This window comes from Lentilactobacillus senioris DSM 24302 = JCM 17472 (genome assembly GCF_001436555.1).
Classification (GTDB): domain Bacteria; phylum Bacillota; class Bacilli; order Lactobacillales; family Lactobacillaceae; genus Lentilactobacillus; species Lentilactobacillus senioris.
The window spans coordinates 1-230,686 of record NZ_AYZR01000009.1 but is presented as its reverse complement, the minus strand read 5'-3'; the positions used below and the strand labels follow the sequence as shown (position 1 = coordinate 230,686).

Below are 230,686 nucleotides of genomic sequence, written 5' to 3'. Positions count from 1 at the left end.
GATTTTGCTTCTGAAAAGTTGGCTGAATTAGTAGATGCAGATACTTTAATCATTTTGACCGCGGTGGACAACATTTACGTTAACTTTAACAAGCCGGATCAAAAGAAATTAGAAAACATTACGGTAGCTGAATTAAAGAAGTATCTTGACGAAGATCAATTTGCTAAAGGCTCTATGCTTCCTAAAGTTCAAGCAGCGATCGAATTCGTTGAAAATAGTAACAACGGTAAGGCGGTAGTAACCTCTCTAGAAAATGTGGATAAATTCTTATCTGAAGGTGCAGGAACCATTATCACCAGATAGATTGATAGGAGGGTTTCATTATGGAAGAATCCAAAGGAAAGCTTGGATTAGGTGAACTAATTGGTTTAGTTGTGGGCTCCATCATTGGTGGTGGTGTCTTCAACTTGATGCACGATATGTCTGTCTCGGCTGGGGCGGGTGCGATCATCATTGGTTGGGTGATCACTGCCATTGGGATGATCTGTTTAGCATTTACCTTCCAAAATTTAACCATGAAACGTCCCGATTTAGATGCCGGAGTTTACAGTTATGCTGAAGCGGGGTTTGGTAAGTACATGGGATTTAACTCGGCATGGGGCTATTGGGCCTCTGCTTGGTTAGGTAACGTGGGGTATGCGACATTACTAATGAGTGCGGTCGCGTATTTTCTGCCTATTTTCGGTGATGGTCAAAATATTTGGTCAATCATTGCAGCTTCGTTTATTCTCTGGGCCTGTCACTTTATGATTCTTAGGGGAATTGAATCGGCTTCTTTTATTAACACCATTATTACTGTTGCAAAATTAATCCCAATTTTTGTTTTCTTGGTGATTATGATAATATCATTTAAGTTGGGTGTGTTTACGCAAGGATTTTGGTTTACACCAACCGGTAAATTCCAATTTGCTGATGTTATGACTCAAGTTAAGGGAACTATGTTAGTAACCGTTTGGGTTTTCATCGGAATTGAAGGGGCAGTTGTGTTCTCTGGTAGAGCCAAGAAGCGTTCTGATGTTGGTAAAGCGACTGTTCTAGGAATTATTACTGTTATTTTGATTTATATGTTAGTTACGTTGCTATCGTTTGGGGTAATGCGGCGCTCAGGATTAGCTAACTTGTCACAACCAGCCATGGCTGATTTATTGAAGAGTGTAGTCGGATCTTGGGGAGCTGTATTAGTTAATGCCGGATTAATTATTTCTGTGGTAGGGGCTTGGCTTTCATGGACAATGTTTGCTGGTCAATTACCGTATGAAGCAGCAAAAGAAGGAACATTTCCAAAGTGGTTTGCTAAGGAAAATAAGAATGGTGCTCCAGTTAATTCGTTAGTTTTCACTAATATCTGTGTCGAATTATTTATGTTTTCCTATTTAATTACTGCTTCCGCTTATAATTTCTTCTATTCCATTGCCAGTGCGGCCATTCTAGTGCCATATGCTTTTTCTGCTTTCTATCAATTTAAGTACACTTTAAGTGAAAGTAAGGATACGCCAGATCGGACTAAAAACTTAGTAGTCGGGGTTATCTCGAGTATATATGCAATCTGGCTGTTGTTTGCTACTGGTTCTACTTTCTTACTGTTGATGATGCTTTTGTTTGCTGCAGGCATTCCGGTTTACTGGTACCTACAGAAGAAAGATAATCAGGCTGATAAAGTATTCGGACCAATTGAAAGATGGGCTGCAGTTATTATTTTGTTATTAGCTATTTTTGCGATTTGGCAGTTAGCAACGGGTAAAATAACGATCTAATCTAAATAAGTGGCCAAAATGATTCCTTGTAGTTTGGTTACATGGTGGTGAAGAAATGATAAGTCGGCAAAAGTATCCAGAGTACCTTTTAAAACTTAGGGCTCAAAAGGAATTTTATCAACTATCTGATGAAGAATTTACTGACTTAACAGCTGATATCAAGTTTCGTTTGTACCCCAAAGGACAGATATTGTTCGATCAAGATGATCAGCGCAAACATTTTTATTACTTATTGAAGGGAATCGTAAGGGTAGAGCGCTTCGATATGAACGGAGATGCTAGCTTTTACGAATACGTCTCAATGAATCATGGCTTTCCGTATCGTGGATTATTTGTAGATGATAACTACGCTTATTCGGTAAGATCCATGACCGAAATTTTAGTAGCAGATTTGCCAATGGACAAGTTTGAGACCGAAATCAAAAGTAATTTAGCCATGATGAAAAACATTGTGGTGGAAATGGAAGCTATTATTAGTCAAGATGAAGATCACTTGCAGCACATGGTTACATCATCCGCGTCAGAGCGAGTATTGTATTCTATCTATTTAATGGGAGCCAAGCTTGGCAAGCTGGATGAAAATGAACACCTAAGGATTGATTATCCAGTTAACATTAACGAACTGGCTGACGTGAGCGCTACAACACGGGAAACGGCCAGCAAGGTAGTGTCTAAATTACAGCAAGCAGGATATTTGTCCTATTCTCACAAGCAATTTACCTTTTTAAAGCACATTGATGAAAATAATCTATCATTAATTAAATAATAAAAAGACCGTTAGTTAAGCTAACGGTCTTTTTATTATTTATCATGATGATTATACTGTCGTCCTCTGAAGCGATGTTGGTTTGAAGCGGCAAACCATTTACCAAAATAGCGATGATAGCGTCACTAAATACCTCTAGACGTTCTTTTAACTTAGCTTTCATAATGTTCCTCTTAACTTAAATTATCAAATACTAAGCCATTCTACCATTATGAAGGACTAAAAAGGGAATAAAAAAACACTCCAGCGAGTGCTTGAAACAGTTAGCCCACTAAATAGGTAACTCCAGTTGCGTCCTCTCCAATGTAGTTTACCATTTCGGGATTAGCTAACTGTAAAGTAATTGGAATTAACGGAAATTCTTGATTCATTAGCTTATAAATTCGTTGAGCTCGGTTGTCAGAACCAGTATAGATAATATCTAAGCTGACGATATTTTGCTGATGCATCTGTTCTACTTGTTGGCGCCAAAATGAGCTAATAACGTCGTCATCCGTGGTGCGCTCGATAAACTCGAAATTATTATTGGCAAACCGCATTAGATACTTGATATTAGCGCGTTTTTCCCAAGCTCCACGGAAATGACCGATTTTACGTTTTAACATTAGTTGGCTATTATTATTAACGGAAATGTAGACGCGAGTGCGTTTTAAAATATTATTAATACGATCGAGAATTGTTTTCATATCTAGTCCCTGTCGAATTAAGCGGACGGCTTCAGTTAATTGGTATGTCAAGCCCGCAGCAGGCACGCCGCTGTTAACCACCGTTACTGTAGAAGTACTTCTAGCCGCAGCCTGACGGGCTGTATTGTAAGTATCAGCGAAACTATCACTAATATGTAGTGATAAAATCTGGCTCCCGTCTTTTCCCAATTCATTGTAGAGAGTTACTAATTCGGTTACGGAAATAGAACCGATTTGTGGGGGAGTGGACGATTGACTCAAGAGTTGTAAGTATTTGGTTTTGCTAATTTTACTGATATGGCTGAATACTTTGCCGTTGATAGTGATAGGTAAGTCGATAACGGAAACAATATCGTCAGGACAAGCCGAACTGTTGACGACAGCATCGGTAACGATTTTTATCTTAGCCAAAAAAATGTCCCCCTTTACGAATCCTGTTAGAGTAAGTATATTGGATTATTGTAAAATAATAAAATAAGAAAACCAGTTTGGTTATACAAAAATAGTTGTTAAGGAGAAGCAATGAAAGGTAAATATGAAGTCCATGAATACGTGGGAATTCCATTAACCACTGATAATTCTGGTCATTATCAACTTAAAGTAGACGATCAAAATAAAATTCAGCCCCATAGTTGGCGAACCGGTAAGCATACCCGAGGCCAATTTAAACAAGTAGGTCAAATTTTAATAACCGAAAACAATTTAAAAGTAGTTATCATTGCTGAGCTCCCGTTAGCTTTTAAAGACCGCCATTCATTGACGCCGTTGCAACGCTTTACTACAGAAATGGTCACTAACGACGTATTAGAACAAGGATTAGAGTTGCTCAACTAGGCAAAAAGCCGAATCAAAGATAAGGTGACTTCATTTTCATAATTGCTCTTTGAATAGTTCGGACTTTTTAATACCATTATAATTATAACGCTACTACTTCATAAGCGGCAGAAAAAATTAAAAAAGCTTCTACCAAAAACTAATTTGGTGGAAGCTTAATTGGTTATTTAAGTAATTTTTCTGCATCAGCCTTGATATCATCGGCTGACATTGTCATGTATTTTTCCATAGATTCTTCGGTGGCCTTAGTGTCATGACCATTGTGTTCCATATAATAATCCCACAATGCGTCACGAACAGGCATGTCGCTGTCGCTCCAATCAAATACCTCGTTTAGATGTTTATCCAAAAATGGTGATTCTGCCATTTTACAGACCTCCCTTTCATTTCTATAACTTCATTGTAGTTCTTATTTTGAAAAGGGGATAGTAATTAGCTCAACAATTTATTTGTGCGGAGCTAACTCCATTATCCAACTAGTGGCAGAGTCTACGGCAGTGATATTAGTTAAGTCGTTAACTAGTTCGTGATTTCTAGAAATGACAGTGCCAGTTAGTGGAGACTTAAGGGTTTCAACTGATTTGTCACCTTCGAGATCTAAAAGGTCATCGCCCGCTTTAAGTTCGGTTTGGTTGGTGGAAAAATCTGCAAAAGTGATTTGGCCGATCTCTTCAAAGACACTGGCATCTACGCCTAGTAAGTAGTCGCCACTGGGTTGCTTTCGATACCAAATTCCGTCTTTGATTTCTGTAGGCCCTGGTTGGTCAGGATCTTGGGGTTTCTTGAAGAACGCTTTAATTCGTTGCCATAATGATAATTCAGACATTAGTAGTCGCCTCCACACATTTTACTTTAATTATACACTATAATAGAAATATGAAATCTAAGGAGGCTGCTTATGTACTTAGTAGATATTAAACGAAACGGCAAACCCGTTTATGATGCGCGTGTTAATCAATCGATTGATAATTATTTAGTTAATGATTTAAAACTCCCTGGGCGGGGATTCATGCTTTATATTAACCGTCCCTCTGTTATTATTGGTAAAAACCAAAACGTTTGGGCTGAGGTCGATACTGATTATTTACACGAAAATGATATTGAACTAGTTCGTCGCACTTCCGGTGGTGGGGCGGTTTATCACGATTTAGGGAATTTGGTGTTTGAAAATATTTTGGTAGATGATACTAGTCACTTTAACGACTACTCTTATTTTGCCGAACCAGTGTTGAAGGCCCTCCAAAAACTTGGATTAGACGTTTCCATGAAGGAAAATAGTAGTGATTTAATTTTGGATGGTAAGAAGTTCTCTGGGATGACGATGTTTAAAAACGGCAACAATTTAGCTGCCGGGGGAACTGTAATGTACGATTTGAATGTAGATGCAGCTAAGCACGTCTTAACCGAAGACCCGGCTGAAAAAGATAAGAAGTTAGGGGTAGCTTCTAAACGAAGCCAGATCATTAATTTGAAGGATTTTCTTCCTAATGACATGACCATTGAAGATCTTCGCGAAGCCATTTTAAAAGAAGTTTTTGACGTGGATTCTGTAGATGATATTGAAACTTACGAATTCAATTCCCAAGATTGGGATATTATCGATAAGCGATTAGCTGACGAATATGGTACCGATGAATGGAACTTTGGTCGAAATCCCGGCTATGATCGTTACTTTGATTCTGATTTGGCTAATGGCAAAATGGGGATTAACTTCTCAATTGATACTGGCTTTTTTACCCGGTTTAAGTTCAATCCATTCTTTAAAGTGGAAGGAGACTTGCATGCGGTAGAAGAATCCCTGGTGGGTGGTGCTGCTAATGAAGAGGGAATTAAGGCTGCTGTTTCAGTCGGCCATTTAAAAAATATTAGTGAATCCGAATTAACAGACTTTATTGTAAGAAGCCTTCAAGATAACCAAGGTTTAATTTCATAAAAAAATTCGATTAAGAATTAAAAAACCGCAACCATATTTTGATGGTTGCGGTTTTTTAGTTGAGATTTAGAATCGTTCTGCCAATTGAGCGGCTTCGTCCATAGATTGTTGTCTATTTTGGAGCATTGCGGCTTCATCTAATTTGCTGTTTCCTTCATTGTAGATGCCCTTAATGTCAGTAACTCCCATTTGGTTCAAGATAATTCGCAGATATTGAGTCCCCATGTCTAGGGCCTGCATATTAGGGTTATCACTATTTTGATAAGTTCCGCCAGCAGATTGAATGTGGACCGCCATCTTATCCTTTAGGATGCCAGCAGGACCTTTGGTAGTTGCCTTGGAGGTTTTAGTAGATACGCAAACAATGTCTAAGTAACTCTTAAGCCGCGCAGGTAAGAAGAGGTTATACATTGGGTTAGCAAAGACGTATTTGTCGGCTTTGATGAATTCTTCTTGCAGGAGTTGTTGACGACTTACTAAAATTTGTTCATCACTTGATAAGTCAGAATATTTAACGCCTTCGGACAATTTAGCCCAGGTTTGGAAATTGGAACTATCGATTTCAATGTCGCCTTCAGCATATAGGTCATGTTGTAGAACGATATCGTCAGGGTGAGCTTCTTGGTAGGCAGTGACAAATCGATCACAAATGGCCATAGAATTAGAAATATGATTGATAGCTGGTTGAGCTTTGATAACTAATAATGTACTCATAAAAAGATCTCCTTAAATATAGTTTTTAGTTAGTAGTTTTTGGCGGAATCGCGGTTGGCGCGTTTCCATTAAAAGAATCCATATATAATTGATAGTATTTACCATGTTGTGCCATCAATTGCTGGTGATTACCACTTTCGATTAACTTCCCGCCGCTAATTACCATGATAATATCAGCGTTGTAGATAGTTGATAACCGGTGTGCAATCGAGAGGCTAGTCCGTCCCTTCATCAGGTTATCCATTGCCGTTTGAACCGTTTTTTCGGTTTGAGTATCAATACTGGAAGTAGCTTCGTCTAAAATCATAACGGGTGGGTCAGCGATGGCCGCTCTAGCGATGGAAAGTAATTGACGTTGACCGGCGGATAGCGAACCGCCATCATCAGTAATGACGGTATTGAATTTATCCGGTAGCTGGTTAATAAAGTCAGTGGCTTGGGCTAAATCAGCTGCTTGCTGGATCTCTTCATCTGTAGCGTCCAGCCGACCGTAACGGATATTATCATTGACGGTTCCGGTAAATAGGTGGGTATCTTGAAGGACGATCGCCATAGCGTGCCTTAAGTCCGCCTTCTTAATGTTACGAATATCTAAGTCGTCGTAGGTAATGGTTCCAGAATCAATTTCATAGAACCGATTCAGCATGTCGGTAATAGTAGTTTTCCCAGCTCCAGTTTCTCCAACGAAAGCGGCTTTTTGACCTGCGTTTACGTTAAAGGAAACGTCAAATAAAATTTGTTTGCCAGGAACGTAGCTGAAATCAACGTGGGAATAAGTAATTTTGCCCTCAAGAGGTAGTAGGCTGGTACTACCATCGGGCTTAGGAATTACCCAATTCCATTGTTTGCGATGGGTAGCAGAATCAGTGGCTGGTTGTAAGGTGATAGTTCCGTTATCTGTTTCTGATTCTTGATCTAGTAGTGCAAAAATTCGTTGAGCTCCGGCTAGAGCTTGGACGATGGAGTTTAATTGCATAGAAATTTGGGCGATTGGCTGGCTAAACGTTCGACTGAGCTGCAAGAAGGCTGCTAGGTCTCCGAGTGTTAGGGTGGCTAGATGTCCCACAGCCAGCGCGCCACCGAAAACGGCGGTGAGGACGTAGAGTAAGTCACCTAAGTTACCGATAATAGGGAACAGTAATGTAGCGAATCCGTTGGCATTACCGGAATCGGTTTCTAAGCTGTTATTTAGTTTGTCAAAATTAGCTTCAGCTTCCTTTTCGTGGGAGAACACTTTGACCACTTTTTGACCGGTCAACATTTCTTCAGCGTAACCGTCTAGATCCCCTAAGGATTTTTGTTGCAAAGTGAAGTAGTGACCGCTTCGAGAGGTTAAAGTTTTGATAATGATGATACTAGAAGCAAAGATGGCCAGAGAAAAGAGGGTTAATTCCCAGCTAATGATGACCATTGCGATTAAAACCATGATGAAATTAGTTATCGAGCTGAGAAATTGCGGTAAACTTTGGCCGACCATTTGCAATAAGGTATCAATATCGTTGGTGTAGTGACTCATAATGTCGCCATAGTCGTTGTTGTCAAAGTATTTCACGGGCAAAGTCTGCATATGAGTAAACATCTCATCTCGTAAATTATACTGCACCCGTTGAGCCAAAATGGCCATAATCTGAGTATAAATAAAGGTAGCAATCGCACCAATGACGTAAATTCCCACCATCATTAGTAAGACTCGAATGAGAGGATTGAAATTGGGAGTGGCTTGATGAATTAGTGGAGTGATGTATTTATCAATTAATGTTTTCAAAAAAAGAGAGCCAATTACGGTTGATAATGCACTAATTATAATCGAAACTCCAGCAATGAAAAGCCAGACTGGTTGAGTTTTGAAGATCAATTTTAATAGGCGCTTTAAAGTGTTGCGATTATCCTTAGTTAGCTTTAATGATTTAATTGCTCGACCATTACGCATTAACCTTCGCCCCCCTCAATTTGAATTTGGTAAATAGATCTATATTCGGCATCATCTTTTAATAATTGTTCATGGGTGCCAATTGCTGAGACCCTCCCATTTTCCATAACGATGATTTGATCAGCGTCGGTAATGGAGGTGATACGTTGGGTAATAATTACCTTAGTAGTCTCTGGAAGGTTAGCTTTCATAGCTTGCCAAATATTATGTTCCGTTTCAGTATCCGTAGCACTGGTGGCATCATCGAGTAGCAAAATCTTGGGATGTTTCAGTAATGATCTAGCTAACGAGATTCGCTGACGCTGTCCACCAGAAACGTTATTCCCAGTTTGGTCAATACGAGTATTATATTTATCAGGAAATTGCTCGATGAAGCTATCGGCTTGAGCGATTTTGGCTGCTTGAACTAATTCTTCGTCAGTGGCGTTAGGATTACCCCAGCGGAGATTATCTTTAATGGTTCCTGAAAACAAGACGTTATTTTGAAGAACCATTGCGGCGGCATTACGTAAAGCGGTCAAATCGTAATCTTTTACGTTGACCCCGCTTACCTTGACAGCTCCGGAGTCGACGTCATAAAGTCGAGGAATTAGCTGGACGAGAGTACTTTTTCCAGAACCGGTGGATCCAACCACCGCAACGGTGCTCCCGCTTTTAATTTGTAAATTAATATCTGTTAACGCATTCTGCTTTTCCTTATCGTTGAATTTAAAGTTAACGTGTTCAAAACTAATACTGCCATCGTTAACGGTAGTGATCCCATTAGCAGGACTATGTAATTGAGTGGTGGTATCCAGCACGGCGGTTACCCGACGCCCAGAAGTTCCTGCCAAAATTAATTGAGAGAATACGTTAGAAAGCATCATCAAACTGGTTAAAATTGAAATAGTGTATGAGAACAAACTCATCAGTTGTCCAATTTGGAGTTGACGGCTAACCACTAGTTTAGCCCCCAACCAGGCAACCGAGACGGTAGATAAGCCAATTATTAACTGCATTAATGGTTGGTTTAAAGCTAAAATTCGCTGAGCCTTACTGTAAACGGTAAAAATATTTTTGGCTACCGTTTGGAACTTTTGGATTTCAGTTTTAGCTCGGACGAAGATTTTAACTACCCGGATACCACGAATATTTTCACCAACAACTTGATTTAAACGATCGTAAAGGTGAAATACTTGAGTTAGTAATTTACGAGAGCTTCTAATAATGGCGTAAAGCCCCACAGCTAGAATAGGAATAACGACTACAAAGATCCAAGCGATGTTTGGACTGACTAAAAAAGCCATCGTTACCGAAAAAATTAGCATTAGAGGAGCTCGTAAGGCTGTTCGAATGGTCATTTGATAAGCTTGTTGTAAGTTAGTAGCGTCGGTGGTAAGCCGGGTAACTAGCCCGGAAGTGGAGAACTTATCGATATCTGAAAATGAAAAGGTTTGAATATGGAAATATAGATCATGCCGTAAGTTTTTAGCAAAACCAGCCGCGGCCTTACTAGAATACCAACTGGCTCCCATCCCGGCAGCAAGCCCCAGTAAAGCTAAACAAATTAATAAAATTCCCCATCGAATAATTACATGAAGATTACCGACCATAACTCCTCGATCGATAATGATTGCCATCAAATAGGGGACTAAGGTCTGAAATGCGGCTTCGAAGAAAACGCAAATCGGTGAAATTAGTGACAGCCGTTTATACTGGCGAATAGATTTGGCAAGTGTTCGTAACACAATATTCCCCCCTAGAAACGTTTTTCTTTATTTTACCGCAAGCACTTTGATTTAACCGGAATTTAGAATTGGCAAAATCTTAGGTTGAGAATATTGTAAATTTGATAATAAAAAAGAACTAATCTCGAGTAAGATTAGTTCTTTTAACTTTATTTGTTGTTTTTGTTAATTAGATCTACGAAAGCATCTGCAATTGACTTGAAGTAACTTAATTCACGTTGTTCAGTGACTTCACCATCTGCATCTAAAATGTTTGTTACGCCGCCAATGTAAGCTTCTGGTTGTTGAACAACTGGCATGTTCAAGAAGACAAGTGATTGACGAAGAGCCATGTTGGCACCGAAACCACCGATAGCACCAGGAGAAACGCTCAATACAAGGGCTGGCTTCATGTCCCAAACACTAGAACCCATTGGACGAGAACCAACGTCAATAGCGTTTTTAAGGCCACCAGGAATAGAACGGTTATATTCGGGGGTAGCAAAGATTACGGCGTCTACATCATTCATTTGAGCCCGGAAGTTTTCCCATGAAGCAGGAACCTTACCTGGTTGATCTAAATCTTCATTGTAAAGATCTAAATTGATGTCGATGATAGATACGTTATAGTCGCTAGGCAAGAAGCTGGCAACTGATTGGGCGATTTTTTTGGTGAAAGAGCCTTCACGTAGACTCCCAACGATAATTCCAACATTAGTCATGAACTGATGCCTCCAATTACTTACTTTTTATTAGTTAAACCATGTTTATATTATACGCTTATTACTTTTCAAAAAGCAAGAATTTAGTTTAAAAAATAAAAAAAGAACCTGGCAAATACCAGATTCTTTTGGAAAGTTAATTAAAAATTAGCCTTCTTCTACAACAGTAACGTTAGCAGCTTGTGGGCCACGGTCGCTGTCTTCAACGTCAAGGGTAACTTTTTGACCTTCGTCTAATGACTTGAAGCCGTCTTTGTTGATAGCTGAGAAGTGAACAAATACGTCACCATCGTCAGTAGTAATGAAGCCATAACCTTTATCAGCGTTGAACCATTTAACAGTACCTTGTTTCATAATAATGAAACCTCCTTGCGCTAAGCGCGATCTAATATAATGCATCTTAACTAGTTGAACACGATTAAGGAGTTATTTCATAAAGCTATAAAACAAGTACCTTAAAAAGCGAAACTCTAAAACACATTGACCATAATATACCAACAACTGGGGGGAATGTCAAACGACTTTACTCCATGAAAATCGTTTTAACTAAAATAAAGTTGAATTAAATTCAAAAAAGACCAGAGAAACCGGGAAGGCAACTCTGATCTTTATGTTATCGCTTTATTTTTTTAGATAGAAAGTTAAATTATTTGGCAGGTTCAACTACGACCTTGCCGTCCTTAACAGCTACCTTGTATTCCTTAACTTCAGGATTTTCCAAGTAGACGTTAGTCAATGGGTCGGTAATTTCTTTAGTAATTACCCGGTGCATAGGACGAGCTCCCATTTGTTCGTTGTAGCCTAATTCTACTAATTTACTCTTAGCATCATTAGTAACGGTAAAGGAAATGCCCTTAGCCTTGTTGACCATCTTATTAAGATCATTAAGCATGAGGTCTAAGATCTTCAAAATATTATCTTTTGAAAGAGCTTCGAATTGGATGATATCATCGATTCGGTTCAAAAATTCAATTCTAAAGAATGGCTTGAGACGTTCGATTACATCAGGTTGTTCTTTGATGTTATCTTGGCCAGCGTTACTGGTCATGATAATAACTGTGTTGCTAAAATCAACGGTTTTACCTTGCGCATCGGTTAAACGACCGTCGTCTAAGATTTGAAGTAACAAGTTTAAAACGTCTGGATGAGCCTTTTCAATTTCATCCATTAAGATCAAACTGTATGGATGACGCCGAACAGCTTCAGTCAATCGGCCACCTTCACCGTAACCCACGTAGCCGGGAGCTGAACCGATTAATTTGCTTGCGCTAATCTTATCCATGTATTCAGACATATCGAACCGAATCATGGAATCTTCAGTTCCAAACAATTCTTTGGCTAAAGCTTTAGCAGTTTGAGTTTTACCAACTCCGGTAGGGCCAACGAAGAGGAAACTACCAATAGGGCGGTTACCTTGAGTAAAGCCGACCCGGCTACGCTTGATAGCTGCAGAAATAGCGTCGATAGCTTTATTTTGGCCAATAACTTCGGCTTTCATGTCCTTGTCTAAGTTCTTTAATTGGCTAACTTCGTCTTCGTCAACGCTAGTAACAGGAACTCCAGTGATTTTTTCAACTACTGCTTGAATGTTAGCTGCAGTAACATCTGGCGTTTCTACCTTTTTACCATCATCGATATCTTCAATTTGTTGATTAATTTTACCAATGCGGTCTTTAAGTTGAGCGGCCTTTTCAAAATCTTCAGCTTGAGAAGCTTCGTTCTTTTGTTTTTCAAGATTTTCAGCTTGTTGTTGTAAGGTAGCTTTGTCCTTGGAAAGGTGAGAAGTCATGGCCACTTTAGCACCGGCTTGATCAATCAAATCAATTGCCTTATCAGGATTCATCCGGTCTTGGATGTAACGATTACCTAATGAAACGGCAGCCTTCAAAGCATCAGGAGTGTAGTGAACGTGGTGATACTTTTCGTATTTAGGAGCTAAGCCTTCCAAAATTTGGATGGTGTTTTCTTCGTTAGGCTCGTTAACCGTAATTGGTTGGAAACGTCGAGCCAAAGCTTGATCCTTTTCAATATCACGGAATTCAGCGTTAGTAGTGGCACCGATTAATTGGAATTCACCACGAGCTAGTTTAGGTTTCAAAATGTTACCAGCATCCATCTTATCACCTTCGCCGGTAGAACCAGCACCAACGATTTGGTGAATTTCGTCAATAAAGAGAATGATGTCACTGTTTTCTGAAACTTCGTCGATCAATTGTTTCATCCGTTCTTCAAATTGGCCCCGGACACCGGTACCTTGAACTAAGGAAACAACGTCAATGGAGATGATGCGCTTGTTTAAGAGTTTTTCAGAAACGTCACCGTCGACAATTTTTTGAGCCAATCCTTCAACGACGGCGGTCTTACCAACCCCGGCTTCCCCAATTAAAACGGGGTTATTCTTACTTCGACGACTCAAGACTTCTTCCATTTGTTCAATTTCGTTGTCTCGACCAATTACGGGATCTAAATCCCCGTCTTTAGCCAATTGAGTCATATCTGTTCCATACTCATCGAGCAGAGGGCGTTTGCTCTTAGATTGTTGTGGTTGCTGGCCGCCTTGTTCAGCCTGCATTTGTTTTAATTGTTCAGGGCTCACTGGTTGCCCGTTAATAGTCATTCGACCGTTGCCAGCGTTCATAGCGTTCCGGAAGAATGGATCGTTTAAAATATCGTCTAAGTTGTTAAAGCCAAACATATCGTTATTCATGTAATAATTCCTCCCTTAAAACGAGTGATTTTAAAATTAAAGACTAAAATATTTTTTCTTTCAACACTCTTATACTATCATTATTTTGTAATGACTACAAATGATACGCTCAAGAGAATTCTGTTGATGGTTGTTGATATAACAACGTTTTTAAAATGTCGTATTAAAAAAGTTAGCACACGGTAACATAGAGTGCTAACAGATAAAGTTATTAATCTAGGATTTCAATTTCGATTGGAATCGCTGCTTTTAAAGTGTTGTGAACGGTACAAATATGAATGGCGCGGTTAATTAAATTGGTTTGCTGTTCCGGCTCTAAATTAGTGTGACAAGTGATTTTAACTGAAATATTTACGATCTTTGATGATTTATCAGGGTAGATCTCCATTTCACCGAGGGTATCAACATTGAACAGCTTGATTTCAACGTTGGGATCCTTATCAGCAACGCTCCGAATACTTGCTCCTAGACAAGAACCTAGGGATCCTAAGAGGTACTGAACGGGAGATGGACCGGCATCTGTGCCGTGCTGAGACAATGGTTCATCTGCTAAATACTGGTGAGTCCCCGCCTGATTAATGGTTTGGCGGCCAACGGATTTGAGCTTGGTATGAGTGATAAATCTTGCCATGGTAATCCCTCCAAATAATAGTTGTTATTGTAAGTTTAGCGCAGATTGTGAGGGACAGATATTAATTTGCTTATGAGAGAATGGTTTTCATTAAAAATGATTATAATAAAAGGGTAAGAGTTCTATTAAAGAATAGGTAAGAACTAAAGAGATTAAAGACGCCAGCAATATTGCTGGCGTTTTTTAATATTCAGTAATTTGATATACTAATGACAGATATGAAGGACTCAAAAGAGGTGAGCCAAGTGGCTAAAGAAGTGGAATCTGAAGCACAATTAGAAGATCGATTTATGCAACAGTTAGCAAAGCAAGGCTATCAAACAATTCAAATTGATAAAGAAGCTGACTTAATCAATCATTTTCGGAGGATTTTAAATCAACGTAATCAGGTTAACTTAAAAGATGAAGAATTAACCGATACGGAATTTAGTCGGGTAATGAATGAATTAGTTGGTTCTAAAACGTTGTTTGAAATTGCTCAATTATTGCGGGGATCTGATATTCAACCAGCGGGTAAGATTAGCATCCAACGTGATGATGGTTCGAACGTTTATTTAGAATTCTTTGATGGACGAGTAGTTGAAAATAACATTTTTGAAGTGACTCATCAAGTAACCGTTAATGCTAGATATACTAATCGGTATGACGTTACGATTTTGGTGAATGGATTGCCGTTAGTTCAGGTAGAATTAAAACGCCGGGGCGGGGACTTCGAAGAAGCTTTCCACCAAATCATTCGGTATAGAAATGATTCTTTTAGAAATCTTTATCGTTTCGTCCAAATTTTTGTAGTTTCTGACGGTGTTGATACTAGATACTTCGCTAATGGTGATGGTAATTTAAATGCTAATTTTATGTTTTATTGGACTGATGAAGAAAATAATTGGTTAAATGATATTACTGATTTCACCGCTTCATTTTTGAGTAAATCTAGGTTACATAGCATGATTAGTAAGTACACCGTTTTTGATCATAGTAATGACAGTATTATGATTATGCGACCCTATCAAGTTTACGCAGTGGAGGCCATTGTTAATCAGGCTCAAAATCATCCTGATAAAAATGGTTATGTATGGCACACAACTGGTTCAGGAAAAACCATTACGGCTTTTAAAGCCAGCCAGATTTTGACTAGGGAAACAGATGCAGAAAAAGTTATTTTCCTAATCGATCGTTCTGATTTGGATATCCAAACGGCTAAGAATTTTAATGCCTATTCAGCCCAGTCAACTACAAATGAACCTGCAATTGATCAAACCAATAGTACCGCTAGTTTGGTGCGGCAGTTGCAGGCTAGCGATACACCCCTAATTATTTCTACCATTCAAAAAATGAATACAGCGGTGAAAGAAGATTCTAGCTATCGTAAATTACTAACGGAGTTTCACGATAAACACGTTATTTTTATTGAAGACGAAGCTCATCGGAGTCAATTTGGTGATATGCGTAAAAACATTAATCAGTGGTTTGCTAATTCGCAACATTTTGGGTTTACTGGAACCCCTATTTTTGCAGAAAATGTAGGTCAAGATGGTCGTACTACCGAATCGCTGTACGACGAAGAATTACATCACTACCTTATTAAAGACGCCATTCGTGATCATAACGTTTTAGGATTTAGCGTACAATACATTAATACCTTAAAAGGGAAAGCTGATTTTTCAGCTGAAGAAATTAATGAGAAAGTGGCTAAAATCAATACGGCTGAAGTATTTGAAGCTGATGAACGGATTCAACTAGTGACTAAACACATCTTAATGAATCATGGGCAACTTACCAAAAATGGTCATTATAACGCTATTTTTACGGTTCCTAGTACGGAAATAGCTTTAAAGTACTACCAGGCATTTAAGCAACTAGATCCTAATCATGAGTTGAAAGTTACCACCATTTTTACTTGGGTCGCTAACGAAGAAAATGCAGTGGAAAAACAAGATCAAGCAATTAAATCATCTCGATTGGGCTTAGATCAAGTGATTGCTGATTATAACGAACAGTATGGAACGGAATTTAGTACTGATACGTTTTCTGAATATTTTGCTGATGTTTCTAAACGGATGAAAGAACATAATGATCAATCACCTGACAGCAATATTGATATTTTAATTGTGGTTAATATGTTCTTAACTGGGTTTGATTCTAAGCGGTTAGCCACTTTGTATGTAGATAAAAACTTGCAGTATCAAGGGTTGATCCAAGCATTTTCACGGACTAACCGGGTAGAAACAGATTCTAAACCCAGCGGGAATATTGTTAGCTATCGAAATCTTAAGGCTGCTACGGATCAAGCAGTAACCCTTTATTCTGCTGGTTCTAAAGAGGATTTTTACGTTAAAAGTTACGATGAACTGGCAGCGGAACTGCGTCCAGCAATTGCTACTTTAGTAACTATTACTCCAGATGCAAAGGCAGTGGATGAATTATTTAATCAAGGAGATTCAGCCATTAAGACCTTTGTATTAGCCTTTCGAGAAGTATTACGTATTCATAATAAGATCAGAGTCTATGAAGATTTTAAGTGGGATAATTTTGCTGCAGATGGTCTTAATGCCCAGTTAATGGCTGATTTTCAAAGTAAATATGTGGATGCCTATCGTTACTTGCAACGCAATAGAGAACAGCCAGAGGCAGCCTCTATTTTGGAAGATATTAACTTTGAAATTGAATTGCTAGAAACTGATCGAATTGATGTTGATTATATTATTAACTTGGTCAAAGCGATCGATTTAGATTCTCAAGCTAATCGTCAATCTGATAGTAAGCGGATCAAACAAATGCTTAACGATACTAATGATCTGAAGTTAAGATCTAAGGCTGATTTGATTGCTGCCTTCTTGGATTCAGTTGTGCCTAATTTGCCAGATAATGCTAATGTGGGCGATGAATTAAACCAATTCTTGGCTCAACGCCGCAAATTAGAAGTAAATGATTTTGCTGAAGAAAATAAGTTGCCGGCCCAATTAATTAATAGTGAAATTGATGATTATGATTTTTACGGTCATACTAACCCCAGAAGGGTAACAGAAGAGTTGAATAAAGCGGGCTATGGTTTTAAGGAAAAAGTTTCATTATCAAAAAAAATAAAGAGTTTCGTGTTGCAAACCGTTGAGCGGTTCACGATGTCGTAGGAGAAAAGAATTATGTCAGAAACACACACTCAGCAAGCTCAACAGCAGGCTGAATTACAAAAACGCTTGTGGAGTATTGCCAATGATTTACGGGGCAATATGGATGCGAGCGAATTTCGGAATTATATTTTAGGATTAATTTTTTACCGCTTCTTATCCCAAAGAGAAGATGATGTGGCTGCTGAACAGTTAGCCAACGACGGGATAACATTTGAAGAAGCCTATGCTGATGAAGATATGAGAGATATGTTGCAAGATGCAATTACCAATATTTTAGGTTTTTTCATTAGTCCGGATAATTTATTTTCTAGCTTAGTGGCGGATATTCAAGCAGGCCATTTCGATGTGGAAAAATTGGCTAATGCGGTTAATGAATTGGAAAATTCCACAATTGGTAAGGAATCTGAAACTGATTTTCGGGGCTTATTCGAAGATTTAGACTTAAACTCATCTAGATTAGGCTCTACCGTGGCTCAGCGAAGTGATTTAATTGCCAAAGTGATGTTGAATTTAGCTGATTTGGACTTTGGTGAAGGTAAAGCTGAGATTGATGTTTTGGGGGATGCTTACGAATATTTGATCGGTCAATTTGCTTCTACTGCTGGTAAAAAGGCTGGTGAATTCTATACCCCGCAACAAGTCTCCAAATTATTGTCCAGGTTAGTAACGTTAGATAGACCTGAAATTAAAAGTGTGTATGATCCTACGATGGGATCTGGTTCTCTGTTATTGCAAGTAGGTAATTACGCTCGCGTTGGAAACTACTACGGGCAGGAATTGAACGGCACGACATTTAACCTGGCTCGGATGAACATGTTGATGCACGGCATCAATTTTAGCCGTTTTGAAATGAAGCAAGGCGATACATTAGAAGACGATAAGTTTGCCGGTCAACGATTTGATGCGGTGGTGGCTAACCCACCATATTCGGCTAAATGGAGTACAGATGGCAAGTTAGACGATGAACGGTTCCGAAAATACGGGAAAACTGCGCCTAAATCTAAGGCTGATTTTGCCTTTGTAGAGCACATGCTATTCCACTTGAATGATGACGGCAGGATGGCAGTAGTTTTACCACATGGAGTACTTTTCCGCGGGGCTGCCGAAGGAGTGATTCGCCGCTTCATGATTGAACGCGATAATGTGCTGGACGGCGTAATTGGATTACCAGCTAACTTATTTTATGGAACGTCAATTCCAACGGTAGTCTTAGTATTTAAGAAACAACGTACTATTGATGATATTTTCTTTATCGATGCCTCTAATGACTTTGAGAAGGGAAAAAACCAAAATAATTTAACGGACGAACAAGTGGATAAGATTGTGGAAACTTACCAACAACGAGCTGATGTGGATAAGTATGCCCATGTTGCAACCCTTGATGAAATTAAGGAAAACGACTTTAATTTAAATATTCCGCGCTATGTAGATACGTTTGAAGAGGAACCACCGGTTGATGTGGATAAATTAGTGGCTGATATCCAAACTACTAATCAAGAAATCGCTGAACAGGAAACAGAATTTACCAGTATGCTAGCTGAACTGGTCGGTCAAGACCCTGACGCTCAACAGCAGCTTGAGAAGTTAAAGGAGCTGTTTAAGTAATGGATGAAAAAATGACGCCTAGAATTAGGTTTAAGGGATTTAAGGATGACTGGGAACGGCGTAAGACAAAAGAATTATGTGATATTTCTACTGGCAAAGGTAATACTCAAGATAAAGTTGAAGATGGTAAATATCCATTTTATGTTCGTTCTGTGACAATTGAACGAAGTAATGAATATCTTTATGACCAAGAAGCTGTTTTGACAGTTGGAGATGGTGTTGGTACAGGAAAAGTTTTTCATTATGTAAATGGTAAGTATAACTTGCATCAACGTGTATATAGGATGTTTAACTTTAATCATGGAGTATCGGCGAAATATTTTTATCACTATTTTTCAAAGAATTTTTATCGTCGTGTAATGTCAATGACAGCAAAAACATCAGTTGATAGTGTTCGAATGGAAATGATTGCTGATATGAAAATTAAATTTCCAAGTCCAGCAGAACAGGAAACAATAGTGTCTGTTTTAGATGGATTAGACGGCACTATCACTCTTCATCAAAAGAAGCTTGATAACCTACAAATGTTGAAGAAACTTTTGATGCAAAAAATATTCGATCAAGAGTGGAGGTTCAAAGGCTTCACTGACCCTTGGGAACAGCGTAAACTTACGGACGTTGGAGATATAGCACGTGGAAAGTCAAAACATCGCCCAAGAAATGATAAAAAATTATTTGGTGGCAAGTATCCGTTCGTTCAAACTGGCGATGTTGCTAGCGCTGGATTGTTTCTTACGAATTATTCTCAAACATACAACGATTTTGGTTTGGCACAAAGCAAACTTTGGCCGTCTGGAACGCTATTAATTACTATAGCTGCCAACATAGCAGAGACAAGCATTTTGGGCATCGATGCTGCCTTTCCAGACAGCGTTATTGGATTCACAGCTAAAAACTCCGATGTCGTGTTTATAAAGACATTAATTGATAAATTTAGCAATGGTTTAAAGCGCAAAGCTGAAACTAGTTCACAAGCAAATTTGAATTTAGCAAAATTGTCTGATCTTGATATAGTCGTTCCAAACTATGACGAACAAAAGCAAATCAGCTCATTTTTTCAAAACTTAGACAACCTTATCGCTTCCAACCAACAACACTTAGATCAACTCAAAACACTTAAAAAGTATTTAATGCAAAATATGTTTGTTTAATTTGAACTAGCTGTCGCATCCAACCAGCGAAAGCTTCTTCAAATTAGCTAAACTAGTTTATATCCTGTAATAATTAATTAGGATCTCAAAATGAGATTCTAATTTTTTTATTTGGAGGGAACATCGATGGAACAGTCACCCAAGTTACACGAATATTTTGCTGAATGGATGCAACTGTATAAGCGAGACGCGGTGCAACCAATTACGTATCAAAAATACGAAATGACGCACCGTCAATTATGCCGATTAGCCCCAGATATTAGAATGAGCCAAATGTCGAGATTGACTTATCAGAAAATATTAAATGAATATGCTAAAACTCATGAACGACAGACAGTTATGGATTTTCACCGACATGTCAGAAGTGCGTTGATGGATGCGTTAGAAGAACGCATTATTGAACGAGATCCAACTAGAAAAGCTGTGTTGAAGGGAATTAAGCATCGTAAACATAAAACCAAATTTTTACACCAACATGAAGTTCAATCACTTTTGAACGTTTTAACCTTAAACGAAGGCGTTAATTGGGATTATTTTATTTTGTTGATTAGTAAAACCGGATTAAGATTTGCGGAGGCATTAGGGGTCACCCCAGAAGATTTTGATTTTGCTAGACAAAATTTGAAAATAGATAAAACTTGGAATTACAAGGCCGAGAAGAGCGGATTTGCACCTACTAAGAACCATGCTTCGGTTAGAAATGTTCAATTAGATTGGCAAACTGTCATTCAATTTTCTCAGTTAACCAAAGGAATGCCACCCCATCAACCAATATTTGTACAAAATACTAAAGTTTATAATGATACCGTAAATCATTACCTAGAAAGATTGTGTAGAAGGGCGGAAATTCCTGTTATTTCAGTGCATGGATTGCGCCATACACATGCTTCACTATTACTGTATTCGGGAGTAAGTATCGCTTCAGTTGCCCATAGATTGGGGCATTCCAACATGAACACAACCCAACAAACGTATTTGCATATAATTCAGGAATTAGAGAATCAGGATAATGATAAAGTTATGAAACATTTAGCTAGTCTTGTATAAATACGATAAAAAGACGTTTTTTAAGCTCAGAAAACGTCTTTTTTGCTGGAGCTGGTTGGAAGCGATAAGGACATCGAGAGTTTGGAAGAGAGAACCGATTTTTTCTTGTTCTTTATTTTTGGAAGGAATTAAAAATAAGGTACTGGAAACTTTCTTCCAATCTGATCTAGGCATTTTAGTACCAGAAGTATCGTTAGCAACTTTTTGGTAATCATTAGATTGAATTAATGTATATAAAAATTCAGGTACAATTTCTTTAGCTTCTAATACCCAAAAATCTCCTAAAGCAATTCCAGTAAAATTTGAAAATAGCCAATTTTTTAAATATGGACGTAATTTTCCATATAAAACATTTTCTGGGAAAAAGATTATTCCTTTTCTATTGTCCTTTTTATTTTTTATATTTTTATTTAATCTTCCTTCTCCAGAGATAATATCTTCAAATTCTAATTTAGGCAGTTCATATGAGTTTGATGTTTTATTTAATCTAGTTACAATATCAAAGAACTTACGCCGTTCCCAAGTAATTCCATAAATTCTTTAAGTTCTACTTAATAGATAGTTGAAATGATATACGGTTACTTAATTAAAGTTGTTATGTTTGATATAGTTTGCGATAAGCGGACGGGGTTTGTCCCGCTCGTTGCTTGAAGTAACGGTTAAAAGTAGAGGGGGACTGATATCCTAAAGTTAACGCAATATCCGCAACGGAACGGTTAGTTATTTCTAATAGTTTTTGGGCTTCACTCATGCGAATAAAACGGACTTCTTCAGTGAAAGTTTTGTGGAATAATTGGCGCGTTAATCTAGAGAAGTAGTTGGGATCGTACTCAAAATGCAAAGCCGCTTTAGTTAGATTCACGGTTGCTAAGTTCGCTACTATGTAGTTTAAAATAATACCGAATTGAATGGATCGAGATGATTTTTTTAAATCATATTCTAAAAAATTAGACTCAATCATTGCAATAGCGTCAATGCCGTACCTAGATAGTTCTGTTAGTAATAAGCTCATTAAGGTACTTTCTTGGTATTTTAAGAAATTATCTTGAGGTTGAATAGTTGTTAATGTCTTAATTTGGTTAAGATAATTAACGCATATTTGATAATTAAATCGCCGAAAAACAATGTGTGCATCCGTTTGAGAGCAGGTCATAGAAGTAACTAATTCGTTAGGTCCACATTCTATACCACAAGCGATAGGAACAAAAAATAAACTAACGTAAAAAGCTTGCTGATCTATAGGCATTAAATTAATTGGTTGTTTATAGCGTAAAAGAACTATATCTTGTTGCTTCAAATGAAAATTATGTTGATCAATTTGTAAGATACAATCAGTTTTACATATCAATAGTGCAGAAGACGGATGTAAATCAGGTGTTGCTTGCGATAATGCTACTAAGTCTAAGGTTAATGAGTGGTTTTGATGATAATTATAAATCAAAATTAGTCCTCCAAATATGTAAATGTATATTTAGCTTATCATAATAATAGATAGTTATGGATTATTAGTTGGATTAATTTGGCTTATAAAGGGGTGTTAATCTTATATAGCAGGCCTAACTAAAGATTAGTAAAATAATTATTTTTGATTACGGACTTTACTATAAAATAATGGAATGGAGTAAAATTCAATGGCAACCTTACTTGAAACAACTACCTTAGATTCTGAACTAACTTCTTTTTTTGATAATCAACTAGATTACTTAGCCACAGTAAGTGATGATGGTCAACCACAAATTGGTCCTAAAGGCTCAATTCGGGTTTTAGATAATCAACATTTAATTTATGTAGAATTTACTTTAGACCATGCGTACAATAACATTCAAAGCAATAATCGGGTGGCTGTAACTTCATTTGATAATAAAAACCATGTATCTTATCGGATTAATGGAATTGCTTATCTTCATGATCATGATGAAGTGTCAGAAACGGAATTGAAGCAAAGCGGCTTAGATGAACATTTTCCTAATGCGGTAGTCGTTATAGTAGATATTAAAGAGATTTATAAACTATAATATATTTTAATTAGGCTAACTTAACTTGAGAGGAGGGGAAAAATTGATTGATAAAAAAACATTTAGAAATAATCAACTAACTAAATTAAAAAACTCTGACAATGTAGATTCACAAGAAGAACAAAAAATTTTAGATAATCTATTTAGCACTTTTGAATGGCAAGAAGCTCATAGCATTGCTACCGTTATCAGTGGACCAATTGAATTCCCAACTAAAAATTTAATTAAGCAAGCACAAATAGAGGGTAAGCAAGTCTATTTACCAAAAGTAATGCCTAAAAGGCAGATGGCTTTTTTACCTTTTATCGGATACGATCAGTTAGTTAAAAGTAATTTTGGGTTATTAGAACCCGCTTACGACGAAACACTGGTTAATCAGCAAATTGATTTAATTATCGTTCCTGGGCTGGCTTTTGCCCTTGACAGTAATAATCGATTAAGTTTTGGTGGTGGTTACTATGATCGTTTCTTAAGCCATTATCTGGGTAGAACCGTATCTTTGGTTCCCCCAATGATGAGCTTTACCACTAACAAATGGCCAATTGAAGATCATGATATTAAGATTAATACTTTAGTTACTGATAATGAGATTATCAGAATCTAGTAGATATTTAATTTACAGGGATTAGATGCTATATATTGGTAATATTAATCTTGCTAATGCGGTTAGTATGTAAATTATTGTTAGTAGTAATGACGAGTCATTAATTGTAGAAGTTATTAAGTTAAATCCCTTGAGTGAAATTTTTAATTTCATTAAAGGGATTTTATTTGTATATTTATCTGCAATTAGTATACTACTTAGCATTAAGATGATATTGCGTTGTTATAGTTTAATGGATGATAAAAATATAATTTATTTTGCGTCTATTTGTCATCATGTCTTTTATATTTGAATTTTAATTCTTATAGATTTATCTGATGGATTATTATAAAATAACCTCGGTGTACATATATATTTGGAGGACATGAAACATGAAGAAACTTTTTCCATGGCTATCCTTTTTAGTGTTAACGGCTTTGTTTATGGTGGCTTTGTTTTACAACAAAACTGTTATTGGGTATCATTCCGGAACACTACCGTTTGAATTAAATCGGATAGGTGGAATCGGGGCCATACTTAGCGGCCCGGTCAATTACGTTGTTGACGGTACAATTGGTAATCCGATTAATTTATTTTATCCGTGGTTAATTTATTCCATTACCTATCCAATTGGTTATGCGTTGACTAGCTTTATTTATGGTTATATGGCTATTTTTGCCATTTTTACTTATTTAACGCTGGCGATTGCTTATCTAGTGGCTAAAAAAATTACGGGTAATAGTGTTCAGGCAATGCTGTTTTCAGTGTTTTGGACATTTGCCGCTTATAGAACTTTTGACGTTACCAGAAGCGTTGCTGGTGAGGCATTAGCTTTCGCGTTTATCCCGTTAGCATTTTTCGGCCTTTATAAGCTAATAAAAACACAAGGTAAAAGTTGGTGGATAGTAACCTTAGCTTTGACTTTAATTACCTATACGTACCCTACGATTGCGTGGGTGGTGTCGATTTATTTGATAATAGGATTAATCATTTTAAAAAATAAAGTGACCGACATGCAATCCATGTGGTTAGGTTTGACTAAAGCAGCGTTAATATCTTTTTTCACTACATCTTTTTATTGGGTTCCGTTATTAGAAGAGGCTAAAATTCCGTTCCAACCGGCTAGCCATTTACAAATTCAAACAGCAGCGTTAAATCCAATTAAGGTGTTAACTAACTCCGTTACTAATAACGTAACTGGCTATGGAATTGGAATAGTCATGGTGATTTTGTTAGTCTGGTCGTTTATTGATTGGCATAAACTAACATTTATATACCGTTCTAAGTTAGTTTGGGGTGGTGTTAGCTTAATTTTAGCTACTAACATCATTCCTTGGCCCTTGTTAGGCAGCCGATTCAATTTTGTTTTGATGCTACCAGGGATGTTTATGATAATGGCGACGTTGTTCATTAGCTGGGTAGGTAGCTATGTAGTGGCTTCCTACCAAAAATCATGGTTGAACTGGTTAGTGGCTGGCTTGGCTTTATTAGCCTTTTTAGTTCCGGTAGTTCGGATGCAACTGACTGCTCCAACTAGCGATAGGGTTCATTACAATAATGAGGCTAGTTTGGTTGGCTTTTATAATATAGATGATTATTTGCCAACGGCAGCTGCACAAAATATCAAATCCATTACGAAAAATGTATTTATCGTTAACGGAAAACGGGAAGTCATTACCCGAGATTCATTTGGCAATCGGGTTAAATTCGTAACTCCTAAAGGGATCATTAACACTCCGATTATATATAGTGCGGGAACTAGGGTTACTATTGGTGGCAAACCAGTTCACGCGTATGTCTCTAATCGGGGAACCGTAGCGTTTAAGGCCAATATGAAAGGTAATGTTACGGTGACTAGCACCTACACTGTATGGGCTAAAGCGGCAGCGATCATTTCTATTCTTAGTTTTATTGCGCTATTTAGCGGGATGCTTTACGATATAGAAAATAATAGGTAGTAAAAAAGCTTTTAATGTCGATTGCGACATTAAAAGCTTTTTGATTAGATTTCGTCTTCTGGTGCCCAATGATTGATGGGGCCGAATTTATGACCAACGATGATTTCATTTTGAATGGCGATATTAACGAACTTTTTGGCAATCCGAATGGCACTTTCGATATCGTTGCCCTTAGCTAATTCAGCGGTGATACATGCTGAAAGGGTATCGCCAGTACCATTAACTCGATCAGTATGGTGATAAGGATCTCGTAGCCAAAATGACTTACCAGATTCTAAGAGCACAAAGTCAGCGACTTCGAGTTGGTCTTCAGAATCGTGGCGGCCGTTAATGATGACGTTACTAGCTCCTAAGTCTTGTAACTTTTGAGCAGCAGTCTCCATGTCAGCTTCATCATTAATTTCCATTTCGGCTAATTTTTGAGCTTCAAAGAAGTTGGGAGTAATCACGGTGGCTAACGGAATTAATTCGTCACGTAGGGTAGTGTAAGCTTCTTCTTCTAGCAAAACGTTACCGTGCTTAGTGGTGATAACCGGATCTACCACTAAAGGACCAAGGTCGTATTGTTGATAGTTATTAACAACGGTATTAATTAAAGTAGAATCTGATAACATCCCAGTTTTACTAGCACGAATATGATAATCTTCAGCTAAGTCTTTAAATTCATTATCGATGAACTCAGTGGGAAGGTTAACGGCGTCGTGAATGCCATAGCTGTTTCCAGCAACACAAGCGGTTAAAACCGATGCACCATAAACGTGGCGCCGGAAAAATGTGTGTAAGTCGGCTTGCATACCGGCACTACCATCGCTGTCAGAACCAGCAATGGTTAGGGCTTGGGGAAATTGTGTTAACATATTGGTCACCTCAAATTTAGTCTAGTTATTATGCTAAGGATACCACAAATGAGAAAACGGTAACACATTAGTAAGTCGATTTGCTTTTTAAAGTAAATGTGTATTATAATATGATAGTCTATTGGAAATTAGGAATAACCGAAGTAACTTTTGAAGATAAGGAGATTTGTAATTATGCGTATTTGTCATCCACACGGTGTACAAGGCCGTCGACCAATCAACGTTAAGAAAGCTGAAAAGCGTAACAAAGAAGTTGCAGATTTGCAAAAATTCTTGAAGCAAAAACCAGCTAAATAATACGGAGCACGGGGCAATCATTGTTTCGTGCTTTTTGTTTGCCCAAAAATTCGTGGTCTAAATGGCAGTTTTGAATTATAATAATAAAAATCAATGAAAGAAGGGCCTTTCATGTTAATTCAAAATGTTTTGATTGAAAATGCAATGGAAGCTAGTGATGTTCGGATTGTTGACGGTAAATTCAGTGAGATTGCCGCTCATCTAACTCCTCAACCAGATGAAGAGGTGTTGGATGGTAACCACAAACTATTATTACCGCCGTTTGTAGACCCCCACGTTCATTTAGACGCTACTATGACTGCTGGTGATCCAGAATGGAACCAGACTGGGACGTTATTTGATGGTATCAGAATCTGGAGTGAACGCAAAAAGACATTGACCAAAGAAGATGTCAAACAACGGGCTAAGGAAGCTATCAAGCTCCAAGTGGCCAACGGCATTCAATTTGTTCGGAGTCATGTTGATGTTACTGATCCGAATCTAACTGCTTTGAAAGCTTTAATCGAAGTCCGAGAAGAGGTTAAGGACCAAGTAGAGCTTCAATTAGTAGCGTTTCCTCAAGAAGGTATCATGTCGTTTCCTAATGGTCAGCAATTAATGCGAGATGCTGTAGCAATGGGGGCTGACGTGGTGGGTGGCATTCCACATTTTGAATTTACTCACGAATACGGGGTAGAATCTCTTCACTTCATTATTAAATTAGCGGAACAAAACGATCGTTTAGTCGATGTTCACTGTGATGAAATCGATGATCCGCAATCTAGAAGTTTAGAAACTCTCGCTACCTTGGCACTAGAAAGTGGTTTAAAAGACAAGGTGACTGCTAGTCATACCACAGCAATGGGTTCGTATAACGATGCCTACACTTACAAATTATTCCGCTTACTGAAAATGTCAGGAATTAATTTTATTGCCAATCCGTTAGTTAATACTAACCTTGGTGGCCGCTTTGATACATACCCCAAACGACGGGGAATGACACGGGTGAAGGAGCTTAGCGAAGCTGGGATGAACGTAGCCTTTGGTGAAGATGATATTAAGGATCCTTGGTACCCAATGGGAAACGGAAACATGTTAGATCCAGTATCGATGGGCTTACATGTTGGTCATTTGATGGGATATAACGATATCTTGAACTCCTATCAATTCGTTACCACGCACGGGGCCAAAGCCATGCATATCATGGATCATTATGGAATTAAGGTGGGAATGCCCGCTAACTGTATTTTGATGAACAGTGATAATTTCTATAATGCGTTAAATGAACGAGCTGAAGTGTTATACTCGATTCATAACGGTGAAGTATTAGTAGCTACCAAGCCTAAGCAAGTACGTAATTATTTTAAAGATTAAAAAAAGTCCGCCAGCGGCGGACTTTTTATGCTTTCTTATGCTTTTTGTGGGCAACTTCTTTTTTATGTTTTCTAGCCTTAAGTTCGTCTTTTAAGGCGACGATATCTTCCTCATGTTTTACTTTCCATTGTTTAAATGAAAAGTTAGTATCAGTATCGGTAGGCTTTAAACCAGTGTCTAACCAAAAGAGTGCTTCGGTTAAACTAGGGAAGTTGTGCATCCAAAGTGTTTGACCGTTTTCAGAGTCAAAAGCAACATAGGAACGTGCGTGATGTTGCAAAAAGGTATGGCGCCGAATCTTGAACGCTTCCCGTTTTCTTGTTAAACGAAAATCAGGTAAAATGAATTTACCTTGGCGCTTAAGCTTGGGGAATCTGTCGTTAATTTGTTCGTGCCGGTCTTTAAGCAACGCCCGCGCGTCTTCAACGGTAATTAGTTGGGCGGTTGTTTGGGCCATTGAGTTTACCCCCTTTTATGTATATTTTCGCATAAAATGAATATCTTGAAAAGGATTACGAACTTTCATAACCATTTATTAACTTTTAGTTTTAAAAATAATTATCTGGAGGAAATCAGATGGGTAAATTTTACGCAATTAAAAAAGGACGCAAACCAGGGATTTATACTACTTGGGATGAAGCTAAGCGGCAAGTGAGTGGTTATTCAGGAGCAATTTATAAAGGCTTTACTAGTCGTAGTCAGGCTGAGGCTTTCATAAAAGAAAAGAGTGCTAATCGGACCACTCCTAAGAATAAGGCAGCGGTTCGACCAGCGACCCCGTTAAAATCGGCCGAAATTACTTTTTATACCGATGGTGGTTCTAGAAATCACGGTAACGTTGCTGGTGATCATGTTCACGCTGATGACAAAGCTGCCTGGGCATATTTAATTGAACTACCTGATCAGCAAACGGTCAGTGATTCTGGTGGTGAGTGGGGAGCCACCAATAACCGGATGGAAATTATGGGCCTCATTAAGGCCCTTACGTATTTGATTGAACATCAATATAACCAGAAGGCTATTTTGGCTGTGTTGGATTCTCAATACGTTTTAAATGCCATTCAAAAAGGCTGGTTGGCTGGCTGGAAACGTAAAAATTGGCATCGAGCTGGTAATGCGCCGCTAAAAAATGCTGAACTATGGCAACAAGTGGACCGCTTATTACCGCAGTTTAACCAATTGCAATTTGAGTGGACTAAGGGTCATGCGGTTAATCACGGAAATGTATTTGTAGATGAACTCTTAAACCAAACAATGGATCAAATGAAAAAAACAGCTGAAACTCCTGCGCTTCATGAGCAGACGTCTCAACTGAATTTGTTTAATGATTAAGAATTTTTATTTGCTTTGTGGTACCGTTTGTCGACTTCTTTACTCCAAAAGCCTCCAGAAAGTTCGATTGGTTCTTGAACCATGATAAAAGCATCTGGTGAAATTTCCTTAATTTGTTCCATCAGCCTGCGTTCGGCTTTTCTTGGGGCCAAGATACTTAGCACTAATCGAGGACCGCTGCGGCCATCAGCGTGGCTGACGGTAACCCCGTAACCTTTTTCTCTAAGGATTTCGGGAAGTTCTTCGCTATGTTCATGCATGGGATTATTAGGATCGATTTGGACGGTTACTTGGAAGTTGACGTATCCTAAAGCGATTCGATCTTCAATGATGATTCCAATATAAATACCGACCCCAAATCCAATAGCATAAGCCGCAATATTTAGCTTGCTGTCGATGTGTTGCAAGGCAATTGCTAACGCCATAACGTAAATCAATTCTTCTACTACGGCCACTATCGGTGCTAAGTACCGGTGGCCTTTGACTACTAACATAGTCCGAAAAGTGTTGATAGAAATATATAGCGCGTTAAGTACAAAAATTGTAATTGCCAATTCCATACTGTCACCTCCAAATTGACTTTGTCCCCAGTTTAGCACTGTCGATTCCAAAAAGCTGATCAGGCGCCTTATCGGGGGTAAATTGACAATTGTGAAAATCAGGTCTATCCTTAAATTTAGTTTAAATGATTATAAATGAGGTAGTTTATTTGATGGAAACAGAGTTAATTCCGTACTTGACGTTTGAAAATACGAAAAGCGCTCTGGATTATTATCAACAGATCTTTGGGGCCACTGACATTTTTCGGACAGTGCCAACTCCAAGACAAGCAGAAGAAATGTCGTTAAACGCCGACGTAGATCTTAATGAATTGACCGTTCAAGGTGGTTTTTCTATCCTGGGTCAAAAGATTTTCTGTGCTGATAGTTTTCTGGGAAAGCCAGTAGTTTCTTCACTGGTATCTTTGATGTTGCAGGTTAGTCAAAAAGACTCAGCTGCAGTTAGTGCGCTAGAAGCACTTTATCAGCGTGTCTCAACTTCAGATGGAGTCAAAGTTATTAGTTCATATGAAAAGAAACCAACTGGTGAAAAAGCTGGCCAAGTGGTGGATAAATTTGGTATTACTTGGATTTTAAAAGCAGTTAAATAAAATGTACCGTCTGCCACTGAGATTTCAGAAGCGGGCGGTTTTTTATTTACTAAGCAATAATTAATGGAATCTTTGAAATTGGTGCTAAGATGTTGCTAAAAACTTTAGGACATTTTTAGTAGGTAGGTGAGTTAAATTGTTTAGGAAGATTATCTCCATGATGGTGGTAATAGGGGGAATTAATTTATTAGGAGTATGCCAGCCAAGAACTGCTTGGGCCGATGATACGACTGCAACTAGTTCACAGGCTAGCACTGGAATAGATCCACAGCTAACCTTAACCGGTGGCAATCGCTTATTGGTGGGACAACACCAACAACTAATTGGCCGGGTGATTAATAACACGGTTCATCCGCGGTGGTCATCTAGTAATCCGCGGGTGATTAAAGTTAACCAGTCTGGAGAGATTAAGGGACTTAAGGCGGGAAAAGCTACCGTCAAGATTAGTTATCATAACGTGGCCAAATATAAAACAATAAGGGTCGTTCAGTAAACTAGTGCTAATCTAAGTAGCCGATTTAAGCATGCTCGCAAGGGACAGACAATTACCTTAGTTGGCAATTTTAAAATGAAAAACAACGTTAAATTACCGACTGCCAAGAACGTAAAAATCAAAGCTAATAAAGCTTCTTTTACTGGTAAACGGGGTTTTTTCTACGGAATTGTAAATAGGGGATTGAGTTGGACCGGCGGTTATTTTTATAGTGGCGGTCATTCATTTCGGTTGTTGCGAACCCAAAATGCAGTTTTTAATGGACTAACTTTTCATCAAGCCTGTGGAGTTGGGGGCCACGTTTTTGATCTGATGGGAAGTAAGCACGTCAAAATTACTAACTGTCAGTTTTATGGCTACGGACATACTTTGAGTTTAAAGAAGCTGCGCAAGAAGGGAAATCATGGTGCGTATGCGGAAGCAATTCAGACCGACTACGCTAATTATAATAGCGGCGGGGCTAACTTTAACCGTTATGGTAAGGGACACTTCAATCATCAGCCATCTAGCTACATAACCGTCACCCATAACACTTGGCGTCCAGAATACTCTGGCAAACGATTAGTCTCGTTAGCCCAAGTAGCAATCGGAGAACACGACACGACTAGTAGTAATCGGAATAAAATCAAGCATGTTACTTTTCAGTCTAACGTGATTAAAAACCCCATTCGACTAAGCGGGATGGGAGCCGACACCAATTATTTTGGTGCTCCGGTGCATTTTGAATCGTCTAGTTCTATTTCAATCAAGCATAATATTTTTCAAGCCACCTTAAAACGAGCCCGACCAGAAAACTGGGTGATTATTTCTAATCAGTACGGTCACATGCCTAATACTGTGAATATTAAAATTAGCCAAAATCAATTTGAAGGGTATTGGCCTAGTCGTTCAGCTGTAAGGTTAATTACTAAAGGAGCTCATTTTATTAAACACGTTTCGGTTACCCACAATTTCTTTAATGGTCGAAGATTATTACAAAAAATTGGTCACGTTAGATTGTAATTAAGAGATTAAAATAACCACTTCCATCTAATTATGGAAGTGGTTATTTTGCGATTATTGGTTAACGATCTCATTGATTTTGGCTAGTTCATCAGTGGTAAATTCTAAGTGATTTAAAGCCTCTAAATTAGAAATTAGGTGGTCTTGGTTAGAAACCCCCAGAATGATGCTGGTAACTACTGGATCATGTAATAACCAGGCAATTGCCATTTGAGCTAATGTTTGTCCTCGATTATTAGCTAACTCAGTTAATTGATTTAATTTAGTAACTACCTGATCGGTCCCGTTTGCAAATAAGAACTTGTTGGTTCTGTGGATAGGAAAGTCACTAGGGATGCCGGTATTGTATTTACCTGATAACAATCCTTCTGCAAGTGGGCCGTAAGCCACCATTCCAGCGTTATCTTGTTTGAGTTCATCAAGCAAACCGGTAGTTACGGCTTCTTGGTTCAACAAATTATATGAATATTGGTTAACCACGAAAGGTACGTTTCGTTCCCGCAATAAAGTGGCCATTTGCTTGGTTTGTTCCGTATTGTAATTAGAAATACCGATATAAAGTGCTTTACCAGAGCGAACAATGTCTGCTAGGGCTTCGGCGGTTTCTTCAAAGGAAGTTACCGGATCTGGTCGGTGAGAGTAAAAGATATCCACGTAATCGACCTGCATGCGTTTAAGGCTTTCGTCTAAACTAGTAATTAGAGTCTTGCGCGAACTCATTTCACCGTATGGGCCGGGCCACATGCTAAAGCCGGCCTTAGTAGATAAAACTAGTTCGTGACGGTAAGGTCGTAAATCCTTAGTCATAATTTGACCGAAAGTCTCTTCAGCAGTACCGGCATCCGGACCGTAATTATTAGCTAAGTCAAAGTGAAAAATTCCGTTGTCAAATGCGGTTAACATTGTGGCTTCGCTGTTAGCGATATCGGCATGGTTACCGTAATTACGCCACAAACCTAATGACAAGGCCGGTAATTGAAATCCAGAATTACCAGCCCGGCGAATGGGCATTTGGTCGTAACGATTATCATTTGCAATGTACATAATAAAGCCTCCTAGACTAATTTTAGGGAAACGGTTCCATCGTTATTATCATGCACTTTAAACAAAAAAACAATAGATTTTTATAATTTTTGGGAACCGGTTCCCAAAATTGTGATATACTCATGGTATTAAGAATAATAATAGCTAGTTTTAAGCAATGAAAGGGGATTCAATCACATGAAGAAAATTGTTGTTGCAGAATCACTTGCTGATAGTGGTAAGGAACTATTAAGGGCTAATGGTTTTGAAATTGTGGAAACAGACGGAACCGTTGCTGATGCTTTGGTCAAGGCGCCAGATGCATATGGATTGCTATTAGGGACTAAAAAAATTACTAACGAACAAATTTTACAATTTGAAAACCTGAAGATAATCGCCAGAAACGGGGTAGGGTTCAACAACATTGACGTTGATTTCTGTGCACAACACGGAATCTGGGTTACCATTACTCCTACTGCTAATGCTTCTACCGTAGCAGAAACTACTTTGGCTGAAATGTTTGACTTGTCTAAAAACATTTATAATGATTCAACAGCTATGCGAAACGGTGATTTTTCCGATTATAAACACTCCCATCGAGGTTTCGATTTAGAGGGTAAAACCTTAGGAATTTTGGGATTTGGTCGAATTGGCCAAATGGTAGCTAAAAAAGCTAGTCAATTGGATATGAAGATCATTTATAATGATCGATTTGCTAAGGAAAATGATGTGGCCACTGCGGTTAGTCGAGAAGAACTCTTTAAAACTGCAGACATCATTACCTTACACATGGCGGTCACTCCTGAAACAGCTAATAGTATTTGTAAGGCTGAATTCGATATGATGAAGAACTCAGCTTCTCTAATTAACTTAGCTCGTGGGGAACTAGTAAAGACAGACGATCTGATCGCAGCCTTGAAGAATCATGATATTTACGGAGCAGCTTTGGATGTTTTTGACCAAGAACCGCTACCAATGGATAGCGAGTTGTTCCAATTAGAAAATGTATTGTTAACTCCTCATATTGCTTCTAATACCGTGGAATGCATGAACCGGATGGCAGTAGATGCAGCTGGTGAAATTGTTAAGGTAGTTAAGGACAACGTTGCACCACAATGGCCAGTCGTTAAAGGCGTTAAATAATAAATAGAATTAATCGAAAAATCCTCCAACGTTTTAAAACGTTGGAGGATTTTTTAGCTTCGTAAGTAAATTATTAGTTGGAAATTATTGCTTATCCATGAAGGCTTTTAGTTGTTCAGGAGTAGGGTAACCATCATTATCGCCAGGAGCTTGGACAGCTAGGCAACCAACGGCATTAGCGCGAGCTACAGCTTCTTTAAATGGTAAGCCTTCTAAAATCCCTGTGATTAGACCAACTGCAAAGCCATCACCGGCTCCGACTGTGTCTACTACTTCATCAGCTTTATAACCAGAAACTGAATAGCTGTTGCCGTCTTTAGTCTTAACGTAGGCCCCATCTTCACCGGTTTTCACTACAACCGTGTGGGTAATTTCGCTTTGGTTAAGGTAAAAATCAGCAATTTTTTCAGGATCACGGCTGCCCATTAAAATTTCACCTTCGTTAATACCAGGCAGAATAATTTGAGCTTGAGCGGCAAAACTATTGATAGTGGTAATCATTTCATCTTGAGATGCCCAAAGTTGAGGTCGTAAATTGGGATCAAAAGTAGTAGTAATGTGGTAACGATTAACTAATTCAATAAGGTACTGGAAGGCCTCCTTAGCTTGCTCTGAAATGGCTGGGAAGATTCCTGAAAGGTGAACTAGCTTGATGTGAGAAAAGTCGACTTTATCCAAGGTGCTCTTTAAGAAGTGGGAAGCAGCAGAGCCCTTTCTAAAGTAGAAAATACCGGGATCGCCGTGGGTTACACGTTGTTTTAATTGAAAGGCTGTCCAGTAATCTGGTGTGGTTTCAATATGTTCAGTGCCAATATTATTTTCGCGGAGTTGATCCGTAATAAATTCCCCAAAGGGATCTTGACCTAGTCTAGTTAAGTATTCAGCATCGTGACCCAAGCGAGAAACGCCAACGGCTACGTTGACTTCCGCTCCAGCCAAGTATTTGTGGAAACTAGTTGCTTGAGCTAAAGACATGTCCGCATCTTCTGATGCAAATAAAGAAATGGGTTCGCCAATTGTTAAAAATTCACTCATGATTTTTTCCTCCAATGATTATCCGAATAGTAAGAAAACAACAATTTCATTAATAATAGCAACGATCCAAGCTACCGGTACCCCGGTTTTTAAGTAGGTTTTATTATCTAGCTTAGAGTAGCTCAGGGCCCACACGTTCCATGATTGGGTAACATCCGTTGAAACGGCAAGCAAAGTTGGTACGTAAAGCAAAGGTAGTAAGAACCAAGGTGAGAAGAGGTGTAAGCCGGCTAAAACTGAAGCAGTGGCGGCTCCGGCTCCCCAAACATGTAATGGTCCTCTAAATAGTGCTAATGGTGCTAAGATACCAAAAATTAAACACAGAACTAAGGTGCTGTGAGGAATAATAAACTTAAAGATATCCGCGAACCGGGCTGCATTTTTGGTTGCAGCAGCTGAAAACATTACGATTGCCATTAAAAACATAATTAAGCCGGCAATATCTGAAATGGCTTTTTGAATTGTGGCTCCAATAAACTCACTAGCGTTTTTAAAGTTCTTGAATTCGCCAGTCATTAGCATGGCTAGTAGGGTTGAGATTAAGAGCGAAGGAATTGCATCCCATTTGAAAACCATGTTTAACAATACTGGCACAATCGGAATGATGTAGGTTAAGTGAGAAACTTTTTTGGCCGGAGTGACGTCACTATCAGGACTATCAAATTCAGCAATGGCATCGTTACCTAATTGATTATTTTGCCGAATTTTCTTGGCGTTTAACAGCAATAAGATAATGACCGCTACCATTTGGATGGCAGCTCCGATCCAACCGAATTTTAAGTAACGATCGCCATATGTTACTTCTGGGAAGAATGCTTTGATTTGATTAAATAATACCACGTTGACGTACATTGCGGCTCCGATTGAAAGGGTAAATGCAGTAACTGCAATATTCCTAGGAACCCCAATTGCGAACATAATTGGCAATAAAATTACCCCGATAGCAATCGCTGAGCCAACGCCGTAAGCACTAATAAAGATAAAAGCAGTAACTAAACAAATTAAAATGGCAGCGATAATTGGTGATTTTTTCCCAACGTTACGGGTGTCGTTACTAATACTGGTAGCAATGCCGCTATCAACTAATACCCGACCGAACCAAGACCCAAAAACAATATAAATAATGGTGGGGCCGTAGTCTAACGCTGGTTGAGCAAAAATATCGTTGATGGCTTCATTGAAAGGTACCATTCCAATTATGGCCCATAATACCGCCATTACGAAGAAACCAATCATTAGGTTTCCCCCTTTAACGGCGTAAATAACAAAACCAACAAAGGTAAGTAAAAGTAAAATACCGATGACTACGTTTAACATTTAAATCCCCCCTAATCGGCTAGTGCAGCTTCGACCTTTTCAATTCCGGCCTTAACGATTGCGTCACTGTCACTAGGATATTCAATAGCGATAGGAAGGTCTTTAGGCAAAATGTTAAGAACTTTATGCCAGTCTAATTCTCCATCGTCTAATGGAGTTACTGCTGGTTTACCATCTGTAACTTGAACGTCCTTTAAATGAATATAGCGGGTAAACTCACCTAATTTTTGAGCGGCGGTTATTTCATTTTCACCAACGTAACGCCAGTTGCCCAGATCATAAACGTATCCTAAGTCGATTTGGCTATCTTTAACGGCTTGGAGAAAGTTTTGGAGTGGGGCAATGGTTCCACTAACTTGGGTTTGGTCGTTTTCAACGTTAACTTGAATGCCAGTAGAAACGATTGGATCCAAAGTGGCTTTTAAGTCGCCATGGAAATTAGCATAGTCACCAGTATTGAATTTAATGGCGGTGATTCCCATTTTAGTTCCTTCAGCTAGGTATTTAGGAAGTTGGTCGTTTAACTTACCATTCACAAACACTTCATCTGGCACGCTATAAAAAACTGTCAAATTCAATTTTTGACTATTGGCTTTAATGTTAGCAAGCTCCTGGTCAAAATCGTTAATGTATTCTCGGCGGACTTCGACACCAGTTGCACCTAAGTTAGCGATTCTTTCAAAGAGAGATGCCTGAGCAACACCGCTTTGAAGTTCTTTTTGAAATTCTAGTGTGTTAACAACGATGGGTTGATTCATGTTATTTCCTCCTGAATAATTAGTTTGGGAACCGATTTCGGGAACCGGTTTACAAAAGTAATAGTAATCGCTTACAATTGAAATGTCAACTAGTTTTAAAAACAAAATAAAACCTGAGCAATGTCATTAACTGACAATCCTCAGGTTGAAAGAAGTTATTAAAGTGAATCTTTTGTAATTAAATGGGCAGTAATAATATGCTTTTTCAAATCTGGATAACTATCCGGATCATTTAAAGCATCAATAATAATTTGTGCGCTGGTACTCCCGATTTTGATAGGGTCTTGGTCGATAGTGGTAATTCCGTTACCAATTAATTGTGTCCAGTTCCATCCGTCATAACTACAAATTCCGATGTCTTGAGGAAACTTAATCTTTAGTTCCATTAAGGTAGCTAAGACTTGGGATAACACCATGCTATTGGTAGTGAATAAAACGGTTTTTAATTTAGAGGTAGCGAGAGAATTGCGTAGGTAATCTTTTAAATCCAAATTAGGAGTTAATTCCACTAACTCATCTATTAACTGGTTGGCGGAGGAAACTTCTTTAATTGCTTGGTAACGTAATTCTCGCGTAGAAGTTTCGTGAACCGGGTTGGTAATGGTGATAACGCGTTGGTATTTGCGTTCTACCATAAGGCGGCCAAGTTCTTTAGTAATCTTATAATTGTCCGAAGTAACTGTAGGCCAGAGTAATTGGTTGACTTGACGATCTACTAACACTAATGGAATATTAGCATCCTTGATGAACTGATAGTCAGAGGCATTTCTACTAACTGGTTGGAGGATAATACCGTCGACTTGTTGTCTAATTAAGCTTTCTAGTTGTTGACGTTCTAATTCTAGACTATTAGCAGAATCAGTAATTAACATTTGATAATTATTGTCGCGCAAAATATTGCCAATCCCTTTAAGAAGCTCGGAAGCATAGGTATTAGAAATATCGGCAATCTGAACTCCAATTTCCCTAGTAACTTTGGATTTTAATGACTGGGCGTGCCTATTGGGGTGATAATTAAGTTCCTTAACTACTTGTGTGATCTTTTCCTTGGTCTTCTGGGACATATGATCATAATCTTGATTTAAGAATCGAGACATCGTAGTTTTAGAGACTCCGGCAATTTTGGCAACGTCGGCGATGGTTGGCTGTTTCATGAATACTCCTTGGTGGATTAAAAATTGATTTTAAATTAGCATTTCTTGCAAAAGGAAATTGAAGATATGTAAAATAGGGATGCTAAGTTATAGCATAATACTTTACTGAACTTTCTCCAAATATTCTTTTAGTACTACGGCTTGGTTGTCAACTTGATTTTTAGCACCGTAGAGAAGAATAACATCTTGGATTTGTAGCTGTTTATTTACTTGGGCCACAAACTCAGCGGTGAACGAATTAGCAGCTAGTTCTGCTAAGTAGCGTTTTTTAAATTCGTCAAAAAGTTGGGGATCGTGATGAAACCACTCCCGCAATTCTTTAGAGGGAGCAATTTCTTTGGCCCACCAATCTAAAGCGGCGTTGACTTTGGAGATACCACGGGGCCATAGCCGGTCAACTAAGATACGATATCCGCTTAGATCAGCGGGCTTTGTATAAACACGTTCTAATTTAAGTTTCATGTTAACACCTCCAATAGCGAAGAAAGGAATCAAATATGGATATTAAGTCTGCCGAAATGGCATTTTTTCGGGAAGGGACTACGGACCAAATTGCCCAAAAATTGCTAGGCACTACGTTAAATTACCGCAATCCTGATGGTCAATTATTTAGTGGTTTAATTGTGGAGACCGAGGCCTATTTAGGCGAGCTAGATTCGGCTGCGCATGCTTTTAAGGGCCGACATACAGCCGCAAACGACCCACTATATGGGCCAGCAGGGACGATTTACATTTATTCTATTTACGGACACTACTTGTTTGATGTGGCTACTCAAGAAGCAGGGGTGCCACAAGGGGTTTTAATTCGGGCCATTCAGCCAACAGTTGGGATAGAACAGATGCAAATAAACCGGCACCAAACTGGTTATAATTTAACCAACGGTCCCGGTAAAGTGATGGCGGCGTTTGGAATCCATGATTTAAACTTAAACGGCCGGTTAGCTCAACAGCCACCACTTTGGATTGATTACAGTCACCCTAAACAACCACAGGCAATCATTTCTAGCGCCCGAATTGGGGTGGAAAATCAAGGCGATTGGGCTAGTAAGCCGTACCGTTTCTTAGTTGGCGGCAATCCTTATGTTTCTAAAATCAGAAAACGAGAAGTCGATTTAATCAACTTAGGGTGGCAAGACTAATTGTAACGGTGAGCCACTTTGGCGGAGACCGCGCTAGCGATCGCGCCGATTAAATCATCAATGAAGGTGTTGCTGACGTCTTCATCCTTATCCTCATCTAGTTGCTTGATAATACCGACTTTATCACGATCAATGTAGCCGTAATTAGTAACGCCGATGGTACCATAAATGTTAGCGATGTTCAGGGCTAATCCTTCGTCCACCCCGAAAACCCCGGAGTCATTTTGGATAATGGCTTCTAGTGGTTGGCTAAGTTGACCTTCAGAAGTTAGCCGGTCCAACTCTAGCCCCACCATGGCGTTATTTAATACTTCCCGTTTATGTAAAACGTCGATGGTGTCTTTTTCTACTTCTTTCATGTCTAAATTGTCGATGAAGACACTTTGCATTTGGTAGGCGATTTTAGCAATATCTTTATAGGAAATCCCTTTAGCAGCAAACGCCTTAATAACATAGTCGTACGCAGCTGTGTCAGGGTATTTAAATTGTTTGTTATTCAAATTAATCACATCCTTAATTAAACTTATTATACAAAAAAACGCAAAGCAATTCATGCCTCGCGTTTTTTATTTTTACAATAAATATTTAGCATCCAAAACGGGATCTTGAGAAGTCAAGATCTTAGGGCCATCCTTAGTGATAGCAATGGTGTGTTCGTATTGTGATGACGGGGTGCCATCAGCAGAAACATAGTAAGTCCAATCATCTTCGGCATCATAACGATCAGCGATTTGCCAAGTTCCGATATTGATCATAGGTTCGATAGTGATCGTCATCCCTTCACGCAATCGAGGTCCCTTGCCGGCAATTCCGTATCCAGGAACGTTAGGGGCTTCATGCATGGTAGGTTGAATCCCATGACCGATTAATTCGCGGACATCACCATAGCCGTGTTCATCTTCAACGTATTTTTGAATGGCAGCTCCAATATCACCAATCCGGTTACCGATTACGGCTTGATCGATTCCTAAGTAGAGTGATTTTTTAGTTACATCCATTAAATTTTGGATTTCAGGAGCCACTTTGCCGACAGCGTAAGAAGAACAAGCGTCACTCATGTAACCGTTAAAGTTAACGGTGGTATCCACCTTAACAATGTCACCTTCACGAAGCTTAAGGCCCTTGCGAGGAATTCCATGAGCTACTTCGTCGTTAATGGAAATGTTAGTGGCAAATTTATAGCCGTCAAAGCCTAAATCAGCGGGAATCGCACCGTGACTTTCGATGTAATCACGGGTAAAAGTTTCGATATCCCAAGTGTCATATCCGGGAACAATAATATCTTGCAGCTCGCGCAATGCGCCAGCTAAAATGGCCCCGGATTCAGCCATTTTTTTGATTTCTCTATCTGATTTTAAAGTAATCAATAGTTTATCCTTTCCATTGCTATTAATAAATTGATGTTAACTAATGCTAGTTAGTTTGATCGATAATGCCTTTTTGGAGAGCTTCGAGAATCAGCTTAACTTCCGAAATCTTAGAGTCGACTAAGTACTCCATTGTTTCGTTTTGCTTTTCCTTGGCCTCCTGCAATTGACCATCTAAAAATTCTAGTTGGTCATGAAGGTATTCAGTCAGTTTCATACTTACACCGTTTCCTTCCCGTTAGTATCACCAACCATTATAGCTCAATGTCTGTAATTTAGCATTAGGGAATCCCTGATAGGTTTTTAGAAGCAAATAAAAAAGGTCATGATTCTGTTGAGAACCACAACCTTGAATAATGACTACCAAATAGTTACCCGTTTTTCTGGAGCAAGATACATTCCATCAGTTTCAGTAACGTTAAAAGTAGTGTAAAAATCAGCTAAATTTTTAACTTGAACGTTGGCGCGTAATTCTGCTGGCGCATGGACGTCAATGTTCAAAAGCAGTTGTTGATATTCTTTAGTAGCTTTGGTGCGCCAAACACGGGCCCAGCCGGTAAAGAATGCCTTTAAATCGTAGTCGGCTTCGTTTTTAGCGGCTTCTTCAGCACAACTCAAGCCACCGGCATCGGCAATGTTTTCTGAAACGGTCAATTTACCATTCACTTTGCCGCCAGCAAATGGGAGACCGTCGAACTCTTGAATCATCTGATCGGCTAATTTTTGGAAGTGTTCGTGATCTTCCTTGGTCCACCAGTTATTTAGGTTACCATGTTCATCGAAGAGGGCACCGTTGTTATCAAACGCGTGTGAAATTTCATGAGCAATCACAGCCCCGATCCCACCGTAATTTTGGCTGCTAGATTGGTCTAAGCTATAAAACGGTGCTTGAAGAATTGCAGCAGGGAAAACGATGATGTTTTTAAATGGATGGTAATAGGCATTGACGGTGCTGGCACTCATCTCCCAGCGAGAACGGTCCACTGGCTTGCCTAGTCGAGCGTAGTTATCTAAGCGACTAATTTCAGAAATTTGCCGGATATTTTGCATTAAGCTACCACCATTTTCAGCGGTGGTAATTTTGAATTTGTATTCTAGTTGATCGATATGATCAGGGAAACCAACTTGGAGTTCCAAAGTATCTAACTTCAAAATGGCTTTTTGCCGAGTTGCTTCGCCTAGCCATTGATTAGTACTTAACCGGTTTTTATAAACCGCAATCATTTGTTTAACCATATGTTCTACATCGGCCTTGGCTTTATCACCGAAGTATTTGTGGGCGTAAAAGTCACCAACGGTTTGGCCAAAGACCCCACTAGCTAAGTAAAAGGCTGATTTTTGTTGGCTGGTAGTTGCTTTGCGCCCTGAAAGGGTTCTTCCAAACGTTGAGCCGGTTTGCCGAAATTCTTCTGATAGATAACTGGAGTAGGCGTTAATGGTTTTGACTAACATCCAGTTCTTCATATCATCGAAGGTTTCTAGATTCATAATACCGGCTAAAGCTTGATAATAAGCAGGTTCAGTAACAATAATTTGTTCAGGGACTTGGTCGAATAAATCTTTAGCTAATGCGGTTAGATCTAATTCACTAGTGCTTTGAGCAAATTCACTGAATGGCATTGGGTTGTACATCTTACTATAATCAGCAGATTCTTCCGCTGACTTAACGTGCGGCGCAATGTTTTCGTCAAAGCGAATAGCTGACTTAACGATAGCTTCTGCTTCAGCACTACTATAATCAGCCATTACTAATAGTTGTTGGGTCATGTTGCTAAAGACGGTTAGTAATTGATCTTTAGCCGGATTATCCTTGGCGTAGTAAGTCTTATCAGGTAAAAATAGCCCGGGAACGCCAGCAAATAATGCGTTGACGCTGGTGTTTTTCATGTCGGCATCCACGTCAAAATTAAATGGTAGTGGTAATCCCATCTTAACCCAGTTACTAAGCTGCGCGTTTAAGGCAGCCATATCTGGGAGGTCTTCGATTTGTTTTAGGAGAGGCTTTAATGGAGCGGCGCCATCTTGATCTCGCTTTTGGAAATTAGCAGCCAGGGCATACAATTTCAAAAATTCTGCCATGGGACCTTCTGCGTCAGTAGCGTGCTTTTGAAGATCGGCAAAGTCGGCCATTAATTCCTTATCGATATTGTCATTTAAATCCATAAAGCCGCCGGCAGAGGCATGATCTGCAGGAATCGTTGCAGTTTTTAGCCACTCACCGTTAACGGCCTGGTATAAATCATCTTTAATCATTGAGTAATTGATTTGATCTTTAGTATCAGTCAAGTAATGACCCTCCTAATTAATAGTATTTAAGCTAGTATATGCCTTTAGCTAGGCTTTTAAAAGCAAAGTTAATTGTTGAATAAAAAAAGATAGCAAAGTTTAAAAAATACTTTGCTATCTTTAAATTAATTACTTCGTGATAAAAATATAGATTTTTTCTACTGAAACCGCGGTTTTAAAATTGACACCATTGCTAGTAATGGTATGGGTTTGGGTAGAACTTTGGTTATTTTTTTGTTTTTTAACTTGGTTACCAAAATCTTTGAGGACTTTTTTAGCATCAGCCCCAGTACTATTGGCTAGTAAAGCTAGAGTGGTTCCAAAACTCTTTTGACCGGCCGTGGTCTTGAGTTGGCTGGTAGGAATAATGAGTCCCACGCTTAGGAGGGCATCGTTATCCACGTTAGTTCTGATTTGATAGTTATCAGTAGTAACGTTGGTTTTTAGCCCTTCACTAGTGGCGGGTAATTGTTGGTTTTTAACCTTTTGGGCAGCGGCTTTGCTAGCAGTAGCCATTTCGGCTTGTAATTGTTTGCCGGCAGCCACCAATTTTTGTTGTTCTTGCATTGCTTTTTGGGGATCTGATTTAGCTAATGCTTTTAATTTAGCGGCTGTGCTTTTTTGAGTCTTTTGCGCTGCTTGGGCCTTGGTAATTAGACTCTTAGGTAAGTTAGCTTGGACTAATTGGGTATTGTACTTTTTAGCTACTTGCTTGTAGGAGCCTAATTTATTTTGTGAACCTACGGTGATCTTCTTTTCTTGGCTTCCGGCCTTGATAGTTACGTTTTGTTTCTTTTGTTTAGCAGGAACCGTGAAGAAGAAGTTATCGGAATTAACCTTTACTGACTGAGTTTTACCATCGTCAATTTGGTACTTAACGGTGTTGGTGTCCTTAACCGTGCCTTTAATAGTGGCGGCCATATCTGTAACTGGATAATTACTTTTGGTAGTACTTAGTTTTTGGTTACCGCAACCGGTTAAAATTGCAGACAGTGCCAAAATGGGAATCAATAAACGAGATGCTTTCATAATATACACTTGCTCCATTAATTTAGTTAAAAGATACCATCTATACTATCATAAAATAAGGGTTAGAGCGTAATCATTTAAATTCCGTTCTGGAAAAGAAGGTGCTAAAATAGTGCCAAAGACTAGAATGGAGGCGGAAAATATGTATGCGAATATTTTAGTACCGATCGATGGTAGCGAAAATGCCGAAAAGGCTGTCAAAGAAGCAATTGCTTTAGCTCAAATTCACCATTCAAAATTGCACGTGGTAATGGTGGCTACTGATCAACGCTATATCCAGTATGGTGTAACCTTGGGACAAGATGTGATGGATCAATTTGAAAAAGCTGCTGATAAAACCCTCCAACAGGCTGAAGATGAAATTAAAGTGGCCGGTGTAGCCGTAGAAACTCACTACGTTGTGGGGATTCCCAAAATTCAAATTGCTGAAAAGTTGCCGGTAACGTTGAAAACAGATTTAACCGTGATGGGCAAATCAGGGATGAGCGGAATTTCTAGAGCATTTTTAGGATCAACAACTGAGTATGTAGTTCGTCATTCTGAATCCAACGTACTAGTGGTTGAAAATTAAATTAATTAGTGGAAAAAAGGCGGTCACCGCCTTTTTTTGTTTCTTAAGGTTTTAGCTAATGCGATTCGGTAGCGAGTGAAAGTGCTAAAATGGTGACTATTAATTCAGATGAAACGGAAGCCGGCAAGTCATGCAAACAAAAGGAATAAAGCGAATCAAGTGGTACCATTGGGGCTTAATTTTGGCCCTGTTATTGTTTAGTGTTTGGTTGGTGGGGCACGATGACTTTTTATATTCTCAGCCAATCGTCCAAATTAAACGGGTCACTAACGGCCATACCTCAAAAGTAAGCGATGAATTTAATAATCAGGATACCCAACGCACACAAATCCTTACTGGGCAAATTACTAATGGAGTACAGCAGGGCAAAAAAGTAACAATTGAAAATACTTATTCTCAATCACGGGCCTTAGACCAACGCTATCACGTCGGCCAAAAAGTCTTTGTGGTTTTACATACCAAGCCCAAGTTAAAAGCCACTATTAAGGAAAGTAAGCGAGATCAGGTTATTTGGTTACTAGTATGCCTGGCTGTGATTACTTTACTAGTCACCCTTGGTGGAAGTGGAATCAACGCAATTGTTAGTATGGGAATTAATACTCTACTTTTCTTTTTAGCGCTACAGTTAAATAAACAAACAGATGGCGGTCAGGTGCTTCCAATTTTTGTTAGTCTAGCGGTAATTTTTGCGGTTATTACTCTGGGGCTTGTAATTGGGATTAACCGGCAAATGGTGATTACTTTGCTAGCGGTAGTGGGGGCCACTGCCCTAGCGGTTATACTCAGTGAAATAGTAATTGCCTTAACGGGAGCACATGGAGTTTATTATGAATCTATGGAGTATGTAACCCAACCACCTAAGCCGTTATTTTTAGCTGAGGTAATTATCGGAGTATTGGGAGCGGCAATGGACGTAGCTACCGATATTATTGCTTCGTTGGTGGCTTTAAAGCAAGAACGGCCAGAATTAAGTAAGCGAGCATTATTTAATTCTGGTCGCCAAATCGGTCAGGCGATCATGGGACCTTTAATTAACGTACTTTTCTTTATTTTTATGGCGGAAACGTTACCAATGACGCTGATTTATTTGTGTAACGGCAATACCTGGGCCTATTCATTTTCAATGAACATGTCATTAGGGATGTTGTCGAGCTTAATTAGTGCGATTGGAATTGTCCTGACGGTGTTGTTGGCCAGTACACTAGCTAGTTGGGGAATTAAAGCCCCAAATCGAAAGGAGCAATCAAAATGGGAACGATAACCGGATTATGGTTGCTGTTATTGGTTTTAATGCTTGCAGTAGGAGGTAAGCAAGGGATTAGCAGCTTTTTAAGTTTGTTAGTTAATTTTGGAATATTATTTTTTAGCATTGTTTTAATTTCGTTTCAATTTAATCCGTTAGCAGTGGGAATCGTTGCTAGCGTGGTCTTATTAGCCATTACTATTTTTTGGAGTAGTGCTAGTGATACAGCATCAATGATGGCATTTTGGTCTTCTTTAATCGTTATGGTCATTTTGATAGTGGTAATAGTGATTACTAGTAATTGGGCTGCCGTCGGTGGATTTGGCCTAGAAGATAGTGAGGAACTAGAGGGGTTAACCACCTTAATTGGAATTAATTTTACCCAGATAGCTATGGTGACTACGTTGTTAAGCTCGCTGGGAGCTATTAGCGAGGCTGCGATTGCAATTGCTTCTGGATTAGATGAAATTACCAGTCAACATCCACAAATTAGTGCTATTGACTTAACTAAGGACGGTATTCAAATCGGTCACCAAATTATTGGAACGGCATTGAATACTCTATTTTTCGGTTTCTTTGGTAGTTCTTTAGCACTATTCATCTGGTTAACCGGATTAGATTATTCGCTAGGAGAAATTATTAACGATAAAGTATTTGCAACAGAATTAATGGCTATTTTAATTGCAGTATTAGGGGTAATTTTAACCATTCCAATTACTGCCCATTTGATGAGTAGGCATTGGAGTAGTGTAGTTACTAAACAAAAAAAGGATTGAAATGATTTCTCGTTTCAATCCTTTTTATTATTCAACGGTTACGTGGTTAGCGTAGATCCATTGACTCTTACCGTTAACGTTAATTCGGTAGTAATTCTTTGTCTTACCATTTAGATCGGTCATAGAAGCCAATTTATCGGCATTAAAAGTTTGACCGGCGATGTTACTTAATTTAGTAACTTTTTTGGATAGGTAGCTGGAATTGAAGACGTGATTTCTAGTACTATCATTAATTCCAGACTTAACAGTTACTCTAGCAGTTGAGTCGGTGTAGTTTACATTGGCAAACTTCAAAGCGCCACTGTATACCCAGTAACGTTTAGCCTTGGTGCTAGCTGAGAAGCGAATTCGGTACCAAGTAGTAGTAGACTTCTTACCGACAGCATCTACATAAACCTTGGTGTTGGTTTTAGCATTTTTAGGCCACTTGTAACTCTTCACATTAGCTTGACTGTTTTTAACATGGTTATAAAGGACGTAGCTAGACTTTTTGCTACTTAATTTAGCAATTTCGTTGCCAGAACCGGCAGAATAACTAACTTTAGCATATTTAACATTTTTCTTAGAGTTAGCGTTAATGGAACCACTAGTGCTGTGGATATCATTATAATATTCTTTTACTAAAGTATAGAATTGCGCCATGGTGTATTTAGCACCGAAATATTTTTTACCGGTAGCTGAATAGTATTCAACTGGATCACTATGATTTGAGCCGCCTAAGAATTTGGCTACTGAATAGTGAGCCCAGACAGTACCTTTACCATCATAAGCAGCATCATTAGGCTTTAAGTTATATTTGTCTAAAATATAGGCTGTGTAATAAGCAGCGTTGGCAACTTCATGGGCAAAAGCACTCTTAGAATGAACCCGGACTTGTTCAAATTGAACGTAGCGGGCATTGGCTGGATAACCGGCTCCCCATGAGAGATAGTTGGTGTTGGCAATGTTAACGATGCGACTAGCGTCAACAAATGTGTGTACGAATGCGTTTTGGTAATTTCGTTTCATGAAAGCCACTTCGTTAAACAAAGTGGAACTATTATTAGCAGTTTCATGAACTACAACACCTTCAGGCTTCCCCTTGCCGTGACGATATTTATTCTTAGGAAAGCCACTCCACACTGATGAAGTTACCTTAGCGTGTGAAATGTTGTGACTTTTAATGTAGTTATTAACGGCACTAGAACTAGCATTGGCTGTTTGACCGAAGCCGAACATAGCAACGGTAGCAAAACCTAAAGCAGCTAAACTAGTAATGATTCTCCCTTTTTTCAATAGATGTTTCCTCCAGAAATGTCTTTTAAAATGATAAATTTTAGTCGTTTTTTAAATACCTCTAACGCAAGATATATTACGCAATTTAGCAATGAAAAACAAGCCGTAAAAAACCCACTAACAGTGCTAAAACGGCGCCATTAGTGGGTTTATTAGCTAAGGTGTCAAACATGTTAAATGTTGATAACAGATTGCAACATTTCTATAATCCGGCTAATTAGTTGTAGCTAAATTTTCAGAATTGAGCTTTTGCTGACATTCTGGGCATAATCCGTAGACTTCTAAATGACTACTGGTAACTAGATAACCAGTTTGCTGATTGGTGAGTTGAGTGACTTGTTTACTGATACTAGCATATTCATCAGCAAAAACATCGGTAATCTTACCACAATTTTCACAGATAGAGTGAAAGTGGGGAACCCCAAAAAAGTCATAGTGAAGGCTACCGTCCTTATCAGTGCTAGGCAGCTCAATAACGATATCGTTATCGATAAACAATTTTAAAGTGTTATAAACTGTAGCGACACTTAGGTTAGGTAGTTGATCTGCGATTCCTTGATAGATAGTTTCTACGTCTGGATGATTATGGTGAGTGATTAGGTAGTTTAAAATGACTTCTCGCTGTGGGGTAATTCGAATATTACGAGATTTTAACTTGGTAATTACGGCGGCTAGGGTGTGAGCAGCAGATTCCTCGGTCATTAGGCGGAAGCCTCCTTTCAAAAATAGTCGAGCTTGATTAGAATCATTCTAGTCTTTTTAAAATTATTACGCAAATGTTTAAGTTAACTTAAGCTGCCAAGTTAACTCATTAACCGTAGTGAAGCCTGCTTGAGTAAATAAAGTGCTTAATTCTGAGTTAACGGTATTTAACTGGACCTGGATAATTTTGGATTCAAAATGGTCGGTGATAAAGGTAACGGTTCTGTTGAAAACTTCGCTGAAAGCAGCGGTAGAAATATCAGTATACCAAAATGAAATGTTAGTAACTTCTTCGTGAGGATTTTGGATACTGATAAAACCTAAAAAGGTAGGGGCAGCTAGAGTAGAAAATCCCCAGGTTAGCTCTCTTTGAGCCATGACTTGCCTCATAGTATGATTAACAAACGCCACTACCTCTAAAGGTTGTTGGGGGATTTGAATGTTTGTTTGAGCGGTTGGGGAAAGAGAGAACTCGTGAATAATTTCTTTGACTGGAAATTTAGTTAACCAATCCAATTTAAAGTGGGGGGTTAATACTGGATGGAGTTGTTCAAATGATGACATAGGAATCCTTTCTCAGCTGAGTATTTTTGGTATCGTTTTCGTTTCAGCTGTGGCATAATGAAGTTGTTAATTAGCAATGGAGGCGAATAGTTTTGATTGAAAAATTTTTAATCGGTACATATACCCATTCTATTAGTAAAGGAATTTACCAACTGGAGCTAGATACGCAAGCCAAGCAATTGCAAAATTTGCAACTGGTTGCTGAAGCGACTAATCCAACTTATTTGGCTGAGTCTGACGCTCACCGAATCTATTCGGTTGATAAAGTCTTAGGGCCTAACGATGAAGCTCAAGGAGGAGTGTTGGTTTTAGACGATCAAATTCCGGCTAACCAGGTTGACCTACAATTAGATCCTGGTGCTAATCCGGCTTACTTAGCGATTGATGAACCACGGCAGTTGGTTTACACTGCCAATTACCACTTGGGAACGGTTAGTGTCTATCGCATTTTAGCTGATGGAAGCTTAGAATTAACCGATCGTAAAACTGATCAGGGAATGGTTGGTCCTCGCCCAGAACAAGCAGATGGCCCCCATCCTCACTTTGCCAACGTTACTCCTGACGGCCGGTTAGTGGTAGTTGATTTGGGAATCGACAAATTGTTCCTGTACGACATCACCGACGATGGCAAGTTGACCTTAGTTTCCGAATTTGAAATGGAAAGTGGCTTTGGTCCTCGTCATATTACTTTTGACAACCAAAAGGGTGTAGCCTACTTAGTTGGTGAATTAAGTAGCAACCTGGCGGTATTAGAATACAACGAAGAAGCCGCTACCTTTGCCGTTAAGCAAATTATCTCCACTATTCCTGATGATTGGACTGCTCATAATGGCGCCGCTGCAGTTCGTATGTCTAGTGATGGTCGGTTTGTTTACGTCTCTAATCGGGGCAACAACACCATTGCTGTTTTTGAAACTGCTGAGGACGGAATGGTTACTTTGGTACAACGAATTGCTACTGAAGGAGATTTTCCTAGAGACTTCAATTTTAATAGCGACGAACGCTTCGTAATCGTTCCTCATCAAAATAGTGGTAATGCCAGCTTGTTTGAACGAGATGCTCAAACTGGTAAGTTAACCTTGATTCAAAAGGACTTTGCGGTCCCAGAAGGTATTTGTGTCGCTCCTAGAAAATAAATTAATTAAGTAACCAGAAAGGCCGAAACCTTTCTGGTTATTTTTATTATATTACTTTTTGTTAGTAAAACCACGCCAAAAATCTGTTAGCTGGTTAGCTAGTTGGCTGTTATTTATAGTGCGACTGATTTGAGACCAATGCTTAGGAAATAATCGTTGGTAACGAGGAGTATTAAACCGTTGGTCCATTAATACTACTATTCCGCCATCGGTTTCAGTACGAATCAGGCGACCAACTGCCTGGGCCACGTTGTTAAAACCGGGTAATTGGTAGGCATAGGCAAAGCCGTCGCCAACTTGTTCGTCAAAATAATCCCGTAATAGATTCGTTTCTGCGTTTAGTTGGGGTAATCCCACTCCAACGATCCCGACGCCAATTAATTGGGTACCTCGCAAATCAATTCCTTCTGAAAACAGCCCCCCTAATAACGCAAAACCGACTTTGGGTGTTTTCGTGTCGCTAAAAGCGTCCAAAAAAGCTTGGCGTTGATCATCACTCATAGCGGGAGTTTGCCGAATCAGTTGTAAGTGAGGAAATTGGTTGGCAAAAGCAGTGGCCACTTCGTCTAGGTATTTAAACGAGGGGAAAAAGATTAAATAGTTTCCGGGTTTAGCCTGAACCATGGTATTAATGGTGTCACAAATTTGGGGGATACTGTTAGGTCGGTTTTTATATGTGGTTTGAATTTGACTAGCGATAATTACTCGTTGGCGTTGACTATCAAACGGAGAGGGTAATGCTTGTACTCCGCTGTGGTCGGCAAGGCCAAAGAGGCGTTGATAGTACGTAAGGGGACTTAACGTAGCAGAAAACAAGATCGCACTGCGCCCCAGCGCTAAGCTGTCTGCAATTTGTTCACTTGGATCTAAACAGATTTGGCGAAAACGGTACTGTTTGTCTACATAACTTACCTGAGTCTGGTATTTTTCGGGTTGGTAAAAAGTACTGATTAACTGATAGCGGCGGCAATTAAAATAATAATCTAATAAGGTTTGCCAATCAGATTCACCATCCTGCTTAGGCAACCAATCAGCCACAGCATCTATAAACTTAGCAACGGCTTTATTAAAATTAGGAACGTCGGCGGTTTGAAACAGTCGGTGTTCGTCGCTTTCGCGGGCACTGCGTCCATACTTACGAAATGCCCGTTTGAAGGCTTTTAGGGCCTTGACTAACGCTTGGTTGTCACCTGGAGCTTCATTTAACTGATTGATTAGGGGCCAAATGGGCGCTGAAGTGATTTCAGCAGAGTACATTTGCCGAGATCGTTTTACTAGGTTATGGGCTTCATCCACTAGAAAACAGTTATTCTTATCAGGTACCGTGAAAAAACGTTGGAGATGCACTTGCGGATCAAATAAGTAGTTGTAGTCACAGGTGATTACGTCACAAAACAGGCTTACATCTAGTGAATACTCAAATGGATCCACCATATGCTTGCGAGCATATTGCTGAACGATCTCCCGGGTAATCAAAGTTTCGTGTTCAACAATGTCCATGATGGCAGGCCGGATGCGGTCATAATAACCGACCATGTAGGGATTATCTTCTGGGGCTAAGTCTGTCTCTTCTGGCAGGACAATCTTATCCTTAGCGGTTAAGGTGATGGCTTTAAGATTTAATCCGCGTTCAGTCATTAAGGTCAACGCCTGTTCGGCGACCCGTCTGGTACTTTGCTTGGCAGTCAAATAAAAGACCCGAGCAATTAGTTGTTCACCCATTGCTTTGACTGCTGGAAATAAAGTCGAGATGGTTTTCCCGGTTCCAGTAGGAGCCTCAACTAATAGTGGAATTTCTAACAAGATGGATTTATACGTTGAAACCGCTAGTTCGTGTTGGCCTTTGCGATAATGATCAAATGGAAATTGAAGCGCTTGAGCGGTTTGAACTCGATTAGTATTTAACTCTCGGCGTAATTTTAACCATTTTTGATATTCTGTGACTAACTCAGTAAAAAACTGTTGAACTTCTTCGTTAGTTAGTTTTTGTTGGGTAACGGTGGTAACTTCGTTCGGGGTTTGGACGTAGGTCAACTGGAGGGTGATATCAGTTGCTGGATGTTCAGCTAGGTACATGTAGGCGTAAACTTTGGCTTGAGCCCAGTAAAGGTTTAAGGTACCAACCGGCAGTTCCGCAAATAAAACATCCGAAGTTTTGATTTCTTCAATCAACGGGATGTCAGTGGCAGTATCGATGCCATCAGCTCGGCCACTAATTACGTATTGATCGTCGTAGTAATCAATGGTGGTGCTAAGGGCCACTTCTGCTTGGTAAGTTGCTGGCCAACTTTTTTGAATTTTACGGTGGATGCGACCCCCCGCTTGCATACTGTTATCGCTACCTGCGGCGACGTTGAGGTCCCCACTGCGAAACAGAAATTCCACGAGTTGTCTCACGCCAATTTGACTGAGCATGATTAAGACTCCTTTTTAGTTAGGCATCTATTATACTATAAAGTAAATACCAAAAAAGGGGACAGTTAAAAATGATGACGGCAGCTAAGTTACAAGACATTGTAACTATTTTTAAACAATATAATATTCAAATTGAGACCAATGAAATGCTGATTACTAAAATTAATCAACGAGAAGTTGAGTTTGACGCTAACAGCTATATGGTTGAACAATTGATCCAACTAATCACTCGTGTCCTGGCCGATGAAATTAATAAACAAGTTTGGGGCTTATTGAAGTGATTTTAGTTTACGTGGCTAAGTTAATCCCTTATCATTAATATTAATCTCATTGAATTAAGAAAGGTGAATGCAAAAATGACAAAAGAAGCACAGAAGGTTCCTCCGGATAAACAGTTATGGCGTTTATCAACGTCAGAACTAGAACAACAGTTTGAAACGAATTCAGAAAATGGATTGAGTTCCAAAGAAGCAGAACGACGGTTACGTCAAAACGGTCCCAATGAATTGGCAACGGTTAAGAAGAGCAAGTTGCTCCAATTCCTGCTCCAATTTAATAATGCGATTACCTATATTTTAATTGCGGCGGCAATTATCACGTTTGTGATGCGTCACTATTCCGATGCGGCCGTAATCGGGTTCGTAATCGTGGCCAACGCCATTATTGGTTACGTTCAAGAACGGCAAGCCGATAATGCCCTTAGCAAAATCCAAGATTTATTGGTTAGCCAAAACATTGTAGTGCGCGATGGCCATAAAATTGAAGTGGCGGCTAAGGATTTAGTAGTTGGTGATTTGGTTGATTTAGAGGCGGGGGACGCGGTGCCTGCCGATCTGCGGTTGATTGCCGCTGATAACCTCCGAATTCAAGAATCTACCCTAACTGGTGAAAGTAATTCTGTGGAAAAGGGCGAAGATCCAATTGATGCTGATAAAGTAGCGTTGGCAGAACGAGCTAATATGGCTTATGCTTCTACCGCCGTGACTCAGGGTTCTGCGATGGGAATCGTTGTTAAAACTGGGACGGATACGGAAATTGGCTCAATCCAACAAGACGTTTCAGACGTGAAGGAACAAGTTACCCCATTGATGAAAAACTTAAACCGACTGGGGGTTAATTTGTCATTATTTATCGTGGTAGTAGCGGTAGTTCTGTTTATCGCCGGGTTATTTACTAAGATCTATAGTTTACCGACGTTAACGATCGCTATCATCACTATGGTAGTTGGTTCCATTCCTGAAGGATTGCCAGCTTCTACTTCGGTAGTATTAGCCCGTGGGGTTCAAACCATGACCAAGAAAGGGGCCATCGTTAAGAACTTACCAGCGGTGGAAACTTTGGGGGCCGTGGATATTGTTGATACTGACAAAACCGGGACATTAACTAAAAACGAAATGACGGTAACCGACGTGGTGACTGCCAAACATCACTATACTGTTAGTGGTGTGGGCTTTGCGACTGACACCGGAAATGTTGATGGCGAAGTCTTATTAGACGGTCAACCAACTGATTGGCGGGCCGATAGTGATTTCAGCGAACTAGTTGAAATTGCTGGCTTAACCAGTGATGCTGAACTAGTGCAACAAGATGATCAGTGGAGTATTACCGGTGAACCAACCGATGGGGCGTTAACGACGCTGTACCATAAATTAGAAGGGCATGCTCCTGATATTGATGAAATTGATTCCTTGCCGTTTGATTCGGCTTACCGCTATAGTGCGCGGTTAGTTGACGTCGCTGGTCAACGGGAATTAATGGTTAAAGGGGCTCCTGATACCATTTTTGAAATGGTTAAAAAAGCCGATGCCAGCTTTGATGTTACTGGTTGGCAAGCTAAGGTGAAAGAATTAAGTAGTAAGGGGCTCCGAGTAGTAGCGTTAGGCTCTGTTCCGGTCAAGCAAATTGATGAAATTAATCCAGATGAAATTAGTGCTGCAATCCGGTTGAGCGGGGTGGTTGGGATTATTGATCCACCACGTGAAGAAGTGATTCCAGCAATCGCTAACTTACGGAGAGCTGGAGTTCAAGTCAATATGATTACTGGTGATCACCCTGATACCGCTACTGCAATTGCTAAACAATTGGGTCTAGCGGAATCAATTCATGCCATTACCGGACCTGAAATCGACGAACTATCTGATGAAGAGCTAACTAAAGTAATTGGTAAGTATAACGTCTTTGCCAGAACCACGCCAGCCAATAAGTTGAGAATTGTGCGGGCTCAGCAAGCCAATGCTAAAATCGTGGCGATGACTGGTGATGGGGTTAACGATGCGGCCGCCTTGAAGCAGGCTAACATCGGAATTGCCATGGGAATTAAAGGAACCGAAGTGGCTAAGGAAGCTGCTAACATGGTATTGGTTAACGATAGTTTTACTACTATCGTGGACGCCGTGGCAGAAGGTCGACACGTCTTTGATAACATTCAAAAAACTATTCGGTTCCTATTACCAACCAGTTTTGCTGAAGGATTAGTGGTCTTGATTAGTATGATTATGGGTCAAGAACTACCATTATTCCCAACTCAGTTGCTGTGGATAAACACTGTTTCAGCGTTGACGATTCAGTTTGCCTTTATTTTCGAGCCGGCTGAAGATTCAATCATGATTCGAGGTCCTCGGGATGTTACGAAGGGGATTTTGAGTAAATTTGACGTGGTAGAAATTACCTATGTCTCAATTCTAATTGCGTCATTAGGGATTTTCACCTTCGACAGATTCGTCAATTCAGGGGTTCTAACGCCAGTCCTAGCAAGTACCATGACCGTTAACATTATTATCTTTGGTAAGATTTTCTACTTGTTTAACATTCGCAATTCGTACCCTATTTTTTCCAAGCATTTCTTTGAAAATAAGGCTGCGTTTGTGATTATTGCGATCCTGATTGCCTTACAGGCCTTCTTGATCTATGTACCATTTATGCAAGAGATTTTCCATACTGCTGACGTTAACTTCTACTATGGTTGGTGGGTACCGACTGTTTGCGGCTTGATTGTCTTAGCAGTCACCGAAGTAGTCAAATTAACCCGGTTACACATTGCTAAATTACGAGTTAAAAAGAATAAATTAGGGGCATAATTAATGCCAATAAAAAAGCCGGAAGTCATATAACTTCCGGCCTTTTTATTATTCTGTTCGCCAATGTTCAAATTGGTCGATATGATTGCCTAAATAGTTCAACGCGTCTTGGGTTAATACTCCCGTTTCTGCAATTAACTGGTCACCACTAATTTGTTCACTATCACGAAGGTAGCCTTCGCCAATGGCAACGAATTTTTCTTGCCGACCAAAACCATCGTCATCAAACAGGGTATCTAAGCTGTTGAGATCTTCTTTAGCGGTATCGTAAACCCTTTGAGAAACGTTTTCGTTACTGCCTAGAATAGAAGCGGCGTAGGTTATAAGAAATTCATTCATGTCGATCATAATATCTTCGCGTTGCTTTTTAGATTTATTTGCCATATTCATTCACCTCACTCTTATCTTAATGCTTTTTCGACTTTAACTGCAATCAATCAGCTTACTTATGCATCTTAAATTCTAAGTAAAGGTCATTGTATTCTTCGACTTTGGCTTGGCTGAGATTTTTATATACTTGTAGGTGTTTAATGACTGATTCTGGTGGATAAAATGCTTTATCATTTCGGATGCTAGTCGGTAATAATTTATATGCGGCGGTATTGGGAGTCGAATAACCGATGTACTCCGCATTTTGGGCGGCATTTTGCGGCTGACTCATAAAGTTCAAAAAGGCATAGATGGCTTTGAAATGTTTAGCGGTTTTGGGAATTACTAAGTTATCAAACCACATGTTGCTGCCTTCCTTAGGAACCACGTAGTGTAAATGAGGATTTTGATCCATCATTTCCCGGGCTTCTCCGGACCAATCAACGGCTAGCGGGGCTTCACCTTCGGCCATGTACATTTTAATTTCATCCGCCACAATGGCTTTTACGTTGGGAGATAATCGATCTAATTTATCTTTAGCAGCCACTAGTTCTTTAGAATTAGTGGTGTTTACGGAACGGCCTTGCGAAATTAGGCTGAGTCCCATGATGTCTCTAGCAGAATCAATTAACATGATTTGATCTTTGTATTTTGGATTCCATAACTGGTTCCAGTGGGTGACACTATTTTTTTTGATCAGTTGGTCGTTATAAATAATGCCTAACGTTCCCCAAAAGTAGGGCAGGGAATATTGGTTCTGGGGATCAAAACTTTTATTGAGGTAGTCCTTACCGTAGTTGCCAAAACCGGTCAACTTACTGTGATCAAGCTTAATCAATAAATGGTCATCCCGCATTTTTTCAACCATATATTCGCTAGGAATAGTCAAATCATAGCTGGTTCCACCTTGCTTAACCTTGGTATACATGGCTTCGTTGCTGTCGAAGGTTTCGACGTTGACGTGGTAGCCAGTTTCTTTTTGAAACTTGGTTAATAAGTTAGGATCAATATAATCGCCCCAGTTATAAAGGTTTAAAACCTTATCGCCACCGTCACCAGTAGCTTGTTGTAATTGGTGGCTACCATAGGCTAATCCTAAACAAATTAACAGCATTAAGATTAAGGCACTTATAATTTTTTTCAAGGCTAAAGCGCCCCCATTCGTTTGGGTTTAGTTGGCTTGCGATTTTCAATCAGGTAATAAACTACTACTAAAATTAACGAGAAGATGAACATGATGCCAGCAAGAGCATTAATTTCTAGACTAATTCCTTGCCGAGCTCTAGAATAAATTTCTACTGATAGAGTGGTAAAGCCATTACCGGTTACGAAGAAAGTTACGGCGAAATCATCAAGCGAGTAGGTAATTGCCATGAAAAATCCGGCAATAATCCCCGGAGAAATAAACGGCAAAATAATTTGGGACATGGTTTGCCAATTAGAAGCCCCTAAATCTGCCGAGGCATTTATTAACGAAGAACTCATTTCGCCTAGTCGGGGAAGAATCATTAGGACCACAATGGGAATTTCAAAAGCGGTATGGCTTAATAAGACCGACCAGAATCCTAATGGAACTCGTAAGGCCGTAAAGAAAATTAAAAAGCTAGCCCCGATAATAACGTCGGGAGAGACCATTAAGACACTGTTAAAGGAAAGCAGGGTTTGCTTAGTTTGTCGGTGTTTAGCGTTATGAATGGCCATTGCTCCTAAGGTTCCAACGATAGTTGCTAGCGTTGAAGATAGAATAGCAATTAAAATGGTATCCAAAAAAATGGCTAGCATTCGTTTATCACTAAGTAATTCGATGTAATGGACGCCACTTAAATGACCAAAATGATCCATTGTGGTGCCGCTACTAAACGAATAAGCAATTAAAAAGACGATGGGAGCGTATAAAATGACAAAAACGATAATCAAAAACCAATTTTGCCAACGTAAGAGACTTTTTTTCATTTGAAGGTTCCCCCCTTACGGCGCCGGTTGCGGGTGGCTGCCATCACAATCAGCATCGAAATAATCAATACGACCCCAATGGTAGATCCCATCCCCCAGTTCATCGTGGTTAAAAAGTGTTCCTCAACCGCCGTCCCTAAGGTGATAATTTTGTTTCCGCCAATTAAACGCGAAATCATGAAGAGGGAGAGTGAAGGAATGAAGACAATTTGAATGCCAGATTTTACTCCGGGCATAGAAAGGGGCCAGATGACGTGCCAAAAGGTTTGTCGGTTAGTAGCGCCTAAATCCCAACTGGCCTTAATGTAAGAATCACTAATTTCCGTTAACGAATTGTAGATTGGTAGGATCATGAACGGAATTTGAATATAGGCCGCCACCAAAATAAAACTAGTGTTGGTAAATAAAAGTTGATGATATCCCAAGCCTAAAGCGGCTAAACCACTATTAACTAAGCCACCCCGACCAAAGAGGCCAATGAAAGCATAGGCTTTTAATAATAAGTTAATCCAGGTAGGCAAGATGACTAACAAAATCCACAGTTCCCGGTGCTTTAATTTGGTAATGAACCAGGCAGTGGGATAGCTGACTATTAAGGTAATTGCCGTGATTAAAAGGGCGTACCAAACAGAATTGACCGTCATCATGAGATATGTACCCGAGGTAAAAAACTTAGCGTAATTTGCCAGGGTAAATTGATGTTCAACGTTGAAAAAAGAATAGTAGAAAATCAAGGCCATTGGTGCCACCACGAATAACAATAGCCATAGCAAGTAAGGAACGTAGAGAATTGCTTTTCGTTGTTTAGTCATGATCAGACTCCTTATCATCATCTTCATAGCTTTCTAGGCGGTGATTAAAGGTGTCTTCGGTTTCGTTATAGCGCATGACATGCATATCTTTGGGGCCAAATTGTAATCCTACTATGGCATCGTCTTCAGTGGCGTTGGTGGAGTGGATTAGCCATTCGTTACCTTGCTGATCAAAAGCAATAATTTCGTAGTGGTCACCACGGAATAGTTGGGTAGCAACTTTGACTTGAATTTTACCTTTTTCAGCAGTGGTGATAACCAAGTCTTCCGGGCGAATCACTACTTCTACGGGTTCGTTAGGTTGTATCCCCGCGTCGGAACATTCAAATTGGTGTCCCAAAAATGCAACTTGGTAATCTGCAATCATTTTGCCAGGGATAATGTTACTTTCCCCGATGAAGTTAGCCACAAAGTGGTTGATCGGTTCGTCATAAATATCCACCGGATCACCTTCTTGTAAAATTTCGCCTTTGTTCATGACGAAAATATTATCACTCATTGCTAGGGCCTCTTCTTGATCGTGGGTTACAAATAAGAAAGTGATTCCTAGACTTTGCTGTAATTCTCGTAGTTCATATTGCATGTCTTTGCGCAACTTGGCATCTAGCGCCGATAGTGGTTCATCTAGCAATAGAACTTGAGGGCGGTTGACCACCGCTCTAGCGATTGCGATTCGTTGGCGTTGACCACCGGACAATTCGGCAATTTCCCGTTCGCCAAAGTCATCTAATTGAACTAGATGTAAAGCTTCATGAACTCGGTCAGCAATTTCTGCTTTGGGAGTTTTATGAATCTTAAGCCCGTATGCAATATTATCGAACACCGACATATTAGGAAAAAGGGCATAATCTTGAAAAACCGTGTTCAGCTGGCGTTGGTTAGCAGGCAGATCGTTAATTTGTTTCCCGTTAAACAACACTTGACCACTGGTTGACTGGGTAAAACCAGCAATGATTTGTAAGATGGTGGTTTTACCACAACCAGAAGGGCCTAATAAGGTATAAAAATCCCCCTGATTTAGTTGTAAGTTAATATTTTTTAATACGGTTTGGTCGCCGTATTTTTTAGATACATTAATTAATTCAATGATGGGTTGATTCATGTGAACCGAACCTCCAATCTTTAAGCCAATATTAGTTCAATTATAGCATTGTAACTCCGCTAATGCCTAGCAGATCGGTGATTGCTTGCACCTTTAGATTTTAATACTCGCCGTTTAAATTTGGGGGTTGCATTATCGGCCACAAACTTGAAACTTTTCATTTTACCATTGTAAGGTTGACCACTTAAACGAATGGTGAGCCAATGGTTCATGATGTCTATCATGGATTGATTTGCAGCGAGACGGTCTGGAATCCCTTCTTGTTTGGCAGCCGCTAAAATATCGGTTTGTAGTCGGCTCATTAACGAACGGTGGTAAGTAATTAGTTCACTAGTTAACGGAGCGTCTTTGTATTGATTAAACAGTTTTTCGATCTGACGCATGGCGTCTTTAGAATTTTGGGGTTGAAAAAAACGATCTGATTGATTCATAAATCTTCCTTCTTTCGTGAAATATGGTTCAAATTAAAATCGGATAACTGTACAATAGAATGAGAGAATTATAAATAACGGAGGAACCAAAAATGAAACGAATTTTGGCGCTACATACTGGCGGTACCATTTCAATGTCTCAAGATGAAAATGGAGAAGTAACTCCGAACAGTGCAAACCCAATTGCTTCAGCAACCGGGCCACTTAATGACGATATTGAATTAATTAACGAAGAAGTATTTAACTTACCATCACCTCATATTACGCCTAAGCACATGCTTAAAATTAAGCAACGCATTAAACGTGCAGAAGATGAGGGCATTGATGGCGTGGTAGTAACCCACGGAACCGATACCTTGGAAGAGACTGCTTACTTCTTAGATCTTACACTGCCTAATACGATTCCGGTAGTTATGACCGGGGCGATGCGTTCTTCTAACCAAATTGGATCTGATGGCCTGTATAATTTTCAATCAGCCGTGTTGGTAGCTGCTACAGCAGAAGCGTATGGTAAGGGTGTTTTGGTGGTAATGAATGATGAAATTCATACTGCAAGATATGTTACAAAAACCCACACTACAAATGTGGATACTTTCCGGACTCCTACGTTTGGACCAATTGGTTTGATTGTAGAACATAAAGCGGTCTTTTTCCAAGAACTAGTGCAATCTGAAGTCTGCGATATTGATCAGGTAATTGATAATGTCTATCTCTTAGAAGCCTATGCAGGAATGGACAGTTTCTTATTTGACGCCATTGATCGTCCAGAAACTAAAGGTTTGGTCTTAGAAGGAACTGGAGCTGGTAATGTCCCACCTGAAACGTTAGATGGAATTAGTAAATTATTAGCTAATGATATTCCAATTGTTTTGGTCTCACGTTGTTACAACGGGGTAGCTCAAGATATTTACGGTTATGAAGGTGGCGGAATTGAATTAAAGAAAATGGGAGTCACTTTCTGTCGGGGCTTAAACGGACCTAAAGCCCGGATTAAGTTATTAGTTGGGTTAAGTGCCGGTAAAACGGGAGCTGACCTAGTTAACTTCGTTAGTGACGCCATTTCGTAAGGCGGTAACTATTTGAGTGAATTAAAGGAACAATTATTAAAGGCCCAGAAGCGGCGTAAGCTAATCAACGTTTACCAGGTAAATAACGAAGTAGTTTATACTGGTTATGTTAAACGAGTGGGTAGCCAAGCCTTTATTTTAGAAACTTATAATGATAACGGCATCCGAGATGGTGGCGTGTTATTAAAAAATGTGATCGTTGATTTTATCGAAACTGATAGTTTTGATTTGGATCATATGAAGAAACTAATCTTATTTGCGGATAAACAAAAATTACATCATGAAGAAACTGAACTATTATTACCTTCAGCAATGGAACTAACACAGGCGTTGTTAACATTATTGCAAAACCAGCAAATGTTAGCGATGCTAATTACTACTAGGGCTGGTAAAGATGAACAGTACCAAGAAAGTGTGGTTGTAAAATTCGATGACCAACAGATTCTAGTTGATCGAATTGATAAGTATGATTTTCAAAAGCGACGCACGGTAGTTTTGAGAGCTGATGAGGTAGTAGGAATTGAGTTTGGTGGCCAAGAAATGGCCTCACTGACGCCATTGTTATCTCAAATGGTGCCTGCTAATCATGTGGATCCGCAACAATTAGTTTTGACAGATTTACCGGGCCAATTGCAAGAACTAGTTAGTAGTCAGCAATTAGCAATCGTCCAACCTAAAAATAATCGAGAATATTTTTATATTGGCCAATTTTTGGTGGCTAACGCTAGTGAAATGATCATGGCTATGGTTGACGGTAACGGTCAGTTCGGCGGTTATGTTTGGTTCAGATATGACGATATCCAACAAGTTATCACCACCAGTGATTATTTAAGTGTAATTGCAGCGGTGGTGGCTGAAAATAAGAGTTGGCACCGTTTTGCTGCTCCACTATTAAATGCTGATCGCGCATTTGACGCTAATGATAATAACTTTTTACGGATTATTGGTCAAAGTCAGCGCACCCAAGCTGTGATTAGATTCCGCTCCCTAGAAGCTGGTACAATCACCGGGGTTATTAAAAGAATCAATAAACAAAACGCAACGCTTACCGTCTCTACCGTGGATGACGATATTGTGCAGGAAAAAAATATTGGACTAGAAACCATCGTAGAGATGGCATTTGAATACCTAAAAACATATTTAGCTCGATTATAGAAGTGTAAGGGAAGAACATGGCTGATAATAAAAAACCGCATAAAAAATTACCTAAATGGTTAAAAAACACCCTTGAGGTTGTTGGCGCACTAACGATATTCATGGCCGGATATAATTTGATTGGACCGTTAGTTTATCCACAAGGTCGGTATTTTGAATGGTGGACCTTTCCATTTTCGATTATTTTAGCCCTCATTTTTGTGGGATTATGGAGCTATCATGAAGAACGCCAAGCCAAAAAAGCTGAGGAACAAAAATTAAAAGCTGTTAAAATTGAAGCGGAACGTTTAAAGAAACAGCAGGCTTTGGAAGCTCAAACAGAGCAAAGAGCCAAAATTAGAAGACAAAAAAATGCTCAGGCACAAAATCGGCATAAAAAATAAGTCGCTCCCATTATGGGAACGACTTTTTATTTACCGCACGTAGCTAGTGATATTAGCTGTTTCTTCCGCGGTGGGTTTAACTTCCATTGACTTAATATCGTGAAGTCGCTCTACCGACATGTGTAGGTTAAAAGCGAGTTGGGTATCTGCTAATTCGTGTTTCTTTTGAAAGTCGATAATCTCTTCGGCTAGGGTACTAAAATGATCACTCATGTTGTTACCTCCAATTATTAGCATTAAATTCTAATATTATTATACCAATAAATGGAAGATTCAGTTAAAAAAGACTTTGAGAATTAGTTGCTACCCAGATTAATAACTGAAACGCAATGATTACTGCGATGAATAATCCCCAATCAAGATAGTTTAATCTGGTAGGATAACGGTGACTACGACGCTGACCTTCAACAAAGCCATGCGAAGTCATTGCCTCTGCCAAGTTTTCGGACCATGAGATTGAAGCCAAAATGGCTTTGAAGTATAGCTGAGGGGACCAAAAGTGTAGAACTACACCGCGCATTAGTCCAGCGGTTTTAATGGTTTTTACTTGCTCTACTATCTTTGGTAAGAGATTAAAGGCAGCTAACACGCCGTAAGCAAATTTGGCAGGGAGGTGAAAATTCTGTTCTAGGGTTAACGCTAAAGTGGTAAGGTCAGTAGTTTCGGTAAAGATGGCCCCCACCAAAACGTACGCGTAAATCCGAGTGAATAAAATCCAAGCGAAAAGCGGTCCACCGTTACCGTAAAATAATTGAGAAACTAGAAGTCCCGCAGCCGGAAATAAGGGCCAAAAAAACAATTTAAACAGTGATTGCCATTTAATTTTAGTGAACAATAAAATGATCAAGCTGACCCCAATAACTACTAAGTTAACAGTTAGGTTAGTGACAAATGAGATTTCAATGGCAATCCAAATGGTTAGCAGCAATTTTAAACCCGCGTTCATCCTAACACCTCCTGATAAGTTAGTTGGTGGTCTTTAAATAGTACGTGTAAATCGATTAATGGGGCTAAACCAGTAAGTTGGTGACTGATGATAATTTGAGTTTGGTTAAAGAGATGTTTAGCTTGTTGCAGTAGTTCTACCACAATTTTGACTGAGGCAAGATCTAAACCTTTCAGCGGCTCATCCAATAGGAGTACCGGACTGGCCATAATAAGCATCACAATGATTTGGAGTTTTTTCTTTTGCCCCTCACTCAGGGAATATACCACTTGGGTTTCGCGGCCAGCCAACCCTAATTGGTCTAACATCGTTTGAATTTGCACGTCTGAATATTTAAAGTGCCGTCGATATTTTTTAGCTAAGGCTAATTCTTCACCTACTGTAATAGATAAAAATTGGTTTTCGGCGTCTTGAAAGAGAAAACTAACTTCCAAAGCATATGATTTAGCCTTGAGCTTAGCAATATTATGGTCTAAATAAGTGATATTGCCTTGATAGTTAATTAAGTTGGTTAACGCTGCAAAAAGGGTTGATTTACCAATTCCGTTTTCGCCAGTGATCAACGTAGTCTGTCCTTGATAAAAATCAAACTGGGTGGGTGTAATTAATTCTACCCCATGGGGAGCCAAACTGAATTGATTAAGGGTTAGGCAACTGACCAAGGAAGCGTTTGGCAATGAAACGGCTTGGTGAGCGTTAATGTTTTGGTTGAACCGTTCGAATCGTTGTTGCGTTTCCAGCGAGTTTAACTCACTGAGTTGGTGGGTTTGAGGATCGAGTTCAAACACCTGATCAACTACGTCAGCGTAATCACTTAAGTCGTGATCAGCTAAAATAATGGTTTTCTGGTGGTGTAATTGCAGTTGTTTGAGTTTTTCAATTAAGTCTTGTCTAGTATGTGGGTCAATGCTGGCGAAGGGCTCATCCAAAACGATTACCGCTGGATCCATAGCCACGATGCAGGCTAAAGCGACTCGTTGTTTTTCACCGCCGGAAAGGGTGTTTAATAATCTGTTTTTTAGTGATGTTCCCCCGCAAAAATCCAGGGCGTAATCGATTAAATTATTCATTTTCTCCGGTGCTACTTGCATATTCTCAAGCACAAAGGTGAGTTCGTTTTCGACGGTATCCATGGCGAATTGCTGGTTGGGATTTTGAAAGACCATACCGACCAAATGATTTTTTGCCATAGCGGTTAGTGAATTGATTTCTTGGTCGTCAAAGTAAATTTGGCCACTGGCTGGTTGCTCGATGAATTGTGGATACAACCCAGCGATAAATTTTAATAAGGTAGTCTTGCCACTTCCGGATGGACCAATTAACAGGTTAAATTGAGCGCTAGGAAAGGTAAGGTTTAAGTGGCTTAAAGTTGGTTGGTCAGCTTTAGCGTATTGAAATGAAAAATCTGAAAGGGTAACTTGGGTCATTTTAGCACCTACTTAGCGGTTTAGCACTTGACTGCGATCTAACAAATTAGTGATTAAACGGGTTAATAAACCTGCGAATACAAATGTGGAAATTAACCGGGTCACAAATAAACCGATTAACATTAAGGCTCCATATTGATTGTAACCACTACGGAACCAATCCCAGGCGAAGGTAATAATGGTAGTAGACAAAATTGAGGCACTTAAACCTAACCAGTCATAATGTTTATAGCCAGTTAAGGTAAATCCAAGTTCTGAACCAATCCCTTGGACCAACCCAGAAATAAACGCACTAGCTCCCCATTGACCACCTAGAAAAACCTCCACTGCAGAGCCCAAGAACTCACCTAAAAAGGCAGAACCTGGAATCCGGATGATATAACCGGTTAGCGGACCGGCCATGCACCACAGCCCCATTAAAATATCGTTAGCATAGGGCGCCATTCCTAAAGGTGTCAAAGCAACTGTAAGGGCGGTGTATAAGAATCCTGCTCCCCAGAAAATCAAACCGCAAAAAATTGCGATTAAAGCAATTAAAATGATATTACGTAAAGACCAACGTTGTTGTTTCATGACAACAACCTCCAAAATAAATTTCATGCAACCAAAAAGGCGCAGTCCGAGTTAACGAACTGCGCCCACTTCATCTAGCATTATTATCCATTCGGAATACAACGGAATATGCTCCCTTCGCTGGTACTAACCAGATCAGGTTCGATGGGTGTTTCTCAGCCGTTAGGCACCCCAGATAGTTGTATGATACTTGTATTATAACCAACAAACGGAAAGCTGACAAATTATTTCCAAAATTACAAATGGGTTAACACTTCAACATCTGAGTTACAGAATTGCCAGAAGTATTGTTGCTAGCCTTTTTCCATGCTATTTTAGATAAGGTTAAAGGAGAAAACGAAAATGAAAAAACAAGTGATCAAATTATTAGCAACGGTAACTTTTGGTTTAGTTGGTGGCTTTACAGTTAGCCAAGTCAATTCTCAAGCAGCCTATAAAACGGTTAGTATTAAGAAGGTTACTAAAGCGGCTTATCATAAAGCTAGCAATTCAGGGGCCTTTTACAATCAAGCACACACTAAAAAGATTGTAAATCTTAAAACCCATCCTTACACTACATATTACGTTACTAAAGAAGCGGTGATGAAAAACGGCAGTAAGAAAGCGGTTTTCTATTACGCTAAGAGTGCTAGCGGAATTGGTGGTTGGGTGTGGAATAAATACCTAACAAAGGGCAAATCACCATTTGGGTTAAAATATGCTAAGTCATATTTGGCTATGGATGCGAAAACCGGAGAAGTATTAGCTTCTCATAATGGCAATACACAACGGTTAGTGGCCTCAACTGGTAAGCTAATGACCATTTATTTAGCAGTTCAAAAAGCTGAAAAAGAAAATGCTTGGAACAAGACAGTTTCCGTAGCTGGTTCTGGATTACGATCAATGGGCTTAAGCTCAGCCGTTGGAGGATTTCAATTTAAGACTGGACATAAGTACACCGTTAAACAATTGTACGATGCAGCCTTGATTGAATCATCTAATAATGCGGCCATCGCATTGGGACGCTGGGTTTCAGGTAGTAACGCTAAATTTATCAAAAAGATGAATGCTCAAGCTGCCGCTTGGGGATTAAGCAGCAAAACTAAGTTTGTTTCAGCTTCCGGATTAGAAAATGACGATTTAAGTCCTTATGGTTACTGGGCAAGTGGTAGTTACACTGCGGGGAACGAAGTATCTGCTAAGGATTTGGCTACCATTGCACGTAAACTGATTAACGATTATCCAGATGTGTTGAAGCAATCTAAGCTAACTTCAATGAAGACCGACGGCCAAACATTGACAAATGCTAATCGGTTGCTGAAGGGGAAGACGTATTACTCTAGTGATCTAAATGTAGACGGATTGAAGACGGGATACACTCCTCGCGCTGGCTTGTGCTTGGTAGCTACTTCCCAAAAAGCGGGTAAGCACCGGTTAATTACGGTGGTCTTAAATGATCAAAACGAATTTACCGAAACTAATTCATTGATGAAGCACGTTTATAAGACGGCGGATGTGTATAAGTAAACACTGAATCTTTCAAGAATTAGTAATTGCTGACTTGAAGAACACCAATCAATAATTACAATCAAAAACTCAGTTGGAGATGAATAATCTGCAACTGAGTTTTTTTATTATTTAAATTAACGAATAAGGTTTAGCCCATTTACTTATTGGTCAAAAACAAGCTTTTCTTGTATGCTGGTGTGGAAAGAAGGGATGCTAAATGACTGTTTTTGCTAGTGATATGGATGGGACTTTTTTAAATGATCAAGGTGGGTTTGACGAACCGCTAGTACAACAATTGTTAGACCAAATGAAGACTAATGGCGATCATTTAGTGGTAGCTAGTAGTAATCATTATGAGCATTTACAGCAACTATTTGCTAACGTAATTGGTCCGATTTCTTACGTTTCTAACAACGGCGCTCATGTAGTGAATGAAACCGGCCAGTCTATTTCCCAACAACTGTTGCCAACTAAACTGTGGCATGAAATAGTTCGATGGTTAACAACTACATATCCGCAAGCAGCAATTATTGTGGTGACAACAGACCAAACTTTTTCTAATCAGCCCAAGGACAGTAACCGCCTGTTAGCGGCTCGTTATTTTTACGCGAACTTACAGGCGGCAGACTTAATGACCATTGATCAACCAGCGTATAAATTGGACGTAACATGGCCAGAAGCGGACGTGTTCGAATATAAGCAGGCCATTTTAAATCAATTCGGTGACCAAGTAGAAGCCGTCATGAGTGGGATGAATGGAATTGACATCATGTTACCAGGAATCAGTAAGTTAGCCGGAATTCAACGCTTATTAGATAATTGGCAGCTAACCGTTGATCAATTAGTGGCATTTGGGGATAACGATAATGATTATGCCATGCTAGCCGCCGCTAAGCAGGGATGGGCAATGAAAAACGCTGCTCCAAATCTATTAACTCGGATTTCTCAAGTAACCCCACTGGATAATGACCATGGCGGTGTTCAGCACATTATTCAGCACCTACTTTAAAAGAAAGTTCTGGTGTGGATAAAGAGATAGTAACCGAGTTAAATTAAATCTTAGTACCGTCCGCTTCTCATTAGGCATCGTGGAGCGGAATCGGTAGGTTAATTCGGTGGTATCACAAATAGACTGATAATGAGTAAAATTGTAGTTTGCATGCTCTAACATATCATTTGTAAAGGGAATAGCTACTTGATCTAGTAAGTTAAATAACCAGTTAGTAGCTTCGTGATGATTAAGTGGTTGGCTGGTTCCTAATTTAGCAATGGCTGCATATAAAAACCTTGTAGTGGGGGTATTAGTTGCCGTTGGAATTTCATTAGCTAATACTCGTTGTTTAGCGCTTGCCTTTAAGGCGGCTAACCCATTATTGGTATTTAATTCAGTAGTCAAATTAGCCACGTGTGTGGGATAGTCAGGAGAGTTGGTCAATACGCCCAGTTCCGAATTAACAACTAACCGGCCATCCTTAGTAGACTCAATAATTAAGCATTCTCCATTTTTATCACTAATTATCCAGTGAAAACTAAAAATTTTATCGCCAACTAGCCAAGGACGAGCCACTAATTCAATATTAGCTAAATCAGCTTCTACTGCTGAGACGCTATCGTGTTCGAAAAGAACCCAGAAAATCAAATCTTGAGGGGTTAGGTTTAATTTGGTGGTAGAAAGGTTGGATTGATAGACTGCCCGAATGGGAAATTGTAATTCAGCACAAGCTAGTCCGGCCGAGTTGACTCCATCCGCCATTACGAAGCGATTTGCTACTTGACGGCCCCCACCGATAAATGGAAATGAGATGGAGCGTTCGGTTGCTAATGCGGGTTGCCATGTTAGTTGGTTCATTAAAATTACGTGCCAGTCTTCAGCCACTGGAACATCCATGGTTCTGGCTAGAAATTGATGTTGATCTAAACTACTTAAGGTTAAGCTGGTACACACTTTATCCACCTTCAATCTGCTTTATTTTTCAATTAACTCTAAAATAGTGTAAACTAGACTTATTGACAAGGAAAAGGAGAATTTATTTATGAAGTCAACCTGGAACTTGGTCGGGATGGCGTTATGGGCGATCGTTTTAATTTACGGTATTTGGATGGTTCATGACATGCGAGTTCGGCGGATTAAACTGATTGTTACCGAAAAACGTAATTTCTCATGGCGGAATTTAGGAAAATCAACGCTTGAGTTAGTCGTCTTCTTGGTAGCCTTCATTGCAATGGCTAAGGTAACGTTTTTTCAAGACGTCAACCAGTTAAGCAAATCAGCTGTGAATACGTCGTATCAATTTGAACCGTTAGTAATTGATTCTGATGGCGATCACTCTTATTACGTTCAAGTCAAAAATGCCGGTAACAAACGGCCCATTCAACAATATACTTATCTAGTTAACGGAGAAAAGTATCACGTTGATAGTTTGAACGCTACCATTGTGATGGGTAAACACAATACTAATGTTCAATCCTCAGCTTACGATTGGGATCAAAAGCAATTAGATCATCTTGATATCCGCTATCAAAAAGCTTGGGTGGGCACGGTAACTACCACCTATAAGAAAACGTTCTTAAACGGAATTGGCTTACACGCTGGTCGCCAAGCTAATCGCTTTAGCTTAATTCGAATTCCGGATAAATCATTTATGAATACAGAGAACTAAGACTAATGAGTAATTAAAAGCACTTAAGAAATCAGATTGACTTCTTAAGTGCTTTTTTAATTACATTAATTCTGCATCGTCTGCGGGAATAAGGTGAAGTAACTTAGCTGCGATAAAATCTGCGGTTTGTAGATTTAAGTCGTTAACTCCCGGACGGGGGCTTAAGGTGGTGCTCCAGCGAAGACTTTCTAATTGTAATCCCCAAACAAAGACGTTGGGCAAAACTTGTCCGGTTGCAGCTACCACTTGATCACTATTTTGGGTTACGGAGACAGCCGGCAATGGCATAATTTTACCTTCATGGATAATGGTTGTAGGACTTAATAGGTTATTACTTACCATGTCTTCTAATAATGGGTTAGAAGTGGTTAAAATTGATGGCTTAGGAACTCGAGCCTCTAGAACAATATCAGCCGCAAAGACATCGTTATTGCGAGGGGTAATAGCTACAAAGCGGCCGTCACGGCCTTCGATTTCCATATCTGGAGCGGTAATTGTAACAATTCCAGAACGCATTAATGCGGATAGCTGAGCTGTTCGTAAAGCTGGTGGTCCAACGGATAAGAAGTTGTTGGTAGAGTTGTAATTTGATAAGAAACGGTTAACGTATTCATCATCGGTAAATAGTCGCCGATTAATAATGGAACGAATTACGTCACGAAAATCACGAAGTAACTCTAATGCTGAAGTGATGGGTCCGGTTTTAGAACCTAATTCTGCATCGTTAGTAATCCAATCAATCCAACTAATTAATTCATTTTGGTATTCCACCGTAGAAACGGAGCCTTGGTTACCAACTGGATGAATGATACGATCCCAATTCCAGACGTCTCCTGGTAAAATGCCAAAATCAGCAACTACAGCTTGACGATTTTCGTTTTGAATAAAAGCAGCTTTAAACTGACTAGCATTTTGAGTAGGGTAGTGGGTGTCAATGAGTGCCATATAGTAAGCAAGCTCAATATCCAAGCGTAATAATTTAATAAATTCATCATAAGGTAGATGACCGTCAACTAAGGCTGATTGGATATTTGCCTCTGTTAAAAAGCTAGGACGGACTTTTTCGCCATATCCCTTTTGACTAATTGCTTTAGGGTAGTAAGGAATGCTACGTTTAGAACCGGCAATGATTCGTGGTTCTCGTCCAGATGGTTGGTAAACTAGGGTGCCATCACTATTTTGCATGTAGTGACCCCCTCGACCCAGTGTTAATTCTGAAACATAATCGAAAAATGATAGTCCGATTCCCCGTACAATTACGTTTTCATTAGCTGGGATTTTGCTTAAATCAACGTCTGCAGGACTGGTAGGGGGAGTATAACTTAAATTATGTTCATTAGCGTACAGCGCCAACGTTTGTTCTGCTTCCGTTAGGTAATTCTCTTGTTGACCCAAACTAATGGTGACGGAATCAACCATGTATTCTTGTTCACTGGTAGTTAGCGTAATGGAACTATTTTTAAGACGGTCTAATCGAACTACTAGCTCTTGGTGGAAGTTAATGTGTACGTTAAATGGCAGTTGCGATAGTAATTGAGCATAAAACCATTGAATGTAGGCGCCAAACAAAGCTCGCGGAGCATAGTCCTTAGGACCCAAGTTTTGAGCAGCGGTAATTAATTCTGAAGCTAGTTTATTTTCCGTTAAGTAATTAGTTGCTAAGTCACTAGTAGCCCATTCGAATAAAGATGGACCGTCAAATACCGGACTGGAGAGAGTGACTGAGGCGTCGGTGAATAAAGTAACCTGATCAGCAGGGGTGTTCATAATTAAGCCTGGCCATTGATCAAGTTTCCAAACCCGGCCGCCAATCGGATACGAATCAAATAATTCGATGGTCAGTGGCTGTTCCTTATCGGTTCTGTTTTTATATTGGTTAATTAAAGCGGAGATGGTCAAAACCCCACGAGGTCCTGCGCCAATAATTGCAGTTTTCATTATAGATACTCCTAATTTAATATTCTTTGGGATCTACCTGATTAGGACCGAATTGATCCATATCAGCATCCCGAAAATCCCACCATTCATTTTCGTAACCGACAAAGCCAGCGGCTTCCATTGCGTCGGTGAGAATGTGATAATTTTTGTCAATTTGTTGAGTCCGAGGAGCAGTCCGTTTAGCGGCTGCCGTAAAATCATCAAAGGCAGTTGGCATTTCTAACTCGTTACCAGCCAAGTCGGTGAGGGTAACATCAAATGTAACTCCTTTTTGATGACTAAAGTTGGGATCTGGCTCCGCTACCCAAGTAGGATCCGGATAAACCTCAAATAAATGTTTTTGTGCATAAACGGGACGGTAGGCATCCCAGATCTTGATTCGGTAACCTTGACGTTTTAAATTATCACTAGCGACTGCCAATTTCCGTACTGTATCTTCTCTGGCAATTGCTTGATCAAAATCATAAATGACTTTTCCAGTGAAATTGTTGGTAGTCGCATAACGAAGATCCACAATTACATCTGGAGCAATAGTTTTAACGTTTAGGTAGCCTTGATTAAATTTATTATTCATTATAGTCCTCCGATGGTGTGGGCTGTAAATTAAATTTAATTATATCGTCAACTATTAGCGTCATAATTGCAAGTCATCAGCGAAAAAAAGTTAAAAATGTTAGTATGGTAACAGAAGAAGGGAGACTGATTATGTTAATAAATTTACCAACTACCCCCATTGAATTTCAAGAGGCATTAGCTGTACAACGAGTCCACGAACCGGAAACGGATGAAAACCAATTTTTTCAAACGGTTTTAACCGAAATCTTTCAACGGTATTTAGATTACGCTGAAGAGGGCCACTATGATACAGTACGGTTTAACGACGGTAATCTAGAAGTAATCGGGGTGACCGGCAAAATTTCTAACGTTATTAAACCTAATGGCGAAAGCTTTTTGGCCGATTTTAATACAGATGCTGATAAATTATTGACCTTTTTAGAAGATCAAGCTGGTAATATCGCAATGCAACAATAAGTCGTGAATTGAAATTTGGAATTTAATTTGCTATGATAGACCTTGTAAGGCGTCCTTAGTGTAATGGATAGCACATGAGATTTCGGTCCTCATGATCCGAGTTCGATTCTCGGGGGACGCATTGGCAGGGGCACTAAATCAGAACTAATTATGTTGTGATTTAAAAAAAGCTGGAAACTATTTAGTTTCCAGCTTTTTGTTTAACTTAAAATGAATGAACAATCATTTCAATTCCAAATGTCATGAACAAAACGGCAATCATGAACGATAAGGAAATCATTGATAATGCTGGAGAAAGTAACAAGAAAATCCCCAAAATAATTCCTAAAATAGAAATAATAATATCCCAAATATATAGACCGCGGTTGTCGTCTTTAATAAAACTAGCGGCCCATAAAGTAGTAAAAGAATCTGTTAGAAACATAATGGCAAAAGCGATGGCCACGAATAAAAAGCCAAAGACATTATTAAATAGCATCAATCCTCCGATAATAATATCTAAAATGGCGTTAAAAGTTAGCCAACCTTTACTTTCCGCGTAAGGTCTGACACTAAATAATTTGTATAACCCGACAATAATTGATACGATTCCGGCGATAATGACAACTGATCCGAAAGTAGATAGTGGATTTCTTAAGCTAATAATAGAAACGATGACACTTAAAATCCCAATAACTAATTCAAACGGATCAAATCCATTCATTCGTTCTTGCATGTTGATTCCCCCAATCAAACCATTTTTAATAATTAGGTTATGATAACCCTCTAGTCCAATATACTACATAGATAACTAATCTGAGAAAATAATGCTTAAAAATAAAAAGAGGAACTCAATAACAAGTTCCTCTTTGTGCTTAGCGGTCTTCTTTCATAACGTCCTTGACCATTTCACCTAAAGAAGCGATGGGGCGTTGTAGCACAGTTGCCAAATCATTGGTATCCTCTGATAATTCACCAGCTCTAATTAAGTCTTGAATAGCTAAGATGGTTGCGATGGACTGGTCATCTAGTTGATCTTCAGATCTAAGATAGTCAGCGTATTCTGCATCCGAAACGCTTCTAACATGGGCGTTTTTAGCGGCTTGTTCACTCACCACAGCTCCTAGCTCTGAAAAGGTGTGACTAGGACCGGCAAATTCGTATACTGATTTAGGATTATCGGTAGTTAGTACTAGCGCAGCTGCTTCGGCATAGTCTTGTTCTAATGCCCAGCCTACTTTACCATCACCAGCAGAGTAGATAAATGGTTTGCCTGCGTTGACGGCTAAAATTAATCCTAGTTCATTTTCTAGGTACCAATTATTTCTTAAAAAACTGTGGGCAATACCAGTTTGCTCAATAGCAGCTTCCGTAGCCTTATGATCGGCAGAAAGTGGGGAAGTGGCTTTATCAGCATGGGGAAAACTGGTGTAGGCAATAAAGCTAACTCCAGCTTCCTTTGCAGCATTGACTACGTTAAGGTGTTGTTGTAAGCGGGGAACGGCTGCTCCTGGTTGTGAGGAGATGAATAGTAATTTGTCTACGCCGGTTAACGCAGTAGTTAATTGCTCTGGATCAGTATAATCAGCTTGGCGAATAGTAACCTCAGCTGGTAATAATTCTTGAGCCTTGCTAATGTTTCTAACAATGGCGACGACATCGCTGGCATTGACTTTAGTTAATAAGGTGTTAATAGCATGTTGGCCAAAGTGGCCAGTGGCACCCGTGATAGCATATTTCATAATACGGACTCCGTTTCTATTCGAATTTAAGGCTTATGTTTATGATAACGTCTTTTACAAGAGGTGCAAGAAATTGGACTTATCGTTAGTAAAAAAGGCAAGACAGACGATCGGTTATCATCTGCTTGCCCTTTTATTTTGCACTTTGGATTGGTTCATTATTTAGATCAGTACGAACTACAATAACATCACAGGTAGCGTTACGGTTAACAAATGCTGTAACAGAACCTTCAACGACTCGTTGCAAACGTCCCATTCCAGTAGCTCCCATGACGATTAGATCACTATGGTAGTCCTTAGGAAATTCAAAACTAATAACGGTTTTAGGATTACCAAACCGAATGTGAATATCGGCATTTAGTTCGGGATATTTCTTTTGTAGGTCAGCTAATTGTTGCTTTAAATAAGCAGTGCTGTCATCAACGAGATTGTTAATAACATCACCATCTACCAAGCCACCATAGCTATATCCGTATTGGGATGTGTTTAAAACCATCAAAATATCAAGGTGGCCTTTATTGGTAACAGTAATTTTGGCACCCTTTTGTAGCGCCATTTCTGCCTGTTTTGATCCATCAAGGGGAACTAAAACATTGGAATAGTGAGTGTTCATTTGCAAAACCTCCCGGACTCATTAATAAGTATATTATATCACTAACTTTAGTTTTTCTGAAATTTTAAATTTTAGTTACGAGCCGGAATAATAAACTCAGCCGTGTCTAAAATATGTCCCTGCATTTGGTGCTGCAGTTCATTTAACCAGAAGCCATTTTCTAAATCCAAACTAGTATCGAGCGCAAAAACCATTAACCGGTAATTGTGTGGCTTGTTAGGTGGTTGTGGTCCGTTATAACGGAAGGCGGTTATTGGATTTTGATTTCCCACTAGGGAACCAGCAGTGCTGTTGCGTCCCTGAACCATTGAAACTAGGGGATTTTGACTATTGTCAGCTGGAATATCAGTGACTTCTGCTGGAATGTTAGCTGCAATCCAGTGAATCCAAGGGAAGCCACTAACTGGGATTGCATCCCAATCTAGTAAAGTTAACGCCAAAGTTTTCGCTTTCTCAGGAGTATCACTGATATGAATTGGAAAAGAAACAATGGGAGTATTATCGATTTGATTAGCCGGTGTAGCATATTTGGAATAACGATCGGCCAATTGGCCAGCTTCGAGTGGTACTTGAATTTTCATATAAGGTACCTCCTTAACATCTAATCCTATTATAATCCAGATTGTGGCTGGGCTCTAATATTTAACTTGAAAAAGTAAGGTTAAGCTAATAATAACTAAAAAAGATGACCAGGTACCTATTAGGTATCTAGCCATCTTTTAATTATTTTAAAAACCTCAAGACGTAGTATCCCTGACCATTAGCAGTAATTGTATAGTCGGAATAACCAGCTTTTAGCCATTCAGTTTTAGTAGCATTAGCCCAATTTTTGGCATCAGCAATCGTACTAAAAGTATGCGTTTGACTAAATGGATCAGTTACTGGAGCAGCCTTACTTTCAGGTACCTGTTTAGTAGGAGTATTGTCCAGTAACGTCTGTTCCTGTGATTGAGCACTTTGATTTGATTCTTGATCAATTTGTTTTTGTAAGTTAGTTCGTTGTTCGCTCGTTAAGCCGTCATTATTTTGTTTTTTTAGTTGACCGCGGAATCGTTCGACTTTATCAGCAGCCGCATCACGATCTGCACTTTTTTTGGTAGCCGCCGTAATTTTATCAATTTGGCGTTTAGATTTTTGGGAGACTACTGCAGTATTAGCTACTGGATGGGCATGATTTTGCCACAAGTTAATACCATAAACGATTCCTAGAGCAATCGCAATGATTAGAAATCCGATCCACCAACCATGCAGATAATTCGTTGTTTTTCTGCGATGTTGGCCCTTACGTTGTGCATCGGTGTTAAAGTCATAGGTCTTATACTGAGGTTTATCATCTGAATTTTTCAATTTTTAATCCCTTACTTTTCAATGACACTTAAACACTACTGTAATTGTTATTATACCAGAAAATGGATAAAGACGAAAATTTACTAAAAGCCTTGACAGCTAATCACCGGATTCACTATACTTACTCCAATAACTAATCTTTAACTTGGTCCAGAGAGGCCAGTAAGATCTTTGCGAATCGGTTAGACGGGAAAAGTGTAATCATCACCGTACTGCGTCCGCTGCTTACTGGCAGCGGGCGCTTTTTGATTAGTTAAAAACTAGTGGGGTGACAATATGGCACAAAATTCTGATTTTCATGACGATTCAGCACTTTTAGATATTCACGATAAGCCTAGTCCGTTAGCATGGGCGGGATTGTCCTTACAGCACATGTTTTCCATGTTTGGTTCAACGGTGATTGTTCCCTTGTTGGTGGGTTTGAGTCCTAGCATTGCCTTATTTTCATCAGGAATTGGAACGCTGTTACATATTATGATTACCCAACGTAAAATTCCCGCTTATATGGGGTCGAGCTTTGCGTTTATTACTCCAATGTTGGCTTTGATGAAAACCACGGGCTACCCAGGAATTGCTCAGGGGGTAATCGGCGTGGGCCTGGTTTATCTACTTGTAGCCGGAATTATCTGGGCAGTAGGAGCAGACTGGGTAGATAAACTTTTACCACCGATTGTGGTGGGACCCATTGTCATGGTAATTGGTCTGTCACTGGCGGGTAGTGCTGCTACTGACGCAATGATGAAAAATAATCATTATGATCTTACTTATTTCTTGATTGCTTTGGCTACGCTGGGGTTGGCGATCTTCTTTAACATGGCGTTTAAAGGTTTGATTGGGTTGATTCCAATCTTACTTGGCATTGTTGGGGGGCTATCTTATTTCGATTGCTTGTGGAATCGTTGATTTACATGCCATAGCTGTCGCACCTTGGTTTAAGTTGCCACCGTTTGAAGTACCGGGACTTTCTTATCCGTTTAAAATTGATTGGGGCGCCATCATTACCATCACTCCGATTGCCTTTGTGACGATGACCGAACATATGGGGCATATTATGGTGTTAGATGAACTCACCCACCGAAATTTTTTCAAGGATCCTGGGCTTAACCGAACGTTAGCTGGAGACGGGGTGGCTTCACTAGTAGCGGGGTTAATTGGGGGACCAGCAGTTACTAGTTATGGTGAAAACATTGGCGTAATGGCGATTACCAAGGTACACAGCGTCTATGTTTTGATGGGGGCCGCGGTATTTGCCATGTTGTTTGCCTTTGTAAACAAGCTCAATGTATTAATTATGCAAATGCCATTGCCCGTCATCGGAGGAATTAGCTTCTTGCTATTTGGAACGATTGCCACCTCTGGTATTCAAGTGATGATTGACCACCATGTTGATTTGGGGAAAAAACGCAACTTGATGATTGCTTCTACCACTTTAGTAATCGGAGTAGGAAACGCATACTTGCAGCTGGGGAGTTTCCAATTTACTGGTCTGGCACTAGCTACCATTATTGCTATTATTTTGAACCTGATTATGCCTCAAGAAGCAGCTAGCGAAAAATAAAAAAGGTGACTCTAGCAGAGAGTCACCTTTTTTATTTTGATAATTATTTGGTTGTGGTGCAAAGGCGTTTGATAGCTTCGGCATAAATATCCATTGCTTCAAACATCTTAGCTAGTTCCCAATTTTCGTTAACTTGGTGCATAAAATCAGGAACTCCAGGTAACATAGCTCCATAAGCCACGCAGTTGTTCATAGTTCTGGCATAAGTAGCACCACCAGAAATTTGAGGTTGAGTTTGATCACCAGTAATTTCTTCGTAGGTACTCATCAAAGTCTTGACTAATTCGCTATCAGTTGGGACGTATAGGGGAGCAAGATAATCGAAGGTTTCATAAGCTAGTTCATACGGAGCGATTGCTGTCCGTAATTGAGCTAATAACTCATCGCGATCGATAGTTACTGGGATTCGCATATCTAGTTGCATCTTAGTTTCTTGGGGACTAACAGTTAAAGTAGAAATGTTAGCGGTTAGTTGACCAGATTGTTCGTCTGCTACTTTGCCCAAAACGTTTTCGCCAGTAGCATCTTCTTTGAAGAGCTTACCAATGAAATCTAGGGGTTTAGATGGAAAGACTTCGTCTAATGCCATAGCTAATCTTAAGACAGCGTTAGTTCCTTCTGGTGCATTCATCGCGTGGACGGATTTACCAGTAACCGTAATCCCACCGTCAGCATTATCAACAAAGTCAAAGTGGTACCTAGTGAGTGCATCTTTAACTTCAGCTAACTTAGGACCGTTATAGCTGGCCTTAGCAGGAACAGCGTTAAATGGATTTTGCATTTCCAACGTAAATTCTGAGCTACCAGGACCAGTTAAGTAACCTTCTTCAAGGCCTTTTTCCGCATAGATTAACGGAAATTCCGCATCGGGAGCAATTCCTAAATCAATTGGGGCTTCTTTTTGGTTATAAACGGCAATCCCACGCCAGAGATTTTCTTCATCGGTCCCAAAGATAAACCGAATCCGGTGGTTAAATTGGTAACCAGCATCCATTAGGGCTTTAACTGCAAAGATAGCTGCTATTGAAGGGCCTTTATCGTCTTGAGTTCCCCGACCATAGATATAACCGTCCTTAATGGTAGCTTGATAAGGATCACTGTCCCAATCACTGGCGTCGCCTGCAGGCACTACGTCAACGTGACCAATAATTCCGAAAATTTTGTCGCCCTCACCAATTTCAGCGTAACCATAATTACCGGCTGGGTCACGGTAGGTTTTAAAGCCAATTTCTTGGCAAATAGCAAGAATTTCGTCTAAGGCAGCGGCAATCCCAGGACCAAACGGAGCCCCAGCGGCACTATGATCTTGGTCTAAATAAGATGGGTGTTGAACCATTCTTTTTAACGCTTCAATTGCTTGTTGCTGTTGTTCTTCAGTTACAATTTTGTCCATTTGATAAGCCTCCTAAACGTCTAGATAAAGGTCATGATTGCTAGAAAGGCAACCGTAGAAATAAATAAGTAGATCATTAATTTAAACATGAACTTCCACCAATCGGTGATGTTCACGTGAGCAATGGCTAAAGCTCCTAGAACCACCCCGGAAGTTGGAGTAATCAAGTTTACCCAACCTGAGGCACTTTGATAAGCAGTCACTACTAAGCTAGGATCAACGCCAGCAAACTTACCCATTGGTCCAATAATTCCCATCGTAGCTGCTGCTAATCCAGAAGTGGATGGAATTAAGAATGACATTGGGATATAGAAAATGAAGGTTACGATAATAAATAATGCTGACCCTAAGTTGGAAAGACCGGTTTCACCCCAGTGAAGAACGGTGGCAGTAATGTTACCGTCGTTCATAACCACTTGGATACCACGAGCAACAGCAACGATGATAGCAACTCCCAAGAAGTCGCTCATCCCGTTCATGAATGATTCAATAAAAGTAGCTTCTTTCATCTTAAAGATAAACATTACTAACACTGCAGCCATTAAGAAGAGGGTAGTAATTTCGGTAAAGTACCAGGAACCAAATGGGACAATATTGGAACCGATGATATCGCCGATTACTGGCAAGTTTTGTAGCCATTTAGCAAAGTTGTTAAAGAATGTCCACTTAGGATTAATACTGTCCCAAGGAACTAAACCTAAAATCATGATAAAGAAAGTGAGACCAAAGATAGTTAAGACGGTCTTTTGGCGCCCAGTCATGCCTTCTTGATCCACATTTTTAGTATCTAACGCAAATCTCTTGAGATCATCTTCTCGTTGGTTGTAAATGTAAGACCGTTTGGGGTCCTTTTCAACTTGAGAAGCATAGTGATAAACATAAGCAATACTAATTCCAACGGAGATTACTAATAGGACGATCCGTGATAGTAAGCCATCACCCGGAGAAATATTCAGGGATTGTGAAGCTACACCGGTGGCAAATGGATTAACAGTAGATGCTAAACAACCTACTTGAGAACCCACTAGCGCAATGGCAACTGCGACTAGCGAATCAAACCCAACGCTAATCATTACTGGGATTAATAGGGGATAAAAGGCAATTGTTTCTTCAGCCATCCCATAAGTAGAACCACCAATTGCAAATAAGATCATTAAAATAGGAATAAGCAATTTTTCACGACCCTTAAAGCGGGTAACAATTGAAGCAATTCCGTCATCTAATGCTCTAGTTTGATTGACAACTCCTAAAAAGCCACCAATCACTAAAATAAATAGCGAAATCGAAATAGCTCCGTCAGTTTTATCGTTTCCAATCATTCCGTAAATGGGAGCGGAGAAAACGTCTAAAATTCCCTGAGGGTTAGAGGCAACCGACTTATAAGTATGGGCGATAATGTTGCCAGCCTTATCTGTGGAATAAGAACCCGCCGGAATAATCCAAGAGAGCAATGCAACGAAAATAATAATCAAGAATAAGATTGTGTACGCCGAAGGCATCTGAAACTTCTTCTTGGTTTTCTTAGTATCATTTTGCATGGTGTCACTTCCTTTACTAATTATTAATACATACTATAAACAATAAATATGGTGAAATGATGAACTTTCGCAGAAAATAAATAATAATGAGATTAATTTTTATTATTTTTCCCTGTTAAAATCATTATAGCAATAGTGCCCAACGGGTTCAATGAAAGCAGTACCAATGAAATTACTAAAAAAGACCGCCCAATGGTGGCAGTCTTGCTCAGAAAATATTTATTAATCAGCTAAATCACTAAAGTAATCATAAAGCTGTTCTTGGGTTAAATCTTGTTTAGCTTGTCCGTTGACGTCAAAGACAATCTGGCCGTGGCTTAATACAATTAACCGATTACCAGATTGAAGGGCATCAGTTAGGTGGTGAGTAATCATTAAGCAAGTAAGCCGTTCTTCGGTAATCCGTTGGTTGGTGATGCGCATTAAATCAGTCGAGGTTTTAGGATCTAAGGCAGCGGTATGTTCATCTAACAATAAGATATCTGGCCGCTTCACCGTGGCCATTAAGAAGCTAAGGGCTTGGCGCTGGCCACCAGAAAGTTTACCGGTTGGAGTATTTAGGCGCTCATGAAGATCGTTAGGCATAGTAGCCGTTAGTTCCTCAAAAGAAGGTAGTTGTTGCTTGAGCTTTCTAGGAAGGAGAGTTCTTCGCTGTCCCCGTTTTTGGGCCAGCAGTAAGTTTTCTGCTACCGTCATTCGCGGAGCCGTTCCCATCTTGGGATCTTGAAAAACACGACTTAAAAAGCGGGTCCGCTTTTCGACGCTTAAGTGGGAAATATCTTTGCCATTAAGCAAAATTTGACCGCTAGTAATTGGCAAATCGCCGCCGATAACGTTGAATAAAGTAGATTTACCAGCACCGTTGGTCCCAAGGACGGTAATAAAGTCGCCTTGATTAATGGTTAAATTGAGGTGATCCATAATGTTTAGTTCTTCAGCGGTTCCCGCATTTACGGTTACCACCACGTTTTTTAGTTCTAGTAATGGAGTGGTCATTTTACTTACCCCCTTTTAAGAACGTGTGTCTAAGTCTAAAGCGACTTTCCATCGCTGGGACCATCATAAAGATTGCTAACACGATAGCTGAAATCAAATTTAAATCATTAGCATTAAAGCCAAGGGTTAAGACAATTAAAATCACGAAACGATAAAGGATACTCCCGAGGGTAGTAGCAATTAAGCGTTGATTCATCGTTAATTCTCCAAATACCACTTCGCCAATAATAATCGAAGCTAATGCCACCACGATCACGCCGATTCCCATGTTGACGTCGGCAAAACCGTTGTTTTGGGCAACTAAAGCGCCACCTAAGGCAATTAAACCATTAGAAACCCCGACACCCATGATTTGCATGTTGTCAGTACTGATACCTAAAGATTTGGCCATGGTTGGATTATCACCAGTGGCGATAAAAGCTTGTCCAAGGTTAGTTTGGAGAAAGTAAATAATGATGGCGGTGATAATAGCGATGATGATTAAGCCCAAAACCACACTATTAAAATATGGTGGTAATGAGTTTAGGAACTGACCATTGAATAGAGTGTGTTTGCCGTATAGGGAAAGGTTAGCCCGGCCCATAATTCGTAAATTAATAGAATACGTAGCGGTCATTACTAAGATTCCGGCTAATAAAATGGGAATTTTGCCCTTGGTGTAAAGTAGTCCAGTAGCTAGGCCGGCTAAAGTACCGGCGCCAAAAGCTAACAGGGTAGCTAAAATGGGAGATACCCCGTGAGAAACGGCAGCGGCACACACCGCAGCCCCCAATGGGAAAGTGCCTTCTACGGTCATATCCGGAAAGTCTAGAATGCGAAAGGTTAAGAAGAGGCCTAACCCAATGACGCCCCAAATGAGGCCTTGGCCGATTGCAGATACGATTATACTCATTTGATTAGTTCTCCCTTCGTTTTGGCTTCTTGAATTAAGTTAGCAGGAATATTAATACCTAGCTTCTTGGCTTGCTTTTCGTTGATAATCAGTTTACCGGTGTCGACAAATTGGATGGGTGTGGTGGCTGGATTAGCCTTACCCTTTAAAATTTTGGCGGTCATTTTACCAATCGCCACTCCGGTTTGGTATTGATCGACACTATAAGTAGCTAGGCCCCCGTTTTTCACCATGGTATCCACAGCTGGGAAAACCGGAATCCCTTGTTGATCAGCGGCAGCGGATAGGGTGCTCATAGCCCCGGCGATGGTGTTATCGGTGGGAACATAAATCGCATCCACTGAGCCAGCTGCTTTTTGAGCTACTTGATTCAAGTCATTAGAGTTGGTGATGGAGTAGGCTTTATATTGGATGTGCTCTTTTTGACACATTTGAACGAACTGTTTGTATTGGGCTACGGCGGAATCATCGCTGGAGGTGTAAATGATGCCTAGTGTTTTGAGCTTAGGCATTAATTGTTTGATTAATCCTAGTTGCTGTTTAAGGGGTGCTCGATCAGAAACGCCAGTGATGTGGCCACCTGGGCGTTTATTATTTTGAACCAAACCAGCACCCTTAGGATCGGTAACGTCTCCTAAAATTACCGGACGATTAGTGATAGTGTTGGCTAATGCCTGAGCCGCTGGGGTAGCAATTCCAATTGAAATATCAGTGTCTTCATTTTCAAACTTGGTGCTCATGGTTTTCAGGTTACTCTGATCATTTTCAGCGTTTTGAAAATCAATCTTCAAGTTCTTACCTTCGGTGTAGCCGCCGTCCTTTAGGCCGGCAACGATTCCCTTATGAATGGCATCCAAGGCGGGGTGAGACATTAACTGTAAGATCCCAACTGTGGGAGTTTTGTTAATTTGTTGAGAGGAAGTGGGTTGTTCTTTGACAAACGCTACTCCTAAAAATACTAGTAGGATGATGATAAGGCCGTACATTCGTTTCATAGTTTTTTCTTCTTTCTTTTCAAAGTGGGTGATCAAAATTCAGCGAAAAAAACGAGCAATCCAGCCGGTGGCGGAATTGCTCGAAAAAAAGCGGCCAGCCGGATTTCATCCGACCAGCCTTAGTTAGTGAAAGATTACCGGCTCGGATGCGTTTTTGATCGCAACAAGATCAAGCCGCATCCGAATCGATGTGACTTGTTACCGGCTTTGCCAAGTTTGAAGTACATAACAATTAGTCATAGTAATCTTTCCTTTCGTGTGAGAATATTTTAATATTAAGCTAGTTAGGTACCATTCGTCAACCAAAAATATTTACAAAGGGGAATTTAAGATGGCTAATCGAACGTTATTACGGGTCTTAGTGCCAGAAATGTCGCACAATCAGACGGGAAACGTTGCAACACTAATCCAAAGATATTTATGGCAGAAACAAGTGGCTGGCTTAACGGTCAGAAGAAGCTTGACTGGGTTAGCAGATTATACAGCTCGCCAAGATAATGTTTTAGAAGATTCTGCTTTTAATAACGATCCATTGATTTTAGAAGCCGTCTTACCCAATGAGCAACTAGTTCAAGTGCTGCCAACCATTAAATCGATGGTGGAACGTGGTGAAGTTACAACGATACCGGAGGAGGCGGATGACAAATTGAAGAATAATCTTAGCGATTACATGAATGTCAAAATTTTTATGAAAAACGTTAAGCAAAGTGACGGCAAAGCTGATTTAGATGTTGTCTTGAATACGTTGCAAGAAGCCGGAATTGATTGGGTTTCGGTGACTAAGGGAATCAAAGGCTTTGGTAAGGAACACAAACAATATAGCCCCAAGTTTTCATTTAGCAAAAACGTACCGGTGGTGATTGATATTTTTATGACCGAACAACAAGCTCAAACTCTGTTGCCGAAGTTAGAAACCGCAGTTACCGAGGGCGTGGTATTTAAAACTAGCGCTAGTTTAGTAATTAAAAATGAAGGAGAGAAACATTAATGAATTACTTAGCAGTTGCCTGCTTTGCTTTTTTTGGTGGCATCACTCGCTATGGAATTAGCCTGTGGTTAGCTCCAACGCACGGTTTTCCGGTAGCTACCTTAGTGGTGAATTTAGTGGGCTGTTTTTTGTTAGCGTTTATTAGTCACTATGTTGGTGAAGTTAGCAAGCTACCTAGCAGCGTAGTGGTAGGTATGGGGACTGGTTTTGTCGGCGCTATGACCACTTTTTCTACCTTTAGTAACGAAACACTACAAATGTTTTTACACCACCAGTATGGGTTAGCATTTATATATGATGGCATTAGCTTATTTGGTGGCCTACTAATTAGTTGGGCCGCTATTTGGCTTAGCCGCCGATTAGTAGAACGGAGGCGACCGGTATGAACCTATTACTAGTTGGTGGCGGTGCGATGGTGGGGGCTAGCGCTCGCTACGGTATTTCTAACTTGGTCAAAAAGTACATCTTAATTACCTTTCCGGTAGCAACATTGGTGATTAACTTACTCGGCTGTTTTTTGATGGGGTTATTACTAGCGCAAGGTTGGGGCGATTCAATTTGGTTACTGCTAGGGGTGGGAGCCTTGGGAGGTTTCACTACTTTTTCGACGTTTATGAATGAAGCGGCGATGCTGATCAATGCTAGAAGTTGGGGCCGCTTACTTGCCTACCTTGTAATTAGTTATGTAGGGGGCTGGAGTTTGTTGTGGTTGGGGTTACAGATTTAGGTAGTGATGTCGCTGGACGCAGGTTCGATTCCCGCCGACTCCTTTTTACTATCAAGTTTTCCTATTGCATCATTGCTTATTTTTATTTGAACTAGGTTCCTTAAATCATTATCATTAACCGTGGAGGTGATTTCATGCAACATACAGAAATCGAATTGAATCGCGAACAAGCAACATACTTAGATTTATACTTAAACAATACTGAAAACCGATTACCACTAATTTTTATCGTACCTGGTGGGGGTTACAAACAATTTCAAGCCAAGGACTCTGCGCGCGTAGCGTTGAGCTTTATGACAAAAGGCTATCAAGCCGCTGTTATTCGTTATCCTATTGGTGATCATAAAAACTATGCGGACAGCAAAGCAACGGTAGCCGCTGCAGTACAATATGTAGTGGACCATGCTGCAGAACTTAACGTGGATACCGATAAACTAGGTATGTTAGGTTTTTCTGCTGGTGGTCAGTTAGTTGCTGAATATTCTACTCATGCTAACAACGCTTTGAAGTACGTTTTATTGGGTTACCCAGTAATTGCGCCTACCTTGGATGAGGGCATGGGCGTCAAATCTGAAGATGTGAACGCCTTAGTTACAGAGCAAACTTTACCAACCTTTATCTTTGGTTCTATTAATGATACGGTGACGCCTTATACCCAACACATTGGTCCATACTCTGAGACTTTGGCTACTAATCACGTACCGTTTGAATTGCACGAATTTAGCACCGGTAAGCACGGCATTTCCTTGGCTAACGAGTACGTTGCGGATCAAAACGCCGGAAAAGTATATCCAGAATTTGCTAGTTGGTTTGAAATGGCACTAAATTGGTTGCAACATTATACTAATGAATAACGAATATCAGGCATTAACATTCGATGCGGAGTTAACTGCTGAACAACAAACGACGCTAAAACAAATGATAACTTTTACCCAAACGGCAATGACTCAACCTGAGCACGCCGTTTTTGTGCTTCAAGGTGAAGCAGGAACCGGCAAAAGTGTACTGTTAAATCACTTTTTCGCCCAAATGGCTCAAAAAGTTGAAGCGCCACGCTTTTTGGTTAATCATCCGGAGTTATTAAAAGTTTATCGGCAAATTGCCGGAGCAACCCCGGGACTACTAAAAAAATTCTTCGAACGGCCGACTACGTTTATCAACAAAGCCCATAAGCAAAATACACAGGTAGATTTAGCGGTAATTGACGAAGCCCATTTACTGTTAAGCAAGGCTGATCATTATAATAATTATTACGGCAATAACCAATTGGCTGATATTATTAACCTAAGTCACGTTACCATCTTGGTATTTGATCCGGAGCAGGTATTAAAAACTAAAAGCTATTGGACGACTAAGCAACTTCAGCAAGTAATTGGTGAGCGTCCACAACAGTGGGTGCAATTGCAGCAGCAGTTTCGATTGCAGGCACCGGTAGAATTATTGAACTGGCTCAATGATTTTGTCAGTGGTGAAATAATTAAGCCAATAGAGCTACCAGCAACCGATTATGATTTTCGGGTGTATGACGATGCTGAAGCAATGCGACAACAAATTGTGGCCAGAAACCAAGAAGTTGGTATGGCTAGAATTACGGCCACCTCTGGTTATCCTTCCACTTTAGATGGGGGTAAACACTATATTACTGAAGGGCAGTTTAAGTTGCCCTGGGATCAATACAACTTTACGAGTATCCCGTGGGCGGAACAGCCTCAAACAATTGACGAGGTGGGAAGTATTTATACCGTTCAAGGATTTGATTTGAGTTACATTGGCATCATCATCGGACCGCCATTTTACTTAACGGCTGATAAACGCCTCGGGGTTAATCCAGAGTTAGCAACAGACGTTGAGGTTTTCAAACATCGAGCAGACTTAAGCGGAACTGACTATGAAAATAGTAAAGTAGCCCTTTTACGTAATTCACTGAACGTACTACTAAAGCGGGGTGTGAAGGGAACTTACTTGTATGCTCATGACCCTAAATTAAGAGATTGGTTAAACCAATAAGAAAACGCCTCCCGTTAAACAGGAGACGTTTTTTAAATTACCGTCAGCAAGTTATTCATAATGTGTAAGGCGGTGTTAAACCGAATGTCTCTAAATCGTAAGTAGGTCAAGCCTAACAGCCACCCCATTGCGGAGTACATTAGCAGCGTCGAGTCAAAACTAGGTTCGTGACCTAACCCAAATAATAGGCCGCTAACCAAAATACCAAAGAAGTTGTTCCATTTTGTATTTTTGGCGAAGAAATAGTTTAGAAAAATTCCTCGAAAAATTAATTCCTCAAAGAACGGTGCCACCGCAACGGCAAATAAATTATTCCAAAACGGCATTTGATTAGCTGCGACATCTACCGCTTGCTGATTAGCAGGAAATTGTAAAATTCCTAAGGTGATCAGTAAGCTCCAAATGTACTGCAAAACTAACATAGCGGCAAACAGCAAAAATAACCGACTAACTTTTTGCCACGTAATTGGATATTTACCGAAATTACGTGGATTATTAGCTTGAAGTTGGACCCAGTAACGCCAGCCAATAAAGCCTAGAGAAATAGCACTAGAAATTAGTCCAATTCCCAAAAACTGGGCCATTCGATCGGGCTGATTCGGAAATTCACCAGCTATTGAAATTAACGTGGACGATAGTAGGTAAATAAATAAAAAGAATAGCCATTTAACAATTTGACCACCCTTTAAGAAGAGATATCGCATAATTACCCCTTTTGCGCGTAGGTATTGATGGTAATTAAATTATCGTCTAAGTCAGCTACGACAATAGCAGTAGCGTCTCGGCCCATTACTTTGACTGTGTGCGCGGGTTGCTTGATATCCACGCCGTAATTAGCTAAATGGGACTCAAGAGCTGCCACTGAATCTTTGGCTACCACACTGAATTCAATCGGATTAACAACTTCTTGGGGACTAAAAATCAATAATTGCTTGGCTAGACGAGCAGCTTTAACGTCGTCTGCCAGCTCTAAAATAGGCAGATCAAAGACTTCATGGTAAAAGCGGAGACTAGCTTGTAGGTTAGAAACAGGTAGGTTTAGAGCTTCAATTTCTCGAATATTCATATTAATTCATCCTTTTTGCTTAATAAACTCCATTATATACTCTTTGGGAAAGGTTTGTGAATGGTTCTAACTTGACGTGGCGTTGAAAACAGTGTAGCGTGCTTACATGTATGTTTACGAATAGAGAGGGATAAAAAGTGCCATTATTAACAGTATCAGACTTAACGATGAGCTTTGCAGAAAAGGATCTGTATGCTGACGCAGAATTTCAACTAGAAGCTGGCGACCACATGGGAATTGTGGGCCAAAACGGAGTTGGTAAATCCACGTTGATTAAGATAATTACCGGAAGCGAATTGCCACTTAAGGGCCAGATCAACTGGCAGAAAAACATTAAAATTGGTTATTTGGATCAGTATGCCGATATTGAAGAAGATTTAACTTTGACTCAATTTTTGCAAACGGCTTATGCAGATTTATTTGAACGAAATGAACAATTAACTGAACTATATAATCAATACGCCGAAACAGGTGAAGAAAAATATCTGGATCGTGCGGGGCAAACTCAAGAATATTTGGACGCCCACGGCTTTTATGAAATTGACACTGAAATCGAACAGACCATTACCGGGTTAGGATTAGATAGTATCGGCCGAGATCAACTGGTCGGTGAGATGTCTGGGGGGCAACGGTCTAAGATCATTTTAGCGAAAATGATCTTGGCCAGTCCGGACGTTATTTTACTTGATGAACCAACAAACTATTTAGATACCGCTCAAATCGAGTGGTTAATTGATTATCTTAATAGTTTTCAAGGTGCCGTTATGGTGGTTTCTCATGATTATGACTTCCTAGAACAAATTACCAACTGTATCATTAACGTGGCGTTTGGCAAGATTACCAAATACCGGGGGAGTTTTAAACAAGCTATGCGGCAACGAGCAGAACGTGAAGAATTCCAACAACGTCAATTCGACAAGCAACAGGTTGAAATTGAAAAGGCAGAACGTTTCATTCGGAAAAATAAAGCCGGTTCTAAATCCACGATGGCTAAATCACGGGAAAAGAAGCTGGCGAGAATGGAACGGGTTGATCCACCTTCGACTAACATTCAGGCTTCATTTAACTTTCCTTATGCAGATACCGGCTCGCATAATGCCTTGACGGTAGAGGAATTGTCGGTTGGTTATAATAAGCCGTTGCTAGCACCAGTGACGATTTCGATGTCATTAGGTGAAAAAGTAGCGTTTGCTGGTTTTAACGGAGTTGGTAAATCAACATTGATTAAAACCATCCTGGGTAAATTACCATCTAAGGGTGGGAGTGCTGAATTTTCACCTTCTGCGGTAATCAACTACTTCAGTCAAGAATTGGATTGGGAAAATGATGCTATGACGCCCATGGCAATTATTGCTGATGCTTTTCCTAAGCTACAACAACGGGCGATTCGGACAAAGTTGGCTCAGTGTGGGTTGGATTCTGAAAATGCGATGAAACCAATCGGTCAACTATCTGGTGGTGAACAAACCAAGGTGAAGTTGGCAATGATGGAATTTACGCCTAGTAACTTCTTGATCATGGATGAACCAACGAACCATTTGGATGAAGAAACCAAAGAAGCTTTGAAGCGGGCCTTGCAACGATTTGAAGGTAATCTGATCGTGGTTAGTCATGAAAGTGGCTTCTACGAGGGAGTTGTAGATAAGATTTTAAACGTCGAAAAATTAAGCTTGAAAAAATCAGAGTAAATAAAAAGACTTGGAAAAATTCCAAGTCTTTTTATTATGCTTTGGCCTTGCCAAATTTTAAGTACAACCATGGACCAATTGGTTGAATTAAACTAATAAGTAACCAGGTAGTTCGGTTGCCTCGACGAAACGAAGGGGCCTTAATAATATCAGCCCAAGCTATGAAAAGAGCAGTGAGTTCAAAAGCTACAAATGGGGCCAACATTTGTTTTTGGTCGGAAGTTAAGTTTCTTTTTTTCATGTTACCGCCTCCAATATTTAATTGTCCCTAGTATAACCGGTTTATTTTTAAAAATCTGGGGTAAAATTAAAATAAATTTTTTTGGGTAATTTTGTAAGCATCTTCAGTTTTACTTTTACGAAGCAAGAAAATGGTAATAACGATGTATAAAATCCAAAGAATGATAAATGGGGCAACTGATTCGTTATGCATTGCTAAGTGACCGTGAGAAGCAATAGTGGAAATATAGTCGTTGGTACCATGAAGTATCATTGGTAAAATTAAACTGCGAGTTCGTAGATAAAGGGCAGCTAAAACTAACCCAACGGCAAAAGCGTTTGATCCTTGCAATAAAGTTGCTTCAAGTGGTTGATCAGCAAGATTAACCATATGAGCCATCCCGAAGGCAACGCTAGAAATTAAAACGGCATACCAGATTCCCCGATGACCATTAAAATGGGTTAATGATCCTGGTAATAAAATTCCTCTAAAAATTAATTCTTCCGTAATTCCAGCACAAATCCCAACAATAATTGCACTTTTAAAATTAATAATATTATTATTCTTAAAAGTTATGAGAATTGCTTCAAGTATAAAAATTAGCGGTATGATACTTACTGCGATAATGCTTTTACCAGAAACATCTGATTTAATGTGAAGAGGTTGTTGAACCCACAGATGATTAATGATTAATGTTAAAGTAACAACTACAATTTCTTGAGCAATTAAGTCCCCTATAACGCCCCAATTTTTAGGAAATAATGGACTAATAATTACTACAGTACCAATAAAGATAATGAAAACAGTAAATAATTTGAGCCAACTAGTTTGATAATCAGCTTTTTCCATATGTAATTCCCCCTAAAACAAATAATGCTACTAAACTAAGTATAGAACAAATTAAAAGTAATGTAGGATAAAACGCTCAACTAAATGAATGTCGACTAGTAAGAGGGAAAGGGCTCTTGATTAGTGAAACGATCATAAAATGAGATTAGTTATAATTTAATGGTTGCAATGAAATGGGAATATGATAAGATAATATTCAACAAAATAAAAACGTATGAGAGACAAGTACATTAGGCAGGCACTATCAGTGAGATGGGAACTAGTGAAAACCCATTTAGTTGCGGCTTAATCGAATAACACTCTCTAAGTTTCATACTGAAATGCGAATGCAAAGTAGGTGTTGACGTCGTCGGAACGTTACTACCGGAGCGTATGTTAGTACGTATTAGAGTGTCTTGTGTATGCAAGAAACTTGGGTGGTACCGCGAAAAGTCTTTCGTCCCTTGTCAGAAGGGATGAGGGGCTTTTTTATTTTGTAAATTTAAAAAAAGGATCTGATATTATGCCAGTAGTTATTCCCACCGATTATGATGCTAAACTTTCTCCACGTGAAACCCAAGAGGCGATTCGCTTCATCCGCGACACATTTCAAAATGAATTTGGCAAGCAATTAAATTTATCCAGATTATCTGCACCAATGTTTGTTGATCATGATACTGGATTAAACGATAATTTAAGCGGTACTGAAACACCGGTTAACTTCACAATGGTGGGGTTGCCTGGTCATCGAATTGAAATTGTTCATTCCCTAGCCAAGTGGAAACGCATGGCTTTAGCCAGATTTGGATTTGGAATGCACGAAGGTTTATACACTAACATGAATGCAATTCGGAAAGACGAAGATTTAGATAACTTCCACTCCATCTATGTTGATCAGTGGGACTGGGAAAAGGTAATTGCCAAAGATGAGCTTAACGAGCAAACCTTACGTGCAACGGTCGAACAAATTTTTCAGGTAATGAAACACGTAGAAAGCGAAGTAGCTAGTCAATATCCAGCCGCAGTTCATCACTTACCAGATCAAATTCATTTTGTTACCACGCAAGAATTGGAAGACCGTTGGCCAGATAAAACCCCGAAAGAGCGTGAAAATGCCATTACCAAAGAGTTAGGTGCAGTTTTTCTGATGCAAATTGGTGGCTACCTTAAATCTGGTGAAAAGCATGATTTTCGAGCTCCAGATTATGATAACTGGGAGTTAAACGGGGATATTTTATTCTGGTATGAACCATTACAACGGGCCATTGAAATCTCTAGTATGGGAGTTCGAGTGGATGAAGAGACTTTATTAAAACAATTGAAGCTCTACGATGCTGAAGATCGAATTCAATTTCCGTTTCATCAAGCTTTGTTGAACGGCAAATTACCGTACACAATTGGTGGCGGCATTGGCCAGTCTCGGGTGTGCATGCTCTTGCTAGGTAAAGCGCACGTAGGTGAAGTGCAAGCTAGTATTTGGCCCCAAGCAATGATTGATGAATGTGAAGCAGCAGGAATTCATTTACTCTAAAAAAAGAGATAGCTAGAAAGCTATCTCTTTTTAGTATGCTGTGAATTTATCGAATCCAGCTCACACTTAACGTGTTCCGCACTTCAACTAACTATACTTTAACTAAAAAACCGTAATAGCGATCTAAACGATCGAACTATCACGGCTTTTTAGGTTAAACTTCGTTAGTTCCCGAAGCCTGTCACACTTATTTATTAAACGTTCCCGCTTCTACTTCTTTAATAAAAGTAGCAAGATGATCGTAATAAACTGGAGCGTTATCGATCATGTGGTGGTGACCACCATTTGGAGTGGAAACAAACTTGGCATTAGGAATCATTTCAGCCATCCGCTTACCAGTGGCAATTGGCATGGTTTCGTGTTCTCCAAAGGTAACCAAAGTAGGAACTTTGATATCCTTCAAACGATCAGTAAAGTTCCAGTCCTTCAACTTACCAGTCACAACAAATTCGTTGTCACCTTGGAAGGCACCGTAAACATCGGTGTTCATAGTGTCAACCAAATGAGAAATGGCAGCTGGTTGTTTCCGGTCGATGTAACCTTTGTTTAAAATATCAACGCAAGCTTGGTATTTTTCGTTATCGTAATCATTTTTAGCTTCGCATTCTTTCATGTAAGCTAATTGTTCTGGGGTGAGGGCTTCTTCACGAACCTTGTTAAGATTTTCAGTGTAATCGTCGATTCGATCAACCATTGAAGAAATAATTGCCCCTTTCAAATGATCGCCGTATTTAGCAGCATACATTTGAACTAAAGCGCCACCCCATGATTGGCCAATCAAATAAAATTGATCAATACCTAATTTTTGACGGACTTCTTCGACTTCGTCAAGGAAGTAATCGTAATTTAAAATATCATTAGCAACCTTAGGATCGCTAAAGTCAGGACTGTCTGAGTACCATGAACCAAGTTGGTCGTACATGTGCACTTGGACATTTAAACCTTGTTTTGCAAGTTGCTTAGCAGTATCTTCCCAGTATTCATGGGTTCCACCAGGGCCACCGTGCATAGCTAGTAAGTGAATCTCACCAGTTCCTTGTGTGTTGGTCCAGAGATGATAACCGTTATCTAGGGTGATAATTTTAGTACCTTGTTTCATATACGAGATGCTCCCTTCACAATTTTAATTTCCATAATACCACGATTTAAGGATAAATGGTTAGACGTGTTTTTTTACAGGAAGATTTAGTTGAGACTTAGTTAAGTCAACTTTGTATTCGATATCTTGGTTACCGCGAATGCTGGTAGCCATATCCGTTCCAAAAATAACTAAACCTAAGCGATGCCCAGCAGGTAAGTGATAGAAGCTAGGTTGGAGATTTAGATGAACGGAATAGAACTTATTAGGCTTAAGTTCATCGTTTTGGTAAGCATTGGTTCGGTTTTGTAAATTCATGTGACCAATAGAAATTACTTTATAAGGAGTGACGTGAGAATCTAATTGGAATTCCTTTAAATCATCAAAGCGCCATCTGAATCCAGTATCGATACCGTTGGCTTTTAAGACTACGGGATCTTCGGTTAAACGTTTAGCTTCCGCGTAATCAACCAAGGCAACACTGACCATACCAACTTCAGCGTTAGAACTAATCTTAAGGTCGACACTAGGTTGACCATCGAGGTAGTGGGCTTGGGTAATTTGTTGGGTGAGCAAGCGAATCCGATTGTTTTCCAGTGGAGATTCGTTAGCCATCATATCCTTTTCCCATTGTTTAATATCGTTAGAATATAATTCAAATTCGGTTTTGTTAAGGTAATCACTGTAAGATTCTACGTCAATGGCGGCTTGACCCCAAGTACCGTCGTTTAAGTGAGTGTGGTGAATTTCTGGATCTCCACCCCAATCATTTTCTTCGGTCCAGGTATCAGGTGAGACGTTATCTTGAACTAACGTATCTGGTAGAACTTCGTTAGCTCCGTTATTGATTTCGTAGAGCTTGTTAGACAGCCAGAGGTTCATCATTTCGTTGAAATCCAACGAACGGAAATTGTTGATGTAGATATGTTTACCCTGATGCAAGATTAGTTTTTGGGTAACCTTAGTGTCTTTTAGGGCATTCCAGAGATTAAAGGCGTGGCTAGTTTTAACGTTCCAGTCGTTTAAACCGTGAACGATAAACATATCTGCCTTAACGTTTTTAACGTTCTTCAAGTAATTGCGGTGATCCCAGAAAGTGTTGTAGTTACCAGTTCTACGATCTTGTCCATCGGTAATTTGTTCGAGTTGGTCTTCCCAAACCCCTTGTACTTTACGGTAATTACCAGCAATTTTTTGCCGACTAAAAGTTTCTTCTGCTAAGACATCGGCATCTTCACCTTGGAAGCCTAACGGAGCGATTACTAAGCCGTTTTCACGGTAGTAGTCATACCAGTTAGAAATACCAGCTTCCACGATCGCAGTTTTGAGACCCTTAACACCAGTAGTGGCAGCAGCGGTAGCCAAGGTTCCTAAGTAAGAACGCCCAGTCATTGCCACGTTGTGATTAGACCAGAAGGCATCAATTTGGATATCGTCTACTTTGTTAGTGTAAGCTGGACGATCGCCAGTTAACCATTCAATAATAGCTGTGGTAGAGAGGGTTTCTAATTCAGAACCAGTAGTTCGAATTCCATCTGAACCTTTTGTTCCGATCCCGGCTGCATAAACGACGGCAAAGCCACGGGCTAAGAAGTAGTCGTTTAATGTATAGCTAGAAGTGTGAGCAAAGGTTTCTTCGGCAGTGGAAGTAGTTCCTGTGGCTTCTCTAGGTTTGGGAGGAGTAGGAAGAGTAAATGAAGTGGTGATGGCTTCTTTAGTAATTTTAGAAGCTGGTTTAGGAGTTAAGCTCCGGTTCACCCGGTGCATCATTTGTTCGCCGGCAGTGTCGTTAGTACCTTGGTTATAAGGACTGGCGGTGTAAATTACTGGAACTGTCAAACTATTATCTAAATCAGGTTCGGTTTCTGCTGGCCGTAAAACTTCTACCTTAAGTAAATCCCGTTTTCCGTCCCGGTCACTATCTAAGTCACTTTCGACGTAAACGACATCGTGGATTAATTGGCGAGTGTCAAAGACAGCTTGGGCCTTACCATTGAAAAATAATGGTTGGGGTAACACGTTATCGGTAAAGTATTGCGCATAGTAACCTTGACTAGCTAGGTAGTCAATTAAACTTTGGCCGTTTTTAGTACGGGTATTTAACAGTAGGTACCAAGCGTCAATTAAGTCGTCGGCGTTTAATTCATCGCCAACTTGTGCTACTGGCAAGCCCATTTCTTCAAGAGCAGCAATGGGAGCATTTAAATGAAAATCTTCGTCAACTTCAAAGCCTAGCAATTGTAAAGCTACGTTATAAAAAGCTTGCTTAGATACTGATCGGTGCTTGGTAGTATATTCGTAAGCATCTTGGGTATCGGTAGCCATTAAGCCCTTTACTTTTTCAATTCGAGTGGCGCGACCTTGGTGCTCAATATAAAACTTTAGCAAAAAGTTTCGCCATAACATCACTGGATCGGCCATTTTAAGGGCTCTAGGTGATAAGAAGCGAATCATTTTTAATTCCTTGATAATCTGTTCATGATCGGTGTCAATGATGGCAAACTGGTTAATCTTCATCGGTTGCGTTCCTCCTGTGTTAAAAAGCATCAATTGATAATCTTATTATACTCCAGAACTTATCCGGTATGAATTGGATTACCGGTTAAAACCATGATAAAATTTAATTAACTGAATTTCAAAGAAAGGGGCCCACATTTTGAACTATATTGGAGAAATTGCTTTAATTTTATTTACAACGCTATTGGCCGGTGCGATTAGTCAACGATTTAAGATGCCAATGGTGATTGGTGAGTTACTAATTGGGGTTATTTTAGGACCTGGTGTGCTGCACTTAATAAGTGATGGCGAGCTAATGACGGCAGGATCAGAAATTGGGGTAATTATCCTAATGTTTTTGGCCGGAATTGAAAGTGACTTAACCCAGCTAAAAAAATATTTCCGACCGGCACTATTGGTGGCCGGCTTAGGAGTGATTTTGCCGATGGTGGTTTTTTATTACCTAGGGATGTTAAACCACCAAGGATTTGAGCGTTCGATTTTTTGGGGCGTAATTTTTTCCGCTACTTCGGTTTCCATTAGTGTTGAGGTGTTACGAGAATTTAAGTACTTAAGCACTAAAGAAGGGGCCACTATTTTAGGAGCGGCCGTAGTAGACGACATTATTGCCGTTATTCTAGTTAGCATTTTTACCAGTACTTTCGGTGTTGGAAATGAATCCGCCAATTTAGTAGTTACTAGCTTAATTCAAGTAATTTATTTTGTTGGTGTAGTTGTTTTAGTCAAATGGTTAGCGCCGTGGTTACTGCATTTTGCTGAACGGGTTCCAGTCCCAGGAGCAGTAGCCATTACCTCGTTATCTCTATGTTTGGCAATGGCTTGGTTAGCAGACACCGTGGGATTAAGTGCCGTAGTAGGAGCATTCTTTGCCGGAGTAGCGGTTGGTCAGACTAAGTACCAACATGAAGTAGTCCAAAATGTGGGTCCGGTGGGGAACACATTCTTTATTCCGATCTTTTTCGTTAGCATTGGGATGGCGATGGAATTTGACGGTATTGGTCGCCACATCGGGTTCATCGTCATTATGACGGTAGCGGCTCTCTTAACTAAGTACTTAGGTGGGGCGCTTGGAGCCAAACTAGCTGGTGATAACTGGCATAGTGCTAGCCTAATTGGAACTGGGATGATTTCACGAGGCGAAATGGCTTTAATTATTGCTCAATTAGGAATTTCTGCACATTTATTACAGCGGGAATTGTACTCAGAACTAATTATCGTCATTGTTTTAACCACGATTTTAGCGCCGCTCATGTTAAAATGGGCCATTAATCAAATTAAAAAACGAGAGGATGAACTACCATGACAACCGAATATGCAAGTGGAGCTGTTGTTTACCAAATCCATAAAGGGCAATTAGAATATTTGCTGCTGCAAAGCGCCACTGATGATTTCTGGGGACTTCCTAAAGGCCACGTGGAAGCTAATGAAAATTTGGTAGAAACGGCAGTAAGAGAAATCGCTGAAGAAACTAGTCTAAATACCGAAATCGATGATGGATTTCATGAACGAGTAGAATATGACATGAAAAACGGTCACCATAAGGTAGTCGATTTCTTTGTTAGTCGGGTTCCTGAAGGGGTTGTGATCAAGAAGCAAGACGAAGAAATCCATTCCTACGCTTGGTTTGACTACGAACAAGCCAGCCATCAGCTAACCTATGATAATTTACGGGAGCTACTGGCGATGGCTGATAAGTACATTCGAACAAAAGAAGGAATTGAGGCTCGCTCTTGAAACGATTAGTATATGTAATTACCGGAGCTGCTGGAAGTGGTAAAACTTCAGTACAACGGTATTTGATTCAAAAATATCATATGAGTAAAGTAATCACTCATACTACTAGGGCTCCCCGCCAAAACGAGCAGGACGGAGTAGATTACTATTTTGAAAATCCAGCCACGTTTGCGCAAAATCACTATTTAGAGCAGGTTCAATATTCTAATAATCAGTATGGTTCCTCTTATGAAGGGATTGAACGCGCTTGGCAAGGATCTTCTGACGCTGTGATCGTTTTAGATACCAAAGGGGCAATTACTTATGCCAATCAATTAGGCGATCAAGCGGTGATTATTTATATGCAGGTAGCCGCCTTAAATGAGTTAGCTGACCGAATGGAAAAACGCGGAGATAGCCCTGAACTAATAAAACAAAGACTAGTTAGCCCGGAAAACCAACGAGATTTACAGTTACCTCAGGAATTGGTGGGAAAGGCTCACGTAATCAACAACGTTGATTGGGAAACCACCAAAATGCGGGTGGACCAAGTGGTTGCTGAAACTAGAGAAATTAAAGACTGAAACCAGTGGTTGGTTTCTTTTTTTATGCCTACTTTTAGCAGCGGCTAAAATGATTTCAGGCTTTCTGTCTTACTTTTAATATGCTATACTTCTTAACAGTAATGATTACTTTTAACGTAACAGGGGGTCTTCAAGTGAAAACTGTTATTGATAACGCAACTCAAGTGTTGCGTGACAACCATTTTAAAATTACCAAGCAGCGCAAAGCAATGCTGACATATTTAATTAATACTGCTACTAATCAGTATGTAGAAGTGACTAGCATTGACGAATTTATGCGACAAAGCTTTCCCAAAATGAGCCATAATACTATTTACCGCAATATTGCAGAATTTGCTGATTTAGGAATCGTAGAACGCAACGTCCAAGGTGACCAAGCAGCCGTTAAATTTCAGTGTGATTTTGCTCATGAACACCATCATCATTTTGTTTGTAGTTGTTGTGGCAAGGTTCGAGAACTAAGTGCTTGTCCACTTAGTCAAGAGGTTCAAGACCAACTGAAGGATTGTGAAATTTCAGGTCATTCCTTTGCAATTTATGGGTTATGTGAGAACTGTGCTAAACGGTCATAACTTAACTAATAATTAAGTTTTTTGTTACGGATTATTGATATATTTGTGGCATAATTGGGCTTAATCAATTTTGTGAAGGAAGGTTCTTCAATGGACAATCGAATTCCCCCATTATTAACGCCGTTTGCCATTTTATCGATTTCTTTGGCGCTTGGGGCAACTAATGTGGTAGTTAATAACGCAACTTCTACTGACGAAGGCGCTCCACGCTCATCACAAACCTCTGCCCAAAAGAAACTTTCAGATGCTATTTACGGAAAATCAAGCTCCAGTAGTTCGGATAACAAAAAAACTAATACTAGTGACGATTCTGAGAAAAAGGATGAGTCAACTAACAAAGATAGTAGTTCGGATAAAAAAGCATCCTCCGATTTAGCAGATAAAGAGAGTAGTGACACACCGGCAACTAACGATAGTAGCGATAGCTCTGTTAATGACGGTAATCAAACTAGCGATTCTAGTGATAACGGATCAACGTCTGCTGGTGCTAGTGACCAAACTAATGACTCTAGTACTGGTAGCAATTCTTCTAGTACCTCTAAAAACAGTGGTAGTGACTCCAATGTTACTGGGACTAACAATGACTCTGATACTGGTAGTAATGATACTTCAGGTGATGCCAGTGCTAATGCCGATTCCACAACCACTAAATCCTCCAATAATGCCACCGAAACTCAAAGCGGTACGGCTGCTGCCACGACAAAGGCGGCGACCCAATCTGCAGATGTCGACACTGAAAAGGAGGGAAGCTAGTTAATGTTTAGTTTTTTAGATATGGTTAATCACTACCTAGGCTACTTTAATATTAACGTCACTGTGAAGAGTCGAATCTATACTATTTTAGGTTTGTTAGGTGATGGGTATCTTTTCTATGTAGCTATTCGGTTACTTAAAAATCAATATTATTCCCGAGGCTTGCTTTTTCTAGCATTGGCAATCGGATTATTCTATTTTGCTATTGGTAATTTATTTTACTATTTTACTAACAAGCAATTTAAATATGATATTTCGCCTTGGTTAACTCGAAAATTACATTTGCATCCTCGCCAGCCGGAAAATAAACAAGCTACCCCGGTAAATGCGGGGATCAATATTCCCGCCAACGGGTTGTTTGATCAACAACACTTGTTGCCAGCTAAGATAAATACAACTCCAACTGATCAAGAAAACTTGAAATCAATTGTAGCGATATTGATGCAGCAACAACTACTAGTTCCGGACTATCAAGGTCAAGATGATGCGCAGATTGCTAATCTGTTAAAGCATAATGACGGTAAGCCAGTTTATGCGATTGGTCCTGGGATGATGCTTCCATACTTTGAGTTACGCCACGAAAATGGTAAGTATGTTATCTATGGTGGGGTCAATCAAGCTCAAGTGCTGCCATTAGGAACCATCAAGCAGATAGGGCTGCAGTCTATATCAGCAGCCGATCAGTTAGCGGTAGATTTTTTCTTAGCTAACGTAGTAATCGTTGGGGGACCTTATAAAATTAAAGGCCGCTCCGGAGTTTTTGAACATCAACAAGATTACCAATTGGCGGTGCAAGTAGCGTACCAAAAGAATGAACAAAATGAGCAACGATAATGTTGCTCTTTTTTTATGCCTTAATTTAGCTATCCGTCTCAAATTATGATTTTGATTAAATTAAATTCAAGCGTCAATTTTGACCCTGAAAAAGTATTCCAATAATATTAATTTAAGAAAACTTTTTGCTCATCAAGATATAGGGCAAGGAATATGGGAGGGATCGGCCATGGCAATGGTAGAATTCAAAGACGTTCAGAAATATTTCGGTGATTTTCACGCTTTAAAGGATATCAATCTCAAGGTTGATTCCGGCGAAACGGTAGTGGTTATTGGCCCATCAGGATCAGGAAAATCAACTCTGATTCGGACCATTAATGGATTAGAGTCAATTCAATCAGGCCAGTTAATCGTTAACGGTTATGATTTGGCTAGTAAAAAAACTAATCTTAACTTAATCCGTAAAGATGTGGGAATGGTGTTTCAACATTTTAATTTGTACGCTAATAAAACCATTTTAGAAAACATTATGTTGGCTCCTCGAATTGTGTTGCACCGAGATGAAAAGGAAAACAAGCAAATTGCCAATGAATTACTGGAAAAAGTAGGTTTAACCAGTCAGGCCAACAAATTTCCAGCACAGCTATCAGGTGGGCAACAACAACGGGCCGCAATTGCTCGATCGCTAGCTATGAAGCCTAAATGCCTATTATTTGACGAACCAACAAGTGCTTTGGATCCTGAAATGATTGGTGATGTGTTAAATGTTATGAAAGATATTGCTAGGGATTCTGATATGACCATGATTGTGGTGACTCACGAAATGGGATTTGCACGTGAAGTGGCTAACCGAGTGGTCTTTATGGCTGATGGCCAAATCTTAGAAGATGACAGTAGTGACGTATTCTTCAAGGGAGAACCCAAGAATGAACGAGCTAAACGCTTCTTAAGTAACATCATCGCTCACTAAGGGAGAGGAGGGATACCATGAAAACCAAGCTGAAAAAAATAGGCGGGGTCCTGGCATTGCTCTTCCTCGCGTTTGTATTAACTGCGTGTAAAAGTCAGTCACTAGCCAATCAAGATGTGTTAGAAGAGGACAAACAAAGCCAAACTATCACTTGGGGAGTAAAAGCAGATACAAAATTGTTTGGGTTAATGGACGTAAAGGATAACCAAATTAAAGGATTTGAAATCGATATTGCTAAAGCATTAACCAAGCAAATTTTGGGCAAGGATGGCAAAGCAGAATTTATTCAGGTAAATAGCCAAACTAGAATGCCGCTATTAACTAATGGTAACATCGATGCAATTATTGCTACGATGACTATCACCCCTGAACGAGCTAAACAAGTAGACTTCAGTAATTCTTACTTTGATGCCGGCCAGTCAATTTTGGTAAAGAATGGTAGCAAAGTCAAAAATGTTTATGATTTAAATAATAGCCACTCAACTATCTTAGGAGTAGTGGGATCTAACTCCGTGAAGACCATTAAAAAGTTTGCTCCTAAAGCTAAATTATTACAATTATCTGACTATTCTCAGGCACTAACCGCACTTAAATCTGGCCAAGGTGATGCCTTAACTACTGATAACGGAATTTTGTACGGAATGTCCGCAGAAAATCCTGGCTACTCGGTAGTAGGCGGAACGTTTACCAAAGAGCCTTACGGAATTGCGGTTAATAAAGGCCAAACTAATCTCAGGGATGCGATTAATGAAGCCTTAACTAAGATCGAAAAATCCGGTGAATATAATCGAATTTTGTATAAATGGTTTGGGCACGTAAAGGGCTTTGATTACAAGGAGGTGCGCAGATGATTGAAATCTTTCAAAACTATGGTGATGCGTTGCTCCGGGGATTTGGTGAAACCATCTTATGTAGTATTATTGCTTTAATTTTCGCCTTAATCATTGGTTCTGGATTTGCTATTTTAGAATCCACACCAATCCGGTGGCTGCGGATAATCGCCAGAGCTTATATTGAACTCTTTAGAAATATTCCACTATTGGTAATCACCATGTTCTTTTACGTAGTAATTCCAATGTATGTATTAGACATTAGTGGATTTGTGGCAGGGACTATCGGGTTGATTTTATATTCATCAGCGTTTATTGCCGAAACGGTACGGGCTGGAATTCAATCTGTGGATACTGGACAGATGGAAGGGGCCCGAGCTAACGGCTTAACCTTCTGGCAAGCAATGCGCTACATCATTTTACCGCAAGCCTTTCGTTATGTATTACCACCATTGGGAAATCAGTTTATTAACTTAGTTAAGAACTCATCGGTGTTAGCGTTCGTGGCCGGGTTTGATTTGATGTACCAAGGTAACGTCATTGCTTCTGATTCATTACAAAGTATGAGTACCTATATGTGTGTCGGGGTTTTATATCTTATCATCACCTTACCACTTAGCTACTACATGCGTTACTTGGAACATCGGTTATCTTAAAGGAGGAAACGCTTATGTGGGATAATTTAGTTAATGCCTATTCGTTTATTAATATTCGTTTCCTCATGGAGGGGGCGTGGGTAACGGTTCAAGTATCCGTCATTTCAATTGTGCTTAGTTCGATTTTTGGAATGATTTTAGGAATTGTTCGCTACGTACGGGTGAAGATTTTATCAGCCGTTTTAGGGTTTGTGATCGATATCATTCGTAATTTGCCGTTGATTTTGATTATGTTCTTCACTTATTTTGGCCTTCCAAACATTGGATTTAAACCAGTTCCGTTTTGGGCCGCAATTATTGCTCTAACCATTTTTGAATCAGCGATGATTGCAGAAATTGTTCGAGCTGGAATTGAATCGATTCCGGACGGCCAGATGGAAGGGGCGCGCTCTAATGGCTTGACTTTTTGGCAAACGTTAAGATACATTATCGTGCCGCAAGCTATTCAGAACATGATTCCAGCATTGGTTAGTCAATTTATTTCCTTAGTAAAAGATACTTCATTGGCAACCATCATCGTACTTCCGGATTTGATGAACCATGCGCAAATCATTTACGGACAAAATACTAACTATACAATTCCGATGTTTATCGCCCTAGCCGTAATGTATTTCGTTGTTTGTTACGCATTGTCATTGTTATCTAACTATTTTGAACGACGATTGCAACGGAATGGAGCGGTAGTAGAAGAAGACATTAGTGAAGTAGGGACTAATTAATATTCTTAAACGCTAGCTGTTTTAAGAATTACAAATAAAAAAAGTCTTTCATCCAAATTAGGATGAAAGACTTTTTGGTTAGTTAGTGATTAAGAAATCATCAAAGCGGTTAAGGTCCGCACCACCTAATTCGACGGTAACTTGGGTGCCTTCAGCTAAGTATTCAGTGCTTAAAACATTAGCATTATCGTTGAGGTAACTAATTACGTCACCCCGGTTAAACGGAATTAATAACGTCTTGGTTTCATAATCATCAAAGGCTAGTTCAACGATCATTGAAGTTAATTCCTGAAGGGAAGTTTCGTCTGTAGCGGCCATAATCAAATCGTTACCTTCTCGGGTGGGATAAGGACCCTCAATTCGGTCAGCCTTATTTAAAGCAACAATCATTGGGCGGTTTTCGATCCCAATTTCAGCTAAAGTCTTAGCGGTAGTTTCCATCATCAATTGGTAATCTGGATCAGAATAGTCTACTACTTGGACTAGCAAGTCAGCATTAGCAGCTTCAGCCAGTGTTGATTTGAAGGCCTGGACTAATTGATGGGGCAATTGGCTAACGAACCCAACCGTATCACTAAGTAAGAAGCTCTTTTGATCGGGGAGCGTTAACTTACGTACGGAAGTATCCAGGGTGGCAAATAACATGTTTTTAACCAGTACCTGTTTTTCTTCATTTTCGCCAAATAGCTTAATGAGGCCGTTCATAATCGTCGACTTACCAGCGTTGGTATAACCAACTAGCGCTACAGTGGGTAGTTCACTGCGATCGCGTTGTTTCCGTTTAGTCTCATCGGCCTTTTGGGCTTCCTTTAATTCCTCTTGAACGTGGGTAATTCGTTTTTGTAATGTTCGGCGATTCAATTCTAATTGAGATTCACCAGCACCACGGTTGGTAAATCCACCGCCGGCACTGGTACCAGTTTGCTGATCTAGTCGTTGGCTAGCACTAGTGTGGAGTCTAGGCAATTGGTATTTTAACTTAGCTAATTCGACTTGGAGTTTGGCCTCTTTAGATTGAGCCCGGTTAGCGAAAATTTCTAAGATCAAACCGGTTCGGTCGATGATTCGGGCATCGATAGCTTTTTCAATGTTTCGAATTTGACTAGGAGAAAGTTCGTCGTTAGCGATGACGGTATCAACACCGGTTTCGATGACCAATTCCTTAAGTTCTTCGATTTTTCCCTTGCCAAAATAAGTGGCGGGATCTGATCGATCAAGTTTTTGGGTTAAAGTTTCGGCAACTTCCATGTTATTAGCTTCGACTAAGTTGTTTAATTCTTCCACCGCGTAAGTAAAGTTCGGTGAGTTAAGATCCAATGCAATGGTGATTACTGGAGTAAGGGTTACTTCTGTCATTCGTTAGTCCTCCTTGAATGGGTGCTATAAGTTTGTCACTCGTTTTATAATTACTGGAGTGATTCTCATTTGTGACATTCGTCTGACCTCCTTGATTAGTGTTACTAGTATAGCACGTTTAACATTGTGCCGAACTCAATGGATGTTTTTTAAGCATTAAAAAACAGCGAAGTGAATAAATCACTCGCTGTCAGTTAAATATTAAATGTTTTCGCTAACGTTATTAAAGTACTCAACGGTCATTTGGCCATTGTCCCAGACAAACTTGCTGACACTACCATTTAAAGTAGATTCGGCCACGTTGATATCTTTATTCCACTTGCTAACCATACTGCGGATGAGAGTCCCGTGAGTAGCAATCAAAATATTATCACCATCGTTAGCATCGGCTAAAACTCGGTCAATACCTGGTTGCAACCGAGCCCAAAATTGTTCGTTGGTTTCAGCGTCACCGTAAGGATCAGCGGCCGCAATCATATCCTTGGAGCCTTCAATAGTATTAGCGGCAATGATTTCATTGAAGGAATTTTGGCCTAACGGACCACCTACAATATGCCAGGTATTAGTATTGTCATTACCTTCAAAGTAACCGAAGTTTTCTTCGCGAAAGGCGGGTTCAATAATCGGGGTGTCTAAGTCACTAGGGTTTTCTTTTAAAATAAGTTTACCAGTATGGATGGCACGAGGGGAATTACTACTATATGCCCGGTCAAATTTAACCTTGCTTAGTCGTTTGCCGGCATCAATGGCGTCTGCAATTCCTTGGTCCGTCAAGGCTGAATCAGCCACTCCTTGAATTCGGTGGTACTTGTTTAAGTAAGTTTGTCCGTGACGGACACAGTATAATGTGATTGCCATAAAAATCCTCCTATATGTTTGCTATCAAAACGCTTACATTGTACCATAAGGCTCCCGTTTATCGCAAGTATACCAATTTGGTAACCGGTTACACGCTTTTGCCAAGTAAAGTCATTTGTGCTAAACTATTATGTCAAGTTAGAGGGGAGACAGATGATGACTGATAAGGTAAAAGCACAAGAACAGGCCCATTTGGACGAAGTAATCAGCAAGGTTCGAGCAGCTGAAAAAGTGGAAGAACAAAAGGGTAGCAAAGCTAAACAAGACGTTGATGAAATCAACCATAATTTCTACAACGATGTGCGGCTGAAAACCACTACTTATAGTGGCATGATGGAAACCGCCTTGACGATTCGCCAACAACAGCAAATGTTGACTGAACGCCAAACCCGTCAGAGTTATGCTGCTAAGCAGTTGGCTACCTTGCAAAAAATGGAAATTAATCCGTATTTTGCCAGATTAGATTTCCATGAAAATGGCGAACAAAACGCCGAAACGATTTATATCGGGATGGCCTCTTTTACCGACCGGCCAGATCACTATTTGATTTACGATTGGCGGGCTCCCATTTCCAGTATTTATTACGATGGTGGAATCGGTAAAGTTACTTATCAAACTCCTGCAGGAGAACAAACAGTTGACGTAAAATTAAAGCGACAATTCCAAATTGCTAATGGTGAAATTAAAACCGTTTTTGACACCGAAGAAGTGGTCGGCGACCAAATGTTGTTAGATGCATTGGGGAACCAATCCGATACTAAAATGAAAAGTATCGTAACTACGATTCAAAAAGAACAAAACCAAATCATTCGAGATACTAAATCTGAACTATTATTTGTTCAAGGAGCCGCTGGTTCTGGGAAAACGGCTGCTATTTTGCAACGGGTGGCCTACCTGCTGTACCAGTACCGGGGCCACTTGAACTCAGCTCAAGTCATTTTATTTTCACCCAACCAACTCTTTAATGATTATATTAACCAAGTCTTGCCAGAATTGGGCGAACAAAACATGGTGCAGATGACCTTTTATCAATATAGCTCTCACCGACTACCTAATATGCAGGTGGAAACTTTGGGAGAACGGTTTGACGAACAGTTCAATCCTGAGAAAAAGGCTGCTACGACTATGAAAGGTAGCTTGCAGTATTTTAAAGCAGTTACGGCCTACGCTAATCATTTGAATAAAGAAGATATGCGTTTTAGAAATATCGTCTTTAAAGGCCGGGTGTTGATTGCTAAAGAAAAAATTGCTGAAATCTACTATGGCTTTAATGAAAACTATAACTTGAGAAATCGTTTGGATGGTACCAAAGAAGCGCTGCTTAAGATCTTAAACCGCAAAATTCACGTAGAAATGAAGACCGATTGGGTAGAAGAAGCGGTTCAAAACTTAACTAAAGAACAAATCCAAAAGATGCACCATGATGCGGAAACTGAAATCCAAGACGCCGATAAGGAATTTAATTTCTTAGCCCGGGGAATTGTGACCCAAGCATTCCAAAAAGTACGGCGGCAGATTGTTCGAAATCATTTCCTAACCATTACCCATCAATTTGTGCACTTCTTAAGAAGCGTGCCACAAATTATTAATCTTCGCGATTATGGGTTAACTAAAGAGGAGTGGTCGGACAACGTTGATAGTGTAATCGAAGACATTAAGCAAAATAAGCTGGCAATGGCTGATGTAGCTCCATACCTATATCTATACGACTTAATGACTGGCAAACGGGGACAAAAAGACATCAAGTACCTCTTTATAGACGAAGTTCAAGATTATAGTGCCTTTCAGTTGGCATTCTTAAAATTTAGTTTTCCACGGGCTAAATTTACGTTGCTCGGGGACTTGAATCAAGCAATCTTTACTCATGAAAACAGTCAGCAACTATTAAATGAGTTGGGAACCATGTTTGACAAGTCTAAAACGCGGGTGATTCAATTGACTAAGTCATATCGTTCTACCGCCCAAATCACTAACTTCACCAAGCACTTGCTAACTGATGGGGAAGCGATTGAAGCATTTGATCGACAGGGAGAGTTGCCTCAAATCCACGTAGTTTCTGATGAAGCTAAGGCTTTAGAAGCCGTTAAAGTTCAAGTGGCTTCTAATTTAAAAATTCATGAAACCACTGCTATTATTGGTAAAACCCTTACCGAGTGTGAACATATTTATGAACTATTAAAGTCATCCGGAGTAAAAGCCACCTTGATCCGTACTGAAAATCAACGGCTAGTGAACGGGGTAATCATAGTGCCATCTTATTTAGCTAAAGGGCTAGAATTTGATAGTGTGGTAATGTGGAATGCTTCCACTAACGAATATCCTGATGATGCTGATCGGCAACTAGTTTACACGATCTGTACGCGGGCAATGCATCGCTTAACGATTGTAGCAATTGAACAATTATCACCACTGTTTAAAGAAGTTCCTCAAACTGAATATGAACTAATCGAGGATTAAAATCAAAAAAGAATTTTGACCAACCAAAGTCAAAATTCTTTTTTTGTTCTTAAACGCCAATAGTTGACTTCCTAAAAGCTAATCGGTAACGTTAATGATAGAAATTAATGGAGAGAATAATATGATTAAATCAATGCAATTTACGTCGGCATGTCAACTAGTTGACGTTTTTCAGCCGGACGAAACTGAAAAAAAGAGCCTTCAGGAACGCTATGGAATGACTAACGAAATGTTCGGCTACGCTTTTGATATTGATGAACGTGCTCGAATTGAGTCAGTAGATGATTCACCGTTAACGTTAATTGTCTATGACGTTGTGGTTTCAAAGGACAGTGATGGGGAAAAGGATCCCACTGCGCCAATTACGTTTGCGTTGGATGGGGAAACTCTGGTGATCTTTTCGGCTCCAATTAATCGTTTCGTAGTGGAACAATTATTGGCTGAGCAATCTAAATTACAGGCTATAAACGCTACTGCTTTGCAAGTCATGTTGCGCGTAATGTATAAATTATCTGGTCGGTATTTTGACGTAATTCATGCAATTGATAAACGCAGACAGCACCTCCAGAAAAATTTAAAGGTAAAGACGAGCCGTGATTCAATTACGCAGTTGATGGATTTGCAAACTAACCTGGTTTACTATTTAACTTCGTTACGTTCCAATACTTCAGTAGTGGCGGACATGTCATACTCCAGAAATTTTCGGGTTTCTGATGATGATAAAGAGCGAATTGATGATATTAACGTTGAATTACGTCAGGGGTTAGAGATGGCTCAAATGGCCAGTGAAGTGATTGCTCATTTATCGGATGCTTATACTAATGTTTTAGATAATGATTTGAATAATACGATGAAATTTTTAACCGTCATTTCAATTTTGATGGCAATTCCAACTATTATTTTTGGCTTTTTTGGTCAAAACGTTGATTTACCATTTTCTGGAACTAAGAGTGGCTGGCTGGCAACTATTGGGGTCTCCGTGATATTTACAATATTGGTGGGGATTTTGGTTAAAATGCATGATTTCAACAAAAAATAAGTTTGGAGAAACCGGTTTCAATGCTATAATGATTTATTACTAATATACTGAGGTTGTCGCTAATCATGAATGATTTAATTAACTATTATTCTTTTGACAAAGAGGAGTGGAAACACTTCTATGAAAAGAAAACGGTGCCGTTAACCGCTTCTGAATTACGGAGCATTAAAGCTTTTAATGATAAAATTTCCTTACAAGATGTTTCGAATATCTACATTCCGTTGGTACACTTGTTGTCACTACAACTAACTAACTTTAATAACTGGCAAGAAACTAAGGCTAATTTTTTACATAAGGCAGCCCGAAAAGTTCCGTTTATTATCGGAATCTCTGGAAGTGTGGCAGTGGGCAAATCTACTACTGCGCGATTACTAGAGGAATTATTGAGTTATTATTTTCCGGAAAATAAGGTTCAACTGATTACCACGGATGGTTTTTTATATCCGACAGCAGAGTTGAAACGGCAAGGAATCATGGATCGTAAAGGTTTTCCAGAAAGTTATGACATGGCTGCGTTGATTAACTTTTTAAATAACGTGAAGGCCGGAGTTTATAACGTGAAAGTGCCAGTCTATTCTCACCAAGTTTACGATATTGTGCCGGGAGAATTCGACATTATCGATCAACCGGATATTTTAATTATCGAAGGAATTAACGTTTTGCAACTGCCTAGCAATGAGCAAATTTACGTTAGTGATTTTACCGATTTTTCTATTTATGTGGATGCTGATGCTAATCAGATTCGAGAATGGTACCTAGAACGATTTGGTAAGTTAATGGATACCGCTTTTCAAGATCCGCAAAACCATTACTATAAATATGCTCAAGGTAATCGAGCGGAGGCGTTTGAAATTGCCAATAACGTTTGGGATACAATTGATTTACCCAACCTAGAAGAAAACATTTTACCTACTCGAAGTAGGGCAGATATGATTATGCACAAGACTAAGCATCACATCATTGATAAACTTTATTTACGTAAATATTGATGAATGTTTGTCTTTTGTGAAGATGTATTGACCTGAGAGCCAAAAATGGATAGAATAGTAATATTAAATTTGAAAGGGTGGACCTCTTGGCAAACGTTGACTTATCAACATTCGATAAAATTTTAGTGCTAGACTTCGGTAGTCAATACAACCAATTGATTACGCGGCGCATTCGTGATTTAGGCGTATATTCTGAACTTAAGTCTCATAAAATGTCCGCAACTGAAATCAAAGCAATGGCTCCTAAGGGAATTATTTTCTCTGGTGGACCTAATAGTGTATATGATGATGGTGCTTTTCACATTGACCCAGAAATCTTTAACCTAGGGATTCCAATCCTAGGAATTTGTTATGGGATGCAATTAATGGCCTACGATCTTGGTGGGAAAGTTGAAAAGGCCGATAACAGTGAATATGGACACGCCACCATTAAGATAACTAATGATGACGCCCGTTTATTTGAAGGCTTGCCACGCGAACAAACCGTTTGGATGAGCCATGGTGATTTAGTTACTTCAGTTCCTGAAGGTTTTGAATCAGTTGCAACTAGTGAGTCTTGCCCAATTTCGGCAATGCAAGATACTAGCCGTCAATTTTATGGAATTCAATTCCATGCCGAAGTTCGTAACACCGAATTCGGTATTGATATCTTGAAGAACTTTGCCTTTAACGTTTGCCAAGCCACCGCTAATTGGTCAATGGATGACTTCATTGATCTTTCAATCCAAAAAATCAGAGATACTGTTGGTGATAAAAAAGTATTGCTCGGTCTTTCTGGTGGGGTAGATTCTAGTGTTGTTGGTGTTTTGCTTCATAAAGCAATTGGTGATCAATTAACTAGTATCTTTGTAGACCATGGTTTGTTACGGAAGAACGAAGCCGAACAAGTAATGGACAGTTTAGCTGGTAAATTTGGCTTAAACATTGTGCAAGTTAATGCGCAAGAACGGTTCTTATCCAAATTAGCCGGAGTTAGCGATCCTGAAAAGAAACGTAAGATCATTGGTAACGAGTTTATTCAAGTTTTCAATGACGAAGCTCAAAAACTGGAAGGTATCGATTTCTTAGCTCAAGGTACTTTGTATACCGATGTTATTGAAAGTGGGACTGACACGGCGCAAACCATTAAGTCTCACCATAACGTTGGTGGATTACCAGAAGACATGCACTTTGAATTGATCGAACCACTTAACACCTTATTCAAGGATGAAGTTCGTGAATTAGGTGAAAAGTTGGGAATTCCTCATGATTTAGTTTGGCGTCAACCATTCCCAGGACCAGGTTTGGGAATTCGGGTGATTGGTGAAGTTACCGAAGACAAACTAGAAATCGTTCGCGAAAGTGATTGGATTTTACGTGATGAAATCGCCAAAGCTGGCTTGGATCAAGAAGTTTGGCAATACTTTACTGTCTTGCCTGGCTTCAAGAGTGTTGGTGTCATGGGTGACGGTCGGACTTATGATTACACCGTTGCTATTCGTGCCGTTAGCTCCATTGATGGTATGACTGCTGACTTCTCCAAGTTACCTTGGGACGTTCTACAAAAAATTTCAACCCGTATCGTAAACGAAGTTGAAGGGATTAACCGCGTAGTGTATGACATTACGAGCAAGCCACCTTCGACAATTGAATGGGAATAATTTTCCACATAGCTCTATCGAGTTGAATAGGGTTGTATCAAGGACTGACATTGATTTGTCAGTCTTTTTTTGTTGCTTAAAACCGATTTAAACAGATAGAAAACGATAAAAAGGTGGTATATTAGGCGGTACAAAAATCATTTTTAAAATATCGGGCGGTACATTTTTAAAAATCGCTCTTAATACCACCAAATAAATCTATAGCTCCGTTTTTAGAGATCAGCATTAGTTTGCCGGTCTTTTTTTGTTTAAAAAGTTATTGAAATTAATGAAATTCTCAGAAAAACTGTATTACAAAATGGTTTTGAATTTTTGCGATATAGCTAATTCAATAATTAACCAATTTACCCCTCCATAACTTTCTCCTTAATCTTGGCGAGCTATTCCTTGGAACTTTTTGAAAGCAACAGGTACAATAAAAATTAGTAACGGAGTGATTAAAAATTAGGGGATGGAACTATGAAAATATTAGAACGTTATGGCTTTTATTTACTGATTATAGCTGTAATTAGTGAATTGGTTTTGCCATTTGTATTAGGACGTTACATAAAAGGGTATAGCCAAGTGGAAATGTTGATTTCTAATTTTGGTGAAACCGGAATGCCGACTAAAACGGCTTTTAAGATTTGGGAAATTATTAATGGTACTTTGTTTGTCCTAGCGGCACCAGCATTTTACGCACATTTTAATCAGACTTCACATTCGCTGTCTATGTGGATTGCTATTTGTATTGTTATTTTTGGGATTGGTGACTGTATTATTACTGGATTAGTGGATCGAGCAAGTTCTGCAGATGAAGTTGGCTTTGCAAGCATGCTCCATAACTTTGCTTCTGGAGCAGGTTTTTTAGCATTATTGATCGGGACTTTCCTGTTAATTTGGTTGTTTTATTTGCAACAAAATAACGCGATGGTGATTACTTTAATAGTTATTTTTCTAATTTCAGGATTCTTTATGTTGCTTTTTGCTTTGCCTAAGATTCCATTTGTTAACACCTTTCAAATTTCTCACCGTGGATTGTGGCAACGCTTAAACCTCTTATTCTTGTACTTGCCGTTTTTCATCGTGGCTGTCAAAAACTTACCCGTTTTCAAAAATCGATAACATTCAGATAACTATGAAGACTGGGATTTAATTTCTATGAGGGGAGATGCAAATAGCAGAACAAATATGATAAGTAAGTGGACCAAGTGGATTATTGTGCTTTTGTTGGGAGGAATCTTGATAGTTGGAGGGATCTTAACTGTTAAACGTTATCTACAACAACAAGCCTTAGCAGAATTAGTCGACAATCCTAAGGATGTTCCTAAGTGGACTGCTGATCCCAGGCCACTACAAAGCGAAGCGGCTACTAGAAAGCAGTTTACTAGTTTAAATCGGGAAAATAAGTCTAGACATGTTACCTTTAGTAATCTTAAGTTCGGTATAATTCCAGGATTACGGGGGGCGTGGTCGATTAATAATCAGACTAATAAGCCGGTCTTTGGAACTGATTGGGTGCCCCAGGGACTCACCCAATCCGATAAGAAATACTTTATTAGTGTTTACGATGGCGACCATAAACTAAACTCGTTAATTTTCCAAATTGACAAAAAAACGCGTAAATATGATAAGTCACTCATTTTAAATTCAATGGCTCATGTTGGGGGAATTACATATGAAGAAAAGCATAAGCAATTAATTTATTCTAATGATCTCAACGGAGTGGCGGGGTTTGGTGCTATTAAACAGGGGACTATAGATGCTTATAATCCCCAAATAGTTAAACGAGCGATTAAGTCTAAAAAAATACCGTTTGCTTTAGGAACTAGAACATCGGCAATTACAACGTACAAGAATTTATTAGTGGTGGCTAAGTATGGGAAGAATCCAGCGCATCGTTCGATTGTTCTAATTCCCACTAATAAAACCGGATTACCGAATTCTATTTCGATTTCACAAAGAAAAAAGTATATTCAAAGATTTCTGAAGGATGAGAAGGATCACCATCTTTCAGCAAAAAGTAAAAAAGCAGCTATTATTAATTTGATGAATTGGTTTGTTGAGAATAAAGTGATTGATGCTTATTATCCTGGGTGGGACAGTGTCCAAGGAGTTTCAATGCTAAACAATGGCTTGGCAATCTTAAGTCAGTCAGCTGGTAATTTACCAGGCACGGTATTAATTAAAGTCCAAAACTATTCCGATCACCATCCGTTGCACTTTGATTTTAAGTCTCCGGATATTGGTTCTGATAGGTTTAAAGTTCCACATTCAGTTGAAGAAGTTTCTATTGATCACCAAATGAACACTATTAGCATGGTGTTTGAAAGTGGAGCCAAAGAATATCGAGAACGGCGAGTCGGTTCAAATTATGCTACCTATGTTGATAGGTTTGCTATTTTGCCATACGAATCACAATAGAAGTAGTTATTATATTATCTCCACACCTAATTTTTATGTTCGCGCCGCCCAATCTTGAAAGGATCGAAGGTGACCATATTGAAGTCTATAGTGAATTGGTTTCGTAGTAATTTAAAATTGTTAAAAGCAGTCTTTTTAGTCACTGTTATCTTTATTGTTTTTGGAGAGTTATTGTCAATTGCTAAGTCCATTTCTTATGAACAGTTGAAGCTAACCGTGAAAGCTATTCCAGCCTATAAGTTGTTAATCACTGTCTTAGTCGGAATTGTTTCGATTTTACCAATGACGGGATACGACTTTATTTTGAATAGTATGTTACATACCAAGCATAAAAAACGTTATGTTTTTGAGACTAGTTGGCTTGTCAACACAGTTAATAACCTTGCTGGTTTTGGAGGCCTAATTAGTGTTGGCTTACGTTCGGAATTTTATGCGAAGGATAATGATCCCAAAGAAGTAATGTCGGCGTTATCTAAAATTTTATTATTCTTAGAAGCCGGGTTATCATTACTTAGTTTGGCAAGTTTAATTTTAGTGGTTACCGGTAATACGGTGGCTTTCTTACGCCAATATTGGATTTGGCTGGTAGGGGGAAGTCTTTATTTTCCTGCGGTGTATATCTTTACCAAATTCAAAAAAAGCGGGCTATTAGGTGGCTTAGCTAATAAGGAACGATTAGGATTAACTTTAACTTCATTTCTGGAATGGTCTGGTGTGGTCTTAGCCTTTATGTGTGTTGGGTGGGCCATGGGAGTTTCAGTTTCTATTAAAGAAATTTTGCCACTTTTCATTGCCGCTTCTGTTATCGGGATCGTTTCTATGCTTCCCGGAGCCTTAGGGTCATTTGATGTCATTATGATTTTAGGGTTATCGAGTTTAGGAGTGCCCAGGGCAACTAGCGTTATTTGGCTAATTTTATTCCGATTAGCATACTACGTTATTCCATTGATTATCGGTGGAAGCTTCTTCTTTGATAATACTTGGCAATCGATCAACACTCAGTATTCCGGAATCCCTAAGAATTTAGCATTGGAATTTTTCCATAAGGTGGAGGTCTTCTTACTTTACTTTTCTGGAATTATGATTATTTTATTGGCTACTATTCCACAGGGATTCACTAAGATTCCATGGTTAAAAATGATCAACATCTACCATTATCATATTATTTCGGAATTCCCTAATATTATCTTGGGCTTTTCGTTATTAGTTATGGGCCGTGGGATCGCTGCGCGGGTAAAACGAGCATACTGGCCAACCATTGCTTTGTTGATAGTTGCTATTTTGTACACCTTCTTCTTTGACTTTAGTATGGTAGCCTTATTTGTTTTAGGGATTATGTTGATCATGATTGTGGTTTCCAGAACTGAACTTTACAGAGAACAGTTAGTGTATTCTTGGCAGTGGATGACTGCTGATGGTTTTATTATTGGTGTTTTAGTTATTTTGTACACTATTATTGGGGTTTATAACCATGTGGGACGCCATCATCCACATAGAGGTACCATTTCATTCTTCTTGTTTCCGTCAGAAAGGTTGTGGATAACTGGGTTTATTGCTATCCTAATCGTTGCTATTTTTATGTTATTGTTCTTCCATTATTTGGAAGGTAGTAAGCATAAAATCGGCGTGCCTTTGGATGAGGAACGAGTCTTAAAGATATTAAACCAATATGGTGGAAATATTGATAGTCAGTTAGCCTTTTTAGGTGATAAAGCATTTTATTTTTATAATGATGGTGAAGAAGATACCGTTTTTTTCCAATTTGTTACTTATAACAATAAATGTATCGTCATGGGAGATCCGGCGGGCAAACAATCAGATATTCAAGCAGCTATTCAGCAGTTCTTAGACGATGCCGATCGTTGGTGTTATCAACCGATCTTCTATGAAACGAATGAAAGTAGTATTATTGCCCTGCACGAAATGGGATACGATTTCATTAAAATGGGGGAACAGGCCCTAGTTGATTTGGATACCTTTACTACTGCTGGTAAAAAAATGAAAGGGACTCGTTCTACGATTAATAAAATCACTAAAGAAGGGTACCAATTTGAAGTGCTCCAACCACCATTTGATGAAGATTTAATGTTGACCTTACAGGAAATTTCGGATTACTGGTTGAAAGGACGAAAGGAAAAAGGCTTTTCTATGGGCTTTTTCTCGGAGAGCTACCTTCAACGGGCACCAATCGCTGTAGTTAAAGACCCAGATGGCAAGATTGTGTCGTTTGCTAATTTTATGCCTACGTATACAAAGACCATTGGAACTATTGATCTAATGAGACATGGTAAGGATGCCCCTTCAGGGAGTATGGATTTCTTGTTTGTAAACTTGTTTGATTACATGAAAACTCGGGGAATTAAATATTTTGATTTAGGCATGGCGCCGCTATCTAATGTGGGACTTTCAAAGCGGAGTTTTATGCAGGAACGGATTGCCCATTTGGTTTACGAATTTGGTGCGCGTTTTTATTCCTTCCAAGGAATTCGAGACTACAAAGAAAAGTACTCGCCTGAGTGGATTTCACGGTACACCCTATACCCTAGAAAAGCTTGGGTTATCTATGTAATGATTGTAATCTTGTTAGTTGATAACAGAACTATTAGTAAAAAATCGAAGTTATTGGGACTTAATAGGAAAAAAGATCCTCAACTAGATCCCGGCAAGGATGACGTTGCTAAAGAGTGATTGTTTATGAACATGCATGTTTAATTACTAGCTGGTTGACTAAGAGAGGCAATTTGATAAAAGATAAAATAAAAAGCAACCGAAAAACTTCGGTTGCTTTTTATTTATATATGGTTATCCCCATTTACATAATTTATAATGATGGTGTTTAGCCCATTTTAAAGTGACGTGCTTTAATTTAGAGGCGTTGTTAAGGCCGCGGCAGTGTTTTTTATAATGATATTTTTTCCCATATCTAGGGGCAATCCAAACGTAGCGAGTTTTAGCTTGCGCTGGGGCTGCAGGAATAGCAGTCATTCCACCACCAATGGTAAAAGTAGCAGCAATTAAAATTGCGGTTTTGCGTAATGCTTTCATGGTCTTTCATCTCCTAAATGAATTAACTAACAAACATTGATAATCAATTAGCCCTTGATCTAACTGATTAGCTATTCATTAGTACTTATAGTACCTTTTTAGTATACCAAGAGATGATTAATTTGTGTGAACTTTTTTACAAGCGCTAGATTAATTCAAATAAAAAATCAGGATCTAATTAAGACCCTGATTTTTTATTGTTGAAATTGTTCACTGGCAGTAATTTTAAACCCGATGCTAATAGTAACTACCATGAAGATGATGAAGGTAATAATAACACTTAGCCAGCCACCAGTAACGCTATGGAGCTGTCCGAATAAGAGGGGCCCAACTGCGGCAATTAAATAGCCGATAAATTGAGCGAACCCAGATCTGACGGCGATAACTTCCATTCGGTTACTGCTACTGGTAATTAAAGCCATTGCTAGGGTGAAAATCAATGCACTGGTAAAACCTAGTAGCAGAGCCGAAATCCACAGGCCAATTCCATTGAGCAAGATGCTTAACATCCCGCCAACGTAGCCAATTAAGATGATGGTTAAGATGATTCGTTTATTAAAAATCCAAGTTAGTAACAACGCAGCTGGAATTCCGATTAACTGGAATAAGGAAAGCATAAAACCAGCAGTAGCTGAGGAAACGCCATGGTCAACGTAGATGGATGGCAACCAGGTGTTTAAACTGTAAAAAATTAGAGATTGTAACCCCATAAATAGAGCTAATAACCAAGCATAATGGTCGTGTAACAGAGTTTGCATGAAACTGATAGGTTGAGCATCAGTTTTCTTAATGGGTTGCTGTAAGCCAGTTTGTAGTTTCTTTTGAGACAATAACCAGACTATTAAAGCTATAATAGCTGGAATACTGAATAGCTGGATGCTAAACTGCCAGCTTACTAAGTTACTCATTGGGACTACCAAACCCATTCCAATGGCCGAAAAAAGACTCATCGTCAAGGAATAATAACTGGTTAACTGGGTGGCGTCGTTAGGCCGGTATTGGGCAATAATGGTGGGCACTAGCACATTTAAAAAGGCAATAGCTAGTCCTACCAAAATGGTGCCAGTTAACATAGTGGTCACATTAATGACCCGTAGCAGATTAGCAACTGCCAACAATACAGCTGATAACGCTACAAACCAATTTAAGCCAATTTGTTTTAAAATCTGTGGTGTCAGCATGGCTCCAATCGCAAAGCATAGTAAGGGAATGGTCATTAGCAACGAAGTATACGTTGAATCCACCTTCCAAGCACTTTGGATTGTGCTAAAAATGGGAGTCATTCCGGTTACTGCTAATCTGAGGTTAGCTGCGATTAACACCACTACCATCGTTAAATATTTTTTGGACAAAATAAAAACACTCCTTCTAAATTTAGTTTCCTACCTAGAAAGCGTGCTTTACTAGTATTATGACGAACGTCAAGTTCGCTGTCGGAATTTATATGTTCTACCCTAAGTGATTTAAGGATGAATGTAAAGTTAAATGTGGCGAACTACCACCAAGGATAACATGCCAATGACAACTATCCATAACAAGCTTTTGGTGATTACGGCAGCAACAAAAGTGGGCACTGAAGCAATAATATTATCCCAATTAGGGGTTGGCAAGTGGCCTAAACGTTGGGTAAAAAGATTTTCGAACCAGAGGGCAGCCATGATAACAATTGGAACAAAGCTTAAAAATTCAGTGACCTTTGGAGACAGTCGAAATTTTTGGAGAAGCACTAATGGTAATACTCGAGATAACCAAGTGACCAAGCCACAACCAAAAATAGTCAGTAAAACGTACTCAGAAGAATTCATTTTTGAGCCACACCCCCAATCCACATGTGATTAAGGTGACCACTAAGACTAACAAGTTGGTGGGGATAAAGATAAATCCAACGTACATTAGACCTAAAGTGATTAACACTACCAGCAGCTGAAGTGAATAAGAAAGAACCTGTTCTGAAATAATTTGCAGGTATAGTAATCCTAAAAACATTGCTACAATTGCGAAATCTAATCCCCAAGCTTGTGGATCGGTGATGAAATTGCCTAAAATGGCACCTACAACTGAAGCTCCAGCCCAGACCCAATAAGCCACAAGGTTGGCAGCATTTAACCACTCGAAGTTTAACCGATGATTAGTATAGTTGATTTTGTTCATGCTTAAAGCAAAACTCTCGTCGGTAATGAAGCTTCCCAGAACTACGTTTTTCCAAGTCGCTTGAGCGGGAAGGTAGCCCGCGACGGTGGTGCTAATTAAGATCATCCGAGCATTAACCAAGAAAACGGCAAAAACAATGGATGCTACCGGACTGTGAGCAGCTAGCATGCTGACTGCAATAAACTGCGCCGAGCCGGCATAAATAAACAAAGACATTAATAACGTGATCCATGGACTAAATCCAGCGGCTTTAGCAACTATCCCAAAGGCCAACCCAATTCCGATATAACCAAATACGGTTGGTAAAGCCTCCTTGATAGCCGCAGAAGAATTTAATTCGTGATTCATGATTTAAATCGAACCTCCTAACAGTCTAATACTATTAAAGCATGTTTAGCTAAGAGATTCATCCCCAGATAAGATATTAGGTAGTTTCAAGTTAGATAGGCTAAAATTAAATTAGCAATTAAAACATTGGAATGGGGTGCAGAAAATGGATTTGAGTTTAAGACAACAACCAGCTGGTTTAAAGCTATCTAATGATGAAATCACTATTACGGTTCAAACGGAACTTGAAGGAATTCCGCAAAACGCGGTGTACATATATATAAACCATAATCGGATAACTGAGGTAACCACTTCAATTAAGCAGCTTAAGATGGAACGTATCATTAGCTTAGAAGCGATGGGAAAAACCCCATTAGAGCTTAAAAACGCAATTGAATCCGAAGCGGATCCTCAACATGATTATTGGCTTAACATCTTAGGTTTGTTGGGATGTTCGCTGGTTCCGGCTAAGTCTAATGGTAAAGCCCAACATAAATTTAAGAAACAACTGTCAGATATGCCGTTTTACGTTGATTATGAAGGTAGTCAGGCAATTGTTTATTGGCGTAAACGAGCAGAGTTAGTAATTCAAAGAGGGGCCACTATGCGAAGCACCGCACCATTAAATCAAGATGGTAAGTTAGGTTTTAGTGCTAGATTTGCCGAACAGTTGCGGGCAGAACATAGCACTCAATTTGAAAATTTTGTTACTACCGAAGATATTATTCTCAAGAGTGTTAATGAAGTCGGTCTTTTTTTGTACTATGGGGGCACTAATAGTTGGTTAATTTTAAAAAACCAAACTGGAAAAACAATTGATGAGTTGTCCAAGGTAAATTGAAATGAACAATATTATACTTCTACATTGTTGTGGAATAAGGCACAGGCTGTAGTAAATTAACGAAAGTAAAAAGATCTAACGCATATGTTCTTAAGCGTTAGATCTTTTTAGTTGGAGATTATTAAGCTATATAATACTATTTTGCTTCTTGTGCCTGTGCAGCTTGGCCTAATTCGTTCAAGTAGTTGAATGGACGGTCAAATTGAGGCTGGAATAACATATCCACCATGGCGAGGTCGTCAATAGTGTTTTGGTTTTGAATCATTACTGATAGGGTGTTAGCTGATTGAGCTACATCATACAAGCTTAGAAGAGCACCACCTAAGATTTGTCTAGTATCAGGATTGTAAACTAATGACATTACTACTGGAGTAGTAGTTTCCATGAATTCCGGACGATAATTATCGGTTAAGCGAACTTCCCGAGCGTTGATGCCCTGAGCTTTAGCGGCTTCAATGGTTAAACCGGTAGAAGCTGCTGTTCGTTCGTATAGTTTCAATCCGGAAGTAGATTGAGTTCCCATGTATTTAACGGTTGGCTTAACTAAATTCTTACCAACTAAAATTCCTTGACGAACGGCGTTAGTAGCTAGTGGAATATAGGCGTTACTATGCGTTGGGTTGTAATGAACAGCAACACTGTCACCGGCACCGAAAACGTCAGGATCTGAAGTTTGCATGTAATCATTAGTAATCAAGGCACCATTTTGTAGCATATCCAACTTGCCCTTGAAAAGACTAGTGTTTGGTCGGAATCCAACACAAAGGATTACCAAATCAGTTTCGTAAACTCCCTTGTTAGTTTTAACGGTGATGGTATCATCACCACTGATTTCTTCAACGGATTCTCCAAGACCTAACTTAACGCCATTGTCAGTATAGTCTTTTTCAATAATGTCAGTCATTTCCTTGTTGAAGTACTTAGGCATTACCCGGTCAGCACCATCGATTAAGGTAACTTCATGACCAGTTCGGCTGTAAGCTTCTGCTAGTTCGGCGCCAATATAACCAGCTCCGATTACTGTGATTCGTTTAGCATCAGGTGCTTTTTTGAAGAGTTCTTGAGCATGATTCCAGTTTTTGCAAAGGAAAACTTTATCGTTATCTATCCCCTTGATTGGTGGAATGATTGGCCAAGAACCAGTGGTTACTACTAATTTATCGTAGGAATCAGTTAGTGTATCTTCTGTATCCAAGTTTTCAATGGTTACTACCTTATTTTCCAAATCAACATCGGTAACTTCGTGCAACATTTTAACCGTTGCGCCAAGTTCTTTTAATTCCTCTGGACTAGAGTAAAATAGTCCTTGTGGATCTTTGATTTGGTCCCCCAAATATAAGGCGATTCCGCAGGAAAGAAATGAAATATTATCGTTTTTTTCGTAAACAGTGACATCTGCATCTGGGTATTCTGATAAAATTTGCTTAATGGCAAATGTGCCAGCATGGGTGCAACCAATTACTACAACTTTCATATTATTCAATCTCCTTTTTTGAACATTAGTTCACAAAATGTGGTTCTACTAGTATTGTAACAATTATGAAATCGGTGTCAATAATTATAGTGAAATACTTACAAAAAAGAAGGCGCAATTATGGAAATAGAAATTAAACCCGTTAACAACAATCGAAGTTCGCTTTTAAAAATATTGTTATTAGCTGATCCAGACCCCAAGCAGATCGCTAAGTACCTTGAAGTGGCTGACGTTTTTGCTATAATGGTCGGCCCCCAAACTTTAGGAGCTGTAGCGGTTTTAAAAAAGAATGATACGATTGTCGAAATTAAAAATATTGCTGTTTTACCAGCCTATCGAGGTCGGGGATTAGCAAGTTATACTATTAGCAATCTTTTTGAACATTATCATCAACTAGGGTATTCTCAGATGAAAGTGGGAACTGCTAATTCCAGTCTTGATAATTTGAGATTTTATCAAAAGCTAGGATTCCGGTTTAATAGCATTCAACCCAATTATTTTACTGAGTATGCTCAACCAATTTTTGAAAATGATATTCGAGCCGTGGATCTAATTATTTTAACTCGGCCAATTTAGGAGGTAACAGTGAAATTTACTTGGGTTAATACAACTGATGAATCGATTAGTACCAAGCGTTTTTTAAATCAACAGGGCATTAGTCACCGAATGTATGCTGAGCTAAAGGGAATTTCCGGAGCAATTTTAGTTAATGGCAAGCAGCGTGCAGAAGTACCAGCCAACGCTAAGGTTCAAGTTAATTTTCCAGCCGAAACAGGGGATCCTGAAGTAACCGTCGATACCACTCCTATTCAAGTCATTCTGGAAAATTATAATTGGCTAGTGGTGAATAAGGCCGCCGGTGTTTCGTCGGTCCCGGGACCTAGCGATCGGCAAACTACGTTAGTGAATAAAATTAAAGGTCACTGGCAAAAAGCTTGTAGTCAGGATTTAGTCCCTCATATCATTACCAGATTAGATCGAGATACTAGTGGGGCAGTACTAGTTGCCCATAACCGACTAGCAAATAGTTTGGCTAACCAATTACAAGAAAATCATCAGATTCAAAAGCAGTATTTAGCGGTGGTAAGTGGAACTGGATTATCTGATCACGAGGTAATTGATTTACCGTTAGCTAAGAGTCCCACGGGATACGATCAATTGGTAACGTCAGATGGTAAAAAGGCAGTTACTGAATATTGGAAATTGGCTGAATTTAACGGTAATACGGTCCTTAAAGTGCAATTGCATACTGGACGTACCCACCAAATTAGAGCACATTTTAGGCATTTAGGGCATCCATTAATTGGCGATGAATTGTACCATGGCCCGTTAGATCAAGGGTTGACCCGACAGGCTCTTCACGCGCTGGCTTTACAGTTTATGGATCCGTTTACCAATCAAATTCAAAAAATAACCGCTGATTTACCGGCGGATCTAACTAATTATTTTGAACATAACCACTTATCAGTTTCTGATTTAGTGATTCGGTTTATTGACTCGCAGGAAGAGTAAATTTCTTCTATACTTACTATAGTAGAAACAAACTGAGTGAAGGAGAAAAAAGATGAGTGAAATGCAAACTTGTTTAGTGGATCAACGGCAGTATTCAATTTCTGAAGGGGTAATTCTATCACAATTAGATGCAACGACTAAGAACTTAATTAAAGCTGATTACCCCAATGCCAAAGTAACGGATTTCATTTGCAATCATCATTTACTTAAATATCAGTTACTACGAGTGGATGGACTGATTAATGCCGATTTAAAGCAAAACCAAAAGATTAATCGTCGCTTGACTAAAGCGTTAGAAAGCGATGACTACGATATTATCGACGTTAACGATAGTTTGAGCCGGAGTTTAACTTTTGGCCAAAAAGTATCTGATGCAGTTGCTCGTTTTGGTGGTAGCTGGGGCTTTATCGGGGTATTTGTTTTTGTGTTAATTGCATGGATGCTAGTGAACGGATTAGGGTTATTTGGAGTGAATTTCGATAAGTATCCCTTTATCTTATTAAACTTAGTGTTAAGCTGTGTGGCTGCCATTCAAGCACCAATTATCATGATGAGCCAAAATCGGGCAGCCGATAGGGATCGGATGGATTCTGAAAATGATTATCACGTTAATTTGAAATCTGAACATGAATTGCGAATTTTGCATGCTAAGCTGGATCATTTAACCCAACACCAATTACCACATACGTTAGAAATTCAAAAAATTCAAATTGAAATTCTGAGTCAAATTAGGACTGAATTAGACGACTTACGAGAAGAAAAAACTAAAAAGAACTAGTTTTTGACAAATTGTGTAAATAGAAGTAATATGTAAAAATAATTTTAATAACAAGGTTTAATTACTAGGAGGATTTTTTTGATAACGATTAGAGATGCACAATCAGACGACGCTGGCCAGATAGCCCCGTTAATTGATATTATTTTTGACGAGATGCAATTAGAAGAACTCGAAGACGTTCCCGAACCTGGTTTAGCCAAGGTCATCACGAAGGCTTATCAAACAGATACGTATTTGTTCGATAAAGCATCTACCGTGGTGGCCGAGGCCGATGGCCAAGTTGTTGGGGTAATGTTTGGTTATCCCAGCGAAAACGAAGGAACTATTAATCAAGTTCTTTATAATTTGTCAAAACAAAGTGCAGATTTTAAAACACCATTTATTGCTGATTCAGAAACTAATAGTGATGAATGGTACTTAGATTCAATCGCTGTTCGACCAGACTATCAGGGCTGTGGAGTAGGGAGTCGTCTACTAAAGACGGTGCCTAATGTGGCGTTGAATGATGGGAAGAAAACGGTTGGATTAAACGTTGATTTTGAAAATCCAAACGCAAAAAAACTATACGAACGAAATGGCTTTGAAACTGTGGGGACGCAAATGATCGGTGATCATCTTTATTATCATATGCAAAAAGCGGCTACGGTTTCCGAACCAGTTTATGCTTAATTTAATGGTCGCCCTTGGGTGGCCATTTTTAATATAAGGGTGAATATTAATGAAGAAAAATACAGCGGTGATGGTGATTACCTGTGCGGCACTAGGAACTAACGCGGTACTTTCAATGGTGGCACTATCCTTATTAACTAATCAAAAAGAAATGGTAGGAAAAAATAATGGAAGATAATATTAAATTAGGTAATCCCGTATTCGATAATATGATGTTTGTTTTAGCTAATCCGGTAACGAAAGCTAACCATAAAGATTATAAGTATGGTAATGAAGAGTTAATTCAAATTGCTGATGATGTTTGGGCAATGCCAGCTTATATGAAGCAAGATGATGATTTTAGTCTCTTTTTTATTATTACAACTATTGAGGATGGAACTACGGTGTTGGTTTTTGCTACTGGTGAACAAGACGGCGAAAAGGGTACTGATTTTTCACTAAGCGTACCGATGACGACCGGGGCTGGTCTAAACTTATTACAGGCCCACGATGAGGAGCAAGCTCAGTCACTATTGCATTTCATTAACCAAATCTCTAAAGCTGCTGAAGGTGATTGGAGAATGGTGGAAGAATAAGCTTGTTCTTTTAGCCAGAGGGTTGTAGAATACGGTTAAAATCTTTTTTCGAGGTAACGATTATGAAGTGGACATTAGAGGAATTTGCAACCAAATGTAATGTTTCGACTGCAGAAATTGAGAAGTATGTTGCAGCCGGTTTATTACCTACCAACGGTACTTCAGGCACCGAAATGTCATTTGATGATTCCGATAATTACTGGATGGGAGTTATCCAGTGCTTTGTGGGCAACGGGACTTCGGTGGCTGAATTAAAACAACTAATTGGGCACTGTAAGCTAGGCTAATCATATTAATTGTCGAATCTAAGTGGACGTGCTATTCTAACAATGAGAATCGGTTCACTCATCGGTCTTTTGATTAATTGGATGTCGTTTTGTCAATGTCTGTTTTAACGAACGAATGTAAGTTGGTGCAGCAAATAGCACTTTGAGAACTCAATCTTAGGTTGGGTCAGTCTCCGAGTATATTAAACGAAGTGAATTTAATTAAACCTTAGCTGGTGGTGAACCGATTCGTAATAACGGTGCGGAGTAATCCGTACCGTTTTTTTGTGCCTTAAAAAAATGTTTGGTAACATAAAAAATCAGCGGTAATTAGTTACCAACTCTGGAAAAACTCAACTGTCCGTGCGATAATTACAACTGAATAGATTGGAGGGGTTGAGATGACAAAACACCAACATACTGATTCTGATATGAGTGGGCGCCGTTTCTTTTGGGTTACCGTTTTAAATGTAGTGATCACCATTGCTGAATTTGTCGGGGGAGCCGTGGCTGGTAGTTTGTCACTATTGTCTGACGCCTTTCATAACTTGGGAGATTCGCTTTCGATCGTAATTAGTTATTTTGCACATCGTATAAGTCGAAAGCCTCAGACTGAAACTAATACATATGGGTATCGACGAGCTCAAATCATTACTGCATTGTTAAATGCATTAGCCTTGATTTTAGTGTGTGCGATTTTGGTGATTGAAGCCGTTCGCAGAATTTCGCATCCCGAACCTATTAATGGCACGTTAATGTTAACGGTGGCGGTGATTGGCTTAGCAGCTAATGTGATTTCGGCATTGTTATTAAGCTCAGGGTCCAAGAATAATCTCAATATGCGGGCTACTTATTTGCATATTATGAGCGATGCTTTATCGTCAGTAGCGATTATTATAGGCGGTATCTTAATTCAGATTTTTAATTGGACCTGGGTCGATCCGGCAGTCACGATTGCCGTAGCAATTTATATTATGTATGAATCGGCTCCCATTATTAAAGAAACTATCAAGATTTTGATGGAAGGAGCCCCCACTAATCTTGATTTCGATGCTGTAAAGAATGATTTGTTGGCCCTTCCTGATGTCAAAGGAGTCCATCATTTACATGCGTGGTTAATTGATGAAAATAATATTATTGTTTCAGTTCACGTTAACCTTAGTGACATGAAGATTAGTAAGGCTGAAGTAATTTATGATCAAATCACTAAAATCTTAAAAACTAAGTACGGAGTTTGTCACGTTACGATCCAGGCTGAAGCTAGTCGAGGAGTCAACCAGGATATAATATATGATCAGGGAAAAGATATACCATAAACAGGAGATTAATTAAATGACGCCAATGAAAGAGGATTACCTCAAAATCATTTTTGAATTAGGGGGAGCCACTAAGATGGTCAGCAATAAGCAAATTGCGATCAGTCTTAATGTAGCTGCTGGTTCTGTAACCGAGATGGTGAATAAAATACTAGCCGATAACTTTGTTACTCACAAACCATATTCAGGGGTAAAACTCACTGAAAAGGGAATTGACTACGCAGAAGAATTGGTTCGCAAACACCGTTTATGGGAAGTATTCTTAAACCGGGAATTAAAATTTGATTTGCCGGATGTGGATGTAGAAGCTGAAAAATTAGAACACGTTACCAGTGATAAGATGATCGATCATCTAGACAATTATTTAGGGAATCCGACTACTTGTCCTCACGGAGGAGTAATTCCTAGCAAGGATGGGTTGTACACTGAAGATACCCACCTGGTGTTGAACGATGCCGAAGTAGGGCATGAATATACAATTGCTCGGTTTATTGATAACTATGATTTCTTAACTTATTTAAGTGAAATTCACTTGCATTTAAACGATAAAATTTTAATTTTAGATCACGACTCCTTTGAGGGCGCAGTGGAAATTAAACGGCTAAGTGATGGAGCGGTGGTTACTATTGGCTATAAGGCTTCTCATTATATTTTTGTAAAATAGGTGATGCAATGAAAAATGAAAATGAGCATTATTATCAACTGGTGATTAATACCTGTTTGTTGGCTGGCAAGATAATGATTGAAAGTGGTTCCGACATGCAACGGGTGGATGATATTATTTATCGAATCGCTCAAAATGCGGGATTGAGAAACGCTAATGCGTATATTACGGTAACGGCGATTGTTATGTCTGCCAACCCTGATATTGCCGGACGGGTAATTGACATTAAAAGGCGGAGCTTTAATTTAACTAAAATTGCCAAGGTAAATGAACTATCCCGACAATTTGCTAGCGGCCAGATTACTATCCCCGTCTTCTTTGATGAGCTAAAATTAATTGAAGTGCAAAACGATTTCTTTCCGCTGGGAATTCAAATTGTTGGGGCCATTTTGGTTAGCGGACCGCTAGTAGTAGTTTTTCGGAATAACTGGATTGATTTTTTGCCGTCGTGTTTAGTAGCAGCGTTAGCGTGGATCTTGTTTTACTTTTTAAATCGGTACGTTAATATTCGGTTCTTGAGTGAATTTGCAGCGGCGTTTATGATTGCTGGGCTAGCGGCTTTATTGGTAAATATTGGTTGGGGCCACAACATGGATGACATCGTAATTGGTAGTTTAATGCCGTTAGTACCGGGAATCCCGTTAACCAACGCAGTTCGTGACCTATTAGCTGGTAATCTGGTGAGTGGCCCAGCTAGAGGAATCGAAGCGTTAATTAGTGCCAGTGCATTGGGTTTCGGTGTAGCCGTGGGCTTGCATTTTTTCTAGGAGGTAACTAATGGTATTTTTAATTCTTAAAATCGGATGTGTTTACCTTGCTGGAGTGGGATTTGGACTCATCGTGAATTTGCCATATCGAGCCCTTAATTTAGCCGGAATTAGTGGGGTAGTTGGCTGGGGGAGTTACTACTTAGTTGATTCGTTACCTAATACTGGTATTGGTATCGCTAATTTTAGTGGGGCTATGGCGCTAGGGGTATTTGCTATGATAGTTGCGCGAATTATGCGAATGCCTAGTATTTTGTTCGACGTTCCTGGGTTAGTCCCGTTGGTTCCCGGAGGACAAGCTTACGAATTAATCAAAAATTTTGCTACTGGTCATTACTCCGAAGCGTGGAACTATGCGACTCAGGTAATTTGGATTGCTGGTTCTATTGCTTTAGGCTTTATCGCTGCGGAAACTATTTTACGAATCGTTCACCAGGTGACAACTTACCGAGTAGCGTTTCGTAAGAAAATGTAATTTAATTACAGATTCTCAATAAATGGTTAAGCTTAGACACCAAATCGGTTTTCAACAAATCTATTATGGTATACTCTAAGTGATTTTGAAGGGAGAGGTTTGAATTAACTATGATGATTGATCGCGACGGCAACCGGACTGCTAAATTGATAGTTAGTTTTGTGTTTGCTATTATATTAACGGCCCTTGTTAAGGCCAATTTCGGTTACCTAACATTTTTGGATTCGATAGGAATTACTGAAATTCAAAAATCTCCCAGTCCATTTTGGGAACACTTCTATAGTGGAATTACTTTCTTGTTTAGTCCATCCTTAGATATTTTCTGGATGTTAGTGATTGCTTTCTTTTTATGGGGCTTTCATTATCGAATTCCAGCGCTTTGGGGGCTAGCAACGTTAGCTGGTGCCGATATAATCGGGTTTTTAGTCAAAAATATCGTGCAACGGCCACGTCCCGAATTGCATTTAGCCGCAGATGATGGCTACAGTTATCCAAGTGGTCATACATTGGGAGCATTTATCGTTTTGGCAGTGTTATGGATCGTGGTAGTACCTTTAATCCAAAAAAAGGCTACCAGGATTATTGTTAAAATCTTAATAGTAGTAGTGATGTTTTTACTCATGGTATCTCGGGTATATCTAAACGCCCATTATCCTACTGATACGATCGGCGCAGTGGTAATTGGTTATACTTGGCTGTTGCTAGCTGAAAATTTATATCCAATAGTAGCACCGAAAATTGCTAACTGGCCACTACTGAACAAGTCGAAATATTAAGCTAAGGATGGGGAACCGTCCTTTTTTATTTGGAGGAAATTATGAAAGCAATCATGGTACGGCCCTTAACGTTACAAGATCAAGCTGACTATTTTCAAATTGTAAAACAACCGGCAGTCCAAGCGGGTGCTAAATTGGGAACTATTGAAACTGAAAAGCAAGCTAGTCAAATTTTGCAACACCAATTAGAATTTGAAACTGTTTGGGGAATTGAAGTTGAAAAAAAGGTGATTGGCATTATTAATTGGGCTCCTATGGTAGGAAGTCAAGGCCAACCAGATGAAGCTAATTTGTTAATTTCTTATTTCTTACACCCGGATTATTGGAATCAAGGAATTATGACGGATGCGCTACGACAAGTATTGGCCGGTCCATTAAAAAATAAGACACTTTGGGCAGAAACTCTGCCTGACAATCAGGCCTCTCAACGGGTATTGATCGGACTTGATTTTCAATTAGTGGATGAATATACGGAGCCATTTGCCGACACGAAAGTTAACATGTACAAACTAGCTAATTTTTGAGTTCTTTACTTGTGCTATTGAAGAAGGAACGTTATAATATTGACAAACATTTAAATGAAATTCGATGTAGAGGCGCAGACAATATTAGTAGCTAATCGGAGCTGGAAAAGCAGCTGTGAGGATTAGTCAAAGGAGCGTTTGCCGAAATTACCATTTGCTTTTCAAATTGGTAGTTGGGTCTTGGCTGAATAGGTCAAGGACTGTCGTAGTTCATAACTACGGAGTGCTATCTGAGATATGAAGAAACTTTTAAGGTCTCTTTCCATATTCTTGGAGAGGGATCTTTTTTCTTTGCAGATTAGATGCTTCCGATTTTAGGAGGTCATTGTGTAATGGATGAAGAGACAAGAAATGTTGATCAGCAAAGCACCGAAGTTAAGCGGGGACTAAAGACCCGCCATGTTTCTATGATTGCCCTGGGTGGTTGTATTGGAACGGGGTTGTTTGTCGCTAGTGGTTCAGCGATTAGTGAGGCAGGCCCTGGAGGAGCGTTAGTCGCCTATGGCTTAATGGGCATCATGGTATATTTCTTGATGACTAGTTTGGGAGAAATGGCGACTAACATGCCTATTTCTGGTTCATTTGCTGCCTATGCTGGTAAATACGTGGATCCGGCTTTAGGGTTTGCAATGGGATGGAATTATTGGTTTAACTGGGCAATCACGGTTCCCGTTGATATTAGTACGGTTGCTCTGGTAATGAAGTTTTGGTTACCTAACACGCCATCTTGGATTTGGAGTACCATCGCATTAGTATTAATTGTGTTGATCAATGCGATGTCAGTATCTACTTTTGGGGAAGCTGAATTTTGGATGTCAGCTATTAAAGTAGTGACTGTAATTATCTTTTTGGCCGTTGGGGTGTTAACCATCTTTGGTATCATGGGTGGTCACTTTGTAGGGATGAGAAACTTTACTTACCAAAAAGCTCCGTTTGTTGGTGGAATTCCTGCAATTATCAGTGTTTTCGTGGTAGCTGGATTTTCATTTCAAGGAACAGAACTAGTTGGGATTACTGCTGGTGAATCTGAAGATCCAGAAAAGAGTGTCCCTCAAGCAATTAAGGATGTTTTTTGGAGAATTGTTCTCTTTTATATTTTTGCTATTTTTGTAATTGCCGCCTTGATTCCTTATACTAGTCATTCTCTTTTAGGCTCTAGTGCCACAGACGTTGCAATTAGCCCATTTACGTTGGTATTTCAACGGGCTGGCTTAGCTGCAGCTGCTAGTGTGATGAACGCTGTTATTTTAACCGCCGTTATTTCCTCAGCTAACTCTGGAATGTACGCTTCTACTCGGATGTTGTATTCTATGGCTAACGGGGGATTTGCTCCCAAGGCATTAAGCAAAACTGGTAAAAATGGTATTCCTTACCGGGCGTTAATCGTTACGACGTTGGTAGCCTCGATAACCTTTATTTCTAGTATTGCAGGTCCACATATTTACATGTGGTTAGTGGCCGCATCTGGTTTGACTGGCTTTATCGCTTGGTTTGGGATTGCTATTTCTCATTTCCGGTTCCGTCGCGCGTTTATCAAGCAGGGACATTCACTTAGCGAATTGAAGTATCATGCTAAGTGGTTCCCATTTGGACCGGTATTATGTTTAATCCTATGCGTGTTGGTAATCGTTGGTCAGGATCCGAGTGCTTTTGCGCACTTTGATTGGCAACAAATTCTAGTTACCTATATGAGTGTACCGCTGGTAATTATTTTGTATCTAGGCTATAAGATTCGTCATCATACTAAGATTATTCCATTAGATGAAGTGGACGTGTCTCCTACTAGAACTGAAGGAAAATTAACCGAAGATAAGTAATTTTTTAAAATTGGTCTATCCCATGAGGATGGGCTTTTTTTATTGCGAAAGGCTAAATGGTTGGAAGTGTTAACGCTTTTTTGCTACAATGATACCAATTGGTATAAATATGAATTAAGGAGCTAAGTTTATGACAAAAGTAATGACGAAACAAAAGTTTAACCGGATGCAAAAGTTAGCTAACGAAGACGGAGTTATTGATGCTCTTGCACTCGATCAACGAGGATCATTAGTCAAAATGATGAAGCAAGCTGCCGCTGATAACGGCAAGCCATTTTCTATGAAGATGGTTTATGATTTTAAGAAGTTAGTTTCTCAAGTTTTAAGTCCAATTAGCTCAGCAATTTTATTGGATGCTCAGATGGGATTTGAAGGCATTGAGGCTAAAGATCCTGCTACGGGGCTTATAATGTCTTATGAACAAACTGGATATGATGTTGATACTCCCGGCCGCTTGCCTAAGTTAATTCAAAATCAGTCTGCTCAAATTATGGTAGAAGAAGGGGCGGACGCACTTAAAGTTTTGCTTTACTTAAACACCAATGATACGGATGATATTAATCGAACTAAGCAGGCTTTTTCTCAACGATATGGTACTGAAGCACTGGCAGTAGACGTTCCTACTTTCTTTGAAGTGGTAACCTATGACGATCGTTATGCTAGTGACTCCATTGAATTTGCTAAAGAAAAGCCTCAAATGGTAATCGAGGCTATGAAAGAGTTCACTCAAGACAAGTACCACATCGACGTTTTAAAAATGGAAATGCCATTTAATCCTAAATTTGTTAAGGAATGGAATGATGATGGAGAATATGCCTATACAGAAGAAGAAGTAAAGGGCTACTTACGCGAACTTAGTGCAGCAGCTACTCGGCCATTTATTTTCTTAAGTGCAGGAGTTCCTACTCCAGTATTCCAACGGCAACTCAAGTTGGCTGGTAGTGTGGGAACCAAATTTTCTGGTGTTTTAAGTGGTCGAGCAACCTGGCGAGATGGTATTAATGTTTACGCTAAGGATGGTGAGGCTGGTTTAGTTGACTGGCTAGAACATAAAGGAACCCAAAATGTGATGGATCTTAAAGAAATTTTATCCGCTAATGCCACCCCTTGGTATGATATGTATGGTGGTAAGGATGAAATCGAAATCATTGAACGGCCAGACATTAAATAATTCTGCCCAGATATTGCGACCATGGTCAGAAACTAGTACAATATGTTGTGTTGCTTATGACACACGAAACAAAGGAGAATGTTGAAATGCTTGTACTAGCCGGAACAATTGGCGCTGGAAAAACGTCTTTAACTCACATGCTTTCTGATCACTTACAGACCCCTGCTTATTATGAATCTGTAGATGACAATCAAATTTTACCCTTATTTTATAAGGATCCTAAAAAGTATGCTTTCTTACTCCAAATCGATTTTTTGAATCGGAGAATGGATGATATTAAGCATGCTTGGAATAATCCAGAAAGCGTGTTGGACCGTTCAATCTTTGAAGATTCACTACTCTTTCATTTGAACGCCGATTTGGGGCGGGCTACTGAAACTGAAGTTCAAATTTATGATTCATTACTTAAAAATATGATGCAAGAATTACCAGATACTCCTAATACTAAAAATCCGGATCTGTTAATTCACATCAATATCTCCTTTGACACAATGTTAAGTCGAATCCAAAAGCGCGGCCGCTCTTATGAACAAATTGAAAACGACCCAGCTTTATTTGAATACTACAAAGATTTGAATCGACGTTATGATGATTGGTACCAAAGTTATGATAAATCTGCCAAAATGCAAATTGATGGCGACAAGTATGACTTTGTAGAAAACGAAGCCGATCGTAACCAAGTGCTACAGATGATTGATGACCAAATCGTTAAACTGGGTATTTAAGGGCTTGCTAAGCACCTTTTAATTGAGTTATAATCAAGAAAATTAAACGTTTGTACCTATCAAGTAGATTTCAGAGAGGCAATGGTTGGTGAGAATTGCTATCGAAAATTCCAGTACATCAAACGGGCAGGTAATGCTGCACGGCTAATGACCGTTATCATTTGAGGGCTTGGCTTAGGCTGAGAACTTGGGTGGTACCGCGAAAAAGGATCCTTCGTCCCAACGACGAGGGTCCTTTTTTGTATATTGTTATTTATCTTAGGAGGAAAGCACATGTTAGATATGAAACTAATTCGGCAACAACCAGATTTTGTTAAAGAAAAATTGGCTACTCGAGGAGTTCCTGCTGAAGCCATTGATGAGTTATTGGCACTAGACCAAAAACGGCGGGAATTGATTGTAGCTTCAGAAACCTTAAAAGCTAAGCGTAATGAAGTTTCTGATCAAATTTCTACTTTGAAACGTAACAAGGAAGATGCTTCAGAAGCTATTACCGCTATGCGAGAAGTAGGGGCTGAAATCAAAGATTTAGATGCACAATTAGCTGAGATTGATGATCAAGAACAAAGCAAAGCTGCTCACCTACCCAATCTACCTGCTGATGGAGTACCAGTTAGTTTAACTGAAGAAGGTGCGGAAGAAATCAAAAAAGTGGGGGAAATTAAACCACTAGGATTTACTCCTAAGCCTCACTATGAAATCGGTGAAGATTTAGGCATTTTGGACTTTGAACGGGCTGCTAAGGTATCGGGTAGTCGGTTTGTTTATTACGTAGGAGCTGGTGCGCTTTTAGAACGAGCCGTCTATAATTTCTTCTTAGATGAAAATGCTAAGGCCGGTTATACTGAAATGATTACTCCATACATGGTCAATGCTGACTCTATGTATGGCACTGGTCAATTCCCTAAGTTCCTAGAAAATAATGCTGGTTATGAAATTGAAGATAGTGATCTAACCATGATTCCAACTGCGGAAGTTCCACTGGTTAACTATTATCGTGATGAAGTGATTCCGGAAGAAAAATTACCAATCTCGGTAACTGCTTTGTCTCCAGCTTTCCGTTCAGAAGCTGGGAGTGCCGGTAAGGATACTCGGGGATTGATTCGGTTACACCAATTCAATAAGGTAGAAATGGTTAAGTTTACTAAACCTGATGAATCTTGGGATGCGTTACAGCAGCTTACTGATCATGCAGGTGAATTGCTAGAAAAATTGGGGTTAGCATATCATGTGATTACTTTAACCACTAGTGATATGAGTTTCACTGCGGCAATGACTCACGATCTTGAAGTCTGGTTCCCAGCCCAAGAACGTTACCGCGAAATTTCTAGTTGTTCTAACACTACCGACTTCCAAGCTCGTCGGGCTCATATTCAATACCGGGATGAAAACGGCAAGCTTCAATTTATCCACACATTGAATGGTTCTGGATTAGCAGTTGGTCGGGCAGTAGCAGCCATTTTGGAAAACTACCAAAATGAAGACGGAACCGTTACGATTCCAGAAGTTCTTCGCCCTTATATGCATGGAATGACTAAAATTGAAAAGCAAGTTTAATCACGCAAAAGCAAAATCGAATATCGATTTTGCTTTTTTTATAAAAAAGACTAGTCAAATGGCTAGAGATACGATATAATATTTTTTGTTGAAAAAGTTCAAACAACTTACTTATAATTTTTTATAAAAAGTATTTGACTTTTAGAACTGGTAATGTTACTATTTAATAGTTGTCTTATGGATGTTCCTGCCATTTGATTATAGTTGTAAATGGAGGATTAGCTCAGCTGGGAGAGCATCTGCCTTACAAGCAGGGGGTCACAGGTTCGAACCCTGTATCCTCCATATGAGCCGTTAGCTCAGTTGGTAGAGCATCTGACTTTTAATCAGAGGGTCGACAGTTCGAGCCTGTCACGGCTCATTGCCAGTTTTAACTTTTGCGGGCGTGGCGGAACTGGCAGACGCGCTAGATTTAGGTTCTAGTGTCTTATGACGTGGGGGTTCGAATCCCTTCGCCCGCATTGGTTCATTTTTTATATTTTGCCGACTTAGCTCAGTTGGTCAGAGCACCTCACTAGTAATGAGGGGGTCGGGCGTTCGAATCGTCTAGTCGGCATATGCGGAAATAGCTCAGTGGTAGAGCACCACCTTGCCATGGTGGGGGTCGCGGGTTCGAATCCCGTTTTCCGCTTTTTCTTTTTAATAACCTTGCACCCATAGCGCAACTGGATAGAGTGTCTGACTACGAATCAGAAGGTTGTAGGTTCGACTCCTACTGGGTGCATTTTTTTGTGTCATTTTTTCGGGAAGTAGCTCAGCTTGGTAGAGCACCTGGTTTGGGACCAGGGGGTCGCAGGTTCGAATCCTGTCTTCCCGATATTTTTTTGAATTTATCAATTTTGTGCTATATTAGGTATAGTACTTCGGGAAGTAGCTCAGCTTGGTAGAGCACTACGTTCGGGACGTAGGGGTCGCAAGTTCAAATCTTGTTTTCCCGATTTTGATATTAATACATTGGTTAAGCAGACTTTAGGTCTGCTTTTTTCGTTGTTCCAATATAAATCATTGCTTTTTTGTCCCAGTTTCGTATAATAATAGTCAATATTAGTCAAAGATTGGTGATGATGAGATGGCGGGGAAAAATATTTCCGACCTGATTGAACGTTACTTAAAGGAAATTTTGGCCGAAAACAATCAAATTGAGATTCGGAGATCTGAGATTGCTGGATTGTTCGACGTGGTGCCATCCCAAATTAATTATGTAATTAATACTCGGTTTACCATTCAAAATGGTTACATTGTTGAAAGTAAACGAGGTGGCGGTGGCTATATTCGAATTGAAAAGGCTAACCTATTAGATGATGGGGAAGTCTTGGATGCTTTGATCAGTGGGATTGGTAATCGCCTGTCGCAACGTGATGGACAAACGATTGTTAAAACCCTATACGAAAATGGATTGATTGATCGACGAGAAGCCAACATTATCCTAGCGGTAGTTGATAAAAACGCGTATGATGTCGACAATGATTTAACTGAAGTAATGCGAGCCAATGTATTAGTATCAATATTGAACCATTTACGATACGAAAAGTAGAAAGCGAGGCTATCAATTGAATAATCTTACTCCAAGCGCCAAAAACGTTTTGAATTTTGCCCAGGATGAAGCTAAGTACTATAAGCACCAAGCAATTGGTACGGAACATCTTTTATTAGGGTTATTAATGGAACAAAACGGAATTGCCTACAAGGCTTTAGACCAGTTTGCCATTAGTGCTACTGACGTGCGCGAAGAAATTGAACGCTTCGCTGGTTATGGCGATTTAACTGGCCTTGACCGAGATGACTATTTACCGTACTCACCTAAAGCCAAAAACATTTTAGATCTAGCTAGTGATTTTGCACAACGTAATGGGGTTCCCAAACTAGGAACTGAACATATTTTGCTAGCTCTACTAACCGATGAAACCATTTTGTCTTCTCGGATTCTAATTAACCTAGGGGTTAACATTACTGATTTACGAAAAGTAACGCTTAGAAAGATGGGAGTTAGTGGTAAAGCTTTTGCCACTAGAAACAGTCAACGACCACAGCAGGCCGAAGAGGGAACGCCTACTTTGGACTCGTTAGCCCGTGATTTAACTGAATTAGCCCGTCAAGATCGGATAGATCCGACTATTGGTAGGGATAAAGAAGTGAAACGGGTGATCCAAATTTTAGCCCGCAGAACTAAGAATAATCCGGTACTGATTGGAGAACCCGGGGTAGGGAAAACTGCGATTGCTGAAGGATTAGCACAGCGTATTGTGACTGGTGATGTTCCTGAAGATATGGCTAATAAACGACTGATGATGTTAGACATGGGATCATTGGTAGCGGGTACTAAGTACCGAGGCGAATTCGAAGATCGGCTGAAAAAAGTAATTGAAGAAATTTATAATGATGGACATGTAATCCTCTTCATTGATGAGTTGCATACCTTAATTGGGGCTGGTGGAGCTGAAGGTGCTATCGATGCTTCTAATATTTTGAAGCCCGCGCTAGCTCGTGGCGAACTCCAAATGATTGGGGCCACTACATTAGATGAATACCAAAAGTATATTGAAGCTGATGCGGCATTGGAACGTCGGTTTGCTAAAGTAATGGTGGCTGAACCATCAGTTGAAGATACTAAAGCGATTTTGATGGGACTACGGCCTAAGTATGAAAAACATCATAAAGTTCAAATTACTGATGATGCCATTGATGCTGCAGTTAATCTATCTAACCGTTATATTAGTGATCGGTTCTTGCCCGATAAAGCCATTGATTTAATGGATGAAGCTGCAGCCAAGGTTAGAATTGATAAAATGGGGAACCAACCAACGGTTACTGAAAAACCCAAATTAACCGAATTGATGGACGCCTTGAGTCAAGCTTTAATCGATCAAGATTATGAATTAGCTACTCAAATTAGAAAACAAGCCGATCAACTTCAAAAGAAGGCTGAAAGACAAGCGGAACAAGCTGATAACAGTCAGGTTAAGTTTGTGACGAAGGAAACCGCTAAGGATGTAGCCGAAGTAGTAGCAGAATGGACTGGCATTCCTGTCGCTCAATTAACTGCTACCCAAGCTCAACGGTTAGTGAACTTAGAAAAAGTATTACACAAGCGGGTAGTAGGACAGGATGAAGCTGTTTCAGCAGTTTCTCGTGCTATTCGGCGGGCTCGTAGTGGTCTAAAAGATCCGAACCGGCCAATTGGCTCATTTATGTTCTTAGGACCTACTGGGGTAGGGAAAACCGAATTGGCTAAAGCAGTGGCCGAAGCTGTTTTTGGCTCTGAAGATGACATGATTCGGGTTGATATGAGCGAATTCATGGAAAAATACTCCACTAGTCGGTTAATTGGTTCTGCTCCTGGTTACGTTGGTTACGACGAAGGCGGTCAATTAACTGAAAAGGTCCGGCAAAAGCCTTACTCGGTAATTTTATTGGACGAAGTAGAAAAAGCGCATCCGGATGTCTTTAATTTGTTACTGCAAGTATTAGACGATGGATTCTTAACCGATTCTAAGGGCCGGCGAGTTGATTTTCGTAATACGATTATCATCATGACCTCTAACTTGGGAGCAACAACGCTACGGGACAAGAAGACGGTTGGCTTTGGTAATGAAACCGCAAAGGCTGACTACGATGCGATGAAGTCAACTATCCTGGCTACTTTAAAGCAAAGCTTCCGGCCAGAATTCTTGAACCGAATTGATGAAACGGTAATTTTCCATTCGCTAACTGAAACCGAAATTCATGAAATTGTTCGCTTGATGCTTAAGCCTCTTAAGAGTCGGGTAGAAGCTCAAGGGGTTACGGTTCGGATTACCAAAACAGCTGTGGACGTGATTGCTAAGGAAGGTTATGATCCTGAATTTGGTGCTCGACCAATTCGGCGGGCTATTCAGTCTCAAGTTGAAGATCAATTGAGTGAACAGTTGTTAACCAACGATATTCAAGTAGGGGACGTCATTACAATTGGTGGTCGTAACGGTAAGGTTACGATTGCAATTAAGCACACTGATAAAACTAGTACAACTGCTAAAGCAACTTCTGATGCAAAGTAGTTAAGTCTTGACGCTAGTCGTTAAAAATGATATATTATATTCTGTATTTATTGTGAATCGAAATGGTCAACGCGATCTATTGTCCGGGCTGGCCTGCATAAAAAACCAAAAGCAAGTTTAGCTTGTTTTTGGATTTTTTTTGCCATTAAACCGGCAAAACAGGCCTAAAAGACAAAATGTAATCAAATTGTAACATTTCGAGCTGACAAGAATTTGGAGAGGTGAAAAATTTGGCAGGACACTTAGTTAAATATGGTAAACACCGTACCCGACGAAGTTATGCACGAATTAAAGAAGTCCTTGATCTACCTAATTTGATCGAGATTCAATCCGATTCCTATAACTGGTTTTTGGATGAAGGCTTAAAAGAAACTTTTGAAGGCATTATGCCAATTGACGATTTCCAAGGAAAGCTTTCTTTAGAATTCGTTGGTTACCAATTGCTCGAACCTAAATATACGGTAGAAGAAGCTCGTGAACACGAAGCTAACTATTCTGCTCCATTGCACATTACGTTGAAGTTGACTAACCATGAAACTGGTGAAATCAAGACCCAAGACGTTTTCTTTGGTGATTTCCCATTGATGACTGAACAAGGGACCTTCATTATTAATGGTGCTGAACGAGTTATTGTTTCTCAATTAGTTCGTTCACCAGGGGTTTACTACCATGAAGATACCGATAAAAATGGTCGGGTATCTTACGGTACTACTATCATCCCTAACCGGGGTGCTTGGTTAGAATTTGAAACAGATGCCAAGAATATTTCTTACGTTCGAATTGATCGGACCCGTAAGATTCCGTTGACTGAGTTAGTCCGGGCATTAGGTTTTGGTAGTGATCAAGAAATCATTGATATTTTGGGCACTAACGACAGTTTGGAATTAACTTTAGACAAAGATGTTCATAAGGATACTGATGATTCTCGAGTTGAAGAATCCTTGAAGGATATCTACGAACGTTTGCGGCCAGGTGAACCTAAGACTGCCGATTCATCTCGGAGCTTATTGACCGCTCGATTCTTCGATCCTAAGCGTTACGACATGGCTCCAGTTGGTCGTTACAAGACTAACAAGAAGTTAAGCTTGAAGACTCGTTTGCTTGGCTTGACTCTTGCAGAAACCCTTGCCGACCCAGAAACTGGGGAAGTTATTTTACAAAAGGGAACTGTAATTGATAAGGATGCAATGAAGGTATTGGCTCCATTCTTGGACAACAAAGACTTCAAAGCATACACATTCAACCCTTCTGAAGAAGCTGTTGTTACTGAACCAATGACGGTTCAAATTATCAAAGTTCAATCTGAAAATGATCCTGAACGAGTAGTGCCAGTTATCGGTAACGATAATATCGACATCGACTACAAGCATATTACTCCTGCTGATATTATCGCTTCTATGAACTACTTCTTTAACCTACAAGAAGGTATTGGTAGTGTTGATGATATCGATCACTTGGGTAACCGTCGAATTCGTTCAGTTGGTGAATTATTACAAAACCAATTCCGAATCGGACTTTCAAGAATGGAACGGGTAGTTAGAGAACGGATGTCAATTCAAGATACCGCTACTGTAACCCCACAACAATTGATTAATATTCGACCAGTTGTTGCTTCCGTGAAAGAATTCTTTGGTTCATCACAATTGTCTCAATTCATGGACCAAACTAACCCATTAGGCGAATTAACTCACAAACGTCGTTTGTCTGCCTTGGGACCTGGTGGTTTGACTCGTGACCGTGCCGGATATGAAGTCCGAGACGTTCACTACACCCACTATGGCCGGATGTGTCCAATTGAAACTCCTGAAGGACCTAACATCGGTTTGATTAACAGTCTTTCTAGTTATGCTCGAGTTAACCGGTATGGTTTTATTGAAACTCCATATCGTCGTGTTGATTGGAACACTCATAAAGTTACTGACCGAATCGACTACTTAACTGCCGACGAAGAAGATAACTTTGTTATTGCCCAGGCTAACTCACCATTAAACGATGATGGTTCATTTGTTAATGATGTGGTTATGGCCCGTGCCCAATCTAACAACATCGAAACTAGCATTGATAACGTTGACTACATGGACGTTTCTCCTAAGCAAGTAGTTGCTGTTGCCACTGCATGTATTCCTTTCTTGGAAAACGATGACTCTAACCGGGCCTTGATGGGGGCCAACATGCAACGTCAAGCTGTTCCATTGCTTGATCCTCATGCTCCATTGATTGGTACTGGTATTGAATATAAAGCTGCGCACGATTCCGGGGTTGCTTTAATTTGTCGTCACGATGGTACCGTTGAATACGTGGACGCTCGTGAAGTTCGAGTTCGTCGCGATGATGGTGCGTTAGACACTTACAAACTAATGAAATTCCGCCGTTCAAACGGTGGTAAAAACTACAACCAACGTCCAATCGTTAAGGTTGGCGATCGAGTTGAAAATGACGAAATTTTAGCTGACGGTCCATCAATGGAAGGCGGAGAATTAGCCTTGGGTCAAAACCCAGTGGTTGCCTTCATGACTTGGCAAGGTTATAACTTCGAAGATGCCATTGCTATTAACGAACGGTTAGTTAAAGATGACGTTTATACTTCAATTCATATTGAAGAATACGAATCAGAAACTCGTGACACTAAGTTAGGACCTGAAGAAATGACTCGGGAAATTCCTAACGTTGGTGAAGAAGCTCTTAAGAACTTGGACGAAACCGGTACTATCCGGGTTGGTGCTGAAGTTCATGATGGTGACATTTTAGTAGGTAAAGTAACACCAAAAGGGGTTACTGAATTATCTGCCGAAGAACGACTTCTTCACGCTATCTTTGGTGAAAAATCTCGTGAAGTTCGGGATACTTCTCTTAAGGTTCCTCATGGAGGCGGCGGGATTGTTCAAGACGTTAAGGTCTTCACCCGCGAAAATGGTGACGAACTTTCTCCAGGTGTTAACAAGATGGTTCGAGTTTATATCGCTCAAAAGCGTAAGCTTCAAGTTGGTGATAAGATGGCCGGTCGTCATGGTAACAAAGGTACCGTTTCCGTTGTTATCCCTCAAGAAGACATGCCATACTTGCCAGATGGAACTCCAATCGACATTATGTTGAGTCCCATGGGTGTGCCTTCTCGTATGAATATCGGACAAGTGTTGGAAATTCATTTGGGAATGGCTGCTCGTAAATTGGGAATTCACATTGCTACTCCAGTTTTCGATGGGGCTCGAGATGAAGATATCTGGGCTGCAGTTAAGGAAGCTGGGATGGCTGACGATGGTAAGACCGTTCTTTATGATGGTCGAACTGGTGAACCATTTGATAAGCGAATTGCCGTTGGGGTTATGCACTACATGAAGTTGGCCCACATGGTTGACGATAAGATCCATGCTCGTTCAATTGGACCATACTCATTAGTTACTCAACAACCACTTGGTGGTAAAGCTCAATTCGGTGGCCAGCGTTTTGGTGAAATGGAAGTTTGGGCCCTTGAAGCTTATGGGGCTGCCTACACCTTGCAAGAAATCTTGACTTACAAGTCTGATGACGTGGTAGGTCGGGTTAAGACTTATGAAGCCATCGTTAAGGGCGAACCAATTCCAAAGCCTGGTGTGCCTGAATCATTCCGAGTATTAGTTAAGGAATTACAAGCTTTAGGTTTGGATATGAAGGTTCTTGACAATGGTAATAACGAAATTGAATTACGTGATCTTGATGAAGATGATGATGACGTAATCAATGTTAACGCCATTAGCGAAGCTGCTGAAAAGAAGGCGGAAGCTGATCAACCAGTCCAAGCCCCTGTAGATAGCAGCGTAAATGAGACGGAATCAACCAATACTAGCAATAATGATTAACCAAGGGAGGTTGAATTAGTGGTCGATGTTAATAAATTTGAGAGTATGCAAATTGGTCTTGCATCTCCCGATAAAATTCGTAGTTGGTCATACGGTGAAGTTAAAAAGCCAGAAACTATCAACTACCGAACATTAAAACCAGAAAAAGATGGCCTCTTTGATGAGCGGATCTTTGGCCCTACAAAGGACTGGGAATGTGCCTGTGGTAAGTACAAGCGAATTCGATACAAAGGAATCGTTTGTGACCGTTGTGGGGTTGAAGTTACTCGTTCTAAGGTTCGTCGTGAACGAATGGGACATATTGAATTAGCTGCCCCAGTAACTCACATCTGGTACTTCAAAGGAATCCCAAGTCGAATGGGATTGGTTCTTGACATGAGCCCTCGGGCCCTTGAAGAAATTATTTACTTTGCTTCATACGTGGTTACCGATTCTGGTAATACACCAATGGAAAACAAGCAATTACTTTCTGAACGTGAATACCGTGATAAGAAACAAGAATATGGTAACCGATTCGAAGCTCAAATTGGAGCTGAAGCCATCAAGACGTTGTTAGACAACGTGGATTCAGAAAAAGAAGTTGTGGAATTAAAAGAAGAACTTAAGAATGCTACTGGTCAAAAGCGGACTCGTGCGGTTCGTCGTTTGGACATTCTTGAAGCCTTCGTTAACTCAGGTAACGAACTTTCTTGGATGGTAATGGATACCATTCCAGTTATTCCACCTGATTTACGACCAATGGTACAACTTGAAGGTGGCCGTTTTGCCACTTCTGATTTGAACGATTTGTATCGTCGGGTTATCAACCGTAACAACCGTTTGAAGAGATTGTTGGACTTAAATGCTCCTGGAATTATCGTTCAAAACGAAAAGCGGATGCTTCAAGAAGCCGTTGATGCTTTGATTGATAACGGTCGTCGTGGCCGTCCAGTTGCTGGTCCTGGTAACCGTCCACTTAAGTCTCTTTCACACATGTTGAAAGGTAAGCAAGGTCGTTTCCGTCAAAACTTACTTGGTAAGCGGGTTGACTACTCTGGCCGTTCCGTTATCGATGTTGGTCCTAACTTGAAGATGAACCAAATGGGGCTTCCTGTGCCAATGGCGATGGAACTCTTCAAGCCATTCATCATGAAGGAATTGGTTGCTCGTGATTTAGCTTCTAACATTAAGAATGCTAAGCGCAAGATTGAACGCCAAGATGATGATGTCTTTGCAGTCTTAGAAGACGTTATCAAGGAACACCCAGTTCTGCTTAACCGGGCCCCTACATTGCATAGACTTGGGATTCAAGCCTTTGAACCAGTTCTGGTTAGTGGTAAAGCTATGCGTCTACATCCATTGGTTTGTGAAGCTTACAATGCCGATTTCGATGGGGATCAAATGGCTATTCACGTTCCGCTTTCAGATGAAGCTCAAGCTGAATCACGGTTACTTATGTTAGCCGCTGGTCACATCTTAGCTCCTAAAGATGGTAAGCCGGTTGTGGCTCCTTCTCAAGATATGGTTATCGGTAACTACTATCTAACTATGGAAGAAGCTGGCCGTGAAGGTGAAGGTATGATCTTTAACTCACCTAAGGAAGCTGATTTAGCATTTAGAAATGGGTTAGTTCACTGGCACTCACGTGTCGGAATTCGGACTTCTGCTTTCCCTAAGAAGCCATTTACTGAAGAACAAAGCAATAAGGTAATGGTTACTTCTGTAGGTAAGATCTTGTTTAACATGATTTTGCCAGAAGCTTTCCCTTACTTGAATGAACCAACTAGCACTAACTTAAATGGATACGTGCCAGATAAGTACTTCTTAGCAGCTGGTGAAGATATTCATGATCACTTAGCTAATGCTGAATTGATCTTGCCATTTAAGAAAGGTTTCTTAAGTGACATTATCGCTGAAGTTTACAAGCAATATAAAGTAACCGAAACTTCATTGCTCTTGGATAGAATGAAGGATCTTGGTTATGATGATTCTACTAAGTCTGGTTTGACTGTCGGAATTGCTGATATTACTGAACTTTCTGAAAAACCTGAAATTATTTCAGACGCTAGAAAGAAAGTTGATATGGTTACTAAACAATTCCGTCGTGGTTTAATTACCGATCATGAACGTTATGAACGAGTAATTGGAATCTGGAATGATGCCAAAGACGAAATTCAAGAACGCTTGATGGAAAGTTTCGAACAACAAAATCCGATCTTTATGATGAGTGATTCTGGTGCTCGTGGTAACGTTTCGAACTTTACTCAGCTTGCCGGTATGCGTGGTTTGATGGCCGCTCCTAGCGGTGAAATCATGGAATTGCCTATCACTTCAAACTTCCGTGAAGGACTTTCAGTGTTGGAAATGTTTATTTCTACTCATGGGGCTCGTAAAGGTATGACCGATACGGCCTTGAAGACTGCCAACTCTGGTTACTTGACTCGTCGTTTGGTTGATGTGGCTCAAGATGTTATTGTTCGTGAAAAAGACTGTGGTACCGATCGTGGTTTAACCATCAGTGCAATTACTGAAGGTAACGAAATGATCGAACCATTGTACGATCGAATTGTTGGTCGTTATGCTTTGAAGACTGTCTTTGATCCTCAAACTGGTGACGTAATTGTTCCGGCTGATACTATGATTGATGAAGACGATGCTGACAAGATCGATGCTGCTGGTGTCGAAAAAGTTACTATTCGTTCTGCATTTACTTGTAACACTGTTCACGGTGTTTGTGAGAAATGTTATGGTCGTAACATGGCTACCGGTGACGAAGTTGAAGTTGGTGAAGCTGTTGGTACCGTTGCCGCTCAATCAATCGGTGAACCTGGTACTCAGTTAACCATGCGTAACTTCCATACTGGTGGGGTTGCCGGTAACGCCGATATTACCCAAGGGCTTCCCCGGGTTCAAGAAATCTTTGAAGCTAGAAACCCTAAAGGTAAAGCGGAAATCACTGAAGTTACTGGTACGGTTGAATCTATTGAAGAAAATCCAGCCGAAAGAACTAAAGAGGTTACCATTAAAGGTGAAGCCGATACTCGGACTTACACTGTTCCAATCGCTGCTCGAATGAGAGTTGCTGAAGGTGACTTTATTCACCGTGGTTCTGCATTGAATGAAGGTTCTGTTGATCCTAAGGAAATGCTTAAAGTTCGTGATGTTCTTTCTACTGAAAACTACCTATTGCATGAAGTACAAAAAGTTTACCGTATGCAAGGGGTGGAAGTTTCTGATAAGCACGTGGAAATTATGATTCGCCAAATGCTTCGGAAAGTTCGAATCATGGATTCTGGTGACACTGATGTTCTTCCAGGAACTTTAATGGATATTAATGACTTTAAAGAAAGCAATGCTGACACTGTTGTTTCTGGTGGTATTCCAGCCACAGCTCGTCCGGTATTACTTGGTATTACTAAGGCCGCACTTGAAACTAACAGTTTCTTGTCAGCCGCTTCATTCCAAGAAACTACACGGGTTCTTACTGATGCTGCAATTCGTGGCAAGAACGATCCGTTAGTTGGTTTGAAAGAAAATGTTATTATTGGTAAGTTGATTCCAGCCGGTACTGGTATGGGTGACTACCGTGGTATTAAGCCAGAAGAAGTTGGCGGTTCTGCCACTGACGGTGTCCTTTCAATTAGTGAATTGGAAGAACGCATGAAGGCTGAAGCTCAAGAAAATAACTAAGTTTGACTAAAACAGGATGCGATTAGCATCCTGTTTTTTTATGGAATCGTAAAGGTTAATAATTGAGCTGTGAAGTTGGTGGTAAGAGCATAGCCGCAGAATAAAAAGGGCACAAAGGCGATTCGATGATTAAAATAAAGCCGAGGAACTAGCAATAGGTAGACTAGAGATAATACGCAAGCAAGAAAGAGGACCCAAATGGTAAAGAGGGGACCGCTAGTTAACCAAATTAAAAATAAAATATCGATATCTCCACTACCAATAAAGGAACTCAAATGGTTAAGACTAGTTACTAGTAAATAGATAGGGAGTAATTTGAGGTAATTAAGTTGCCAAGGAAGGATCCATAGACAAAGCCCAAGCCAGACTCCCAGAGGCCAACTAGGAATAGTTTGAGTATGGCAATCCCAAATTGCTAAGTAGGCAAACAAAATTAAAATCAAAATTTGATAATTGGAAGTGATATTGGGAATAATCAAAGCAAATCCCACGCCTAAAAGTAACTCCGTTTGTAAAATTAAGGTGTTAATTTGAGCATGACAGTATCGGCAGCGACCATGCAGTATAAGAAAACTAACTATCGGAATAAGATCATACCAGGCTAATCGATGATGGCAATTGTCACAGTGAGAAGCGGGGAGTAGAATAGATTCATTACGCAAGTGTCGTTGGATTACTAAGTTAAAAAACGAGGCCCAACATGCCCCTAAAATAAAATTAATTGTCATATTTTCACCTCAATAGCAAGATACGAAAATGGTGGAAAAATCCTCTGAAGGATTGACATTTTTAACCAGCAATGATAAATTGATGAAGGTGCTTTTTGCGACAGGTTTCTGAAACGATCAGACATGCTGACTGTTCGATCAAAAAGTGTGTGTGCAGGTGCCGATTCTTTTTTACCCAAAAAAGAACCACCTGGATGTGTGGACTTACAATGGAAAAATGAAAGGAGAACTTTTAGATGCCTACAATTAATCAATTGGTCCGTAAAGGACGTAAATCAAGAACTACTAAATCAAATGCTCCTGCTTTGAACTACGGTTACAACAGTTACAAGAAAAAGTTAACTGACAACCCAGCTCCTCAAAAACGAGGCGTTGCTACCCGTGTTGGAACTATGACACCAAAGAAGCCTAACTCTGCTTTGCGGAAATACGCTCGTGTTCGTCTTTCTAACTTGATCGAAGTTACTGCTTATATCCCTGGTATCGGCCATAACTTACAAGAACATAGTGTTGTTTTGATCCGTGGGGGCCGTGTAAAGGATTTACCTGGGGTTCGTTATCACGTTATCCGTGGTGCTCTTGATACTGCCGGTGTTACTGATCGTCGTCAAAGTCGTTCTAAGTACGGTACAAAGAAGCCTAAGGACTAACATACAGCTTAATTTAAATATTTAAATATAGGAGGATGACGATATGCCTAGAAAAGGAAACGTCCAAAAACGGGAAGTACTTCCTGATCCAATTTACAACTCAAAAATGGTTACCCGCTTGATCAACCACTTAATGCTTGATGGTAAGCGTGGTACTGCTTCAACAATCTTATACGATGCTTTTGACCTTATCAAAGAAGAAACTGGTAACGATCCAGTTGAAGTATTTGATGAAGCAATGAAGAACGTTATGCCAGTTCTTGAAGTTAAAGCTCGCCGTGTTGGTGGTTCTAACTATCAAGTTCCGATCGAAGTTCGTCCAGATCGTCGATCAACTCTTGGTCTTCGTTGGATCGTTCAATACGCTCGTTCACGTGGTGAACACACTATGAACGAACGTCTTGCACGTGAAATTATGGATGCAGCCAACAACACTGGTGCAGCTGTTAAGAAACGCGAAGATACTCATAAAATGGCTGAAGCCAACCGAGCATTCGCTCACTACCGTTGGTAATATTTATTTTAAAGTCGGCCGTCTAGCCGACTTTATTTCTGATTTTAAATCGAGAGGAGTAACAATTTAATGGCTAACAAACGAGAATTTCCCCTAGAAAAAACTCGTAACATTGGTATCATGGCCCATATCGATGCCGGTAAAACTACTACCACTGAACGTATCTTGTACTATACTGGTAAGATTCACAAAATTGGTGAAACCCATGATGGTGCTTCACAAATGGACTGGATGGAACAAGAACAAGAACGTGGTATCACTATCCAATCAGCAGCTACCACTGCTCAATGGAAAGGTTACCGGGTTAACATCATCGATACCCCAGGTCACGTGGACTTCACTATGGAAGTTGAACGTTCATTGCGGGTTCTTGATGGTGCCGTAACCGTTCTTGATGCTCAAGCCGGTGTTGAACCACAAACCGAAACTGTTTGGCGTCAAGCTTCTGAATATAGTGTTCCTCGTATCGTCTTTGCTAACAAGATGGATAAGATGGGTGCTGACTTTGACTTCTCAGTTGATTCAATCGGCGAACGTTTGAACGCTAATGCTTTAGCAATTCAAATGCCTATCGGTGCCGAAGATGACTTCGAAGGGGTTATCGACTTGGTTGAAATGAAAGCCGATCTCTACGACGAAGACGAACTCGGAACTGAATGGGATACTGTTGATATTCCTGATGAATACAAAGAAGAAGCCCAAAAACGTCGTGATCAAATGATTGAAAAATTAGCTGATATCGATGAAGACATCATGGAAAAGTACTTGGAAGGTGAAGAAATTTCTGTTCCAGAAATTAAAGCAGCTATCCGTAAAGGTACTTTATCACTTGAATTATTCCCAGTACTTGCTGGTTCTGCCTTCAAGAACAAGGGTGTTCAAATGATGTTAGATGCCGTTGTTGACTACTTACCATCACCACTTGATGTTAAGCCATACAACGCTACTGACCCTGAAACTGGTGAAGAAGTTGAACTTAAAGCTGATGACAACGCACCATTTGCTTCCTTGGCATTTAAGATCATCACTGATCCATTCGTTGGTCGTTTGACATTTATCCGTGTTTACACTGGTACTTTGGAATCTGGTTCTTACGTACTTAACTCTACTAAGGACAAGCGTGAACGTATCGGTCGTTTGGTTCAAATGCATTCTAACCAACGTAACGAAATTCCTGAAGTATTCTCTGGTGATATTGCTGCTGCTATTGGTTTGAAGAACACTACTACTGGTGATTCTTTGACTGATCCAGATCATCCATTACACCTTGAATCAATGGAAATTCCTGATCCAGTTATCCAAGTTGCCGTTGAACCAAAATCAAAGGCTGACCGTGATAAGATGGATGTTGCTATTCAAAAGCTTGCTGAAGAAGATCCTTCATTTAGAGCTGAAACTAACCATGAAACTGGTGAAACTTTAATCGCCGGAATGGGTGAATTACAACTTGATATCATCATCGACCGGATGAAGCGTGAATTTAACGTTGAAGCCAACATCGGTGCTCCTCAAGTTTCATACCGTGAAGCATTTACTAAGAAGACTTCCGCACAAGGTAAGTTTGTTCGTCAGTCTGGTGGTAAAGGTCAATACGGTGACGTTTGGATTGAATTTGAACCAAACGAAGAAGGTAAAGGTTTCGAATTCGAAGATGCTATCGTTGGTGGGGTTGTTCCTCGTGAATACATCCCTTCAGTTGAACAAGGTTTGAAGGAAGCTATGGAAAACGGTGTTCTTGCCGGTTACCCAATGGTTGACTTGAAAGCTAAGTTATACGATGGTAGTTACCATGAAGTCGATTCTAGTGAAGCTGCCTTTAAAGTGGCTGCTTCAATGGCATTGAGAAATGCTGCTAAGACCGCTGATTCTGTTATCTTGGAACCAATTATGAAGGTTGATATCAGTGTTCCTGAAGAATACATGGGTGATATCATGGGCCAAGTTACCGCACGTCGTGGCCGTCTTGACGGTATGGAAGATCGTGCCGGTGCTAAGGTTATCCATTCATTCGTTCCATTGTCAGAAATGTTTGGTTACGCAACTACTCTTCGTTCTGCATCACAAGGCCGTGGTACTTTCACTATGACTTTTGATCACTACGAAGCAGTGCCTAAGAGCATTCAAAAAGAAATTATTGAAAAAAATGGCGGTAACGCTGGTTAATTCTTAATTTCAATTAAACTGAGTTAAGTTTTAGCTTGACTCTAACTTAAATAGGAGTTAAGGTCGTAGGACCTTAACTCCTATTTTTTTGTGTTAAAAAATAATTTAGGCAGATTGTAATTCTACTTTATATTACAATTTGAAGAAAAAACGAAAACTTGCGCGCTAGACCTTGCGTCCAGCCTGGATTTCATGTAGAATGATCTAGTACTTGTGTTTAAGGGGCAATTAGGCTCTAAATAAGTATGTATTAGCTTTGATGTGAAAGGTTGCGACACACCCGGATGCTTTGCCATGGGTGCGGCGGTAATTTTCACGGAGTTAGTCCTATTTTCAAAATAGACGAAGGAGGGAACACAATGGCAAAACAAAAAATTCGGATTCGGTTGAAGGCATACGAACATCGTATCTTAGACCAATCAGCAGACAAGATTGTTGCTACAGCACAACGGACTGGTGCTACTATTTCTGGCCCAATTCCATTGCCAACTGAACGTACAATCTATACTGTTTTAAGTTCACCACATAAATACAAGGATGCGCGTGAACAATTTGAAATTTTAACCCACAAGCGGTTAATTGATATTTTGAACCCAACGCCAAAGACTGTTGATTCATTAATGAAATTGGATCTTCCTAGTGGTGTGGATATCGAAATCAAACTATAAAAATACATTTATATCGGAGGTGTACTCATGACCAAAAAAGGAATCTTAGGAAAAAAGGTTGGTATGACGCAAGTCTTTACTGAAAACGGCGAATTAGTTCCAGTTACTGTTATCGAAGTAACTCCTAACGTTGTTATGCAAGTTAAGACTAACGAAACTGACGGTTACGAATCTGTTCAACTTGGCTTTGATGACAAGCGTGCAGTATTAAGTAACAAACCGGCAGATGGCCACGCAAAGAAAGCTAACACTAATCCTAAGCGCTTCATTAAAGAAATCAAAGATGTTGAGCTTAGCGATTACAATGCAGGTGACGAAGTTAAGGTTGACATCTTTGAACCAGGTGACGTTGTTGACGTAACTGGTACTACAAAGGGTCATGGTTACCAAGGTAACATCCATAAAGACGGCCAACGTCGTGGACCTGAAACTCATGGTTCTCGTTATCACCGTCGTCCAGGTTCACTTGGTGTTATTATTAACCGGGTTGTTCCAGGAATGAAATTACCAGGTCGAATGGGTAACAAGACTGTTACTATTCAAAACTTAGAAGTTGTTAGCACAGATGTTGAAAACAACGTAATCTTGATTAAAGGTAACGTTCCAGGCGCTAACAAATCATTTGTTACAATTAAAACTGCCGCTCGCGGCTCAAAGAAATAGAAAGGAGGAAATGATAAATGACTGATGTAGCATTATACAAACAAGATGGTAGTCAAAACGGCACTATTGCTTTGAATGACGAAATCTTTGGTATCGAACCAAACGAACACGTTGTTTTTGATACCATTTTGATGCAACGGGCATCAATGCGTCAAGGTACTCACGCCGTTAAGAACCGTTCTGCTGTTCGTGGTGGTGGTAAGAAGCCATGGCGTCAAAAGGGAACTGGCCGTGCTCGCCAAGGTTCTATTCGTTCCCCACAATGGCGTGGTGGTGGTGTCGTATTTGGTCCTACACCTCGTTCATACGCTTATCATTTACCTCGCAAGGTAACTAGACTTGCAATGAAGTCAGTTCTTTCCGCTAAGGTAGCTGATGACAAGCTTGTTATGATTGATTCTCTTGCCTTTGATGCACCAAAGACTAAAGAATTTGCTAACATGCTAAATGCTTTAAATGCTGATACAAAAACTTTGGTAGTCTTGGAAAACGACAACGATAACGCTATTCGTTCAGCTCGTAACCTTGAAAATGTTAAGGTTATCGACGCTAAAGAAGTTAACGTTTTAGATGTTGCTAACTACGACAAAGTCGTAATGACTAAGACTGCTCTTTCTCAAGTAGAGGAGGTGCTCGCATAATGGAATCACGTGATATTATTTTGCGCCCAGTAGTTACCGAAGAATCAACTTCTAAGATGGACGACAAGCGTTACACCTTTGACGTGGATTTACGAGCAACTAAAACTCAAGTTAAAAAAGCAATCGAAGACATCTTTGATGTTCAAGTTGTTAAAGTAAACATCATGAATGTTCGCGGTAAGTTAAAGCGCCAAGGTCGTTACTCTGGTTACACTAAGAAACGTCGTAAGGCAATCGTAACTTTATCTGCTGACTCAAATGAAATTCAATTATTCGGTCAAGAATAATTAAATAATATCTTTTATATAGGAGGGAAACATCGTGGCGATTAAAACATATAAGCCAACCAGCAACGGTCGACGTAATATGACAAGCCTTGACTACAGTGAAATCACTAAGTCAAAGCCTGAAAAATCATTGCTTGAATCAAAGAACAAGACTGCTGGTCGTAACAACTACGGTCATATGACTGTTCGTCATCGTGGCGGCGGTAACAAGAACTTGTACCGTGTCATCGATTTCAAGCGTAACAAAGATAACGTGCCTGCAACTGTTAAGGCAATCGAATACGATCCAAACCGGACTGCAAATATTGCATTGGTATATTATGAGGATGGTATTAAAGCTTACATTTTAGCTCCTAAGGGCTTAAAGGTTGGCGATAAGATCGAATCTGGTCCAGATGCTGATATTAAAGTTGGTAACGCATTACCACTTACTAACATTCCTGTTGGTTCAGTTATCCACAACATTGAATTGAAACCTGGTAAGGGTGGCCAATTGGCTCGTTCTGCTGGTGCTTCTGCTCAATTACTTGGTCGTGACGGTAAATATGCTTTGGTTCGTTTGACTTCTGGTGAAGTTCGGATGGTCCTTGCTGTTAACCGTGCCACAATCGGTGCAGTTGGTAACGAAGAACACGAATTAGTTAACGTTGGTAAAGCTGGTCGTAACCGTTACAAAGGTCAACGCCCACACGTTCGTGGTTCTGTAATGAACCCTAACGACCATCCACACGGTGGTGGTGAAGGTAAAGCTCCTGTCGGACGTCCATCACCATTATCACCATGGGGTAAGAAGACGGTTGGTAAGAAGACTCGTTCTAAGAGAGCTAAGTCTGATAAGTTTATCGTTCGTCGTCGTAAAGGCTCGAAGATGTAATTTAAACTAAGCAAAAAGATTTAGTAGAGGAGGTTTCAACATGGGTCGTAGTTTGAAAAAGGGACCTTTCGCCGATGAGTACTTACTCAAAAAGGTTGATGCCCAAAAAGATGTAGAAAAGAAAGCTGTCATCAAAACTTGGTCACGTCGTTCAACGATTTTCCCTAGTTTTATCGGCTACACATTCGCTGTTTATGATGGTCGGAAACACGTACCAGTTTACGTGCAAGAAGACATGGTAGGACACAAGTTGGGTGAATTTGTTCCAACTCGTACGTTCCACGGTCATGGTGGCGACGACAAAAAAACTCGTTAATAGCAAGGAGGATAACAATGGCTGAACAAATCACATCAGCAACGGCAACTGCCAAAACTGTTCGAATTGCAGCACGTAAGGTCCGCCTTGTGGTTGACCTAGTTAGAGGTAAAAGTGTTGCTGAAGCCTTAGCAATCTTGAAGTTCACCCCACGTGGTGCATCTCCAGTAGTTGCTAAAGTTCTTAACTCAGCAGTTGCAAATGCAGAAAACAACTTTGACTTAGATAGTCAAGATCTTTACATTAGTAAAGCAATCGTGAATGAAGGTCCTACTTTGAAGCGTTTCCGCCCAAGAGCTAAAGGATCTGCATCACCAATCAACAAAAGAACAAGTCACATCACTATCGTTGTGTCTGAAAAAAAGGAGGGATAAAGCGTGGCTAAGACAATCAATCCTAACGGTTTACGAGTAGGTATTATTCGTGACTGGCAAGCTAAGTGGTATGCTGAAAAAGATTACGCTAACTACTTGCGTGAAGATTTACAAATTCGTAAATACATCGAAAAGCGTCTTGCAAGTGCTTCAGTTTCAACTATTGAAATCGAACGTGCCGCAAACCGCGTTAACATTTCTATCCACACCGCTAAACCAGGTATGGTTATCGGTAAGGGTGGTTCTGAAGTTGAAAACCTACGTAAGGAACTTAACAACCTTACCGGTAAACGTGTTCACATCAACATCATCGAAATCAAGAAACCTGATTTAGATGCTAAATTAGTTGGTGAAAGCATTGCTCGTCAATTGGAAGGCCGTGTTGCATTCCGTCGGGCTATGCGTCAAGCTATTCAACGGACTATGCGTTCTGGTGCCCTTGGTATCCGTACTCAAGTTGCTGGTCGTTTGAATGGTGCCGACATGGCACGTGTTGAATCTTATTCAGAAGGAACTGTTCCATTGCATACTTTGCGTGCAGATATTGATTATGCATGGGAACAAGCATTTACTACTTACGGTGCCATTGGTGTTAAAACTTGGATCTACCGTGGTGAAATCCTTCCAGATAAGCCAAATAGTCAAAAAGCTGAAAAAGGAGGGGAATAAACATGTTAGTACCAAAGCGTGTTAAGTTCCGTCGTGAGCACCGTGGTCACATGCGTGGCGAAGCTAAAGGCGGTAAGACGGTAACATTCGGTGAATTCGGTTTACAATCCCTTGATTCACACTGGATCTCAAACCGTCAAATCGAAGCTGCTCGTATTGCGATGACCCGTCACATGAAGCGTGGTGGGAAAGTTTGGATTAAGATTTTCCCTCACAAGTCATATACTGAAAAAGGTGTCGGTGTCCGAATGGGTAATGGTAAAGGTACTCCAGCTGGATGGGTAGCTCCTGTAAAACGCCAAAAGGTAATGTTTGAAGTTGCCGGCGTTGATGAAGCAACTGCTCGTGAAGCTTTGCGCCTTGCCGCAATGAAACTTCCCGTTCGCACTAAGATCATAAAACGTGAGGAAGTAGGTGGCGAATCAAATGAAGGCTAAAGAAATTAATGAATTAACCACTGCTCAGATGCTTGAAAAAGAGAAAGATTACAAAGACGAATTGTTCAATCTTCGTTTCCAACTAGCCACTGGTCAATTGGAAAACACTGCTCGTCTTAAGCAAGTTCGTAAGAACATTGCTCGTATCAAGACAGCTCTTCGTCAACAAGAACTAAGCAAATAGAATACGATAGGAGGTATGATTAATGGCTGAAGAACGTAACCAGCGAAAGGTATATCAAGGACGCGTTGTTTCTGATAAGAACAACAAGACCATCACCGTCGTTGTTGAAACTTACAAAAACCATCCAACATATGGCAAGCGTGTTAAGTACTCAAAGAAGTACACCGCTCATGATGAAAACAACGAAGCAAAGGTTGGCGATATCGTTCGAATCATGGAAACTCGTCCTTTGTCTGCAACAAAGCGTTTCCGTTTGATCGATATTGTTGAAAAAGCAGTTATTATTTAATTTAAAATCATTTTTTATCGTATTCTGATTTAAAAAATGAAGGGAGGATAAACCTGTGATTCAACAAGAAAGTCGTTTAAAAGTTGCCGACAACTCAGGTGCAAAAGAAATTCTGACCATTAAGGTTTTAGGTGGCTCTACTAGAAGATATGCCGGTATCGGTGATGTGATTGTTGCTACTGTCAAACAAGCAACACCAGGTGGCGTTGTCAAAAAAGGTGACGTTGTCAAGGCAGTTGTTGTTCGGACTAAAGCTGCAACTCGTCGTAATGATGGTTCATATATTCGTTTTGATGAAAATGCTGCTGTTTTAATTCGTGATGACAAGAGCCCTCAAGGTACTCGTATTTTTGGCCCGGTTGCTCGTGAATTACGTGATAGCAATTTCATGAAAATTGTATCATTAGCCCCAGAAGTTCTCTAAACTACCAAAAATAAGGAGGTGCCCGTAATGTTTGTAAAAACTGGTGACAAAGTTCGTGTCATTGCCGGCAAGGACAAGGGTAAAGAAGGAACAGTAAAAAAGACTATTGCTTCTAAAGACCGCGTTATCGTTGAAGGCATTAATATGGTTAAGAAACATAACAAGGCTTCTCAATCCAATCCTCAAGGAGGAATTGTTGATACTGAAGCACCTATCCATGTTTCTAACGTAATGCTCATCGACCCATCAAACAACGAACCAACCCGTGTTGGTTTCCGCGTTGAAGATGGTAAAAAAATTCGTTTTTCAAAGAAGTCAGATAAGGCTATCGATTAAGAAAGGAGGACCACACTTAAATGTCAAGTCGTTTACAAGAAAAATTCAATGGCGAAATTACTCCACATATGATGGACAAATTTGGCTACAAGTCAATCATGCAAGCTCCTAAGCTTGATAAAATTGTTTTGAACATGGGTGTTGGTGACGCCGTTACCAACGCTAAAAACTTGGATGAAGCAGTTGCTGAATTAGCTTTAATCTCAGGTCAAAAACCTTTGGTTACTAAAGCTAAAAAGTCAATTGCCGGATTCAGATTACGTGAAGGAATGTCAATTGGTGCTAAGGTAACTCTTCGTGGTGACCGTATGTACGACTTCCTTGACAAGTTAATCAACATTTCTCTTCCTCGAGTTCGTGATTTCCACGGTGTTAACTCTCGTTCATTCGATGGTCGTGGTAACTACACTCTAGGTATTCGGGAACAATTGATTTTCCCTGAAATTGATTATGATAATGTTAACCGTGTTCGTGGTTTAGACATCGTTATCGTTACTACTGCCAATACCGATGAAGAAGCACATGAGTTGCTTGGTCAATTCGGTATGCCATTCACAAAGTAATCTAGGAGGTTTCACATTGGCTAAAAAATCATTAATTGTAAAAAGTGAACGTCCAGCTAAGTTTTCAACGCAAGCTTACACTCGTTGTGAACGCTGTGGACGGCCTCGTGCAGTCTACCAAAAATTCCATCTTTGCCGTATTTGCCTTCGTCAACTTGCTCATGAAGGTCAAATCCCTGGTATGAAGAAAGCTAGTTGGTAAAAATAAACATAAAAAGGAGGTTGTTCGCACATGTCTATGACTGATCCAATCGCAGACTTCTTGACTCGTATTCGTAACGCCAACATGGTTCGTCACGAAACTGTCGAAGTACCTGCTTCAAAAATCAAAGGCGATATTGCTGAAATTCTTAAGCGCGAAGGTTTCGTTCGCGATGTAGAATATATCGAAGACGATAAGCAAGGCATTATCCGCGTATTCCTTAAGTACGGTCAAGATAACCAACGTGTTATTACTGGTCTTAAGAGAATTTCAAAACCTGGTTTGCGTTCATACGTCAAAGCAGATGCTGTTCCTAAGGTTCTTAATGGTTTAGGAATTGCTATTATTTCAACTTCAAACGGAGTTATCACTGATAAAGAAGCTCGCGCTAAAAAAATCGGTGGCGAAGTATTAGCTTACGTTTGGTAAAAATTAAAAAGGAATTGGAGGTGAAATAAAAATGAGTCGTATTGGTTATAAAACAGTTGTTTTACCAGCTGGTGTAGAAGTAAAACAAGAAGGTAACGTGGTTACTGTTAAAGGTTCTAAAGGTACTTTAAGCCGTGAATTCTCTGACATGATTAAGATGAATATCGAAGGCAACGAAGTTAACTTTGAACCAGTAGGCAACTACAACAACAAAGTTCGTGCAATGCATGGTACTTCACGTGCCAACTTCAACAACATGGTTGAAGGGGTTACTGATGGTTTTAAGAAAACTCTTAAGCTTGTCGGTGTTGGTTACCGTGCTCAACTTAAAGGCAGCACTTTGACCCTTAACGTTGGTTACTCAAACCCAGTTGAAATGACTGTCCCAGAAGACTTGACTGTTGAAGTTCCTGACAACACTACTATCAATATCTCAGGTATTGATAAGCAACACGTTGGAGACTTTGCTGCTTCAGTTCGTGCCGTTCGTTCACCAGAACCTTACAAAGGTAAAGGTATTCGTTACGAAAATGAACACATTATTCGCAAAGAAGGTAAGACTGGTAAGTAATTTATCAGCCTAAATAAAATTTGAGGTGACTATTTTGATTTCAAAACCAGATAAGAACAAAAATCGGAAACGACGTCACAATCGTGTCCGCAATAAGATCTCTGGTACTGCAGAGCGCCCACGCTTGAATGTTTTTCGCTCTAACCAAAACATCTACGCTCAAGTAATTGATGACGTAGCGGGTGTAACGCTTGTTAGTGCCTCAACATTAGAAGAAGCTGTCAGTGGTACTAAGACTGAACAAGCTGCTAGTGTTGGTAAGTTAGTTGCAGAACGTGCAGCTGCTAAGAACATTAAAAATGTCGTATTTGATCGTGGTGGATACATTTATCATGGTCGTGTCCAAGCTCTCGCCGAAGCAGCTCGCGAGAACGGATTAGAATTTTAGAGAAGGAGGAATAACCGCACATGAAGAAGTTTATTGATCCCGATAAGTTAGAACTTGAAGACAACGTTGTCTCCATTAACCGGATCACTAAAGTTGTTAAGGGTGGACGTCGTCTTCGTTTCGCTGCTTTAGTCGTTGTCGGTGATAAGCACGGTCATGTTGGCTTTGGTACTGGTAAAGCTCAAGAAGTTCCCGAAGCTATTCGTAAAGCTATCGAAGCAGCTCGTAAGAACTTGATTGAAGTTCCAATCGTGGGTACTACCATTCCTCATGAAATCATTGGAACTTACGGTGGTGGCCGCATTATGCTTAAGCCTGCCGAAGAAGGTTCTGGGGTTGCAGCTGGTGGGGCTGTTCGTGCCGTTATGGAACTTGCTGGTATCGATGATGTTACTAGTAAGCGTCTTGGTTCAAACACTCCTGTCAACGTTATTCGCGCAACTTTTGCCGGTCTTGAAGGCTTGAAGAATGCTGAAGAAGTTTCAGCATTACGTGGCGTTTCAACCGCACACTTAGCTGAATAAGGAGGGAATTAAGATGGCTCAATTAAAAATTACTTTAAAACGTAGCGCAGCTCATCGCCTCCCTAAGCAACGTAAAATTGTTAAGGCACTTGGCTTGGGCCGCATCAACAGCTCAGTTGTTAAACCTGACAACGAAGCTATCCGTGGAGCACTTTTCCACATTGCACACTTAATTGAAGTTGAAGAAGTTAAAGATTAATTAACAAGGAGGTGCCAATTTTCATGAAGTTAAATGAACTACAAGCTGCAGAAGGTTCACGGTCATCACGCATGCGTAAAGGTCGCGGACGTTCAGCTGGTAAAGGTAAAACTGCTGGCCGTGGCCAAAAAGGTCAAAAGGCTCGTGGCAAGACTCGTTTAGGCTTTGAAGGTGGGCAAATGCCTTTGTATCGTCGAATTCCTAAACGTGGTTTTAACAACATCAACCGCAAGGAATATGCAGTTGTTAACGTTTCTAGATTAGAAGCATTTGACAACGGCGCTGAAGTTACTCCAGAATCATTGATCGCTGCTGGTATCGTTAAGAACGTTAAGAGCGGTATCAAGATTCTTGGTGAAGGCGAACTTTCAAAGAAGTTAACCGTTAAGGCTAACAAATTCTCAAAATCTGCACAATCTGCAATTGAAAACGCTGGCGGTTCAATCGAGGTGATTTAATGCTTTCGACCCTGAAAGATGCTTTTAAAGTCAAAGATATTAGAAATAAGATCCTCTTTACGCTGATGGTTCTTGTGATCTTTCGACTTGGGGCATATATTACGGTTCCAGGTATTAACGCAAAGGCACTCCAGTCAGTGGCATCATCTGGGTTGGTTAGCATTTTGAACACCTTTAGTGGTGGCGGGCTAACTAACTATTCCATCTTTGCCATGGGGGTGTCACCATATATTACCGCGCAAATCATTGTGCAACTTCTCCAAATGGATATTGTTCCACGTTTTGTGGAATGGGGGAAACAAGGGGAAGTTGGTCGAAGAAAATTAAATCAAGTCACTCGTTATCTAACGGTGGTATTAGCATTCTTCCAATCAATTGGGATTACTGCTGGATTTAATACTTTGAGTAGTTTGAATTTAGTTTCTCATCCATCGGCAACTACTTACATTACTATCGGTATGATTCTTACCGGTGGTTCAATGTTAACTACCTGGATGGGGGACATGATTACTGATCGAGGAATCGGAAATGGGATTTCAATGATCATCTTTGCCGGGATCATTGCTCGAATTCCGGTTGGCCTTCAACAACTATACCAACAATATTTTGTTGGAGTAGCCACAGAAGACCTCTGGAAACCAATTTTGTTCGCAATTGCTTTGGCAATTGTTATCTTGATCATTGTTACTTGGGTAACTTGGGTACAACAAGCTGAACGACGGGTACCAATTCAATATACTCGTCGAGTAGCCGGAGCTCCTGACAGCAGTTATCTTCCATTGAAGGTTAACGTTGCCGGAGTTATCCCAGTTATCTTCGCTAGCTCATTTATTTCAACTCCACAAACGATTTTAATGGCTTTTGCTAATAACCATTCTGAAGATACTTGGTATCAAGTATTAAATAATGTGTTTAACATGCAAACGCCAGTTGGCGCAACGCTTTACACTTTATTAATCATTATGTTTACCTATTTCTATGCATTTGTTCAAGTTAACCCAGAAAAGTTATCTGAAAACTTGCAAAAGCAAGGCAGTTATATTCCTGGTGTTTGGCCTGGACACGAAACTCAATCATATATCTCTCGTTTGTTAATGAGATTAAGTACCGTTGGTTCTCTATTCTTAGGAATTGTGGCCTTAATTCCATTAATTGCTTCAAACGTTTGGCACTTGAGCGAGTCAATCGGATTAGGTGGGACTAGTTTACTTATTGTTGTTGGGGTTGCTATCGAAACCATCCGGCAAATTCGTGGATTGATGATGAAACGACAATACGTTGGATTTATCCAAGATTCACGGCCGACTGAATAATAGTTAATCTCAAAATACAGGAGGAAAACGAAATGGCATTAAATTTAATTTTAATGGGTCTCCCTGGTGCAGGAAAAGGGACACAAGCCCAATACATTGTGGATGAATATCATATTCCTCATATTTCAACCGGGGATATGTTTAGAGAAGCAATGGCAAACGAAACTGAAATGGGATTAAAAGCTAAAGAATTCATTGATAAGGGCGATTTAGTTCCTGACGATGTCACTGTTGGGATCGTTAAAGAACGACTAAGTCAACCTGATACTGAACCTGGCTTTTTACTAGATGGATTCCCACGGACTTTGGCTCAAGCTGATGCATTAGCAGAAATGACTGATGTATTGAACAAGCCATTGAGCGCGGTTATCAACATTGATGTAGATCCTAAAGTTTTGACGGATCGTCTTACCGGACGATTCATCTGTAAGACATGTGGCGCAACTTATCATAAGTTGTACCATATGCCAAAGGTTCCTGGCACTTGTGATGTTTGTGGTGGTCATGAGTTTTACCAACGTGATGACGACAAGCCAGAAGCTGTTAAGAATCGGTTAGACGTCAATATCAAGATGAACACTCCGTTAGTTTCCTACTATGATGAACGTAACTTACTTCACACCGTCAATGGGGATCAAGAAATTGATGCCGTTTGGCAAGATGTCGATGCTATTTTACGGTCACTATAGCCCTTCATCATTTTGAAACTACAGGATTGATATGCTAGAATAACTGTGATAGACTACTCGTTAGCTATTGTGACGTTTTCTAGAATCAATCTAACTTAGTTAGTTGGAGGTGGATAATAATGGCTAAGGATAATGTTATTGAAGTTGAAGGTAAGGTACTTGAAACCTTACCTAACGCCATGTTCCGAGTTGAACTCGAAAATGGACATGAAATTTTAGCACACGTTTCAGGTAAAATTAGAATGCATTACATTCGAATCTTACCAGGTGACAAAGTTACCGTTGAAATGTCTCCTTATGACCTAAGTAAAGGTCGGATTACTTATCGGTTTAAGTAATTAGTCTTCATCATTTTTTGAGGAGGGTTTAAAAATGAAAGTAAGACCATCTGTAAAACCAATGTGCGAACATTGTAAAGTTATCAAACGTAAGGGTCGAGTAATGATTATTTGCTCAGCAAACCCTAAACACAAACAACGTCAAGGTAAATAAACGTAACTAGGAGGTGTATGTTAAATGGCTCGTATTGCCGGAATCGATTTACCTCGTGATAAACGAATTGTTATTGCATTAACTTATATCTACGGGATTGGTAACACTACTGCCCAAAAGATTCTCACACAAGCTGACGTTTCTGAAGATGTTCGTGTTCGGGACTTAACTCCTGATCAAGAAGACAAGATTCGTGCAGTTGTTGACAACTACAAAGTCGAAGGTGATCTTCGTCGTGAAGTAAGCATGAACATCAAGCGTCTTCAAGAAATTGGCTCATACCGTGGTATGCGTCACCGTCGTGGCTTGCCAGTTCGTGGTCAACACACTAAGAACAACGCTCGTACTCGTAAGGGTAAAGCAGTTGCCATCGCAGGCAAGAAGAAATAAATAAAGGAGGTTAACTGTTCCCATGGTAAAGAGAAAAACAAATCGTAAGCGCCGGGTAAAGAAGAACATCGAATCAGGTGTTGCTCATATCCACTCAACGTTTAACAACACGTTGGTTATGATTACCGATGTGCAAGGAAACGCTATTTCTTGGTCATCAGCTGGTGCCCTTGGATTCCGTGGTAGCCGTAAGTCAACACCTTTTGCTGCCCAAATGGCTGCTGAAGCTGCTGCTAAAGCATCAATGGAACACGGTATGAAGACTGTTGAAGTTGCGGTTAAAGGTCCTGGTTCAGGTCGTGAAGCTGCTATTCGTGCACTTCAAGCAACTGGTTTGGAAGTCACTGCAATTCGTGACGTTACTCCAGTTCCTCATAATGGATCTCGTCCTCCAAAGCGTCGTCGGGTTTAATACTGGAAGAAGTGTGCCATTGTTATCCTTCCGATATGATTTATATATAAACTCGCACGTTTTGAAAGGGGTTAATGATAAGAATGATTGAATTTGAAAAGCCTAACATTCATAAAGTTGAAGAAACCAGTAATTTTGGAGAAGTAATTGTTGAACCGCTAGAACGAGGCTATGGAACTACGTTGGGAAACTCCTTACGTAGAACCTTGTTGTCTTCACTTCCAGGTGCTGCTATTACCAGTATTCAAATTGATGGCGTCCTTCATGAATTTTCAACAATCAAAGGGGTTGTTGAAGATGTGACTCAAATCATTTTGAATGTTAAGAAAATTTCTTTGAAATTAGATGGACCTGATGAAGAAGAAGAAAATTTGGAAATTGATGTAATCGGCCCTACCGAAGTTACTGCTGCTGACATTGTTGGTGGAAGTGATGTTACTATCTTAAATCCAGATTTGCACATTGCTACCGTTGCTGACGGTGCTAGCTTCCATATGAACTTAACTGCTAACAAGGGTCGAGGTTATGTTTCCGCAATGGAAAACAAGAAGCGTAGCATTGATATGCCTATCGGGGTTCTTCCTGTCGATTCCATTTACACCCCAATTGAACGTGTTAACTATCAAGTTGAAAGTACACGAGTTGGTCAAAGAGATGATTTTGACAAGCTGACACTTGATGTTTGGAGCAACGGCTCTATTACAGCTAGTGAAGCAATTAGTCTGGCCGCCAAAATTCTCACTGAACACCTTGAAATGTTTGTTAATCTCACTGACGAAGCTAAAAACGCTGAAATCATGGTTGAGAAGGAAGAAACACACAAGGAAAAAATGCTTGAAATGACTATCGAAGAACTCGATCTTTCTGTCCGGTCATATAACTGTTTGAAACGAGCAGGAATTAACACCGTTCAAGAATTAACTGATCGTTCCGAAGCTGATATGATGAAGGTTCGTAACTTGGGCCGTAAGTCACTTGAAGAAGTTAAGGAAAAATTAGCGGGTCTTGGTTTGTCACTTCGCAAAGAAGACTAAAGGATAAGGAGGAGATTCATTCATGAGTTACCGGAAATTACAACGGACCAGTGAACATCGTAAAGCTTTGCTTCGTAACCTTACTACTGACTTGATCGTTAACGGTCAAATCGTAACTACTGAAGCTAAAGCCAAAGAAGTTCGCTCAACTGCTGATAAGATGATTTCACTTGGCAAGCGCGGGGATCTTCATGCTCGTCGCCAAGCTGCTGCATTTTTACGTGACGTAGTTGCCGACGTTAACGAAGACGGCGATAACGTAACTGTAACTACTGCATTGCAAAAGGTATTCGGAGATCTTGCAACTAAGTATGCTGACCGTAACGGTGGGTACACTCGAATTTACAAGACTATGCCTCGTCGCGGGGACGGTGCCCAAATGGTCATCTTACAATTAGTTGACTAGTTTTAAATAATTAAACAATTTGTTTTCACGAGAATCACTCGGGTTTTCGGTATAGAACGCTATGATGGTGGCTTTGTCCTAGTCTAGTTTGAATGTGAGATGAATTTCTCATGCGCCGTTAACCTGTCAGTGATTTTTTTGTACATAAAAAAGGTTAAGGAAGAGCAGCAATGACAAATATCGTAACGGTTAGTCACCTTTCATTTGAATATCCAGATGAACACGTTGTGTTCAACGACCTATCCCTTAACGTTAAACAGGGAGAATGGCTCGCTATTATTGGTCAAAATGGTAGCGGTAAAAGTACGTTGGCCAAATTAATGGACGGCTTATTGGAACCCGCAGGCGGTCAGATCATGGTTTCGGGGTTACCCGTTGACGAAGAGCATCTTGGAGCTGTTCGCAACCAAATTGGAATGGTATTTCAAAATCCAGATAACCAATTTGTGGGGGCGACTGTTGAAGAAGATGTAGCCTTTGGATTGGAAAATCGCCAAGTTTCTAGAGAGCAAATGGGACCAATCATTGAAGATAGTCTTAAGGCGGTTAACATGCTGGATTTTCGGGAACGAATTCCGGCTAATTTGTCTGGAGGCCAAAAACAACGGGTGGCGATTGCTGGAATTATTGCTGTGCGTCCACAAATTTTAATCTTAGATGAAGCTACTAGCATGTTAGATCCTCGAGGGCGAAAAGAAATTATTTCCTTAATCCAAACCCTTAAACAACAGGAGGATTTAACGGTTATTTCCATTACACATGATATTAATGAAGCCGCAGTGGCTGATCGAATCATGTTACTTAATAACGGTCAATTAGTATTGGAAGATACGCCGGATAAGGTATTAAATAATCCGGAACTACTTAAAAATGATGGACTAGATGTACCATTTGCCAGTCAATTGGCTGAACAACTCCGAAAAGCGGGAGTGAGCTTACCTGATCAGTATTTAAACGATGAGGAGGTGATCAAATGGCTGGTCAAATTAAATTCCAAAATGTAAATTATGTCTACCATGAGGACTCTCCTGATGCGCACCAAGCACTTAAGGATATTAATTTAACGTTAACGGAAGGGAGCTTTACCGCAATTATCGGTCATACCGGAAGTGGTAAATCTACTCTCATTCAACACATTAATGCGTTAATCAAACCTACAAGTGGTGAAGTCAGCGTGGGTGATTATGTAATTACTCATAAGACCACTAATAAAAATCTGCGTCCGCTGCGTCAAAAAGTAGGCATGGTATTTCAGTTTCCAGAAAAACAGATTTTTGAAGAAACGGTTATCAAAGATATTATGTTTGGTCCACTTAATTATGGAGCAACGGAGGCGGAAGCCAAGCAAGCAGCTTTAAATGCAATGGATTTGGTGGGGTTACCTCAACAATATCAAGATCAATCACCAATTGATCTGTCAGGTGGGCAAATGCGGCGGGTGGCAATTGCAGGAGTATTAGCAATGAATCCTTCCATTCTAATTTTGGACGAACCCACCGCGGGCTTAGATCCTCGGGGCCATGCTGATATTATGGCTCTGGTAGCTCGGCTACATGATGAAATGGGGATTACCATCATTTTGGTCACCCATCAAATGGATGACGTTGTGCAATACGCTGAACAGGTAGTGGTAATGAGTCATGGCGAAATTACTAAACAGGGTAGTCCACAAGATATTTTTGCAGATCTTAAATGGGTCCGTCAGATGCAATTAACTTTACCTACCAGTGCAGAATTTGCAGAACAATTAAAGTTAGCTGGCTTTCCATTACCCAGCCGACCGTTGACTTTAACTGATTTAACTAATGCGATTTTAACGGAATTGGGGGCTAATCATGGATAATTTTATTTTTGGCCGGTATTTGCCTGGACACTCAATTATTCACCAAATGAGTCCGCAATCAAAATTGTTGTTGTGCTTTTATTTTGTTGCCATTATCTTTTTAGCCAATAACGTGGCTTCTTATGCAGTTTTAGCGGTACTAATTATAGCTGCGATCATTTTATCCGGAATCTCAATTGGTTTCTTTATACGAGGAATTAGGCCATTAATTTGGTTAATTATTTTTACCGTGTTACTACAAGTCTTCTTTAGTAGCGGTGGCAAAGTCCTCTGGCACTGGGGACCTTTTTCGGTAAGTGATCTGAGTTTGATTAATGGTGGCTATATCTTTGTAAGGTTTCTATTGATCATCATGATCTCAACGGTCTTGACGTTAACGACCGCACCGTTGGCCATTGCTGATGGGGTTCAAACTATTTTGCGACCTTTAAAGAAGCTGCATTTTCCGGTAGATACTTTGGCTTTGATGCTGTCGATTGCCTTACGGTTTGTGCCGACGTTGATGGATGAAATGATCACTATTATGAATGCTCAGCGGTCTCGGGGTGTTGACTTTGGCTCAGGGAGCCTGAAACATCGGATTAAGGTGGCGGTACCATTATTAATCCCGCTATTCACAGGTGCGATTAACCATGCTGAAGAGTTATCCACTGCAATGGAAGCACGGGGCTTTACTGACAGCGAATCGCGTACTAAGTACCGCGTATATAATTGGCAGTTAAGTGATACAATTGCCTGGCTGATTTTTATCGCCGTCGGCATTATTGTTTTCTTGGTTAGAAAGTAGGGAATAATTATTAGATACAAAATTACAATGGCGTATGATGGTACTAATTTTAGTGGCTTTCAACGCCAGCCCCATGAACGAACGATCGAAGGGGTATTAACTAAGGTTGTCAACAAAATGGCTAAAGATCCCCAACCAGCAATTGAAGTCTTTGGCTCAGGAAGAACCGATGCGGGAGTTCACGCGTTAGCTCAAACGGCGCACTTCGATTTTCCGATTGACATACCAGCAGAAAATATGTTTAAGGCATTAAACAGTATGATTCCACTAGACATGCAGATTAAAAAAGCAGAAATTGTGGAACCTGATTTTCACGCCCGTTATGATGTTTCTGGTAAACGCTATTTGTACCGCCTTGATTTAGGACAGTTTAAAAATCCGTTTAAACGAAACTATACTGGTCACTGGAAATACCCAGTAGACATGGAGTTATTAAATCAAGCGTTAGAACAATTAGTCGGCGAGCATGATTTTTCTAGCTTTGTAGCTTCTGGTTCATCAGCCAAAAGTAATGTCCGGACAATTTATGAAGCTACTGCGCACATGGATGAAGCCAATCAAGAACTGCAAATTGAATTTTACGGTAATGGCTTCTTATATAACATGGTCCGCATACTTGTAGGCGTAGCAGTGGAAATTGGTTCTGGCTTTAGACCGGTGGCAGACGTTCAACGATTATTTGAAGTTAAGGATCGAAATGAAGCTCGACGAACGATGCCTGCTAGTGGATTATACTTAAAACGAGTTTATTATGAGGGTGATGATCCTCAACATCCGGTAAAATTGCCGAAATATCAACGTTGATTTTGAGGAAATAAATTGACTTTTGCATTATTAATTTGTATTATTGTAGTTGGTATTGTTTGCCCCACTGATAAGCCCCGGAACCTTATTTTGGTGTCAAACAAACACAGAACATGGAGGAAACAAACGTGCGTACAACATATATGGCAAAACCAGGTGAAGTAGAACGTAAATGGTACGTTATCGATGCAACTGATGTTCCTATGGGACGTTTATCAACAGTTGTCGCTTCAATCTTAAGAGGAAAAAACAAACCAACATTCACTCCCAACGTGGATACTGGTGATAACGTTATCGTTATTAATGCTAGCAAGGTAGCCTTGACTGGTCGAAAGGCTAAGAACAAGATTTACTACCGTCACAGTAAATTTATCGGTGGCTTGAAGCAACGGACTGCCGGTGATTTCCGTGATAAGAACCCTGAAAAGTTGATCGAAACTTCAGTTAAAGGCATGCTTCCTCACGGAACGTTAGGTCGCAAAATTGGTTTGAAGTTGCATGTTTATGCAGGTCCTGACTACGAACAACAAGCACAAAAACCAGAAGTTTTGGACATTACTAACTTAATTTAAGGAGGAAACAGCATTGGCTCAAGTACAATATCGCGGCACTGGCCGTCGTAAAGATTCAGTTGCTCGGGTACGTTTAGTTCCCGGTACTGGTAAAATTGTTATGAATGACAAGGCAATCGAAGAATACATTCCATTTGCCAACTTACGTGAAGTTGTTATGCAACCATTCAACGTTACTGAAACTCTTGGCAACTATGATGCCTTGGTTAACGTTAACGGTGGTGGTTTCTCTGGTCAAGCCGGAGCAACTCGTCATGGTATCGCCCGGGCACTTCTTGAAGTTGACCCAGACTTCCGTGGCCCATTAAAGCGTGCAGGTTTACTTACTCGTGACCCTCGTATGAAGGAACGTAAGAAGCCAGGTCTTAAGAAAGCTCGTAAAGCTTCACAATTCTCAAAGCGTTAAGATTTATCTTTTCGGTTTGTACAAACACTCGCCATTTGGTGGGTGTTTTTTTGTGACTTCATTAATGAATGAGCCAATCAGTTGACACTTAGTTGCTTTCCCAATTACCATGAGTTTAATCTGAATTCGAATAATGGGAGGAACTGTTTATGATTACTGCACAAAACGTATTTATTGGTTTCGGCAAAGCGGCGAAAACATTAGCCGGGGCGTTAGCGAATCGTGGTGAATCTGTGATTATGATTGAGGCATCGGATAAAATGTACGGTGGGACTTGTATTAACGTGGCTTGCATCCCTACCAAAACCCTATTAACCAGTTCTCAAAATAATCGGTTGGGCGATGCTCAGGAAAATTATCGGAGTGCCATCGTAAATAAAAACGATGTGACCGGTACTTTGCGGAGCAGTAACCTTCATAAGTTAAGTGACAAAGCAACCGTGACCGTGTTAAATGGCTGGGCAGAGTTTGAAGCGCCTAAGCAACTTAAAGTTACATATCAAAATGGTAAGGTTGATCAAATTAGTGGCGAGCGAATTTTTATTAATACCGGGAGTACCCCGATTATTCCTGAAATTTCGGGGTTAGCAACTAGTCCATTTATGCAAACAAGTGAAACCTTGATGGATCAACGCAGACTTCCTAAGCACCTTGCTATTGTTGGCGGTGGCTACATTGGATTAGAATTTGCCTCCATCTACGCTAATTTTGGCTCTCAAGTGACAATTATTGATGCGGGTAAACAATTTATGGCACGGGATGAACGAGAACTAGCAATGGCTGTTCAACGTGACATGGCTGCTAAGGGAGTTGAGTTTGAATTAAATGCCCAAGTCACCCAGGTAATTAATCAAGTAGGAGAAGCCAAAATTGAGTTTAATCAAGACGGCCAACAGCGCACGATAACTGCTGATACCATTTTAGTGGCTACTGGGAGAAAAGCTAATATTGCTAAACTTGGTTTAGATAAGGCGGGGATTGCCACTAATCAGCGGGGCATCATTGTGGATGACCACTTGCGAACTAATGTGGATAACATTTGGGCAATGGGGGACGTCCGGGGTGGCGCACAATTTACTTACATTTCCTTAGACGATTACCGAATTGTGTTGGATCAACTAGTAGGAGATGGCAAACGAACCTTAGCAGAGCAAGAATTAGTTCCCCACGTAGTCTTCTTAAACACTCCGGTGGCAACGATTGGCTTAAATGAAGAACAGGCTAAGAACCAACAAATCGCATACCAAGTTGGTAAACTAGCTACTACCGCTGTGCCAAAAGCGCACGTATTAGGTAATACAACCGGGTACTTAAAAGTGTTAGTGGACCCAGCTAACCATGAGATCTTGGGAGCTACGTTATACTGCATTGAAGCCCAAGAATTAATCAACATGATTTCTTTAGCTATGCACCAACATTTACCATATGAGGTTTTACGAGACCAAATTTATTCTCATCCTACAATGACTGAAGCCTTTAACGACTTGTTTGGGACAATCAAATAATAAAAAACCTGCTGAGACTAGTAATAACTAGCTTTGGCAGGTTTTTATTTTTTCATAATTAGTTTAATGGCTTCCGTCACTTTTGCTTCTTGAGCGATTGCATCTATTTCCGGGTTTTCAAAGCAACTTTTTAAATTTTCGGCGACAATTAACCCCATAATGTGGTCAACGCTAGAACGAACGGCACTTAATTGGGTAACAATCGCGGTACAATCCTTTTCTTCAGAGATCATTTTTTGGATTCCGCGAAGTTGACCTTCCGTGCGTTTTAAACGATTTAAGACGGTTTTATCACAAGTTGGCATTACTCGACAACTCCATTCCAGGCCAGCATGCCTCCGGTAACGTTAGTAACTTGATAACCTTGTTGGGTTAAAAACGTAGCGGCGTTAGCTGAGCGGGCTCCGGAACGACAGATTAAGTAATAAGGGGTGGCCGTATCTAATTGCTGGTAGTCGGATAACAATTGACTAAGCGGTAAATTTAGTGCACCAGGAACGTGTCCTTCATCGAATTCGTAGTCCTCTCTAACATCGATGAGTTTAAGGTTACTAGCTTGCATTTTGATGGCTAATTCATTAGTGGTGATGTTGTCAAACATGGTTTGCTCCTTAACGTATAAATTTATTTAATTAATATACCCAGAGAGGTATATTAAACGCTTAAATGCCTATTTGTCAATGATGCTAAAAAAGATGGTTATCATAATTACTAATTAAATAAAGCTCTAATTAACCATATACCACAAATGGTATGTTCTGAAGCTTGTCGATAATGTTGCATTTGCAATAAAAAATCGGTATAATAAAATTTAAGCTTAAGTAGGAGAGAAACAATGGTAGAAATTTTGCGATCATTAGGTAATATTGCAAGAGCTTTGGATTCAATTAGTAACATTGAATTTAAACCGTATGAATTAACCAAAGGCCAATACCTTTATTTAGTTCGAGTTTGTGAGCAACCGGGAATTATTTCAGAAGAGTTATCCACAATGCTGAAGGTTGATCGATCAACTGTGGCCCGCGCAATTAAAAAATTGGAATCAAACGGATTGGTTGAACGAAGAAGTAGTGGAACTAACAAGAAAAATAAACATATTTTTGCGACCGAACGGGGGCTGTCCATTTACCCGATTATTAAAGCAGAAAATGATTATTCTAACCAAGTGGCATTAATGGGATTAAGTCAAGCCGAGAAAGAGCAATTAGCGAGATTGTTAAATCAAGTGGAAGAAAACGTTAATGGAGACTGGGAATTGGTTAAAAAAGGCGGTATTAGGGGGTATTTAAAACAAGATGCAGATCATGATTGAAGCGGTGCACCCAACAGAATTGACACAACTGGTGACGCTAAGTCGAAAAACTTTTGCGGCTACATTTGAGACGGAGAATAACCGGGATGATATTGCTAGGTACCTGGATGAGCAACTTACCGAAACCAAACTAAAACAAGAACTAGCAAATCCTAATTCAGAATTTTATTTTGCTAAGGTGAACGAAAAAGTAGTAGGTTATTTAAAGCTTAACGTAGCAACGGCTCAAACCGAACGAGATTACCCGATGGCATTAGAAATTCAACGAATTTACGTGCTAAATACTTATCAAAAAATAGGTATCGGAAAGCAACTAATGGCCTGGGCAGTACAAAGAGCAACTCAGTTGAACAAGCCACTAATTTGGTTAGGGGTTTGGGAGCATAATTTATCAGCACAACGTTTTTACGCTCAAGCAGGGTTTATTCGAACTACTGAATATATTTTTACCATTGGCAATAGTAAGCAAACGGATTGGATTATGACGAAAACATTGGAGGACAAATAATGAAAACTGTAGTTGTAGAACCAGAATTTTGGGAATTATTTCCAGAGGGGCAAATCAATTTATTAGAACTACGGGGAATTGACAATCATCCCGTTGACTCGGTGACGGAATTTAACAAATTACTGCAAAATGCGGAAAAAGACGCACAGCAATTTATTACTGCCGATGTGTTTAGCGAAAACGAAGTGGTAGCTCAGTGGCGTCAGGCCCTTAGAAAATTTAAAACTAAAAAAGGAGCCCGCTCCTCAATTGAAGCGCTGTTGAAACGAATTAGCCAAGGACACCAATTTACCAGTATTAACCCGCTAGTGGATTTTTATAACAGTGTTTCGATGAAATACGCTGTTCCAACCGGTGGTGAAGATATTGATCAAATCAAGGGCGCTATGCATTTAGGACTGGCTCAAGGTGGAGAAAGCTTTTGGCCATTAGGCGCAGAAGAAGATGCTCCGGCGCTACCAGGCGAAATGATTTACTACGATGATGAAGGAGCGATTTGTCGTAGTTTGAACTGGAGAGAGGCTAAACGTACTATGTTGACTGAACAAACTCAAAATGCGATTTTGGTGATGGAATCGGTTAATGAACAACAGGCTCAACGAGCAACTGCGGCGATGAATGAATTAGAACAATTAACTACTAAGTATTTTGGAGTAGACGCTACTCAATTAACTTTGAATAAGCCGGAAGAGAATTAAACTTCGGGATTTTTTATCCAAGAATAATTTTAGAAATGGTATAATAACCCCATTAAACTATCGAGGGGTATGGGAGTCATGAAGAAAAATAATGCATATCGGCTTAATATGCTCGCTATGTTTATAGCTATTATTATCTTGCAAACATCGGTGCCAATTTTAGGATTAATTCCGATTGGACCGTTGTCGATTACTATTATTCCAGTAACGGTTGCGCTGGCCGCAATTTTGTTAGGAACCGTTGACGGAGCGATTATTGGGGGCGTCTGGGGGGTTATCACCTTTGTCAGAGCTTTTGTGTGGCCCACCAGCCCTTTAGCTACGATTGTCTTTGTTAACCCGGTAGTCTCTGTTTTACCACGAATTATGGTAGGGGTAGTGGCCGGAGTTGTTTACCAACAGCTAAAAGGTAGATTCAAAAAAACGGGAATTGCTATTTCAGTGGCCGCAATTTGTGGTTCATTAACAAATACTATTTTGGTATTAGGCTTGATTTACTTATTCTATAAGGGAAACGCTCCACAGTTATATCAAGTTAACGTAAAGGCATTGTTACCTTATTTGCTAGGGGTTATTGGGACCAACGGAGTGCCAGAAGCTATTTTTAGCGGAATTGTAACTCCACTAATTGGTCAGCCGTTATTAAAAGTTATCAACAAGCACAAATAAAAAAGGTTCTTAATTAATCCGTGATTAATTAAGAGCCTTTTTAGTTGCTATTTAGAATCTTCTTCGTCTTCTTCTGGTTCTGGATCTGGTTGAGGAGCGGCTTTGATCATTTTGAGTTGCTTATTGTTGATAACTACTTTATTGTGGTATTTATCAATAATTTCTGGATCACTAGATTCAAAGGTAATTAGAAAAGAGTTATTGTAACCTTTGTCGATAAAACCGGTAAAGTCACTACCTTCAAGTTTGAAGCCAACTTCGTCGCCAACGTGGAACTTAGCTTGATCGGCTGACATTTCAGTGCTTTTTGCCATTTAATTCATCTCCGTATTTTAAAGTATCAGTGGTTAAGTTACTCGAAAAAGAACTGTTTGTCAAACAATTTCTTTATCAAATATTAATTGTCATCTGCTCAAATTCCGGATAGAATAGTTGTAAACTGTGGAAAGATTGGGGTAGGCGTGACCAAAAAACGGACAAGACGACGAACTAAACGGAAACGAGGATCAGTGGTACCAGTCCTGATTGTCTTTATCATGGGCATTTTATGCTTAGCAAGTGTACGGTTATTTACGACATCTTTTGAACAGCCCAAAGCTACAACGGTGGAGGATCCAACAAAATTGGCACATACTAAATTTATTAAGCAGATTGCGCCAACGGCTCAGGAAATGCAAACCACGTACCATGTACTACCTAGTATTACGATTGCTCAAGCTATTTTAGAGTCTGACTGGGGAACCAGCGGATTAGCCAGTCGCTACTACAATTTATTTGGGGTCAAAGCAAATGATAACAACAGTGTGACTTTGAGTACCCAGGAATTTGTTGGTGGCAGTTACCAAACGGTGAAGGCTCAGTTTCAAGTTTATAGTAGTTGGCGAGAGTCAATTATTGATCATGATCGCCTGTTGGCGGAGGGTACTAAGTGGAATGCTAATCAGTATGCTGATGTGATTGCAGCCACTAACTATATTGACGGGGCTAAGGCCTTGCAACAAGATGGGTATGCAACGGATCCGGCATATACCCAAAAATTAATTTCCATAATTCAAAAATATCATTTATATCAATACGATTAGAGAGGAATTGTAGGATGAAACTATTAGAAGATAAAATTAAGACAGACGGAACGGTATTAGGAGAAGACGTATTAAAGGTGGATAACTTTTTAAATCACCAAGTAGATCCGAAACTAATGGACGCTATGGGGGCTGAATTTGCGCGTTTATTTGCAGATGCAGGTATTACCAAAGTGTTAACCGTTGAATCATCCGGAATTGCTCCTGCTTTAATGGCAGCTTTACACTTAAACGTGCCAATGATTTTTGCTCGAAAGCACAAGAGCTTAACCCTAACCGATAACTTATACACTGCCCGGGTTTACTCATACACTAAGCAAGTTAATAACGATATTAGTATTGATAAACGTTTTTTAAACGAAGATGATACGGTTTTGATTATCGATGATTTTTTGGCTAACGGACAAGCAGTTCAAGGATTACTAGAGATTGCTAAAGTAGCTAATGTTAAAGTTGGCGGAATCGGTATCGTAATTGAAAAGAGCTTCCAAAAAGGTCGCAAGATGATCGAAGATACTGGTATTCGAGTAGAATCATTGGCTCGGATTGCTGCTTTTGAAAACGGAGAAGTTAAATTCGTTTCAGAATCATAAAAAATAACAAAGTTTGCCGGTAAAGGGGTTAAAAAGTTTGTCAAATTGGCATAATAACTTTAACATTAGAGATAACATTAAATGAAAGTAGTGAAGACGGTGGCTGACGAACGGATATTGTATCCTGGTGCAACAATTGGGGTTATTGGGGATGACCAAAGTAGTGCTTCTTTAATAGTAATGGCACAGCGAATGGGCTTTAAAGTAGCTATGTATAGTTTAGATGAGACGAACGAAGCTATGCAGTTAGCGGATTATAAATATTTAGGTCCGTTAACGGATCAAAAAGCACTGCAACAGTTTGCAGAACGCTGTGACGTAATCACTTATAATAGCGAAGAAATTGATCCCGAAATTGTACGTTTTTTGTCACGTTACACTTCTTTGCCTCAACGTGATCACTTGCTAGAAATTATGCAAGATCGGTTAATTGAACGGAGTTTTTTTGATTCTTTAAACATTAATATGGCTCCCTACACCACGGTAGTTAATTTAGAAGATGTTTACCAGGGAATTAATTCGATTGGTTATCCGGCAATTTTAAAGCCTATCCAGCGAGGGTTACTAAGTGGTAGGCAGTTATTTATCAAATCAGCTAAAGATATTGTGGATGCTTCTGGATTATTAGATGCTGGAACTTACGTGTTAGAATCGTTTATTGAGCATCAACGTGATTATGCGGTGGTAGTGACTAGGGATGGTTTGGGAAATCGAGCTATCTTTCCGACCGTTGAATTAATTTATAAAGACGGTCAGGTTACAACAGCTTTTACGCCTCCTGAAATTGATCCTTTGGTGGATCAAGAGATTAAGCGAATTGCTAACGAAATTGCGTTTAATTTAGACTACGTGGGAACGTTTGAGATTACCTTTTTCTTATCAGAAAATGGAACAATTTACGTTAACAAAGTGGCACCTAATTTGAGCCAAGCCGGATTGATTTTCGAGTATGCAGCTAATACCGATCAGTTCACTGAACACTTAAAGGCCATTTCAGGCTTGCCATTGACTAATGTATTGCCAAGTTTACCTACGGTGATGCAAACTGTTCGGCGCCGTGATTTTGAACGAATCCAAACTCAATGGGTGATTAAAAATGACTGGCATTTTAGTTTTTACCAAGATGCCAGCTCAGATCTGGATACCATTGTAGGAATTATTTTGATTCCAACCGAATCAGTTAGCCAAACTCTAAAGCAAATTGAAAGCACTAGTATCTGGGACGACATAGATTTTAATAGCAAATATCAAAGCGTGGGATAAGTCGGGAAAACCGACTTTTTTTATTGAATGCAAACGCCTAATGAAGGCTAATTTTTGGTATAATTGACAAGATATTAAGTGAAAGGAAGACAATTAAGTGGCGACAGAGGATTTAACAGCAAAACTCAATAAAGAACAAAAAGATGCGGTCATTTCGACCCAGGGACCAGTGCTAATTATGGCAGGGGCTGGAAGTGGCAAGACGAGGGTTTTAACCCATAGAATTGCTTATTTGATCGAACATGATCACGTTAACCCCTGGAACATTTTAGCGATCACTTTCACTAACAAAGCAGCCCGCGAAATGCGAGAACGGGTAGATAACTTACTCGGCGGAAACGGATCCGATGTTTGGGTATCAACTTTTCACTCTTTGTGTATGCAAATTCTCAGAAGAAATATCGATCAAATTGGTTATAATCGTGCTTTTACTATTGCTGATACCAGCGAGCAACGGACGTTGGTAAAACGGATCTTAACTGATATGAATTTGGATATTAAGAAGTATGATCCTCGTTCTATTTTAGGGGCTATTTCTAATGCTAAAAATGATCTATTAACTCCCGCACAATATAAGCAGGAATTCACTAGTCCGTTTGAATCGATTGTGGGTGACGTTTACGACCGATATCAAGCAGAATTAAAACGCAATCAAGCGCTGGACTTCGATGACTTAATCATGATGACAATTCAGCTATTCAATAGCTCTAAAGAAACTCTTGAATTTTATCAAAATAAATTCCGTTACATTCACGTTGATGAATATCAGGATACTAACGAAGCTCAATATAAGTTAGTTAATATGTTGGCCGCTAAATACCGTAATATTTGTGTGGTTGGGGATGCTGACCAGAGTATTTATGGTTGGCGAGGGGCCAACATGGAAAACATCATGAACTTTGAAAAAGATTATCCTGATGCTCACGTAACGATGCTGGAACAAAATTATCGTTCCACTAAAACCATTTTGGATGCAGCTAACGCGGTGATTGCTAATAACGATAATCGTAAAGATAAAAACTTATGGACCCAAAACGATAACGGTGAACAAATTTCTTATTATCGGGGACAAACCGAAAATGATGAAGCCCGCTTCATTGTGGCTAACATTCAAAAGGAAGTTCAAAAACCTCATCGTAATTATGGGAGTGTAGCAATCCTGTACCGGACTAATGCGCAATCTCGGGTGATGGAAGAAACTTTACTTAAATCTAATATTCCTTATACCATGGTTGGTGGGCATAAGTTCTACGATCGAAAGGAAATTAGGGATGTTTTGGCTTACTTAACCTTAGTGGCTAATCCTAGCGATTCCATGAGTTTTGAACGGGTAATTAACGAACCAAAACGCGGAGTTGGACAAACTAGCGTGGAAAAATTACGGTTGTTTGCTAATGATCATCAGTGGAGCTTATTAGAAGCAGCGCAAAACGTGGACTTGGCAAACGGTTTGTCTACTAGGGCTAAAAACGCAATTGAACAATTTGCGGGCGTAATCAAGCAAGCCAGTGTTAAAGCTGCCAACATGGACATTACTGAAATTACCGAAAACCTATTAGAAAATAGCGGATACGTGAAAGCTCTACAAGCTTCTAAGACTTTGGAAGCTCAATCTAGAATTGAAAACATTGAAGAATTCATTTCGGTAACTCAAAAGTATGATCAAGAACACCAGGACGGATCCGGTGTGGATAACTTAATAGACTTCTTAAGTGATTTGGCGTTGGTATCTGATCAAGATGACGTACAAGAAGAAACCAGTCAAGTAACCTTAATGACCTTACATGCAGCTAAAGGGCTAGAATTTCCAGTTGTTTTCATCATGGGAATGGAAGAGGGCTTGTTCCCACTATCTCGTGCTAATCAAAATGAATCTGAAATGCAAGAAGAACGCAGATTAGCTTATGTAGGAATTACCCGAGCCAAAGAAAAGTTGTACATCACCAATGCGTTTTCTCGGATGCTATATGGTCGACGCCAAAGTAATCCAGAATCACGATTTGTGAATGAAATCACCCCAGAATTATTACATCCTGAAAATCAGGGCCGAACAGAAAGTACGGGTCCAAGAACACCATTTGACCGAAGAACGGACCAAGCGGTGGCTTCAATCTACAAACGACCTAGTCAAACTGTAGAAAAGCCTAAAGAAACGGGTGCAAATAAGAAACAATGGCAAATTGGTGATAAAGTAAGTCATAAAGCTTGGGGAACTGGAACGGTTGTGAAAGTTTCTGGTCAAGGCGAAGATATGGAATTAGATATTGCCTTTGAGCAACAAGGGATCAAGCGTTTATTAGCAGCCTTTGCCCCAATTGTTAAACAAGAGTAGGAGGAATCCTTCGTGGCGGAACAAGAAATCAATCAATTAACGCCAGACCAAGCCGCAGAACAAGCGGCAGATTTGAGAACTAAATTAAAAAATTGGGCGACTGAATACTATACGTATGATGCGCCTAGTGTAGAAGATAGTGTTTATGATCAAGCATACGAACAATTAGTTGCATTAGAGACGGCTTTTCCCCAAATTGTAACGGCTGATTCTCCTACTCAAGAAGTGGGAGATACTACGTTACCAGAGTTTACTAAGGTGCCGCATGATGTGCCAATGTTATCTCTAGGCGACGTTTTTTCAGTAGCAGAGTTACGGAATTTTACCCATCGATTAGTAGAGCAGGGGGTTAAACCAGAATTTAACTGTGAACTAAAAATTGATGGATTAGCAATTTCTCTGCGCTATGAAAACGGTAAGTTAGTGCAGGGTTCTACGCGGGGAAATGGTCAGATTGGCGAAGACATCACCGCTAATCTAAAGACAATCAAGTCTATTCCGCATCAACTTAATAAGCCAGTTACAGTGGAAGTTAGGGGCGAATGTTATATGCCCAAAGAATCATTTGTCAAACTTAACCAGCAGCGTCAAACAGATGGGTTAGCACCGTTTGCTAATCCTAGAAATGCTGCAGCTGGTAGTTTACGGCAACTAGATTCTAAGGTAACTAGCAGTCGGAACCTAAGTAGTTTTATGTATAATGTGGCCGATTACGATGATTTAGAAGCTAACACTCAAAGTGAATTATTGGCAGAATTAAAGGCCTTAGGCTTTAATATTAACGAAAACTACCAAGTTGCTGCTAACTTTGCTGAGATTAATGAATATGTGGATAAATATCAAGTGCAACGAGATGACTTACCCTACGGTATTGACGGCATTGTGATTAAGGTCAACGATTTAGCTAGTCAACTACAGTTAGGTAATACGGTTAAGGTGCCGCGGTGGGCAATTGCGTATAAATTTCCTCCAGAAGAGGCAGAAACGGTAGTTCGAGATATTGAATGGACAGTGGGGAGAACCGGAGTAGTTACCCCTACGGCCGTTATGGATCCGGTTATCTTGGCTGGTACCACTGTCGCTAGAGCTTCACTACACAATCCAGATTACCTTACTGAAAAAGATATTCGAATTGGAGATACCGTTAAACTGCATAAGGCTGGTGATATCATTCCAGAAATTTCCACCTATATTGCTGCTAAACGACCAAAAACGGCTGTCAGATATGTTATTCCGACTACCTGCCCATCATGTGATTCTGAGCTAGTACATTTGGATGAGGAAGTAGCTTTACGCTGCATTAATCCTAAATGTCCAGCTCAACTAACTGAAGGATTAGCTCACTTTGCTTCTCGAAATGCAATGAATATCGATGGACTGGGTCCCAAAATTATTCAACAATTATTTGCTAAGCAACTAGTAAGTGACGTTGCCGGGTTATACACATTAACTTTTGAACAGCTGGTAACTTTGGATAAGTTTGGGGAAAAATCTGCTAATAATTTACTTAATGCGATTGAAAATAGTCGAGATAACTCCTTAGAACGTCTCCTGTTTGGATTAGGCATTCGGCACGTGGGAGCTAAAGCTGCCCGGTTAATTGCTCAACGGTTTGGGAATATGGCCGCCATTATGGCAGCTAGTGCTGAAGAAATTGCCGAAATTAACAGCGTTGGTTTAGTAATCGGGGACAGTATCGCTACTTACTTTGCCACTCCAGAAGCAATTGAATTAATTAATTCTTTGCAACAGGTAGGAGTAAATATGGAATACCATGGAGTGCAAGAAGCAGATTTAGCAGCTTCAGATTCGTTTTTTAACGGTAAACGGGTAGTTTTAACCGGTAAATTAGAAACTTTTAGTCGGGCAACTGCTACTGAATGGCTACAAAATCATGGGGCTAAAGTTAGTAGTTCGGTTTCTAAAAATACGGATCTGTTAGTGGTGGGGGCTGACCCAGGATCGAAATATACTAAGGCACAGGAATTAGGAATCGAAATTTGGAATGAATCTCGATTTGATGAGGTGATGAACAGTGAAGAATAATAAAAGACCGCGGTTAAAAAAGATGGCTGTGGGACTTTCCATGCTATTAACCGCCATGGTTTTAACTGCTTGTGGTAGCGTAGATAACTTGTCTGGTGGTAATACTTCTAATAACAGTAGTAATAAAAGTGGTACTCAGCTAACCGGTCAGGCCAACAGTAGTGACTACCAAGGAGTTATTAAAAATGGTCGTTATCAAACTAGTAAATCCAGAGGGGTTAGCGTCTCACAAGAATCTAACCAGTTCAACATTAAGGGCTTTGAAAGCGAATTGCTAAATATCTCTAAAAAAGAGTTTTCAACCAAAAAGTACATTTTCCAAGAAGGACAATATTTATCTACTAATACCGTTACTAATTGGTTGGGTAGAAAGTCTAAGAGCAACCCAACTGGCTTAAACCCTAAAAATAATGGTTCCACTAGCCCCACTAGGCGTAATCCATTATATTTGTCTCAAATTAACGAACAAGATTTCTTGGTTCAAGATGGCAAAAAGCTTAAAACTGCTGGAATTACGATTGGATTAGCAATGAATTCAGTGGATTACTACAAGAAGACTAAGTATGGGGCTACATTTGAAACTGATATTAGTAAGTCTCAAATGAAGGCGGAAGGCAAAAAAATTGCTAATAAAGTACTAGCTCGGTTACGTAAAAAGAGTGCCCTTAAAAATGTACCAATTGTAATTGCTATGTATCGTCAAGCTTCAGATGATAGCTTAGTTGGTGGAAGTTTCTATGCTTATTCTGTTAATGCTAGTGGTGCTACAAAGGTTTCTAATTGGACTAAGGTGAACCAAAAGAGTTATGTTTTCCCAATCCAATCTGGCCAATCTTCTCCTAACAGTAATGATGAAAGTTCATTTGAAAACTTTAAGAGTGAGGTACAAAACTTCTTCCCTAATTTAAGTGGGGTAACTGCCCAAGCTCAATACACCGATGGTTCTTTGAGTGGGATGAATGTTAATATTAATACTCAATTCTACAGTCAGACTGAAATCATTAGTTTTACCCAATATCTACAAACGGCAGCTCAAAAATATTTACCTGCCAATGCGCCAATTGATATTACCGTGCAGTCAACTGAAGGAATTCAAAGTTTCTTAAGTCGTAAAGCCAACGAAAAGAAATTTAGTTTCCACGTGTTTAATAGCTATTAGGCCGTCCCACTAGTAACGTTAGTGTGATAGAATATTTTTGGTTTATTTTTTACCGGATGAAAAGAGGAATTTACATGAGTGCTAGAATTTCAGAAGAGCAAGTTCAACACGTTGCTGGGTTAGCCAAACTCGAAATTAGTGATGAACAATTGCCATATTTCACAGAACAACTGGACCAAATTATGGGTCTATTTGAAACCTTAAGTGAAGTTGATACTACTGGGGTTAAACCTACTAGTAGTGTGACTGATCAGTTAAACGTAATGCGTGAAGACATTGCGGATAACTGGAATCAAAAAGAAGAGCTGTTAGCCAATGCCCCAGAAACTATGGATGGCTACATCAAGGTTCCTACGATTTTAGATGAAAGTGAGGATAACTAATAATGAACTATTTTGATGAATCACTTACATCAATTCACCAAAAATTAGTGGCTAAAGAAATGTCAGCCACTGAATTAGCTAAACAAACGATTGCTAACATGAAGGAAACCGATAAAGACGTTCAAGCCTTCATTACCATTAATGAAGACGAAGCCATATCTGCGGCTGAAAAAATTGACGCAGCTGGGGTGGACGAACAAAATATTTTGAGTGGAATTCCAGTTGGGATCAAGGATAACTTGGTTACTAAAGGAGTTAAAACCACTGCTGCTTCTAAAATGTTAGGTAATTTCAAACCTATTTACACCGCTACAGCAGTTCAAAAATTGACTGATGCTGGTATGGTAATGGTTGGTAAGACCAACATGGATGAATTTGCCATGGGTGGTTCCACCGAAAACTCTGCTTTTAAAACCACTAAAAACCCTTGGGACTACACCAAAGTTCCTGGTGGTTCTTCTGGTGGATCTGCAGCAGCAGTTGCTTCTGGACAAGTGCTAGGAGCATTGGGTTCTGATACTGGTGGTTCCATTCGCCAACCAGCTTCCTTTAATGGAATCGTAGGGATGAAACCTACTTATGGTCGAGTATCTCGTTGGGGCTTAATTGCATTTGGCTCTAGTTTTGATCAAATTGGTCCGTTCACTAAGACCGTTGCCGACAATGCTGCGATGTTAACTGCTATTGCTGGTCAAGATCAACATGATTTGACTAGTTCCGATAAGGCTGTGCCTAACTTTGCTGAAAAATTAGATGCCGGGGTAGCCGGAATGACAATCGGGTTACCAACTGAATATCTAGGCGAAGGGGTTGACGATTCAGTTAAGCAATTAATTTTAGCTGCCGCTAAAACCTATGAACAATTGGGTGCTAAGGTAGTGGAAGTTTCCTTACCTCATACTCGTTATGGAGTTGCTGCTTACTATATCTTGTCATCTTCAGAAGCTTCATCCAACTTACAACGGTTCGATGGAATTCGTTATGGCTTTAGAGCGGATAACACTAAAAACCTGGAAGACATCTATGTGCAAACTAGAAGTCAAGGATTTGGTGACGAAGTAAAACGGCGGATCATGTTGGGAACTTACTCATTATCAGCCGGCTTCTACGATGCCTACTTTAAGAAGGCCGCTCAAGTACGGACATTAATGATCAACGACTATACCGAAGTATTTAAGAATGTTGATTTGATTTTGGCACCAACTGCGCCAACTACTGCTTACGCCTTAGGCGCTGAAGTTAATGACCCAATGACAATGTACATGAATGATGCCATGACGATTCCAGTTAACATGGCCGGCTTACCAGGGCTAAGTATGCCAGTTGGGTTTGCCGATGGCATGCCAGTCGGAATGCAGTTAATTGGACGGCCATTTGATGAAGTGACCGTTTACCAAGCTGCCAATGCTTTTGAAAAAGCAACTGATTTTCATAAACAAAACCCACAGTTAGGAGGGCAAAATTAATGAACTTTGAAACTACCATTGGACTTGAAGTCCACGTTGAATTAAAGACTAATTCTAAAATTTTTAGCCCTTCACCAGTAGAATTTGGTGATGATCCCAATGCTAATACCAACGTAATTGATTGGGGTTACCCTGGGGTCTTACCAACTACTAATAAGGGAGTAGTGGAATCTGGAATTAAGGCCGCCTTGGCTTTACACGCTGAGATTGAACCTAATCCGCATTTTGACCGGAAAAACTACTTCTATCCTGATAACCCGAAAGCTTACCAAATTACTCAATCTGAGACACCACTGGCTCATGATGGTTGGGTGGAAATCACGGTTGATGGTAATACTAAAAAAATCGGGATTGCAGAAATGCATATTGAAGAAGATGCCGGGAAGAACACCCATTCTACCGGTTATTCCCTAGTTGATTTAAACCGGCAAGGGACACCATTGGTCGAAATTGTTTCTAAGCCAGACATTGCTTCTCCTGATGAAGCCTATGCTTATTTGGAAGAATTACGCCAACAAATTCAATTTACTGGCGTTTCTGACGTTAAGATGGAAGAAGGTTCAATGCGGGTGGACGTTAACATTTCTGTTCGTCCAATTGGCCAAACAGAATACGGGGTTAAGACTGAGTTAAAGAACTTGAACTCCTTTAACTACGTTAAGCGTGGCTTGGCCTTTGAAGAAAAGCGCCAACAACAAGTCTTAATGTCAGGTGGCGTTGTTAGACCTGAAACTCGTCGTTTTGACGAAGCCACTGGTGAAACGATTTTGATGCGGGTTAAGGAAGGCGCTGACGATTACCGTTACTTCCCTGAACCAGATCTACCAGCCTTAACGATTTCTGATGACTGGGTTAACGACTTGCAAGCAAACTTGCCAGAAGCTCCTGGTAAACGGCGAGCTCGTTACGTTAACGAACTGGGAATCACCGATTATGATGCAATGGTGCTTACCCAAACCAAAGAAATGTCTGATTTTTACGATCAAATGATTAACCTAGGCGCTGATCCTAAGTTAGCCGCTAACTACTTGCAAGGGGATGTTAACGCCTACTTGAACGACAATCAGGTGGATCTAAATGATACTAAGATCACGCCAGCTAACTTGGCAGGAATGATTACCCTAATTACTGACGGAACCATCTCTTCTAAGATGGCTAAAAAAGTCTTTAAGGCCGTTACTAATGGTGAAGAACCTAAGGCTTATGTTGAAGCTAATGGCATGGTTCAATTATCAGATCCAGCCCAATTACAACCAATTATTGATGAAGTATTGGCTGCTAATCCACAGTCAATTGAAGACTTCCATAATGGTAAAGATCGAGCCATCGGCTTTTTAGTTGGTCAAATCATGAAACAAACTCATGGTAAGGCCAACCCAACCGTGGTCAATAAATTATTGATTGCATCAATGAATAAATAAATGGATAGGAAAGTTTAGCTTATGCAAAAAAGGGCACGTGTTATTTATAATCCCACGGCGGGACGCGAATTAATGAAACAAAAAATGATTGATATTTTGGGAATTTTTGAAGAGGCGGGGTACGAAACTAGTGCTTTTGCAACGACGCCAGAAAAAAATTCTGCTAAAAATGAAGCTGAGCGTGCAGCCAAAGCCGGATTTGATTTGGTCGTGGCGGCTGGCGGTGACGGAACTATTAACGAAGTGGTTAATGGAATTGCGCCGCTAAAGTATCGGCCCAAAATGGCAATTATTCCAGCGGGAACGACCAATGACTATGCCCGTGCCCTGCATATTCCTAGAGAAGATCCAGTTGAAGCAGCTAAGATTGTGTTAAAAGGCCAGACCGTTAGAATGGATATTGGTCAGGCTAATGAAAATTACTTTATTAATATTGCTGCGGGTGGTAAAATTGCTGAGTTAACCTATGAAGTGCCATCCAACTTAAAAACCCTTTTCGGCTACTTAGCATACTTAGTTAAAGGAGCTGAATTATTACCACGGGTTCGACCAGTAGAAGTGGATATTAAGTATGATGGTGGAGAATACAAGGGCAAAGCGTCCATGTTTTTCTTAGCGTTAACCAATTCGGTTGGGGGCTTAGAACAAATCGTTCCTGATGCGGAACTAGATGATGGTAAATTTACAATGATTATTGTAAAAACTGCTAATCTAGTGGAAATGTTGCATTTACTTTCTAAGGTTTTAAACGGCGGTAAACACGTAGATGATCCACGGATCATTTACAAGAAGACCCGCAAAGTAAAAGTTTTACCAATTAACGATCAGATTCAAGTCAATTTAGATGGTGAGTATGGTGGAGATGCCCCAATGACCTTTATTGATCATAAACGGCATATTGAAATGTTTGCTAACACGGATAAAATTCCTAATCACGCCATTGGTGAAACCCAAGAAGAAAAGGAAGCGGAAGCTAAATTTTTAAAGGGAATTGACCAGATTCCTGATCAAACAGAGTAACTCAAAATTGCGTTTGCGTGATGCAGCGCAATTTTTATTTAAGGATTTGAAGTTAAGGATAGATAATGAAAAAACAAATACCTGTAGTAAAAAACACTGATTATGATGTAACGATTGAAGACCTTAGTTACCAAGGTTTAGGCGTTGCTAAAATTGATAATTTCCCTATTTTTATCGAAAACGCTTTGCCTGGCGAAGAAGTTAAAATCAAGGTAATCAAGACCAAAAGTAGTTTTGCTTTTGGAAAAGTGGTGGCTTTTAAAACGACTAGTCCTAATCGAGTGGAGTTAGTGGATAAAGCTTATACTCAAACTGGAATTGCTACTTTACAACATTTAGCTTACCCAGCTCAATTAGAGTTTAAGCAGCACCAAGTAGCGATGGATTTTCATAAGTTAGGTCTTGACGTAGAAGTAGAACCTACCTTAGGGATGGACGATCCTACTCATTACCGTAATAAAGCTCAAGTTCCTGTTCGGCTGATTAATGGTCGTCTAGAAACTGGTTTTTACCGGAAACATTCTCACGATTTAGTGCCGATTGAAGATTTTTATATCCAAGATAAGGAAATCGATAAGGCTATCATCGTGGTCCGGGACTTACTCCGAACTTTCCACGTGGCACCTTATGATGAAGTTCACCATAAAGGGGTAGTTAGAAATATTATGGTGAGAAGGGGTTATTATTCTCACCAAATGATGATTGTCTTAGTAACTAGAGCGAAAAAGATTCCGCACGCAGAAGAAATTGTGGCCGGGATTTTAGCTAAGTTACCTGAGGTTAAGAGCGTTATTCAAAACGTCAACAGTGCAAAGACAAATGCGTTAATGGGACCTGTCAACAACGTGTTGGCAGGAGCTGATGTCATTACTGACACCCTATTAGGATTAAACTTCGCTATCTCTGCAACTTCGTTCTACCAAGTTAATCCAGTCCAAACTGAAAAGTTATACCAATTGGCCATTGATAAGGCGGAGTTGAAAAAGGACGACGTAGTAGTTGATGCTTATTGTGGGATTGGAACGATTTCACTAGCGGTGGCCCAACACGTTAAAAAAGTGTACGGGGTCGAAATTGTTGACCAAGCGGTAGAAGATGCTAAGCATAACGCGAAGTTAAACAATATCCGCAACGTTGATTTTGTAGCTGCTAAGGCTGAAGAACAGATGGCTAAGTGGCAATCAGATGGCTTGAAACCAGATGTTGTATTCGTGGATCCACCCCGGAAGGGCCTTGACAGCACGTTGATTGATAGTGTTGCCGAAATGAACCCTAAAAAAGTGGTTTACGTTTCTTGCAACCCAGCTACTTTGGCGCGTGACGTGCAATTGTTTGCTGAAAAAGGCTATCAAGTGAACCAACCAATCCAACCAGTAGATCAATTTCCACAAACGATTCACGTGGAAAGTGTAACGGTGTTGGAACGAACAACTGATTAATTAATCATTAGAGATGATAAAACATTCCTAGGTAACTAGGGGTGTTTTTTTAACCGCTCTTTTTAGCAATTTTTATGATCCAATGGTACAATAAACTCGTAACATCTTAAGTATTAGCTCAGATTAGTTTAGTGATGGAGGTTATGAAGATGCAATATAAAGAAACTAAAGAAACATTAAATCAATTAGTCGCCGATCTATCCCAACTAGCTATGGTGGTGCACCAGACTCACTGGTACATGCGGGGAACTAATTTCTTGAAGCTACATCCGTTAATGGATGATTGGATGGCTGACTTAAATGACCAGTTAGATGAAATTTCTGAACGTTTAATTACACTTGATGGGTCTCCTTACTCCACGTTAACCGAAATGGCAGAGCATACCAAAATTGCTGATGAACCAGGAGATTGGCAGAAAACTATCCCGGAACGTTTAACAATCTTGGCTAAAGATTACCGTTACTTAGCCGGAGTATACCAACACGGTATCGAAGTTAGTGAAGTAGAAAAAGACTACTGCACCCAAGATATTTTCATTGGCTTTAAAACCGCAACCGAAAAACGATTGTGGATGATTCAGGCTGAATTAGATCAAGCTCCGGAAATTGATAAATAAAATAGTAACCGCCTTAGTCCAATTTAGGATTAGGGCGGTTTTTAATGAGCAAACAAAAAGATCTGAACAAAATTTCTAAAGAAAACGTTTACAAATGTGCAGAAATCAGGTATGCTTATTTTGTAAAAATGAAAGGGGATACACATTATGAAACTAACAACTGCAGAACTCGCTAAATATTTGGATCACACTAATTTAAAACCAGATGCTACTGAAGAAGAAATTATCCAAACCTGTCGTGAAGCCTTAGAATATAACACTGCTTCCGTTTGTGTTAACTCATACTGGATGCCACTAGTAACCAAAGAATTAGAAGGCTCAACTGTTAACCCAATTACCGTTGTTGGCTTCCCTCTAGGTGCTACTAACACTGCTACTAAAGTTTACGAAGCCAATACTTCTATCGATGAAGGGGCCGAAGAAATAGACATGGTAATCAATATCGGCGAATTGTTGGCTGGTCATGACGAAAATGTAACCGCTGACATCAAAGCCGTAGCCGAAGCAGTTCATGCCAAGGGTAAATTACTAAAAGTAATTTTGGAAACTTCATACTTGAATGAAGACCAAGTGGTTCGGGCATGTAAAGCATCTGAAGCTGCGGGAGCAGACTACGTTAAAACTTCTACTGGTTTTAGTTCAGAAGGCGCTACCTTGGCTAACGTTAGCTTAATGAGGACTACTGTTGGTGATCGTTTGGGAGTTAAGGCTTCTGGTGGAATTCACTCACGTAAAGAAGCTATTGACATGATTGAAGCTGGCGCAAGTCGTTTAGGCGTTAGTGCCACTGTCAAAATTTTAGCTGAATAATAATTAACTAACTGTTACGGGAGGCAACTATGAGTGAACAAAAGTATAAACGTATTTTTGGAATTGTATTAGATTCAGTGGGAACTGGTGAAGCTCCTGATGCCGCTAATTATGGTGATGAAGGTTCTGATACCTTAGGTCACGTGGGGGAAGCTTATAAGGGTAAGTTAGAAATTCCTAACCTACAAAAACTAGGCTTAGTTAACCTACGTGACAAGGAAATCATGGGAGTGGCAGCAGTTGAACAGCCACTAGGTTATTACGGCAAAATGAAAGAAATTTCTGCCGGTAAGGATAGCATGGACGGTCATTGGGAAATGATGGGGTTACCAGTAATGAAGCCATTAAGTACTTTTCCTAATGGTTTTCCAGACTCGATTGTTAAGCAGTTAGAAGACTTTTCTGGCCGCAAAGTGATTGGTAATCGTCCTGAATCTGGTACTAAGATTATCGCTGAATTAGGCGAACAACAAATGCAAACTGGTGATCTAATTGTTTATACTTCTGGTGACTCAGTTCTTCAAATTGCCGCTCACGAAGATATTATTCCGTTAGAAGAACTTTATCGAATTTGTGAGTTTGCCCGTTCGATTGTTAACGGTCCGGAATATACTGTTGGTCGAGTAATTGCCCGCCCATACGTAGGACCAGATAAAGATCATTTTGTCAGAACTGCTAACCGTCATGATTTTACGTTGAAACCAACTGGTAAAACCGATTTGGACTACTTAGTTGAAAATGGTGTTCATACCGTAGGAATCGGGAAAATTAATGACATTTTCTCTGGTCAAGGAATTGAAGAAGGTTACCATAACGAAAGCAATATGGATGGAATGGATCATTTAGACCATGTAATGGCAGAAGACTTTACTGGTTTTTGCTTCATGAACTTGGTTGATTTTGATGCTATGTATGGCCACCGTAGAAATCCAATTGGTTTTGGCCAAGCCTTAATGGACTTTGACCAACGGTTAGCCAAAGTCTTAGCTAACTTAAAGGATGATGATTTACTCTTAATTACTGCCGATCACGGAAATGACCCTGGCTTTAAAGGTAGTGATCATACCCGTGAAATGGTTCCACTATTAGCTTACTCACCATCCATGACAGAAAGTGGTAGCTTAGGATTACGCTCCACCTTTGCAGACTTCGGGCAAACCGTCTTAGCTAACTTTAACGTTGCCGGTAACGACGAAGGTCAAAGTTTCTTAGCTGATTTGAAATAGGAGGACAAAAACATGAGTACACACATTGGTGCCAACAGAGGAGATATTGCTTCAACCGTTTTGATGCCAGGAGACCCATTGCGGGCTAAGTATATTGCAGAAACTTACTTAGACAATCCAGTTTGTTACAGTTCTGTGCGTAACATGCTTGGCTTTACCGGAACCTATAAGGGTCACAAAATTTCAGTCCAGGGAGCTGGTATGGGAATTCCATCGCTAGCCATTTACACTACTGAAATGATCAAGGAATTCGGTGTAGATACCATTTACCGAGTAGGTAGCTGTGGTGGCATGAGTCCGGATGTTAAAATGCGAGACATTATTTTAGGTCAAGCTGGAACGACTGATTCATCAATTATCGCTAATACTTTTGGTCCTGGTGTGTACTACTCTCCAATTGCGGACTTCGAATTATTAGATTCAGCTTACCAAACTGCCAAAGCTAATGATGTAGACGTTAAGGTGGGAAATATTTTTGCAGCTGATCGATTCTATAACGATGAATTAGACATGCAAAAACTTACTGATTACGGAGTATTAGCTACTGAAATGGAAACAGCAGGTCTATACTTATTAGCAGCTAAATATCATATTCGAGCTTTAACCATTTTAACGGTTAGTGATCATTTACAAACTGGTGAAAGTTTATCAGCTAAGGATCGAGAAACTTCCTTTGATGAAATGATTCGCTTATCGTTAGATACGGCGATTGCCAATATGCAAGACTAGGGGAATGTATTGTGAGCGAAAAGTTAGAAACGGACAAACTAGTCCAAAGTCAAGAAGTAGCGGAATTGTATTATCAACAAGATTTAAGCCAGGCTCAGATTGCAAGCCGGTTAGGTATTTCGCGTCCCACGGTTTCTAGATTATTGCAGTTTGCTAGGGACAGGGGAATCGTTAAAATTGAAATTGTCAATCCACTATTAGACTCAGCTAACTTGGCTCAACAACTTTCCCAAAAGTACGGAGCTACTATCAAAGTGGTTCCGGGAAATCCTTTGGAGAATACGTTTCAAAACAGTTACGGTCAGTATGCGGCAGAGTTTTTAACCACTTTGGTGAAACCGGGTGACATCATTGGAATTGGCTGGGGTAAGACCGTCCATTTACTAGCGGAAAACATTGAAGAACAATCCGTTAGCGGGGTGCAAGTAGTGCAGTTAAAGGGAAGTGTTAGTTTTTCTAACCAAAAAACTTTTGCTTACGAAAGTGCTAATGAACTGGCGGCAGCTTACCACGGTAATCCGGAATTTTTACCTTTGCCAGTAATTTTTGATAATCGGGTCACTAAGGAAATGGTGGAAAAAGACCGTCACATTAACCACATCTTGGAACTGGGAAGAAACGCTAACGTAGCTATCTTTACTGTAGGAACTGTTCGGACCGAAGCTCTGATTTTTCAATTGGGATATTTTAACGAATCTGAGAAAAACGAACTACAGCAACTGGCGGTGGGAGACGTTTGCTCAAGATTCATTGATGCTAATGGTGAGATTGTCAGTACCGCGATTAACGAACGAACAATCGGCATTGCCTTAGACGACCTAAAGCAAAAAGAGCATGCAATACTAGTTGCAACCGGCGTAGCTAAAGCCGCCGGCGTTCACGCTGTCCTAAAAGCTGGATATGCTAATTGTGCGGTAATTGATCAACTATTAGCTCAAAAATTAGTAACGTTAGATTAACTGATAAAGCTCAATTCATTTTGGATTGAGTTTTTATTAACGAAATAATGAAATCGATTACAAAGAGGAGCGATTATTATGCGCATGGTAGATGTGATTGACAAGAAACGATCAGGCAAGGAATTAACTCCAGAAGAAATTCAATTTTTTGTTGATGGGGTAGTTGACGGTTCCATCCCAGATTATCAAACTAGTGCCTTTTTAATGGCCATTTATTTTAACGGGATGACTAAGGAAGAACAATCTAACCTGACAATGACGATGATGAAGTCTGGTGATCACCTGGACTTAAGTGATATTGAGGGGGTAAAAGTTGACAAGCATTCTACTGGGGGCGTTGGTGATAAGACTAGTATTCCGTTAGCCGCCGTAGTGGCTGCTTTGGGTATTCCAGTGCCAATGATTTCTGGTCGGGGATTAGGTCACACTGGCGGAACCCTAGATAAGTTAGAAGCCATTCCGGGTTATCAGGTAGAAATTAGTGAAGCTGACTTTAAACGCCAGGTAAATGACGAAAAATTAGCAATTATTGGGGCAACTGGCAACATTGCACCGGCGGACAAGAAAATTTACGCATTACGAGATGTAACCGACACGGTAGACTCCATTCCGTTGATTGCCAGCTCCATCATGAGTAAGAAGATCGCATCTGGTACAGATGCACTGATTATTGATGTTAAAACTGGAGCTGGAGCATTCATGAAGACCTTACCAGAATCAGAAAAATTAGCGCGAGCACTTGTTGATATTGGTCAAGGAGTAGGGATGCAATGCATGGCAATCATTTCTGATATGAATCAACCACTAGGTAAAGCGATTGGTAACGCATTAGAAATCGAAGAATCGATTGAATTATTGAAGGGAAATGGTCCTGCTGATTTGGTTGAATTAATTACCACTATTGGTGGTTATATGGCAGTGATGGGACATAAAGCTCAAACCGTAGCTGAAGGAAAGCAAATGTGCTTAGACGTGATTAATAATGGAGAAGCTCTAGAGCGCTTTAGAGCGATGGTGGCTGCTCAAGGTGGAGACGCTACCGTAGTGGATGCGCCTCAAGCAGTGTTACCACAAGCCAAATACCAAATTGAACTCTCAGCTAAAACTAGTGGAGTCGTTTCTAAGCTAGAAGCTGATGAAATGGGAATTGCCAGCATGTTGCTTGGCGGTGGTCGTCAAAAAGCTGATGATCAATTAGATTACGCTGTTGGTATTATGTTGAATAAGAAGATTGGCGATAGTGTAAAGTCCGGTGAACCACTACTGACAATTTACAGTAACCGCGAAGACGTAGCGGATATTAAAGAACTGTTGTATAACAACATCGAAATTAGTGATAGTGCAAAAGCGCCAGAATTGATCTATGAGACCATTGAATAGTTAATTAAACTAAATCCCCCTTAACCAGTTTAACAACGGTTAAGGGGGATTTTTAAGGCTCAAAAGCCAATGAAAAAGGAATCCAGTAATTGGATTCCTTAGAATGATAGCAATTTAGATTTTAGTGGAAGAACATATTTAAGATCATAACAATGATAATTCCGACTACTGAGATAACAGTTTCCAAAACAGTCCAGATTTGCAAAGTTTGTTTAACTGAAAGATCAAAGTATTCTTTGAACATCCAGAATCCGGCATCGTTAACGTGAGAAGCAGCTAATGAACCGGCACCAATTGCTAGTACCATGAGGGCAGGATCAACACCTGATTGAGCCATCAATGGAGCTACAATTCCGGCAGCAGTTAAGGCAGAAACAGTTGCAGAACCTAAGGCTACCCGGAGAACAACGGTAACTAACCAACCAAGGATCAATGGTGAAATGGAAGTATTAGCAAACATGCTAGCAACTTCTTTACCAACACCACCATCAATAAGAACTTGCTTGAAGGCACCACCACCACCAATAACTAAGAGCAACATAGCAATTGATTTAACGGCATTTTCAAGTGATTCCATGATTTGAGCAGTAGTTCTCTTTCGTGACCAGCCCATGGCCCACATTGCAAACATTAATGAAATTAACATTGCAATACTTGGTGAACCAATGAAGGCAACGATTGAATCCATAGTAGATGGGTTCTTAGGAGTAGTTCCACCTTCAACGGTCATCTTGTAAACGGTAGTGATAGCCATCAAGATAACTGGGAAGAGGGCGGTTAAAACAGAAAGACCAAATGATGGTGATTCTTCTTTAGAAAAGTGTTTGATTTCCCCGATAGAAGATAGGTTTCCTTTAGCTTCAAAAGCGTCAGGAGCAAACTTTTCAGCAACTTTGGTAAATACAGGACCAGCAATGTAAGCTGCTGGAATAGCAACTACTAAACCAAAGAGTAGGACTTTACCATCGTTAGCACCCAGGGCTTGGGCAATGGCAGTTGGAGCAGGATGAGGTGGTAAGAATCCGTGGGTAACTGACAAGGCAGCGGCCATTGGAATTCCTAGAAATAGGATTGGTACCCCAGCCTCAACCGCGATGGCGAAGACGATAGGAACCAACAATACCATCCCAACTTCGAAGAAGAGGGCGATCCCAAGGATAAATGAGGCAACCATTACGGCTAATTGCAAACGAGCTCGACCGAATTTTTCGATCAAGGTGTTGGCGATAATGTAGGCCCCACCGGAATCAGATACCAGTCGGCCCAACATGGCCCCAAAACCAAAGACCATCGATAGTTCCCCCAACTGACCACCGATACCAGTTTCAATTGACGTAGCAATATTTTGCATTGGCATACCTAGTAAGAGGGCGGTAACCGCAGCTGTTAAAACTAATGCTACGAAAGTGTTAATCTTGAATCTAATAATTAGGACTAATAAGAAGATGATCCCAATTAATAAGGCAAGTAACTTCATAATATAAGTCTCCCTTCAGACTTTATGATATTAATATCGAAAACAAGATCCCTAATTAAAGCTCATCCTTTTTACGGTCATGTCTCCGCTGGAACTCAGCTATATTTTTATATTCTGGTTGAAGTGAACGGCTTAAACGAATATAAATTGGAATTAATTCCCGGTATGCTTCGAAGTTTTCTGGGTTTGGATGGTGAGCTACAGTAGTTCCCACAAACTTAGAAACTTCTGAAAGACTATCAATCAAGCCCAAACTGTACATTCCCAAAGTAGCAGCCCCTAGAGCAGTACTTTCGAAACTTTCTGGAATTGAAACGTCTTGTTCGAAGATATCGGTAAGCATTTGACGCCAAAGTTCTGAACGAGCAAAGCCACCATTAGCTTGGATGCTAGTTGGTTTGCCAACTACTTCTTCAAGGGCGAGCATAACGGTGTAAAGGTTATAAACAATCCCTTCAAGAGTTGCCCGGATCATGTGAGCTCTGGTATGAGTACGACTAAGTCCGAAGAATGAACCCCGAGCATTGGCGTCCCAAATTGGAGCCCGTTCCCCACCTAAGTATGGGAAGAAGATCAAACCGTCTGAGCCAGCAGGAATCTTAGCAGCAATGTCAGTCAACAAATCGTATGGATCAACTTGCAATTGTTCTGCCGTAACTTTTTCTGGAGCACAAAGTTCGTCGCGAACCCAGCGGAAGACAACCCCACCGTTGTTAACTGGCCCACCGATTACCCACATATCCTTAGCTAGGTAGTAACAAAATACCCGGGCTTTAGGATCAGTTCTTGGCTTGTCAGTAACAACCCGAACGGCACCAGAAGTACCAATGGTAACTGCGACAACTCCAGGCTTAATAGCATTAACTCCAAGGTTAGCTAACGGACCATCAGAAGCCCCAATGATGAATGGTACGTCTGAATCCATGCCGAAGACTTTAGCGTATTCTTCCTTCAAACCATGAAGTTGGTAAGTAGTATCAACTAGTTCAGGAAGCTGATCGCGAGTAACACCAGCAATTTCAAGAGCTTGATCGTCCCAATCAAGGTTGTAAATGTTAAACAAACCAGTTGCGTTGGCGATAGAATAATCTTCTTTTAATTGACCAAACAATTTGTAGAGGATATATTCCTTAATTCCAACGAAGTAACGGGCCTTGTTAAATAATTCAGTTTCGTCATTGCGTAACCAAATCATTTTTGATAGGGGAGTCATTGGGTGAATTGGAACCCCGGTCTTTTGGTAAAGTTCCATTCCTTCAGGACTAGCCTTCAAACTGTCAGCGTATTGAACTGAACGGTTGTCTCCCCAAGTGATTGCTCGAGTTAAAGGTTTGTGATCTTCATCAAGCAAAATTAAACTGTGCATGGCACATGAGAAAGAAACTCCTTTAAGTTCGCCACTTTTAACGTTGGCTTTTCTTAAAATTTCGGTAATTCCTTCGCTCATTGCGGAGAAGATTTCTTCTGGATCTTCCTCGGCCATATCTGGGGTGTCTTGATAAAGGTCGTAGCCATCGTTTGAGTAGCCTTGTACCTTTCCATCTAAATCGTAAAGGACTGTTTTGACACTGGTAGTTCCAATATCAACGCCTAACATATACTCCATAATTGATTCCATCCTCTCGTTCAAAAATTAGGATATAGTAGCAAGTGAAACCGGTTACCTCGATTTGGATAAAAAAAACGGGAATTCCCGGTGATTCACAAGCACCTTTATTCTAACATGAAAACTAAAAATAATAATTTACTTTGAAGCGCTTAATTAATTATATGAAAAAAATTTTCACAATTCAACTGTTTTGCTGTAAAATATTTACATAAATTAAAAAAATTAAAGAGGTGACCGCGATGAGTTCTCCAATACAGTTATTAAAACAGACTTTTGAGGACCTTAGTAAGGCCAATAAAAAAATTGCTCGTTTCGTAATTAATAATCCCCAAAGAGCTTCAGAACTAAATATTGAAGAAATGGCGGCCGTAACCAAAACATCTACCGCCTCTATTTCACGGTTGGTAAAAAATCTAGGCTATAATAATTTCCGAGAGTTTTCATTGGCATTAGCCTATACTCAACTACGACCATCAAATCTACCTATATTTAAGGAAATAAATCCAGACGATACATTACCCCAAATCGCTGATAAAATTTTTGCTAGTGCTCAACGAGCTATTCAAGATACTAGAGAAAATATCGAAGATAGCGAATTTGCTCGAGCAGTTTTAAGAATTATTAACTGTCATACATTAGGCTTCTTTGGGTTAGGGGGATCTTCAGTAGCAGCATTAGATGGTTATCACAAATTTTTAAGAACACCTATTCCTTGTTTTTACTACCCAGATTTTGACGTACAGTTGATGCAAGCGGTAAAATTAACTAAGGATGATTGTGCAATTGTGATTTCACACTCTGGAAGAAACATGCAAACGTTAAAACTAGCCGATACGTTACACGAGGCTGGAGCAACCGTAATTGGGATTACCAGTTATCCGGAATCACCACTAGCTGAAAAAAGTGATATTACCTTTATTTCTTCTAGTGATGAATCTAATTATCGTTCTGAAGGGATGTATTCATTGATTGCCCAAACAACCATTGTGGATACGTTATTTATGATGACTAGTGTGCGGATGGGGCCCGATACCGAGCAATCCATTCAAAATGTCCACCGGATCATAGGTGAAACCCGGAAGTAACGTAGTAAGGTGATGAACTGATGGGGCGCAAGGATATTCAACCGATCTATACTCAAACTTATCAACGTAGGCGCCGGTCAATGATTATTTACTCCTTGCTTGGAGTTATTTTATTGGTGGCCATTGGTGGTTGGCTGGGATATAAATATTATGAAAAGCAGCAATTAAAAAAATACCCCATTGCTGGGGTAGTCTTAAGCCAAAATGATGGTTATGTAGATTTTGATGCTTTAAAAAAAGCACAAGTAGATTTTGTTTATCTAAAAGCTACTCAAGGAGCAGCTTTTAGCGATGATAGCTTTAATAGTAATTATTCTCGTAGTCAAGGTGCTCAGCTGCCAGTAGGAGTTTATCATGTGTTTAGTTTTAGCAGCACTGCTAACTCACAGTACCATAATATAATTAATCAAGTAAAAACTAACACCGGTAGTTTACCGATAGCGTTGTATATTGATTATTATGGAACCTATTCTGATGACAACGTGGACTGGCAAGCTACTAGTCAAAAAATTATAAAGCTAGCTAAACAATTGACCCATTACTACCAACGACCATTACTTTTTTGGGGACCTAAATCAGTGTTAGACCACTTAGAGATTAAGATCGGAACTAAATATCAACTTTGGTATTCTGATGGAACATTAGGTAAACCCAATGGAGATGCCAGCTTTTTATCGGTTCCGGGAAAACCAACGATTGACCTTTCAGGTACTAAACAAAGTTTTACTCAGGCCGTATTTAATGGTAATCAATTGAAGTGGGAACAATATTTGTCCGCCAATGTCAATTAGCTTTATTAAGTGAATAATTAACGTTATCGGCTTCGTCAAAAAATTCGACGGGGCCGATTTCATTTGCTTTGATGATTAAATGGTAGCCTAACGCATCCAAGAAAATTAATTGATAGGCGTTAATAGTTTCCACATTCCCCTTAACTGGTTTTTGATCAATTATTAATTCCAGATCGGGATTGATAGTTAAATGATGGAGTCGATTTTCTTGATCAGTATACTGCCAAGAACCTACAAAAAAACGCGGGTCAGTTTTACCATTAGGCAGTTCCTTATGTTTTTTGGGAGTTTTGAGTAAACCCGCAACTAATGATGCCACAAATAAAATTACCGTTCTTCTTCGCATATCGACCATCCTTTGCAATTAATTCCCCTTTATTGTACCAAAAACATTTGCTAGATATGGTCTTTGAAGTATTCTTTATAAAAAAACATTGATACAATATAAATATGAAGATCGAAGGAGGCTAACTATGATTAAATTAGGAATTATTGGTACCAATTGGATTACTCAACAGTTTATTGATGCAACGGAGTTAAACACTGATTTCAAGTTAACCAGTGTCTATTCACGAACAATGGACAAGGCTAAGGCCTTTGCAGAACATAACCATGCAGCGGAAACTTTCGATGACTTGGATCGTTTCTTTAACGATGGTTCGTTTGACGTTGTTTATATTGCTTCGCCTAACAGTTTGCACTTTAAATATGCTAAGTTGGCAATTGCGGCTGATAAACATATCATTGTGGAAAAACCCGCATTTACTAATCAAAAACAAATGGCAGAAATCGAAGCGTTATTAAAACAAAAACCTAACGTCTTATTCTTCGAAGCTGCTCGCCAAATTCATACTGCTAACTTTAAGGCTATTGAAAAACAAGTAGCTAAAATGCCAGTTATTCAAGGGGCGGAATTTACTTATGAAAAGTATTCTTCTCGCTATGACAAGGTGTTAGACGGAGAAGTGCCTAATATCTTCTCATTGAAGTTTGCTGGTGGGGCGCTTCAAGATTTAGGGGTTTACACCGTTTATGATGCCGTAACTTTGTTTGGGATGCCTGATGAAGTATCTTACTTCCCACAAATTATTAGTACAGAAGTTGATGGCAAGGGGACTGCTATTTTGCAATACCCAGAATATAACGTTGTTTTAAACTTTGGCAAGACTAGCAATTCATACATGCAATCAGAAATTTACGGGTTAAGAGATACCATTGAAATTGACGATGCTGGTGAAATTGGCGACGTGGTTTATGTTAATGGTGAAGGTGAAAGAACTACCATTGGTAACGTTGACGAAGTTAACCCAATGTATCCAGAAGTGAAGGATTTTGAACGGGTAATTAATAACTCAGATGATCCGCAAAATAAATTAGATTATGACCGGTGGTTCCAATTAAGCATGAACGTAAATAAAGTGCTCTTTAATTTACGTCAAGATGCTAACTTGGTCTTTCCGGACGATGAAGAATAACAGGAGACTACTTTGCAGGAAAAATTACAAGCTTACGCAACTCAATTAGGTTATCAACAACCAACAGCCATTCAAACGGCGGTGTACGGACCCCTGTTACAGGGACAAAGTGTTTTAGGAATCGCACCGACTGGTTCTGGTAAAACCGTAGCGTTCACGGTACCAGTATTAGAACGAATTGTGACAGAACAGACCACCCAAGCGATTATTTTGGAACCCACGGCTGAATTAGCAGCTCAAACTAGTCAGGTCATGAGTCAGTGGGCAGCCCAACTAGATATTAAAGTACTCTCACTAATTGGTGGTGCGAACATCAAGCGACAAATGGAACGGTTGAAAAAGCATCCCCAGATCGTAGTGGGGACACCGGGCCGAATTTTAAACTTGATCGAAATTGGGCGGTTAAAGACCAGTAATGTAACTACCGTAATCGTTGATGAAGCTGATAATTTGTTGAGCGAAGATTCTCTGGATCAGGTTAGAAGCATTGTGGATCACACTCCAACAGAGGTGACTCTAGGGTTCTTTTCCGCCACCACTAACGATGTGTTAGCGGAGTTGTCTAAATGGTTTATTCCAGAAGTAACTACCTTAGATGTTCGTGAGATTGACGATACTCAAGGAGAAGTTACCCACGAATTGCTAATGGTTTCTAATCCTAAGAAGGCGCAAATGCTAATGAGGTTATTGCACATGCCAAAATTTAAGGCATTGGTCTTTTTTAACCAAGTAGCGACCTTGAAGAAAACGGCGGCGTTCTTGCGCCACAATCACGTTGCGGCTGGGGAATTAACGGCTGACCAACGGCAAGTGGATCGCCAAAAGGCATTGACGGATTTCCGTAATGGCAAATTAAGATTGTTGCTGACAACCGATGTGGCTGCACGGGGGATGGATATTGCCGATTTACCAGCGGTGATTAATTTTGACCTACCTAAAGACGAGCGGGTATATGTTCACCGGAGTGGCCGAACCGGTCGAATGGGTGCTAGCGGTCAGGTGTTGAGTTTTGGTAATGATCATGATTTGCGAGAATTAAACCATTTGATTAGTCCGCAAGGTTACCAACCAGTAAAAGTTTACTTTGCTGGTAATCAATTAACTACTAACAGACCAACCGTGGAACCCGCAAATTCGCAAGTAGTTAAGACAACTGATAAGGCCGCTGTTTCTGAACGGTCAGCTAAGCCTAAAACTACTAATGATAACAAACCTGTGCGAATTGCCGGAAAAAAACCAGTTACTGCAAGTAACCCGGTTAGCCCTAAGAAACACAATAAAAAGAAACATTCTAAGCGTAAAGGGATGCGTCACAAACGAGAACAGTCGTAATCTTCTTTACATTTAGTTTTAAAAATGAGAAAATTAAAAGGTATTGGCCCCATAGCACAACTGGATAGGGCACCCGCCTCCTAAGCGGTTGATTCCGGTTCAAGTCCGGATGGGGTCACTTACTTATAAAGCAGAGGCTTTAACAAAAATGGCCTCTTAATAAATAAGGTGGAACAAAAATCGTAATATGATTTTTGTTCCACCTTATTTATTAAGAGTTAAATTGATTAATACCTAAACTTGGAAAATTAACTAAAAGAGCTATGTTTTTACCTACTCATTCCTTTAAATAAAAGTGAATGATTAGCAAATGTTAATAATATTTCTTTACCACTGGTATTATAATATTTGGTTACTATAACTCCACTAATTCCAGAATTAACTACAGATTCAGCAACTGGAGTGCCCAGCTTTTGTAATGTAGATTTATAAGATGCCCCCTTTTTAATTGTCTTATACTTAGTATTAGATATTTTTTGAGCTTCATTATAGTCACTGTAACTCTTAAAAATGGTTTTACCTCTATAAAATTCAACAGACATAGTTAGTCCATTTTTAGAATTACCAACTTTTTTCCAATTATAAACGGTAGATTTCTCTTTTGTACCTTCGACTTTAGCATGGGTAGTGCTATCAGGATTACCATAAATCGCTTTCACCTTTTCTACACTAGTTCCGCCCTTACCCTTGTTATATTCACTACCAACTTTTACCTGATTATATTTATCAATTGCATCTTGCATTTTAGCAGTATGTCCATTTTTAGTTGTTAATTTAGTATTAGAGGTACTACTGGAACTCGATGAAGTCTTATCGGAAGTTGCAGATTTAGCCCCACATGCACTTAAGGTAATAACTGATAGTAATGCTGCTGTAAAGGTAACAATTCTTTTCATGATATTAATCCCCCTGTATTATAAATAGCTTTTAATGACTTCCATATCTGGTCATGTTAAATCATAATTTAAATATTTTTTTATTGCAATTAATACGGTTTATGATTTTTTATAAATAAAAGAAGTTAAAAACTAAGTTACTAACAACTAAAACGGTTTAATGCTACTTTAATTGCGCTAATCAGTTTGACGATGACTAGGTGAATCCGTATAATAGCTAACAACAACCAAATATTTCCTTTTAACTTAGTCCTGTGAGGCTAGTAAGGGTCCGATAAAAAAGCACTAGCAGTAGTGCACCTAACGACTGGATTCCTTGCGGAGTCCGGCCTTTTTTTATGGGAAGTGGGTTGAAAAATTATTAACCGGAGGAATTTTTCCATGGCACAAATTTATATTGCAAGTCCGTTTTTTAGTCCCGAACAGGTGGACAGAGTTCAAAGGGTAGAAGAGGCCCTGAAACAAAATCCAACGGTAAGTGATTTTTATTCACCACGTTTGCATCAAGATGCTCAATCCGAACAGTTTAGTAAGGAATGGGCAGCAGAAATTTTTAAGCGAGATATGGATCAAATTGCAGCAGCTGATGTTATTGTGACAGTTTTAGATTTTGAGGCTCAAAACATTGATTCTGGTACCGCTTATGAATTAGGCGTGGCCACAATGAGTAATAAGCCCATCTTAGCTCTCCAAGAAAAAGAAGAAGGTGTGAACTTAATGGTGACAGAAAGTTTACACTGGTACACCAAGCAAGCACAGGATTTTGCTACCTATGATTTCAAGACACTACCCCAAGGTGAGTTCGTCGGGGAAATCTTATAAGCTAACAGTAAAAGTAGAGTCGGACTGGTATAGTTAGGAAAGGTGGACCAATGAAAGTAGAAACTAAAGTAGCACCCAAAGCACAATCAGAATTTGGTAAGGTAACAGCGGTTCCGCTGGTTAATCGTAAAATGACTAACTGGGATTTATTCGCCACTTGGATCGGAGCTAACGCTAATAACGGTACTTGGTATATTGGTGGGGTGATCGCCGCGTGTGGTTTTTTAACGGCTTCTACCACGTTATTAGTGGTCGGGTTAGTTTCTTATCTATTATTGGTATTAGCTGGCTACATGGGATACAAAACCGGAGTTTCGGCGATGGCGTTAACCAGAGCCTCATTCGGGTTACGAGGCAGTTTTATTCCGTCCGCCATTAACGTGATTCAGTTTATCGGCTGGGCAGCGGTGAATACTTTTATTGCGGCTACTTCCATTAGCTATCTGTTCAATACTATGTTTGGGTGGCCATTGTATGGACAACCGGGCGGTAACTTTGGCTTGATCGTCGGAATTTTAATTATGAGTGTTCTGCATTTAATTAGTATTTCTTTAGGGCAACGATCGATTCAAATGATTGAACGCATTGGAATTATTTTGGTAGTGATTTTTGTAATCTGGGAATCAGTAGTAGTTTTCAAAATGGTTTCCTTACAAGAAATTATTGCTTGGCGACCACCGCACAACTTACGGATGTCTTCAGGGGTGGCGGCTGATACTTTGGCGGCCTTTAACTTAGCCTGGGTAACGGCGGCTTCTGACTTTAGCAGGTTTACGGCTAAAAAGTCGGCTGCGACGACTTCTTCGTTTTTGGGAGCCAATATCGGTTTGTTCTGGTTTGCATTCATTGGATTATTTGCTACGATTGGGACGGCTATTACATTGAACCATTTTGATCCTAACAACTCTGATCCTAGTACAGTTGCGGCTAAATTGGGACTTGGCTTTCTAGCACTATTAGTAATTGTTTTGACTAGTACTACTGCTAACGCAGTTAACTTGATGTCGGCTGGTTCGGCACTAACTAACATTGTGCACCGCTTGTCGTTAAACGCTAGCTTATGGATTGTAACGATTGTGGCTACGTTAGTAACTTTTATTCCGGTGTACTTAGCAAGCTTCTTAGAAGTATTTGAAACTTTCTTAGACGGCATTGGAATGTTTTTAGGACCTGAAATCGCAATTTTCTTAGTAGACTTTTTCTGGCTGAAACATGAAAATTATCAAGTGGATGAACTAACTAAGGTTGAAGGTTCTTACTGGTATCAAAACGGAATAAACTGGACAGCGATTACCAGTTGGATCCTGGGAGTATTGGTTTACTGGGGATTAAAACAAATTCCGTTAATTGCTAATACCGTAGGAGCAACTTTTATCGCGATGGCAATTACGGCGCTGATTTATTGGGTTGGAATGAAATTATTAACTGCTAGTCCTAAATCGATTCAAGAATAATTAAAAAAGCGGAAGTTAGCACTTAATGAGTGTTAGCTTCCGCTTTTTTAAGCAAAAGAAAATCCCCCACCGAAGTGAGGGAACAAAGAGCTATCATAACCTCTTATGTAAGAATTCAGGTGTTCTATGTCATGGAATTATCATTCCGTGACTATATAATAGCCGAATAAAAACAAAATTACAATTATTTAGTCTTGCTATTGAAAACAGCCCATTTAGACCAGAAATAATTTATGATTACCACCACTACGTTATCAATAATTTTAACGATAACGTCGTTGCCATGGAGAAGGGAAATTCCCACCCATAAGATAAGAGATTCAATCAGTAAAGTCGCTACCCGCCCACCGGTAAAGGAGACGAATTCACGAGCTGTTTGACTTAAAGAAACCGATTGGGATTTAAACACGAAAGCTTTATTGGAAATAAAGGCAACAACTACTGAGACAAACCAAGCGATAGCGTTATCGATTTGATAGTTCCAGCCAGTAATGTGTTTAAGAATGATGAAGATTCCGATATTAACAACGGTAGTAACTACTCCCCAAAAGAGATAAGAAATGACCTCTTGATATTGTTTATACTTTGCTAAAATCCATTTCATCATCTTACCGCTTTTCTTCTACAATATATTCTGGGCGATGCTTAGTTTCTAGGTAGATTTTACCAATGTACTTACCAACAATTCCTAAACAGAATAATTGAACACCACTCATAAATAGCAAGATGGAAACCATAGAAGCCCAGCCATTGACGGAACCACCGAAAAATGCAGCTCGAATTACTACGAAGAAGAGGGCGATAATTGAGAAGAAACAGATAATTCCACCAATAAATGCCGCAATTTTGAGTGGTACATCTGAGAAGTCAACGATGGCTTCCAATGAGTATTCAAATAATTGGAATAAAGACCAAGAACTGGTTCCAGCTGATCGTTCTACACCTTCATATTCTAGATACTTAGTTTTAAAACCAACCCAAGAAAAGATGCCCTTAGTGAAACGATTGTATTCAGGAAGCTCTAAAACAGCATTAACATACTTACGGGTCATTAAGCGATAATCCCGAACATTTTGCCTGAGTTCGACTTCTGACATTTTATTAATTAGTTTATAAAATGATGAAGACAAGAAAGCACGAACCGGATTTTGCTTCCGAGACGTTTGAACACTACCGACACATTCGTATTCGCCACTTTCCAAGATAGGAACCATTTGTAATAGTAATTCTGGTGGATCCTGTAAATCGACATCCATAACAGCTACAAAGTCACCGTTGGCATTATTGAAACCAGCAGCAAAGGCAGATTCCTTACCAAAGTTACGAGAAAATGAAATGTAATGTACTGTTTCTGGATGAGCAGTTTGTAAGTCTCGTAAGACGGATAAGGTTTTGTCTGTCGAACCATCGTTGATAAAAACATATTCTGGAACGTAGGTTTCAACATTTTGTTCATTTAGTTGTTCAAAAACTTTCGCAGTAGTGTCGTAAAAAATGTTAATAGTTTGTTCCTCGTTATGACAGGGAACAATTAAACTAATGGTTTTCAAAATCTTTCCTCCAAAAATTAAACCCAATTGCCATTTCGCATAATGGGGATTTCCTGTTGTGTTTTAGTAATACCAGTAATATTCATATCCTTAGAACCAATCATGAAATCAACGTGAACGTCTGATTGATTTAGGCCAACAGCTGCTAGCTGTTCAGCTGTCATATTAGTACCATTTTTAATGTTAAACGGATAACTAGCACCAATTGCGATATGATCCGAAGCATTTTCATCAAATAAAGTATTGTAAAAAATGGTTTTGGTTTGAGCAATTGGTGAATCTTCAGGCACAAGGGCGACTTCCCCTAAACTATGGGAACCGTCATCGGTATTAATTAGACTATTTAATAGTTCGCTGCCTTGTTCAGCCTTAGCCGAAATAATTCTACCACTTTCAAAGGTTAGTTGGATACCATTAATAATTTGACCATCGTAACTTAGTGGTAGGGTACTAGAAACCGTTCCATCGATGCGACGATTATCAGGAGCGGTAAAGACTTCTTCAGTGGGCATATTAGGGACAAATGAATTGCCAGAACTGTCCTTATCTCCAGCAGCTTTCCAGACGTGATTGGCTGGTAATCCAATTGTTAGATCGGTATCTGTGGATTGATAATGAAGGGCATCAAACTGATTCGTATTTAACCAAGCCGCTTGATTATCTAAAAAGGCGATGTGTTCTGCCCAACTAGTTTCTGGATTAGCTGTATTTAAGCGGTTGGCTTCAAAAATAGTTTGCCATAAATGCGCAGTTGCAGCCTCTACCTCTTCATCAGGATAGACCATTTGAGCCCACTCGGGACTAGCAGCAGCGACAACTAGCCAACTAATATCATTATTCATGGTAGCCTTCATTACCGGTTGCTTAACGATGGTTTTTCCAATTTTATATGCTTGGAGTTGTTTCGTGGGAACCAGTTTAAATGCGTCCGGTGAATTAGATAAGATTGAAATACGACTGGCTTTTTTATTCATTAATTCCTTAGCCGCTTGCTTTTCAAACGTATAAGGGGTTTGGAGTCTTAGTGGATCTGCATTCGTTAAAAATTCCTGATCAATCACCGGATCATCCCATTTAACGATTACTTCTGCGGCCCCCTTGGCATAAGCAGCTTTAGTAATCAAGCGGGTTAGTTGAACTTGATCAACGGCTGCATAGATAATGATGGTTTGCTTGGGTTGAACGTTAACGCCCAGATTAACGATTAGGCTAGCGTATTTAGTTAAGTTGGTTGTTAAGTCACTCATAGTTAAATCCCCTTAAAATTAGAATATTAAAATAATGCCACACCAGCTAATTATATCATATTAGTGACCGGTCCTTTTTTATAATACAATTAAAAGTTGTTGCTAAATTTGGTATAATATGGCGAGCGAAGGAGGACGATTATGAAACCCATCAAAGTAATGACTATTTTTGGAACTCGTCCGGAAGCCATTAAAATGGCCCCGATAATTTTACAGATGCAACAACGATCAACTGAGTTTACTCCCGTGACCGTTGTAACTGGTCAACATCGAGAAATGTTAGACCAAGTATTAAGTATTTTTCAGATTATTCCAGATTATGATTTAAATATCATGCAAAAAAGCCAGAGTTTAAGTGATATTACTACTAAGGTAATTCAGCAACTAGATCCGATTATTATGGAAGTTCAACCAGATATTATCTTAGTTCATGGTGATACCACCACTACTTTTGCAGCTAGTATTAGCGCTTTTTACCATCAAATTAAGGTAGGCCACGTTGAGGCTGGTTTACGAACGTGGGACAAGTGGTCTCCGTATCCAGAAGAAATGAATCGTCAGTTAACGGATGTTTTAGCGGATATGTATTTTGCGCCAACTCAGCTTAGTAAGGAAAACTTGCTAAAGGAAAATCATCCGGCTGAAAATATTTTTGTGACCGGTAACACCGCTATTGATGCCTTAAAACAGACGGTTAGTGCGGAATATGAACACAGCGTTTTAAATGAATTAGATTCTAGCAACAAGATGATATTGTTAACTATGCACCGCAGAGAAAATCAGGGCGAACCCATGAAGCGAACCTTTGCAGCTATTAAACGAGTGATCCAAGATCATCCTGATACGGAAGTGGTTTATCCTGTCCATTTGAGTCCAGCAGTCCAACAAGCGGCTCATGAAGCGTTTGATGGCCTCAAACGAGTTCACTTGATAGAACCGCTTGACGTGGTGGATTTTCATAATTTAGCTGCGCGTAGTTACTTCATCATGACAGATTCTGGTGGGGTCCAAGAAGAAGCACCTTCGTTGGAAAAACCAGTACTAGTGTTACGAGATACTACTGAGCGTCCAGAAGGAATAACTGCAGGTACCTTAAAGTTAGTGGGGACTGATCCAGCAGTAATTGAAACGGCAATGAATCAATTATTGGATGATCCAAAGGAATATGAACAAATGGCTACGGCTAAAAATCCCTATGGAGATGGACATGCAGCTGAGTATATTTTAACGGCAATTCGAGAACACCTGGGGTCTAAAGAAGACTAATGAAGCATTGGGGGGCCGTAATATGGCGAAAAACGAAGATTTTTACCCGTTCGTTGATTAGTCATTATCAAGAGGGCAATATTTCTGATTCAGCCGTTGTTTTAGCATTTTATTCATTGCTATCTATTTTGCCGATCATTATTTTATTGGGGAGTTTACTTAGATTATTTAATTTTGATTCAGATCAAATTTTAGATTATGCCGCACCAATCTTTCCGGATAGTATTTATAGTTTTTTAAAACCCATTATTGAATCTACGTTGAGTGGTTATAGTACCGGCCAATTCTCATTTGGGATTATCGTAACCATTTGGTCTGCTAGTCGTGCTATAGCAGCATTTCAACGGACCATTAATCAAACTTATGGAGTAGCTAAGCATCAAACTGCGATTTCTAATCGTATTTTGTCCTTTATTTGGATGATTGTTTTAATTTTAATTGTGATGGCAGTAATGTTATTCTTTACGTTTGGCCAAATGGCAATTGAGTGGCTAACTCCTAAATTAGGGTTGCCAAGGGACTTAGGATCGTTAATTAATACGGTTAAATGGCCGGTTACGATTTTTTCGGTCTGGTTTTTACTTATGCTACTTTATTATTTTGTGCCTACCGCGCGAGTTAAATTTCGTTATATTTGGGTAGGAGCGCTGGTATCAACTTTAGGATTAATGCTGTTGTCTCAAGGATTTACGTATTACGTTAAGTACTTTGCTAATAGTATTACCACCTATAAAACGATTGGTACCTTTATTGTGTTAATGTTTTGGTTAGACTTTTCAGCTTTGATTTTATTGTTTGGCGGAGTGGTTAATGCCACCGTTCAAGAATTAAAACATGGAGCTATTCAAGAGCAAACTGATGCTATTGCACAAGTAATGAAACGAGGCGCTAGACGTATTCGGAAAAATAAATAGGGAGGAATTTAGTCACTTTACAGGTGGCTAGTTCCTCCCTATTATTATTCTGTGGCTTGCTTTTGAGCGGCTAAGATTAAATCATCAGTGAATTCATCTAAGGCCTCAATGTCCACTTGATCGGGTTCAAGATTAATTTTGACGCTTTCAGTAGCTTTAGTAGCTCCGGCTTTTTGAAAAGCCTGTTCAAATTTATCCACGGCAACGTTAAAGAATTCTTCGTAGTAAGTGTCACCGGAACCTGCTACGCCGTATAGTTTTCCAGATAGATTTAATTCTTGAAGGTCATCGTAAAAGTCCAACCCTTCTTCAGGAAGAGCGCCTTCATCATAAGTATAAGGACAAACAACACAGATATCACATTCTAAAAAGACACTAGCATCTGCTTGAGAAATTTCGGTTTGGTTAACGTCAATGCCTCGATCTTCAAATCGTTCGGTGATAATATCAGCAATATCTTCGTTATTTCCTGTAATGGTTGCGTAAATAACTTGAGCAGTAATCATAACGCATCTCTTTTCTTTTCGAATTTTTAGTATAAATTTAGTATAGCAAAAATAAATTAGAAAATGAATTTAACTGCTGGCTGGAGGAATAAATGAAAAAAATAACTAAAATTGAAGCTCAACGCCGTAAGGGGCGTTACAATATTTATTTGGACGATCAATACGCTTTTCCGATTAGCGAAGACGTATTAATTAATTTTCAAATTTTTAAGGGAATGGAAGTTGACGATCAATTACAACAGCGGATGCAAGAGGCAGATACGGTTTCCAAGTTGTATAACCGGGCGTTAAATTACTTGGCCCATCAATTACGTTCTGTAGAAGAAGTCAAGACTAAGTTGGCAGAGTTGACGGACGACGAACAACGAATCGCAGAAGTAATTAAGCGATTAGAGGATCAACAGCTCCTAAATGATCAGCGATACGCCGAAAGCTACGTTAGAACCGTAGTTAATGAGGCTCAAAAGGGACCCGGGGCCATCCGAAATCAATTACAGCTGAAAAAAATTGCTGGAAACGATATTGAAGCGGCTATTCAAACTTACTATCCTGTTACCAATCAAATTGAAATAGGCAAAAAAGTTGCCCAAAATCAATTAAAAAAGAATCGTCGAGAAGCTGGTAAAATGGCAGTTGATAAAACGCGACAAACGTTATATCGTAGAGGCTTCGTTTCTGAGACTATCGAAATTATCATGCAAGAAGTAGTTGACGATTCTGTGTATAAGGATGATCAAGAAAATATTCAGCGGGTAGCAGAAAAATATTGGCATAAATTTCGAGCAGAAGAAAATTATAAACGAATTCAAAAAACTAAGCAGGCTCTATATCGTAAGGGGTTTGGCCTTGATGATATCGAAAAAATAATTAATGAATTAAACTAATCGATAACGACATGATCCTAGGCATCTGCTATAATGACAAATAAGATTGGTAACAATCGCTTAAAACCAACCAGAAAGTGGGATCCATTATGGGATGCAGTGGACGACTGCCAAGCGAGGGCAACTTCATTGCGATCCAAAGCTACAAGCATGATGGTAGCTTGCATCGTACTTGGCGGGACACTATGGTTTTAAAGGCGAACGACAATAGCTTAATTGGCTGTAACAATCACACGTTGGTCACCGAGGACAACGGGCGCCATTGGGTCACTCGAGAACCAGCGATTGTTTATTTTCATAAAAAATATTGGTTCAATGTAGTTGCTATGCTACAAAATGACGGTATCGTGTATTATTGTAATTTAGCATCGCCATATGTATTGGACCAAGAAGCCTTAAAGTATATTGATTATGATTTAGACGTTAAAGTTTATGCAGATGGACACCGAAAATTACTGGACGTGGACGAATATGAAGCGTTTAGCAAACGGTGGCATTATGGTTCTGAAATTGATCGAACTTTAAAGCGCAACGTCAAAATTTTGATTGATTGGATCGATAACCGCAAAGGTCCGTTTTCTGAAGAGTTTATTGCCATTTGGTTTAATCGGTACCTAGAGCTGTCCCGCTAATTTCTTAAATGAAGACTAACAGAAATTGTGTTTGAACATTGATTAAAATGTTTAGGCACATTTTTTATTACCAAAATAAGTATGGTAGAATAATTTTAGTTGTATGGAGGGAGGAAGTAAATGATAGAGCGGTTAAAGAAATCATCTCTTATGTTTTGGTCGCTAGAGATATTGATCGTGGTGGGCATTATTGCATTATGTACGAAAATTAGTTTTTTATTTACGCCTATCGCCATTTTTATTTCAACGATTTTTGTCCCAATTATTTTAGCTGGATTTTTATTTTATATGCTTAATCCAATTGTAAATTTAATTATGAAAATTAAATTGGGACCTAAAAAGCATATTTCTAGGACGTGGGCAGTGGCACTGGTATTTATTTTATTAGTGGGCGTGATTGTTTTCTTAGCGGTGGCTTTCTTGCCTAAGCTCTCTGAACAAGTAACTACCTTATTAAATCACGTTCCGGATGCAGCTACGTCAACGCAAAATACGGTACAGCATTGGTTGAACCAACTTAATGATCAACAATTTGTTAAGGAACTAGATCTAACTAGCATTACTGATAAAGTCGAAAAAAATATTACTAATTATGCCAATAGTATTTTAAAGGGGATAACTAGTGGGGTAGGTAGTATTGTTTCTACTGCCACTAACGTGGTAATCATAGCTATCACCACTCCGGTAGTTCTTTTTTACATGTTAAAAGATGGCTATAAACTAGCTCCTAATATTAAAAAATTCCTCCCGGAAAAAAGCCGAGACCAAATTATGGAGCTCTTGGAAAAAATGAGCGATACCCTATCTAAGTATATTGGTGGGCAAATGATTGAATGCTTATTTGTAGGGACATTTACCGCAATTGGTTATTTTATTATTGGCTTAGATTACGCCTTATTGTTGGGAGTAATTGCCGGAATTTGTAATATCATTCCATATTTAGGGCCTTACATTGGTATCTTTCCGGCCTTGGCGGTTTCACTTGCCTCTGGTAGTTGGACATCGGTAGTTTATAATATTATTGTTGTCTTAGTAGTCCAACAAATTGATGGTAACTTTGTCTATCCGAACGTGATCGGAAAGTCTTTACAAATTCATCCATTGACTATTATTATTATCTTGTTGGCTGCAGGCAACATCGCCGGAATTGCCGGAATGATTTTAGCTATTCCACTGTATGCAGTGGTTAAAGTAGTGGTTAGCTATCTATATAATATTTTGCATTTAAAACCTAAAGAAACATCTTAATCTAGCTTAGGATTATTGACTAACGTTTTTGAGATTGCTATGATTTAAGTTGGATTTGGCAATTTTAATAAGCACCACCATTAAATTAACAATAAAGCGGGAGAGATTATGAAAAAAGTAATTACTTACGGAACATTTGATTTGATTCATAAAGGTCACATTCGGTTATTGAAGCGAGCACGTGAACTAGGCGATAGCTTAACTGTTTGTTTGTCTTCTGATGAATTTAACGCAGAAAAAGGTAAGAAAGCTTACACCCCTTATGAAGATCGAAAGTACATTTTGGAAGCCATCAAGTACGTTGATGAAGTGATTCCAGAAAAAGGTTGGGACCAAAAGATCAAGGACGTCCAAGAAAACAATATTGATGTCTTTGTAATGGGCGATGACTGGAAGGGTAAGTTTGATTTCTTAGAAGATTACTGTGAAGTGGTTTACTTACCACGGACTGAAGGTATTTCTACGACTAAGATCAAACAAGACTTAGGACTTTCTAAAGCTAAAGATTGGGAAGCTTAATAAAAATAATCGGCGGTCAGTTAACGATTTAGGTCGGAAAACTGATCGTTTTTTATTGGCAAAAATTAGGGTGGCTGTTAGAGATGTGCTAAAATTAAGTGATTGATTTAATGGCTGAAAGGAAAATGATATGGATACTCAAAAACTAGCAGACGAAGTGGAAACTAGAAGAACGTTTGCGATTATTTCACATCCCGATGCGGGGAAAACAACGATTACTGAACAATTACTATTATTCGGTGGGGTAGTGCGAGAAGCCGGAACGGTTAAAGCTCGTAAAACCGGTAACTTTGCTAAATCTGATTGGATGGAAATCGAACAAAAGCGAGGGATTTCCGTTACTAGTTCTGTAATGCAATTTGATTACGCTGGCAAACGCATTAATATCTTAGATACTCCCGGACATGAGGATTTCTCAGAAGATACTTATAGAACTTTGATGGCGGTGGATTCTGCCGTCATGGTGATTGATTCTGCTAAAGGGATTGAACCTCAAACCAAGAAACTGTTCCAAATTTGTAAGATGCGGGGAATTCCGATCTTTACCTTTATGAATAAGCTGGACCGGGACGGTCGCGACCCAATGGACTTGATTGATCAACTTGAAGAAGTCTTGGGCATCGAAGCTTACCCAATGAACTGGCCAATTGGGATGGGGAAAACTTTAACTGGGATTTACGACCGTTTTAACCACCGAGTTGAAAAGTATAATCATGCTGATGATAGTACTTTGGTAGAGTTAGACGATGATGACAACCCTATTAATGATTCAGAGTTAGCGGAAGATCCACAATTTAAGGAAACTCGCGATAGTGTTGAATTATTAGAAATGGCCGGAAATGATTTTGACCAAGAAAAAATTGCTAAGGGAGATCAAACTCCAGTCTTCTTTGGCTCAGCCTTAGTTAATTTTGGGGTCAAAACTTTCTTCGATGCTTATTTGAAATTTGCGCCAGCTCCTGGAGAGCATAAAACCCAAGAGGATACTGTAGTAGCACCGACTGCAGAACAATTCTCTGGCTTTGTCTTTAAAATTCAAGCTAACATGAACCCTAATCATCGGGATCGGATTGCATTTGTGCGAATTTGTTCCGGTGAATTTGAAAAGGGTATGGATGTTAATTTAGCTAGAACCGATAAAAAAATTCGCTTGTCTAACGTGACCGAATTTATGGCTAACACCAGAGAAAACGTTCAAACAGCGGTTGCTGGAGACATTATTGGTTTATACGATACTGGTAACTTCCAAATTGGGGATACTATTTTCACTGGTAAGCCTAAGATTAATTTTGAAAAATTACCGCAATTTACTCCAGAATTGTTTGTCCGGGTAGCAGCCAAGAACGTAATGAAGCAAAAATCCTTCCATAAGGGGATTCAACAACTAGTCCAGGAAGGTGCTGTGCAACTGTACACTTCTTATTCCACTAACGATTATATTTTAGGGGCCGTTGGGCAATTACAATTTGAAGTCTTCCAATTCCGGATGCAAAATGAATATAACTCTGAAATTACCATGGAACCGATGGGAAAAAAGACAGCGCGCTGGATTGATCCGGACCAGCTTGATGAACGAATGTCTTCATCACGAAACTTGTTGGTTAAGGACCGTAACGGTGATCCACTCTTCTTATTTGAAAACCAATTTGCCTTGCGCTGGTTTGAAGATAAGTACCCAGATGTTAAGTTAACCGCAAAACTCTAATTGCTAAATAGGGCAAAGATGACTATACTTTAAAAAATGACTAAAGGAAGTGGCTGTTAAATGACTCAAAAATATTTATCTGCTTGTACGAGTGTTTTAGTTGGTAAGAAGGCTTCAATTGATGGTTCTACTATGATTGCCAGAAATGATGATACTTTCTTGCCATTGACTCCTCAACGGTTTTACATGCATCCAGCTGTAAGTGACCGACACGAAACGTGGGTTTCAAAGCAAAATGGATTTACAGCCCCTATGCCAGAAAATGGTTACCGCTACCAAGCCGTTCCTAACGTTGAAGTTGATGAAAAAGGGGTTTACGCTGAAAGTGGCTTTAACGAAAAAAACGTGGGAATGAGCGCTACCGAAAGTGTTTACGGTAACGAACGGGCTCTTTCTTGTGATCCACTAGTGGCTAATGGATTGGCCGAAGATTCTATGCCATCCATGGTACTACCATTTATCAATTCTGCTAGGGATGGAGTTCGTTATCTAGGGAACTTGATCAAAGAATACGGTTCTCCAGAGGGAAATGGGGTCTTGTTCAACGATAAAGACGAAGTTTGGTACATGGAAATTGTTACTGGTCACCACTGGGTAGCTCAACGTATCCCAGATGATGCGTATGCAATTACTGCTAACCAAGTAGCCATTCAACAAGTTAATTTTGATGACCCTGATAACTTTATGTATTCAGAAGGGATTCAAAAATTTGTGGAAAGCAATCATTTGAACACCGATCAACATGGTTGGAATTTCCGTCACATTTTTGGTACTAGTAACGAAAAAGATCGTTTCTACAACACTCCACGAGTTTGGTTCGGCCAAAGCTATTTGAATCCTGAAATTAAGCAGGAACCAACTTCTTCAGAGTTACCATTTATTTGTCGAACTGAAAAGAAAATCAGTGTCGAAGATATCGAATACATTTTGGGTTCTCACTATAACGAAACTGAATTTGATCCGTTGAGTTCCGGCAACGAGGAAACTAAGACTAAGTTCCGTCCAATTTCAATGAATCGGACCCAAAATTCTCACGTGCTTCAAATTAGAAATGACGTCCCTGAAGATAAGGCTGCCATTATGTGGCTATGTTTAGGAGTACCAGCTTTCAGTCCTTACGTTCCATTCTTTGCTAATGCTACGGATACTGATCCTACTTATTCAGAGACTCCTCTTCATTGTGATGACGTTAGTGCTTATTGGATGTACCGGAAATTATCTGTGCTAGTTGAAGCTCATTACCAACAATTCCACCAAATGGATGTAGATTATCTTACTGCAAGTAAAGAAAAACTACGGGCTCATGTCAACCAAGCCTTGGAAGAATCTAAGGGGCTAAAGGGTGCTGAACTAACTAATTTCTTAACCGAACAAAACTATGCTATCGTTAAGGAAATGAGAATTAACACTGAACAATTAATTCATTCCTTGTTCGAACAAAGCTTGACCTTATCTAAATTAACTTACAATATGGATAAAAACTTATAATAAAAAAGACTCACCAATTTGGTGAGTCTTTTTTATTTACTCGGGTATATTAACAAAAATGGCCGGAAGATAACTTTGGTCTTCCAATTGATACCAAACCACTTGTTGCTCATCTACGACTTTAGAGGTGACCTCAATGGCAGTGTTATTAGTCCAGTTATTGACTGCTTGGCCATTTGGTCGATTGTAGCTAGCAACGGTGGTATTAGGTGCAATATCAACTGTTGCAGTAGTAACTAATTGCTCACGTTGCCAATTAGGCGAAATAATTTCGTCAGTGACTGGTGATGTAATTTTTTCGTAATGGGCGGATGCTTTAATCCATTCCGCTCCGCCTAAGTCTAGCCATCCTTGATCTTCATTAGTAGTAATGATGGTAAAAACTCGAAGGATAACTTGAGCCGGCAACGATACCGGTAATGGATCACCGTCGATACCCGAAAACACCGTTGTTGGAGCTGTTAACTTAATGAATTGATGTACCGGTTGGACGGTATGCCAATTTTGTGGGCGGTAAAAATAAACGATTTGATTGGTCTTACTAGTAAAGATTCCTTTGGTTAATCCGGTACTTTGGATGACTCGATAACCTGGAAAAGATAGGGGAGTAGTTTGGTATGCTTGGCCTACTGTCCCAGTTATGACTTGCATTGGATGCATAACTTGTCCTGTATCGTAATTTAAGTGGTAAATTTGGACCGGGCTTCCAGGCATTTTAACGTACGAAATAGTTACCGCAGCATCTTCTTCAGGAAAAGTAGTTATTAACTCGTCAACTCCAGCAAAGTAGTAATCGGCAACGGTTGGAAGTTGATAGTGAACCCTTTGTCCCACTGTGCCAACTATTCTGTCTGGAGCTTGAATCAATTCGTTTTGTTCATCCACAAAAAAGTAGGTGATGGTGGTGGTTTTTAATTTTAATTCATTTTTGATTGATTGGTGCTTTATTTTAGGAGGTTGAGGTTTAATCTCATCCTGGGGGTTGATAAGTGGTTCTGGTTCTTGTTTAGGCAAATTACTTTTATGAGAAGTGCTAGGAGCCGGTTGAGATACCGGCGTTTTGCGTTTAAAACGGTTGCTTAACCATGAGAGTAGGCTCATATTGATTCCGTCCTTCGCTAAAATAATTAATACCATTATTGTAGCACAGCTTATCAGGCGAATAAGTCGTCATTTTTAAGATTCAAACAAAAAAGAAGCTAAGGAAATTTTCCAATTAGCTTCTTTTAAAAAATATTATTTAGTTTCAGAATCAGAATTATCAGCTTTGGCTTTAGGTTCTAAGTCGACTGCCGAAATAAAGATCTTACCATCTTTATCCACATCGGCTAGCAAGTTAACCGCACTTTCATGATCCAAGTAGTAATCTGCAATTCGATCTTCGATTTCTTCTTGAATAACTCGGCGAAGTGGACGAGCACCCATGGCAGGATTGTAACCCAATTCCACCAACTTATCTTTGGCTTTATCAGTTACCTTAATGGTTAATCCTTGCTTGGCTAACATTTCATTAACATCACCAATCATAAGGGTAACGATTTGACCTAGATCTTTTTGGGTAAGTGGGGCAAATTCAACAACGTCATCAAACCGGTTAAGCAATTCTGGCTTGAAGTATTTATTTAACTTGTCTAATACGGAGTGGGTCTTGCCAGCAGCGGCAGCACCAAACCCGACACTAGCTTCAACGTCACCGCCAGAGCCAGCATTACTAGTCATGATAATAATCGTATCCTTAAAGGAAACGGTCCGTCCCTGACTATCGGTTAAGCGGCCATCATCTAGAATTTGCAAGAACATGTGTAAAACGTCCGGATGGGCTTTTTCTACTTCATCCAACAAAATTAAACTGTATGGGTGACGACGCACTTGTTCGGTTAATTGACCAGCTTCGTCATATCCCACGTATCCAGGAGGGGACCCGATTAACTTAGCCACTGAATGGGGCTCCATGTATTCAGACATATCAAATCTGATCATGGAATCTTTAGACCCAAAGAGTTCGCTAGCTAGTTGCTTGGCTAATTCGGTTTTACCAACTCCGGTAGGACCGACGAAAAGAAATGAACCAATTGGTCGGCCAGTTCCGTTAAAACCAACCCGGTTTCTTCTAATTGCTCGAGCAACTTTATCAACTGCTTGATCTTGACCAATCACATTTTCTTTCAAGTTAGTAGCCAAGTTCTTTAGTTGTTGCTGTTCTTGAGCTTGTAACTCACCAACTGGAATATCTGTCTTTTCTTCGATGATTTTTTCCATATCTTTGGCAGTTACTTTAGGTTCTTTATCGGCATCTACGTTACCGTTTTGTTTATTTTGGTTCAATTTAGTAACTTGGTCCCGGTAGTAGGCGGCCTTTTCATAATCTTCTTGTTGCAGAGCAGTTTGTTTTTGCTTTTCAGCATCTGCAATTTTTTCGTCGATTACTTTAGGATCCACTACGTTAATTGTTAAGTTCTTCTTAGAACCCGCTTCATCAAGTAAATCGATGGCTTTATCGGGAAGAAAACGTTCTTGAATGTAGCGATCAGACAACTTGACTGCCGCTTCAATAGCACCTTCAGTATACTTAACATGGTGATAATCTTCGTAGCGTTTTTGAATTCCCATCAGAATCTTGATGGATTCTTTGACACTAGGCTCTTCAACGGTAATTGGTTGAAGTCGTCTAGCAAGGGCGGAGTCTTTTTCAATATCTCGGTATTCTTTTAAAGTAGTAGCTCCGATTAATTGGAATTCACCACGAGCAAGAGCGGGTTTTAACACGTTCCCGGCATCCATTCCGCCTTCAGCGTTCCCAGCGCCTACGATTTCATGAATTTCATCTATAAATAATACGATATCAGGGTTTTCTTGAACTTCTTTAATTAATTGTTGCATTCGTTGTTCGAATTGGCCCCGGATTCCGGTTCCTTGGACTAGAGAAACTACGTCCAAACGAATAACTTGTTTGTTTTGTAATTTTTGGGGAACTTGACCAGCTACAATTTGTTGGGCCAATCCTTCAACTACCGCGGTTTTACCAACTCCGGCCTCACCAATCAAGACTGGGTTGTTTTTGGTACGGCGGTTTAAAATTTCAACAACTCGTTGAATTTCTTTATCACGGCCAATTACCGGATCAATTTTGCCATCCTTAGCCATTTGGGTCATATTGATACCGTATTGGCTAAGAAGAGATTGACCATCATTTGGATTACCGTTATTACCACGGTTACCATTACGTGGGCCTTGAGGTTGAGTAGGTGGCGTTTGAGAAGCAAATTCAGACTGACCATTTCCATTTTGCATAGCTCGGAATAAATCATCTAAGCTACCAAAGCCAAATGGGTCTTGAGCCATATTAGTAGCACCTCCGTTATTTGGGAAATTTCCTTGTGTGTTCGTTAGGAGTTGATAGCATTGCTGACAGAGATTAATAGTTTGCTTTTCACCGTTTACATTAGTATATAGGTGAATAGTTGCCTCATTTTTGTGGCAATTTTGGCATAGCATTAACTGTCGTCCTCCTCTTATAATGGAATAAAGTCAAAGAAAAAGACTGACCTTCTTTGACCTTTGAAGATATTATACAACGTGCTAGGTTAGAATCAAGTAATTTGATTAAAAATTTTAAATGGGAGAAAATAAGGAATGCAAAAAGATTATGCGGAACTTTTACGTCAATTGGCTAGTGGAGAGTTAGCAACTTTACAGATTACTACTGACGAATTCATGGAATTTCAATCAGCATATATGAACTTTGAGTCTCGCAAAAAGATAGTGGGAGAAGCCCAAGCAAATGGAATAATTGTTTATCATTTTGAAAATGGCCCCAAATAGTTTGCTCAAAGTCATGAAAGCGGTTGATGAAATGCTTGTATTTTCATCAAATAATTGATATTCTTAAGTTTGTAAGAAAGATTTCAACTGTATAGTTGCCGTTCTTTCACTAATTTTAATTTAGAGGAGAATGATTCAAATGGAAAAGAAAGATTTTAAGATTATTGCCGAAACAGGGATTCACGCTCGTCCTGCTACTTTATTAGTTCAAACTGCAAGTAAATTCAACTCAGATATTACTTTGCAATATCAAGACAAGTCAGTTAACTTGAAGTCCATTATGGGCGTTATGTCACTTGGTGTTGGCCAAAACGCCGAAGTAACAATTACCGCTGATGGTGATGATGAAAAAGACGCTATTGAAGCAATTAGCGAAACTATGCAAAAAGAAGGTTTATCTGATTAATTATGGAGAAGCTAAAGGGAATTGCTGCGAGTGATGGAGTAGCAATTGCGCCTGCTTTCCGGTTAGTCGAACCCGATCTTAGTTTTGATACTCAGACGATTTCTGACCCTCAAAAAGAGATTTTGCGACTTAATGATGCATTTGATGCGTCGAAATCAGAATTGGAAACTATCAAAGAAAAAGCTAAGAGCAACTTAGGCGAAGATGAAGCGGAAGTTTTCGAGGCACATATTACAATTCTGTCCGACCCAGAAATGATTAAACAAATTAATACTGAAATAACTGATAAGCAAGAAAACGCTGAAGCAGCGTTGAAGTCAATTACCGACGGATATATCCAAATTTTCCAAGGAATGGACGACAATGAATATATGCAACAGCGGGCTTCTGATGTGGCTGATGTTACCAAACGAGTAATGAGTCACTTATTAGGAGTTGCATTACCAGACCCAGCGTTAATTGACCATGAGGTTGTTATTATTGCTCACGATTTAACCCCTAGTGATACTGCTCAATTTGATCGGCAGTTTGTTAAAGGGATTGTAGCTGATTTAGGTGGGAGAACTTCTCATTCTGCGATTATGTCCAGAACGTTGGAAATTCCTGCCGTTGTTGGCTCGGAACAAGCAACTGAATTGATTAACGAAGATCAAAATGTTATCGTTGACGGTTTAACTGGTGACGTCATTGTTGAGCCTACTGCTGAACAAGTTGCACAATACCAGAAGAAGCAAACGGCTTATTTAGCTGAAAAGGCTGAATGGCAAAAGTTGAAATCAGAACAAACTACATCTAAAGATGGTAAGCACCCAATTTTGGCAGCTAATATCGGAACTCCTAAAGATCTTCCTGGAGTTTTAGAGAATGGCGCTGAGGGAATTGGGCTTTACCGTACTGAGTTCTTATACATGGATTCTAACGAATTGCCATCAGAAGATGATCAATTCGAAGCTTATAAAGAAGTAGTTGAAGGTATGGAAGGTAAACCTGTAGTTATTCGGACTATGGATATTGGTGGAGATAAAGAACTACCATACTTACCATTACCAGAAGAAATGAATCCTTTCTTAGGCTATCGGGCTATTCGAATTAGTTTAGACCGGACCGAAATTTTTAGAACTCAATTAAGAGCTCTCTTAAGAGCTTCTAATTTTGGTCAATTGTGGATCATGTTCCCAATGATTGCTACCTTGAATGAATTCAGACAAGCTAAGCAAATTTATTTGGAAGAACGGCAAAAATTAGTGGATGCTGGGCAACCAGTGGGGGATATTAAATTAGGTATTATGATTGAAATTCCTGCTTCCGCTGTCTTAGCTGATAAATTTGCTCGAGAAGTTGACTTTATGAGTATTGGAACTAATGATCTAATTCAATATTCAATGGCTGCTGATCGAGGCAATGAACGGGTTTCCTATTTGTACCAACCATACAACCCATCAATTTTAAGATTAGTTAAACGAGTAGTAGATGCTTGTCATGCTGAAGGTAAAATTGCATGTATGTGTGGAGAAATGGCTGGTGACCAAATTGCAGTGCCGATCCTATTGGGCATGGGACTAGACGAATTTTCAATGAGTGCTACTTCAATCTTGAAGACCCGCTCATTGATTAAGCGCCTAGATTCAAGTCAAATGAAGGCATTAGCAGATTGGGCAGTTACTGAAGCTGAAACTAACGAAGATGTTAAGCAAAAAGTGGAAGAAACTGTATCAGAAATAAACTAACCAAAAATTATTAAAAGCGTATTAAGAGGCAGAAAACCTTTTAGTACGCTTTTTTTGCAATTAATTTTTCAATTAGTACTTATTAATTGGAGCTTTAAGAAGTTTATATTTAAGCTATGGTTAAGGTGTTTGCATTCAATGTTTCAAACAAATATAATTACACTGGTTAACATGAAGTGAAATCAATAAAAAACGACGAGAGGGGCGCTTTTTTTGAATATTGGACTATTTACAGATACATATTTTCCCCAAGTTAGTGGGGTAGCCACTTCGATCAAAACACTTAGAAATGAGCTTACCCGTCAGGGACACCAAGTCTATATTTTTACAACGACCGATCCACACGTAGATAAGGATGCTAAAGAAGAAAATATTTTTCGGTTTAGTAGCATTCCATTTGTTTCTTTTACTGATCGCAGAATTGCATTTCGAGGGTTATTTCAAGCTTATGAAATTGCCAAAGAGCTTCATTTAGATATTGTACACACGCAGACTGAATTTTCGATGGGGATGATCGGTAAGTTCGTTGCGCGCAATTTGAATATTCCTTGTGTGCATACTTATCACACAATGTATGAAGATTATTTACATTATGTGGCTAATGGAAAGCTATTAAAACCAATTCACGTTAAAGAAGGTACCTTGGCATTTTGTCACAACATGTCCGGTGTGATTGCTCCTAGTAACCGGGTATTAGATACGCTAACTAATTACGGAGTAAAAAGCGAATTTCGTATTATTCCGACCGGAATTGATGTTGGTTTATTTGCGGGAAAAAGTGATGTTGATGTTCGTCAACAATATGGCCTAAAGGACGATACACCGATTATGTTGTCTGTCAGTCGCTTGGCTTACGAAAAAAACATTGCTGCCGTTATTAGTGATTTTCCAGCAATTCTACAACAGGTACCAAACGCCGTTTTAATGATTGTAGGGGATGGACCAGCAGTCGATGATCTTAAGCAACAAGTAGCTGACGAAAAATTAACTCAAAGTGTTATTTTCACTGGTGAGATCAGTAACGATAACGTTAATGCTTTTTACCAAGCTGCGGATGTCTTTGTGTCCGCTTCTGAATCAGAATCACAAGGATTAACATATATAGAAGCAATGGCTGCTGGGATACCAGTAGTGGTTAAGTCTAGTCCGTATACAGACGATCTAATTAATGCTGATTCACTAGGCAAAACCTTCACCTCTCAAGAGGAGTTTATCTCCAATATAGTTCATTATTTAAAAGAACCAGTTGATGCAACTGATCCTAAAGTTAAAAAAGTATTGCAAAAGAAAATCGACGCCATTTCTGCAACGACTTTTGCTAATCGAGTTGCTGATTTTTATCGTGAACTTCAAATCAATCAGGAATTAGCGGAAGCCAAAAAACCAGTTGATATTACAGAAGATTAGAACGGAGTTTTTAGATGTTAAAAATTAATATGTTTTCTACCGCTGACAAGGTTAAAGGTCAGGGGGTAGGGAGTGCATATGTTGAATTAGTTAAGATGCTGCGAAGTCATTTTAATGGGCAATTTAAGATCACTATTAATGACTATGGTCACAGAGCCGATATTTCCCATTATCACACTATTAATCCAAGCTTTTATATGTCTACCTTTCTACCTGGTAGAGGTAAAAAGATCGGCTACGTTCACTTTTTACCCGAAACCTTAGAAGGAAGTTTAAAAATTCCGCAGCCGTTTAGGGGGCTTTTTTACAAATATGTAATTGCTTTTTACAAACGGATGGATCACATCGTGGTGGTAAACCCCACATTTATTCCTAAATTAGTGGCTTATGGTATTGATGAACAAAAAATTACCTATATTCCTAACTTTGTAGATCCCAAGTCATTTTATCCGGTTGATAGTGACCAAAAACAAGCACTGCGTAAACAATACGGATATTCTTCCGATGCGTTTATGGTGCTAGGTAGCGGTCAAATTCAAACTAGAAAGGGTGTTTTGGACTTTATCAAGTTGGCACAAGACAACCCAGATGTTCAATTTGTTTGGACAGGTGGTTTTTCGTTTGGCAAGATGACCGCGGGTTACGCAGAATTAGAACGAGTGGTACAAAATCCACCAGCCAACCTAAGTTTTCCAGGAATCGTACCTCGAGACAAAATTGTGGATTACTATAATATGGCGGATTTATTCCTATTGCCTTCATATAATGAATTGTTCCCAATGTCAGTCCTAGAGGCGTTTTCTACGCATACACCTGTAATGTTAAGAAATTTAACCTTGTATGAATCAATTATTGATGGTTATTACGTTCCTACCAGTAATGAAAGTGATATGAATGATCAACTTCACCGCTTGATCATTGATCATGATGCTTTATTGGACTTGCAACAACGGTCTAAAAAAGCTGCTCAACGTTACTCAGAGGATCATTTAGCTCAAACTTGGTACGATTTTTATACTAAACAGGCTAAGGATAAACGTTATGTCTCGAAGAAATAAAATTACGTTTGCGGTGATGTTATTAATTGGAATTGCTATTTTTGGTTATTCCATGAGAAACGTGAAATTATCGGCCCTGGTTAAAGATATGCAGACCATTAATTGGTGGTGGCTATTAGTCGCATTTTTATGTATTTGTTTGTATCTACTGTTTGAAACCTTTATTACGAAGGTTTTAATTTCTAATCGTATTAAGGGCTTTACCTTTAAGGATGCACTACGGGTACCGTTAGTAGAACAATTATTTAATGGTATTACGCCGTTTTCTTCTGGAGGTCAACCAGGACAGCTATTTGTAATGATGCAAACCGGAATTGATGCGGGACGGGCTAGTTCGGCGCTTTTGATGAAGTTTGTTGTTTATCAGGGTATGATTGTGATCAACTTTTTCTTAAGTTTAATAATTGGCTTTCAATATGTGATTGAAAAAATGCAATTTTTAGCCTGGTTCGTGCTGTTTGGTTTCTTAATTCACTTTGCTGTAATTGTGGGGCTCTTATTAGTAATGTTTAAACCCCAATTTACTAAAAAAGCAGCTAAGGTAGTCCTTTATCCAGTTAAATGGTTTATTTCTGCTGATCGGTATGCCAATTTACAAGGGACCATGGCAGAAAAAATTGATAACCTTTATTTGGAAAGTGTAAGAATTGGTCGACAATGGAAATTACTATTAAAAGTAATTGTATTAACTTTTTGTCAATTATTGTTTTATTATCTAATTCCGTATTTCATAATGCTATCATTGGGATATACGAACGCCAATGTAGTGATGATTGTTAGTTTACACGTGATGATTGTTATGATTATTTCGTTGTTTCCCATCCCTGGTGGATCAGGAGGGGCGGAATTTAGCTTTGAATCTTTATTTCATAGTTACATTACCAGCAGTAGCAAAATGGTCTTAGCGATGCTTTTATGGCGTTTAATTACGTATTATTTTGGATTGATTGCGGGGGCTGTGGCCCTGGTTATCAAACCTGATAAGGTTAATGATCCTGATCAATAGCGAGCAGGGGAGTTAATTGGTTTTTGGAGGAACCGGAATGTCTGAAAAGAAGAAACACTTTGGAAGTATTTTTAATACCACTTGGGGTTTTTACCTTTTAGTGGTGTTCTTATTTTGTTTAAAAACTTATATAGCATACCAGACTAAGTTTACCCTTGGGACAAAGGGCTCCCTTCAGGAGTTTATTCTGGCGATTAACGCAATTCCGGCTGCTCTGTTAACGTTTGGCATTGCTTTATACTTTAATGGAAAATTGAAGTATTGGTTATTGATGATTGTTGATTTCATCGAAAGTACTTGGATTTTTGCTAATATCGTCTATTACCGAGAGTTTTCGGATTTCCTATCAATGGGAATTATCAAAGGGAGCGGTAACGTTCAAAATAACCTTGGCAAAAGCCTGATGGAAATTTTGCATGCTAGTGATTTCTTTGTGTATATAGATATAGTAATTCTAATCATTTTATTAATTGCTAGAGTAATTAAAGTGGATCACCGACCATTTAAGAAATGGAAGGCTTTCGCAGTTTCTTTAGCCTCATTTGCTTTAATGGGTGGAGAATATGCTCTCGCAAGTACTGATCGTTCTGGCTTATTAACGAGAACGTTTGATAACAACTATATTGTTAAATATTTGGGCTTAAATGAGTATGCAGCCTTTAGTGCCTATCAAACTCAAAAGGAATCGGCAACCCGGTCTCAGGCCAAAGCCAGTGACATGAATAGTATTTTGAAGTATCTAAAGAATAATCGGGCGGCCTCCAATATTAAGTACTTTGGTAAAGCTAAGGGAAAGAACGTTTTTATTATTCATCTGGAAAGTTTCCAGCAGTTTTTGATTGATTACAAAGTGAATGGTAAAGAAGTTACACCAACACTAAATAAGTTTTATCACAACAAAAATACCATAGGATTTGATAATTTTTATAACCAAGTTGCCCAAGGGAAGACTTCCGATGCAGAAATGATGTTGGAAAATTCTCTTTATGGTTTACCACAGGGATCGGCCATGACCACTTATGGTAGTCAAAATACTTTCCAAGCAGCACCGGCAATCTTGGATCAAAAGGGTTACACTACGGCTGCATTCCATGGGGATGTACCTAGTTTTTGGAATCGGGATAGTACCTATAAGTCTTGGGGTTATGAGTACTTCTTTAGCTCAGAGTACTATAAGACTAAGCCATCTTATAGTGTTGGCTACGGTCTAAAGGATAAGATCTTCTTTAAGGACTCTGCTAACTATCTGCAACAATTACCACAACCATTTTATGCTAAGCTAATTACCTTAACTAACCACTATCCATATGAGCTGGATAAGCAAAACATTGATTTTCCAGCTACTAAAACTGGTGACAAAACTGTAGATCCGTACGTACAGACTGCCCATTATCTAGATGAGGCCTTTGCCGAATTCATGCAGTATCTGAAGAAGACGGGCTTAATGGATAATAGTATGATTGTTCTGTATGGTGACCATTATGGAATCTCTAATAACCATCGTCCGGCCATTGCACAATTGTTGCATAAGAAGACGATTACTAGCTATGATTTGGCTCAGTTCCAAAAAGTTCCTTTTATGATCTATTCCAAGGGGCTTAAAGGTGGAATTAACCATACCTATGGTGGAGAAATTGATGTTTTGCCAACATTGCTTCACTTGTTAGGAGATAATAACAACAATACTATTCAATTTGGGACGGATTTGCTTTCTAAACAACATGATCAAAGAGTAGCGTTTAGAAATGGTGACTTTGTTACGCCTAAGTATACGAAGGTGGGAAGTACTGTTTATCTAACTAAGACAGGCAAGAAGATTACTCCAACTACTTCTCAGCAAAAAGAAATCAATAGTATCCAAAACCATATCACAACAGAATTATCGTTATCTGATAGGGTAATTTACGGAGATTTGCTCCGTTTCTATACTCCAAAGGGATTTAAACCTGTTGATTCAAAAGATTTTACGTATAAATACACGAATGCTTTGGACAATTTGAAGAAGTCTCAAAAAGAAAAGCCAACTAGTATTGAAGCCGAAAACAGCGGTAAATCAACAATGAACCTATATAAGACAGATGCACCAGAACTGAAATAGTTTAATTGAATAATCAAGTAAAGAGATAAGTTATAAACTTATCTCTTTTTTGTACTTGACGAATGGCGATTTATTCTGTAATATTAATCTCGTTGCTTGAGAGGTAAGACAAACGACGATTTGAAATTAAAAAATTAATTGAAAAAAGTTGTTGACTTATCTTGATCGACATGATATATTTAAATAGTTGTCAAGAGCTGATACGAAGCGCTTACGACAAGTAGTAGACCTTTGAAAACTGAACAAAATATTCGATGAAAA

The 230,686-nt window shown here is 39.7% G+C and carries 240 protein-coding genes, 10 tRNA genes, 1 pseudogene, 2 riboswitches and 1 other annotated feature (1 of these 254 cut by a window edge); of the genes and pseudogenes, 171 read left to right on the top strand and 80 right to left on the bottom strand.

From position 1 onward, the window contains the following. The 3 genes in view from arcC to FC56_RS07680 are tightly spaced (at most 55 nt apart) and all read left to right on the top strand, a layout consistent with a single transcriptional unit that may run on beyond the window. Window positions 1–303 carry the final stretch of a carbamate kinase gene (gene arcC, locus FC56_RS07690; RefSeq protein ID WP_056978791.1) on the top strand. It extends 639 nt beyond the left edge of the window, so only the last 303 of its 942 coding nucleotides appear in the window; the start codon falls outside the window, past its left edge; it ends in the stop codon at window positions 301–303. Between the two features lie 20 nt (window positions 304–323). Then, the gene (arcD, locus tag FC56_RS07685) at window positions 324–1,754 is read left to right on the top strand and encodes an arginine-ornithine antiporter (protein ID WP_056978790.1); all 1,431 of its coding nucleotides are present in this window, start codon (window positions 324–326) and stop codon (window positions 1,752–1,754) included. 55 nt (window positions 1,755–1,809) lie between these two features. Further along, entirely contained in the window at window positions 1,810–2,520 is a 711-nt protein-coding gene (locus FC56_RS07680) for a Crp/Fnr family transcriptional regulator (protein ID WP_056978788.1), read from the top strand. Here the strand turns inward: FC56_RS07680 and FC56_RS08165 are convergent. Together FC56_RS08165 and FC56_RS07675 are read right to left on the bottom strand one after the other, a co-directional pair. Next, entirely contained in the window at window positions 2,513–2,683 is a 171-nt protein-coding gene (locus tag FC56_RS08165) for a hypothetical protein (protein ID WP_156410667.1), read from the bottom strand. The genes FC56_RS07680 and FC56_RS08165 overlap by 8 nt on opposite strands. 100 nt (window positions 2,684–2,783) lie before the next feature. Beyond that, complete coding sequence (locus FC56_RS07675) at window positions 2,784–3,617, bottom strand: DegV family protein (RefSeq protein ID WP_054671319.1); 834 nt, start codon at window positions 3,615–3,617, stop codon at window positions 2,784–2,786. 111 nt (window positions 3,618–3,728) lie between these two features. Between FC56_RS07675 and FC56_RS07670 the strand changes: the two genes are divergently transcribed. Next, window positions 3,729–4,040, top strand: a complete 312-nt coding sequence (locus FC56_RS07670) for a DUF7671 family protein (RefSeq protein ID WP_056978786.1) — start codon at window positions 3,729–3,731, stop codon at window positions 4,038–4,040. Window positions 4,041–4,203: 163 nt separating this feature from the next. Here the strand turns inward: FC56_RS07670 and FC56_RS07665 are convergent, their stop codons facing one another. After that, window positions 4,204–4,407, bottom strand: a complete 204-nt coding sequence (locus FC56_RS07665) for a P8 family protein (RefSeq protein ID WP_054671325.1) — start codon at window positions 4,405–4,407, stop codon at window positions 4,204–4,206. 78 nt (window positions 4,408–4,485) lie between these two features. Next, window positions 4,486–4,866 (bottom strand): biotin/lipoyl attachment domain-containing protein, encoded by a 381-nt coding sequence (locus tag FC56_RS07660; protein WP_056978785.1) that lies wholly within the window; start codon window positions 4,864–4,866, stop codon window positions 4,486–4,488. A gap of 72 nt (window positions 4,867–4,938) precedes the next feature. On the opposite strand from FC56_RS07660, the gene FC56_RS07655 reads away from it, so the two are divergent. Continuing rightward, the gene (locus FC56_RS07655; RefSeq protein WP_056978783.1) at window positions 4,939–5,973 is read left to right on the top strand and encodes a lipoate--protein ligase; all 1,035 of its coding nucleotides are present in this window, start codon (window positions 4,939–4,941) and stop codon (window positions 5,971–5,973) included. 66 nt (window positions 5,974–6,039) lie between these two features. Here the strand turns inward: FC56_RS07655 and FC56_RS07650 are convergent, their stop codons facing one another. The 7 genes from FC56_RS07650 to FC56_RS07620 all read right to left on the bottom strand — a co-directional run bounded on the left by FC56_RS07650 (window position 6,040) and on the right by FC56_RS07620 (window position 14,383). Next, window positions 6,040–6,687, bottom strand: a complete 648-nt coding sequence (locus FC56_RS07650; RefSeq protein WP_054671337.1) for an FMN-dependent NADH-azoreductase — start codon at window positions 6,685–6,687, stop codon at window positions 6,040–6,042. 25 nt (window positions 6,688–6,712) lie between these two features. Further along, entirely contained in the window at window positions 6,713–8,617 is a 1,905-nt protein-coding gene (locus FC56_RS07645; RefSeq protein ID WP_056978781.1) for an ABC transporter ATP-binding protein, read from the bottom strand. Further along, a complete protein-coding gene (locus FC56_RS07640; RefSeq protein WP_056978779.1) occupies window positions 8,617–10,344 on the bottom strand; it encodes an ABC transporter ATP-binding protein in 1,728 nt (575 codons plus the stop codon). The genes FC56_RS07645 and FC56_RS07640 overlap by 1 nt, the downstream gene beginning before the upstream one ends. A 149-nt stretch (window positions 10,345–10,493) precedes the next feature. Further along, window positions 10,494–11,045 carry an NADPH-dependent FMN reductase gene (locus FC56_RS07635; RefSeq protein ID WP_056978777.1) on the bottom strand — a complete coding sequence of 184 codons (552 nt, stop codon included), beginning with the start codon at window positions 11,043–11,045 and terminating at the stop codon, window positions 10,494–10,496. A 147-nt stretch (window positions 11,046–11,192) separates the two neighbouring features. Further along, window positions 11,193–11,399 carry a cold-shock protein gene (locus tag FC56_RS07630; RefSeq protein WP_054671346.1) on the bottom strand — a complete coding sequence of 69 codons (207 nt, stop codon included), beginning with the start codon at window positions 11,397–11,399 and terminating at the stop codon, window positions 11,193–11,195. A gap of 292 nt (window positions 11,400–11,691) precedes the next feature. Then, window positions 11,692–13,752, bottom strand: coding sequence for an ATP-dependent Clp protease ATP-binding subunit (locus tag FC56_RS07625; RefSeq protein WP_056978775.1), 2,061 nt, complete (start codon window positions 13,750–13,752; stop codon window positions 11,692–11,694). Window positions 13,753–13,963: 211 nt separating this feature from the next. After that, window positions 13,964–14,383, bottom strand: a complete 420-nt coding sequence (locus FC56_RS07620; protein ID WP_056978773.1) for an OsmC family protein — start codon at window positions 14,381–14,383, stop codon at window positions 13,964–13,966. Between the two features lie 245 nt (window positions 14,384–14,628). Here FC56_RS07620 and FC56_RS07615 point away from each other — a divergent pair, with 245 nt between their 5' ends. From FC56_RS07615 to FC56_RS07600, 4 genes are all read left to right on the top strand, one after another. Further along, window positions 14,629–17,511 (top strand): type I restriction endonuclease subunit R, encoded by a 2,883-nt coding sequence (locus FC56_RS07615; protein WP_225425426.1) that lies wholly within the window; start codon window positions 14,629–14,631, stop codon window positions 17,509–17,511. A 12-nt stretch (window positions 17,512–17,523) separates the two neighbouring features. Next, window positions 17,524–19,116: a type I restriction-modification system subunit M gene (locus FC56_RS07610; protein ID WP_056978771.1), complete on the top strand. Its 1,593-nt coding sequence runs from the start codon at window positions 17,524–17,526 to the stop codon at window positions 19,114–19,116. Next, window positions 19,116–20,267, top strand: coding sequence for a restriction endonuclease subunit S (locus FC56_RS07605; RefSeq protein ID WP_056978769.1), 1,152 nt, complete (start codon window positions 19,116–19,118; stop codon window positions 20,265–20,267). Before FC56_RS07610 ends, FC56_RS07605 begins: the two co-directional genes overlap by 1 nt. 126 nt (window positions 20,268–20,393) lie before the next feature. Then, window positions 20,394–21,314 (top strand): site-specific integrase, encoded by a 921-nt coding sequence (locus tag FC56_RS07600; protein WP_056978768.1) that lies wholly within the window; start codon window positions 20,394–20,396, stop codon window positions 21,312–21,314. Window positions 21,315–21,909: 595 nt separating this feature from the next. Here the strand turns inward: FC56_RS07600 and FC56_RS07595 are convergent. Further along, a complete protein-coding gene (locus tag FC56_RS07595) occupies window positions 21,910–22,755 on the bottom strand; it encodes a helix-turn-helix transcriptional regulator (RefSeq protein WP_054670372.1) in 846 nt (281 codons plus the stop codon). A 190-nt stretch (window positions 22,756–22,945) separates the two neighbouring features. On the opposite strand from FC56_RS07595, the gene FC56_RS07590 reads away from it, so the two are divergent. The 3 genes from FC56_RS07590 to FC56_RS07580 all read left to right on the top strand — a co-directional run bounded on the left by FC56_RS07590 (window position 22,946) and on the right by FC56_RS07580 (window position 25,870). After that, window positions 22,946–23,329, top strand: a complete 384-nt coding sequence (locus FC56_RS07590; protein WP_054670375.1) for a pyridoxamine 5'-phosphate oxidase family protein — start codon at window positions 22,946–22,948, stop codon at window positions 23,327–23,329. 43 nt (window positions 23,330–23,372) lie between these two features. Further along, on the top strand, window positions 23,373–23,933 hold the full coding sequence (locus FC56_RS07585; protein WP_225425425.1) for a 5-formyltetrahydrofolate cyclo-ligase: 561 nt from the start codon (window positions 23,373–23,375) through the stop codon (window positions 23,931–23,933). Window positions 23,934–24,304: 371 nt separating this feature from the next. After that, window positions 24,305–25,870, top strand: a complete 1,566-nt coding sequence (locus FC56_RS07580; protein WP_056978766.1) for a glycosyltransferase family protein — start codon at window positions 24,305–24,307, stop codon at window positions 25,868–25,870. Window positions 25,871–25,914: 44 nt separating this feature from the next. Here the strand turns inward: FC56_RS07580 and thiD are convergent, their stop codons facing one another. Continuing rightward, on the bottom strand, window positions 25,915–26,727 hold the full coding sequence (gene thiD / locus FC56_RS07575) for a bifunctional hydroxymethylpyrimidine kinase/phosphomethylpyrimidine kinase (protein ID WP_056978763.1): 813 nt from the start codon (window positions 26,725–26,727) through the stop codon (window positions 25,915–25,917). A 174-nt stretch (window positions 26,728–26,901) separates the two neighbouring features. Here thiD and FC56_RS08265 point away from each other — a divergent pair, with 174 nt between their 5' ends. Continuing rightward, on the top strand, window positions 26,902–27,024 hold the full coding sequence (locus FC56_RS08265; RefSeq protein ID WP_263862245.1) for a hypothetical protein: 123 nt from the start codon (window positions 26,902–26,904) through the stop codon (window positions 27,022–27,024). A 111-nt stretch (window positions 27,025–27,135) separates the two neighbouring features. After that, complete coding sequence (gene codA, locus FC56_RS07570) at window positions 27,136–28,377, top strand: cytosine deaminase (RefSeq protein ID WP_056978761.1); 1,242 nt, start codon at window positions 27,136–27,138, stop codon at window positions 28,375–28,377. 25 nt (window positions 28,378–28,402) lie between these two features. Here codA and FC56_RS07565 read toward each other — a convergent pair whose 3' ends face one another. Further along, complete coding sequence (locus FC56_RS07565) at window positions 28,403–28,834, bottom strand: hypothetical protein (protein WP_056978759.1); 432 nt, start codon at window positions 28,832–28,834, stop codon at window positions 28,403–28,405. 119 nt (window positions 28,835–28,953) lie between these two features. Here FC56_RS07565 and FC56_RS07560 point away from each other — a divergent pair, with 119 nt between their 5' ends. Then, window positions 28,954–29,709: a ribonuclease H family protein gene (locus FC56_RS07560; RefSeq protein WP_082620609.1), complete on the top strand. Its 756-nt coding sequence runs from the start codon at window positions 28,954–28,956 to the stop codon at window positions 29,707–29,709. Here FC56_RS07560 and FC56_RS07555 read toward each other — a convergent pair. After that, entirely contained in the window at window positions 29,706–30,269 is a 564-nt protein-coding gene (locus FC56_RS07555) for a DUF2179 domain-containing protein (RefSeq protein ID WP_056978757.1), read from the bottom strand. The two genes, FC56_RS07560 and FC56_RS07555, sit on opposite strands and share 4 nt — an antisense overlap. 152 nt (window positions 30,270–30,421) lie before the next feature. On the opposite strand from FC56_RS07555, the gene FC56_RS07550 reads away from it, so the two are divergent. From FC56_RS07550 to FC56_RS07540, 3 genes are all read left to right on the top strand, one after another. Next, complete coding sequence (locus FC56_RS07550; RefSeq protein ID WP_056978755.1) at window positions 30,422–30,859, top strand: VOC family protein; 438 nt, start codon at window positions 30,422–30,424, stop codon at window positions 30,857–30,859. A 157-nt stretch (window positions 30,860–31,016) separates the two neighbouring features. Continuing rightward, window positions 31,017–31,352 carry an Ig-like domain-containing protein gene (locus FC56_RS07545; protein WP_056978753.1) on the top strand — a complete coding sequence of 112 codons (336 nt, stop codon included), beginning with the start codon at window positions 31,017–31,019 and terminating at the stop codon, window positions 31,350–31,352. 75 nt (window positions 31,353–31,427) lie between these two features. Further along, a complete protein-coding gene (locus FC56_RS07540; protein ID WP_056978752.1) occupies window positions 31,428–32,354 on the top strand; it encodes a hypothetical protein in 927 nt (308 codons plus the stop codon). Between the two features lie 54 nt (window positions 32,355–32,408). Here the strand turns inward: FC56_RS07540 and FC56_RS07535 are convergent, their stop codons facing one another. Continuing rightward, on the bottom strand, window positions 32,409–33,398 hold the full coding sequence (locus FC56_RS07535) for an aldo/keto reductase (RefSeq protein WP_056978750.1): 990 nt from the start codon (window positions 33,396–33,398) through the stop codon (window positions 32,409–32,411). Window positions 33,399–33,575: 177 nt separating this feature from the next. On the opposite strand from FC56_RS07535, the gene FC56_RS07530 reads away from it, so the two are divergent. Continuing rightward, window positions 33,576–34,520 carry a phosphoglycerate dehydrogenase gene (locus tag FC56_RS07530; RefSeq protein ID WP_056978747.1) on the top strand — a complete coding sequence of 315 codons (945 nt, stop codon included), beginning with the start codon at window positions 33,576–33,578 and terminating at the stop codon, window positions 34,518–34,520. Between the two features lie 84 nt (window positions 34,521–34,604). Here the strand turns inward: FC56_RS07530 and FC56_RS07525 are convergent, their stop codons facing one another. The 5 genes from FC56_RS07525 to FC56_RS07505 all read right to left on the bottom strand — a co-directional run bounded on the left by FC56_RS07525 (window position 34,605) and on the right by FC56_RS07505 (window position 39,246). Continuing rightward, entirely contained in the window at window positions 34,605–35,555 is a 951-nt protein-coding gene (locus FC56_RS07525) for a sugar kinase (protein WP_054670399.1), read from the bottom strand. A gap of 18 nt (window positions 35,556–35,573) precedes the next feature. Beyond that, entirely contained in the window at window positions 35,574–36,872 is a 1,299-nt protein-coding gene (locus FC56_RS07520; protein WP_056978745.1) for a hypothetical protein, read from the bottom strand. An 11-nt stretch (window positions 36,873–36,883) separates the two neighbouring features. Beyond that, entirely contained in the window at window positions 36,884–37,630 is a 747-nt protein-coding gene (locus tag FC56_RS07515; protein WP_056978743.1) for a sugar phosphate isomerase/epimerase family protein, read from the bottom strand. 158 nt (window positions 37,631–37,788) lie between these two features. Further along, the gene (locus tag FC56_RS07510) at window positions 37,789–38,784 is read right to left on the bottom strand and encodes a LacI family DNA-binding transcriptional regulator (RefSeq protein WP_056978741.1); all 996 of its coding nucleotides are present in this window, start codon (window positions 38,782–38,784) and stop codon (window positions 37,789–37,791) included. Between the two features lie 102 nt (window positions 38,785–38,886). Continuing rightward, entirely contained in the window at window positions 38,887–39,246 is a 360-nt protein-coding gene (locus tag FC56_RS07505) for a DUF488 domain-containing protein (RefSeq protein ID WP_056978739.1), read from the bottom strand. A gap of 35 nt (window positions 39,247–39,281) precedes the next feature. On the opposite strand from FC56_RS07505, the gene FC56_RS07500 reads away from it, so the two are divergent. Next, entirely contained in the window at window positions 39,282–39,923 is a 642-nt protein-coding gene (locus tag FC56_RS07500) for a DNA-3-methyladenine glycosylase (protein WP_225425424.1), read from the top strand. Here the strand turns inward: FC56_RS07500 and FC56_RS07495 are convergent. The 5 genes from FC56_RS07495 to FC56_RS07480 all read right to left on the bottom strand — a co-directional run bounded on the left by FC56_RS07495 (window position 39,920) and on the right by FC56_RS07480 (window position 44,605). After that, entirely contained in the window at window positions 39,920–40,423 is a 504-nt protein-coding gene (locus tag FC56_RS07495; protein WP_056978737.1) for a phosphatidylglycerophosphatase A family protein, read from the bottom strand. The two genes, FC56_RS07500 and FC56_RS07495, sit on opposite strands and share 4 nt — an antisense overlap. 72 nt (window positions 40,424–40,495) lie before the next feature. Next, window positions 40,496–41,290, bottom strand: a complete 795-nt coding sequence (gene map, locus FC56_RS07490) for a type I methionyl aminopeptidase (protein ID WP_056978735.1) — start codon at window positions 41,288–41,290, stop codon at window positions 40,496–40,498. Window positions 41,291–41,336: 46 nt separating this feature from the next. Then, window positions 41,337–41,507, bottom strand: a complete 171-nt coding sequence (locus FC56_RS08200; RefSeq protein WP_164477429.1) for a hypothetical protein — start codon at window positions 41,505–41,507, stop codon at window positions 41,337–41,339. A 143-nt stretch (window positions 41,508–41,650) separates the two neighbouring features. Further along, window positions 41,651–43,543, bottom strand: a complete 1,893-nt coding sequence (locus FC56_RS07485) for a M13 family metallopeptidase (RefSeq protein ID WP_082620614.1) — start codon at window positions 43,541–43,543, stop codon at window positions 41,651–41,653. A 162-nt stretch (window positions 43,544–43,705) separates the two neighbouring features. Next, window positions 43,706–44,605, bottom strand: coding sequence for a hypothetical protein (locus FC56_RS07480; protein WP_056978731.1), 900 nt, complete (start codon window positions 44,603–44,605; stop codon window positions 43,706–43,708). 142 nt (window positions 44,606–44,747) lie between these two features. On the opposite strand from FC56_RS07480, the gene FC56_RS07475 reads away from it, so the two are divergent. The 3 genes from FC56_RS07475 (at window position 44,748) to FC56_RS07465 (ending at window position 47,195) form a co-directional block, all read left to right on the top strand. Then, window positions 44,748–45,176: a universal stress protein gene (locus tag FC56_RS07475; RefSeq protein WP_054670424.1), complete on the top strand. Its 429-nt coding sequence runs from the start codon at window positions 44,748–44,750 to the stop codon at window positions 45,174–45,176. A gap of 130 nt (window positions 45,177–45,306) precedes the next feature. Beyond that, window positions 45,307–46,437, top strand: coding sequence for a YibE/F family protein (locus FC56_RS07470; protein ID WP_056978729.1), 1,131 nt, complete (start codon window positions 45,307–45,309; stop codon window positions 46,435–46,437). Next, the gene (locus FC56_RS07465) at window positions 46,425–47,195 is read left to right on the top strand and encodes a YibE/F family protein (protein WP_056978727.1); all 771 of its coding nucleotides are present in this window, start codon (window positions 46,425–46,427) and stop codon (window positions 47,193–47,195) included. The genes FC56_RS07470 and FC56_RS07465 overlap by 13 nt, the downstream gene beginning before the upstream one ends. 27 nt (window positions 47,196–47,222) lie before the next feature. Here the strand turns inward: FC56_RS07465 and FC56_RS07460 are convergent, their stop codons facing one another. The 3 genes from FC56_RS07460 to FC56_RS07450 form a co-directional block, all read right to left on the bottom strand. Beyond that, entirely contained in the window at window positions 47,223–48,470 is a 1,248-nt protein-coding gene (locus FC56_RS07460; protein ID WP_056978725.1) for a peptidoglycan recognition protein family protein, read from the bottom strand. Window positions 48,471–48,683: 213 nt separating this feature from the next. Further along, entirely contained in the window at window positions 48,684–49,172 is a 489-nt protein-coding gene (locus tag FC56_RS07455; RefSeq protein WP_056978723.1) for a Fur family transcriptional regulator, read from the bottom strand. A 78-nt stretch (window positions 49,173–49,250) separates the two neighbouring features. After that, window positions 49,251–49,736, bottom strand: coding sequence for a hypothetical protein (locus FC56_RS07450; RefSeq protein ID WP_056978720.1), 486 nt, complete (start codon window positions 49,734–49,736; stop codon window positions 49,251–49,253). Window positions 49,737–49,828: 92 nt separating this feature from the next. Between FC56_RS07450 and FC56_RS07445 the strand changes: the two genes are divergently transcribed. Beyond that, the gene (locus tag FC56_RS07445; protein ID WP_056978719.1) at window positions 49,829–50,872 is read left to right on the top strand and encodes a lactonase family protein; all 1,044 of its coding nucleotides are present in this window, start codon (window positions 49,829–49,831) and stop codon (window positions 50,870–50,872) included. Between the two features lie 51 nt (window positions 50,873–50,923). Here FC56_RS07445 and FC56_RS07440 read toward each other — a convergent pair whose 3' ends face one another. Continuing rightward, window positions 50,924–53,290 carry an ATP-dependent DNA helicase gene (locus tag FC56_RS07440; RefSeq protein ID WP_056978717.1) on the bottom strand — a complete coding sequence of 789 codons (2,367 nt, stop codon included), beginning with the start codon at window positions 53,288–53,290 and terminating at the stop codon, window positions 50,924–50,926. A 68-nt stretch (window positions 53,291–53,358) separates the two neighbouring features. Between FC56_RS07440 and FC56_RS07435 the strand changes: the two genes are divergently transcribed. Both FC56_RS07435 and FC56_RS07430 read left to right on the top strand, forming a co-directional pair. Further along, complete coding sequence (locus FC56_RS07435) at window positions 53,359–53,568, top strand: hypothetical protein (protein ID WP_056978715.1); 210 nt, start codon at window positions 53,359–53,361, stop codon at window positions 53,566–53,568. A gap of 75 nt (window positions 53,569–53,643) precedes the next feature. Continuing rightward, window positions 53,644–56,364, top strand: coding sequence for an HAD-IC family P-type ATPase (locus FC56_RS07430; RefSeq protein ID WP_056978714.1), 2,721 nt, complete (start codon window positions 53,644–53,646; stop codon window positions 56,362–56,364). A 48-nt stretch (window positions 56,365–56,412) separates the two neighbouring features. Here FC56_RS07430 and FC56_RS07425 read toward each other — a convergent pair whose 3' ends face one another. The 6 genes from FC56_RS07425 to FC56_RS07400 are packed head-to-tail and all read right to left on the bottom strand — an operon-like array spanning window position 56,413 to window position 61,031. Next, the gene (locus tag FC56_RS07425; protein WP_054670444.1) at window positions 56,413–56,748 is read right to left on the bottom strand and encodes a hypothetical protein; all 336 of its coding nucleotides are present in this window, start codon (window positions 56,746–56,748) and stop codon (window positions 56,413–56,415) included. A gap of 58 nt (window positions 56,749–56,806) precedes the next feature. Continuing rightward, window positions 56,807–57,877, bottom strand: a complete 1,071-nt coding sequence (locus FC56_RS07420) for an ABC transporter substrate-binding protein (protein ID WP_056978712.1) — start codon at window positions 57,875–57,877, stop codon at window positions 56,807–56,809. 2 nt (window positions 57,878–57,879) lie between these two features. Then, window positions 57,880–58,686 carry an ABC transporter permease gene (locus FC56_RS07415; RefSeq protein WP_056978709.1) on the bottom strand — a complete coding sequence of 269 codons (807 nt, stop codon included), beginning with the start codon at window positions 58,684–58,686 and terminating at the stop codon, window positions 57,880–57,882. Continuing rightward, window positions 58,683–59,498 (bottom strand): ABC transporter permease, encoded by an 816-nt coding sequence (locus FC56_RS07410; protein WP_056978708.1) that lies wholly within the window; start codon window positions 59,496–59,498, stop codon window positions 58,683–58,685. The genes FC56_RS07415 and FC56_RS07410 overlap by 4 nt, the downstream gene beginning before the upstream one ends. Beyond that, a complete protein-coding gene (locus tag FC56_RS07405; protein ID WP_056978706.1) occupies window positions 59,491–60,600 on the bottom strand; it encodes an ABC transporter ATP-binding protein in 1,110 nt (369 codons plus the stop codon). The genes FC56_RS07410 and FC56_RS07405 overlap by 8 nt, the downstream gene beginning before the upstream one ends. A 59-nt stretch (window positions 60,601–60,659) precedes the next feature. After that, on the bottom strand, window positions 60,660–61,031 hold the full coding sequence (locus FC56_RS07400) for a hypothetical protein (RefSeq protein WP_056978703.1): 372 nt from the start codon (window positions 61,029–61,031) through the stop codon (window positions 60,660–60,662). A 92-nt stretch (window positions 61,032–61,123) separates the two neighbouring features. On the opposite strand from FC56_RS07400, the gene FC56_RS07395 reads away from it, so the two are divergent. Genes FC56_RS07395 through FC56_RS07385 form a run of 3 tightly spaced genes read left to right on the top strand, consistent with a single transcriptional unit; the run spans window position 61,124 to window position 63,636 of the window. Further along, on the top strand, window positions 61,124–62,098 hold the full coding sequence (locus tag FC56_RS07395; protein ID WP_054670451.1) for an asparaginase: 975 nt from the start codon (window positions 61,124–61,126) through the stop codon (window positions 62,096–62,098). Window positions 62,099–62,110: 12 nt separating this feature from the next. Further along, window positions 62,111–63,253 (top strand): hypothetical protein, encoded by a 1,143-nt coding sequence (locus FC56_RS07390; protein ID WP_056978701.1) that lies wholly within the window; start codon window positions 62,111–62,113, stop codon window positions 63,251–63,253. 17 nt (window positions 63,254–63,270) lie between these two features. Then, window positions 63,271–63,636: a hypothetical protein gene (locus FC56_RS07385; protein WP_054670459.1), complete on the top strand. Its 366-nt coding sequence runs from the start codon at window positions 63,271–63,273 to the stop codon at window positions 63,634–63,636. A 30-nt stretch (window positions 63,637–63,666) separates the two neighbouring features. Here the strand turns inward: FC56_RS07385 and FC56_RS07380 are convergent, their stop codons facing one another. From FC56_RS07380 to FC56_RS07365, 4 genes are all read right to left on the bottom strand, one after another. Beyond that, window positions 63,667–63,849, bottom strand: a complete 183-nt coding sequence (locus tag FC56_RS07380) for an LBP_cg2779 family protein (protein ID WP_054670463.1) — start codon at window positions 63,847–63,849, stop codon at window positions 63,667–63,669. Between the two features lie 64 nt (window positions 63,850–63,913). After that, window positions 63,914–64,582 carry an energy-coupling factor transporter transmembrane component T family protein gene (locus tag FC56_RS07375; protein WP_056978699.1) on the bottom strand — a complete coding sequence of 223 codons (669 nt, stop codon included), beginning with the start codon at window positions 64,580–64,582 and terminating at the stop codon, window positions 63,914–63,916. Then, entirely contained in the window at window positions 64,579–66,009 is a 1,431-nt protein-coding gene (locus FC56_RS07370) for an ABC transporter ATP-binding protein (protein ID WP_056978697.1), read from the bottom strand. The genes FC56_RS07375 and FC56_RS07370 overlap by 4 nt, the downstream gene beginning before the upstream one ends. Before the next feature lie 12 nt (window positions 66,010–66,021). Next, window positions 66,022–66,582, bottom strand: a complete 561-nt coding sequence (locus tag FC56_RS07365; protein WP_056978695.1) for an ECF transporter S component — start codon at window positions 66,580–66,582, stop codon at window positions 66,022–66,024. 94 nt (window positions 66,583–66,676) lie between these two features. After that, window positions 66,677–66,766, bottom strand: a riboswitch (TPP riboswitch). A gap of 158 nt (window positions 66,767–66,924) precedes the next feature. On the opposite strand from FC56_RS07365, the gene FC56_RS07360 reads away from it, so the two are divergent. After that, window positions 66,925–68,088, top strand: coding sequence for a D-alanyl-D-alanine carboxypeptidase family protein (locus FC56_RS07360; RefSeq protein WP_056978693.1), 1,164 nt, complete (start codon window positions 66,925–66,927; stop codon window positions 68,086–68,088). Window positions 68,089–68,287: 199 nt separating this feature from the next. Continuing rightward, window positions 68,288–69,079 carry a Cof-type HAD-IIB family hydrolase gene (locus FC56_RS07355; RefSeq protein WP_056978691.1) on the top strand — a complete coding sequence of 264 codons (792 nt, stop codon included), beginning with the start codon at window positions 68,288–68,290 and terminating at the stop codon, window positions 69,077–69,079. Here FC56_RS07355 and FC56_RS07350 read toward each other — a convergent pair. Continuing rightward, window positions 69,071–70,015, bottom strand: coding sequence for a linear amide C-N hydrolase (locus FC56_RS07350; protein ID WP_056978689.1), 945 nt, complete (start codon window positions 70,013–70,015; stop codon window positions 69,071–69,073). The genes FC56_RS07355 and FC56_RS07350 overlap by 9 nt on opposite strands. Window positions 70,016–70,103: 88 nt before the next feature. Here FC56_RS07350 and FC56_RS07345 point away from each other — a divergent pair, with 88 nt between their 5' ends. Continuing rightward, window positions 70,104–70,730 carry an LVIS_2131 family protein gene (locus tag FC56_RS07345; protein WP_054670483.1) on the top strand — a complete coding sequence of 209 codons (627 nt, stop codon included), beginning with the start codon at window positions 70,104–70,106 and terminating at the stop codon, window positions 70,728–70,730. 60 nt (window positions 70,731–70,790) lie between these two features. On the opposite strand, the gene FC56_RS07340 is transcribed toward FC56_RS07345, so the two are convergent. Both FC56_RS07340 and FC56_RS07335 read right to left on the bottom strand, forming a co-directional pair. Beyond that, window positions 70,791–72,668 carry an FAD/NAD(P)-binding protein gene (locus FC56_RS07340; RefSeq protein WP_056978687.1) on the bottom strand — a complete coding sequence of 626 codons (1,878 nt, stop codon included), beginning with the start codon at window positions 72,666–72,668 and terminating at the stop codon, window positions 70,791–70,793. Window positions 72,669–72,684: 16 nt separating this feature from the next. Next, the gene (locus tag FC56_RS07335; protein WP_054670487.1) at window positions 72,685–73,242 is read right to left on the bottom strand and encodes a M15 family metallopeptidase; all 558 of its coding nucleotides are present in this window, start codon (window positions 73,240–73,242) and stop codon (window positions 72,685–72,687) included. A gap of 131 nt (window positions 73,243–73,373) precedes the next feature. On the opposite strand from FC56_RS07335, the gene FC56_RS07330 reads away from it, so the two are divergent. Further along, window positions 73,374–73,700, top strand: coding sequence for a hypothetical protein (locus tag FC56_RS07330; RefSeq protein WP_056978685.1), 327 nt, complete (start codon window positions 73,374–73,376; stop codon window positions 73,698–73,700). A gap of 49 nt (window positions 73,701–73,749) precedes the next feature. Next, window positions 73,750–73,821, top strand: a tRNA-Arg gene (locus tag FC56_RS07325). A gap of 84 nt (window positions 73,822–73,905) precedes the next feature. Here the strand turns inward: FC56_RS07325 and FC56_RS07320 are convergent. The 5 genes from FC56_RS07320 to FC56_RS07300 form a co-directional block, all read right to left on the bottom strand. Then, on the bottom strand, window positions 73,906–74,415 hold the full coding sequence (locus FC56_RS07320) for a DUF308 domain-containing protein (protein ID WP_056978683.1): 510 nt from the start codon (window positions 74,413–74,415) through the stop codon (window positions 73,906–73,908). A gap of 139 nt (window positions 74,416–74,554) precedes the next feature. After that, a complete protein-coding gene (locus tag FC56_RS07315) occupies window positions 74,555–75,421 on the bottom strand; it encodes an SDR family oxidoreductase (RefSeq protein WP_056978681.1) in 867 nt (288 codons plus the stop codon). Between the two features lie 133 nt (window positions 75,422–75,554). Further along, window positions 75,555–76,034 carry a universal stress protein gene (locus FC56_RS07310; protein WP_056978679.1) on the bottom strand — a complete coding sequence of 160 codons (480 nt, stop codon included), beginning with the start codon at window positions 76,032–76,034 and terminating at the stop codon, window positions 75,555–75,557. Window positions 76,035–76,105: 71 nt separating this feature from the next. Beyond that, window positions 76,106–76,615: a YbhB/YbcL family Raf kinase inhibitor-like protein gene (locus FC56_RS07305; RefSeq protein ID WP_056978678.1), complete on the bottom strand. Its 510-nt coding sequence runs from the start codon at window positions 76,613–76,615 to the stop codon at window positions 76,106–76,108. A gap of 142 nt (window positions 76,616–76,757) precedes the next feature. Beyond that, window positions 76,758–77,381 carry a hypothetical protein gene (locus FC56_RS07300; RefSeq protein WP_054670497.1) on the bottom strand — a complete coding sequence of 208 codons (624 nt, stop codon included), beginning with the start codon at window positions 77,379–77,381 and terminating at the stop codon, window positions 76,758–76,760. Window positions 77,382–77,657: 276 nt separating this feature from the next. Between FC56_RS07300 and FC56_RS07295 the strand changes: the two are divergent. Further along, window positions 77,658–78,939: pseudogene (locus FC56_RS07295) on the top strand (uracil-xanthine permease family protein). Between the two features lie 43 nt (window positions 78,940–78,982). On the opposite strand, the gene FC56_RS07290 reads toward FC56_RS07295, so the two are convergent. The 5 genes from FC56_RS07290 to trpX all read right to left on the bottom strand — a co-directional run bounded on the left by FC56_RS07290 (window position 78,983) and on the right by trpX (window position 84,753). Next, on the bottom strand, window positions 78,983–80,332 hold the full coding sequence (locus tag FC56_RS07290; protein WP_056978677.1) for a M20 family metallopeptidase: 1,350 nt from the start codon (window positions 80,330–80,332) through the stop codon (window positions 78,983–78,985). Between the two features lie 20 nt (window positions 80,333–80,352). Further along, a complete protein-coding gene (locus FC56_RS07285; RefSeq protein WP_056978675.1) occupies window positions 80,353–81,870 on the bottom strand; it encodes a YfcC family protein in 1,518 nt (505 codons plus the stop codon). A gap of 222 nt (window positions 81,871–82,092) precedes the next feature. Continuing rightward, a complete protein-coding gene (locus FC56_RS07280; RefSeq protein ID WP_056978673.1) occupies window positions 82,093–82,866 on the bottom strand; it encodes an ABC transporter ATP-binding protein in 774 nt (257 codons plus the stop codon). A gap of 1 nt (window position 82,867) precedes the next feature. Beyond that, window positions 82,868–83,758, bottom strand: coding sequence for an ABC transporter permease (locus tag FC56_RS07275; protein WP_056978671.1), 891 nt, complete (start codon window positions 83,756–83,758; stop codon window positions 82,868–82,870). Continuing rightward, window positions 83,755–84,753: a tryptophan ABC transporter substrate-binding protein gene (gene trpX / locus FC56_RS07270; RefSeq protein WP_056978669.1), complete on the bottom strand. Its 999-nt coding sequence runs from the start codon at window positions 84,751–84,753 to the stop codon at window positions 83,755–83,757. The genes FC56_RS07275 and trpX overlap by 4 nt, the downstream gene beginning before the upstream one ends. A 331-nt stretch (window positions 84,754–85,084) precedes the next feature. Here trpX and FC56_RS07265 point away from each other — a divergent pair, with 331 nt between their 5' ends. The 5 genes from FC56_RS07265 (at window position 85,085) to FC56_RS07245 (ending at window position 88,475) form a co-directional block, all read left to right on the top strand. Further along, entirely contained in the window at window positions 85,085–85,741 is a 657-nt protein-coding gene (locus FC56_RS07265; protein ID WP_056978667.1) for a DUF190 domain-containing protein, read from the top strand. Next, window positions 85,741–86,127 (top strand): fluoride efflux transporter FluC, encoded by a 387-nt coding sequence (locus tag FC56_RS07260; RefSeq protein WP_054670512.1) that lies wholly within the window; start codon window positions 85,741–85,743, stop codon window positions 86,125–86,127. Before FC56_RS07265 ends, FC56_RS07260 begins: the two co-directional genes overlap by 1 nt. After that, the gene (locus FC56_RS07255) at window positions 86,124–86,468 is read left to right on the top strand and encodes a fluoride efflux transporter FluC (RefSeq protein WP_056978665.1); all 345 of its coding nucleotides are present in this window, start codon (window positions 86,124–86,126) and stop codon (window positions 86,466–86,468) included. Before FC56_RS07260 ends, FC56_RS07255 begins: the two co-directional genes overlap by 4 nt. A gap of 134 nt (window positions 86,469–86,602) precedes the next feature. After that, entirely contained in the window at window positions 86,603–87,322 is a 720-nt protein-coding gene (locus FC56_RS07250) for an alpha/beta hydrolase (RefSeq protein ID WP_056978664.1), read from the top strand. Continuing rightward, the gene (locus FC56_RS07245; protein ID WP_056978662.1) at window positions 87,315–88,475 is read left to right on the top strand and encodes a DUF2075 domain-containing protein; all 1,161 of its coding nucleotides are present in this window, start codon (window positions 87,315–87,317) and stop codon (window positions 88,473–88,475) included. Before FC56_RS07250 ends, FC56_RS07245 begins: the two co-directional genes overlap by 8 nt. Window positions 88,476–88,507: 32 nt before the next feature. On the opposite strand, the gene FC56_RS07240 is transcribed toward FC56_RS07245, so the two are convergent. Next, complete coding sequence (locus FC56_RS07240) at window positions 88,508–89,179, bottom strand: CPBP family intramembrane glutamic endopeptidase (protein ID WP_056978660.1); 672 nt, start codon at window positions 89,177–89,179, stop codon at window positions 88,508–88,510. 2 nt (window positions 89,180–89,181) lie between these two features. Beyond that, complete coding sequence (locus FC56_RS07235) at window positions 89,182–89,541, bottom strand: VOC family protein (protein WP_056978657.1); 360 nt, start codon at window positions 89,539–89,541, stop codon at window positions 89,182–89,184. Between the two features lie 167 nt (window positions 89,542–89,708). Between FC56_RS07235 and FC56_RS07230 the strand changes: the two genes are divergently transcribed. Beyond that, window positions 89,709–91,229 carry an ABC-F family ATP-binding cassette domain-containing protein gene (locus tag FC56_RS07230; protein ID WP_056978881.1) on the top strand — a complete coding sequence of 507 codons (1,521 nt, stop codon included), beginning with the start codon at window positions 89,709–89,711 and terminating at the stop codon, window positions 91,227–91,229. Window positions 91,230–91,263: 34 nt separating this feature from the next. Here FC56_RS07230 and FC56_RS07225 read toward each other — a convergent pair whose 3' ends face one another. Next, entirely contained in the window at window positions 91,264–91,470 is a 207-nt protein-coding gene (locus tag FC56_RS07225; protein ID WP_056978655.1) for a PLDc N-terminal domain-containing protein, read from the bottom strand. 66 nt (window positions 91,471–91,536) lie between these two features. After that, on the bottom strand, window positions 91,537–92,298 hold the full coding sequence (locus FC56_RS07220) for a CPBP family intramembrane glutamic endopeptidase (protein WP_056978653.1): 762 nt from the start codon (window positions 92,296–92,298) through the stop codon (window positions 91,537–91,539). Window positions 92,299–92,502: 204 nt separating this feature from the next. Continuing rightward, window positions 92,503–92,745, top strand: a binding site (T-box leader). 55 nt (window positions 92,746–92,800) lie between these two features. On the opposite strand from FC56_RS07220, the gene asnA reads away from it, so the two are divergent. Then, window positions 92,801–93,808, top strand: a complete 1,008-nt coding sequence (asnA, locus tag FC56_RS07215; RefSeq protein ID WP_056978651.1) for an aspartate--ammonia ligase — start codon at window positions 92,801–92,803, stop codon at window positions 93,806–93,808. 187 nt (window positions 93,809–93,995) lie between these two features. Here asnA and FC56_RS07210 read toward each other — a convergent pair whose 3' ends face one another. Further along, entirely contained in the window at window positions 93,996–94,907 is a 912-nt protein-coding gene (locus FC56_RS07210; protein WP_056978650.1) for a proline-specific peptidase family protein, read from the bottom strand. A 60-nt stretch (window positions 94,908–94,967) separates the two neighbouring features. Beyond that, window positions 94,968–97,403 carry a Xaa-Pro dipeptidyl-peptidase gene (locus FC56_RS07205; protein WP_056978648.1) on the bottom strand — a complete coding sequence of 812 codons (2,436 nt, stop codon included), beginning with the start codon at window positions 97,401–97,403 and terminating at the stop codon, window positions 94,968–94,970. Window positions 97,404–97,542: 139 nt separating this feature from the next. Between FC56_RS07205 and FC56_RS07200 the strand changes: the two genes are divergently transcribed. The 10 genes from FC56_RS07200 to FC56_RS07155 all read left to right on the top strand — a co-directional run bounded on the left by FC56_RS07200 (window position 97,543) and on the right by FC56_RS07155 (window position 104,974). Next, window positions 97,543–98,706 (top strand): cation:proton antiporter, encoded by a 1,164-nt coding sequence (locus FC56_RS07200; RefSeq protein ID WP_056978646.1) that lies wholly within the window; start codon window positions 97,543–97,545, stop codon window positions 98,704–98,706. Then, window positions 98,703–99,137, top strand: coding sequence for a bis(5'-nucleosyl)-tetraphosphatase (locus FC56_RS07195; protein WP_056978644.1), 435 nt, complete (start codon window positions 98,703–98,705; stop codon window positions 99,135–99,137). The genes FC56_RS07200 and FC56_RS07195 overlap by 4 nt, the downstream gene beginning before the upstream one ends. Beyond that, window positions 99,134–99,700 (top strand): guanylate kinase, encoded by a 567-nt coding sequence (locus tag FC56_RS07190; protein ID WP_056978642.1) that lies wholly within the window; start codon window positions 99,134–99,136, stop codon window positions 99,698–99,700. The genes FC56_RS07195 and FC56_RS07190 overlap by 4 nt, the downstream gene beginning before the upstream one ends. A gap of 101 nt (window positions 99,701–99,801) precedes the next feature. Further along, window positions 99,802–100,272, top strand: a complete 471-nt coding sequence (locus tag FC56_RS07185) for a Fur family transcriptional regulator (RefSeq protein WP_056978879.1) — start codon at window positions 99,802–99,804, stop codon at window positions 100,270–100,272. A 90-nt stretch (window positions 100,273–100,362) separates the two neighbouring features. Continuing rightward, window positions 100,363–101,025, top strand: a complete 663-nt coding sequence (locus FC56_RS07180) for a hypothetical protein (RefSeq protein WP_056978640.1) — start codon at window positions 100,363–100,365, stop codon at window positions 101,023–101,025. Between the two features lie 3 nt (window positions 101,026–101,028). Further along, window positions 101,029–101,859 carry a DUF6681 family protein gene (locus FC56_RS07175; RefSeq protein ID WP_056978638.1) on the top strand — a complete coding sequence of 277 codons (831 nt, stop codon included), beginning with the start codon at window positions 101,029–101,031 and terminating at the stop codon, window positions 101,857–101,859. A gap of 169 nt (window positions 101,860–102,028) precedes the next feature. Further along, the gene (locus FC56_RS07170) at window positions 102,029–102,769 is read left to right on the top strand and encodes an amino acid ABC transporter ATP-binding protein (protein ID WP_056978636.1); all 741 of its coding nucleotides are present in this window, start codon (window positions 102,029–102,031) and stop codon (window positions 102,767–102,769) included. A 17-nt stretch (window positions 102,770–102,786) separates the two neighbouring features. Next, entirely contained in the window at window positions 102,787–103,620 is an 834-nt protein-coding gene (locus FC56_RS07165) for a transporter substrate-binding domain-containing protein (RefSeq protein WP_056978634.1), read from the top strand. Next, window positions 103,617–104,255: an amino acid ABC transporter permease gene (locus FC56_RS07160; RefSeq protein WP_056978633.1), complete on the top strand. Its 639-nt coding sequence runs from the start codon at window positions 103,617–103,619 to the stop codon at window positions 104,253–104,255. Before FC56_RS07165 ends, FC56_RS07160 begins: the two co-directional genes overlap by 4 nt. A 14-nt stretch (window positions 104,256–104,269) precedes the next feature. Next, window positions 104,270–104,974: an amino acid ABC transporter permease gene (locus FC56_RS07155; protein ID WP_056978631.1), complete on the top strand. Its 705-nt coding sequence runs from the start codon at window positions 104,270–104,272 to the stop codon at window positions 104,972–104,974. Between the two features lie 78 nt (window positions 104,975–105,052). Here the strand turns inward: FC56_RS07155 and hflX are convergent, their stop codons facing one another. After that, window positions 105,053–106,330 (bottom strand): GTPase HflX, encoded by a 1,278-nt coding sequence (gene hflX, locus FC56_RS07150; RefSeq protein WP_056978629.1) that lies wholly within the window; start codon window positions 106,328–106,330, stop codon window positions 105,053–105,055. Window positions 106,331–106,531: 201 nt separating this feature from the next. Beyond that, window positions 106,532–107,188 carry a histidine phosphatase family protein gene (locus FC56_RS07145; protein ID WP_054670556.1) on the bottom strand — a complete coding sequence of 219 codons (657 nt, stop codon included), beginning with the start codon at window positions 107,186–107,188 and terminating at the stop codon, window positions 106,532–106,534. A 156-nt stretch (window positions 107,189–107,344) separates the two neighbouring features. Here FC56_RS07145 and helD point away from each other — a divergent pair, with 156 nt between their 5' ends. The 7 genes from helD to mprF all read left to right on the top strand — a co-directional run bounded on the left by helD (window position 107,345) and on the right by mprF (window position 118,404). Then, window positions 107,345–109,645 (top strand): RNA polymerase recycling motor HelD, encoded by a 2,301-nt coding sequence (helD, locus tag FC56_RS07140; protein WP_056978627.1) that lies wholly within the window; start codon window positions 107,345–107,347, stop codon window positions 109,643–109,645. 121 nt (window positions 109,646–109,766) lie between these two features. Further along, window positions 109,767–110,684, top strand: a complete 918-nt coding sequence (locus FC56_RS07135) for a magnesium transporter CorA family protein (RefSeq protein WP_056978625.1) — start codon at window positions 109,767–109,769, stop codon at window positions 110,682–110,684. Between the two features lie 65 nt (window positions 110,685–110,749). Then, on the top strand, window positions 110,750–111,673 hold the full coding sequence (gene coaA / locus FC56_RS07130; RefSeq protein ID WP_054670561.1) for a type I pantothenate kinase: 924 nt from the start codon (window positions 110,750–110,752) through the stop codon (window positions 111,671–111,673). Window positions 111,674–111,759: 86 nt separating this feature from the next. Further along, a complete protein-coding gene (guaA, locus tag FC56_RS07125) occupies window positions 111,760–113,313 on the top strand; it encodes a glutamine-hydrolyzing GMP synthase (RefSeq protein ID WP_082620607.1) in 1,554 nt (517 codons plus the stop codon). Window positions 113,314–113,772: 459 nt separating this feature from the next. Further along, window positions 113,773–114,417 carry a DUF998 domain-containing protein gene (locus FC56_RS07120; protein WP_054670566.1) on the top strand — a complete coding sequence of 215 codons (645 nt, stop codon included), beginning with the start codon at window positions 113,773–113,775 and terminating at the stop codon, window positions 114,415–114,417. 117 nt (window positions 114,418–114,534) lie between these two features. Continuing rightward, window positions 114,535–115,716 carry a hypothetical protein gene (locus FC56_RS07115; RefSeq protein WP_082620606.1) on the top strand — a complete coding sequence of 394 codons (1,182 nt, stop codon included), beginning with the start codon at window positions 114,535–114,537 and terminating at the stop codon, window positions 115,714–115,716. Window positions 115,717–115,791: 75 nt separating this feature from the next. Then, a complete protein-coding gene (gene mprF / locus FC56_RS07110; protein WP_187116943.1) occupies window positions 115,792–118,404 on the top strand; it encodes a bifunctional lysylphosphatidylglycerol flippase/synthetase MprF in 2,613 nt (870 codons plus the stop codon). 114 nt (window positions 118,405–118,518) lie between these two features. Here mprF and FC56_RS07105 read toward each other — a convergent pair whose 3' ends face one another. The 4 genes from FC56_RS07105 to FC56_RS07090 form a co-directional block, all read right to left on the bottom strand. Continuing rightward, window positions 118,519–118,761, bottom strand: a complete 243-nt coding sequence (locus FC56_RS07105; RefSeq protein ID WP_056978617.1) for a hypothetical protein — start codon at window positions 118,759–118,761, stop codon at window positions 118,519–118,521. 194 nt (window positions 118,762–118,955) lie between these two features. After that, window positions 118,956–120,113: an MFS transporter gene (locus FC56_RS07100; RefSeq protein ID WP_056978615.1), complete on the bottom strand. Its 1,158-nt coding sequence runs from the start codon at window positions 120,111–120,113 to the stop codon at window positions 118,956–118,958. A gap of 129 nt (window positions 120,114–120,242) precedes the next feature. Then, window positions 120,243–120,566, bottom strand: coding sequence for an AzlD domain-containing protein (locus FC56_RS07095; protein ID WP_056978614.1), 324 nt, complete (start codon window positions 120,564–120,566; stop codon window positions 120,243–120,245). Then, window positions 120,553–121,260, bottom strand: coding sequence for an AzlC family ABC transporter permease (locus tag FC56_RS07090; protein WP_056978612.1), 708 nt, complete (start codon window positions 121,258–121,260; stop codon window positions 120,553–120,555). Before FC56_RS07090 ends, FC56_RS07095 begins: the two co-directional genes overlap by 14 nt. Window positions 121,261–121,405: 145 nt before the next feature. Here FC56_RS07090 and FC56_RS07085 point away from each other — a divergent pair, with 145 nt between their 5' ends. Next, complete coding sequence (locus FC56_RS07085; protein WP_056978610.1) at window positions 121,406–122,080, top strand: hypothetical protein; 675 nt, start codon at window positions 121,406–121,408, stop codon at window positions 122,078–122,080. Between the two features lie 136 nt (window positions 122,081–122,216). Here FC56_RS07085 and FC56_RS07080 read toward each other — a convergent pair whose 3' ends face one another. Then, window positions 122,217–123,554 carry an FAD-dependent oxidoreductase gene (locus tag FC56_RS07080; RefSeq protein ID WP_056978609.1) on the bottom strand — a complete coding sequence of 446 codons (1,338 nt, stop codon included), beginning with the start codon at window positions 123,552–123,554 and terminating at the stop codon, window positions 122,217–122,219. Between the two features lie 120 nt (window positions 123,555–123,674). Between FC56_RS07080 and FC56_RS07075 the strand changes: the two genes are divergently transcribed. The 29 genes from FC56_RS07075 (at window position 123,675) to rpoC (ending at window position 148,685) form a co-directional block, all read left to right on the top strand. Beyond that, window positions 123,675–124,130, top strand: a complete 456-nt coding sequence (locus tag FC56_RS07075; protein WP_056978607.1) for a GNAT family N-acetyltransferase — start codon at window positions 123,675–123,677, stop codon at window positions 124,128–124,130. A gap of 9 nt (window positions 124,131–124,139) precedes the next feature. Then, window positions 124,140–125,066, top strand: coding sequence for an RluA family pseudouridine synthase (locus FC56_RS07070; RefSeq protein WP_225425423.1), 927 nt, complete (start codon window positions 124,140–124,142; stop codon window positions 125,064–125,066). A 52-nt stretch (window positions 125,067–125,118) separates the two neighbouring features. Beyond that, window positions 125,119–125,844: a DUF1003 domain-containing protein gene (locus FC56_RS07065; RefSeq protein ID WP_056978605.1), complete on the top strand. Its 726-nt coding sequence runs from the start codon at window positions 125,119–125,121 to the stop codon at window positions 125,842–125,844. 78 nt (window positions 125,845–125,922) lie between these two features. Beyond that, window positions 125,923–126,513, top strand: coding sequence for a GNAT family N-acetyltransferase (locus tag FC56_RS07060; protein ID WP_056978603.1), 591 nt, complete (start codon window positions 125,923–125,925; stop codon window positions 126,511–126,513). 49 nt (window positions 126,514–126,562) lie between these two features. Further along, complete coding sequence (locus tag FC56_RS08260; protein ID WP_263862244.1) at window positions 126,563–126,691, top strand: hypothetical protein; 129 nt, start codon at window positions 126,563–126,565, stop codon at window positions 126,689–126,691. Then, window positions 126,681–127,088, top strand: coding sequence for a hypothetical protein (locus FC56_RS07055; RefSeq protein ID WP_056978601.1), 408 nt, complete (start codon window positions 126,681–126,683; stop codon window positions 127,086–127,088). Before FC56_RS08260 ends, FC56_RS07055 begins: the two co-directional genes overlap by 11 nt. A gap of 62 nt (window positions 127,089–127,150) precedes the next feature. Further along, window positions 127,151–127,375, top strand: coding sequence for a MerR family transcriptional regulator (locus tag FC56_RS07050; RefSeq protein ID WP_054670594.1), 225 nt, complete (start codon window positions 127,151–127,153; stop codon window positions 127,373–127,375). 380 nt (window positions 127,376–127,755) lie between these two features. Continuing rightward, entirely contained in the window at window positions 127,756–128,670 is a 915-nt protein-coding gene (locus FC56_RS07045) for a cation diffusion facilitator family transporter (RefSeq protein WP_056978599.1), read from the top strand. 16 nt (window positions 128,671–128,686) lie between these two features. Then, complete coding sequence (locus FC56_RS07040) at window positions 128,687–129,334, top strand: metal-dependent transcriptional regulator (RefSeq protein ID WP_056978597.1); 648 nt, start codon at window positions 128,687–128,689, stop codon at window positions 129,332–129,334. Between the two features lie 8 nt (window positions 129,335–129,342). Beyond that, window positions 129,343–130,101: a threonine/serine exporter family protein gene (locus FC56_RS07035; RefSeq protein ID WP_056978595.1), complete on the top strand. Its 759-nt coding sequence runs from the start codon at window positions 129,343–129,345 to the stop codon at window positions 130,099–130,101. Window positions 130,102–130,111: 10 nt separating this feature from the next. Beyond that, window positions 130,112–130,576, top strand: coding sequence for a threonine/serine exporter family protein (locus FC56_RS07030; RefSeq protein ID WP_056978593.1), 465 nt, complete (start codon window positions 130,112–130,114; stop codon window positions 130,574–130,576). Window positions 130,577–130,686: 110 nt separating this feature from the next. Beyond that, window positions 130,687–131,352 (top strand): phosphatase PAP2 family protein, encoded by a 666-nt coding sequence (locus FC56_RS07025; protein ID WP_056978591.1) that lies wholly within the window; start codon window positions 130,687–130,689, stop codon window positions 131,350–131,352. 41 nt (window positions 131,353–131,393) lie between these two features. Continuing rightward, a complete protein-coding gene (locus FC56_RS07020) occupies window positions 131,394–131,876 on the top strand; it encodes a GNAT family N-acetyltransferase (protein ID WP_054670605.1) in 483 nt (160 codons plus the stop codon). Between the two features lie 59 nt (window positions 131,877–131,935). Beyond that, window positions 131,936–132,113, top strand: a riboswitch (Lysine riboswitch). Window positions 132,114–132,208: 95 nt separating this feature from the next. After that, window positions 132,209–133,693 carry an amino acid permease gene (locus FC56_RS07015; RefSeq protein ID WP_056978589.1) on the top strand — a complete coding sequence of 495 codons (1,485 nt, stop codon included), beginning with the start codon at window positions 132,209–132,211 and terminating at the stop codon, window positions 133,691–133,693. Between the two features lie 130 nt (window positions 133,694–133,823). Then, window positions 133,824–134,864 carry a tagatose 1,6-diphosphate aldolase gene (locus tag FC56_RS07010; RefSeq protein WP_056978587.1) on the top strand — a complete coding sequence of 347 codons (1,041 nt, stop codon included), beginning with the start codon at window positions 133,824–133,826 and terminating at the stop codon, window positions 134,862–134,864. Window positions 134,865–134,950: 86 nt separating this feature from the next. Continuing rightward, window positions 134,951–135,589, top strand: coding sequence for a deoxynucleoside kinase (locus FC56_RS07005; RefSeq protein WP_056978585.1), 639 nt, complete (start codon window positions 134,951–134,953; stop codon window positions 135,587–135,589). Between the two features lie 273 nt (window positions 135,590–135,862). Then, window positions 135,863–137,146, top strand: coding sequence for a serine--tRNA ligase (gene serS, locus FC56_RS07000; protein ID WP_056978584.1), 1,284 nt, complete (start codon window positions 135,863–135,865; stop codon window positions 137,144–137,146). Between the two features lie 212 nt (window positions 137,147–137,358). Further along, window positions 137,359–137,431 (top strand) — tRNA-Val (locus tag FC56_RS06995). 3 nt (window positions 137,432–137,434) lie between these two features. Further along, a tRNA-Lys gene (locus tag FC56_RS06990) sits at window positions 137,435–137,507 on the top strand. A gap of 18 nt (window positions 137,508–137,525) precedes the next feature. Next, window positions 137,526–137,607: transfer RNA gene (locus FC56_RS06985), tRNA-Leu, on the top strand. Between the two features lie 21 nt (window positions 137,608–137,628). Next, a tRNA-Thr gene (locus tag FC56_RS06980) sits at window positions 137,629–137,702 on the top strand. Between the two features lie 3 nt (window positions 137,703–137,705). After that, window positions 137,706–137,777: transfer RNA gene (locus FC56_RS06975), tRNA-Gly, on the top strand. 19 nt (window positions 137,778–137,796) lie between these two features. Then, window positions 137,797–137,870 (top strand) — tRNA-Arg (locus FC56_RS06970). 19 nt (window positions 137,871–137,889) lie between these two features. Then, window positions 137,890–137,963, top strand: a tRNA-Pro gene (locus FC56_RS06965). Window positions 137,964–138,010: 47 nt separating this feature from the next. Next, window positions 138,011–138,084, top strand: a tRNA-Pro gene (locus FC56_RS06960). Window positions 138,085–138,215: 131 nt separating this feature from the next. Further along, on the top strand, window positions 138,216–138,680 hold the full coding sequence (locus FC56_RS06955) for a CtsR family transcriptional regulator (protein ID WP_056978582.1): 465 nt from the start codon (window positions 138,216–138,218) through the stop codon (window positions 138,678–138,680). Between the two features lie 16 nt (window positions 138,681–138,696). Then, complete coding sequence (locus FC56_RS06950) at window positions 138,697–141,180, top strand: ATP-dependent Clp protease ATP-binding subunit (protein WP_056978580.1); 2,484 nt, start codon at window positions 138,697–138,699, stop codon at window positions 141,178–141,180. Window positions 141,181–141,410: 230 nt separating this feature from the next. Next, window positions 141,411–145,016, top strand: coding sequence for a DNA-directed RNA polymerase subunit beta (gene rpoB / locus FC56_RS06945; protein WP_147649718.1), 3,606 nt, complete (start codon window positions 141,411–141,413; stop codon window positions 145,014–145,016). An 18-nt stretch (window positions 145,017–145,034) separates the two neighbouring features. Next, window positions 145,035–148,685, top strand: a complete 3,651-nt coding sequence (gene rpoC, locus FC56_RS06940; protein ID WP_056978576.1) for a DNA-directed RNA polymerase subunit beta' — start codon at window positions 145,035–145,037, stop codon at window positions 148,683–148,685. A gap of 38 nt (window positions 148,686–148,723) precedes the next feature. Here rpoC and FC56_RS06935 read toward each other — a convergent pair whose 3' ends face one another. Further along, window positions 148,724–149,413 carry a prepilin peptidase gene (locus tag FC56_RS06935; RefSeq protein WP_082620605.1) on the bottom strand — a complete coding sequence of 230 codons (690 nt, stop codon included), beginning with the start codon at window positions 149,411–149,413 and terminating at the stop codon, window positions 148,724–148,726. A gap of 236 nt (window positions 149,414–149,649) precedes the next feature. Here FC56_RS06935 and rpsL point away from each other — a divergent pair, with 236 nt between their 5' ends. From rpsL to FC56_RS06740, 39 genes are all read left to right on the top strand, one after another. Then, window positions 149,650–150,063: a 30S ribosomal protein S12 gene (rpsL, locus tag FC56_RS06930; RefSeq protein ID WP_056978573.1), complete on the top strand. Its 414-nt coding sequence runs from the start codon at window positions 149,650–149,652 to the stop codon at window positions 150,061–150,063. Between the two features lie 43 nt (window positions 150,064–150,106). After that, window positions 150,107–150,577 carry a 30S ribosomal protein S7 gene (gene rpsG, locus FC56_RS06925; protein ID WP_056978571.1) on the top strand — a complete coding sequence of 157 codons (471 nt, stop codon included), beginning with the start codon at window positions 150,107–150,109 and terminating at the stop codon, window positions 150,575–150,577. A 69-nt stretch (window positions 150,578–150,646) separates the two neighbouring features. Next, entirely contained in the window at window positions 150,647–152,740 is a 2,094-nt protein-coding gene (gene fusA, locus FC56_RS06920; protein WP_056978569.1) for an elongation factor G, read from the top strand. Between the two features lie 359 nt (window positions 152,741–153,099). After that, window positions 153,100–153,408 (top strand): 30S ribosomal protein S10, encoded by a 309-nt coding sequence (gene rpsJ / locus FC56_RS06915; protein WP_054671360.1) that lies wholly within the window; start codon window positions 153,100–153,102, stop codon window positions 153,406–153,408. A 27-nt stretch (window positions 153,409–153,435) separates the two neighbouring features. Next, entirely contained in the window at window positions 153,436–154,071 is a 636-nt protein-coding gene (gene rplC, locus FC56_RS06910; RefSeq protein WP_054671364.1) for a 50S ribosomal protein L3, read from the top strand. Window positions 154,072–154,088: 17 nt separating this feature from the next. After that, complete coding sequence (rplD, locus tag FC56_RS06905; RefSeq protein ID WP_056978567.1) at window positions 154,089–154,712, top strand: 50S ribosomal protein L4; 624 nt, start codon at window positions 154,089–154,091, stop codon at window positions 154,710–154,712. Further along, window positions 154,712–154,999, top strand: a complete 288-nt coding sequence (gene rplW, locus FC56_RS06900) for a 50S ribosomal protein L23 (protein ID WP_054671369.1) — start codon at window positions 154,712–154,714, stop codon at window positions 154,997–154,999. The genes rplD and rplW overlap by 1 nt, the downstream gene beginning before the upstream one ends. Window positions 155,000–155,033: 34 nt before the next feature. Further along, window positions 155,034–155,873 carry a 50S ribosomal protein L2 gene (gene rplB, locus FC56_RS06895; protein WP_054671372.1) on the top strand — a complete coding sequence of 280 codons (840 nt, stop codon included), beginning with the start codon at window positions 155,034–155,036 and terminating at the stop codon, window positions 155,871–155,873. Window positions 155,874–155,913: 40 nt separating this feature from the next. Further along, complete coding sequence (rpsS, locus tag FC56_RS06890; RefSeq protein ID WP_054671375.1) at window positions 155,914–156,189, top strand: 30S ribosomal protein S19; 276 nt, start codon at window positions 155,914–155,916, stop codon at window positions 156,187–156,189. Window positions 156,190–156,206: 17 nt separating this feature from the next. After that, entirely contained in the window at window positions 156,207–156,563 is a 357-nt protein-coding gene (gene rplV, locus FC56_RS06885; RefSeq protein ID WP_056978561.1) for a 50S ribosomal protein L22, read from the top strand. 3 nt (window positions 156,564–156,566) lie between these two features. Then, the gene (gene rpsC / locus FC56_RS06880; protein ID WP_056978559.1) at window positions 156,567–157,232 is read left to right on the top strand and encodes a 30S ribosomal protein S3; all 666 of its coding nucleotides are present in this window, start codon (window positions 156,567–156,569) and stop codon (window positions 157,230–157,232) included. Window positions 157,233–157,234: 2 nt separating this feature from the next. Then, window positions 157,235–157,669 carry a 50S ribosomal protein L16 gene (rplP, locus tag FC56_RS06875; RefSeq protein WP_054671386.1) on the top strand — a complete coding sequence of 145 codons (435 nt, stop codon included), beginning with the start codon at window positions 157,235–157,237 and terminating at the stop codon, window positions 157,667–157,669. Next, window positions 157,659–157,853 carry a 50S ribosomal protein L29 gene (rpmC, locus tag FC56_RS06870; RefSeq protein ID WP_054671389.1) on the top strand — a complete coding sequence of 65 codons (195 nt, stop codon included), beginning with the start codon at window positions 157,659–157,661 and terminating at the stop codon, window positions 157,851–157,853. Before rplP ends, rpmC begins: the two co-directional genes overlap by 11 nt. Window positions 157,854–157,875: 22 nt before the next feature. After that, the gene (rpsQ, locus tag FC56_RS06865; protein WP_054671392.1) at window positions 157,876–158,142 is read left to right on the top strand and encodes a 30S ribosomal protein S17; all 267 of its coding nucleotides are present in this window, start codon (window positions 157,876–157,878) and stop codon (window positions 158,140–158,142) included. Window positions 158,143–158,197: 55 nt separating this feature from the next. Beyond that, the gene (gene rplN / locus FC56_RS06860; RefSeq protein WP_054671396.1) at window positions 158,198–158,566 is read left to right on the top strand and encodes a 50S ribosomal protein L14; all 369 of its coding nucleotides are present in this window, start codon (window positions 158,198–158,200) and stop codon (window positions 158,564–158,566) included. A 27-nt stretch (window positions 158,567–158,593) separates the two neighbouring features. Then, window positions 158,594–158,902, top strand: coding sequence for a 50S ribosomal protein L24 (gene rplX, locus FC56_RS06855; protein WP_056978556.1), 309 nt, complete (start codon window positions 158,594–158,596; stop codon window positions 158,900–158,902). A 20-nt stretch (window positions 158,903–158,922) separates the two neighbouring features. Next, window positions 158,923–159,465 (top strand): 50S ribosomal protein L5, encoded by a 543-nt coding sequence (gene rplE / locus FC56_RS06850; protein WP_054671399.1) that lies wholly within the window; start codon window positions 158,923–158,925, stop codon window positions 159,463–159,465. A 16-nt stretch (window positions 159,466–159,481) separates the two neighbouring features. Next, window positions 159,482–159,667: a type Z 30S ribosomal protein S14 gene (locus tag FC56_RS06845; RefSeq protein ID WP_054671402.1), complete on the top strand. Its 186-nt coding sequence runs from the start codon at window positions 159,482–159,484 to the stop codon at window positions 159,665–159,667. A 30-nt stretch (window positions 159,668–159,697) separates the two neighbouring features. Beyond that, window positions 159,698–160,096: a 30S ribosomal protein S8 gene (gene rpsH / locus FC56_RS06840; protein WP_054671406.1), complete on the top strand. Its 399-nt coding sequence runs from the start codon at window positions 159,698–159,700 to the stop codon at window positions 160,094–160,096. Window positions 160,097–160,127: 31 nt separating this feature from the next. After that, entirely contained in the window at window positions 160,128–160,667 is a 540-nt protein-coding gene (gene rplF / locus FC56_RS06835) for a 50S ribosomal protein L6 (protein WP_056978554.1), read from the top strand. A 25-nt stretch (window positions 160,668–160,692) separates the two neighbouring features. After that, window positions 160,693–161,055: a 50S ribosomal protein L18 gene (gene rplR / locus FC56_RS06830; protein ID WP_054671413.1), complete on the top strand. Its 363-nt coding sequence runs from the start codon at window positions 160,693–160,695 to the stop codon at window positions 161,053–161,055. A 20-nt stretch (window positions 161,056–161,075) separates the two neighbouring features. Continuing rightward, the gene (gene rpsE, locus FC56_RS06825; protein ID WP_056978551.1) at window positions 161,076–161,579 is read left to right on the top strand and encodes a 30S ribosomal protein S5; all 504 of its coding nucleotides are present in this window, start codon (window positions 161,076–161,078) and stop codon (window positions 161,577–161,579) included. Between the two features lie 13 nt (window positions 161,580–161,592). Beyond that, entirely contained in the window at window positions 161,593–161,778 is a 186-nt protein-coding gene (rpmD, locus tag FC56_RS06820; protein WP_054671419.1) for a 50S ribosomal protein L30, read from the top strand. Window positions 161,779–161,801: 23 nt separating this feature from the next. After that, entirely contained in the window at window positions 161,802–162,236 is a 435-nt protein-coding gene (rplO, locus tag FC56_RS06815) for a 50S ribosomal protein L15 (RefSeq protein WP_054671423.1), read from the top strand. Continuing rightward, window positions 162,236–163,549, top strand: coding sequence for a preprotein translocase subunit SecY (secY, locus tag FC56_RS06810; RefSeq protein WP_056978549.1), 1,314 nt, complete (start codon window positions 162,236–162,238; stop codon window positions 163,547–163,549). Before rplO ends, secY begins: the two co-directional genes overlap by 1 nt. A gap of 32 nt (window positions 163,550–163,581) precedes the next feature. Then, on the top strand, window positions 163,582–164,238 hold the full coding sequence (locus tag FC56_RS06805) for an adenylate kinase (protein ID WP_056978548.1): 657 nt from the start codon (window positions 163,582–163,584) through the stop codon (window positions 164,236–164,238). 119 nt (window positions 164,239–164,357) lie between these two features. Next, a complete protein-coding gene (gene infA / locus FC56_RS06800; protein WP_054671426.1) occupies window positions 164,358–164,576 on the top strand; it encodes a translation initiation factor IF-1 in 219 nt (72 codons plus the stop codon). A gap of 34 nt (window positions 164,577–164,610) precedes the next feature. Further along, a complete protein-coding gene (gene rpmJ, locus FC56_RS06795; RefSeq protein ID WP_008855781.1) occupies window positions 164,611–164,730 on the top strand; it encodes a 50S ribosomal protein L36 in 120 nt (39 codons plus the stop codon). Between the two features lie 24 nt (window positions 164,731–164,754). Then, a complete protein-coding gene (gene rpsM, locus FC56_RS06790) occupies window positions 164,755–165,120 on the top strand; it encodes a 30S ribosomal protein S13 (protein WP_054671429.1) in 366 nt (121 codons plus the stop codon). A 22-nt stretch (window positions 165,121–165,142) separates the two neighbouring features. Then, entirely contained in the window at window positions 165,143–165,532 is a 390-nt protein-coding gene (gene rpsK / locus FC56_RS06785; RefSeq protein ID WP_054671432.1) for a 30S ribosomal protein S11, read from the top strand. 83 nt (window positions 165,533–165,615) lie between these two features. Further along, window positions 165,616–166,566: a DNA-directed RNA polymerase subunit alpha gene (locus FC56_RS06780; protein WP_056978546.1), complete on the top strand. Its 951-nt coding sequence runs from the start codon at window positions 165,616–165,618 to the stop codon at window positions 166,564–166,566. 22 nt (window positions 166,567–166,588) lie between these two features. Continuing rightward, complete coding sequence (rplQ, locus tag FC56_RS06775) at window positions 166,589–166,972, top strand: 50S ribosomal protein L17 (RefSeq protein WP_056978544.1); 384 nt, start codon at window positions 166,589–166,591, stop codon at window positions 166,970–166,972. Between the two features lie 170 nt (window positions 166,973–167,142). Continuing rightward, entirely contained in the window at window positions 167,143–167,976 is an 834-nt protein-coding gene (locus tag FC56_RS06770; RefSeq protein ID WP_056978542.1) for an energy-coupling factor transporter ATPase, read from the top strand. Further along, window positions 167,946–168,815, top strand: coding sequence for an energy-coupling factor transporter ATPase (locus FC56_RS06765; RefSeq protein ID WP_056978540.1), 870 nt, complete (start codon window positions 167,946–167,948; stop codon window positions 168,813–168,815). Before FC56_RS06770 ends, FC56_RS06765 begins: the two co-directional genes overlap by 31 nt. Further along, window positions 168,808–169,602 (top strand): energy-coupling factor transporter transmembrane component T family protein, encoded by a 795-nt coding sequence (locus tag FC56_RS06760; RefSeq protein WP_056978538.1) that lies wholly within the window; start codon window positions 168,808–168,810, stop codon window positions 169,600–169,602. The genes FC56_RS06765 and FC56_RS06760 overlap by 8 nt, the downstream gene beginning before the upstream one ends. A gap of 6 nt (window positions 169,603–169,608) precedes the next feature. Then, the gene (gene truA, locus FC56_RS06755) at window positions 169,609–170,406 is read left to right on the top strand and encodes a tRNA pseudouridine(38-40) synthase TruA (RefSeq protein WP_056978536.1); all 798 of its coding nucleotides are present in this window, start codon (window positions 169,609–169,611) and stop codon (window positions 170,404–170,406) included. Between the two features lie 128 nt (window positions 170,407–170,534). Next, the gene (gene rplM / locus FC56_RS06750) at window positions 170,535–170,978 is read left to right on the top strand and encodes a 50S ribosomal protein L13 (RefSeq protein WP_054671449.1); all 444 of its coding nucleotides are present in this window, start codon (window positions 170,535–170,537) and stop codon (window positions 170,976–170,978) included. 13 nt (window positions 170,979–170,991) lie between these two features. After that, the gene (rpsI, locus tag FC56_RS06745; protein WP_054671452.1) at window positions 170,992–171,384 is read left to right on the top strand and encodes a 30S ribosomal protein S9; all 393 of its coding nucleotides are present in this window, start codon (window positions 170,992–170,994) and stop codon (window positions 171,382–171,384) included. A 149-nt stretch (window positions 171,385–171,533) separates the two neighbouring features. Then, window positions 171,534–172,889: an FAD-dependent oxidoreductase gene (locus tag FC56_RS06740; protein WP_056978534.1), complete on the top strand. Its 1,356-nt coding sequence runs from the start codon at window positions 171,534–171,536 to the stop codon at window positions 172,887–172,889. Between the two features lie 44 nt (window positions 172,890–172,933). On the opposite strand, the gene FC56_RS06735 is transcribed toward FC56_RS06740, so the two are convergent. Both FC56_RS06735 and FC56_RS06730 read right to left on the bottom strand, forming a co-directional pair. Continuing rightward, the gene (locus tag FC56_RS06735; RefSeq protein ID WP_056978532.1) at window positions 172,934–173,194 is read right to left on the bottom strand and encodes a metal-sensitive transcriptional regulator; all 261 of its coding nucleotides are present in this window, start codon (window positions 173,192–173,194) and stop codon (window positions 172,934–172,936) included. Further along, window positions 173,194–173,490 (bottom strand): rhodanese-like domain-containing protein, encoded by a 297-nt coding sequence (locus FC56_RS06730; RefSeq protein ID WP_056978530.1) that lies wholly within the window; start codon window positions 173,488–173,490, stop codon window positions 173,194–173,196. The genes FC56_RS06735 and FC56_RS06730 overlap by 1 nt, the downstream gene beginning before the upstream one ends. A 234-nt stretch (window positions 173,491–173,724) precedes the next feature. Here FC56_RS06730 and FC56_RS06725 point away from each other — a divergent pair, with 234 nt between their 5' ends. The 4 genes from FC56_RS06725 (at window position 173,725) to FC56_RS06710 (ending at window position 176,076) form a co-directional block, all read left to right on the top strand. Beyond that, window positions 173,725–174,201 (top strand): MarR family winged helix-turn-helix transcriptional regulator, encoded by a 477-nt coding sequence (locus tag FC56_RS06725; protein ID WP_056978528.1) that lies wholly within the window; start codon window positions 173,725–173,727, stop codon window positions 174,199–174,201. Continuing rightward, window positions 174,185–174,709 (top strand): GNAT family N-acetyltransferase, encoded by a 525-nt coding sequence (locus FC56_RS06720; protein ID WP_056978526.1) that lies wholly within the window; start codon window positions 174,185–174,187, stop codon window positions 174,707–174,709. The genes FC56_RS06725 and FC56_RS06720 overlap by 17 nt, the downstream gene beginning before the upstream one ends. Next, window positions 174,709–175,407, top strand: coding sequence for a B3/B4 domain-containing protein (locus FC56_RS06715; RefSeq protein WP_056978525.1), 699 nt, complete (start codon window positions 174,709–174,711; stop codon window positions 175,405–175,407). The genes FC56_RS06720 and FC56_RS06715 overlap by 1 nt, the downstream gene beginning before the upstream one ends. A gap of 78 nt (window positions 175,408–175,485) precedes the next feature. After that, the gene (locus FC56_RS06710; protein WP_056978523.1) at window positions 175,486–176,076 is read left to right on the top strand and encodes an ECF transporter S component; all 591 of its coding nucleotides are present in this window, start codon (window positions 175,486–175,488) and stop codon (window positions 176,074–176,076) included. Between the two features lie 47 nt (window positions 176,077–176,123). Here the strand turns inward: FC56_RS06710 and FC56_RS06705 are convergent, their stop codons facing one another. Next, entirely contained in the window at window positions 176,124–176,390 is a 267-nt protein-coding gene (locus tag FC56_RS06705; RefSeq protein WP_054671465.1) for a hypothetical protein, read from the bottom strand. Window positions 176,391–176,537: 147 nt separating this feature from the next. Here FC56_RS06705 and FC56_RS06700 point away from each other — a divergent pair, with 147 nt between their 5' ends. The 17 genes from FC56_RS06700 (at window position 176,538) to FC56_RS06620 (ending at window position 196,001) form a co-directional block, all read left to right on the top strand. After that, window positions 176,538–177,158 (top strand): glycoside hydrolase family 73 protein, encoded by a 621-nt coding sequence (locus tag FC56_RS06700; RefSeq protein WP_054671466.1) that lies wholly within the window; start codon window positions 176,538–176,540, stop codon window positions 177,156–177,158. 14 nt (window positions 177,159–177,172) lie between these two features. Beyond that, complete coding sequence (locus FC56_RS06695) at window positions 177,173–177,751, top strand: xanthine phosphoribosyltransferase (protein WP_054671469.1); 579 nt, start codon at window positions 177,173–177,175, stop codon at window positions 177,749–177,751. 81 nt (window positions 177,752–177,832) lie between these two features. After that, a complete protein-coding gene (locus FC56_RS06690; RefSeq protein WP_225425422.1) occupies window positions 177,833–179,014 on the top strand; it encodes an ATP-grasp domain-containing protein in 1,182 nt (393 codons plus the stop codon). A gap of 97 nt (window positions 179,015–179,111) precedes the next feature. Beyond that, window positions 179,112–181,346 carry a DNA helicase PcrA gene (gene pcrA, locus FC56_RS06685; protein WP_056978521.1) on the top strand — a complete coding sequence of 745 codons (2,235 nt, stop codon included), beginning with the start codon at window positions 179,112–179,114 and terminating at the stop codon, window positions 181,344–181,346. A 12-nt stretch (window positions 181,347–181,358) separates the two neighbouring features. Beyond that, on the top strand, window positions 181,359–183,392 hold the full coding sequence (gene ligA / locus FC56_RS06680) for an NAD-dependent DNA ligase LigA (RefSeq protein WP_056978519.1): 2,034 nt from the start codon (window positions 181,359–181,361) through the stop codon (window positions 183,390–183,392). Between the two features lie 22 nt (window positions 183,393–183,414). After that, on the top strand, window positions 183,415–184,551 hold the full coding sequence (locus FC56_RS06675; protein ID WP_056978875.1) for a CamS family sex pheromone protein: 1,137 nt from the start codon (window positions 183,415–183,417) through the stop codon (window positions 184,549–184,551). 74 nt (window positions 184,552–184,625) lie between these two features. Next, window positions 184,626–184,934 carry an Asp-tRNA(Asn)/Glu-tRNA(Gln) amidotransferase subunit GatC gene (gene gatC / locus FC56_RS06670; RefSeq protein ID WP_056978517.1) on the top strand — a complete coding sequence of 103 codons (309 nt, stop codon included), beginning with the start codon at window positions 184,626–184,628 and terminating at the stop codon, window positions 184,932–184,934. A gap of 2 nt (window positions 184,935–184,936) precedes the next feature. Continuing rightward, window positions 184,937–186,400: an Asp-tRNA(Asn)/Glu-tRNA(Gln) amidotransferase subunit GatA gene (gatA, locus tag FC56_RS06665; RefSeq protein WP_056978516.1), complete on the top strand. Its 1,464-nt coding sequence runs from the start codon at window positions 184,937–184,939 to the stop codon at window positions 186,398–186,400. Next, window positions 186,400–187,821 carry an Asp-tRNA(Asn)/Glu-tRNA(Gln) amidotransferase subunit GatB gene (gatB, locus tag FC56_RS06660; RefSeq protein ID WP_056978514.1) on the top strand — a complete coding sequence of 474 codons (1,422 nt, stop codon included), beginning with the start codon at window positions 186,400–186,402 and terminating at the stop codon, window positions 187,819–187,821. The genes gatA and gatB overlap by 1 nt, the downstream gene beginning before the upstream one ends. Window positions 187,822–187,842: 21 nt before the next feature. Then, a complete protein-coding gene (locus FC56_RS06655) occupies window positions 187,843–188,841 on the top strand; it encodes a diacylglycerol kinase (protein ID WP_056978512.1) in 999 nt (332 codons plus the stop codon). Window positions 188,842–188,906: 65 nt separating this feature from the next. Further along, the gene (rlmD, locus tag FC56_RS06650) at window positions 188,907–190,280 is read left to right on the top strand and encodes a 23S rRNA (uracil(1939)-C(5))-methyltransferase RlmD (RefSeq protein WP_056978510.1); all 1,374 of its coding nucleotides are present in this window, start codon (window positions 188,907–188,909) and stop codon (window positions 190,278–190,280) included. Between the two features lie 149 nt (window positions 190,281–190,429). After that, the gene (locus FC56_RS06645) at window positions 190,430–190,897 is read left to right on the top strand and encodes a Dps family protein (RefSeq protein ID WP_056978508.1); all 468 of its coding nucleotides are present in this window, start codon (window positions 190,430–190,432) and stop codon (window positions 190,895–190,897) included. A 147-nt stretch (window positions 190,898–191,044) separates the two neighbouring features. Continuing rightward, entirely contained in the window at window positions 191,045–191,707 is a 663-nt protein-coding gene (deoC, locus tag FC56_RS06640; protein WP_054671476.1) for a deoxyribose-phosphate aldolase, read from the top strand. 29 nt (window positions 191,708–191,736) lie between these two features. Continuing rightward, a complete protein-coding gene (locus FC56_RS06635; protein WP_056978506.1) occupies window positions 191,737–192,933 on the top strand; it encodes a phosphopentomutase in 1,197 nt (398 codons plus the stop codon). 12 nt (window positions 192,934–192,945) lie between these two features. Then, window positions 192,946–193,662 (top strand): purine-nucleoside phosphorylase, encoded by a 717-nt coding sequence (gene deoD, locus FC56_RS06630; protein ID WP_054671482.1) that lies wholly within the window; start codon window positions 192,946–192,948, stop codon window positions 193,660–193,662. A gap of 11 nt (window positions 193,663–193,673) precedes the next feature. After that, complete coding sequence (locus FC56_RS06625) at window positions 193,674–194,621, top strand: sugar-binding transcriptional regulator (protein ID WP_056978504.1); 948 nt, start codon at window positions 193,674–193,676, stop codon at window positions 194,619–194,621. A 78-nt stretch (window positions 194,622–194,699) separates the two neighbouring features. Continuing rightward, complete coding sequence (locus FC56_RS06620; RefSeq protein WP_056978502.1) at window positions 194,700–196,001, top strand: pyrimidine-nucleoside phosphorylase; 1,302 nt, start codon at window positions 194,700–194,702, stop codon at window positions 195,999–196,001. Between the two features lie 121 nt (window positions 196,002–196,122). Here the strand turns inward: FC56_RS06620 and FC56_RS06615 are convergent, their stop codons facing one another. Next, the gene (locus FC56_RS06615) at window positions 196,123–197,478 is read right to left on the bottom strand and encodes a gluconate:H+ symporter (protein WP_056978500.1); all 1,356 of its coding nucleotides are present in this window, start codon (window positions 197,476–197,478) and stop codon (window positions 196,123–196,125) included. Window positions 197,479–197,533: 55 nt separating this feature from the next. Then, a complete protein-coding gene (gntK, locus tag FC56_RS06610; protein ID WP_056978498.1) occupies window positions 197,534–199,084 on the bottom strand; it encodes a gluconokinase in 1,551 nt (516 codons plus the stop codon). Between the two features lie 242 nt (window positions 199,085–199,326). Here gntK and FC56_RS06605 point away from each other — a divergent pair, with 242 nt between their 5' ends. Both FC56_RS06605 and FC56_RS06600 read left to right on the top strand, forming a co-directional pair. After that, on the top strand, window positions 199,327–200,172 hold the full coding sequence (locus FC56_RS06605) for a MurR/RpiR family transcriptional regulator (protein ID WP_056978497.1): 846 nt from the start codon (window positions 199,327–199,329) through the stop codon (window positions 200,170–200,172). Window positions 200,173–200,192: 20 nt separating this feature from the next. Then, the gene (locus FC56_RS06600) at window positions 200,193–200,963 is read left to right on the top strand and encodes a GH25 family lysozyme (RefSeq protein WP_056978495.1); all 771 of its coding nucleotides are present in this window, start codon (window positions 200,193–200,195) and stop codon (window positions 200,961–200,963) included. Here the strand turns inward: FC56_RS06600 and FC56_RS06595 are convergent. Continuing rightward, the gene (locus FC56_RS06595; RefSeq protein ID WP_056978493.1) at window positions 200,956–201,309 is read right to left on the bottom strand and encodes a DUF4828 domain-containing protein; all 354 of its coding nucleotides are present in this window, start codon (window positions 201,307–201,309) and stop codon (window positions 200,956–200,958) included. The genes FC56_RS06600 and FC56_RS06595 overlap by 8 nt on opposite strands. A 127-nt stretch (window positions 201,310–201,436) precedes the next feature. On the opposite strand from FC56_RS06595, the gene FC56_RS06590 reads away from it, so the two are divergent. From FC56_RS06590 to FC56_RS06580, 3 genes are all read left to right on the top strand, one after another. Beyond that, window positions 201,437–202,438, top strand: a complete 1,002-nt coding sequence (locus FC56_RS06590) for a Gfo/Idh/MocA family protein (protein WP_056978491.1) — start codon at window positions 201,437–201,439, stop codon at window positions 202,436–202,438. Window positions 202,439–202,450: 12 nt separating this feature from the next. Continuing rightward, window positions 202,451–203,770 (top strand): DEAD/DEAH box helicase, encoded by a 1,320-nt coding sequence (locus FC56_RS06585; RefSeq protein ID WP_056978489.1) that lies wholly within the window; start codon window positions 202,451–202,453, stop codon window positions 203,768–203,770. Between the two features lie 45 nt (window positions 203,771–203,815). Further along, window positions 203,816–203,888 (top strand) — tRNA-Arg (locus tag FC56_RS06580). Between the two features lie 151 nt (window positions 203,889–204,039). Here the strand turns inward: FC56_RS06580 and FC56_RS06575 are convergent. After that, complete coding sequence (locus FC56_RS06575; RefSeq protein WP_056978487.1) at window positions 204,040–204,666, bottom strand: DUF3862 domain-containing protein; 627 nt, start codon at window positions 204,664–204,666, stop codon at window positions 204,040–204,042. Between the two features lie 381 nt (window positions 204,667–205,047). On the opposite strand from FC56_RS06575, the gene FC56_RS06570 reads away from it, so the two are divergent. Both FC56_RS06570 and FC56_RS06565 read left to right on the top strand, forming a co-directional pair. After that, window positions 205,048–205,488, top strand: a complete 441-nt coding sequence (locus tag FC56_RS06570) for a nucleoside 2-deoxyribosyltransferase (protein WP_056978486.1) — start codon at window positions 205,048–205,050, stop codon at window positions 205,486–205,488. Window positions 205,489–205,538: 50 nt separating this feature from the next. Further along, window positions 205,539–206,942 (top strand): cytosine permease, encoded by a 1,404-nt coding sequence (locus tag FC56_RS06565; RefSeq protein WP_056978484.1) that lies wholly within the window; start codon window positions 205,539–205,541, stop codon window positions 206,940–206,942. A 184-nt stretch (window positions 206,943–207,126) separates the two neighbouring features. Here FC56_RS06565 and FC56_RS06560 read toward each other — a convergent pair whose 3' ends face one another. Genes FC56_RS06560 through FC56_RS06550 form a run of 3 tightly spaced genes read right to left on the bottom strand, consistent with a single transcriptional unit; the run spans window position 207,127 to window position 209,739 of the window. Beyond that, window positions 207,127–207,549, bottom strand: coding sequence for a GtrA family protein (locus tag FC56_RS06560; protein ID WP_187116941.1), 423 nt, complete (start codon window positions 207,547–207,549; stop codon window positions 207,127–207,129). A 1-nt stretch (window position 207,550) separates the two neighbouring features. Beyond that, entirely contained in the window at window positions 207,551–208,492 is a 942-nt protein-coding gene (locus FC56_RS06555) for a glycosyltransferase family 2 protein (RefSeq protein ID WP_054671507.1), read from the bottom strand. A gap of 17 nt (window positions 208,493–208,509) precedes the next feature. Next, window positions 208,510–209,739 carry an aminopeptidase gene (locus tag FC56_RS06550; RefSeq protein ID WP_056978482.1) on the bottom strand — a complete coding sequence of 410 codons (1,230 nt, stop codon included), beginning with the start codon at window positions 209,737–209,739 and terminating at the stop codon, window positions 208,510–208,512. A gap of 141 nt (window positions 209,740–209,880) precedes the next feature. Between FC56_RS06550 and wecB the strand changes: the two genes are divergently transcribed. Both wecB and FC56_RS06540 read left to right on the top strand, forming a co-directional pair. Further along, window positions 209,881–211,005 carry a non-hydrolyzing UDP-N-acetylglucosamine 2-epimerase gene (gene wecB, locus FC56_RS06545; RefSeq protein WP_056978479.1) on the top strand — a complete coding sequence of 375 codons (1,125 nt, stop codon included), beginning with the start codon at window positions 209,881–209,883 and terminating at the stop codon, window positions 211,003–211,005. Further along, the gene (locus FC56_RS06540; protein ID WP_056978477.1) at window positions 211,005–211,919 is read left to right on the top strand and encodes a YihY/virulence factor BrkB family protein; all 915 of its coding nucleotides are present in this window, start codon (window positions 211,005–211,007) and stop codon (window positions 211,917–211,919) included. Before wecB ends, FC56_RS06540 begins: the two co-directional genes overlap by 1 nt. Window positions 211,920–211,963: 44 nt before the next feature. Here the strand turns inward: FC56_RS06540 and FC56_RS06535 are convergent, their stop codons facing one another. Further along, window positions 211,964–212,425: a flavodoxin gene (locus tag FC56_RS06535; RefSeq protein ID WP_054671512.1), complete on the bottom strand. Its 462-nt coding sequence runs from the start codon at window positions 212,423–212,425 to the stop codon at window positions 211,964–211,966. Window positions 212,426–212,517: 92 nt separating this feature from the next. On the opposite strand from FC56_RS06535, the gene FC56_RS06530 reads away from it, so the two are divergent. The 6 genes from FC56_RS06530 to FC56_RS06505 all read left to right on the top strand — a co-directional run bounded on the left by FC56_RS06530 (window position 212,518) and on the right by FC56_RS06505 (window position 218,901). Next, on the top strand, window positions 212,518–213,309 hold the full coding sequence (locus FC56_RS06530; RefSeq protein ID WP_056978475.1) for a RecX family transcriptional regulator: 792 nt from the start codon (window positions 212,518–212,520) through the stop codon (window positions 213,307–213,309). An 89-nt stretch (window positions 213,310–213,398) separates the two neighbouring features. Beyond that, window positions 213,399–213,941 carry a DUF402 domain-containing protein gene (locus FC56_RS06525; RefSeq protein ID WP_054671517.1) on the top strand — a complete coding sequence of 181 codons (543 nt, stop codon included), beginning with the start codon at window positions 213,399–213,401 and terminating at the stop codon, window positions 213,939–213,941. A gap of 120 nt (window positions 213,942–214,061) precedes the next feature. Then, entirely contained in the window at window positions 214,062–215,189 is a 1,128-nt protein-coding gene (locus FC56_RS06520) for an AI-2E family transporter (RefSeq protein WP_187116940.1), read from the top strand. A 108-nt stretch (window positions 215,190–215,297) separates the two neighbouring features. After that, entirely contained in the window at window positions 215,298–215,708 is a 411-nt protein-coding gene (gene tagD, locus FC56_RS06515; RefSeq protein ID WP_056978474.1) for a glycerol-3-phosphate cytidylyltransferase, read from the top strand. A gap of 130 nt (window positions 215,709–215,838) precedes the next feature. Continuing rightward, the gene (locus FC56_RS06510; RefSeq protein ID WP_056978473.1) at window positions 215,839–217,413 is read left to right on the top strand and encodes a peptide chain release factor 3; all 1,575 of its coding nucleotides are present in this window, start codon (window positions 215,839–215,841) and stop codon (window positions 217,411–217,413) included. A 60-nt stretch (window positions 217,414–217,473) separates the two neighbouring features. Further along, complete coding sequence (locus tag FC56_RS06505) at window positions 217,474–218,901, top strand: C69 family dipeptidase (RefSeq protein ID WP_056978472.1); 1,428 nt, start codon at window positions 217,474–217,476, stop codon at window positions 218,899–218,901. A gap of 36 nt (window positions 218,902–218,937) precedes the next feature. On the opposite strand, the gene FC56_RS06500 is transcribed toward FC56_RS06505, so the two are convergent. Both FC56_RS06500 and FC56_RS06495 read right to left on the bottom strand, forming a co-directional pair. Further along, window positions 218,938–220,002 (bottom strand): MucBP domain-containing protein, encoded by a 1,065-nt coding sequence (locus tag FC56_RS06500; protein ID WP_056978471.1) that lies wholly within the window; start codon window positions 220,000–220,002, stop codon window positions 218,938–218,940. A gap of 135 nt (window positions 220,003–220,137) precedes the next feature. Further along, the gene (locus tag FC56_RS06495) at window positions 220,138–222,396 is read right to left on the bottom strand and encodes an ATP-dependent Clp protease ATP-binding subunit (protein WP_056978470.1); all 2,259 of its coding nucleotides are present in this window, start codon (window positions 222,394–222,396) and stop codon (window positions 220,138–220,140) included. Window positions 222,397–222,534: 138 nt separating this feature from the next. On the opposite strand from FC56_RS06495, the gene FC56_RS06490 reads away from it, so the two are divergent. The 7 genes from FC56_RS06490 to FC56_RS06460 all read left to right on the top strand — a co-directional run bounded on the left by FC56_RS06490 (window position 222,535) and on the right by FC56_RS06460 (window position 230,425). Next, complete coding sequence (locus tag FC56_RS06490) at window positions 222,535–222,723, top strand: hypothetical protein (protein WP_056978469.1); 189 nt, start codon at window positions 222,535–222,537, stop codon at window positions 222,721–222,723. A gap of 139 nt (window positions 222,724–222,862) precedes the next feature. Then, window positions 222,863–223,129: a phosphocarrier protein HPr gene (locus FC56_RS06485; RefSeq protein WP_054671532.1), complete on the top strand. Its 267-nt coding sequence runs from the start codon at window positions 222,863–222,865 to the stop codon at window positions 223,127–223,129. Next, entirely contained in the window at window positions 223,129–224,856 is a 1,728-nt protein-coding gene (gene ptsP / locus FC56_RS06480) for a phosphoenolpyruvate--protein phosphotransferase (protein ID WP_056978468.1), read from the top strand. The genes FC56_RS06485 and ptsP overlap by 1 nt, the downstream gene beginning before the upstream one ends. A gap of 213 nt (window positions 224,857–225,069) precedes the next feature. Continuing rightward, entirely contained in the window at window positions 225,070–226,263 is a 1,194-nt protein-coding gene (locus FC56_RS06475; protein WP_056978467.1) for a glycosyltransferase family 4 protein, read from the top strand. Between the two features lie 14 nt (window positions 226,264–226,277). Then, window positions 226,278–227,321 carry a glycosyltransferase family 4 protein gene (locus tag FC56_RS06470; protein ID WP_056978466.1) on the top strand — a complete coding sequence of 348 codons (1,044 nt, stop codon included), beginning with the start codon at window positions 226,278–226,280 and terminating at the stop codon, window positions 227,319–227,321. Beyond that, a complete protein-coding gene (locus FC56_RS06465) occupies window positions 227,305–228,327 on the top strand; it encodes a lysylphosphatidylglycerol synthase transmembrane domain-containing protein (protein ID WP_056978465.1) in 1,023 nt (340 codons plus the stop codon). Before FC56_RS06470 ends, FC56_RS06465 begins: the two co-directional genes overlap by 17 nt. Before the next feature lie 37 nt (window positions 228,328–228,364). Further along, window positions 228,365–230,425 carry an LTA synthase family protein gene (locus tag FC56_RS06460; protein WP_056978464.1) on the top strand — a complete coding sequence of 687 codons (2,061 nt, stop codon included), beginning with the start codon at window positions 228,365–228,367 and terminating at the stop codon, window positions 230,423–230,425. The last annotated feature ends 261 nt before the right edge of the window (window positions 230,426–230,686 follow it).

What these genes read in the sequence shown, in the direction of transcription:
- rplF (WP_056978554.1), top strand. Translation starts at nt 160,128, where the DNA reads ATGAGTCGTATTGGTTATAAAACAGTTGTTTTACCAGCTGGTGTAGAA.
- FC56_RS07580 (WP_056978766.1), top strand. Translation starts at nt 24,305, where the DNA reads ATGAAGAAACTTTTTCCATGGCTATCCTTTTTAGTGTTAACGGCTTTG.
- rplQ (WP_056978544.1), top strand. Translation starts at nt 166,589, where the DNA reads ATGAGTTACCGGAAATTACAACGGACCAGTGAACATCGTAAAGCTTTG.
- rplD (WP_056978567.1), top strand. Translation starts at nt 154,089, where the DNA reads ATGACTGATGTAGCATTATACAAACAAGATGGTAGTCAAAACGGCACT.
- FC56_RS06645 (WP_056978508.1), top strand. Translation starts at nt 190,430, where the DNA reads ATGCAATATAAAGAAACTAAAGAAACATTAAATCAATTAGTCGCCGAT.
- FC56_RS08200 (WP_164477429.1), bottom strand. Translation starts at nt 41,507, where the DNA reads ATGAAACTGACTGAATACCTTCATGACCAACTAGAATTTTTAGATGGT.
- rplW (WP_054671369.1), top strand. Translation starts at nt 154,712, where the DNA reads ATGGAATCACGTGATATTATTTTGCGCCCAGTAGTTACCGAAGAATCA.
- rpsE (WP_056978551.1), top strand. Translation starts at nt 161,076, where the DNA reads ATGAAGAAGTTTATTGATCCCGATAAGTTAGAACTTGAAGACAACGTT.
- FC56_RS06490 (WP_056978469.1), top strand. Translation starts at nt 222,535, where the DNA reads ATGCAAAAAGATTATGCGGAACTTTTACGTCAATTGGCTAGTGGAGAG.
- FC56_RS07510 (WP_056978741.1), bottom strand. Translation starts at nt 38,784, where the DNA reads ATGAAACAGCCAACCATCGCCGACGTTGCCAAAATTGCCGGAGTCTCT.
- FC56_RS06690 (WP_225425422.1), top strand. Translation starts at nt 177,833, where the DNA reads ATGAAAGTAGTGAAGACGGTGGCTGACGAACGGATATTGTATCCTGGT.
- FC56_RS07310 (WP_056978679.1), bottom strand. Translation starts at nt 76,034, where the DNA reads ATGAACACTCACTATTCCAATGTTTTAGTTCCCCTTGATGGATCAAAA.
- FC56_RS07635 (WP_056978777.1), bottom strand. Translation starts at nt 11,045, where the DNA reads ATGACTAATGTTGGAATTATCGTTGGGAGTCTACGTGAAGGCTCTTTC.
- FC56_RS06540 (WP_056978477.1), top strand. Translation starts at nt 211,005, where the DNA reads ATGAAGCATTGGGGGGCCGTAATATGGCGAAAAACGAAGATTTTTACC.
- FC56_RS06520 (WP_187116940.1), top strand. Translation starts at nt 214,062, where the DNA reads ATGATAGAGCGGTTAAAGAAATCATCTCTTATGTTTTGGTCGCTAGAG.
- rpmD (WP_054671419.1), top strand. Translation starts at nt 161,593, where the DNA reads ATGGCTCAATTAAAAATTACTTTAAAACGTAGCGCAGCTCATCGCCTC.
- tagD (WP_056978474.1), top strand. Translation starts at nt 215,298, where the DNA reads ATGAAAAAAGTAATTACTTACGGAACATTTGATTTGATTCATAAAGGT.
- FC56_RS07025 (WP_056978591.1), top strand. Translation starts at nt 130,687, where the DNA reads ATGATGATTGATCGCGACGGCAACCGGACTGCTAAATTGATAGTTAGT.
- FC56_RS07535 (WP_056978750.1), bottom strand. Translation starts at nt 33,398, where the DNA reads ATGTACATTGCAAATGATAATCGTTACGACCAAATGCCCATTCGCCGG.
- FC56_RS06500 (WP_056978471.1), bottom strand. Translation starts at nt 220,002, where the DNA reads ATGAGCCTACTCTCATGGTTAAGCAACCGTTTTAAACGCAAAACGCCG.
- FC56_RS07120 (WP_054670566.1), top strand. Translation starts at nt 113,773, where the DNA reads ATGAAAATATTAGAACGTTATGGCTTTTATTTACTGATTATAGCTGTA.
- FC56_RS06935 (WP_082620605.1), bottom strand. Translation starts at nt 149,413, where the DNA reads ATGACAATTAATTTTATTTTAGGGGCATGTTGGGCCTCGTTTTTTAAC.
- FC56_RS07605 (WP_056978769.1), top strand. Translation starts at nt 19,116, where the DNA reads ATGGATGAAAAAATGACGCCTAGAATTAGGTTTAAGGGATTTAAGGAT.
- FC56_RS06765 (WP_056978540.1), top strand. Translation starts at nt 167,946, where the DNA reads ATGGCTGGTCAAATTAAATTCCAAAATGTAAATTATGTCTACCATGAG.
- rpsS (WP_054671375.1), top strand. Translation starts at nt 155,914, where the DNA reads ATGGGTCGTAGTTTGAAAAAGGGACCTTTCGCCGATGAGTACTTACTC.
- rpsM (WP_054671429.1), top strand. Translation starts at nt 164,755, where the DNA reads ATGGCTCGTATTGCCGGAATCGATTTACCTCGTGATAAACGAATTGTT.
- FC56_RS06470 (WP_056978466.1), top strand. Translation starts at nt 226,278, where the DNA reads ATGTTAAAAATTAATATGTTTTCTACCGCTGACAAGGTTAAAGGTCAG.
- FC56_RS07520 (WP_056978745.1), bottom strand. Translation starts at nt 36,872, where the DNA reads ATGTTAAACGTAGTCATCGGTATTTTACTTTTACTTACCTTTGTTGGT.
- FC56_RS06675 (WP_056978875.1), top strand. Translation starts at nt 183,415, where the DNA reads ATGGCTGTGGGACTTTCCATGCTATTAACCGCCATGGTTTTAACTGCT.
- FC56_RS07340 (WP_056978687.1), bottom strand. Translation starts at nt 72,668, where the DNA reads ATGAAAACTGCAATTATTGGCGCAGGACCTCGTGGGGTTTTGACCATC.
- FC56_RS07020 (WP_054670605.1), top strand. Translation starts at nt 131,394, where the DNA reads ATGAAAGCAATCATGGTACGGCCCTTAACGTTACAAGATCAAGCTGAC.
- FC56_RS06565 (WP_056978484.1), top strand. Translation starts at nt 205,539, where the DNA reads ATGAAAGTAGAAACTAAAGTAGCACCCAAAGCACAATCAGAATTTGGT.
- FC56_RS07255 (WP_056978665.1), top strand. Translation starts at nt 86,124, where the DNA reads ATGAACCTATTACTAGTTGGTGGCGGTGCGATGGTGGGGGCTAGCGCT.
- FC56_RS07665 (WP_054671325.1), bottom strand. Translation starts at nt 4,407, where the DNA reads ATGGCAGAATCACCATTTTTGGATAAACATCTAAACGAGGTATTTGAT.
- FC56_RS07385 (WP_054670459.1), top strand. Translation starts at nt 63,271, where the DNA reads ATGGCTGATAATAAAAAACCGCATAAAAAATTACCTAAATGGTTAAAA.
- FC56_RS07540 (WP_056978752.1), top strand. Translation starts at nt 31,428, where the DNA reads ATGAAAAACAACGTTAAATTACCGACTGCCAAGAACGTAAAAATCAAA.
- rlmD (WP_056978510.1), top strand. Translation starts at nt 188,907, where the DNA reads ATGAAAAAACAAATACCTGTAGTAAAAAACACTGATTATGATGTAACG.
- FC56_RS08265 (WP_263862245.1), top strand. Translation starts at nt 26,902, where the DNA reads ATGCGTATTTGTCATCCACACGGTGTACAAGGCCGTCGACCAATCAAC.
- rplV (WP_056978561.1), top strand. Translation starts at nt 156,207, where the DNA reads ATGGCTGAACAAATCACATCAGCAACGGCAACTGCCAAAACTGTTCGA.
- FC56_RS07165 (WP_056978634.1), top strand. Translation starts at nt 102,787, where the DNA reads ATGAAAACCAAGCTGAAAAAAATAGGCGGGGTCCTGGCATTGCTCTTC.
- gatA (WP_056978516.1), top strand. Translation starts at nt 184,937, where the DNA reads ATGAACTATTTTGATGAATCACTTACATCAATTCACCAAAAATTAGTG.
- FC56_RS07210 (WP_056978650.1), bottom strand. Translation starts at nt 94,907, where the DNA reads ATGAAACAAGGTACTAAAATTATCACCCTAGATAACGGTTATCATCTC.
- FC56_RS07010 (WP_056978587.1), top strand. Translation starts at nt 133,824, where the DNA reads ATGACAAAAGTAATGACGAAACAAAAGTTTAACCGGATGCAAAAGTTA.
- FC56_RS06635 (WP_056978506.1), top strand. Translation starts at nt 191,737, where the DNA reads ATGAGTGAACAAAAGTATAAACGTATTTTTGGAATTGTATTAGATTCA.
- FC56_RS07090 (WP_056978612.1), bottom strand. Translation starts at nt 121,260, where the DNA reads ATGAATCACGAATTAAATTCTTCTGCGGCTATCAAGGAGGCTTTACCA.
- rpmC (WP_054671389.1), top strand. Translation starts at nt 157,659, where the DNA reads ATGAAGGCTAAAGAAATTAATGAATTAACCACTGCTCAGATGCTTGAA.
- FC56_RS07360 (WP_056978693.1), top strand. Translation starts at nt 66,925, where the DNA reads ATGAAAAAACAAGTGATCAAATTATTAGCAACGGTAACTTTTGGTTTA.
- FC56_RS07180 (WP_056978640.1), top strand. Translation starts at nt 100,363, where the DNA reads ATGGACAATCGAATTCCCCCATTATTAACGCCGTTTGCCATTTTATCG.
- FC56_RS06590 (WP_056978491.1), top strand. Translation starts at nt 201,437, where the DNA reads ATGATTAAATTAGGAATTATTGGTACCAATTGGATTACTCAACAGTTT.
- FC56_RS07505 (WP_056978739.1), bottom strand. Translation starts at nt 39,246, where the DNA reads ATGAAACTTAAATTAGAACGTGTTTATACAAAGCCCGCTGATCTAAGC.
- FC56_RS07565 (WP_056978759.1), bottom strand. Translation starts at nt 28,834, where the DNA reads ATGGCCCAAACAACCGCCCAACTAATTACCGTTGAAGACGCGCGGGCG.
- FC56_RS06715 (WP_056978525.1), top strand. Translation starts at nt 174,709, where the DNA reads ATGAAAACTGTAGTTGTAGAACCAGAATTTTGGGAATTATTTCCAGAG.
- FC56_RS06770 (WP_056978542.1), top strand. Translation starts at nt 167,143, where the DNA reads ATGACAAATATCGTAACGGTTAGTCACCTTTCATTTGAATATCCAGAT.
- hflX (WP_056978629.1), bottom strand. Translation starts at nt 106,330, where the DNA reads ATGACAGAAGTAACCCTTACTCCAGTAATCACCATTGCATTGGATCTT.
- FC56_RS07435 (WP_056978715.1), top strand. Translation starts at nt 53,359, where the DNA reads ATGATGACGGCAGCTAAGTTACAAGACATTGTAACTATTTTTAAACAA.
- codA (WP_056978761.1), top strand. Translation starts at nt 27,136, where the DNA reads ATGTTAATTCAAAATGTTTTGATTGAAAATGCAATGGAAGCTAGTGAT.
- FC56_RS06530 (WP_056978475.1), top strand. Translation starts at nt 212,518, where the DNA reads ATGAAAAAAATAACTAAAATTGAAGCTCAACGCCGTAAGGGGCGTTAC.
- FC56_RS07105 (WP_056978617.1), bottom strand. Translation starts at nt 118,761, where the DNA reads ATGAAAGCATTACGCAAAACCGCAATTTTAATTGCTGCTACTTTTACC.
- FC56_RS06460 (WP_056978464.1), top strand. Translation starts at nt 228,365, where the DNA reads ATGTCTGAAAAGAAGAAACACTTTGGAAGTATTTTTAATACCACTTGG.
- FC56_RS06710 (WP_056978523.1), top strand. Translation starts at nt 175,486, where the DNA reads ATGAAGAAAAATAATGCATATCGGCTTAATATGCTCGCTATGTTTATA.
- FC56_RS07235 (WP_056978657.1), bottom strand. Translation starts at nt 89,541, where the DNA reads ATGAATATTCGAGAAATTGAAGCTCTAAACCTACCTGTTTCTAACCTA.
- rplC (WP_054671364.1), top strand. Translation starts at nt 153,436, where the DNA reads ATGACCAAAAAAGGAATCTTAGGAAAAAAGGTTGGTATGACGCAAGTC.
- FC56_RS07315 (WP_056978681.1), bottom strand. Translation starts at nt 75,421, where the DNA reads ATGAAATATGCTATCACGGGTGCCACTGGCCACTTTGGCCAACATGCT.
- FC56_RS07610 (WP_056978771.1), top strand. Translation starts at nt 17,524, where the DNA reads ATGTCAGAAACACACACTCAGCAAGCTCAACAGCAGGCTGAATTACAA.
- FC56_RS06525 (WP_054671517.1), top strand. Translation starts at nt 213,399, where the DNA reads ATGGGATGCAGTGGACGACTGCCAAGCGAGGGCAACTTCATTGCGATC.
- FC56_RS07195 (WP_056978644.1), top strand. Translation starts at nt 98,703, where the DNA reads ATGACAACCGAATATGCAAGTGGAGCTGTTGTTTACCAAATCCATAAA.
- FC56_RS07515 (WP_056978743.1), bottom strand. Translation starts at nt 37,630, where the DNA reads ATGAATCAACCCATCGTTGTTAACACACTAGAATTTCAAAAAGAACTT.
- FC56_RS07525 (WP_054670399.1), bottom strand. Translation starts at nt 35,555, where the DNA reads ATGAGTGAATTTTTAACAATTGGCGAACCCATTTCTTTATTTGCATCA.
- thiD (WP_056978763.1), bottom strand. Translation starts at nt 26,727, where the DNA reads ATGTTAACACAATTTCCCCAAGCCCTAACCATTGCTGGTTCTGACAGC.
- FC56_RS07145 (WP_054670556.1), bottom strand. Translation starts at nt 107,188, where the DNA reads ATGGCAATCACATTATACTGTGTCCGTCACGGACAAACTTACTTAAAC.
- FC56_RS07275 (WP_056978671.1), bottom strand. Translation starts at nt 83,758, where the DNA reads ATGAGTATAATCGTATCTGCAATCGGCCAAGGCCTCATTTGGGGCGTC.
- FC56_RS06465 (WP_056978465.1), top strand. Translation starts at nt 227,305, where the DNA reads ATGTCTCGAAGAAATAAAATTACGTTTGCGGTGATGTTATTAATTGGA.
- FC56_RS06605 (WP_056978497.1), top strand. Translation starts at nt 199,327, where the DNA reads ATGAGTTCTCCAATACAGTTATTAAAACAGACTTTTGAGGACCTTAGT.
- FC56_RS07170 (WP_056978636.1), top strand. Translation starts at nt 102,029, where the DNA reads ATGGCAATGGTAGAATTCAAAGACGTTCAGAAATATTTCGGTGATTTT.
- FC56_RS07590 (WP_054670375.1), top strand. Translation starts at nt 22,946, where the DNA reads ATGGCAACCTTACTTGAAACAACTACCTTAGATTCTGAACTAACTTCT.
- FC56_RS07410 (WP_056978708.1), bottom strand. Translation starts at nt 59,498, where the DNA reads ATGACTAAACAACGAAAAGCAATTCTCTACGTTCCTTACTTGCTATGG.
- FC56_RS07290 (WP_056978677.1), bottom strand. Translation starts at nt 80,332, where the DNA reads ATGGACAAAATTGTAACTGAAGAACAACAGCAACAAGCAATTGAAGCG.
- FC56_RS06560 (WP_187116941.1), bottom strand. Translation starts at nt 207,549, where the DNA reads ATGATGAAATGGATTTTAGCAAAGTATAAACAATATCAAGAGGTCATT.
- rplP (WP_054671386.1), top strand. Translation starts at nt 157,235, where the DNA reads ATGTTAGTACCAAAGCGTGTTAAGTTCCGTCGTGAGCACCGTGGTCAC.
- FC56_RS07330 (WP_056978685.1), top strand. Translation starts at nt 73,374, where the DNA reads ATGTTAATAAATTTACCAACTACCCCCATTGAATTTCAAGAGGCATTA.
- helD (WP_056978627.1), top strand. Translation starts at nt 107,345, where the DNA reads ATGACTGATAAGGTAAAAGCACAAGAACAGGCCCATTTGGACGAAGTA.
- FC56_RS07680 (WP_056978788.1), top strand. Translation starts at nt 1,810, where the DNA reads ATGATAAGTCGGCAAAAGTATCCAGAGTACCTTTTAAAACTTAGGGCT.
- FC56_RS07345 (WP_054670483.1), top strand. Translation starts at nt 70,104, where the DNA reads ATGAAGTCAACCTGGAACTTGGTCGGGATGGCGTTATGGGCGATCGTT.
- gatC (WP_056978517.1), top strand. Translation starts at nt 184,626, where the DNA reads ATGAGTGCTAGAATTTCAGAAGAGCAAGTTCAACACGTTGCTGGGTTA.
- FC56_RS06620 (WP_056978502.1), top strand. Translation starts at nt 194,700, where the DNA reads ATGCGCATGGTAGATGTGATTGACAAGAAACGATCAGGCAAGGAATTA.
- FC56_RS07075 (WP_056978607.1), top strand. Translation starts at nt 123,675, where the DNA reads ATGGAAATAGAAATTAAACCCGTTAACAACAATCGAAGTTCGCTTTTA.
- FC56_RS07500 (WP_225425424.1), top strand. Translation starts at nt 39,282, where the DNA reads ATGGATATTAAGTCTGCCGAAATGGCATTTTTTCGGGAAGGGACTACG.
- FC56_RS07040 (WP_056978597.1), top strand. Translation starts at nt 128,687, where the DNA reads ATGACGCCAATGAAAGAGGATTACCTCAAAATCATTTTTGAATTAGGG.
- FC56_RS06735 (WP_056978532.1), bottom strand. Translation starts at nt 173,194, where the DNA reads ATGCCAACTTGTGATAAAACCGTCTTAAATCGTTTAAAACGCACGGAA.
- trpX (WP_056978669.1), bottom strand. Translation starts at nt 84,753, where the DNA reads ATGAAACGAATGTACGGCCTTATCATCATCCTACTAGTATTTTTAGGA.
- FC56_RS08165 (WP_156410667.1), bottom strand. Translation starts at nt 2,683, where the DNA reads ATGAAAGCTAAGTTAAAAGAACGTCTAGAGGTATTTAGTGACGCTATC.
- FC56_RS07415 (WP_056978709.1), bottom strand. Translation starts at nt 58,686, where the DNA reads ATGAAAAAAAGTCTCTTACGTTGGCAAAATTGGTTTTTGATTATCGTT.
- FC56_RS07660 (WP_056978785.1), bottom strand. Translation starts at nt 4,866, where the DNA reads ATGTCTGAATTATCATTATGGCAACGAATTAAAGCGTTCTTCAAGAAA.
- FC56_RS07050 (WP_054670594.1), top strand. Translation starts at nt 127,151, where the DNA reads ATGAAGTGGACATTAGAGGAATTTGCAACCAAATGTAATGTTTCGACT.
- FC56_RS07245 (WP_056978662.1), top strand. Translation starts at nt 87,315, where the DNA reads ATGAATAACGAATATCAGGCATTAACATTCGATGCGGAGTTAACTGCT.
- FC56_RS08260 (WP_263862244.1), top strand. Translation starts at nt 126,563, where the DNA reads ATGAAGAAAAATACAGCGGTGATGGTGATTACCTGTGCGGCACTAGGA.
- FC56_RS07455 (WP_056978723.1), bottom strand. Translation starts at nt 49,172, where the DNA reads ATGACCGAGGAATCTGCTGCTCACACCCTAGCCGCCGTAATTACCAAG.
- FC56_RS06740 (WP_056978534.1), top strand. Translation starts at nt 171,534, where the DNA reads ATGATTACTGCACAAAACGTATTTATTGGTTTCGGCAAAGCGGCGAAA.
- FC56_RS06615 (WP_056978500.1), bottom strand. Translation starts at nt 197,478, where the DNA reads ATGAAGTTACTTGCCTTATTAATTGGGATCATCTTCTTATTAGTCCTA.
- FC56_RS07065 (WP_056978605.1), top strand. Translation starts at nt 125,119, where the DNA reads ATGAGTGAAATGCAAACTTGTTTAGTGGATCAACGGCAGTATTCAATT.
- FC56_RS06780 (WP_056978546.1), top strand. Translation starts at nt 165,616, where the DNA reads ATGATTGAATTTGAAAAGCCTAACATTCATAAAGTTGAAGAAACCAGT.
- rpsJ (WP_054671360.1), top strand. Translation starts at nt 153,100, where the DNA reads ATGGCAAAACAAAAAATTCGGATTCGGTTGAAGGCATACGAACATCGT.
- rpsH (WP_054671406.1), top strand. Translation starts at nt 159,698, where the DNA reads ATGTCTATGACTGATCCAATCGCAGACTTCTTGACTCGTATTCGTAAC.
- FC56_RS07085 (WP_056978610.1), top strand. Translation starts at nt 121,406, where the DNA reads ATGGATTTGAGTTTAAGACAACAACCAGCTGGTTTAAAGCTATCTAAT.
- FC56_RS07335 (WP_054670487.1), bottom strand. Translation starts at nt 73,242, where the DNA reads ATGAATAATAAATTTAATCAAGGCTACCTAAACGTTAAAACTATTGCT.
- FC56_RS07320 (WP_056978683.1), bottom strand. Translation starts at nt 74,415, where the DNA reads ATGCAAGAACGAATGAATGGATTTGATCCGTTTGAATTAGTTATTGGG.
- FC56_RS06705 (WP_054671465.1), bottom strand. Translation starts at nt 176,390, where the DNA reads ATGGCAAAAAGCACTGAAATGTCAGCCGATCAAGCTAAGTTCCACGTT.
- FC56_RS07545 (WP_056978753.1), top strand. Translation starts at nt 31,017, where the DNA reads ATGATGGTGGTAATAGGGGGAATTAATTTATTAGGAGTATGCCAGCCA.
- FC56_RS07400 (WP_056978703.1), bottom strand. Translation starts at nt 61,031, where the DNA reads ATGAATCAATCAGATCGTTTTTTTCAACCCCAAAATTCTAAAGACGCC.
- FC56_RS07650 (WP_054671337.1), bottom strand. Translation starts at nt 6,687, where the DNA reads ATGAGTACATTATTAGTTATCAAAGCTCAACCAGCTATCAATCATATT.
- FC56_RS07645 (WP_056978781.1), bottom strand. Translation starts at nt 8,617, where the DNA reads ATGCGTAATGGTCGAGCAATTAAATCATTAAAGCTAACTAAGGATAAT.
- FC56_RS06600 (WP_056978495.1), top strand. Translation starts at nt 200,193, where the DNA reads ATGGGGCGCAAGGATATTCAACCGATCTATACTCAAACTTATCAACGT.
- gatB (WP_056978514.1), top strand. Translation starts at nt 186,400, where the DNA reads ATGAACTTTGAAACTACCATTGGACTTGAAGTCCACGTTGAATTAAAG.
- FC56_RS07030 (WP_056978593.1), top strand. Translation starts at nt 130,112, where the DNA reads ATGGTATTTTTAATTCTTAAAATCGGATGTGTTTACCTTGCTGGAGTG.
- rplX (WP_056978556.1), top strand. Translation starts at nt 158,594, where the DNA reads ATGTTTGTAAAAACTGGTGACAAAGTTCGTGTCATTGCCGGCAAGGAC.
- FC56_RS06720 (WP_056978526.1), top strand. Translation starts at nt 174,185, where the DNA reads ATGCAGATCATGATTGAAGCGGTGCACCCAACAGAATTGACACAACTG.
- FC56_RS07095 (WP_056978614.1), bottom strand. Translation starts at nt 120,566, where the DNA reads ATGAATTCTTCTGAGTACGTTTTACTGACTATTTTTGGTTGTGGCTTG.
- FC56_RS07370 (WP_056978697.1), bottom strand. Translation starts at nt 66,009, where the DNA reads ATGACCCAAGTTACCCTTTCAGATTTTTCATTTCAATACGCTAAAGCT.
- FC56_RS07355 (WP_056978691.1), top strand. Translation starts at nt 68,288, where the DNA reads ATGACTGTTTTTGCTAGTGATATGGATGGGACTTTTTTAAATGATCAA.
- FC56_RS07035 (WP_056978595.1), top strand. Translation starts at nt 129,343, where the DNA reads ATGAAAAATGAAAATGAGCATTATTATCAACTGGTGATTAATACCTGT.
- FC56_RS06805 (WP_056978548.1), top strand. Translation starts at nt 163,582, where the DNA reads ATGGCATTAAATTTAATTTTAATGGGTCTCCCTGGTGCAGGAAAAGGG.
- asnA (WP_056978651.1), top strand. Translation starts at nt 92,801, where the DNA reads ATGCCAGTAGTTATTCCCACCGATTATGATGCTAAACTTTCTCCACGT.
- FC56_RS07205 (WP_056978648.1), bottom strand. Translation starts at nt 97,403, where the DNA reads ATGAAGATTAACCAGTTTGCCATCATTGACACCGATCATGAACAGATT.
- deoC (WP_054671476.1), top strand. Translation starts at nt 191,045, where the DNA reads ATGAAACTAACAACTGCAGAACTCGCTAAATATTTGGATCACACTAAT.
- FC56_RS06505 (WP_056978472.1), top strand. Translation starts at nt 217,474, where the DNA reads ATGACTCAAAAATATTTATCTGCTTGTACGAGTGTTTTAGTTGGTAAG.
- FC56_RS07045 (WP_056978599.1), top strand. Translation starts at nt 127,756, where the DNA reads ATGACAAAACACCAACATACTGATTCTGATATGAGTGGGCGCCGTTTC.
- FC56_RS07265 (WP_056978667.1), top strand. Translation starts at nt 85,085, where the DNA reads ATGGCTAATCGAACGTTATTACGGGTCTTAGTGCCAGAAATGTCGCAC.
- FC56_RS07485 (WP_082620614.1), bottom strand. Translation starts at nt 43,543, where the DNA reads ATGATTAAAGATGATTTATACCAGGCCGTTAACGGTGAGTGGCTAAAA.
- FC56_RS07305 (WP_056978678.1), bottom strand. Translation starts at nt 76,615, where the DNA reads ATGAAAATTCAAGTACCACTCGAAGCTGGCCAATTGGCCGATCGTTAT.
- FC56_RS06760 (WP_056978538.1), top strand. Translation starts at nt 168,808, where the DNA reads ATGGATAATTTTATTTTTGGCCGGTATTTGCCTGGACACTCAATTATT.
- FC56_RS07625 (WP_056978775.1), bottom strand. Translation starts at nt 13,752, where the DNA reads ATGAATAACGATATGTTTGGCTTTAACAACTTAGACGATATTTTAAAC.
- FC56_RS07475 (WP_054670424.1), top strand. Translation starts at nt 44,748, where the DNA reads ATGTATGCGAATATTTTAGTACCGATCGATGGTAGCGAAAATGCCGAA.
- FC56_RS07365 (WP_056978695.1), bottom strand. Translation starts at nt 66,582, where the DNA reads ATGAAACAACAACGTTGGTCTTTACGTAATATCATTTTAATTGCTTTA.
- FC56_RS07230 (WP_056978881.1), top strand. Translation starts at nt 89,709, where the DNA reads ATGAGCTTTGCAGAAAAGGATCTGTATGCTGACGCAGAATTTCAACTA.
- FC56_RS07550 (WP_056978755.1), top strand. Translation starts at nt 30,422, where the DNA reads ATGGAAACAGAGTTAATTCCGTACTTGACGTTTGAAAATACGAAAAGC.
- FC56_RS07630 (WP_054671346.1), bottom strand. Translation starts at nt 11,399, where the DNA reads ATGAAACAAGGTACTGTTAAATGGTTCAACGCTGATAAAGGTTATGGC.
- arcD (WP_056978790.1), top strand. Translation starts at nt 324, where the DNA reads ATGGAAGAATCCAAAGGAAAGCTTGGATTAGGTGAACTAATTGGTTTA.
- FC56_RS06550 (WP_056978482.1), bottom strand. Translation starts at nt 209,739, where the DNA reads ATGAGTGACTTAACAACCAACTTAACTAAATACGCTAGCCTAATCGTT.
- rpsG (WP_056978571.1), top strand. Translation starts at nt 150,107, where the DNA reads ATGCCTAGAAAAGGAAACGTCCAAAAACGGGAAGTACTTCCTGATCCA.
- serS (WP_056978584.1), top strand. Translation starts at nt 135,863, where the DNA reads ATGTTAGATATGAAACTAATTCGGCAACAACCAGATTTTGTTAAAGAA.
- FC56_RS07250 (WP_056978664.1), top strand. Translation starts at nt 86,603, where the DNA reads ATGCAACATACAGAAATCGAATTGAATCGCGAACAAGCAACATACTTA.
- FC56_RS07260 (WP_054670512.1), top strand. Translation starts at nt 85,741, where the DNA reads ATGAATTACTTAGCAGTTGCCTGCTTTGCTTTTTTTGGTGGCATCACT.
- infA (WP_054671426.1), top strand. Translation starts at nt 164,358, where the DNA reads ATGGCTAAGGATAATGTTATTGAAGTTGAAGGTAAGGTACTTGAAACC.
- fusA (WP_056978569.1), top strand. Translation starts at nt 150,647, where the DNA reads ATGGCTAACAAACGAGAATTTCCCCTAGAAAAAACTCGTAACATTGGT.
- rpsL (WP_056978573.1), top strand. Translation starts at nt 149,650, where the DNA reads ATGCCTACAATTAATCAATTGGTCCGTAAAGGACGTAAATCAAGAACT.
- FC56_RS07240 (WP_056978660.1), bottom strand. Translation starts at nt 89,179, where the DNA reads ATGCGATATCTCTTCTTAAAGGGTGGTCAAATTGTTAAATGGCTATTC.
- rplE (WP_054671399.1), top strand. Translation starts at nt 158,923, where the DNA reads ATGTCAAGTCGTTTACAAGAAAAATTCAATGGCGAAATTACTCCACAT.
- FC56_RS07080 (WP_056978609.1), bottom strand. Translation starts at nt 123,554, where the DNA reads ATGAAAGTTGTAGTAATTGGTTGCACCCATGCTGGCACATTTGCCATT.
- FC56_RS07285 (WP_056978675.1), bottom strand. Translation starts at nt 81,870, where the DNA reads ATGCAAAATGATACTAAGAAAACCAAGAAGAAGTTTCAGATGCCTTCG.
- coaA (WP_054670561.1), top strand. Translation starts at nt 110,750, where the DNA reads ATGAATGATTTAATTAACTATTATTCTTTTGACAAAGAGGAGTGGAAA.
- FC56_RS06575 (WP_056978487.1), bottom strand. Translation starts at nt 204,666, where the DNA reads ATGAAAAGAATTGTTACCTTTACAGCAGCATTACTATCAGTTATTACC.
- FC56_RS07160 (WP_056978633.1), top strand. Translation starts at nt 103,617, where the DNA reads ATGATTGAAATCTTTCAAAACTATGGTGATGCGTTGCTCCGGGGATTT.
- FC56_RS06535 (WP_054671512.1), bottom strand. Translation starts at nt 212,425, where the DNA reads ATGATTACTGCTCAAGTTATTTACGCAACCATTACAGGAAATAACGAA.
- FC56_RS07655 (WP_056978783.1), top strand. Translation starts at nt 4,939, where the DNA reads ATGTACTTAGTAGATATTAAACGAAACGGCAAACCCGTTTATGATGCG.
- FC56_RS07395 (WP_054670451.1), top strand. Translation starts at nt 61,124, where the DNA reads ATGAAACGAATTTTGGCGCTACATACTGGCGGTACCATTTCAATGTCT.
- gntK (WP_056978498.1), bottom strand. Translation starts at nt 199,084, where the DNA reads ATGGAGTATATGTTAGGCGTTGATATTGGAACTACCAGTGTCAAAACA.
- deoD (WP_054671482.1), top strand. Translation starts at nt 192,946, where the DNA reads ATGAGTACACACATTGGTGCCAACAGAGGAGATATTGCTTCAACCGTT.
- FC56_RS07450 (WP_056978720.1), bottom strand. Translation starts at nt 49,736, where the DNA reads ATGTCATCATTTGAACAACTCCATCCAGTATTAACCCCCCACTTTAAA.
- rpmJ (WP_008855781.1), top strand. Translation starts at nt 164,611, where the DNA reads ATGAAAGTAAGACCATCTGTAAAACCAATGTGCGAACATTGTAAAGTT.
- wecB (WP_056978479.1), top strand. Translation starts at nt 209,881, where the DNA reads ATGAAACCCATCAAAGTAATGACTATTTTTGGAACTCGTCCGGAAGCC.
- FC56_RS06485 (WP_054671532.1), top strand. Translation starts at nt 222,863, where the DNA reads ATGGAAAAGAAAGATTTTAAGATTATTGCCGAAACAGGGATTCACGCT.
- FC56_RS06695 (WP_054671469.1), top strand. Translation starts at nt 177,173, where the DNA reads ATGAAACTATTAGAAGATAAAATTAAGACAGACGGAACGGTATTAGGA.
- FC56_RS07430 (WP_056978714.1), top strand. Translation starts at nt 53,644, where the DNA reads ATGACAAAAGAAGCACAGAAGGTTCCTCCGGATAAACAGTTATGGCGT.
- FC56_RS07465 (WP_056978727.1), top strand. Translation starts at nt 46,425, where the DNA reads ATGGGAACGATAACCGGATTATGGTTGCTGTTATTGGTTTTAATGCTT.
- FC56_RS06495 (WP_056978470.1), bottom strand. Translation starts at nt 222,396, where the DNA reads ATGCTATGCCAAAATTGCCACAAAAATGAGGCAACTATTCACCTATAT.
- FC56_RS06725 (WP_056978528.1), top strand. Translation starts at nt 173,725, where the DNA reads ATGGTAGAAATTTTGCGATCATTAGGTAATATTGCAAGAGCTTTGGAT.
- FC56_RS07480 (WP_056978731.1), bottom strand. Translation starts at nt 44,605, where the DNA reads ATGAAAGCATCTCGTTTATTGATTCCCATTTTGGCACTGTCTGCAATT.
- FC56_RS07015 (WP_056978589.1), top strand. Translation starts at nt 132,209, where the DNA reads ATGGATGAAGAGACAAGAAATGTTGATCAGCAAAGCACCGAAGTTAAG.
- secY (WP_056978549.1), top strand. Translation starts at nt 162,236, where the DNA reads ATGCTTTCGACCCTGAAAGATGCTTTTAAAGTCAAAGATATTAGAAAT.
- rpsK (WP_054671432.1), top strand. Translation starts at nt 165,143, where the DNA reads ATGGTAAAGAGAAAAACAAATCGTAAGCGCCGGGTAAAGAAGAACATC.
- FC56_RS07155 (WP_056978631.1), top strand. Translation starts at nt 104,270, where the DNA reads ATGTGGGATAATTTAGTTAATGCCTATTCGTTTATTAATATTCGTTTC.
- FC56_RS07555 (WP_056978757.1), bottom strand. Translation starts at nt 30,269, where the DNA reads ATGGAATTGGCAATTACAATTTTTGTACTTAACGCGCTATATATTTCT.
- rplO (WP_054671423.1), top strand. Translation starts at nt 161,802, where the DNA reads ATGAAGTTAAATGAACTACAAGCTGCAGAAGGTTCACGGTCATCACGC.
- FC56_RS07375 (WP_056978699.1), bottom strand. Translation starts at nt 64,582, where the DNA reads ATGAACGCGGGTTTAAAATTGCTGCTAACCATTTGGATTGCCATTGAA.
- FC56_RS07560 (WP_082620609.1), top strand. Translation starts at nt 28,954, where the DNA reads ATGGGTAAATTTTACGCAATTAAAAAAGGACGCAAACCAGGGATTTAT.
- FC56_RS07530 (WP_056978747.1), top strand. Translation starts at nt 33,576, where the DNA reads ATGAAGAAAATTGTTGTTGCAGAATCACTTGCTGATAGTGGTAAGGAA.
- FC56_RS07670 (WP_056978786.1), top strand. Translation starts at nt 3,729, where the DNA reads ATGAAAGGTAAATATGAAGTCCATGAATACGTGGGAATTCCATTAACC.
- FC56_RS06730 (WP_056978530.1), bottom strand. Translation starts at nt 173,490, where the DNA reads ATGTTTGACAACATCACCACTAATGAATTAGCCATCAAAATGCAAGCT.
- FC56_RS07220 (WP_056978653.1), bottom strand. Translation starts at nt 92,298, where the DNA reads ATGGAAAAAGCTGATTATCAAACTAGTTGGCTCAAATTATTTACTGTT.
- FC56_RS07470 (WP_056978729.1), top strand. Translation starts at nt 45,307, where the DNA reads ATGCAAACAAAAGGAATAAAGCGAATCAAGTGGTACCATTGGGGCTTA.
- FC56_RS06595 (WP_056978493.1), bottom strand. Translation starts at nt 201,309, where the DNA reads ATGCGAAGAAGAACGGTAATTTTATTTGTGGCATCATTAGTTGCGGGT.
- FC56_RS07380 (WP_054670463.1), bottom strand. Translation starts at nt 63,849, where the DNA reads ATGAGTGATCATTTTAGTACCCTAGCCGAAGAGATTATCGACTTTCAA.
- FC56_RS07055 (WP_056978601.1), top strand. Translation starts at nt 126,681, where the DNA reads ATGGAAGATAATATTAAATTAGGTAATCCCGTATTCGATAATATGATG.
- FC56_RS06955 (WP_056978582.1), top strand. Translation starts at nt 138,216, where the DNA reads ATGGCGGGGAAAAATATTTCCGACCTGATTGAACGTTACTTAAAGGAA.
- FC56_RS07600 (WP_056978768.1), top strand. Translation starts at nt 20,394, where the DNA reads ATGGAACAGTCACCCAAGTTACACGAATATTTTGCTGAATGGATGCAA.
- rpsQ (WP_054671392.1), top strand. Translation starts at nt 157,876, where the DNA reads ATGGCTGAAGAACGTAACCAGCGAAAGGTATATCAAGGACGCGTTGTT.
- FC56_RS06570 (WP_056978486.1), top strand. Translation starts at nt 205,048, where the DNA reads ATGGCACAAATTTATATTGCAAGTCCGTTTTTTAGTCCCGAACAGGTG.
- FC56_RS07175 (WP_056978638.1), top strand. Translation starts at nt 101,029, where the DNA reads ATGTTTAGTTTTTTAGATATGGTTAATCACTACCTAGGCTACTTTAAT.
- FC56_RS07185 (WP_056978879.1), top strand. Translation starts at nt 99,802, where the DNA reads ATGATTACTTTTAACGTAACAGGGGGTCTTCAAGTGAAAACTGTTATT.
- FC56_RS06510 (WP_056978473.1), top strand. Translation starts at nt 215,839, where the DNA reads ATGGATACTCAAAAACTAGCAGACGAAGTGGAAACTAGAAGAACGTTT.
- FC56_RS07425 (WP_054670444.1), bottom strand. Translation starts at nt 56,748, where the DNA reads ATGGCAAATAAATCTAAAAAGCAACGCGAAGATATTATGATCGACATG.
- FC56_RS07280 (WP_056978673.1), bottom strand. Translation starts at nt 82,866, where the DNA reads ATGACCACTCCATTACTAGAACTAAAAAACGTGGTGGTAACCGTAAAT.
- FC56_RS07005 (WP_056978585.1), top strand. Translation starts at nt 134,951, where the DNA reads ATGCTTGTACTAGCCGGAACAATTGGCGCTGGAAAAACGTCTTTAACT.
- FC56_RS06655 (WP_056978512.1), top strand. Translation starts at nt 187,843, where the DNA reads ATGCAAAAAAGGGCACGTGTTATTTATAATCCCACGGCGGGACGCGAA.
- FC56_RS07225 (WP_056978655.1), bottom strand. Translation starts at nt 91,470, where the DNA reads ATGAAAAAAAGAAACTTAACTTCCGACCAAAAACAAATGTTGGCCCCA.
- FC56_RS07135 (WP_056978625.1), top strand. Translation starts at nt 109,767, where the DNA reads ATGATTAAATCAATGCAATTTACGTCGGCATGTCAACTAGTTGACGTT.
- FC56_RS07620 (WP_056978773.1), bottom strand. Translation starts at nt 14,383, where the DNA reads ATGGCAAGATTTATCACTCATACCAAGCTCAAATCCGTTGGCCGCCAA.
- FC56_RS07405 (WP_056978706.1), bottom strand. Translation starts at nt 60,600, where the DNA reads ATGAATCAACCCATCATTGAATTAATTAATGTATCTAAAAAATACGGC.